Source organism: Bacillus sp. FSL R5-0593 (genome assembly GCF_038603755.1).
Taxonomy (GTDB): domain Bacteria; phylum Bacillota; class Bacilli; order Bacillales; family Bacillaceae; genus Bacillus; species Bacillus velezensis.
Genome location: NZ_CP152011.1, coordinates 1,994,925 through 2,225,610, shown reverse-complemented (window position 1 = coordinate 2,225,610; position 230,686 = coordinate 1,994,925). Strand labels below are relative to the sequence as shown.

The window sequence follows — 230,686 nt, the reverse complement described above, 5'->3', positions numbered from 1 at the left end:
AGGGATATCGTTTTCGGTTTAATCGGGGAGATGGTGCATTTTACGGACCGAAAATTGATATTCATATAAAAGATGCGCTGAACCGGAGCCATCAATGCGCCACTGTCCAACTGGATTTTCAAATGCCGGAGAAATTTGATTTAACATATATTGATGAAAAAAACCAAAAAGTCCGTCCTGTTGTCATTCACCGGGCGGTATTCGGATCTCTCGACAGATTTCTCGGAATCATTACAGAACATTTCGCAGGAGCGTTCCCTTTATGGCTTGCACCGGTACAGGCAAAAATCATCCCAGTATCAAACACCGCACACCGGGACTGCGCAGAACAGGTGCATTGGCAAATGAAGAAAGCGGGTATCCGGGCTGAGCTTGATCAGCGTGATGAAAAACTCGGCTATAAAATCAGAGAAGCACAAATGAAAAAAATACCGTATATTGCTGTTGTGGGAGATCGAGAGTGCCGCCATCAATCTGTACATGTAAGGCAATACGGGCGGGAAGACACATTTGAAGAGAATGTGAGTGATTTTATTTCCCGGATCATAAGAGAGGCAAAACAAAAAATAGAGATTTAATAAAAACAATATTGACATATCGTAAAATCACGATATAATAAAGCGTATGAAACCTATTGATGTTTTTAAAGCGTTGTCTAATGAGTCACGGCTTGAGATTTTGCAATGGCTGAAAGAGCCGGACCGTCACTTCGCCCCGCATGATGGCATTGATATGAATGAGATCGGAGTATGTGTCAGCCAGATCACCGATAAGCTTCAGATGACACAGTCAACGGCGTCTCAATATCTTTCCATCCTTCAGCGGGCGGGCCTTATCCAAACAAAACGGATTGGCAAATACACCTATTATAAAAGAGATGAAGACGCGATAAAGGCGATGGCCGATTATTTTCAGCGCGAAATGTAGGCTGAATCCTTTAGAAGAGGGATTCAGTTTCTTTTTCCGACTACACATCGACATATTGCGATTTGTTTCTGTTTGTTCAACTCTTTATATCGATATATCACAATATATCTTTATATAAATCATCAATGAAGGAGTGTGTCAGGTGCAAAATACCTGGAAGATTTACATTTTGGCAATTATCAGTTTTTTAGTGGGGACGTCTGAATATGTGATATCAGGGATGCTTGATAAAATTGCAGGTTCCTTGGGAGTTACTGTGGCAGCGGCAGGGCAGCTGATTACGATTTTTTCACTTGTTTATGCAATCGGAACGCCTGTCATGATGGCCCTTACAGCAAAACTGGACAGAAGGAAGCTCATGATCTATGCTCTGGGGCTGTTTGTTATCGGGAATATCATTTCTTTCCTTGTGCAGGGATTCGGCTTATTTGCGGGAGCGCGGGTGATCATGGCGCTTGGAGCAGGAACTGTGGTGGTCACCGCGCTTACGATCGCAGCAAAAATCGCTCCCCCGGGAAAACAGGCAAGTTCTCTCGCAACCGTCATTATGGGGTTTACGGCGGCGCTCATTATCGGTGTTCCGATCGGAAGAACCGTGTCTGAAGCTTTTGGCTGGAAGGTGGTTTTTGCCGGAATTGCGGCAATCGGAATCATTGCCATGCTTATTATACGTTTCGCGTTGCCTGAGATAAAAGGAGATAAACCGGTGCCGCTCATTCAGCAATTTTCTCTTTTGAAGAAACGAAAGGTGGCAGTCGGGCTGGCCATTACGTTTTTTTGGCTCGGAGGCTATTCGGTTACGTATACGTACCTTTCTCCGTATTTACTGAACGTTACTCATATCGGAAGCGGAATACTGAGTACATTGCTGCTTATTTTCGGTGTTGCAAGTCTTGCCGGTTCTAAAGCAGGCGGTTTCAGCGCAGACAAATGGGGGGCGCGTATGACATTAACCGGCGGAATGGCGCTTCATGCTATCATGCTCATGTTATTGCCGTTTGTCACACATTCTGCTTTCGGAGCGGCGGCAGTGCTTATGTTTTGGTCCTTCGCCGCCTGGTCATCTGGGCCTGCTCAGCAGTATCATTTGGCAACGATGGAGCCTGAATCATCGGGTGTATTACTTGGCCTCAACCAGTCTGTGATGCAGCTGGCTATGGCGGCCGGTGCGGGCATCGGGGGCATTGTTGTCACCCATCTGTCTCTTGCGTCTGTTACATGGATCGGAGCAGCGGGTGTTGTCATCGCGATGTGCGTCGTGCTTTCACTTGCGTCGTTAACATCTGAAAAAACCTCATCTGAATACAGTGCAGAATAAACAAAAGCCTCGTTTCTCAGCTTGAGAAACGAGGCTTTTCACCTTGTCATTTTTCGCATTTTTTCAAGTTTACGCCGATTGCGGCTCCGTTTCGGCTTGAGTCGGCAACTCCGGTGAAGGTGCCGTTTTCACGGTCAATCAGGATGCTTTGCACATTACCGATATCAACCGGGCTGCTGCCGAATTTATGCCCCATTTCGTTCAGTTTTGTGCGGGCTTCTTCCGGCACTCCTTTTTCATATCGATAGGATGTCATGCTGTTTGTGTAAATTCTCGGCTCTTCGACCGCCGCTTTCAGATCCATGCCGTACTCAACTTTGTTCAGGATCGTTTGCAGGACGGAAGAAATAATCGTTGCTCCGCCGGGGGAGCCGACAGTCAGGACAGGTTCGTTATTTTTAAATAAAATAGTCGGAGTCATGCTGCTGAGCGGACGTTTATTCGGCTGCACTTCATTTGCGCCGCCAGGCACCGCATCAAAGTCTGTTAACTCATTATTCAACACAACGCCGTATCCGGGAACCATAATGCCGGAACCGAACAGCTGTTCAATCGTTGTCGTATAAGATACGACATTGCCGAAGCGATCAGTTACCGTGAAGTGAGTCGTTTGGCCTTCTTGTTTGTCAGTCGGCTGCTCCACTTGTTTATAGTTTGCAGAACCTTCCTGATAGGCCCAAGGGTCGCCGGCTTTCGGTTTTTTATTGACTTTATCAATATCTATCAGCTGTCTGCGGGCATTGATATAATCTGGATTCAAGAGGCCTTTGAGAGGGACGTTGACGAATTCTGGATCCCCGGCAAATGCGGCGCGGTCAGCATAAGCCAAATGCATCGTTTCTGCGAGAAGCTGATATTTTTGCCAAGAACGGATATCATATTGAGAAAGCTTAAAATCATCCAGGAGGTTCAGCATTTGCAACAGGAAAACACCGCCCGAGCTTGGAGGAGGAGCAGTTGCGATATGATAGCCCTGGTAATCTCCCCAGATCGGTTCGTCAATCGTCACATTGAAGTTTTTAATATCTTTTTCTGTCATTGAGCCGCCGAATTCCTGCACTGTTTCCGCAAGCTTTTTGGAGAATGCTCCGTCATAGAATGCTTTTGTGCCTTTGTACTTAATAGCTGTAAATGTTTTGGCTAAGTCTTTTTGGATGAGTGTGTCTCCTTCTTTCAGAGGTTCTCCGTCCGGAAGAAACACGTCTTTTGCAGCAGTGTGTGATAATTTGTCTTTATAATCTGAGATGGCATCAGCTAAAACCGAATCGATCGGAAAGCCTTTTGAGGCAAGTTTAATGGAAGGGGTGATGAGTTGTTTCATGGAGCGTGTGCCCCATTTGTCGAGCGCTTTTTCAAGTCCTTTTAATGTTCCCGGAACACCGACTGCAGTCCCTTTCGTAACGCGTTCGGAGAAAGGGATGGCTTTGCCGTTTTCGTCAAGGAACATATCCGGTGTTGCGCCTGCCGGTGCGCGTTCCCGGCTGTCGATAATGGTGGTGTCTTTCGTCTTCGCATCATAAACCATCATAAATCCGCCGCCGCCGATTCCCGACATCATCGGTTCAGTTACGTTTAATGCGAATTGAATGGCAACCGCGGCGTCAATTGCATTGCCGCCTTTTTTCAGCACGTCGGCACCGATTTGTGAAGCGAGAGGGTGGGCGGTGGCAACCATGCCGTCTTTGCCGACATCTACCTGTTTGTAGTCGTCATAGGAAAACGGGTGTTTCTTAGCCTGAGCGTGATAAGGGATGCTTCCGGCCGCGAGCAACGTACTGAGCAGAACGATAAAACAGAGATTCATAAACTTTTTCTTTTTCATAGTCTGCCTCCTTTGTTTTCCGCTTACAATTATAGAGTAAGTAAAATGTGCTGTTTTCACAAGTGACAAACGGAATAGTCCGATGCGCAAAAAGTTGGGGTTTCTGTGTGAATGTAATCAGTCGCAAATAGGCTAAATGGGAAACCGGACTGAAAAAGCTGTGAAACAAGCATAAAGACAAAAAATAAGCTACAATGAACAAAACAGAATTCACTCACATGACATATGAAAGGAACGTGAGCCATGTATTTAACGATCAAAGAGACAGCGGAGTTTACCAGTCTTCCTGAAGAATATGTGCACAATCTTGTTTTGACGAATAAAATAAGGGCCGTCCATGACGGACAGCAATATTTAATCAACAAGGAACAATTTCAAACCCATCTCGAACAGCTGGAAAAATATAAGGAAATGATTCAAGAGTTTTTAAATGAGCCGCTTCCTGAAGACATTGATGTAAAAGATGAAGACTAGGACACAATTTCATATTGTGTCTTTTTTTGCATTTTTTTCGGTTGCTCACAAAAAAACGGATGCTCAGATTTCCTTTTAAGGCCGTTGTTTTCATTTTTTAATGCCTTGAGTCTCTATTTGTTTAAAAGCTTGTCACCGGGCTTAAAATGATGTTTTTGAGGAATTTATTGAAACTGCGTATCTGATTCACCTTATGTAACACTATGTATATTATGTTACATAAGACCCTTTATCCTTTATCATTCAACGGGTTTCGGCTATAATAGTAACATAATACTCAATATGTTACTTTACCAATTATAAGGGGTTTTTTGATGCATATCGTACAGCCGATCCGAAGTTTGGAGAAGATCCAGGAAGTCAAACAGTATTTAATGAAGAAAAGTGATCGTGATTATTTTTTATTTATTTTTGGCATGAACAGCGCACTGCGGATTTCTGATGTTCTGCCGCTTCGCGTGAGGGATGTCAGGAACAAAGACCATGTGTGGGCAACCGAAAGCAAAACGAGAAAGAAAAGAAAAATTCTGATACTGGAGTCTTTAAAGGCCGACATATACGCTTATACAAAAGACATGAAAGAGGATGACTATTTGTTTAAATCGAAACGGACGAATAAGCCCATATCCCGGATTCAGGCATACAGAATATTAAAGGAAGCGGCTGCCGCTTGCGGATTGGAGGAAATCGGGACGCATACGCTTAGAAAGACGTTCGGGTATCATTTTTATCAGAGGACAAAAGACATTGCTGAACTGCAGAGGATTTTGAATCATTCTTCTCCGTCTATTACAATGCGTTATATCGGAATAGATGAAGATACGACGAGAGCCGCCTATAAAGTGTTCGGAGGGCTGTAGACTTGAAAAAAACGGCCGCCAGCGTTACTATAATAGAAGCAGGCTCTAGTAGCACAGCGGATAGTGCAGCAGTTTCCTAAACTGCAGGTCGGGAGTTCGAATCTCTCCTAGAGCGTTTTTTGTATGAGATAGGCGCAGCTTAATAATGTCGGTAAAACAAAAACCCCCTTGTTATACAAGGGGGTTTTGAGTTGAATATTTTGTGAAAACCTGGTGGAAATGATGTGAAAAAAGCCCGCTGTAAGCAAGCGGGCTTTTTCTTATATGACAGCATCAAATTGATTGACTTTCCAAACGTTGTTTTCTTTTACGAATGTTACATCGCGTTTTGCTGACGGAGAACCGTCAAGAGTCGGTACAGTGAAGCGGTATGTTTGGACGTTTCCTTTTTTAGAAAGAAGGGTCATTTTTGCTTTTTTCCAATTCAGGAGGTTATCTCCGTCGCCGACCGGAACAGCCAATTTGCCGTCTTTTACAGTGAAGTGGTAATCTTTGAGCCCTTTGTCAATCGCTTGCTTTGTAAAAGCGGGTGTCAGATATTTTACGGCTTTCGCTTTTGTTCCGAGGTCTTTGCACATAAATACATATTGCAGATTTTGATATTCAAACGGTTCAGATGTGCAATTTGCGTTTGATTTAAGCGCACCGCCGCTCATTGTATTCCAGAAATGTTCTCTCGCTGACAGGGCCAGCTGAAGTGCTTGTTTTTGTGTAAGGTCATTAGGTGCATTTTTTGCAGTCGCCGCAGTGCCCAATGACAGAATCAATGTAATAGTAGTGAGGAATAATAGCCATTTTTTCATGATATAATCTCTCCTTCAATCAATCTCTTTCTCTTATGTTACAAATGTTACAATAATTACGGTAAGATTACAATACCTTTTCAGAAATATTTTCCGGACTTTTTATTTTTATGGTTTATTTCCATGTAAGACGTGAGAAAAAGATAAAGAGTTTCATTGAACAAAAGGTTTTTACAAGCTGTCTGCTGAATAATAAAATGGAAGAAAATCAAAAAAGGAGTCCTACATATGGAAGTACAAGATCATTTAGAAACAGCGGAAGGCCGCGGCCAGTCAGTCTGGCGATCGATGTCACTGTTTTTAGTGCCGCTGCTTTTAAGCAATGTATTGCAATCTGTCGGCCAATTGGTCGGAATGGTATTTGTCGGAAGGTGGCTCGGAGTCGATGCGCTTGCCGCTGTATCGTCTTTTTTTCCGCTGTTTTTTCTGCTGATCTCCTTTACGATCGGAATCGGTTCGGGAAGTTCCATTCTGATCGGGCAGGCTTACGGCGCGAAAAACGAAGAGAGGATGAAGGCGATTGTCGGCACTACACTGACTTTTACCTTTATGCTCGGTGTTGTCCTGGCAATTGTCGGCAGTGTGTTTACGCTTGATATTCTGCGGCTGATGGGAACGCCGGAAAACGTAATAGATGTCAGTGTCCGATATGCGCGCATTTTGTTTTGCGCAATGCCGCTGATGTTTTTATATTTTGCGTATACGACATTTTTACGCGGAACGGGAGATTCAAAGACTCCGTTTTATACGTTAATCGTCAGTACAGTCATAAACATCGGGCTCTTGCCCTTATTGATTCTCGGGCTTTTCGGACTTCCGAAGTTCGGCATTTACGGTTCGGCGTATGCAACCGTGATTTCAAACATCGTGACATTTATCGTACTCATGGTTTATTTGCGGAAAAGGAAACATCCATTGGCATTTGACCGGACTGCGCTCCGTTCTCTTAAAATGGACAAAAAGCTGCTCGCGCTTTTACTCCGTCTCGGTATTCCGTCGAGCATCAATATGATTCTCGTGTCACTTTCTGAAATTGCGGTCATTTCATTTGTCAATCATTACGGATCAAACGCGACGGCTGCTTACGGGGTCGTCAACCAAGTGGCGAGTTATGTGCAGATGCCGGCGGTAAGCCTCGGCATCGCCGTTTCCATTTTTGCCGCCCAATCCATTGGCGCCAATCAATTCGGCCGGCTGAAACAGGTCATCAAAGTCGGCATCGGCCTGAATTATTTGATCGGCGGGGTTTTGATTGTGCTGATTTATACCTTCTCCCGGCAGATACTTGCTTTGTTTTTAACAGATCAGGACACGCTCCACATTGCCCGCAATCTGATTATGATTACCCTTTGGAGTTATTTGATTTTCGGTCACGCTCAGATCGTTTCAGCAACGATGCGGGCGAGCGGTACGGTGTTATGGCCGACGATTATCAGCATTTTTGCGATTTGGGGAATTGAAGTGCCTGTGGCCTTTATTCTTTCTCATTATACGAATCTCGGCATTCTCGGCATTTGGGTCGGTTATCCGGCGGCTTTTGTCGTCAGCCTGCTGCTGCAATACGGATATTACCGGTTTGTATGGAAGAAAAAACAGATTACCCGGCTGATTCAATAAGGTTTTACCGCACATCGCTCAGTTCATACGGGCGATGTTTTTTTTAGAGAAGGAAAATGAGTTTAGAAAATGGAATTCCTATACATGCTAGAAAACAAGGAAAGGGCAGGTGCTTATGACGATTGAACATACGACTTATTTAGGGGTTTCAGCCATAAAAGCGGAGACTGATAAGGCTGAATGCATCATTGTGCCGGAATGGGGATCAAATGTCATATCGCTTCGGGATAAAAGAACCGGTATGCGGCTTCTGAGAGAACCGGAAACTGCGGAGCAATTCCGCGCAAAACCGATGCTGTACGGCATTCCCGTTTTATTCCCGCCGAACCGGATTACGGACGGGACGTTTCGTTTTGACGGCCGCGCGTATCAATTTGAGATAAACGAAGAGGATAAACATAATCATATTCACGGCTTTCTTCACAATCAGCATTGGAAAGCGGCGGCAGCGAAAGCAGAGGGGGATGGAATGACAGTCGAAACAGAAATTGATCTTTCAAAGATTCCCCGTGTTCATAAACAATTTCCGCACGATGTCGTTGTCCGGATGACCTATACATTAAAAGACAATGTGTTTACGCAGCGGGCGCTGATTATGAATAAGGGAACGGAGGCTTTTCCTTGGGGGCTCGGCTATCATTCAACTTTTGTTTTCAATGAAGAGCGATCCCGTCTATTTTTGACGGCTGACCGCATGTGGGAATTAAATGAACGTTTCGTGCCGACGGGCCGTTTATTGGATGTGCCTGATAAAGAAGCGTTCCGTCAGGGGATGTCTTTGAAAAATAAACAGTTTGACGATGTTTTTCTTTCTTCCGGACGGAATGGCGGCAATAACGAAGCTGTTATTTATCATCCGGATGAGCAATTATCCGTTTTGTATCAAGCAGACACGTCTTTCAAGCATTGGGTGGTATATAACGGTGACGGAAAGCAAGGGTTTGTCAGTCTTGAGCCTTATACTTCCGTTACAGATGCATTTAATCTGAATCAGCCTGCATCACTGACAGGTCTTCAGATTCTGAAACCGGGCGAAGAAGCGGCTGCGTCATCCAGGATCACCATTTTGCATGACGAAGAATAGGAAAGAGGCGGGATAACATTGAAAACATATGTGAAACGCTTGAGCGCGGTGATTCTGCTTTTGATCATTGCCGCAGTTCCTTATATTGATGAGGCGGCTAAGGCGGCTGAACAAAAAAATACTTTGCAAAAAGAGCTGGAACACATTCTGGATGAAGAACCTGCTTTAAAGGGGGCTTCAGCGGGCGTCAGTGTCCGGTCAGCAAAAACAGGGGAGGTGCTGTTCGGCAGCCGGGAAGATATGCGGCTGAGGCCTGCATCACTGATGAAGCTGCTGACGGCATCTGCGGCGCTTTCCGTTCTCGGAGAAGATTACACCTTTAAGACAGAAGTACGGGCAGACGGCGCCGTAAAAGGAAAACAGCTGCGCGGAAACCTTTATCTCAGGGGAAAAGGTGATCCGACCCTATTGGCTTCTGATTTTGAGAAGATGGCTAAACAGGTCAAAGCCAGAGGCATCCATGTCATTAAAGGAGATCTGGTCGGGGATGATTCGTGGTATGACGATACCAGATATTCAGTTGATCTTCCGTGGAGCGATGAAGGTCAATATTATGGCGCGCAAGTATCAGCTCTTACCGCTTCCCCAAATGAGGATTATGATACCGGAACGGTGATTGCGGAAATCAGCCCGGCGAAACAGCCCGGTAAAAAGCCGCGCATTTCGATTTCTCCCCATACGGACATCGTTCGTGTGAAAAATGAAGTGAAAACCGTCGCTTCTGATGAAAAGAAAGATTTGACGGTTGAACGGGAGCACGGCGGCAATGTGATTACGATAAAGGGAACCATACCTGCCGGCTCGGCACAGGCAAGAGAATGGGCGGCAGTGTGGGATCCGTCGTCCTATGCTTTAGATTTATGGAAACAAGCGCTTACTAAACAGGGTATAACTGTAAAAGGGAAAATCAGAACAGGGCGAATGCCGCACCGCACCCAGCTCGTCACATCACGGACATCCATGCCTCTTTCAGAATTATTGATCCCGTTTATGAAACTGAGCAACAACGGGCACGCCGAAATTCTGATCAAGGAAATGGGAAAAGTGAAAAAAGGGGAGGGCAGCTGGGAAAAGGGCTTGGACGTGATGAAATCGGAGCTCAAATCGTTCGGGCTGAATCCGGATGAATTGATTGCAAGAGACGGATCCGGCGTTTCTCATATTAACGGCGTATCCGCCGGCCAAATCGGAGAGCTTTTGTATGCGGTTCAGAAAGAAAAGTGGTACCCGGCTTTCCTTCGTTCGCTCCCTGTCGCCGGTGCAAGCGACAGAATGACGGGAGGAACCCTTCGGAACCGGCTGAAGAATACTCCGGCAGAAGGCAAAATTAAAGCGAAAACCGGGTCACTAACATCAGTCAGTTCGATTGCCGGCTATGCAGACACAAAAACAGGAGATACGCTTATTTTTTCCGTGCTTCAAAACGGGCTGCTTGACGAAGATGACGGAAAAGACATTGAAGACAAAATCGCAGTCGTGCTGGCAAATCAATAAGAAGGGCCGAATCCTTAGAGGATTCGGCTTTTTTTGATGTCTGTAAAACATTATATTGCGATTATGAATCAATCTTTTCAAAAAGTAATATCGGCAATACCCTTCCTTTTTTTTACATATCGCTTTCTTACATGTTCACCGATTATTCATTTTTTAACATAAAACTTCTTTTCGGGAGGAAAACCTTTTTAAAAGCGCAATTAATTATACATTTTATTCCTTATTATAGTGTTTAAGAACCAGTTTATAGTATGCATACATACCGTTTTACATGGTATAAAGATTATAGAAATGAAGAAGTGAAGTGAGGAATATATACTATATTCTAAAAAATGTTAGAGAAAATTTAATTTTTTATTGTGATTTCTAAAATATGTTTTAAAATAATGCTTATATGGATGATTAAGTCATATGCTGTCGAAATTTAATTGTAATTATTTCACTTTCTTATCCTCTTAAATTGAAGCGGAGGGATTCCATTGGAGAACACTGTTTATTCTTTAACTCACGCACAAAGAAGAGTGTGGTTTACGGAGCTGCTCGAACCGGGCACAAGTATCTGCAATCTCGCGGCATGCGTCAAATTCAGGGGGGACATCGATTTTGACGTACTGCGCCATGCTTTAGATTTTTCTATCTCGCAAAATGATTCGCTCAGGTTTCAACTGACAGAAGGGGACGGATCAGAACCCCAGCTGTATCTGGCGGGGCATCGGCCGATTTCTCTAGAGACTGTTGATTTTACTCATACTGATCAGGCAGAGCGGGACGCATGGATTGACACGCAGACCCGTGTTCCGTTCAAGCTGTTTCATACACCTCTGTATCAATTTACTCTGCTTGTCATGTCAGACGAAGAAGTTTGGCTTTATTCAAAATTTCACCATATTATCATGGACGGCATCTCGCTCAACCTGCTCGGCAACCAGCTCATTGATATCTACCAAAAGATCATGCGGAGCGAGGATTTAGCTGAACACCACAGACCTTCCTATCTCAGCTACATGGAAAAAGAACAGCAATACTTACAGTCTTCCCGTTTTCAAAAAGACCGTTCATTTTGGACTGAAACATACCGAACCGTTCCGGAACACCTTTCACTGGCGGAACGAACCTCTCATCTTAGACAAAGCACTGCGGCTTCCAGAGATACAATCACTCTTTCTCACTCCTTAGAACAATCAATCCGGCTTTTTTGCAAAGAAAATAATATCAGCATCATCTCTCTGTTTATGGCTTCGTTATACATATGCATCAGCCGTCTGACGGCTAAAAAGGATATTGCCATCGGCACTTATTACGGAAACCGGGGCTCCAGGCTCGAAAAGGATATGCTCGGCATGTTCGTCAGCACACTGCCGATCAGAATGACGGCAGATCCTGATGCGGAGTTCCTGTCCTTTGTCCGCAGCGTAGGAAAAGAGCAGCTGTCTGTTATGCGGCACCAGAAATATCCTTACAATCTTTTTGTGAATGAATTAAGGCAGACTCATCATGACCTGCAAAATATCATCGGTATTTCGATGCAGTATCAGCCGCTTGAGTGGCGTAAGGCAGACGGTTTCGATTATGAAACGGCCATGTTTTTCAGCGGACATACCGCAAACGAGCTCTCCATTTTAATTAAGGAGCGGACAGATACGGGATTGATTGAGCTGAATTTTGATTACCAATCCGCTTTATTTACTGAAAAATCGATTAAACGTATTCAAACTCATTTGCTGACGATCGTTGAAAATGCCGTTAGAAATCCTAACCGGCTGATTCGGCATATTGATATGGCGGATGAAAATGAAAAGAAACGGGTGTTATCTGCGTTTAACCGTACAGAAGCGGTTGAACCGCCGGCTTCGACGCTTCACGGGCTGTTTGCCCGCCGCGCCGCGCTTTCGCCGCATCGTCCGGCGCTCCGTTTTCCGGGCGGTATGCTGACGTACGCCGAGCTTGATCAGTACACGGACAGGCTCGCCGCTCGGCTCCGACAAAAAGGCGTCCGCAAAGAAAGCATGATCGGCGTGCTCGCTGAACGCTCGCCGGAGATGGTGGTTTCAGTGCTTGCCGTGTTAAAAGCGGGCGGCGCCTACGTGCCGCTTGACCCGGAGTATCCTGAGGACAGGCTGCGCTATATGCTCGATGACTGCGGCGCTTGTCTCCTGCTTGCACAGCCGGGATTATCCGTTTCCGGTTTTTCCGGCGAGACGCTAGAAGTGTCTCTTTCTGCTCTGACAGGCGAGACGGAGACAGGGGCTGTCTCTGAAGAAGCGGATAGCGATTCGCTCGCTTATATCATTTATACGTCCGGTTCGACGGGAACACCGAAGGGAGTGGCTGTTGAACACCGTCAGGCCGCCGCCTTTTTATCAGGGATGCAAGGGCAGTTCCCGTTGACGGAAGAGGATATTATCGTGCTGAAATCATCCTTTTCTTTCGATGCTTCCATCTGGCAATTGTTTTGGTGGACGATGTCAGGCGCCTCCGTGTATCTGCTTCCGGCCGGCTGGGAGAAAGATCCTGTGCGGATGATTGAAGCGTTTGTCTCAGAAAAGGTGACGACCGCGCATTTTATTCCGGCGATGGTCAACAGCTTTTTAGACGCGCTGGAAACAGAGCCTGCGGAAACAAGAACACGCCTCGGCAGAACCTTGACACGCGTGTTTGCCGGAGGCGAAGCTCTTTCACCGCTTACGGCTGCCCGGTTTGCCGATCTTCTGCCGGAGACCGTGCTCATTCACGGCTACGGGCCGACGGAAGCGACGGTGGATGCGGCGTTTTACGTCTGTGACCGAAAACGGGACAGCGGACGGACGCGGCTTCCGATTGGTAAACCCGTTCCTGGTGCCCGTCTGTATGTATTAGATAGCGGAGGAACCATCCAGCCTGCGGGCGTGGCAGGAGAGCTGTACATCGCGGGGACAGGGGTGGCCCGGGGCTATCTGAACCGGCCCGAGCTGACGGAGGAGCGCTTTCTCAATGATCCGTTTTACCCGGGAGAACGCATGTATCAGACGGGCGATATCGCACGCTGGACAGAAGACGGCCTAGTCGAATGGCTCGGACGTTCAGACGGACAGGTGAAAGTCCGCGGCTACCGGATTGAACCGGGAGAGATCGAAGCGACGATCCGGCGCATCGACGGCATTCGTGAGGCGGCCGTCACCGCCCGGACCGAACACGGCGAAACCGCGCTTTACGCCTATATCGAAGGACGGGAAAGCGATGACGTGCGGGCGGAGCTTGCGACACGCCTTCCGGCTTACATGATGCCGGCTCAGTTTATAGAGATGAGCGAATGGCCGGTCACGCCGAGCGGAAAACTTGACCGCCGCGCGCTGCCGGCTCCCGGCGGAGCGGCAGACAGACAAGCGTACACCGCCCCGCGGAACGTCACGGAAATGAAGCTTTGCGCCCTTTGGGAAGAGGTGCTGAAAAACGGCCCCGTCGGCATCCGGGATCACTTTTTTGAGCGGGGCGGCCATTCGTTAAAAGCGACGGCTCTCGTCTCCCGCATCGCCAAAGAGTTCGGTGTTCAGGTGCCGTTACAGGACATCTTCGCCCAGCCGACGGTGGAAGAGCTCGCTTCGGTTATTCAGGACTTGGAAGAAAGCCCGTATGAAGCGATTCAGCCTGCGCAAACACAGGACACCTACCCGGTGTCTTCGGCGCAGAAACGGATGTATGTGCTCCAGCAGCTTGAAGACGGCGGTGTCGGCTACAATATGCCGGCTGTGCTGGAACTGACGGGCCCGCTTGACCGCGGCCGGCTGGAGGAGACGTTCCGGCAGCTTGTTGAGCGGCATGAGTCGCTCAGAACGTCCTTTGAAACGGGGCCTGACGGCGAACCGGTGCAGCGCATCCATGACAGCGTGCCGTTTCAGTTGGATGAGGCCGAGTCGGCTGACGCATTCGTCCGGCCGTTTTGTCTGGAGGAAGCGCCGCTCTTCCGTGCGGCCCTCGTGAAAGAATCGGACGAACGTTATCTTTTATTAACGGATATGCATCATATTATTTCTGACGGTGTGTCCGTCAACACCTTGATTAAAGAATTCGGCGAGCTGTACGCAGGCCGTTCGCTTGCGCCGATGCGCCTTCAATATAAAGACTATGCCGTCTGGCAGCGGTCGTTTCAGGAGAAAGAAGGGTACCAGAAGCAGGAAGCGTATTGGCTGAAGCGGCTTGAAGGAGAGCTTCCGGTGCTTGAGCTTCCGGCTGACAAGCCCCGTCCGGCTGTCAGAAGCTTTGCGGGCGGCAGCGTATCGTGCACGCTTGACGCTGAAACGGCATCCGGCCTTCACCGCATCGCCCGGGATCACGGCTCCACTTTGTATATGGTGCTTCTCGCCGCGTACAATACGTTACTCGCGAGATTGAGCGGGCAGGAAGACATCATCGTCGGCTCGCCGATTGCCGGGCGCCCGCACAAAGACCTTGAACCGATTCTCGGCATGTTCGTCAACACGCTGGCCATCAGAACGGAGCCGAAAGGAGACAAACGGTTTACCGATTACTTGGCGGAAGTCCGCCAGGCCGCGCTTGAGGCATATGAGCATCAGGACTACCCGTTTGAAGAGCTTGTGGAACGGCTCGGCGTGCAGCGGGACATGAGCCGCAATCCGCTGTTTGATGCGATGTTTATTCTTCAGAATATGGAGCGAGAAGAGATAAATCTGGCCGGTCTGAAGGTGTCACGATCAGAACATACCGAACATGATGTATCAAGTTTTGACCTGACCTTATCAGCGGCTGAATCCGATGGAAACATCCGCTTTGAAATGGAATTCAGCACCGAGCTTTTTATGAAAGAAACGATTGAACGCTGGATGGGCCACTTACTGAATCTCTTGCGCCATGTTGCCGCCGAACCGGAAGTCACACTATCGAAAGCTGACATTTTGGATGAAGAAGAAAAACAAAAGTTACTGATTGAGTTTAATAACACACAAACCGAATTCATGGAAAAACACAAACTGTTTCACCAGCTGTTTGAAGAGAAAGCAGAAGAAACGCCTCATCAGACCGCTGTTATTGAAGGAGTACAACAGATCAGCTATTCGCAGCTTAATGAGCGGGCAAATCGGCTTGCGCGAACATTACACAAAAATGGATTCGGTCCGGGAAAAAGAGCAGCTATATTGGCAAACCGTTCGATTGAAGCGATCGTCAGTGTTCTTGCTGTCATGAAATCGGGAGGGGCGTATATACCGGTTGACTCCCATTATCCCGAGGAACGGATTCGCTATTTATTAAAAGACAGCGCGGCATCCGTCTTGATGGTGCAGTCAGAATACAAAGAACTTGCTTCACAGCTGACGGATCACAATTTACTTCTCGTTCAGCTTGATCATGAAGATCAATACGATATTTGTGCAAAGAATATTCAGCCGTCAGCGTCACCGGATGATACTGCATATATCATATATACTTCGGGAACAACGGGAACGCCGAAGGGAGTCGAAGTCAGAAATCGCAGCTTTACGCATGCAGCACTTGCATGGCGCAGGATTTATGAGCTTGATCTTATACCGGTCAGAGTGCTGCAGATGGCGAGTTTCTCATTTGATGTATTTTCAGGAGATCTTGCACGCGCCCTGCTAAACGGGGGAACGCTTGTCATTTGTCCGGATGACGTCCGGCTTGAGCCACAACAGCTTTATCGGCTCATTGATCAGCACCGTATCACGTTTATGGAGTCGACACCCGCGCTGATTGTTCCGTTTATGGAATATATATATCGCCGGAAGCTCGCGCTGCAAAGTGTAAAAATACTGGTACTGGGTTCAGATATGATCAAGTCGCAAGATTTTTATACGCTTCATGAACGCTTCGGAAAAGAAATGCGGATCATTAACAGCTACGGTGTAACAGAAGCGACAATAGATTCTTCGTATTATGAAGCCGAAATGAGCGAAAAGCCGCGGGAAGATGATGTGCCGATCGGTGTTCCGCTTCCGAATGTACAAATGTACGTCTTAAACAAAGACAAACAGGTCCAGCCGATCGGCGTTTTCGGAGAGCTGTATATCGGAGGGGCCGGCGTCGCCAAAGGATATTGGGGACAGCCTGAGCTGACAGAGGGCGCATTCAGTGACCCGTTACAAACGGGAGAAACGCTTTACAGAACCGGAGATCAGGCTTGCTGGCTGCCGGATGGAACTCTTCGTTTTCAAGGGCGGATCGATAAGCAGGTAAAAATCAGAGGCTACAGAATTGAGACGGGAGAAATAGAAAGTGTGCTTTTGAAACACGATCAAGTCAAAGAAGCGGCTGTTACCGTGATGAAAGATGCTGAAGGACAAGCCCGATTAGCGGCATACATCGTTCCTAAAGAGGCCGATATCTCATCACTTCGCCAGTCTCTTATGCAGGAGCTTCCGGCTTATATGATGCCGTCTCATATTATCGGTTTAGACAGCATGCCCCTGACACTGAACGGCAAACTTGATAAATCGGCATTGCCGGCAGAAGAGATACATTCATCACAGGCATTTGTCGCGCCCGGCGATGAAAAACAGGCGATGTTATGCCGGATTTGGGAAGATGTGCTTCATATTCAGAAAGCGGGAATTCATCACTCTTTCTTTGAGCTTGGGGGAGATTCCATTAAGGCGCTTCAAGTGTCAGCCCGACTCGCCGGAGAAGGCTGGAACATGTCGATCCGCGATTTGTTTCAGTTCCCGACGATTGCAGAACTCGCGAAGCACCTCACGCCGGCTGTTGCAACGGCTGATCAGGGGCCGATAGAAGGAAGCGCTCCGCTGACACCGATCCAGCAGAGATTTTTTGAGGAGCCGGGTGCGTTTGAGCTTCATTATAACCAAGCGGTCATGCTGTGCAGTGAAGACAGCCTCGAAATAGATGCGCTGTATCAGGCGGTTTGCGCGCTGACCGAACATCATGATGCGCTGCGAATGACTTTCACTGAAAATGAGCATGGGGAAACGGTTCAATATAATCGCGGAATCACAAAGCAGTATGAAGAAATCTTTACGCTTAACGTCATAGATATTTCAGAAGAAACGCAGCCCGAAAAACGGATAGCCGCTGAGGAAAAAGAAATACAGCAGGCTATGCGTCTTGATCAAGGGCCTCTGCTTCATCTCGGAGTGTTCCGGCAGAAGGAAGCCGACCATCTTCTTATAACGATTCATCATCTTATCGTGGACGGCGTGTCATGGAGGATATTGCTTGAAGATCTGCAGACAGCTTATCAGCAGGCATTGGACGGCAAACAAATCGAACTGCCGCCGAAAAGCGATTCTTATATAAAGTATGCCGAAGAGCTTTTTGACATTTCCAAAAGCAAAGCATTGCTGGAGGAAGCCGCATACTGGGACGGCGTGATGTCTAGTGAAACAGCGCCGCTGCCGAAAATAACTGATGAAAACGCCGGACGATTGCAGGAAAACGCGCGCACGGCATCGTGGATATTAAGCAGCGAAGTCACGAAACAGCTGCTGTTGGAAACACAGCAGGCATACGGAACGGATGTTCATGAATTGCTTTTAACGGCGCTTGGAATGGCGCTTCATGAGTGGACGGGTTCTGAACAGATCCTTATCAGCACTGAGGGGCACGGGCGCCAGGGGCATATGCCTGACATTGATATGTCAAGAACGGCAGGATGGTTTACATCTGTTTACCCGGTGCTTTTGGATATGAGAGTGCCGGGAGGCTCAGGCGAAAAAACCGCTCACCGCATAAAGACGGTAAAAGACATGATGAGACGGGTTCCTCATCACGGAACCGGCTACGGGCTGCTGAGATATTCGCGAAACATTCTTTATAAAGACCCAGAAATAAGCTTTAACTATCTCGGTGCGTTTGACGGTCTTGAGGGAGCGCTGAAGATGTCACCGTTCAAGCCGCAGCATGATATAGCGGCCGGGCGCATCCGCGAGTTTGATTTGGATATTAACGCGATGGTGGCGGCCGGGCAACTGGAGGTAAAAGCCGTTTATACCGATGTATTTGCACCGGGGGCAATCGAGTTCTTCATGAATCGTTTCCATACTCACATCGAGGACATCATCGCCCACTGTTCCGGCAAGAAAGAACGGGAAAAAACATTAACGGATTACAGCCATACAGAATTGACCGCTCAAGCACTATCAAGCATTGAAGATCTCGTAAAAGGACTTTAATTTCATAAAAAGGTGTGTGGCATTCGTGACACAAGCGACAGAAATTCAAGATATTTACCCTTTATCATATATGCAGGAAGGCATGCTGTTTCATTCGCTTCTGGATTCCGGATCAAACGCATATGTCGAGCAGATTTCGTTTACAGTCAGCGGGAATTTATGCATTGATACATTCCAAAAAAGTCTGGATATGCTTATCAGCCGTTATGATATTTTCAGAACGATTTTCATAAAAGAAGTGCCTGACCTTGAAGGACCGCAGCAGGTTGTTCTTTCACGCCGTGACACAGCCGTACAGACTGAGAACATTTCAGACTATTCGGAAGAACGGCAGCAAAGCATCATGAAGGAATTCAAGGAAACCGACCGGAATAAGGGCTTTGATCTGCAAAAAGGCCCCTTAATGCGCCTGACTCTTTTTCAAACGGGAGAAAACCGCCATACATGCGTTTGGACTCACCATCACATTATGATGGACGGCTGGAGCTTGGGCATTGTGCTGAAAGATTTCTTCAGCATGTATTATGCGAACCGGAACGGGCGGCCTGTAAACCTCGGCAGTCCGGCTCCGTACAGCTCTTATATCAAATGGCTCCGAAGCCGGAATAAAGAAGAAACGTCAGCGTTCTGGTCGCGCTGCTTGGAAGATTACGGAGAAGTCGTTTCCGTTCCGCAAACGAAGAATAAGCCGGCGCAAAACGGTTATGCATCTGAGCATTTTCAATTTTCCCTTGAGTCTGAAACCGTGCAAAAGCTGACAGACATTGCCCGAAGCACCGAGGTCACGCTGAATACTTTATTTACGAGCATTTGGGGACTGCTTCTCCATCGTTACAACGGCACTGAAGATGCGGTATTCGGTTCAGTTGTTTCCGGCAGGCCGTCAGCTATCGCCGGCATCGAATCAATGGCCGGACTGTTTATCAATACCGTGCCGGTAAGGGTGCGCGCGGCTGGGGATATGACTTTTTCTTCTCTTCTCAAAAAGGTGCAAAAAGAGTCACTCGCTGCGGAAGAGCACAGCTATTATCCGCTTTATGACATCCAAAACGAAAGCGGCCTGCAAAAAGATCTATTGAACCACATCCTGGTTTTTGAGAATTATCCGGTTCAGATGCAGACTGCGGTAAACGGCTGGAAGCAAACGGAAAGCAGTGCGCTCTCACTTGAAAACTTTTCGATGGCGGAAGAAACCAATTACGATCTTAACGTCGTCATCGTTCCGGGAGAAGAGTTTTATGTGAAATTCAGCTACAATGCGGGCATCTACGATCGGGAAGACATGAAACGGATCAAAGGGCATATTCTGGAGGTCATCTCCTGTGTAACGGAAGATCCGGACAGGCTTTTATCAAGCATCAGTCTCGTGCCTCCGGAGGAAGAAGCCTTGATTCATTCGTTTAACGAAACGAACCGTCCGTACCCTGAGACAACCGTTCATGGGCTGTTTGAAGAACAGGCGGCAAAAACGCCTGACCAAGAGGCGTTGAGATATAACGGGGTAAGCTGGAGCTACAAGAAATTAAATCAGCGGGCGAATCAGATTGCGCATGCGTTAAGGGAAAAAGGCGCACGCCCCGACCAGATCACCGCTGTTATGCTGCGCCGGTCAATGAGTACGGTTGCCGCTCTGCTCGGAATTTGGAAGTCGGGCAGCGCCTATATGCCGATTGATGCGGAATTCCCGCCTGAACGGATTTCATTTTTACTGAGAGACAGTGAAGCCTCACTGCTCGTGACCGAAAAGGACCTGCTCCCCCTCATTCCGCCGCATTTCAAGGGCAGCGTCGTCATCATGGAGGAAACGGTTTCCCAGCAGACCGCACCGCTTCTGCCGGTATCTGACAGCAGAAATTGGGCGTATGTCATTTACACCTCCGGAACGACAGGCCGGCCGAAAGGGGTGCTTGTACAACACAAAGCGATCAGCAATACATTGCAATGGCGGCGTGAAGAATACGGGATGACAGAAGGGGACATAGCGCTTCATCTTTTTTCATACGTATTTGACGGGTCATTAACGAGTCTTTTCACTCCGCTTCTGTCGGGCGCCTGTGTATTGTTAACTGATGAAGATGATGCGAAAGACGTCCTTTCAATAAAACAGAAAATCACCCGCCACGGAGTGAGCCATCTTCTGATCGTTCCGTCTCTGTATCGCGTTCTGCTTGATTCGCTGACGAAAAAAGATGCAGAGACACTTCGGGCGGTGACATTTGCCGGGGAAGCGGCCACTCCTGATATCGTGGAAGCGAGCCGCGGCATATGCCCGAATGCCGAGCTGCTGAATGAATACGGCCCGACGGAAAACAGTGTGGCCACGACGATTCTGCGCAACCTGCAAAAAAGCAGCCGGATTACGATCGGGCGCCCGATTGCCAACACTTCTGTCTATATGATGCACGGAGATCGGCTGCAGCCGGTCGGAGCCGTCGGTGAACTGTGTATTTCCGGAAAAGGTCTGGCGGACGGATATTTTCAGCAAAAAGAGCTGACGGACAAAGTCTTTACCCCTCATCCGTTTCGTGAAGGTGAACGGCTGTACAGAACGGGAGATGCAGCCCGATTTTTACCGGACGGAACGATTGAATATATGGGACGCTTTGACGATCAGGTCAAGGTAAGAGGTTACAGAATTGAATTAGGAGAAATCGAAACGGCACTCAGAAGTCTGTCCGGGGTAAAAGAGGCGGCAGTCACCGTGCGCAAAACGGCGGACGGGGAACAGGAGCTTGCAGCTTATGTCGTACTGGAAAACGCAGGTGTGACATTTGACCCTCATGCCGAATTGGCCGGGAGATTACCTGCTTATATGATACCGGGAAGCTTTACCAAATTAACGGAGATGCCGCTGTCTGTGAGCGGAAAACTTGATCGGGCCGCACTTCCTGAGCCGAAAGAAGCTGAGAGAACCGGAGATTATCAAGCTCCGCGCACAATGCTTGAGACCGAGCTGCTTTCTATTTGGCAAGAAGTGCTGAAACGGGAACATATCAGTATGAGAGATGATTTCTTCCAAATCGGCGGACAGTCGCTGAAAGCCGCGTCGCTTGTTTCAAACATACATAAACGGCTCCAAATTGAACTTGCCGTCCGCCATGTTTTTGAACATCCGACCATCGAGAGCATGGCCCGCTTCCTTGAACAGAGGAAAAGAGGAGAATATGCAGAAATCACGCCTGCTGTGGCAAAGGACTTGTACCCGCTATCTTTTGCGCAAAAAAGGCTCTATGCCCTTCATCAGCTTGCAGCGGACAGTACGGGCTATCATATGCCCGCTTGTCTGGAACTGAGCGGCAGACTCAACCGGGATCGGCTGCACGAAGCCTTTTCAGCGCTGTTACAAAGGCATGAAGCGTTACGCACATCATTTGTTTTACGAAACGGGGAGCCGATGCAGCACATACATGCACATGTCGATCTTGACCTCACAGAGATTCACATGCCATCCGGGAACCTTCTTCAAGAGGTGATGGAAACTTTCGTCAAACCGTTTGACGTGGAAAAAGCGCCGCTTTTGAGAGTGACTTTAGCCAAAGTTACTGAAGAACGTCATTTTCTGCTGCTTGATATGCATCATCTTATCGCAGACGGTGTGTCAATGAGCGTTCTGATTCAAGAATTGACGGATTTGTACAGAGGAAAAGAGTTGCGGCCGTTAAAACTCCAGTACAAAGATTTTTCCGTCTGGCAGCATGAGCGGTTTGCCGCTGAAGAATTCAAAAGACATGAGCGTTATTGGCTGGATGCGATCGGGGAAAACATTCCCGTTCTTGATCTGCCGCTCGATAAAAAGCGCCCGCAGCTTCCTGATTTCAGCGGGTCCGTTGTTCGAACGCGCCTTCAAAAGGAAACGGCGGAGAACTTGCGCCGGCTCATGGATGAGACGGGTTCGACACTGTATATGATTCTTTTGGCAAGCTACTCCTTGTTCCTTTCTAAATTGGGCGGGCAGGAAGACATTGTCGTCGGTTCACCTGCGGCCGGCAGAAGCCGCGCTGAGCTTGACGGGGTCATCGGCATGTTTGTAAATACCGTGGCAATGAGAAGCAGGCCGAAAGGGGATAAGACATTCCGCGCTTATTTAGAAGAGGTGAAAATGCTCGCCCTCGGCGCGGCCGAACATCAGGACTTCCCGTTTGAAGAACTTGCCCAAAAGCTTGATACACACCGGGAAGTCAATCGCAATCCGCTGTTTGATGCCATGCTCGTTTTGCAAAACAGTGATGATTTCGAAGTGAACCTTCCGGGCTTATCCGTTTCTTCACATGCAGTGAAGCATGACATTTCAAAATTCGACTTGACGCTTCATGCCGAGGAACGGCCGGATGGCTCACTGGATTTTCATTTTGAATACAGTACCGCGTTGTTTGAAAAAGATACGATTGAACGGTGGGCTGGTCATTTTAAAGAGCTTTTAGGACAAATCGCATCGGATGATGAGCGGAAGCTGTCTGACATTCATTTGCTGGGCATAAACGAGCGGCAGATGCTTCTTCAAGCGGAAAATCAAACGGCGGAGTATCCGAGGCATGAAACGATTGTCAGTTTATTTGAAGCACAGGCGGAAAAAATGCCGGATCAAATTGCAGCCGTCATGTCTGATGAGCGTCTCACCTACCGCGAGCTCAATGAAAAGGCGGATCGAATCGCCGATATGCTGTCGGAAAACGGCATCCGCTCCGGACAGATTGTCGGAATTATGACCGAACGATCTCTGGATATGCTGATTGGGATTCTCGGTATTTTAAAAGCGGGAGGAGCTTATCTGCCGATTGATCCTGACTATCCGGACGAGCGGATTTCATTTATGCTGACTGACAGCGGCGCGCGTGTTCTGTTGACGCAATCGGGTCTTGGGATATCCGGAATGGACGGGCTGCCGGTTTTATACATCGATAAGCCTGAATCCGTTTCAGCAGACAGAACGAAAGAAATGATAACGCCTGAACAGCCGGCTTACGTGATTTATACATCGGGCACAACCGGAAAACCGAAAGGCGTTATGACGGAACACCGCAATGTCATCAGCCTTATCACACATAAAGGACTGCCGTTTGATTTCGGCTCTGAAGACGTCTGGACGCTGTTCCATTCCTATTGCTTTGATTTTTCTGTCTGGGAAATATTCGGCGCGCTCTTATACGGCGGAAAGGTAGTTATCGTGCCGAAAGACACAGCCCGTGATCCGCATTTGTACCGGCAGCTGCTGCAAAGTGAAGGCGTAACGGTGCTGAACCAAACGCCGACGGCTTTTTCCGGACTCATTCATGAAGAGGCCGGGCATACGGACAAGCTGAAGCTTCGATATGTCATTTTCGGCGGAGAAGCGCTTCAGCCCGGCATGCTGAAAAGCTGGAAAGAGAAGTACCCGGAAACGGAGCTTGTTAATATGTACGGTATTACGGAAACCACGGTTCACGTCACATGCAAAAAACTGAATATGGATGATATTGAGAGAAACAAAAGCAATATCGGCAGACCGCTGGAAACCCTTCATGCTTTTGTTATGGACGCCTATATGAATCCGCAGCCGATCGGAATTCCCGGTGAGCTTTATATCGGCGGGGAAGGCGTCGCGAGGGGATATGTAAACAGGGATGATTTAACCGCCTCCCGTTTCATCACGAATCCGCATGTTTCCGGCATGCGGCTCTACCGGACGGGTGATATCGCCAAAAGGCTCTCAAATGGCGAGCTGGAATATGTCGGGCGGAAAGATGCGCAAGTAAAAGTCAGAGGCCACAGAATTGAGCTGGGAGAAATTAAATCAGCGCTGCAAGAGCTTTCCTCCGTGAAAGAGGCCGCCGTGATCACTCGTGCTGATCAGCACGGTCAGCACTCCATTTACGCATACGCGGTCTTACACGGGAACGAAAAGATAAAAGAAGCAGAGATTCAGGCCTCTCTCAGAGCTTTTCTGCCGGAATATATGATTCCCGCCCGCTTGATAGAGCTTGATGAACTGCCTTTGACGGCGAATGGGAAGCTGGACGAGAAGGCGCTCCCGCAGCCTGAATTAAATGATAGCCTTGGAGATGATATCAGCCTGAGAAATGAAACTGAAGAAATGATGGCTGACATCTGGGAAGAACTCTTAGGTGTTGAAGGACTCGGCCCCAATGCTCATTTCTTCCATCTCGGCGGGGATTCGATTAAAGCGCTGCAAGTATGTGCGAGGCTGAAACAGCAGGGCTATGAAACGACCGTCCGCGAGCTGTTCGAGCATCAGACACTGGGAGAAGTATCGATGCGGCTCCGGAAAGTCCGCCGCGTGATTGATCAGGCTCCCGTCACGGGAGACGTGCCGCTGACGCCGATCCAGCACTGGTTCTTGTCGCAATCATTGCCGCATGATCATTTTAATCAGTCGGTTATGCTCCGCAGTGCGGACAGAATCAATGAATCTGCTATGAGAAAAGCGTTGGCACAGCTTGCGGTTCATCATGACGCATTACGGATGGTATGCGGCACGCAAAACGGATCGGTGATTCAATATAACAGAGCGGAAAACCTTTTTGAAGAAGAACTCTTTACGTTTGAAACGCTTGACGTGAGAGGGAAAGGGTCATTACAAGAGGAGCACGCCGCAATTGAACAGGCGGCCGCCCGTATTCAAACTTCCATTCGGCTGGAGACGGGGCCGCTCGTAGCTGTCGGATTATTTCACGCTAATGATGGCGATCATCTGCTGCTTTCCATTCATCACCTTGTCATTGACGGTGTATCATGGCGGATTTTATTTGAAGATCTCACCGCGTGCTACAGGCAGGCGCTCGAAGGAAAAGAAACCGCGCTTCCGGCAAAAACCGATTCCTATCAGACTTACGCGAAGCAAATTTCTGATTATGCAAAAAGCCGCCGGCTGTTACAGGAAGCAGACTACTGGTCCGAAAGAGAAAAAGCGGCGGTCGAACCGCTTCCGAAAGATGCCCGCATCTCTTCCAATCTTCTGAAAGATACAGATGTGATGACCGTTACATTGACAAAACAGGAGACTGAGCAGCTGTTAACGGAAGCGAACAGAGCATACACAACAGAGACGGGTGAATTATTGCTTGCCGCGTTAAGCCTTGCGCTGAACAGATGGACCGGAAACGAGACATTCAAAATCAGCATGGAAGGCCACGGAAGGGAAGAGCACTTGGAGCATCTTGATATCAGCAGAACCATCGGTTGGTTTACGTCAATTTATCCGGTATTGGTTGACGCAAGTTTTCAAGATCAGGCTGATGACGGCGAGCGGCTCGGCTATCACATTAAGCGGACAAAAGACATGATGCGCCGCATTCCGCATAAAGGAGCGGGATACGGAGTGCTGAAATATATAAGCAAACTCTGGGAAGAGACGGAATCCGATTCTCCTGAAATCAGTTTTAACTATCTGGGACAGTTTGACCGTGAAATCCGTTCAAGCGGCTTTGGTGTTTCTCCCGTAAAAGCGGGAAATGAAGTCAGCCCAGACTGGGAACGTCCGTACACACTTGATATCAGCGGCTCCGTATCGTCGGAATGTCTCAGCATGTATGTCGTGTACAACCGTTTTCAGTATCAAAAAGAAACGATTGAAGTTTTGACGGGATATTTTCATGCCTTTCTCAAGCAGATCATCTCGCATTGCACAGGCAAAGAGGAGCGTGAATGGAGCGCCGCTGATTTCAGTGACGAGGAGTTAACGCTGGAAGATCTGAGTGACATTATGGGGGCCGTCAACAAACTATAGAAAAGGAGTGGCGCAATGGGGCAGCAACCGGAAATACAAGATATATATCCTTTATCTTTTATGCAGGAGGGCATGCTTTTTCATTCTCTGTTGGATCATGACTCAAGAGCCTACTTCGAACAAGCGGTGTTTACGATCAACGGACAGCTTGACCGGGAACGATTCCAAAAAAGTATAGATGCTGTTTTTGAACGATACGATATTTTCCGTACGACATTTATTCATAAGAATGTGGCGAAGCCCCGCCAAGTCGTATTGAAAAACAGGCCGAGCCGCGTTCAGTTTCATGATATTTCTCATTTGGACGAGAAGGCGCAAGACAAATATGCCGACCGGTTCAGAAAAGAAGATAAAGATAAAGGCTTTGATTTGCAATCAGACCCTCTCATGAGAGTCTCCATTTTGAAAAAAGCGCCTGAACGCTATGTTTGTATCTGGAGCCATCATCATATCGTCATGGACGGCTGGTGCTTCGGGATTGTCATGAAGGAATTTCTGATGATCTATCAATCTCTCGGAGACGGACGGCTCCCGTCTCTCGAGCCTGTTCAGCCATATGGAAAGTATATTAAATGGCTCATGAAGCAGGATCGTAAAGAAGCCGAGATTTTTTGGAAAACGAGACTTGCCGATCTTGAGCAATCGGCGTCTCTTCCGAAAAAATCCGCGGAACCAAATGGCGAACTTGAGCAGGCGGTTTTCACCATTTCTGAAGAGCAGACAAATGAGCTGAAGAACATTGCGGCAAGGGCGGGAGCAACGCTGAATACAGTGTTCCAGGCACTGTGGGGCATTTTGCTCCAGCGTGTCAGCCGCTGTGATGACGCCGTTTTCGGTTCTGTCGTTTCCGGCCGGCCGTCGGATCTCGCAGGCGTGGAAAAAATGGTGGGCCTGTTTATTAATACGATTCCCGTGCGGGTGAAAAGCGGTTCATTTTCTTTTCTGGAGCTCGTCAGGCATTTGCAGCAGGAGACGCTGCAAGCAGAAGCGTACAGCTATTATCCGCTGTATGACATTCAGGCGCAAAGTCCTCTGAAACAAGCGCTGTTTGACCACATTATCGTGTTTGAAAATGTGCCGGCCCAGCGTGAAATTGAAAATGTGAGTCAGGCCGGTTCATTTGATTTTGCGGTAGAAGATTTCACGATGGAGGAAGTCACAAACTACGGATGCAGCATAAAGGTGATTCCGGGAAATTCTCTTTATATCCGCTTAAACTTTGATACCGGTATATACGATCGTGTTTTTATGAAGAATATTGAAACATTTTTACGGCATATGATGAAGTCAGTCATTTCCGACCCTGAAATGAGCGCCTCCGAGATCGCATTGCTGGATGCGTGTGAAGCCAGAAATATGCTTGATGCGTTTAACCGTACAGAAACGGTTGAACCGCCGGCTCCGACGCTTCACGGGCTGTTTGCCCGACGTGCCGCGCTTTCGCCGCATCGTCCGGCGCTCCGTTTTCCGGGCGGCATGCTGACGTACGCCGAGCTCGATCAGTACACAGACAGGCTCGCCGTTCGGCTCCGACAAAAAGGCGTCCGCAAAGAAAGCATGGTCGGCGTGCTCGCTGAACGCTCGCCGGAGATGGTGGTTTCAGTGCTTGCCGTGTTAAAAGCGGGCGGCGCCTACGTGCCGCTTGACCCGGAGTATCCTGAGGACAGGCTGCGTTATATGCTCGATGACTGCGGCGCTTGTCTCCTGCTTGCACAGCCGGGGTTATCCGTTTCCGGTTTTTCCGGCGAGACGCTTGAAGTGTCTCTTTCTGCTCTGACAGGCGAGACGGAGACAGGGGCTGTCTCTGAAGAAGCGGATAGCGATTCGCTCGCTTATATCATTTATACGTCCGGTTCGACGGGAACACCGAAGGGAGTGGCTGTTGAACACCGTCAGGCCGCCGCCTTTTTATCCGGCATGCAAGGGCAGTTCCCGTTGACGGAAGAGGATATTATCGTGCTGAAATCATCCTTTTCTTTCGATGCTTCCATCTGGCAATTGTTTTGGTGGACGATGTCCGGCGCCTCCGTGTATCTGCTTCCTGCCGGCTGGGAGAAAGATCCTGTGCGGATGATTGAAGCGTTTGCCTCAGAAAAGGTGACGACCGCGCATTTTATTCCGGCGATGGTCAACAGCTTTTTAGACGCGCTGGAAACAGAGCCTGCGGAAACAAGAACACGCCTCGGCAGAACCTTGACACGCGTGTTTGCCGGAGGCGAAGCTCTTTCACCGCTTACGGCTGCCCGGTTTGCCGATCTTCTGCCGGAGACCGTGCTCATTCACGGCTATGGGCCGACGGAAGCGACGGTTGATGCGGCGTTTTACGCCTGTGACCGAAAACGGGACAGCGGACGGACGCGGCTTCCGATCGGAAAACCCGTTCCTGGTGCCCGTCTGTATGTATTAGATAGCGGAGGAACCATCCAGCCTGCGGGCGTGGCAGGAGAGCTGTACATCGCGGGGACAGGGGTGGCCCGGGGCTATCTGAACCGGCCCGAGCTGACGGAGGAGCGCTTTCTCAATGATCCGTTTTACCCGGGAGAACGCATGTATCAGACGGGCGATATCGCACGCTGGACAGAAGACGGCCTAGTCGAATGGCTCGGACGTTCAGACGGACAGGTGAAAGTCCGCGGCTACCGGATTGAACCGGGAGAGATCGAAGCGACGATCCGGCGCATCGACGGCATTCGTGAGGCGGCCGTCACCGCCCGGACCGAACACGGCGAAACCGCGCTTTACGCCTATATCGAAGGACGGGAAAGCGATGACGTGCGGGCGGAGCTTGCGACACGCCTTCCGGCTTACATGATGCCGGCTCAGTTTATAGAGATGAGCGAATGGCCGGTCACGCCGAGCGGAAAACTTGACCGCCGCGCGCTGCCGGCTCCCGGCGGAGCGGCAGACAGACAAGCGTACACCGCCCCGCGGAACGTCACGGAAATGAAGCTTTGCGCCCTTTGGGAAGAGGTGCTGAAAAACGGCCCCGTCGGCATCCGGGATCACTTTTTTGAGCGGGGCGGCCATTCGTTAAAAGCGACGGCTCTCGTCTCCCGCATCGCCAAAGAGTTCGGTGTTCAGGTGCCGTTACAGGACATCTTCGCCCAGCCGACGGTGGAAGAGCTCGCTTCGGTTATTCAGGACTTGGAAGAAAGCCCGTATGAAGCGATTCAGCCTGCGCAAACACAGGACACCTATCCGGTGTCTTCGGCGCAGAAACGGATGTATGTGCTCCAACAGCTTGAAGACGGCGGTGTCGGCTACAATATGCCGGCTGTGCTGGAACTGACGGGCCCGCTTGACCGCGGCCGGCTGGAAGAGACGTTCCGGCAGCTTGTGGAGCGGCATGAGTCGCTCAGAACGTCCTTTGAAACGGGGCCTGACAGCGAACCGGTGCAGCGCATCCATGACAGCGTGCCGTTTCAGTTGGATGAGGCCGAGTCAGCTGACGCATTCGTCCGGCCGTTTTGTCTGGAGGAAGCGCCGCTCTTCCGTGCGGCTCTCGTGAAAGAATCGGACGAACGTCATCTTTTATTAACGGATATGCATCATATTATTTCTGACGGTGTGTCCGTCAACACCTTGATTAAAGAATTCGGCGAGCTGTACGCAGGCCGTTCGCTTGCGCCGATGCGCCTTCAATATAAAGACTATGCCGTCTGGCAGCGGTCGTTTCAGGAGAAAGAAGGGTACCAGAAGCAGGAAGCGTATTGGCTGAAGCGGCTTGAAGGAGAGCTTCCGGTGCTTGAGCTTCCGGCTGACAAGCCCCGTCCGGCTGTCAGAAGCTTTGCGGGCGGCAGCGTATCGTGCACGCTTGACGCTGAAACGGCATCCGGCCTTCACCGCATCGCCCGGGATCACGGCTCCACTTTGTATATGGTGCTTCTCGCCGCGTACAATACGTTACTCGCGAGATTGAGCGGGCAGGAAGACATCATCGTCGGCTCGCCGATTGCCGGGCGTCCGCACAAAGACCTAGAACCGATTCTCGGCATGTTCGTCAACACGCTGGCCATCAGAACGGAGCCGAAAGGAGACAAACGGTTCACCGATTACTTGGCAGAAGTCCGCCAGGCGGCGCTTGAGGCATATGAGCATCAGGACTATCCGTTTGAAGAGCTTGTGGAACGGCTCGGTGTGCAGCGGGACATGAGCCGAAATCCGCTGTTTGACGTTATGTTTGTGCTCCAAAATATGGAGCGTGAATCCCTGGTGTTAAATAAGCTGCATTTGGCTCAAGCTGCGGATACAAGTCATAAAACCGCAAAGTTTGATGCCACGCTTTACGCGTCAGAAGGGTCTGACGGTTCCATCAGCTTTGATTTTGAATTCAATACAGATATCTATCAAAAACAGACAATTGAAAAATGGCTTTCTTATTTTACCCGTATTCTTACAAAAGTAATTGAAAACCAAGCGATACCGCTTGGTGACATTCACGTACTGGATAATGCTGAAACAAATCGCGTCATTTATCAGTTTAATCAGACGAAAAGCGATTACCCAAGACACGAAACCATCAGCCGTTTATTTGAGCGGCAGGCAAAAGAAACCCCCGATGCCCGGGCAGTTGTATATGATGGACAAATCTTGACATACCGTGAGCTGAACGAACGGGCTAACAGAATAGCGGCGGCTCTCCGATCAAATGGCGTCGGTCCGGAAAGCGTTGTCGCATTATTAACCGGCCGCACAACAGAGCTTGCTTCCGGAATCCTCGGAATATTAAAAGCGGGGGGCGCCTACTTGCCTATTGGTGACGATGTGCCGCGGGAACGGGCTGAATGGATGCTTAAAGACTGTAAAGCTGATATTCTTCTCCAATCTGATAAACTTGACGGTCTGCCGCTTTCAGGAAAACGTTTATTCATAGAGGATATTCAAACAAAGGCCGGCTTGAGTTCGGAAAATCCCGAACCGCTCGGCGGACCTGAATCGTTGGCCTACATGATTTATACGTCCGGATCAACAGGTGCGCCAAAAGGCGTCATGATTGAACAGCGAAGCGTGATCCGCCTTGTGAAAAACAGCAATTATATTGATTTTACGCCGGAAGATAGACTGTTGTTTACTTCATCATTAGGATTTGACGTTACAACATTTGAAATATTCGGTCCGCTTTTAAACGGCGCTTCTTTATATGTAAGTGACCAGGAAACCTATCTCGACTCTGATGTTTTGGAAACATTTATACAGCAAAACGGCATTACGACACTGTGGCTGACATCGTCTTTGTTCAATCATCTATCAGAACAAAATGAACACGTGTTTTCCGGATTATCCCGATTGATTATTGGCGGGGAAGCACTGTCCCCAAGTCATGTAAACCGGGTTCGGAAAACGCTGCCGCATCTTTCAATATGGAATGGATACGGACCGACTGAAAACACGACGTTCTCGACTTGCTTTTTGATTGAACAATCATACGATCATTCAATCCCGATCGGCCGCCCTGTCGGAAATTCAACTGCTTATATCATAAACAGCAGGGGAACACCGCAGCCGATCGGCGTCATCGGCGAATTATGCACGGGCGGAGATGGTGTGGCAAGAGGATATTTCGGCCGCCCTGAGCTGACGGAAGAAAAATTTGTCCCTAATCCTTTTGTTCCCGGAGAACGGATGTACCGCACCGGAGATTTAGCCCGCTGGCTGCCGGACGGAACGATCGAATATGCCGGGCGGATGGATGATCAAGTGAAGATCCGCGGTTATCGGGTCGAGCTGGGAGAGATTGAAGCCGCACTGAGGAGCCTGGACGGCGTGAAAGAAGCCGCCGTGTCAGTCAGAACCGGGCAGTCCGGCAATAAAGAACTGATCGCATATATGAGTCTGCAGGCGGACATGGATACAGAAAAAGTGCGTTCTTCACTGTCTAAGCAACTGCCGAATTACATGGTTCCGGCCTATATGATGGAACTTGAGAAGCTGCCGCTTACGCCGAACGGTAAATTGGATCGGAAAAATCTGCCCGAACCGGAGCTCGCGCTTCAAACCGCGTACACAGCTCCCCGCAATGAGCTTGAAGAACAGCTTTCCGTGATCTGGCAGGAAGTGCTCGGCACAAAACAAGTCGGGATTGAGGACTCATTTTTTGAGTTGGGCGGCGATTCAATCAAAGCGCTGCAAGTTTCCGCACGGCTCGGACGCTATGGGTGGAAAATGACGGCAAGCGACCTGTTCCGGCATCCGTCCATTAAGGAACTCGCGCCGCTTATTCGTAAAGCGGAAAGAGTCATCGATCAGCGGCCGGTGGAAGGAGACATACCTTGGACACCCGTTCAGCACTGGTTTTTATCACAGCGGATGGAAAACAGAAATCATTTCAATCAGTCCGTCATGATGTTCAGCTCTGACGCATTGCATAAACAGCCGCTCAAAGAAGCCTTGGAGCATCTTGTCATTCATCATGATGCACTCCGGATCACCGTCAGTGCAGAAAACGAAAGTTTCAGACAAATCAATCACGGTATTCAAAAAGACGAACTGTACACCTTGGACATTTGGGATATGTCTGGGACAGATACTTGGGAAAGAGAAATAGAAACTGAAGTGGCTGCGCTCCAACAGCGGATGGATATTGAAAAAGGCCCGTTATTAAAAGCCGGCTGGTTCAAAACCCGGTCCGGAGATTATTTATTCATCACCGTACATCACCTGGCGGTTGACGGAGTGTCATGGCGTATTTTGCTGGAGGATTTATCTGCCGCTTACACTCAAGCCGTAAAAGGTCAGCCGGTCCAGCTTCCGCCAAAGACCGATTCGTTTAAGCAATACGCTGAAAGGCTTTCAGAATACGCAAAAAGCAGCAAGCTGATGCGTGAAGAGGAATATTGGCGTTTTATTGAAGAAGAAACAGCCGCCGAACTTCCTTATGAAAAACCGCAGCATCAGACGGGAGCCGACAGCATTCGGCAAACGGTAAGCTTTACGCTTACAGAAGAAGAAACGTCCGTTTTGCTTCAGCAGGTCAACCGGGCCTACCATACCGATACGCAAGATATTCTTCTGACTGCCGCAGCTTTGGCTTTACGGGACTGGACAGGGGGCGGCAGACTGCGCATCGCGATGGAAGGGCACGGGAGAGAGCACATCATGCCGGAGCTCGACATCAGCCGCACCGTAGGCTGGTTTACCTCCATGTATCCGGTGCTCATTGACTTGAACACAGCAGGCGCTGAGCTTGGAACGGCGGTAAAAACGGTCAAAGACACACTCGGAAGAATACCGGATAAAGGAATAGGCTACGGCATTTTAAAATACATGACACCGCCTGAACAAAAAACAATCCGCTTCAGACAAGCGCCTGAAATCAGCTTTAACTATTTAGGGCAATTCAATGATACAGAAGATCAGCACACGTTCAGTCTGTCCGGTCTTGCAAGCGGGCACGACATCACGCCGACATGGCAGCGGGAACAAGCGGTGGAAATGAGCGCGATGGCCGCACAAAACAAACTTCACTTCAGTTTGAGCTATCCGCCGAGCCGCTTCCGCAAAGAAACGATGGAACAGCTGCTGCAAACTTTACAGCAATATTTGCGTGATATTATGGCGCACTGCACCGGCAAAGAGGAAGCAGAAAAAACCGTTAGTGATTTTAGCAGCAAAACGTTAACATCTGATGATTTGGACAGCATAGCGAGTTTTGTCGAGGAACTGTAGAAAAAGGCGACGGGGAGATTATAACATGACAAAAAAGAATGCAATTCAGGATATTTATCCGCTGTCTTATATGCAGGAAGGAATGCTTTTTCATTCCCTCCTGCAAAAGGAATCACAGGCTTACGCCGAGCAGGCCTCCTTTTCAATAACGGGGAAGGTTGACACCCGCGTGTTTGAAGAGAGCGTTCATGCCCTTTTCGAAAGACATGATATTTTCAGAACGATCTTTATCAGCCAGAACGTGTCAGTGCCGCAGCAGGTCGTATTAAAAGAGCGGAACGTCAGCATCATTGAGGAAAATCTCACCAATTTAAACAAGGCTGATCAAATCAAGCATATTGAAGAAGCCAAACGAAGAGACCGTAAGAAAGGGTTTCATCTGCAAAAAGACATGCTGATGCGGGTGACGCTGCTTCAAACCGGTGAATGTGAATATACGTGCATATGGAGTTTCCATCACATCATTATGGATGGCTGGTGTCTCGGAATCGTGCTGAAAGAGTTCTTCCAGATATACGCCTCGCGGCTCCGCCGGACACCGTTAACGCTTGAGCCCGCTGTGCCGTACGGGACCTACATCAAGTGGCTGATGGAGCAAGATAAAGAAAAAGCCGCTTCGTACTGGGAGCGGTACCTTGAAGGCTTTGAGCAGCAGACTGTACTGCCGAAGCAGAAAAAAGCCGGCGAAAGCAGACAAGAGGAAGTGACGTTTTCCTTTTCAAAAGAGGACACGGCTAAACTGAAAGAGCTGGCCGTAAAAGAAGAGGTCACGCTGAGCACCATTTTCCACACGCTCTGGGGCATTTTGCTCCAGGCGTATAACCAGACAGAAGATGCGGTTTTTGGTTCTGTCATTTCCGGAAGGCCGTCTGAAATCGAAGGCATCGAGCGAATGATCGGCCTGTTTATTAATACCGTGCCTGTCCGGATCAGCGGGGCAAACATCCCGTTTCAAAAGCTGATCAAAAACGTGCAAAAGGACGCTTTGAAAGGACAGGCATACAGCTATCATCCGCTTTATGACATACAGGCGAATTCACAGGTAAAACAAGGCTTAATTGATCATATTCTTGTCTTTGAGAATTATCCGGTTGAACAGGAGCTTGATGTGCTGAACAGCAAGGGGGACACGAAAGACCTTTTTCACATCCATGATTTCAGCATGGAAGACGAAACCAACTACAGTTTTTACCTGATGGTGGCGCCGGGTGACGAGATTCATTTGAAAATGAGATACGATTCAAGCGTGTATGACCGCCAATTTATTGAAAATATCAAAGGCCATTTGGCGCATATCGTCTCCCAAGTTCTCGACAAACCGGACATCACGCCGGACAAGCTTGCAATCATCACTCCAGGGGAAAAAGCGCAGCTGCTTGCGCCGATTTCTGAAGAGACCGAAAAGCCTGAATATGACACGGTTCATGCGATGTTTGAACGGCAGGTTGCAAAAACACCGGATCAAATCGCGATTCGGTATGAAGGTGAGTCAGTGACGTACAAAGAGCTGAACGAATCGGCTAATAAGCTGGCCCGCCTGCTGCAAAAGCGCGGATTAAAGCGGGAGGAACCGGTAGGCGTCATGCTCGGCCGTTCCCCTTCTTTAGCGGCGGCTGTTCTCGGTATTTTAAAAGCGGGCGGCGCCTTTGTCCCGATAGATCCGGGCAGTCCAAAGGAGCGTATTCGATATGTCATTGAAAACAGCGGCTGCGTCCATGTTGTAACAGAGCGGCATCAGTCAGTGCCCGCGGAACAAACGCTGCAGGTTACATACATAGAAGACGCCGGGACGGAAGCGGACGGAAGCAATGTGCAATCCATTAATACGGCAGACGACCTCCTTTATATGATTTATACATCGGGAACGACAGGGAAACCGAAGGGTGTGCTGCTCGAACATAAAAATATGGCCAACCTGCTTTCTCATCAATTGACGAACACAGACATTGATTTTTGCACAAATGTGCTGCAGTACGCATCTGTTGCGTTTGACGTCTGCTATCAGGAGTTATTTTCAGTACTCTTGAGCGGCGGCACCCTTTGTATCGTGCCGGAATCAATCAAACGAGACGTTTCTCAGCTGTTTTCGTTTATTGATCAGCACAACACGGAAGTTGTGTTTTTCCCGACTGCGTTTGTCAAAATGCTTTTCAATGAAGAAGGTTATGCACAGTCTTTTCCCCGCTGTGTGAAGCATGTCATTACGGCCGGGGAGCAGCTGACCGTTTCGCGTTTGTTCAGGCAGACGCTCCGTTTACACGGTATGCATCTGCATAATCATTACGGCCCGTCAGAAACTCATGTGGTTTCAACGTATACGATTTCTGCGGGTGATGACATACCTGAACATCCGCCGATCGGGAAACCGATCCATCATAACAAGATGTATATTCTCAGCAAAAATAGGCAGCTTCAGCCTCTCGGAATTGCGGGAGAATTGTATATTTCCGGCGCGAATACAGGAAGAGGCTATGTGAACAATCCGGCGCTGACCGAAGAGAAATTTTTGCCGGATCCGTTCAGAACGGACGCCGTCATGTACCGGACCGGAGATTTGGCAAGACTGCGTGCGGACGGCCAAATTGAATACATCGGCCGGACAGATGATCAAGTGAAGATCAGAGGGTACCGGATTGAACCGAAGGAAATTGAAACCGTCCTGGCAAATCATCATGCCGTGAAAGAAGCTGCTGTTCTGATTCAAACGAATGAGTCGGGCGAAAATGAATTATGCGCCTACTGCAGCGTCTCACAAGCGACTGATCCTTCTCAGCTGCGAAGTGATTTGGCGAAAGAGCTGCCTGATTATATGATTCCGGTCAAATGGGCTTTTGTTGACTCGATTCCGCTCACTGCGAACGGAAAAGTCGATCAGCGGGCCCTTCCGGAGACTTCGGCATACGCAGCGGGCCGTCAATATACAGCTCCCCGGAATGTGACGGAGCTGAAGCTTACCCGCATATGGGAAGAAGTGCTTCAAAGCGGCCCGATCGGCGTTCACGATCACTTTTTCGAGCTTGGCGGCCATTCATTAAAGGCGACGGCACTCGTTGCAAAAATAGCTAAAGAGTGCAGTGTGCAAATCCCGCTGAGCGATGTCTTCAGCCATCCGACTGTAGAAGAACTCGCCAAAATCATCAGTGAAGCAGAAGAGAACCCGTTCGCATCCATAGAAAAGACAGAAACGAAAGAAACATATCCTGTCTCATCCGCCCAAAAACGGATGTACGTCCTTCACCAGCTTGAAAATGGCGGTGTCAGCTATAACATTCCAGCCGTTTTAGAGGTGAAGGGGCCGTTTGACCGAGACAGGATGGAAGCCGTGTTCAAGGAACTGATCCGGCGGCATGAACCGCTTAGAACATCCTTTGAAGAACAAAACGGCCTGCCCGTGCAGAGGATTCATGACGACGTGCCGTTCGCATTTACAAAAGAACAATCAGCCGAAGCGTTTATCCGGCCGTTCGATCTCGGCAAAGCGCCCCTTTTCCGGGCGGGATTTGTCCAAATAGAAAAAGACCGGCATCTGCTTTTAGCTGACATGCATCATATTATTTCAGACGGCGTATCCGTCAATCTTTTGATACGTGAATTCAGTGAGCTGTATGCTGAGAGAAGTCTGCCGCCGTTACGGATTCAATACAAAGATTATGCCGTCTGGCAGCAATCATTTATGGCGGGCGCCGCATATCGGAAACAAGAGGAGTACTGGCTGAACCGGCTTGCCGGTGAGATTCCCGTGCTTGAATTGCCGGCTGATAAGCCGCGTCCCCCGGTGCGGAGCTTTTCCGGAGACAGGGTGTCATTTGTCATCAATGAAAAACATACAGCTCAGTTGAAAAAGCTGGCGAAAGAAAACAAATGCACACTGTATATGACGCTGCTTGGTGTGTACACAGTTCTGTTAGCCCGTTTAAGCGGACAGGAAGATATGATTGTCGGGTCTCCGATTGCAGGAAGGCCTCATGCCGACCTTGACGCCGTTCTAGGCATGTTTGTCAATACGCTTGCTTTCAGGACGCGTCCCGACGGAAGCATGACATTCAAAGAATATTTAAAGGAAATTCGCCAAACAGCGCTTGAGGCTTACGAACATCAGGATTACCCGTTAGAAGAGCTCGTCGATAAGCTCGGTGTGCCGCGTGACATGTCCCGAAATCCGCTGTTTGACACAACATTTGCGCTGCAAAATATGGAACAGCAGAAGCTTAGGGCAGCCGGACTTGAACTGCAGCCGGCAGACGTCAGCCTGCCGATTTCTAAATTTGACTTATCGCTGTACATCTCTGAAAACGCCGGTGAATTGTACTGCCAGTTTGAATACAGCACCGATTTGTTTAAGAGAAAAACGATTCAAAAATGGGCGGGATTTTTTACGACACTTGCCGAAAACGCCGCGGCTGATCCGGGCTTGGAATTAGACGATATTTCTGTTTTGACAGAAAAAGAAGAAGCGTCTCTGCTTCAAGATTTCAGCCCCTTGCAGAAAACAGCGTTTCCGCTTCATCAGCCTCTTCATGATCTGCTGGAACAGCAGGCGGAAAAAACGCCGGACCGTCCGGCAATTTTAACTGATGACATTTCAATTACGTATCAGGAACTGAACGAAAGGGCAAACGAGCTTGCGCACCAGCTGATCAAGCGCGGGATAAGGCTGGAGGATAAAACTGCCATTATGGGCCGGCGTTCTCCTGACATGCTGATTGGCATTTACGCTGTCTTAAAAGCAGGCGGTGCATATCTGCCGATTGATCCGGATTACCCGGAAGAGCGGATTCGCTTTTTACTGAAAGACAGCGGCGTGAAATTCTTACTGGCAGAACCAGAACTTTTCGCACCAGATCTTTTTGAGGGAGAAACGATCTCTCTGAAAAGCGGACAAACAGGAAACCCTGAAGCTGCGGCCAACCCTAACGTTCCGGTAAAACCTGATTCATTGGCTTATATCATCTATACATCCGGTTCTACGGGACGCCCAAAAGGCGTGCAGGTTGAACATCGGTCAGCCGTAAACTTTTTATACTCACTGCAAACGCGTTATGGATTAAGTGATTCTGACATCATTTTGCATAAAACATCATACTCTTTCGACGCTTCGATTTGGGAGCTGTTTTGGTGGCCGATCGCGGGAGCTTCTGTTTTCCTCCTTCCGCAAGGCGGCGAGAAAGACCCTGAAATGATAATGAACGCATTGGAGAATAACCGCATAACGGCGGCTCATTTTGTGCCATCCATGCTTCATGCTTTCTTGGAATATATAAATTCCAGAAAACAGCCGATCAAAAAAACCTGCTTAAAAAGGGTTTTTGCCGGCGGCGAACAACTGGGCCCGCACCTGGTTTCCCGTTTTCATGACCTTCTTGCGGGAACGGAATTGACAAATTCCTACGGTCCGACGGAAGCGACAGTAGAAGCGGCGTACTTTGATTTGCCGCAAGGAAAAGAATTTCACAATGTTCCGATCGGCATTTCCGGGCATAACATGCGGCTGTATATTTTAAATCAAAAGAAACAGCTTCTGCCGCCGGGCTGTATCGGAGAGCTGTACATCGCGGGGACAGGGGTGGCCCGGGGCTATCTGAACCGGCCTGAGCTGACGGAGGAGCGCTTTCTCAATGATCCGTTTTACCCGGGAGAATGCATGTATCAGACGGGCGATATCGCACGCTGGACAGAAGACGGCCTAGTCGAATGGCTCGGACGTTCAGACGGACAGGTGAAAGTCCGCGGCTACCGGATTGAACCGGGAGAAATCGAAGCGGCGATCCGGCGCATCGGCGGCATTCGTGAGGCGGCCGTCACCGCCCGGACCGAACACGGCGAAACCGCGCTTTACGCCTATATCGAAGGACGGGAAAGCGATGACGTGCGGGCGGAGCTTGCGACACGCCTTCCGGCCTACATGATGCCGGCTCAGTTTATAGAGATGAGCGAATGGCCGGTCACGCCGAGCGGAAAACTTGACCGCCGCGCGCTTCCGGCTCCCGGCGGAGCGGCAGACAGACAGGCGTACACCGCCCCGCGGAACGTCACGGAAATGAAGCTTTGCGCCCTTTGGGAAGAGGTGCTGAAAAACGGCCCCGTCGGCATCCGGGATCACTTTTTTGAGCGGGGCGGCCATTCGTTAAAAGCGACGGCTCTCGTCTCCCGCATCGCCAAAGAGTTCGGTGTTCAGGTGCCGTTACAGGACATCTTCGCCCGGCCGACGGTGGAAGAGCTCGCTTCGGTTATTCAGGACTTGGAAGAAAGCCCGTATGAAGCGATTCAGCCTGCGCAAACACAGGACACCTACCCGGTGTCTTCGGCGCAGAAACGGATGTATGTGCTCCAGCAGCTTGAAGACGGCGGTGTCGGCTACAATATGCCGGCTGTGCTGGAACTGGCGGGCCCGCTTGACCGCGGCCGGCTGGAGGAGACGTTCCGGCAGCTTGTTGAGCGGCATGAGTCGCTCAGAACGTCCTTTGAAACGGGGCCTGACGGCGAACCGGTGCAGCGCATCCATGACAGCGTGCCGTTTCAGCTGGATGAGGCCGAGTCAGCTGACGCATTCGTCCGGCCGTTTTGTCTGGAGGAAGCGCCGCTCTTCCGTGCGGCCCTCGTGAAAGAATCAGACGAACGTCATCTTTTATTAACGGATATGCATCATATTATTTCTGACGGTGTGTCCGTCAACACCTTGATTAAAGAATTCGGCGAGCTGTACGCAGGCCGTTCGCTTGCGCCGATGCGCCTCCAATATAAAGACTATGCCGTCTGGCAGCGGTCATTTCAGGAGAAAGAAGGATATCAGAAGCAGGAAGCGTATTGGCTGAAGCGGCTTGAAGGAGAGCTTCCGGTGCTTGAGCTTCCGGCTGACAAGCCCCGTCCGGCTGTCAGAAGCTTTGCGGGCGGCAGCGTATCGTGCGCGCTTGACGCTGAAACGGCATCCGGCCTTCACCGCATCGCCCGGGATCACGGCTCCACTTTGTATATGGTGCTTCTCGCCGCGTACAATACGTTACTCGCACGCCTGAGCGGGCAGGAAGACATCATCGTCGGCTCGCCGATTGCCGGGCGTCCGCACAAAGACCTTGAACCGATTCTCGGCATGTTCGTCAACACGCTGGCCATCAGAACGGAGCCGAAAGGAGACAAACGGTTTACCGATTACTTGGCGGAAGTCCGCCAGGCGGCGCTTGAAGCGTATGAGCATCAAGACTACCCGTTTGAAGAGCTTGTGGAACGGATCGGCGTGCAGCGGGACACAAGCCGCAATCCGCTGTTTGACGCCATGCTTGTCGTCCAGAATATAGAGCATGAGGAACTGCTGTTGGACGGTTTGCATATTCAGCCTGCGGACGTGTCCCGTCCAGTTTCCAAATTTGATGTCACTTTGCAGGCTTCTGAAGGCGGGGGACAGATTCATTTTCTGTTTGAATATGCGGCGTCTTTATTCCGGAAAGAAACGATGCAGCGCTGGGCTTCCCACTTTATGACGATGCTTGAACACATTGTCCGTGAACCGGAAACTTCTTTACAAGCGATCAGCATGCTGACTGCTCCGGAACGGAACCGGATTCTTTCGGACTTTAACGGCATGACGGATCAACAGCTGCCTGAAAAAACAGTTCATGAACTGTTCATCACCCAGGCGCGAAAAACACCTGATGCCGCGGCCCTTATCAGCGGGGAAACATTGATCACATACAAAGAATTAGATGACTGGTCGAATAAAATCGCCAGAGCCCTGCAAAAACGGCAGATCGGACCTGATGCAGCCGTCGGCATTGTGATACCAAGATCGCCGGAACAAGTAGCGGCAGTCTTCGGGGTTTGGAAAGCCGGAGGAGCCTACGTCCCGATAGATCCTGAATATCCGGAGGAACGCAAGCAATATATCATCTCAGACAGCGGCACAGCGCTTCTCCTTACCGCACACGGTGCGATAGAACACGTGCCTGATCGTTTTAACGGTGAAGTGATCGCACTGGAGGATATCCAAGAACAGGATGCTTCGCCGGTCCAGTCATTATCAGCACCGGAAGATTTGGCTTACATCATTTATACATCGGGAACGACAGGCAGGCCGAAAGGGGTTATGGTCGAACATCGATCCGTCAGCCAAACCCTTCAATGGCGGAGCGGATTTTATGATCTGAATGAGAAAGATACGATTCTTCAGCTCTTTTCATTTTCATTTGACGGGTTTGTAACAAGCATGTTCACACCGCTGATTTCCGGTGCGAAAGCGGCCGTTTTAGCCGAAGATGAAGCAAGAGATATTCTTGCTATTAAACACTATCTTGCATCTTACCGCATCACTCACATGATCATTGTTCCCGTACTGTACCGTACACTGCTTGACGTACTGGAGCCGGGGGATGCAGAGTCTCTCAGAATTGTCACATTAGCCGGAGAAGCTGTCGACCAAAACATTATCAGCCGCAGTTTATCAGTTTGTCCACACACTGAGCTTGCCAATGAGTACGGCCCGACGGAAAACAGCGTCGCCACTACAGCGGCAAGACATATAGAACAAAGTGAGAACATTACGATCGGCCGTCCGATTGAGCATTCACACGTTTATATTTTAAACGGAGATCATCCGCAGCCGATCGGTGTAACGGGAGAACTTTGCATCTCGGGTTCCGGCCTTGCAAGAGGGTACCGCAATCTTCCTAAGCAAACGGCCCAAGCCTTTGTCCAAGACCCGTTCCAGAAGAACCGGCGCATGTACCGCACGGGCGACATGGCAAAATGGCTGCCGGACGGCACGCTGCAATATATCGGCCGAATAGACGAGCAAGTCAAAATCAGAGGCTACCGGGTGGAACTGAAAGAAATTGAATCCGCCTTAACAGGCATAAAAGGTGTCAAAGAAGCAGCCGTCACCGCTCTGCCCGCATCAGCAGGCCAAACGGAACTATGCGCTTATATCGTGACAGAAGAAGGAACAGAAAGTGAAACCGTGCAGCAGGCGCTCAGAAATGAAATGCCCGCTTATATGGTGCCGGCGTTCTTTGAAACACTTGAAGCCCTGCCTGTCACACCGAACGGGAAGCTTGACCGCCGCGCGCTTCCTGAGCCGCGGAAAAAAGCGCACACCGGACAGGCATTTACCGAGCCTGAAAGCGACATGGAAAAAGAGCTGTCTGCGATTTGGAGCGAAGTGCTCGGAACTGAAAACATTGCCGCGGATCAATCATTTTTTGAACTGGGCGGCGATTCCATCAAAGCCCTGCAAGTATCAGCCCGATTACATCAGGCAGGAAAACAGATCGCCGTAAAAGATATTTTCAGCCGGCCGACAATTAGGGAGCTGGCGCCTTATGTCCGTACAGAGCGGCAGCCGGTCAGCCAAGCTCCTGCAGAAGGAGAAGTGAAGTGGTCGCCGATTCACAAATGGTTCTTCACACAAGACATGAAGGAAGCAAATCATTTTAACCAGTCCGTCATGCTGACGAGAGCAAATTCAATAGATGAAGAGGCTCTGAGGAAAACGTTAAAAGCCATTACCGTTCATCATGATGCCTTGCGCATTGTCTGCAAAAAAGACGAAGAGAAAGGTCTTCTCCTCTTCAACAGACCGGCTGACCTCGCAGATGAGCAGCTTTACAGCCTGACCATATTAGAAATGGAAGGCGATGAGCATGAGAAGGAACGTTTTGTAAAACGCCGCGTCGCAGAGCTTCAGAGAAACATGGATTTAGAGAACGGGCCGCTTGTACAGGCGGGGCTGTTCCGCTCTGAAGCAGAAGATTACTTGTTTCTGACGGTCCATCATCTCGCTGTTGACGGGATATCATGGCGGATTTTATTGGAAGACTTGGCTTCTGCTTATGAACAGGCCATCTCTGGACAGGGAATCAAACTCCCTTCGAAAACCATGTCATTCAAAACATATACGGAGCAGCTGGCCGATTATGCCGAAAGTAAACAGCTTCTTCAGCAGGCGGAGTATTGGCGGGAGATTGAACACTATGAAACAGAAAGTCTTCCTTACGAACAGGCAGATTTATCTCAAACTCCTGCAAAAAAACGGAACACGGTATCCTTCACTCTGACAGAAAGTGAAACGGACGCCCTGTTGAAAGATGTGCACAGTGCCTACAATACGGATACGCAAGATGTGCTTTTGGCTTCCGCCGTGCTTGCCATTCAAAAGTGGTCGCCGCGGCACGCTTTGAAAATCGCCCTTGAAGGACACGGACGCCAATCGGAGCAGGCAGGTGCGGACATCAGCAGGACAGTGGGGTGGTTCACTTCCATTTACCCGGTGCTTCTCCGGAGCGGAGTTTATGAACCTCTTGAAGAATATGAAATTCGCACATTGAAAACCGTCAAAGACACATTGCGGCGCATACCGGATAAAGGCAACGGATACGGCGTCCTCAAATATTTAACACCGCCGAAGCTTGCCGGGATGACTTTCGGGAAAGCACCGGAGATCAGCTTTAATTATCTCGGACAATTCGATGCGCTCGGCGGGAACCCGGCAGAAACGGAACAGCCTGACGCGTTTCAGTTTTCTCCTTTGGGAGGCGGAGATGATGTGACAGATACATGGAAACGGGAGCAGTCACTTGAAATCAGCGCGATTGCGGCAAAAGGCCGGATGACCGTCAGCATTTCCTATGAAACGGAGCGCTTCCGGCAAGATACGATCGAACGGCTGTCCGAAAGCTGCCGGTATTATCTCCTGAAACTGTCGGAACACTGCCTCAGCAAAACCGATACGGAGAAGACCGTCAGTGACTTTGATGATCGGGAGCTGACTGAGGAAGCATTGCAGGATATTGCCGACTTACTCAGCTTCCACTAAACCGAGCGGGAGGAACACATGGACAAAACAAAAAATATCCAAAATATTTATCCCCTCAGCCGAATGCAGGAAGGAATGCTTTTTCATTCCTTTCTGCAAAAGGAGGGGGCTGCATATATCGAGCAATCCGTCTTCACCATAAAAGGCCGGCTTCGTCCGGAATTGTTTGAGCAAAGCGTACAGTCTGTCATCAGCCGTCACGATATTTTCAGAACGGTTTTTTTACCTCATGTTGCTCAGCTGAACGGCCCCCGCCAAGTTGTGCTGCGTGAGCGGGAATTCCGGCTGCACCGCGAAGATCTTACACATTTGGACGAAGCGGAACAGAGCGCCTACTTACAGCGATTTAAGGAACGTGACCGCTTAAAAGGCTTTGACTTGCAAAAGGATATGCTGATGCGCGTTTCTTTGTTTAAAACGGCTGACGAAAAATATATATGCGTCTGGAGCCACCATCACATCCTTATGGACGGCTGGTGCCTCGGCATCGTCCTTCAGGAATTCATGCATATGTACCGGGCGATTGAATCAGGCTCACCCGTCACACTGGCACCCGCAAAGCCTTACAGCACTTATATTACATGGCTGACTGATCAGGACAAAGACGCGGCTTCTGAATATTGGAAAGGATATTTAGCAGGCTGCGAGACACCCTCAGGACTCCCGAAAATATCGGCCCGTCCCCAGGAAAAAGGCTACCGCAAGGAAGAGCTGCTGTTTTCTTTAGATCAAACCCTGACGGACAAGCTGAAAACCATCGCCAAAGAAGAGGGCGCTACGCTCGCTGTTCTTATGCAGACTGTATGGGGTCTGATGCTGCAGCGCTACAACCGGACGGACGATGCCGTATTCGGCGCCGTCGTATCAGGGCGGCCTTCCGTCATTGACGGCGTGGAAAGCATGATCGGGCTGTTTATCAATACCGTTCCGGTACGCATTAAAACGGGTGACGAAAGCTTTAGAGAACTGCTGGGCCGCTGCCAGAAAGAAATACTTGACTCAGAGGCGTTCAGCTATCATCCGCTTGCTGACATCCAATCGCAGACTGAGCTGAAACAGGATTTAATCGACCATATTATCGTGTTTGAAAATTATCCGATTCAGCAGCAGATGAAAGACGCGGAAAAGGAATCGGATGCACCATTCCGGATCGGGAATGTCAACGTTTCGGAACAATCGGGCTACGATTTTAACCTCATCATAGCGCCTGGCGATGAGCTGCTCATCAAATTCAGCTACAATGCGAACGTTTATGACGAAGTATGGATAGAGAGCGTAAAAGGACACTTGGAAGAAGCTCTGCGCGGCGCCGCCTTCAATCCCGATGTTCCCGCTGATCGGCTTCCGATGCTCGGACAAAAGGAAAAATCAAGAATAATCGGCGAATTTAATGACACGAAAACAACTTATGAAAGAGATGAAAGCATCATCAGCCTGTTCAGCCGACAGGTGAAGAAAACCCCGAACCATCAGGCGCTTCACGCCGGCGGGCTGACGATGACGTACCGGGAGCTCGATGAACGGTCAACTGCATTCGCCCGCACCCTGCTGGAAAACGGTCTGGCGCCAAAGGGAATTGCCGGGATTCTGGCCGAACGCTCACCGGAATTTATCATCGCTGTTCTCGCTGTATTGAAAGCGGGAGGGACGTACCTTCCTCTTGATGCAGAACTGCCAACCGACAGGATCGCCGATATGCTCACTGAGAGCGGAGCACAGCTGTTAACGGTACAAAAAGGAATTGAGACTGACATTGACTTTTCTCACATCATCTCTATCCCGGCTGCAGCTGAAAAACAAACACCTGATGCGGGAAAACTGAATACCGATACAGCACCTGATGACCTTGCCTATATTATGTATACATCCGGTTCAACAGGAAAACCGAAGGGCGTGATGATTTCCAACCGAAACGTCGTATCACTCGTGTCAAACAGCAATTACACGTCGGCTGGCATGTCGGACCGTCTCATTCTGACAGGGTCCATCGGTTTTGACGCAGTGACGTTTGAAATCTTCGGAGCACTTTTGAACGGAGCATGTCTTCATGTGGTTGACCGCTCGACAATGCTTGCCCCTGAGAGGTTCGGCAATTATCTTTCTTCCAATCGGATTACGATTTTGTTTTTGACGACGGCGCTCTTTAACCAGTTCGCCCAGGCAGATCCCGAGATGTTTTCTGGGTTGCACACCTTATATGTCGGCGGAGAAGCTTTGTCCCCGGCGCTCATCAATAAGGTCAGACACCGCTGTCCGAATCTCAGCCTTTATAACATATACGGACCGACAGAAAATACGACATTTTCTACCTTTTACGAAATCAGGCACGATTTTTCTCAGCCGATCCCGATCGGAAAACCGATCAGCAATTCAACTGCGTATATCATTGATAAAAATGGCGGACTTGCGCCGATCGGCGTGCCCGGTGAGCTTTGTGTCGGCGGTGACGGGGTTGCCAAAGGCTATTTAAACAGGCCTGACTTAACAAGTGAAGCATTTGTCAGCCACCCGGTTCATCCTGAAGAAAAGATCTACAAAACAGGCGACTTGGCACACTGGCTGCCTGATGGAAGCATCGGATACATCAGCCGTATCGACCGCCAATTCAAGATTCGCGGGAAGCGGATTGAGCCGGCCGAAATCGAAGCGCGCTTGACTGAAATTGATGGAATCAGGGAAGCGGCAGTCATCGTGTCAGATGAAGGACAAGAAGCAATCCTTTGTGCGTATTATACGGGCGCACATGTTGAAGAAAGAGCCATTCGATCCCTGTTGGCCAGGTCGCTTCCCGACTATATGATTCCTCAGTATGTGATGAAGCTTGACCGTATGCCGCTTACCGCAAACGGCAAAGTGGACCGCCGCGGGCTGCCTGCGCCGGAACGGAAAAAAACGTCATCAAAAGCCGTTCCGCCACGAAACTGGGTAGAGCGTGAGCTGATCGACATTTGGACGCCGATCCTCGGCTGCAGGGAGCTGGGCATACAAGATGACTTCTTTGAGCTGGGCGGCCATTCTTTGAAAGCATTGCAAGTGATTCATCAGCTGAAGACCAGGCAGCAGATGGATGTGCCGATTGAAATGATATTTGAATATCCGACAATTGAACAATTGGCTGAAAAGCTGTATTCAAACACACTGACAGAAGCTGCAGAGCAGCATATCAGCAGACTGAACCAGCCGAAAGGCCGAAATCTTTTCTGTTTTCCGCCTATCTCAGGTTTCGGGATTTTCTTTAAAGATCTTGCGGCGGCATTAAACGAACGGGCTGCTGTGTACGGTTTTAACTTTATTGAAGAAGACAACAGAATGGAACAATACATTGATAAAATGCTGGAAATCCAGCCGGAAGGCCCTTATATTCTCTTCGGATATTCGGCAGGCGGCAATACGGCATTCGAGGCGGCAAAAGCGATGGAAAAGCGCGGCTTAGAAATCAGCGACGTCATTATCGCAGACGCGTACAGAAAGCTTGACACATTTCCGCCGCAGCCAACAAACGCAACAGCGGAAAATGTCCCGGAAGCCGTCAGGGAAGCGGTCATCCGAAAAACAGAGCGCTATCAAACGTACTGGGCGGAACTGATAAATGACGGCCAAATCGCGGCAAACCTCCATTTTATCGAGGCCGGCATAAAGGAAGAGCCCAGTGATAAGACCGAGCCGATGAAATGGGAAGGCGCCACAACGGGACTCTATCAGGAATATCAAGGCGAGGGCGCCCATAAAGATATGTTTGAACCCGCCTTTGCACAGCAAAATGCTGAGGTCATACTCGACATCATTGCAAACAGCGGAAGACGCTTGGCGCGGAATCTGTAACATCCGGCAGAATGGTTCAGGATGACAGAGGGCAAGATAGGGGAATCAAACCAGTTTTTTTGGAGGCTTTGACATGACGAACCTATCTTGGCTTACGTATGTAATGATTATTCTTGCCAGCTACCGGCTGACCCATTTGATCGTATTTGATAAGATTACGGAATTCATAAGAAAACCCTTTATAAAGCAAGAAAAAACCGTCGATCAAAACGGGCGCGCCGTCCAAAAAAAAGTTCCTTCCTCCGCATTCGGTTATATGCTGCAATGTTATTGGTGTGCGGGCGTCTGGTGCGCCATATTGATCGGCATCTGCTACTTGGTCTGGCCCCGCTATGCACATCCGGTTATTTTCATTTTGTCCATCGCCGGAGCGCAGGCCATTCTTGAAACGTGTGTCGGCGTCGGAACGAAGGTCATTGACGTGCTCGCCGCCATGAAACATAAAAAGTCCTGAAGCGTTTTGATTCGCTTTAGGACTTTTTTCTTTCCCTTTTAGGCTGAGAGGAGCAAAGCAGGCTTTCTGATTCACCGCCCGGAATGCTTCGGAATACCGTAAAGCAGAGAGGGGGAAAAACATGAAAAGCTGCCGTTTTAGCATGATATGGTTTTTGGCCGTTGTACTGACAGCCGGCATCTTTACATTCTCAGCATCCGCACAAGCAAGCGGCACTCAGCCGGAGAGAGAAATGAGAGCCGTATGGATCGCGTCTGTCACCAATATCGACTGGCCCTCTAAAAAAGGGCTGTCACCGGAAGAGCAAAAAAGAGAATACAGCAAGCTGCTGGATGACGTTCAGGAGATGGGAATGAACGCCGTTATCGTCCAAATTAAGCCTGCGGCTGATGCTTTTTATCCATCAGATTACGGGCCTTGGTCAGAGTATCTGACAGGAACACAAGGCAAAAATCCCGGCTACGATCCGCTTGCTTTTTTAGTTGAAGAGACACATAAACGGAATCTTGAATTTCACGCTTGGTTCAATCCTTACCGGATCACGATGAATCATACAAATTTGAATGCGCTTTCAGATGATCATCCCGCACGTTCGCATCCGGACTGGGTCGCTGCATACGGAAAACAGCTGTACTATAATCCGGGCATTCCGGAAGTAAGACAATTTATAACGGATGGAATCAAAGAGGTGGTCAGCCGTTATGACATTGATGCGGTTCATATGGATGATTATTTTTATCCTTATAAAATTGCCGGACAGGAATTCCCCGATCAGGCGGAATACGAACGGTACGGAAAAGCTCACTTTGCATCAGTTGATGACTGGCGCAGGGATAACGTCAACCGGCTTGTAAAAGAAATCAACCAAACCATCAAACGAGAAAAACCTTATGTCAAATTCGGAATCAGCCCGTTCGGCGTATGGAGAAATGCCGCAGATGACCCGACAGGCTCCGAAACGGCCGCAGGGGTGCGGAACTATGATGATTTATATGCTGATACGAGAGAATGGATCCAAAAAGGATACATTGATTACATCGCACCGCAAATTTACTGGAGCATCGGATTTAAAGCGGCGGCATATGACGTCTTAGCGGATTGGTGGGGAAAAGAAGTGAACAATCGGCCGGTGCATTTATATATCGGGCAGGCAGCTTATAAAATCAACAACAACGCTGATCCGGCCTGGGCCGACCCGGGGGAATACGGAAGACAGATTGCTCTTAACAGGGGATCAGCATGGATAAAAGGCAGCATGCATTTCAGTTTAAAGGATTTAAACCGTAATCCGCTCGATGTAAAAAACCGTTTGATCAAAGACATGTACAGCCGGCCCGCATTAATTCCCGAGATGCCTTGGCTCGGACATTCCGCTTTAAAAAAACCGGCTGTCAAGCGGGCGGAGAAGAACGCTTCAGGCCATACACTCTATATCGAAGATGCGAAATCCAACGGTAAAAAAACGGCTTATTACGCCATTTACCGCGCAGAAAAGGGAAAGCAGCCTTATTTAGTGGATACATTCAGAAAAACATCGTCACGGACGCAGACATTTTCAGATACTGATATTCGAGCGAAAGAAGCCTGCACCTATTTCGTTACTTCCGTTGACAGGCTTCACCATGAGAGCCGTCCCTCCGCAAAACGGACAATTAAATAGCCATTATTAATAAAACTGACAGTTGCGGCGCTGTCAGTTTTTTTGTAGCGGATGAGTCTGAATGTTCAGACTTTATTTGGATGGAATGAATAAAGACCCCCATTAATAAAATGTAGAAAGCAGCAGAAGGAGGAAGGTTAATGAATTTTCAACTGACAAAAGAACAGCAGATGGTGCGCGAAATGGTCAGAGATTTCGCCAAAAATGAAATTGCCCCGAAAGCCCATGAGGTTGATCAATCAGCCGTCTTCCCGATAGACACATTTAAAAAAATAGGCGAACTCGGGCTGCTCGGAATTCCGTTTCCTGAAGAATACGGCGGGGCGGGCGGTGACACCATTTCATATGCAGCAGCGGTCGAAGAAATCGGAAAAGCCTGCGGCAGCACGGGGCTGAGCTACGCGGCGGCCGTGTCACTCGGTGCAAGCCCATTATACTATTTCGGTACTGAACAGCAAAAGCAAGAACATCTTATTCCGCTTGCTTCGGGAAAAGCGCTCGGATCATTCGGGCTGACAGAGCCGAATGCAGGTTCCGATGCCGGCGGAACCCAGACAAAAGCCGAGAAAAAGGGCGATGACTATGTGATAAACGGAGAGAAATGCTGGATCACAAACGCAAATTACGCCCGCACGGTCATTGTCACCGCCGTTACGGGAAAGAACTCCGCCGGAAAACCGATCATTTCAGCTCTCATCGTCCCGACAGATACACCGGGATTTACGATCACAAATCCGTACGACAAGATGGGTGTGAGAGGGTCGGATACGGCCGAGCTTGTGCTGGAGGATGTCAGGGTGCCTGCCGATAACCTGCTCGGTGATCCTGAAAAAGGTTTTAAACAATTTTTATATACATTAGACGGCGGGCGGATCTCGATTGCGGCACTGGCTGTCGGTATCGCTCAAGGCGCACTGGAGGCGTCGCTGTCATATGCGAAGGAACGCAAGCAGTTCGGCAGTCCGATATCGTCATTTCAAGCCATTCAATTTAAGCTGGCCGATATGGCGATGGAAATTGACCTTGCCAGACAGATGGTGCTTAAAGCGGCATGGCTGAAGGATCAAAACCTGCCATTTACGAAAGAAGCTGCATTCGCCAAGCTTTATGCTTCAGAAATGGCCGTCAGAACATGTCTTCAGGCCATCCAAATTCATGGCGGTTCCGGTTATATGAAGGAATGCGGTGTTGAGCGCATGCTTCGTGACGCAAAGCTGATGGAGATTGGTGAAGGAACGTCAGAAATTCAAAGAATGGTCATCGCAAGACAGCTTTTGAAGTGAAATGAAAACGTTTACTAAGACAGAGATGGAAGGGGGGCAGGTCATATGGCTGAACTTATCCATTTAACAGCCGGAAAGCTGCTTGAGCGGACCGCGAAGCTTTTTCCGGATCGTGAAGCGGTTGTTTACCCTGAGCGCGGCCTTCGTTATACGTATGCCGAGTTTGACCGGTTATGCCGGCAAACCGCAAAAGGGCTGATGAAGCTGGGAGTTGAAAAAGGAGATCATGTGGCCATATGGGCATCCAACATTCCGGAATGGCTCGCGGCGCAATTTGCAACAGCGAAAATCGGCGCCGTTCTGGTCACCATTAATACCAATTTTCAAATCGCAGAGCTCGATTACCTGCTGGCACATTCAGACGTCTCGGCCCTGATAATCATGGATTCCTATCGGCAGACATCTTATGTTGAAATCGTGAATAAGCTGATTCCGGAGCTGAAAACTTGTAAGCGCGGCAGGCTGCGTTCGAAACGTTATCCATTTTTACGGACGGTGTTATATATCGGTGATAAAAGCCCGCCCGGGATGCACCGTTGGGATTCATTGCTGGATAATGCCGAAGCTGTAACGGATGCAGCGCTTGACGGAAGGATGGACAGCCTGAAAAAGGATGATTGCATTCATATGCAATATACATCAGGTACGACCGGGTTTCCGAAAGGCGTCATGCTCACACATTTTAATATCGTAAATAACGCGGCCAATATCGCAGAATGCATGAAGCTTACTTCATGTGACCGTTTATGTATTCCCGTGCCGTTTTTCCACTGCTTTGGGTGCGTGCTCGGCGTGCTGGCATGTGTTTCCGCGGGTGCGGCGATGATTCCGATCGAACAGTTTTCTCCGCCGGCCGTTCTGAAAACGGTGGAGCAAGAAGCCTGCACCGCTCTGCACGGTGTACCGACGATGTTTATCGCGCTCCTAAATGACAGCCGTTTTTCTGAATATGATCTTTCCCACGTCCGAACCGGGATTATGGCAGGCTCGCCATGCCCGGCGGAAGTCATGAGAGAAGTGATCGGCAAAATGGGGATGACCGACATTACAATTGCCTACGGACAGACCGAAGCATCACCTGTTATTACGCAGACAAGAACGGATGATTCATTTGTAAGAAGAGTGGAAACAGCGGGGCGCGCGCTTCCCCATATCGAAGTCAGAATCGTTCGGCCCGGAACATCCCAAGAAGCCGCCAGGGGCGAACAAGGAGAGCTCTGCACCCGCGGATATCATGTCATGAAAGGCTATTATAAAAATCAAGAAGCGACCGAAGAAGCGATAGACAAAGACGGCTGGCTGCATACCGGTGATTTGGCGGTCATGGACGAGGACGGATACTGCAAAATCACGGGCCGTCTGAAAGACATGCTGATCAGGGGCGGCGAAAATATCTATCCGCGCGAGATTGAGGAAATGTTATATCGGCATCCCGCGGTAGCAGACGTTCAGGTCGTCGGCGTTCCTGATCCGAAATACGGAGAAGAGGCCGCGGCGTGGATCAGGCTCAAAGACGGACAAACCGCTTCCGCAGAAGACATCAGAACCTTTTGCAAAGAACATATCGCCCGCTATAAAGTCCCCAGGTACGTTTTGTTTACAGATGAATATCCAATGACAGCCTCAGGAAAAATTCAGAAATTCAAGCTGCGGGAAAAAACGATTGAAGAGCTCAAGTTAACTTAATGAAAAAGGAGTGCTTCACATTTGTTTAAAAAAGTCCTGATTGCCAACAGAGGAGAAATCGCCTTACGAATTATCCGCACCTGCAAACGTCTCGGCATCCCCTCGGCAGCTGTGTATTCAGAAGCCGACCGGGACGCGCTGCATGTAAAAGCGGCTGATGATGCCTATCCGATCGGTAAATCGAGAGTAAATGAAAGCTATTTACATATCGACAGAATCATAGAAGCCGCCAAATCCGCCGGAGCGGACGCCATTCATCCGGGCTACGGGCTTCTGTCAGAAAACAGCCTGTTCGCCGAACGCTGCCGGAAGGAACAAATCACATTTATCGGCCCGCCCGGTGATATCATCGCCAAGATGGGCAGCAAGATTGAAGCCCGAAAAACGATGCAAAAAGCAAAGGTCCCGATCGTTCCCGGTGTTTCAGAGCCATTGCCCGATGTTCACTCCGCCTTAGCCGAAGCCCGTGCCATCGGTTTTCCGGTGATGCTGAAAGCGTCCGCAGGAGGAGGCGGAATCGGCATGCAGATCGTACATTCAGAAGAAGAGCTGGCCAAAGCGTTTGAAGGCAATCAAAAGCGGGCCGCCTCCTTTTTTGGAGACGGCGCAATGTATATGGAAAAGGTCATTGAAAATGCCCGTCATATTGAAATTCAGATACTCGCAGATTCTTTCGGCAACACCGTTCATCTGTTTGAACGTGACTGTTCAGTCCAAAGGCGCCACCAAAAAGTGATAGAAGAAGCGCCGTCGCCGTTTGTTGACGATGAATTAAGACAAAGACTCGGTGAAACCGCCGTTAAAGCCGCAAAATCGATCGGCTACCAAAATGCAGGTACAATAGAATTTCTCGTCGACCAAAAGAAACAAATCTATTTTTTAGAGATGAACACAAGACTGCAAGTGGAGCATCCGGTGACAGAAGAAATTACAGGACTGGATCTTGTGGAAGAACAGCTGAAAATCGCCGCCGGGCTGGCGCTGCCTTTCTCGCAGAAAGATATCAACCACCGCGGTCATGCGATTGAAGTGCGGATCTATGCGGAAGATCCGGTCACCTTTTACCCGTCACCCGGTACCATCTCGTCTTTTTCCGTTTTAAGACACCCGTCAGTGCGACACGAATGCGCCGTCGAAAAGGGAAGCGTCATTTCTCCGTTTTACGATCCGATGATTGCCAAAATGGTCGTCACGGCGAATACGAGAAAACAAGCCATTGAACAACTGAAAACCGCCCTTGGCGAATATCATGTAGAAGGGATTAAAACCAACATTCCGCTGCTGACAAAAATTGCTCATTCAGAAGTGTTTGAAAAGGGCGAGGCAACAACCGGTTTTTTACAAACAATGAACGAGGGGGCGTCCAAATGAGCGTCATAAAAATTCAAATGGCGGGAAACCTGTGGAAAATTCATGTGAAGCCGGGTGATGTCATTGAAGAAGGACAGGAAGTGGCCATCTTGGAATCTATGAAAATGGAAATTCCGATTATCGCTGATGCAGCGGGTACGGTGAAAGAAGTGAAAAAATCAGAAGGTGATTTCACTGATGAAGGAGAGGTCCTGATTGAACTTCAATAAAACGGGAGGTGCAGCATGAACTGTCCGAAACATGTCCGCATCAATGAAGTAGGACCGCGTGACGGCTTGCAGAATGAATCGGCGTGGGTGGATACAGAAGATAAGATTGAGTGGATCAATATGCTGTCAAAAACAGGCCTTCCCTATATCGAAGTGACATCATTCGTGCATCCGAGATGGATTCCGGCTCTTCGTGACAGCCTGGACGTCGCAAAAGGCATTACCAGATCTGAACATACGGTCTACGCGGCTCTCGTTCCGAACCTCATCGGTCTGGAGCATGCGGCAGAAGGCGGAATCGATCAGGCATGTGTATTTTTATCTGCAAGCGAAACCCATAACCAAAAAAACGTAAACAAACCGATTGACCGGACCGTTCAAGAGCTCAGGCGGGTTATTACTGAAGCAAAAGCTGAAAAAATGGCGACGAGAGCTTATCTGTCCACTGTGTTCGGCTGTCCGTACGAACAGAACGTGCCGATCGAACAAGTCATCCGCCTGTCAGACACCCTGCTCGAAATGGGTGTTGATGAAATATCGCTCGGCGACACGATCGGCGCGGCAAACCCCTTGCAGGTCATAGCCGTGCTTGAAGCCCTTTTGCCGAGAATTCCCGCCTCAAAAATCGCACTCCATTTCCATGATACAAGAGGAACGGCTCTAGCGAATATCATTCCCGCTCTTGATATGGGCATCACATCCTTTGATACTTCCTCAGGCGGGCTTGGCGGCTGCCCGTACGCCCCTGGATCAGCAGGAAACGCTGCCACAGAAGACGTCATTTATATGCTCGAACAAATGGGGATTGATACCGGGACGGACATGAATAAACTTCTTTATGCCGCCGGCTGGATCGCGGATAAAATAGGCAAAGACCTGCCAAGCAGAAACCTGCAGGCATTCAGAACGAAATGAGAAAGGAGAAGCGATGGGAGATTGCGTCTTGTATTCCGTCTGTCAAGAAACGATCGGTCTGATCACGCTGAACCGCCCGCATGCGGCCAACTCGCTGTCTTCAGAAATGATTGATCACTTACAGCGTGTGATTGAAGACATCAAAAACTCGCCATCCATTCGTTGTGTCATTCTCACCGGCACCGGGAACACATTTTGCGCCGGTGCTGATTTAAAAGAAAGAGCGGGGATGAATCATGAACAAGTTAAGCAAAGCGTCAGGCGTATCGGTGAAACGGCCGCATCCATTGAAGCTCTCCCGCAGCCGGTCATTGCAGCGCTGAACGGAACCGCTGTCGGAGGAGGCCTTGAACTCGCTCTCGCCTGCGATATCAGAACAGCCGTCAGCCAGGCGGGCCTCGGCCTTCCTGAAACAGGGCTTGCGATCATTCCCGGAGCGGGCGGAACGCAGAGACTGCCCCGGCTTATCGGCCCCGGCGCGGCAAAAGAATTGATCTATACCGGCCGAAGGCTTTCTGCCGAAGAGGGAAAAGACATGAAGCTGATCGAGCATGTTTGTAAAGCCGATGAACTAATGGAAAATGCAAAAGTACTGGCCGGCCGCATCGCCGCTAATGGGCCGATCGCCGTCAGACAAGCAAAAGCCGCGATAAACAAGGGTCTGGAGACAGATCTCAATACAGGGCTCGAAATCGAACGAAAAGCATATGAACAAGTCATCCCCACACTTGACAGAGAAGAGGGCCTGCGCGCTTTTAAAGAAAAAAGACCCCCTGAATACAAAGGAAAATAAAACATGGAGGGACTCGGATGGATTACGAAAAAGAACGGCAGACACGCAGCAAAACGATTGAAAAGGGAGGAGCCGCGAAATATCACGCAAGCAACGAAAAGAAGGGAAAACTTTTTGTAAGAGACAGGCTGAAGCTTTTATTCGATGACGGCATATCCGTTGAAGACGCTTTTTTCGCCGAGTGCATGTCAGACGGACTGCCGGCTGACGGGGTCGTTACCGGGATCGGAACCATCGGCGGCAGAACCGTTTGTGTGATGGCAAACGACTCAACCGTAAAGGCGGGCTCGTGGGGCGCGAAAACGGTGGAAAAAATCATCCGCATTCAGGAGACGGCGGAAAAGCTTCAGTGTCCGCTCTTGTACTTAGTCGATTCCGCAGGTGCGAGAATTACGGATCAGGTCGACATGTTCCCGGGCAGAAGGGGAGCCGGCCGCATCTTTTATAATCAAGTAAAGCTGTCGGGCCGCATTCCGCAAATCTGTTTATTGTTCGGCCCTTCCGCTGCGGGCGGCGCTTACATTCCGGCCTTTTGCGACATTGTCATTATGGTTGAGGGCAATGCATCCATGTACTTAGGTTCCCCGCGTATGGCAGAAATGGTGATTGGCGAGAAAGTATCGCTTGAAGAAATGGGCGGCGCCCGTATGCATTGTTCCGTATCAGGCTGCGGTGATCTCCTCGCCCGGACGGAACAGGAAGCAATCATGATGGCGCAGACATATCTCAGCTACTTTCCGGCAAATTATACTGAAAAAGCGCCCGTCAACAAATCTAAGAACCCGAAAGCTTTTGAAAAACCGCTCTCAGATGTCATCCCGGCACATCAAAACGCACCGTTCAACATGATGGATTTAATTGAACGTGTCATTGATGAAGACTCATTTTTTGAGATTAAACCGTTATTTGCGCAGGAATTAATAACGGGGCTTGCGCGGATTCACGGACAGCCGGTCGGCATTATCGCCAATCAGCCGCGTGTAAAAGGCGGGGTTTTATTTCTCGATTCGGCGGATAAAGCCGCAAAATTTATCGCTTTGTGCGACGCATTCCATATTCCGCTTCTGTTTTTAGCAGACATTCCCGGATTCATGATCGGAACGAAGGTTGAGCAGGCGGGCATCATCAGGCATGGCGCAAAAATGATCTCCGCAATGGCGGAAGCGACTGTTCCGAAGCTTTCCGTTATCGTCAGAAAAGCCTACGGTGCCGGATTATACGCGATGGCGGGGCCTGCTTTTGAACCGGACTGCTGTTTAGCGCTGCCGACTGCGCAAATTGCCGTAATGGGTCCTGAAGCAGCGGTGAATGCGGTCTACGCAAACAAAATCAGCGAGCTCACACCTGAAGAAAGGCCGGCTTTTATTCAAGAAAAGCGTGATGAATACAAGGAAGACATTAACCTTTATCGGCTTGCTTCTGAAATGGTGATTGACGGCATTGTTCCTGCTGATTCCTTGCGGGAAGAACTCAATAAACGCCTCACTGCTTACATGTCCAAACAACTGACATTCACACACCGGAAACACCCCGTATACCCGGTATAAATAAAAAAAGACTGCATAGATCCGGCTCGCAGCCGCTCTTATGCAGTCTTTTTTCACAGTCTTGATCTCATTTTCTTCACAACAAAATAAACAACAATAAATACGAGAGCCAATATAATGATCGGAGTTGTATACATTCCGGCATAGCTGTCTACGTCTTTCCACTGTCCCCCGAGCTGATACCCGAGATAAACGAAAATGACAGACCACGGAATAATGGCAAGCGTCGTCAATATGACAAACTTGGAAAGAGGCATTTTCGCAAGGCCGGCCGGGATGGAGATCGCATGTCTGACGACCGGGATAAACCGCGCCGAGAACACAACGCCGGCGCCATAACGGCGAAACCAGTTTTCCGCAACATCAACATGATGCTTTTTCAGAAGTAAGTACTTGCCGTACTTGTCCAAAAACGGCCGGCCCCCATAACGGGCGATCCAGTAAATAAAGCACTGCGCGATCGTTCCCCCGATCACACCGGCGACAATGGCGCCGATAAAGCTGATCGTGCCTTCTGACACCATATAGCCTCCGTAAGCCAGAACGATTTCACTCGGAATGATTTCGATCATTAATCCGAGCGCAATCCCTAAATAGCCCATACTTGTCAGCCAGGATAATATTTCACTAATAAAATTGCCCACACTGTTCACAACCTCTTTATCTTTTTACCCAATTATATGACTGATTGACAAGCAAAATGGTTACAAATTATTTTTTAACGCACGATTTCTTCAGATTCTCTTTTTAACACCTCTTCTAAATAAGCTAAAAGTTTCGGTCTCATTTCTTCCCGCAGAAGCCCGATCTCCGTGCCGGCCTTAAAACAGCCGAACTTATCTCCTATATCAAACCGGCTTCCTTCAAGCTCCCGCGCGTAAATGCTTCGGGTGCGGCACACTTCGCGCAGCGCGTCTGTCAATTGGATTTCGTTGCCCGCGCCTCTTCCGATCGTCTTCAGCGTTTTAAAAATAGCAGGGGTTAATATGTAGCGGCCCATCACGGCAATATGAGAAGGCGCCTTTTCAACAGCCGGTTTCTCAATCAGATCCTCAACCTCGTACACATGACCGCTCTGCCGCCCCGTCTGTATAATACCATATTTGCTGACATCAGCAGGATCGACGGGCTGTACGCCGATCGTTTCTGTGCCGTGTTGGTTATAGACGTCGATGAGCTGTGAAAGAGCGGGAGTATCAGATACCATAATATCATCACCTAATAGAACGGCAAAAGGCTCATCTCCGATAAAATGCTCCGCACACAGCACCGCATGTCCTAGTCCGAGCGGTTCTTTCTGACGGAGGTAATGAATATTGGCCAAATCGGCAATCCGCTGCATCTCCTTCAGCGTCTCCGTCTTGCCTTTTCTCAAGATTGAATTCCAATTCCGCCGACCGGTCAAAATGATCTTCAATCGAGCGTTTGTTTCTCCCTGTAATAATCAATATATCTTCAATTCCTGACGCTGCGGCCTCTTCGACAATATATTGGATGGCCGGTTTGTCGACAATCGGCATCATTTCTTTCGGCTGCGCCTTTGTCGCCGGCAGAAATCTCGTTCCTAAACCTGCTGCGGGAATGACCGCTTTTCTCACTTTTCTCATTCATCTTCACTCCTGATCCTGTATGTTTTTCAGCGAATCTCCAAATACCCATATTCGGTTTCCGATAAAATTCATCATCATTCCGCCGATAGTGGCGGCGAACTTACTCACCAATAGCGAACAGCCGCCTTTTTGAAACGCGTAAAGCAGCAAAAAGGTGATTCCCGACGCGGCAAGATTAATCATGAGAAATCGCATGATCTCTTTCCCGTCAGCCTTGCGTTTTACACGAAACGTCCACTTCCGGTTCCATACATAGCTGTTGATGATCCCTGCCGAATAGGAGCAGATCTGCGCCGGAAGATAGGGGACATGACAAGCGGCGAGAAGAAAGAAGACACCAAAATCGATCAGCGTATTACCGACGCCTACAGTGCAAAAACGGCCTGCTGTCTTTACTTTTTCTTTCAGCATAACGGTGACCTCCCCTCATAATAAGATGCGGTTCGCTGTCCTATTTGTTGATATGGATTACTTTAGCGGACAGTGTTGAATAAACAATTACTAAAATATGAACAAAACATGAAAACGTAATGAGGCTTTGCAAAACTCATTAAGTTAACATTTTGATAGTTTAAGTTGACATATTCCGTGGAGGACACTAATATTCTGTATAAGTGTTAACTTTTTATTATTTTGGTTAACATTAAATTTCAAAGTGAAAGAAAGGAGGGAGATTTAATGCAGGAAGAGACCTATTACAGCGTCAGAATGAGAGCTTCCCGAAACGCCCCCCATGAGCAGGGCGGAAAACACATTTCCGGCGGAGAACGGCTCATCACTTACAGCGGTTTACAGGAAGCGGTAGATGGCTTATTACATAAAGGCTTCTCGCACTCAAGAGGGATACCTGATTTTATGCAGATTCAGCTTGAAAGCATTAATGAACCGATCGAAACGATCCGCCCTTTGCCGGTTGCTTTCCAACAATCAGACACGCCGGAAAAAGGACAAGCAATCGCCCGCAAGCTTCTGCAAAAGGCGGGGATTCCCCCGCACATGATAGAGAAAGCGTACGAAAACATTGCGGAATATGCAGAAGCAAGAGGAGCGGTCCTGTTTGATATCCGGGCAGGAGAACGCATTGACGGCAGAGGAAATAGAGGTGTGCGGGTATCCCGAATGGATTGGCCGTCACATGATTTTCAAAAATGGGCTTTTACTCACAACATGCCGGAAAATTCACGAATAAAAGAAGCACATGCCATCGCGGCAAAAGTTTGCGCACATCCGGGGATTATTGCTGAATTGTGCTGGTCGGATGACCCTGATTACATAACAGGCTACGTTGCCGCAAAGAAGCTGGGATATCAGCGGATTGCCAAGATGAAGAATGCCGGAGATGAAAGCGGCTGCCGGATTTTCTTTACAGATGGCTCCATAGATACGGAGAGCTGTATCCATTTTTTAGAGAAGCAGCCTGTATTCATTCAGCAGGAGGAGAAATGATGAAACAATCAATGATTGAAAAAAGCAAAAAGCATCTTTGGCTGCCTTTCACACAAATGAAAGATTACGATGAAGATCCGTTAATCATTGAAAGCGGAAACGGGATCATGCTGAAAGACATCAGCGGCAAAGAATATTATGACGGCTTTTCTTCAGTATGGCTCAATGTACACGGCCACCGCAAAAAAGAAATGGATGAAGCGATTCAAAAACAGCTTGAAAAAATCGCTCATTCGACCTTACTGGGTATGACGAACGTTCCCGCAACAGAACTTGCCGAGATGCTGACAGGCATCACACCGGAAAAGCTGACACGCGTTTTTTACTCCGACAGCGGAGCGGAAGCAATGGAAATCGCTCTGAAAATGGCCTTTCAATACTGGAAAAACATAGGGAGACCCGAGAAACAGACGTTTATTTCTATGCAGAACGGCTATCACGGCGATACGATCGGAGCCGTCAGCGTCGGCTCCATTGAACTCTTCCACCATGTGTACGGCCCGCTGATGTTTGAAAGCTACAAAGCCCCGATTCCGTATGTATACAGATCTGAAAGCGGCGACCCCGTACAGTGCCGGGATGAATGCCTTCACGCGCTCGAACAGCTGCTTGCAAAGCATCACGAAGAGATTGCCGCACTTACGATCGAATCGATGGTGCAAGGCGCATCCGGGATGATCGTCATGCCTGAAGGCTTTCTGGCAGGCGTACGAAAGCTGTGTACGGCATATGATGTGTTAATGATCGTTGACGAAGTGGCGACGGGGTTCGGCCGCACCGGAAAAATGTTTGCCTGTGAGCATGAAAATGTCCAGCCGGACTTGATGGCGGCAGGGAAAGGCATTACGGGAGGCTATTTGCCGATCGCTGTGACGTTTGCCACAGAAGCTATTTATGAAGCCTTCTACGATGACTACGACAAAATGAAAACATTTTTCCACGGCCATTCCTATACAGGAAATCAGCTTGGCTGTGCCGCGGCAATTGAAAATCTGCGTTTATTCGAATCAGAGCGCATCGTTGAACAAGTCGCCGAAAAATCAAAAACGGCAGCGGAATTTCTTCATGATCTGAAGCAGCTCCCTCATGTCGGCGATGTCCGCCAGCTCGGTTTCATGTGCGGCATAGAGCTTGTGCAGGATAAGGGGACAAAACAGCCTTATCCGCCTGAAAAGCGGATGGGATACAAGGTGTCCTTGAAAATGAGAGAGCTTGGTATGCTGACACGGCCGCTCGGAGACGTCATCGCCTTTCTGCCGCCGCTTGCCAGCACAACCGATCAGTTACAAGCCATGATCTCCATTATGAAAGAAGCGATAGCCGAGGTGACCGGCCGTGGATTTTGACGGATGGCTCCTCGGAAGGCTCGATGCGGTGAAAAGAGACGGGCTGTATCGGACGCTGCGAACACAGGGAACCGCTCTCAAAACCAAAGGGCAAAAGCGGCAGACCTGGGCATCCAATGACTATTTAGGCCTGTCAAAAGATGAGCGGCTGATCACAGCCGCGCAAACGGCGCTGAGCCGGTTCGGAGCGGGAAGCGGCGGCTCACGGTTAACGACAGGAAATACTGTGTGGCACGAAAAACTTGAACACACAATCGCGGATTTTAAACAGACGGAAGCGGCTTTATTGTTTTCAAGCGGTTACTTGGCGAATATCGGCGTGCTTGCCTCACTGCCTCAAAAAGGCGATGTCATTTTAAGCGATCAACTGAACCATGCGAGCATTGTTGACGGCTGCCGTTTATCAAAAGCGGAAACCATCGTGTACCGCCATATTGATATGGCTGATCTTGAGAAAAAACTTGCCTCCGTCCAGGCTCGGAACCGCCGCTTCATCGTCACAGACGGCGTCTTCAGCATGGACGGCACCATCGCGCCTCTTGACCGCATAATGGCGCTTGCAAAGCAGTACCAGGCATTTGTGATAGCAGATGACGCGCATGCAACCGGTGTACTCGGGGAAAACGGCGGGGGAACCAGTGACTATTTCGGTGTTTGTCCTGATGTTGTCATCGGCACATTAAGCAAAGCTGTAGGAACGGAAGGCGGTTTTGCCGCGGGATCAAACATTTTCATTGATTTTTTGCTGAATCAGGCGCGGACGTTTATTTTTCAGACGGCCCTCCCGCCGTCAATTTGTGCGGCTTCGCATACGGCATTTGACATCATATCAGATATGCACGATACGCGCCGTGAGCTGCAGTCGTCTGTCAAAATGATAAAAACGCGTCTGGCCGATATGGGCTTTACCGTAAGAGGCGGAGATACACCGATTATCCCCGTTATCATCGGTGATGCAAAAACAGCGGTTTCAGCCGCTGCGCTGCTGGAGAAAAAGGGAATCTGCGCCCCGGCCATCCGCCCGCCCGCCGTTCCGGAAGGCGAAAGCAGAATCAGGCTGACCGTTACGGCGGATCGCAGCTTACAGGATATAGACGAGCTGACAGAAGCATTTGATTCCATTAGAAAAGAGCTGAATATAAACAAATGAGAAGTTTTTTTGTCACAGGAACAGATACCGGCGTCGGAAAAACCATCGTTTCTTGCGGTCTTGCCGCGGCATTCCGGCAGAAACAGGCGGATATCGGAGTGTTTAAGCCGTTTTTAAGCGGCGTGCCTCGGACTCATCCGGAAAGTGACACCTCGCTGTTGAAAGACATGTCACAAACCGCACTGTCTCATGAAGAAATCACGCCATTTGAATGGAAAGAGCCGCTTGCCCCGTACACGGCCGCCATGCTTGAGGGGAAATCCGTGAGCATGGCGGATGTCATGGCCCACTGGAGTAAGATCAAAAATCGTCATGAGTGTTTCATCGTTGAGGGGGCAGGCGGCATTTCCGTCCCGCTTGGTGAAAATTACTTAGTCAGTGATCTGATAAAAGCCATGGAATTGCCGGCGGTGATTGTGGCCAGGCCTGATCTCGGAACCATCAACCACACATATTTAACCGTTGAATATGCGAAAAACATGGGGATAGAGGTTCTCGGCATTATGATCAACGGCGTAAAGAGCCGGCCGGGGCTGGACGAAAAGACAAACCCGAGCATGATTGAAACATTATGCAAAGTTCCGATTTTGGGAATCACACCGAAGCTGGATCACGTTTCACCGGAAAACATTCAACACATGATTGAGAAACATATAGATGTTTCCTCTTTCATGAATCTGACACAAATGGGGAGATAAACATGAATCAATGGATGGATCTTGCAGAGAGAGTGCTGGACGGGGCGGAAGTAACGAATCAAGAAGCGCTGGCCATTTTAAATTGTCCTGATGAGGATCTTTTATTGCTGATGCATGCCGCTTTTCATATTAGAAAACGATTTTACGGAAAAAAAGTAAAGCTGAATATGATTATGAATGCAAAATCAGGCCTGTGTCCGGAAAATTGCGGGTACTGTTCACAATCTTCAATATCAAAAGCGCCGATTGAGTCTTACCGGATGGTGGATAAGCATATATTGCTTAAAGGGGCAAAACGCGCCCACGACCTGAATATAGGGACATACTGTATCGTCGCCAGCGGCCGGGGACCGTCAAACAGAGAAGTGGATCAAGTTGTTGATGCTGTCAAAGAAATTAAAGAAACGTACGGTTTAAAAATCTGCGCATGCCTCGGTCTGCTGAAGCCGGAACAGGCAGAGCGGCTGAAACAGGCAGGAGTAGACCGGTACAATCATAACATCAATACATCACAAAGGAATCACTCAAACATTACGACCTCCCACACGTATGACGACAGGGTCAATACAGTGGAAACGGCGAAACAATCGGGGATGTCACCTTGTTCTGGTGTCATCGTCGGCATGAAAGAGACGAAACAGGACGTCATTGATATGGCGAACAGCTTAAAAGCGCTTGACGCCGACAGCATCCCGGTTAATTTTCTGCATGCGATTGACGGAACTCCGTTAGAAGGGGTAAGCGAATTACATCCGGTGTATTGCCTGAAAGTGCTCGCCTTGTTCCGTTTTATCAATCCGTCAAAAGAAATCCGTATCTCAGGAGGCCGGGAAGTCAACCTTCGTTCGCTGCAGCCGCTGGGACTTTACGCCGCAAATTCGATTTTCGTCGGAGATTACTTAACGACAGCAGGGCAGCAAGAAACAGAGGATCATCAAATGCTCCATGATTTAGGTTTTGAAGTCGAATCCGTTGAAGAAATGAAAGCCGGCCTGCAATCCGCCTGCAATACGGAGGTATAAGATGACGGCGGACCTATCGATTGCACATCCGTCTCTCCATGCGGATTCGGATTTTTGGAATGACCCTTACCCGTTTTATGACAAACTGCGATCCATTGATCCTGTTTATAAAGGAACCGTATTAAAATATCCGGGCTGGTATGTCACCGGGTATAAAGAAGCGGCAGCGATTCTGAAAGACATTCGGTTTAAAAACCGCATTCCTCTTCCGGAAGCTTCAACGAAATATCAAAATCTATCGCATATCCAGCACGATATGCTGTTATTTAAAAATCAATCAGACCATAAGCGGATGCGGATGCTTATCGGTAAAGAATTTACCGCAAAGACGGCGGAATCTCTTCGCCCTTGTATAAACGAAACGGTTCATGACTTGTTGGATCAAGTCCAAATCAAAAAAACCGCGGACCTTGTTTCAGAGTTTGCCTTTCCATTGGCAAGCCTTATCATTGCGGAGATACTCGGAGTGCCGAAAGAGGAGAGATATCAATTCAGACAATGGACGGCAGACGTCATCCAGGCCATTGATCTTACCCGATCAAGAAAGACGTTAGTCAGAGCAAGCGACACCGCAGGCAGGCTGACGTCATATTTCAGAGATTTGATTCACAAGCGGAAAGCGCACCCTCAGCAAGACTTGATCAGCAGGTTTATTATGGAGGAACAGCTTTCAAAAGAGGAAGTGCTCGCGACATGTATCTTACTTGTCATAGCCGGACACGAGACGACGGTAAACCTCATAAGCAACGGTGTGTTTACTTTATTGAAACACCCTGAACAGCTTAGCGCACTGAGAGAAAACCCTTCGCTTATTGAAACTGCAGTTGAGGAATGTCTGCGCTACGACAGCCCCGCGCAGCTGACGGCACGCACCGCTTCAGAAGACTGCGAAATAAATGGGAAGACCATAAAAAAAGGAGAGCAGGTATATATCCTTTTAGGGGCAGCCAATCGCGATCCAAGCATATTCGATCAACCTCACAAAATGGATATCCAAAGAAAGCCGAACCCGCATCTTGCATTCGGAAAGAACGCCCATTTTTGCATAGGCTCCTCATTAGCGCGCATCGAAGCACAAATTGCAATTCTTACACTGTTTGAGCGGATGCCTAAGCTTCGGCTGGCTGCACACCGCCTTGAATACCGCAAGCTCATTGGTTTTAGGTCGCTCAAAGAGCTCCCGGTTGTCATTGGCTGAATGACCATGCAGGAGGGCCGGATTTTATCGGTTCCTCTTGCAGGAAATAAATGAAAGAAAAAAGAATACATATTTATAAAGCAAAAATCCTCTCTGATCCATCTCACTATCCCTAAAAAAACTCACTGCTCAGCCAATCAATCTAATACAGCAAGAGTCTCCCTTTCTTTCGCCAAAACGGAACATTCACCATGATGCACATTTTTTCAGCTTCAGAAACTGTGCAAAACCGGCATGTTTTTTGCTTTATTTTCTCGATTTTTTGTAAGCGCTTACTAATATTGAGCAGAAAAGAGGGGGATTTGTGGACATTGTTATTATTTTATTGGCATTAGGCATGCTGATGTTTGCGGCTTACCGGGGCTTTTCAGTCATTTTATTCGCCCCGATTTGTGCGCTGTTTGCTGTGCTCCTGACAGATCCAAGCTTCGTACTTCCTTTCTTCTCGAATATATTTATGGAGAAGATGGTAGGATTTATTAAGCTGTATTTTCCCGTATTTCTTTTAGGGGCCGTTTTTGGCAAGGTTGTTGAAATATCCGGGCTCGCCGAGTCGATTGCAAAAACAATCGTCAGACTTGTGGGAGCAAAAAGAGCCATTCTCGCCATCGTCTTAATGGGTGCGATTTTAACGTACAGCGGCGTCAGTCTCTTCGTAGCGGTGTTTGCCATTTATCCGTTTGCTAAAAACCTATTTATTAAAGCTGATATTCCCAAGCGTCTGATACCCGGTACGATTGCATTGGGCGCCTTTACATTTACAATGGATGCGCTTCCCGGCACACCGCAAATTCAAAATGTCATTCCGACCGCTTTTTTTAAAACAAACATTTATGCCGCTCCCTGGCTCGGACTGATTGGTGCAGCATTTGTGCTTACGGCCGGAATGATTTATTTAGAATCCCGGCGCAAAAAAGCGGCCAATGCCGGAGAAGGCTATGCTGGATTTCAATCTGAGGTTTCCGCTGCAGAGGAATCCTCAAGTCTGGCTAATGAAACACATACGCCTGTTTTACCGCAACCCAGCCCCGCGCGGCAAGTGCTCGCCTTTGTTCCGCTTATCCTTGTGGGAGTCATGAACAAATGCTTCACGATGTGGCTCCCGCATTGGTACCCTGACGGATTTGATTTTGCGCCGCTCGGGCTAGAAGCGTTCGGGAAGATTGACCTTTCCTCCGTCACTGCGATCTGGTCAGTAGAACTCGCACTGTTCATCGGAATCATGACAACGATTTTGTTCGATTGGAAAAAAGTCCTCTTCAATTTGAAAGAGGGACTGAATGAGGGTATCGGGGGCGCCTTGCTGGCGTCGATGAATACAGGAGCCGAATACGGATTTGGCGGGATCATTGCGGCGCTTCCCGGCTTTAAAATGGTCAGCAGCGGCATATCGCAGACGTTTACTGATCCGCTCGTCAACGGAGCGGTGACGACCACTGCGCTTGCCGGGATTACAGGATCGGCATCAGGAGGAATGGGCATCGCTTTAAGCACGATGTCAGCAGCGTATACAGAAGCAATCAATACATTCCACATCCCGCCGGAGGTCATGCACCGGGTGATCTCGATGGCCTCCGGCGGGATGGACACTCTTCCGCATAATGGCGCCGTCATTACGCTGCTCGCGGTCACTGGGTTGACCCACCGCCAATCCTACAGGGATATCTTTGCCATTACCGTCATTAAAACAGCCGCTGTGTTTGTCATCATCGCCATTTACAGTCTGACGGGCCTTGTGTAGCCAAAACAGAAAGGGGAAACGAATATGGGAAAAGGAAAAGTGATGGACTCTTATCAAGATGCTGCTGCACTGATCAAGGACGGAGACACCCTCATCGCAGGAGGCTTCGGCCTGTGCGGCATTCCGGAACAATTAATTCTCGCGATCAGGGACAGCGGCGTAAAAAACTTGACCGTTGTCAGTAATAACTGCGGTGTTGATGATTGGGGGTTAGGCCTCTTGCTTGCAAACCGGCAGATCAAAAAAATGGTCGCATCCTATGTGGGAGAAAACAAAACCTTTGAACGGCAGTTTTTAAGCGGGGAGCTGGAAGTCGAATTGGTGCCCCAAGGAACGCTCGCAGAAAGAATTCGCGCGGGAGGGGCGGGCATTCCGGCGTTTTACACACCTGCGGGCGTCGGAACATCAGTAGCCGAGGGAAAAGAACATAAGACATTTGACGGACGCACCTATCTTCTGGAGAAAGGGATTACAGGGAACGCCGCCATCGTAAAGGCCTGGAAAGCCGATCCTCTGGGCAACCTGATGTTCAGAAAGACGGCGAGAAATTTCAATCCGCTCGCTGCAATGGCAGGCAAAGTGACGATTGCAGAGGCTGAAGAAATTGTCGATGCCGGAGAGCTTGATCCGGATCAAATTCATACGCCGGGTATTTTTGTGCAGCACGTGCTGCTCGGCGGGATTCATGAAAAACGGATTGAACGCCGCACCGTCCGGCAAGCATGATAAAGGAGGCTGACAGAATGAGAGATAGCAGAAAACGAATGATCAAACGGGCTGTAAAAGAAATTAAGGACGGAATGAATGTGAACTTGGGGATAGGGATGCCGACGCTTGTAGCCAATGAGATACCGAATGATTATAACGTCCTGCTTCAGTCTGAAAACGGCTTGCTCGGGATCGGGCCTTATCCGGCGGAAGGAACGGAGGACCCCGATCTGATCAACGCGGGAAAAGAAACCATCACCGAAGTAAAGGGAGCCTCGTATTTTGACAGTGCCGAATCCTTTGCCATGATTCGCGGCGGCCACATTGATGTAGCGATCCTCGGCGGGATGGAAGTGTCCGAACGGGGAGATTTGGCGAACTGGATGATCCCAGGAAAAATGATCAAAGGAATGGGCGGCGCCATGGACTTGGTCCACGGAGCAAAACGGATTATTGTCATTATGGAGCACGTTAATAAATATGGGGAATCTAAAGTGAGAACGGAATGTACGCTGCCTTTAACCGGCAGGCAGGTGGTCGATCGGCTGATCACAGATTTGGCTGTATTCGATTTTCATGATGGCCGTATGACGCTCACCGAACTGCAGGAAGGTGTAACAATGGAGGAGGTCTTTGAGAAAACAGAAGGTCATTTTACTGTCAGCCAGTCGTTAAAAAACGGGGTCAGACCAAAATGAGGAGGTGCCGTCATGCATTCATTGCTTATTGAAAAAACAGCCGTTGTAACAGGAGCAGCCGGAGGAATCGGGCTTGAAATCGCAAAAGAATTCGCCCGTGAAGGAGCAGCCGTCATCATCTCTGATATAAACGAACAAGCGGGGAAAGAAGCGGCGGCAAGACTGAAAGATAAAGGCTGTGAAGCAGTCAGCATCACATGCGATGTAACAAATGAAAAGCAAGTGGCCGACATGCTGCAGACGGTCGAGAAACAATTCGGACGTCTCGATATCCTTGTGAATAATGCGGGCATTCAGCATGTTGCGCCCATCGAGGAATTTCCCACCGAACAGTTTGAACGGCTCATTCGTCTCATGCTGACTGCGCCATTTATCGCAATGAAGCATGCATTTCCCATTATGAAAAAACAGCAATTCGGTCGAATCATTAATATGGCGTCTGTCAACGGACTGATCGGTTTTCACGGGAAAGCGGCATATAACAGCGCCAAGCACGGCGTCATCGGTTTAACGAAAGTCGGCGCACTTGAAGGCGCGGCTGACGGCATTACCGTCAATGCGCTTTGTCCGGGATATGTGGACACTCAGCTTGTCCGCAATCAGTTAAAAGACATTTCCGCAACAAGGAATGTACCGTACGAACGGGTGCTTGAGGACGTCATCTTTCCGCTCGTTCCCCAACAACGGCTGCTGTCAGTGAAAGAAATCGCTGATTACGCCGTATTTTTGGCCAGCGACAAAGCAAAAGGGGTCACAGGTCAGGCCGTAGTCATGGATGGCGGGTATACCGCTCAATAGTTCTTATACTTTTTAAAAAAACAGCCGCTCTGAACGGCTGTTTTTTTATGCCTGAAAACCTTGTTCACTCAATAGGCTGATTTACTGCGTCAATCGGTATCCGGGCAGGGTCATTCACATGTTCTGCGGCGTATTTCGCCTTTGCGGATTTTCCCCATCCAGATCCATCTCTTGCACCACATTTATAATCAAGCGCATCAGTTTACAATCCTTCACAGATATACAAATGAATTTTTACAATAAACAGAAAATATGTAATTTCTGACACAATAATGCCAATAGCCCTAAAACATATGAAACATGAAGAGCGCGACCTAAGTGAAGAAGAGCCGGTAACAGGCTCCACTCCGGCTTTTCATCATCTCTCTTTAAGACTGATTTTCGGTGAAGCCCCATGTTTTATTTTATGAATAAATATATCTAATTCGTTTGTAAAATCGAACAATAACTCCTCCGAAAGTATTCTATACACATTTGTTATAATCATGCTAGGATGTTATATAAAGGGATAATTTGTAGGATATTGTATTTTTGCTCAATATGATCGGAGGAATCTCATGAACAATCTTGCCTTTTTATTTCCTGGACAAGGGTCTCAATTTGTAGGAATGGGCAAACAATTTTGGAATGATTTTGTGCTCGCAAAGAGATTGTTTGAAGAAGCGAGCGATGCGATCTCCTTGGATGTAAAAAAACTGTGTTTTAACGGAGATATGAATGAATTGACAAAGACAATGAACGCGCAGCCCGCTATTTTAACGGTCAGTGTGATTGCTTTTCAAGTGTATATGCAGGAAATAGGGGTGAAGCCCCGCTTCCTGGCAGGCCATAGCTTAGGCGAATATTCAGCGCTTGTCTGTGCCGGCGCCCTTTCTTTTCAGGATGCCGTTACACTTGTAAGGGAGCGGGGAATTCTTATGCAAAATGCGGATCCCCAGCAGCAGGGGACGATGGCCGCCGTGACACAGCTCTCTCTCCAAACGTTGCAGGAAATATGTTCGAAAGTATCGACGGAAGACTTTCCGGCAGGTGTAGCCTGCATGAATTCAGAACAGCAGCATGTGATTTCCGGACACCGGCAAGCTGTGGAACGTGTCATCAAGATGGCGGAGGAAAAGGGTGCGGCATACACTTATTTGAATGTCAGTGCGCCTTTTCACAGTTCGATGATACGATCAGCCTCCGAACAATTCCAGACTGTATTACACCGGTATTCCTTCCGGGATGCCGCATGGCCGATCATTTCAAATGTCACCGCGCGCCCTTACAGCAGCGGAAATTCGATCAGCGAACATCTTAAGCAGCACATAACGATGCCGGTAAGATGGACGGAATCGATGCATTACTTGCTTTTACACGGAGTCACAGAAGTCATCGAAATGGGTCCGAACAATGTCTTAGCCGGTCTGCTGAGAAAAACAACGAATCACATTGTACCTTATCCCTTAGGACAGACATCTGATGTTCACTTGCTTTCCAATTCAACGGAAAGAAAGAAACATATTGTCCATTTACGCAAAAAACAACTGAATAAATTGATGATTCAATCCGTCATTGCGCGAAATTACAACAAGGATTCAGCGGCTTATTCCACTATGACGACGCCATTATTTACGCAAATCCAAGAGCTGAAAGAGAGAATGAAAAGGCATGAAGACGTGCTTTCAGAACAAGAACTCGAACATTCGATCCATTTATGCAAATTAATTTGTGAAGCTAAACAGCTTCCGGCTTGGGAAGAATTGCGGATTTTAAAATAAAGCGCCCAGGAGGGGACCTATGTATACCAGACAATTCCAAACCTTAGTAGATGTCATTCGGGAAAGAAGCAATATCTCTGATCGCGGGATCCGTTTTATCGAATCCGATAAAAACGAGACGGTTGTCTCTTATCGCCAATTGTTTGAAGAGGCGCAAGGGTATCTTGGCTATTTACAGCATCTCGGCATTAAGCCGAAGCAGGAAATTGTATTTCAAATCCAAGAAAACAAATCATTTGTCGTTGCTTTTTGGGCTTGTATATTAGGAGGAATGATCCCGGTTCCGGTCAGTATCGGAGAAGATGATGACCATAAGCTGAAGGTCTGGCGCATTTGGAATATATTAAATCATCCCTTTCTGATTGCCTCTGAAAAAGTATTGGACAAAATAAAGAAATACGCTGCAGAACACGATTTACAGGATTTCCATCATCAATTAAACGAAAAATCTGACGTCATTCAAGATCAAATCTACGATTACCCCGCTTCGTTTTATGAACCTGATGCGGATGAACTCGCCTTTATCCAATTTTCTTCCGGATCCACAGGAGATCCAAAAGGAGTCATGTTAACGCATCACAACTTAATACATAACACGTGCGCCATTGGGAATGCCCTAGCCATTCATTCGAAAGACTCCTTCTTATCATGGATGCCTTTAACGCATGATATGGGGCTCATCGCCTGCCACCTTGTTCCCTTCATAACCGGAATCAATCAAAATCTAATGCCTACAGAATTATTTATTCGCAGACCTATTCTTTGGATGAAAAAAGCTCATGAACATAAAGCCAGTATTCTATCATCTCCTAATTTCGGGTACAACTACTTCCTTAAATTTCTGAAAAACGAACCAGACTGGGATTTATCCCACATCAAGGTCATCGCAAACGGGGCAGAACCGATATTGCCGGAGCTATGTGACGAATTTTTGAAAAGATGCGCAGCATTCAATCTGAAAAGATCCGCCATTTTGAATGTTTACGGTTTAGCGGAAGCTTCGGTTGGCGCAGCGTTCTCTAAAATAGGTAAAGAATTCGTTCCCGTTTATTTGCATCGTGACTATTTAAATCTTGGTGAAAGAGCTGTAAAAGTCAGCAAAGAGGACCAAAATTGCGCTTCATTCGTCGAGGTGGGACAACCTATTGACTATTGTCAGCTTCGGATCTCCGATGAAACAAATGAAAGAGTAGAAGACGGAATCATCGGCCATATCCAGATCAAAGGAGACAATGTGACGCAAGGGTATTATAACAACCCAGAGAGTACGGAAAAAGCGCTGACTTCTGACGGCTGGGTAAAAACGGGAGACCTCGGATTCATTAGTGAAAGTGGTAACTTAGTCGTAACCGGAAGAGAAAAGGACATTATTTTCGTGAACGGAAAAAATATCTACCCGCACGATATTGAACGGGTCGCGATTGAAATGGAAGAGGTTGACTTAGGAAGGGTTGCCGCCTGCGGTGTATATGATCAAAAGACACAAAGCGGAGAAATCGTGCTCTTTGTTGTTTACAAAAAATCACCTGAAAAATTCGCACCGCTTGTCAAAGAGATAAAAAAGCATTTGTACAAGCGGGGCGGCTGGAGCATAAAAGAAGTCCTTCCGATCCGAAAACTCCCTAAAACAACCAGCGGAAAGGTTAAACGCTACGAACTTGCCAGACAGTATGAGGCAGGGAATTTTTCAACAGAGTCTGCCGCCATCAATGAATGTTTGGAGAGCAGCCCGGAAACATCCGGACAGACACCCATTCATGAGATAGAAACGGAATTGCTGTCTATCTTTTCCGAAGTGCTCAACGGGAAAAAGGTTCACCTCGCTGACAGTTATTTTGATATGGGAGCAAATTCATTACAGTTATCGCAGATTGCCGAGCGCATAGAACAGAAATTCGGACGCGAGCTTGCCGTTTCAGATCTCTTTACGTATCCTTCTATCACTGATTTAGCGGCATATCTGTCTGAAAGCCGGGCTGAAATCAAACAGGACGCGGCAGCGAAACCAAGCCATGTGACACCGAAAGATATCGCCATTATCGGAATGTCGCTCAATGTCCCGGGAGCGTCAACGAAAAGTGATTTTTGGAATCTGCTTGAAAAAGGTGAGCACAGCATTCGAGAATACCCCGAATCCCGGCTGAAAGATGCGGCGGATTATTTAAAGTCCATCCAAAGCGAGTTCAATGAGAGTCAGTTTGTGAAGGGCGGCTATTTAGATGAAATCGACCGCTTTGATTATTCGTTCTTCGGTTTAGCTCCTAAAACGGCTCAGTTTATGGACCCTAACCAAAGACTGTTTTTGCAGTCTGCATGGCATGCGATTGAAGATGCGGGCTATGCCGGCGGCAGCATGAACGGGAGCCGTGTCGGGGTATATGCGGGGTACTCGAAGGTGGGCTACGATTATGAACGTCTCCTTTCTGCGAATTATCCGGAGGAACTTCATCAATATATCGTGGGCAATCTCCCTTCCGTGCTAGCCAGCCGAATCGCTTATTTCTTAAATTTAAAAGGGCCGGCGGTCACAGTGGATACGGCATGCTCCTCATCGCTTGCCGCCGTTCATATGGCATGCAAATCTTTAATATCCGGCGATTGTGAAATGGCTCTTGCCGGAGGTATCCGAACATCGATCTTGCCGATCTGTATCGGGCTTGATATGGAATCTTCGGACGGATACACCAAAACGTTCAGCAAAGATTCAGACGGCACGGGCACAGGTGAAGGCGCGGCCGCAGTCCTGCTAAAACCTTTGCAGGATGCTGTTCGCGACGGAGACCATATTTACGGCGTAATCAAGGGAAGCGCGCTGAATCAAGACGGAACAACCGCCGGGATTACAGCACCGAATCCGGCAGCTCAGACTGAGGTCATTGAGACGGCTTGGAAAGACGCGGGCATTGCCCCTGAAACACTGTCTTTCATCGAAGCGCATGGCACCGGAACGAAGCTCGGTGATCCGGTTGAATTTAACGGACTTTGTAAAGCGTTTGAAAAGTATACGGCAAAAAAACAATTTTGTGCGATTGGTTCTGTTAAATCGAACATCGGTCATTTGTTTGAAGCGGCAGGCATCGTCGGGCTGATCAAATCTGTCCTCATGCTGAATCACAAGAAAAATCCGCCGTTAGCGCACTTTAATGAACCTAATCCGCTCATTCATTTTCACTCATCACCATTTTACGTAAACCAGGAAGCTGCAGCGTTCACATCCGGTGATGAGCCGCTGCGAGGCGGAGTCAGCTCATTTGGCTTTAGCGGAACGAACGCTCATGTGGTACTGGAAGAATATATTTCTCAAAGTGAGTATGCACCCGAGGATGAACATGGGCCGCACCTATTTGTTTTATCCGCTCATACTGAAAAATCACTCTATGAACTCGCACAGCAGTACCGGCAATATGTATCGGATGACAGCCAAGCTTCATTAAAGTCCATTTGCTATACAGCCAGTACGGGCAGGGCTCATTTGGATCATGGCATTGCCATGATTGTATCCGGTAAGCAAGAATTATCGGATAAGCTGACCCGCCTGATTCAGGGAGACAGAAACCTTCCCGGTGTATACATCGGTTACAAGAATATGAAGGAAATGCTGCCTGCCCATAAAGAAGAGCTGAATCAACAAGCAGCCGCTCTGATTAAGCAGCGTTTACGTACGCAAGATGAACGGATCACATGGCTGCATCGCGCAGCCGAATTATTTGTGCAAGGAGCCGTTATCGATTGGCGCGCGCTTTATTCCGGTGAAACTGTACAAAAGACGCCATTGCCCCTGTATCCGTTTGAACGGAGCCGATGCTGGGCTGAAGCTGACCAATTGCGCTTAAACGAGGGCGAAAAGAAAGGAGGAGCAGCATTGAATATCAATCAATCGAAAGCGCACATTGAATCCTTCCTGAAAACTGTAATCAGCAACGCTTCAGGGATCAGAGCGGAGGAACTCGATCTGAATGCTCATTTTATCGGGCTCGGAATGGATTCTATCATGCTGTCACAGGTCAAAAAAGCCATCGCGGACGAATTTGGGGTAGATATCCCGATGGATCGTTTTTTTGATACGTTGACCAACCTTCAAAGTGTCATAGATTACTTGGCTGATACCGTTCCATCGTCCTTTGCATCCGCTCCGCCTCAAGAGAATGTTCCGGCGCAGGAAAAACAGGTCATTTCAGAAGCGCAGCCTGAATCGGATCGCAGAGATGGTCATCAAGAGCATACGCTCGAAAAAATCATCGCTTCTCAGAATCAATTAATTCAGGATACCTTGCAAGCTCAATTAAATAGCTTTAATTTGTTGAGAAACAGCGGACATCATTCCGATGAGAAAGAATATGCTAAAGCGCGAGAGAAATCAATTCCTTCTGTCAAGCAGGGGCCTCCGACCGTCAATGCAGAAAAGAAAGCGGCTCAAGAAGCGAAACCCTATGTTCCTTTCCAGCCTCAGAACCTGAATGATCAGGGACACTATACCGCACGGCAAAAACAATACTTAGAAGACTTCATCAAGAAATACGCAGATAAAACGAAAGGTTCCAAACAATATACGGACAACACCCGATTTGCTCATGCAAACAACCGCAATTTGTCCAGCTTCCGTTCGTATTGGAAGGAAATCGTATACCCGATTATCGCCGAACGTTCTGACGGTTCTAAAATGTGGGATATTGACGGAAATGAATATATCGATATCACCATGGGATTCGGGGTTAACCTGTTCGGGCATCATCCTTCCTTTATTACACAGGTTATCGATGATTCAACCCGTTCATCATTGCCTCCGCTCGGCCCGATGTCAGATGTCGCCGGTGAAGTTGCCGACCGGATCCGCACATGTACCGGAGTGGAAAGGGTCGCTTTCTATAATTCCGGAACAGAGGCCGTCATGGTTGCCCTGCGTTTGGCGCGGGCGGCAACAGGAAGAAAGAAAGTCGTGGCGTTCTCGGGATCTTATCATGGCACGTTTGACGGCGTATTAGGGGTAGCCGGCACAAAAGGCGGGGCTGCGTCTGCGAATCCGCTGGCTCCGGGCATACCGCAGAGCTTTATGGATGATTTGATTATTTTACATTACAACAATCCCGATTCGCTGGACGTGATCCGCAGTCTTGGTGATGAATTGGCAGCCGTACTGGTAGAACCGGTACAAAGCCGCAGACCGGATTTGCAGCCGCGGGCATTTTTGAAAGAATTGCGGGCGATCACGCAGCAATCCGGAACAGCTCTGATTATGGATGAAATTATTACCGGATTTCGGATCGGTCTCGGCGGCGCACAGGAATGGTTCGGCATTCAGGCTGATTTAGTGACCTACGGAAAAATCATCGGCGGCGGACAGCCGTTAGGGGTAGTTGCCGGAAAAGCTGAGTTCATGAATGCGATCGACGGGGGTACCTGGCAGTATGGGGACGATTCCTACCCGCAAGACGAGGCGAAACGCACGTTTGTGGCCGGCACCTTCAATACTCACCCGCTTACCATGAGGATGTCATTAGCCGTCCTTCGCCATTTACAAACCGAAGGAGAACATCTGTATGAGCAGCTTAATCAAAAAACAGCCTACCTGGTCGATGAGCTGAATCGCTGCTTCGAACAAGCGCAAGTGCCTATCCGCATGGTTCGATTCGGTTCTTTATTCCGGTTTGTCTCATCGCTTGATAATGACTTGTTCTTTTACCATCTCAACTATAAAGGGGTCTATGTATGGGAGGGACGCAACTGCTTCTTGTCTTCGGCGCATACCGCGGATGATATCGAAAATATTATTCAAGCGGTGAAAGACACGGTGGAGGATCTTCGCCGAGGCGGATTTATTCCGGAAGGCCCGGATTCCCCTGATGGCGGAGGCCGTAAAAAGTCCGGGACGCGCGAGCTTTCACCTGAACAAAAGCAGTTGGTTATGGCATCCCATTACGGGAATGAAGCTTCCGCCGCTTTAAACCAGTCCATTATGCTGAAAGTGAAGGGCGAACTGCAGCATACACCATTAAAACAAGCCGTCCGGCATATCGTTGACCGTCATGAAGCTTTACGTACGGTGATTCATCCCGATGACGAGGTGCAGCAAGTGCAGGAACGGATGAATATAGATATACCTGTCATTGATTTTACCGGTCTCCCGCATGAACATCGGGAGCCGGAAATCCAAAAATGGCTGACAGAAGATGCCAAGCGGCCGTTTCATTTCCATGAACAAAAGCCTTTGTTTAGAATCCATGTGCTTACATCGGCTCACAATGAACATCTGATTGTGCTCACGTTCCATCACATCATTGCCGATGGATGGTCAATCGCCGTTTTTGTTCAAGAACTGGAGAGCAACTACGCGGCAATCGTACAAGGAAAACCGATTTCGACGAAAGAGGCAGATGTTTCGTTTCGCCAATACTTAGACTGGCAGCAGGCACAGATTGACAGCGGCCAGTATGAAGAAGGGGTCCGTTATTGGCGGCGTCATTTCTCTGAACCGATACAGCAGCCAATTCTGCCAAGCACAGCTTCTGTCCGTTATCCGAACGGGTATGAGGGAGACCGGTGTACCGTCAGGCTTGGACGGCCATTGAGCGAGGCTTTAAGGTCTTTAAGCATTCAGATGAAAAATAGCGTATTTGTGACGATGCTGGGTGCATTTCATCTTTTTCTGCACCGGCTTACCAAACAGTCAGGCCTTGTGATCGGGGTCCCCGCAGCAGGTCAATCGCATATGAAACAGCATGATCTGATTGGAAATTGCGTCAATATGATTCCGGTGAAGAACACGTCTTCTTCAGAAAGCACTTTATCCGGTTATCTTGGCAGTATGAAAGAAAGCGTGAATCTTGCAATGCGGCACCAAGCCGTCCCGATGACACTGGTGGCCAGAGAGCTTCCGCACGATCAAGTGCCGGATATGCGTATTATCTTTAATTTAGACAGGCCTTTTCGAAAACTGCATTTCGGAAAGGCGGAGGCGGAGCCCGTTGCATACCCGGTAAAATGCACCCTGTACGATTTATTTCTTAACATAACTGACGCGCATCAAGAATATGTTCTTGATTTCGACTTTAATACGAACGTCATCAGTCCGGAAATCATGAAAAAGTGGGGAGCGGGTTTTACAAAATTGCTGCAAAAAATGGTTGAGGGAGATTCAATCCCTCTTAACGCCATGATAATGTTTTCCGATGAAGAACAGCATGCTTTACAAGCACTTTACGCCGAACACCAGAAGCGGATCTCTTCAATAGGAAGCAATACGGCAAATTTTACTGAAGCCTACGAGGCGCCGGTAAATGAAACGGAGCAGCAGCTGGCGCGGATTTGGGAGGAACTTTTCGGCCTTGAACGGGTTGGCAGATCAGATCGCTTCCTGGCTTTGGGAGGAAACTCACTCCAGGCGACGCTTATGCTTTCCAAAGTTCAGAAGACATTTCATCAAAAGGTTTCCATCGGACAATTTTTCAATCACCAGACTGTTAAGGAATTAGCACGTTTCATTCAGAACGAAACGAAAGTCGTGCACCTCCCGATGAAGGCTGCCGAGAAAAAAGCGTATTACCCGACATCGCCGGCACAGCAAAGAGTATATTTCCTGCACCAGCTGGAACCGGATCAGCTGGCGCAAAATATGTTCGGCCACATATCAATAACAGGGAAGTACGATGAGCAAGCCCTGATCTCATCTCTTCAACAAGTGATGCAGCGGCACGAAGCGTTTCGCACGTATTTCGACATTATAGATGGCGATATCGTTCAGAAACTTGAAAACGAAGTTGATTTTAACGTTCATGTCCGGACAATGAGCCGGGATGAATTTGATGCCTATTCAGACCGGTTTGTAAAACCGTTCCGCCTGGACCAAGCTCCGTTAGTTCGTGCGGAGCTGATCAAGATTGAAAACGAGCAGGCCGAACTGCTCATCGATATGCATCATATCATTTCGGACGGTTATTCCGTCAACATCCTTACAAATGAATTGCTGGCTTTATATCATCAGAAACCATTACCGGACATTGAATTTGAATATAAAGATTTCGCAGAATGGCAAAACCAACGGCTGAATGAAGATGCCATGAAGCGGCAGGAGACATATTGGCTGGAACAATTTCAAGACGAAATTCCCATTCTCGACCTGCCGACAGACGGTTCAATAGCGGCAGAACGGTCTTCTGAGGGACAGCGTGTGACATGCTCCTTACAGACGGATGTCATCCGTTCGCTTCAAGACTTGGCACAAAAGACGGAAACGACTCTCTATACGGTGCTTCTGGCCGCCTATAATGTGCTGCTTCATAAATATACAGGACAAGAAGACATTGTCGTAGGCACGCCTGCATCAGGAAGAAATCATCCGGATATCGAAAAGATCGTCGGTATTTTCATACAAACCATCGGAATCCGGACGAAGCCGCACGCCAATAGAACGTTTACGGATTATCTGGAAGAAGTAAAGCGGCAGACGCTTGACGCTTTCGAAAACCAAGACTATCCATTCGACCGGCTTGTGGAGAAATTAAATGTGCAGCGGGAAACAACCGGAAAGTCTCTGTTTAACACGATGTTTGTGTTTCAAAACATTGAATTTCATGAAATCCGGCACAATAAATGTACATTTAAAGTGAAAGAACGAAATCCAGGAGTCTCTTTGTATGATTTGATGCTCACGATCGAAGATGCCGGTCAACAGATAGAGATGCATTTTGATTATAAACCGGGACGATTCACAAAAGACACCATTGAACAGATTACCAGACACTATACCGCCATTTTAAACAGCCTTGTTGAGCAGCCGGAGATGACATTGTCTTCCGTTCCTATGCTGTCTGAAACCGAACGGCATCAACTGCTGACGGAGTGTAATGGCACAAAGACGCCGTATCCGCATAAGGAAACGGTATATCGGTGGTTTGAAATGCAGGCTGAACAGAGTCCCGATCATGAAGCCGTTATTTTTGGCAATGAGCGGTATACGTACAGACAGCTCAATGAACGGGCGAACCGATTGGCGCGGACGTTACGGACAAAAGGCGTACAAGCGGATCAATTCGTTGCCATCATCTGCCCGCATCGGATCGAGCTGATTGTCGGAATTTTGGCTGTTCTGAAAGCCGGCGGCGCATACGTGCCCATTGATCCTGAATATCCGGAAGATCGGATTCAATATATGCTGAGAGATTCAAGAGCGGAGGTTGTGTTGACACAGCGCAGCCTGCTGGATCAATTACCGTATGATGGTGACGTTGTGCTTTTGGATGAGGAAAACTCATACCATGAGGAGCACTCGAATCTTGAATCGGACAGCGATGCGCATGATTTGGCCTACATGATCTATACGTCAGGTTCCACGGGAAATCCAAAAGGTGTACTTATAGAGCATCAGGGGCTGGCTGATTATATTTGGTGGGCGAAAGAGGTTTATGTAAGAGGTGAGAAAACCAACTTTCCATTATACTCTTCCATCTCTTTCGATCTGACTGTGACCTCGATATTTACGCCGCTGGTTACGGGAAATACCATCATTGTCTTTGACGGCGAAGGCAAAAGCGCTGTGCTTTCTGAGATTATACGGGACTCGAGAATAGACATGATCAAATTGACCCCGGCACATCTGCACGTCATCAAGGAGATGAATATCGCTGGCGGCACCGCAATACGGAAAATGATTGTCGGCGGAGAAAATTTAAGCACCCGTCTGGCCAAAAGTGTCAGCGAGCAGTTTAAAGGCCGGCTGGACATTTTCAATGAATACGGACCGACGGAAGCTGTCGTCGGATGTATGATTTATCACTTCGACGCAGAACGGGACAAGCGGGAATTTGTACCGATCGGCACTCCGGCTGCCAACACGGATATTTATGTGGCCGATGCAAGCAGAAACCTGGTTCCGATCGGAGTAATCGGCGAAATATATATCAGCGGACCGGGTGTTGCCAGAGGGTATTGGAACCGCCCGGATCTAACGGCAGAGAAATTTGTTGAAAACCCGTATGTCCCGGGAGCGAAGATGTACAAATCAGGGGATTTGGCTAAGCGATTGAAGGACGGAAATCTCGTATATATCGGGCGCGTTGATGAACAAGTCAAAATCAGGGGACACCGAATCGAGCTTGGTGAAATTGAAGCAGCGATGCATAATGCGGAAGCGGTGCAAAAAGCCGCGGTTACAGTGAAAGAAGAAAAAGACGGCTTAAAACAATTATGCGCGTATTACGTAAGCGACAAGCCTATAGCGGCTGCGCAGCTTAGGGAACAATTGTCATCGAAGCTTCCGGACTACATGGTTCCGTCCTATTTTGTCCATCTGGAGCATATGCCGTTAACGTCCAACGGGAAAATAAACCGTAAGGCACTGCCTGCACCAGAATCGAGTCTGCAGCAGACAGCTGAATATGTTCCGCCGGGTAATGAGACGGAGTCCAAACTGACAGATTTATGGAAGGAAGTGCTCGGAATAAGCCATGCGGGGATCAAACATAATTTCTTTGATCTCGGAGGCAACTCCATCCGAGCGGCTGCCTTAGCCGCCAGAATTCACAAAGAGCTGGATGTGAATCTGTCTCTCAAAGACATATTCAAGTTTCCTACCATTGAACAATTGGCTGACAAGGCGTTACACATGGACAAAAATCGATATGTACCGATTCCGGCTGCAAAGGAAATGCCATATTATCCGGTTTCTTCAGCTCAGAGGCGGATGTATTTATTAAGTCACACAGAAGGCGGCGAGCTGACTTACAATATGACGGGTGCCATGAATGTGGAAGGGACGATCGATCCCGAACGGTTAAACGCCGCTTTCCGAAAATTAATCGCGCGTCATGAAGCGTTGCGGACCAGCTTTGATTTATATGAAGGCGAGCCGGCACAGCGTATTCATCAGTACGTCGACTTTACGATAGAACGGATTCAAGCAAGCGAAGAAGAAGCGGAAGACCGTGTGCTTGATTTCATCAAAACGTTTGACTTAGCCAAACCGCCGCTGATGCGGGCCGGACTGATTGAAATTGAACCTGCGCGGCACGTGCTTGTGGTTGATATGCATCATATCATTTCTGACGGCGTGTCCGTCAATATTCTGATGAAAGATTTAAGCCGAATCTACGAGGGGAACGAACCGGGCCCGCTCTCTATTCAATATAAAGACTTTGCAGTTTGGCAGCAATCGGACCTTCAGAAACGGAACATCAAGAGCCAGGAAGCGTATTGGCTGGATCAGTTTCACGGTGATATTCCTGTACTGGATATGCCTGCGGATTATGAGCGACCTGCCATACGCGATTACGAAGGCGAATCATTTGAATTTCTTATACCCGAACACTTGAAACAGCGTTTAAGCCAAATGGAAGAAGACACAGGAGCAACACTGTATATGATTTTATTGGCAGCCTATACGATTCTTTTATCCAAATACAGCGGACAAGAAGATATTATCGTAGGAACGCCATCTGCCGGGCGGACTCATCTGGATGTAGAGCCGGTCGTGGGAATGTTCGTCAATACGTTAGTCATTCGCAATCACCCGGCGGGCCGTAAAACATTTGATGCCTACTTAAATGAAGTAAAAGAAAACATGCTGAACGCCTATAAAAATCAAGACTATCCGTTGGAAGAATTAATTCAGCATCTGCATCTTCCAAAAGATTCAAGCCGCAATCCTTTATTCGATACGATGTTTGTGCTGCAAAATCTTGATCATGCTGAATTGACTTTCGATTCCCTTCAACTCAAGCCGTATCCATTTCATCATCCGGTTGCCAAATTCGATTTGACCTTGTCGATTCAGGCGGACCGCGACAACTATCACGGACTGTTTGAATATTCGAAAAAACTGTTTAAGAAAAGCAGAATCGAGGTTTTATCAAACGACTACTTACACATCCTATCGGCGATTTTGGAACAGCCAAGCATTCTAATCGAACATATCGGATTGAGCGGCAGCAATGAGGAAGAAGAGAACGCGCTTGATTCTATTCAATTGAACTTTTAGGGAAAAGCATTATTTCTTTAAAATATATAAAATGAGGTGCTCCAATGTCGGTATTTAAAACTCAAGAAACGTACTGGGAAAACCTGTTTGATGAAGAAGACGGCCTAAGCGCATTCCCTTACTTTAAAGCAGCGGATAAAGCGTCGTTGGCCCGTACCGGCTACCAGGAAAAATGCATCTGCCGTTCCTTATCTCCGGAAGTATCTCAAAGAATCATGACAATGGCGAATCATTCCGATATGGCGGCCTATCTGATTTTATTGGCGGGTATTGAATGCTTGTTATATAAATATACGGATCGAACGAGCCTGATTCTTGGCATTCCAACGGTATCGAAGCAAAAAGCCGGCCAGTCAGCCGTTAACAACATTGTCCTCTTAAAAAATACGCTTTCAAACGAGAGCACATTTAAAACCGTATTCGGGCAGCTGAAAGAAGCCGTTAATGATTCTCTGAAAAATCAAAACCTGCCGTTTAGAAAAATGGCCCGGCATCTAAGCGTGCAATACAATGACGAGCATATGCCTTTGATTCATACCGTCGTTTCGCTCAACGAAATTCATTCCTTGCAATATAAAGAAGATACTGCAACCGATACGCTGTTTCACTTTGATTTGGAGAACAACGGGATTCATTTGAAGCTTTTTTATAACGGCAATCTGTACGATGAGCGCTATATCAATCAAATTGTATCCCATTTGGATCAGCTGCTGTCTGTGATCCTGTTTCAGCCTCAAGCCGCGATCCATACGGCAGAGATCTTACCGGAAGCGGAAAAACAGAAGCTATTGTTTGATTTTAACGACACCGTCAGAGATTTCTCCGGGAGCAGAACAGTCTATCAATTATTTGAAGAGCAGGCAGAAAGAACGCCTGGGCATGCAGCCGTCAAGTTTAAAAACGACCATTTGACGTACAGGGAACTGAATGAGAAGGCGAACCGTTTGGCAAGAACATTGCGTAATTGCGGGGTTCAACCCGATACGTTAGTCGCCATTCTCGCTGATCGTTCTTTAGAGATGATCGTATCCATTATAGCCGTTTGGAAGGCAGGGGGCGCTTATGTGCCCCTGGATCCTGAATATCCAAAAGAGCGGCTTCAATATTTGCTTCATGATGCGGATGCAGACGTTCTCCTTGTTCAGCATCATTTAAAAAACAGCCTCGCCTTTGACGGCCCGGTGATTGATTTGAATGATGAAGCATCATACCATGCCGATTGCTCATTGTTATCACCAGTAGCGGAACACAGCCATTTAGCCTATGTCATTTATACGTCGGGTACAACAGGAAAGCCGAAAGGGGTCATGGTTGAACACGGCGGCATTGTGAACTCGCTTCAGTGGAAGAAGTCGTTTTTCAAGCATTCTCCGGCGGATCGCGTGCTTGTCTTGTACCCGTATGTTTTTGATGCGTTCATTTTAAATTTCTTTGGCCCGCTTATCTCGGGGGCAACTTTGCACCTTTTGCCTAATAAAGAGAATAAAGAAACTTTCGCCATTCAAAATGCCATAAAACAAGAAAAAATTACCCATTTTTCAACTTCCCCCCGTCTTCTGAAAACGATGATCGAACAGATGAACAGAGAGGATTTCATCCATGTTCAGCATGTTGTTGTAGGCGGTGAGCAGCTGGAAACAGATACAGTTGAGAAGCTGCATTCTCTGCAGCCTCGCATTCGGATCAATAATGAATACGGACCGACAGAAAACAGCGTGGTATCTTCATTTCACCCTGTTCAGTCCGCTGATGAACAGATCACAATCGGCAGCCCGGTGGCCAACCATCAAGCTTATATTTTAGGAGCGCACCATCAAATCCAGCCGATCGGTGTACCGGGAGAGCTGTATGTCGGAGGAGCGGGAGTGGCCCGTGGCTACCTCAATCGGCCTGAATTGACGGAGGAAAAGTTTGTGGAGCATCTGCATGTCCCTAGTCAAAAGATGTATAAAACGGGGGATCTCGCAAGATGGCTGCCGGATGGAAGAATCGAATATTTAGGGCGGATTGATCATCAAGTGAAAATTCGCGGCTACCGGATTGAGATCGGCGAGGTAGAGGCAGCCATGTTCAATCTGGAAAACGTTCGTGAAGCCGCAGTCGTCGCGCGGGAAGACGCAGACGGGGCCAAACAATTGTATGCCTATTATGTCGGCGAGCCTTCTTTGACCGCTGCGCAGTTCAGAGAAGAATTATCCCGGGAACTGCCGAATTATATGATTCCCTCCCGCTTTATCCCATTGGAACGCATTCCGCTCACTTCCAATGGGAAGATTGATCTGAAAGCTTTGCCTGCTGCTGACGAAAATACGCGGGCGGAAAACGAATACATAGCCCCGCGGAACACAATAGAAGAACTGCTGGCGTCTATCTGGCAAGAAGTATTAGGGGCAGAACGTATAGGAATTTTGGATAATTTCTTTGATTTTGGCGGAGATTCGATTAAATCAATTCAGGTGTCATCCAGATTGTATCAAGCCGGATACAAGGTTGATATGAAGCATTTGTTTAAACACCCCTCGATTGCTGAACTCAGTCAGTTTGTAGCACCGGTCAGCAGGGTGGCTGATCAAGGAGAAGTGAATGGCGGAACCAAGCTGACCCCGATACAGCATTGGTTTTTTGAGCAAAAAATGCCGCATGCACACCATTACAATCAGGCCGTCATGTTATATTCGGCGGAAGGCTTTAAAGAGGGCCCCCTTCGCCGGACGATGGGACGGATCGCGTCACATCACGATGCCTTGAGGATGATTTTTGAAAAAACGCCGGATGGATACGCTCCGCGAATTACAGGAACAGATGAAAGTGAACTATACCATCTGGAAGTGATGAATTATAAAGGGGAAACCGATCCGGCTCAAGCGATTGCCGATAAAGCGAATGAGATTCAAAGCAGCATGGTATTAGACAAAGGCCCATTGATGAAGCTCAGTTTGTTCCAATGTCCGGACGGAGATCATTTGCTGATTGCAATTCATCATTTGCTGATTGACGGAGTATCCTGGCGTATTTTACTCGAAGATTTTGCAAGCGGTTATGAGCAGGCAGAACGCGGACAAACGATCCAGCTCCCGCAAAAAACAGACTCGTTTCCATCCTGGGCCGATCAATTGTCCAAATATGCGGAGGAAACCGATATGGAAGAGGAGATTGCGTATTGGACCGAGCTTTCAAGTATAAAGCCTCAGCCATTGCCTAAGGACACTATCAGCGAAGGATCGTTATTAAGAGACAGCGAAGAAGTGACGATTCAATGGACAAAAGAGGAAACGGAGCAATTATTAAAACAAGCGAACCGCGCCTACAACACGGATATCAACGATCTGCTGCTGACTTCGTTAGGGCTGGCTGTTCACAAGTGGACAGGCACGGAAGAGATTGTCGTGAATTTGGAAGGCCACGGGAGAGAACCGATTATTCCGGATGCTGACATTTCCCGCACGATAGGATGGTTCACAAGCCAGTACCCTGTCGTCCTGAGGATGGAAGCCGGAAAAAACCTGTCGCAGCGGATCAAGATCGTAAAAGAAGGGCTGCGCCGCATCCCTGACAAAGGAATGAATTACAGCATCATCAAATATATATCCGGGCATCCGGAAGCCGACAGCCTGCAGCTGAATCCGGAGATATCGTTTAATTATTTGGGACAATTTGACCAAGACCTGAAGCATCAGGCTTTGCGCATCTCGCCTTTTTCCACAGGGTTGTCAATGAACGAAAAACAAGAGAGAACGGCCGTGCTTGATTTGAACGGAATGATTGCCGAAGGGACATTATCACTGACACTGAGCTACAGCAGCAAACAATACGAAAGATCTACTATGGCTCAATTTGCCCGGGGGTTGAAAGAAAGTCTGCAAGAAGTCATTGCACATTGCGTAAGCCGGCAGCAGACTTCTCTCACACCAAGTGACATCCTGTTAAAAGACATCTCAATCGACGAACTGGAACAGCTTTTGGAGCAGACGCGTGAATTAGGCGAAGCGGAAAATATTTATCCATTAACGCCGATGCAGAAGGGCATGCTGTTTCACAGCTTATTTGATCCGAATTCAGGTGCTTATTTTCAGCAAACGATGTTTGATCTGCATGGAGATCTGGAAATTGATTCATTTTCAAAAAGCTTGGACGGCTTATCGCAAAAATATGATATTTTCCGCACGAATTTTTACAGAGGCTGGAAGGATCAGCCGCTCCAAATCATATTCAAAACGAAAAAAATCGGTTTTCAATTCAATGACTTACGAGAGATGAAGGAATCACAAAAAGAAGCGATGATTCAGCAGTATGCCAGAGAAGATAAGATGCGGGGGTTCGACTTAGAAAAAGGCGCGTTAATGCGGTTATTTATCCTTCGTACGGATGAAAAGACATACCGTTTTATCTGGAGCTTCCACCATATTTTGATGGACGGCTGGTGCCTGCCGCTGATTACAAAAGAAATTTTCGAGAATTACTTTGCTTTGCTTCAGCAAAAGCAGCCTGAACAATCGTCAATAACTCCGTACAGTCAATATATTGAATGGCTCGGCCGGCAAGATGCGAAAGAGGCCGCGGCTTATTGGGATCAGTACTTGGAGGGATATGAGGAGCAAACCGGCCTTCCTAAAGATCACCATGCAGCGGAAGACGGACGATACGTTCCGGAAAAAGTGACGTGTGACATAAGCTCCGATCTCACTTCGAAAATGAAGCGGACGGCAGGCAAGCATCATGTCACGCTGAACACGCTGCTGCAGACGGCATGGGCGGTTTTGCTGCAGAAATATAACCGCAGCCGGGACGTTGTGTTTGGAAGTGTTGTATCCGGAAGACCTGCTGGAATTCCAAACGTGGAAACCATGATCGGCTTATTCATTAACACCATTCCCGTCCGATTCCGATGTGAAGCCGGGACAACGTTTGCTGAGCTTATGAAAGAGGCGCAGGAAAGGGCTGTAGCGTCTCAACAATTTGAGACGCACCCGCTGTACGATATTCAAGCGCGTACAACGCAAAAGCAAGATTTAATTACACATTTAATGATATTCGAAAATTATCCGGTTGATCAGTATATGGAAAGTATAGGCCGCCAAAACGGAACATCCATCACGATTTCCAACGTACAAATGGAAGAACAGACCAACTACGATTTTAATTTGACTGTTATTCCGGGCGACGAGATGAACATCTCTTTTGAATACAATGCAAATGTGTATGAGCGGGCAAGCATAGAGCGGGTTCGGGAACATTTCATGCAAATCCTGCATCAAGTCGTGACAGATGCGGATATTCGGGTGGATCAAGTTGAATTGTTAACGGAAGGCGAAAGAAGAACCCTTCTGCAGACGCTTAACGACACGGCCGCGCCGTTTCCGCAGACGCCGGTTCATCAATTATTTGAAGAGCAATCGCAGCGTACGCCCGATCAAGCAGCCGTCATTGATAAGGACATGCAGCTCACGTACGGAGAGCTCAATAAGCGGGCCAACCGACTGGCGCGAACGTTAAGAGCGAAAGGAGTGCAGGCAGATCAGCCTGTAGCCATCATCACAAGAAACAGCATCGAATCGGTGGTCGGAATCCTTGCCGTTTTAAAATCAGGCGGAGCCTATGTCCCTATAGATCCGGAATATCCGCAAGACCGCATCCGGTATATGCTGGATGACTCCCAAGCCGGAATCGTTTTAATGCAGCGGGACGTCAGGAAACAGCTTGCCTATGAAGGCGTCACGGTTTTACTTGATGATGAAAGTTCTTATCACCAAAATGGCTCTGACCTTGCTCCGATAAATGATGTGAGCCATTTGGCATATGTCATTTATACGTCAGGTTCCACAGGCCGGCCAAAAGGCGTACTAATCGAGCACGGAGGCTTGACCAATTATATTTGGTGGGCGAAAGAAGTTTATGTAAAAGGCGAGAAAGCCAACTTCCCATTGTATTCGTCAATTTCTTTTGATCTGACGGTGACTTCTATTTTCACGCCGCTTGTCACAGGCAATGCAATCATCGTCTATGACGGAGAGGATAAAACAGCTCTGCTTGAATCGATTGTGCGGGACCCGAGGGTGGATATCATTAAATTGACCCCGGCCCATTTGCAGGTCTTGAAAGAAATGAACATTGCCGATCAAACGGCTGTCCGAAGAATGATTGTGGGCGGGGAAAACTTAAGCACCCGGTTAGCCCGCAGCATTCATGAACAGTTCGAAGGCCGGATTGAAATATGCAATGAGTACGGTCCGACGGAAACCGTTGTCGGCTGCATGATTTACCGTTATGATCCCGCAAAGGACAGACGGGATTCGGTACCGATCGGAACCGCTGCGGCAAACACGAGCATTTACGTTCTTGATGAGAATATGAAACCCGCGCCGATCGGAGTGCCGGGAGAGATCTATATCAGCGGCGCCGGTGTGGCAAGAGGATATTTGAACCGGCCCGAATTAACGGCAGAGAAATTTGTCGATGACCCGTTTGAACCCGGAGCGAAGATGTATAAGACCGGGGATTTGGCGAAGTGGCTGGCGGACGGAAACATTGAATATGCGGGCAGAATAGATGAACAAGTGAAAATCAGAGGCTATCGTATCGAATTAGGCGAGATCGAGGCGGCACTGCTTCAAGAAGAAGCGATCAAGAAAGCTGTCGTCACAGCCAGAGAGGATGTCCACGGGTTTAAACAATTGTGTGCATATTACGTGAGCGGCGGGCAAACAACGGCAGCCCGGCTCCGGAAACAATTGTCTCAAACCTTTGCAAGTTATATGGTTCCGGCTTATTTTATTGAGCTTGATGAAATGCCTTTAACTTCTAACGGAAAAATAAACAGAAAAGGGCTGCCGGCTCCGGATTTCGAACTGCAGGACAGAGCAGAGTATAAAGCTCCCCGAACAAAAGCTGAAGAAATATTAGTTTCTGCCTGGGAATCGGTATTAGGCGCTGAAAACGTCAGTATTCTTGATAATTTCTTCGATCTTGGCGGAGATTCCATTAAATCCATTCAAGTATCCTCCAGATTAAATCAGCAAGGATACAAAATGGAAATCAAAGACTTGTTTCAATATGCAACAATTGCTGAATTGAGTCCGCATATCAAGCAGAATCTGCGTATAGCCGATCAAGGTGAGGTCAAAGGAAAAGTCAGCCTGACTCCTATTCAGCATTGGTTTTTTGAACAAATAACAACAGATCAGCATTATTACAATCAAGCCGTCATGCTGCATGCGCCGGAAGGTCTTCAGGAAACGCAGCTTCGTCAAACCCTGCAAAAGCTTGCTGAACATCACGATGCGCTCCGCATGACGTTCCGGACTACGGAAAATGGCTGTGAGGCACAGAATGAAGAAATCGCCCAAAGCGGGCTGTACCGCTTAGAAGTCCTGAATCTGAAAGAAGATCCCGATCCGGGACGTACAATTGAAGCCAAAGCTGATGAGATACAAAGCAGTATGCATTTAAGTGATGGGCCGTTAATGAAAGCCGGGTTGTTTCAATGCGCAAATGGAGATCATCTGCTCATTGCCATCCATCATTTGCTGATTGACGGAGTATCCTGGCGTATTTTACTCGAAGATTTTGCAAGCGGATATGAGCAGGCAGAACGCGGACAAACGATCCAGTTCCCGCAAAAAACAGACTCTTTCCAATTATGGGCTAAGAGACTCTCAGAATATGCGCAAAGTGAAACCATAAAACAAGAACAGGAATATTGGACAAAAATCGAACAAACCGAAGTCAAACCGCTGCCTAAAGATTTTCATGAAACCCATACAACTGCAAAAGACAGCAAAACAGCAACTGTGGAATGGACGAAAGAGGAAACGGAGCTCTTATTAAAACAAGCGAATCGCGCTTATCACACGGAAATAAACGATTTGCTTTTAACTTCTCTGGGTCTTTCCATATCGCATTGGTCAGGACTGGAACAAATTCCGATTCATTTAGAGGGACACGGCCGAGAACAGATTATACAGGATATAGATATCTCCCGCACGGTCGGGTGGTTTACAAGTCTGTATCCGGTTGTGCTGCACGCGCAGCCGGGCAAAGAAATCTCTGATTATATCAAGACGACCAAAGAAGGATTGCGTCAAATTCCGCATAAAGGGATCGGATATGGAATAGCGAGGTACTTAAGCGGCGGAATGCCATCGAAACTAAATCCTGAGATCAGCTTTAACTACCTGGGACAGTTTGACCAAGATTTACAGCAGCATGGGGTTCAGTTATCTTCTTATTCTTGCGGTTCAGACTCAAGCGGACATCAAGAAAGACCGTATGTATTGAATATAAACGGAATGATCACCGAGGGCCGGCTGAAGCTTACGATCAGCTACAGCAGCAAACAGTACGCAAAAGAAACGATCATGCGGTTATCGGAAACGATTCAATGCCGCCTGCGGACAATCATTACGCATTGCGTCCATAAAGAACAATCGGAACTGACGCCAAGCGATATTTTGTTAAAAGGCATGTCCATTGGCGAATTGGATCAGCTCCTCATTCAACTGCCGCATGCAGGTGAGGTTGAAAACGTGTATCCGCTCACTCCGATGCAGAAAGGAATGCTCTTCCACAGCCTGCTGGACGAGGCCTCAAGTTCTTATTTTGAACAAGCATCGTTCGATTTGCAGGGAGAGTTAAAGATTGATTGGTTTAAAGCAAGCCTTGAACGATTATTTGAAACATACGCCGTGCTCAGAACCCGTTTTTACAGCGGCTGGAACGATACTCCTTTACAAATTGTCTATAAAACGCAAACACCGCAAATTCATTTTGCAGATTTGCGTGATATAGAGGAGCACCTGAGAGAGGATGCAATCGCAGCCTATCAAAGAGAAGACAAGGCAAAAGGGTTTGACTTGGCTCGGGATCCGCTGATGCGCATAGCGATTTTCCGTATGGAAGACCGCAAATATCATTTGATTTGGAGCTTCCATCATATTGTGATGGATGGCTGGTGCCTGTCTCTTATCACGAAGGAAGTGTTTGATCATTATAGCGCCTTACAGGAAGGCAGGGAACCAGAACCGCCATCGGCAGCTCCTTACAGCGACTATATCGAGTGGCTTGACCGCCAAGATCAGGGAGCGGCAAAGCGGTACTGGAGCGGGTATCTTGAAGGATATAAAGATGAAACCACGCTTCTTCATAAAATAGCGCAGCATGAACAAAAAGAATACGCCTATGCCAATGTGATCTGCCGATTTGATCACGAACAGACAAAACAATTACAGCAGATCGCAAATCAGCATCAGGTTACGTTAAATACGTTGATCCAAACGTTATGGGGAATTTTATTACAGAAATACAGCGGGTCCGCAGACGTTGTCTTCGGCAGTGTCGTGTCGGGAAGGCCGGCGGAAATTCCTGATGTAGAACAGATGATCGGCCTGTTCATCAATACGATTCCTGTCCGCATCCGCTGCGATGAGGACAGCACTTTTGCTGATACGATGCAAATGGTTCAACAAAACGCGCTGGCTTCCCAATCGTACGATACCTATCCTTTATACGAAATTCAGGCCCAAACGGAACAAAAGCAAAACTTAATTGATCATATCATGATCTTTGAAAATTATCCGATAGGGCAGCAAGTCGAAGAGACGGGACATCATGGTACGGAGCTGAACATTACGAATTTTCATATGCAGGAACACTCCCACTATGATTTGAATGTGGTTGTCATACCTGGCAAACAGCTGGCCGTTCATTTCGGTTTTAATGAAAACGAATATGAAAAATCAGAAGTGGAGCGGCTCCGAGGTCATTTTGAAAAACTCATGCAGCAAGTATTGCGGCAGCCGTCTGTCAGAATAGAAGATTTGGAGCTTCTCTCTCAGCAAGAAAAAGAATATCTGCTCAGCCGCTTTCAGTCTAATGACATGCATTACCCGCGTGAAAAAACGATTCATGAGTTGTTCGAGGAACAGGCGCATCGTACTCCGGACAATACAGCGGTTGTATTCGAGGGTAAACAATTCACCTACGAAGAACTGAACCGGCGTGCCAATCAGCTTGCTCGAACCTTGCAGGCAAAAGGAGTGCAGGCGGATCAGCTTGTCGGCATTATGACTGAACGCTCGCTTGAGATGGTTGTAGGCATCTTGGGAGTTTTAAAAGCGGGCGGTGCATATTTGCCGATAGATCCTGATTCTCCGTCTGAACGCATCCGTTATATTTTAAATGATTCAAGCATCAGCGTATTGCTTTACTGCGGGAAGCTGCAGGATGACATCGGCTTCTCAGGAACATGTATCGATCTCATGGAGGAACATTTCTATCACGAAAAAGACAGCAGTCTTGCACTCTCTTATCAGTCCAGTCAACTGGCCTATGCCATTTATACTTCCGGCACGACAGGCAAGCCTAAAGGCACGTTAATTGAACATCGCCAGGTCATCCACCTGATAGAAGGGCTGAGCCGCCAAGTATACTCTGCCTATGATGCGGAGCTGAATATAGCCATGCTCGCTCCATATTATTTCGATGCTTCTGTTCAGCAAATGTATGCTTCCTTGCTGTCAGGCCATGCCTTGTTTATTGTTCCGAAAGAGATAGTGTCAGACGGTGCTGCCTTATGCCGTTACTATCGGCAGCATTCGATTGACATCACTGACGGAACACCTGCCCACTTAAAGCTTTTGATAGCTGCAGGTGATTTGCAGGGAGTCACGCTTCAGCATCTTTTAATCGGAGGAGAGGCTCTTTCCAAAACGACGGTAAATAAGCTCAAGCAATTATTCGGCGAGCATGGCGCTGCGCCTGGGATTACTAATGTATATGGGCCTACGGAGACTTGCGTAGACGCGTCTCTGTTCAACATTGAATGTTCTTCCGATGCTTGGGCACGCAGCCAAAACTATGTCCCTATAGGCAAGCCGTTAGGCAGAAACCGAATGTACATTCTTGATTCAAAAAAACGGCTGCAGCCGAAGGGCGTCCAAGGCGAGCTGTATATTGCAGGGGACGGTGTCGGGCGGGGTTACTTGAACCTGCCGGAACTGACGGACGAAAAATTTGTTGCCGATCCGTTTGTACCGGAGGACCGAATGTACAGAACCGGTGATCTGGCCCGCCTTCTGCCGGATGGAAATATTGAATATATCGGCCGGATTGATCATCAGGTGAAAATTCAAGGTTTTCGGATTGAACTCGGTGAAATCGAATCGGTGATGCTGAACGTTCCTGATATTCAAGAAGCCGCCGCAGCTGCCCTTAAAGATGCAGATGATGAATATTACTTGTGCGGATACTTTGCAGCAGATAAGACAATACAGATCAGTGAACTTCGCGAAAGAATGGCCCGGCATTTACCCGGATATATGATCCCGGCTCATTTTGTGCAGCTGGATAAGATGCCGCTGACGCCAAACGGGAAGTTGAATCGCCAGTTATTGCCGGCTCCGGTCAAAAAGCGTGATAGCGGCATAGAGTACGTCCCGCCGCAAACTTCGGCAGAAATCCAGCTGACAGCAATTTGGGAGGATGTCCTTGGACTAGAGCAGGTGGGGATCAGAGATCACTTTTTTGAGATCGGCGGACACTCCCTGCGGGCAACGGCGCTGATTGCAAAAATACAAAAGCAAATGCATGTCCAAATTCCTTTGCGGGACGTCTTCCATTTCCCAACCATTGAACAGCTCGCACGGACGATCACGAAGACGGAGCTGACCGGGTATGCCGCGATTCCTGCAATTGAAAAAAGACCTTATTATCCGGTATCCTCAGCACAAAAACGGTTGTACATCCTGAATCACTTGGAAGGCGGAGAACTCAGTTACAACATGCTGGGACTGATGACTGTGGAAGGAAAGCTTGATCGTGACAAGCTGCAGCAAGCCTTCCGCACGCTGATTTTGCGCCATGAATCTTTGCGCACCGGTTTTAAAATGGCTGACGGAGAACCTGTTCAGTATGTCTTGGATCACGCGGCGTTTGAAGCAGAGTGGTACCAAGGGGAAGAAGTTGATGCGGACCTTTATATCCGCCAATTTATTCGTCCTTTTCACCTGGATGAGCCGCCGCTGCTTCGCGTAGGGCTGATTGAACTTCAATCTGACCGCGGAATTCTGATGTTTGATATGCACCACATTATTTCTGACGGAACATCCATGAGCGTATTGATCAAAGAATTTATCCGGATTTATGAAGGAGAGACATTACCGCCCCTGCGCATCCAGTACAAGGACTACGCGGTATGGCAGACCGGCGAAGCGAGATTACAGCAGATTCAAAAACAAGAAGCCTATTGGTTAGAGCTGTACAGCGGCGACGTTCCTGTCCTTCATCTGCCGGCCGATTATATCCGGCCGTCGGCACGGGATTTTGCGGGAGCCACAATGCATTTTACGCTTGATAAGCAAAAAAGCGACGGATTAAAGCAGCTGGCATCCCAAACTGAATCGACTTTATATATGGTGCTCCTTGCGTCTTATACATTATTGCTTTCAAAATACAGCGGCCAGGAAGACATTATTGTCGGCAGTCCTATAGCGGGAAGACCGCACGCCGATTTGGAACCGATTATCGGAATGTTTGTCAATACATTGGCGATGAGAAATTACCCTGAAAAAGGGAAGACGTTCTCTCAGTATCTGTCCGAAGTGAAGGAGAATGCATTAAAAGCTTATGAACATCAGGATTATCCGTTCGAAGCGCTGATCGATCAACTGAATATCGCCAGAGACTTGAGCCGCAATCCATTGTTTGACACCATGTTTGTGCTTCAAAACACGGAGCAGGAACAGTTAGAGATAAATGACGTCACTTTCAAACCATATCCAAACGGACATACGATGGCGAAATTTGATCTAACTTTAACTGCTGTGGAAGAAGGGGCGGGTATTCAGTTCACGATGGAATACTTGACGGCTCTGTTTAAACCGGAAACGATCGAACGGATGATGGGGCATTTTGAACAGCTGGTTGATTCGATTATTAAACAGCCTGAGGCCGAGCTGGCTCGTTTAAATATGATGACCAAGGAAGAGGAAAGAGACATTCAGCAACTCTTTAACGATACTGCAGTTGGGGGAAAACGAATTCCGACACCGATTCATCAGCTTTTTGAGCAGCAGGTTGAGCGTAACCCGGATCATGAAGCCGTCATGTTTGGAAATCAGACGCTGACTTATCGTCAGCTGAATGAACGTTCCAATCAGCTGGCGCGCGTTCTTCAAGATAAGGGTGCCTGCACTGATCAGGTTGTTGCCGTTCTCACGGATCGCTCAGCACATATGATCATCGGCATTTTAGCCATATTAAAGGCCGGCGCAGCATTTCTCCCTATCGATCCGGAGCTTCCCGAAAAACGGCGGGCTTTTATGCTAAAAGACAGCGGTGCCGATGTGCTTTTGACTTGTGCAGGTCACGCTATTCCGCCGCTCTTTGAAGGAGAAGTGCTTCTGCTTGATGATCCGTTACTATATCAAGGCAGAACAGACAATCTTAACCTTTCCTGCTCGGAAAATGATTTAATGTATGTTATTTACACGTCAGGCACAACAGGGCAGCCGAAAGGCGTTCAGCTGGAGCACAAGACGATGACGAATCTGCTCGCTTATGAGCAGGATCATACGCAGCTTCGCTTTGACAGAGTGCTGCAATTTGCCGCAATGAGCTTTGATGTCTGCTATCAAGAAATGTTCTCCGCGCTTTCAAGCGGAGGAACACTCTTTATCATCGGCAATGAGGCAAAACGTGACATACGGCAGCTCAATGATTTTGTCAGAACGCACGGGATACAAACAGCATTTCTCCCGACAGCGTTCCTTAAGCTCCTTGCCTCAGAGAAACACTATTTCGAACCGTTTGCCGAGTGCGTGGATCACATCATCGCTGCGGGAGAACAGCTCATCGCAACAAGGATGCTGCGTGACATGCTGGCACGACACCAAGTCACATTGCATAATCATTACGGTCCGTCGGAGACGCATGTTGTGACCATGTATACCGTCGATCCTGATACAGATCAGGAGCTTCAGCCGATCGGAAAACCGATTTCAAATACGGAGATTTTCATTTTGAATGAAGCCGGAACGCTTCAGCCTGTCGGAATCGTCGGTGAACTTTGTATTTCAGGAGTGAGCTTGGCCAGAGGCTATCATAACAGGGAGTCTCTGACGCTCGAAACTTTTGTTCCGCACCCATATGACTCGAATCAACGGATGTATAAAACAGGCGATCTGGCTCGTTACCTTCCCGAGGGAAACATTGAATATGCGGGAAGGAGGGACCATCAAGTCAAAATCCGCGGTTATCGGGTTGAACTCGGTGAGGTGGAAGCCGCTCTTCTCAAGCACGTACAGGAAGCAGTTGTCCTAGCAAAAGAAAATACCGATGGCCAAAGCGATTTGTATGCCTATTTTACAGCAGAGCAATCACTCTCGATCAGTCAGCTGAAAGAAAAACTTGCTGGCCAAATACCGGGATATATGATCCCTTCATACTTCATCCAGCTGGAGAAACTGCCGCTAACCGGCAATGGAAAAGTAAATCGAAGAGCATTACCGATGCCTGAAGCAGGTTTGCAAACGGGGACTGACTACGTTGCTCCGCGGACGAATATGGAAGAGCAGCTGATATGCATCTGGCAAGACGTTTTGAAGGTAAAAGAAATAGGTGTAAAAGATAACTTTTTCGATTTGGGCGGCCACTCGTTGCGAGGGATGACGCTCATCGCCAAAATTCATAAGCAATTCAGCAAAAACATTTCATTAAGAGAAGTCTTTCAATGTCCGACAGTTGAAGAAATGGCACAGGCTATTGCAGAAGCTGAAACCAACGGACCGGACTATATTCCGAAAGCCAAAGCAAAAGATGTCTATCCCGTATCGTCCGTGCAGAAGATGGTTTACCTGTCAACACAAATAGAAGGCGGAGAACTGAGCTACAATATGCCGGGAATTCTTACATTAGAAGGAAAACTCGACATGAATCGCTTGCAAACCGCTTTCCAAAGACTGATCCAGCGCCATGAATCGCTGCGTACCGGTTTTGAAATGGTCCGCGGAGAACCGGTGCAGGTGATCAAATCGCAAGTGGAGTTTTCGATGGAAAGATACAAAGCAACAGCCGACGAGGTTGAGGAATGTTTCCGGGCCTTCGTGCGGCCGTTCGATCTCAGCCAAGCTCCATTACTCAGGGTCGGACTCATCGAGTTAGAACAAGACCTGCATATTTTCATGTTTGACATGCACCACATTATCACGGACGGCGCCTCCATGAATATTTTTGTCGAAGAACTGATTCAATTGTATGACGGCAAAGAGTTAGCTCCGCTCCGTATTCAGTACAAAGACTTTACGGAATGGAAACATCAAAAAGAACAAAGAGAACGAATCAAGAGCCAGGAAGAGTATTGGCTTGGTGTATTTCATGAAGAGCTCCCGTCATTCGAGCTGCCGAAAGATTTTGCGAGACCGCCGGTTAGAAGCTTTGATGGGAAAAGGCACAATTTTACGCTCGATAAGACTGTCACCCAAGGGATAAAGCAGCTGGAAGAATTGACCGGATCGACCGCTTACATGATTCTATTCTCGGCCTATTCCATACTGCTGGCAAAATACAGCGGTCAGGATGATATCGTTGTCGGTACACCTATTGCAGGGAGACCGCATGCGGATTTGGAACCCATTATCGGAATGTTTGTCAATACATTAGCCATCCGCACCGCTCCGATGGCGGAAAAGACATTTTTGGATTATATAACGGAAACGAAAGAAACCATGCTGAAGGCTTTTGAACATCAAGAGTATCCTTTTGAAGAATTAGTTGAAAAACTGGGTGTGAAACGGGACTTAAGCTGCAATCCATTGTTTGATACGATGTTTGTCCTGCAAAATACCGAACAAACAGATATTGAAGTGGACTCTCTCGCAGTCAGGCCTTATGAACAAACAGAGACGGCAGCCAAATTTGATTTACAGCTGAACTTCTTAATAGATCAAGATGAGATTCAGGGCAGTTTTGATTACTGTACGAAACTGTTTAAAAAGAAAACCATTGCTGTATTGGCCAAGGATTACGTCATGATCCTTTCGGCGATTATGAGAAACCCATCCATTCCTTTAAAAGACATTCAATTAAGCGAAAAAGTAAACAAAAGTAAACATCTCGCAAGCACAATCGAATTGGATTTCTAATCACAGGGGCAGCGGCTGTCCCGGCATGAATGCCGCGGCTGCCGCCAGTCGAAAACAGGAATGAAACCAACTGGAGGGATATGAGTGTCAGAATTCAAACAACAGGAGTTGTTCTGGGGCCGAATGTTTCACACGGAAGACCGTCCTAGTGCATTCCCTTCGTTTCAAATGTCCGACTCAACAGTAAAGCGTGATATAACAAGTGGATCTGACTGTATTCACAGTTCATTGAGTGCGGATGTATCACGGCGCATCCTGACCATGACGAACCAAACGCCAATGGCCGTCTACCTGGTTCTCCTGATCGGAATTGAATCCCTTTTATACAAATACACGGGGGAAGAAGGCGTGATTACAGGGGTTCCAAGCTTTGAAGACGAAACTGATGAAGATCTTCGTTCAGACCAGCTCATGTTAATCAAACAGCATATCAATTCCGGCAGTACGTTTAAATCAATTTTCCATGAATTGAAACATACGCTGGACGAAGCGATCTTATATCAGGACGTTCCCTTTGATAAAATGGCCGGACAGCTGAGGCTGAACTACAATGCAAATCATTTGCCGATCATCGATACAGTCGTTTCACTAGAGCAAATTCATCCTGATGGTTTCATAGAAACGGCTGCTGCAGATGCTTTATTCCAGTTTGCTATGGGTGAAGACTTGATTGACATAAAGTTATGTTTTAATGAACAAGTCTATGATCGTCAGTATATGATGCAGGTGCTCGGACATTTAAACCGGCTATTTTCTGTCATATTATTTCAGCCTGAGCTCCCCCTCGGTCAAGTGAATATTTTGCCAGAATCGGAGACACATTCACTTCTCGTTGACAATCAAACTGCGAAAACTGAATATCCGCGGGATAAGACGGTTTATCAGTTATTCGAAGAACAGATGAAACGAACACCGGATCAAGCAGCCGTTATTTACGGAGAAAAGCAATTCACATATCGTCAGCTCAATGAACGTGCCAATCAATTAGCCCGAACGTTAAGGAAAAAGGGGGTAAAGACGGATCGGCTCACTGCGATTATCTGCGAACATGAGATCGAACTGGTCGTGGGAATACTGGCCGTTTTAAAAGCGGGAGGGGCCTATGTGCCAATTGATCCGGATTATCCGAAGCATCGCATACAGTATATAGTAGAAGACTCCCAAGCTGATATCGTCCTGACGCAGAGCCATCTTCAAAAACAGTTGGAACTTGCGGGCACAATGGTTTTCCTCGATCAGGAAAGCTCTTACCACGAAGACGGCTCTGACCTGGAACCGATCAGCAGTACGAAGGATTTGGCCTATGTCATTTATACGTCAGGCTCCACAGGCAAGCCTAAAGGAGTGGCAATTGAGCATCAGGGCTTAACCAATTATATTTGGTGGGCCAGCCGGGTCTATGTCAAAGGGGAAAAAACCAACTTTCCCCTATATTCGTCCATCGCTTTTGATCTGACGATAACGTCTGTTTTTACTCCGCTCATTACAGGAAATGCCATTATTGTCTACGGAGGAGAAAACAGTGCTGCCTTGCTTGATTCCATTATTCAGGATTCAAGGGCGGATATTATCAAGCTGACCCCGGCGCACTTGCAGTTATTGAAAGAGATAAATATCCCTGCTGAGTGCACCATTCGGAAATTCATTGTCGGCGGTGACAATTTAAGCACGCGGCTCGCCCGAAGCATCAGCGGGAAATTCGGCGGAAAAATCGAAATTTTTAACGAATACGGGCCTACAGAGACAGTCGTCGGCTGTATGATTTATTCCTTTGATCCGCAATACGACAGACGGGAATCAGTGCCGATAGGAACCGCCGCGGACAACATGAACATTTTCGTGCTGGATAAGAACATGAAGCCGGTGCCGGCCGGCGTCCCGGGAGAAATATATATCAGCGGGGACGGCATCGCCAGAGGATACTTGAACAGAGCGGAATTAACGGCGGAAAGATTTTTGCAGCACCCCTTTGTACCAGAGGTGAAAATGTACCGGACGGGAGACTTAGCAAGACGGCTGCCGGACGGAAATATCGAATATTTAGGCCGGATCGACCACCAGGTGAAAATCCGCGGTTACCGCATTGAAATCGGGGAAGTCGAATCCGCATTTTTCCAAATACCGCCGATTCAAGAAGCTCTCGTTACGGCACAAGAAACCAACGGGGAAACATCCTTGTGCGCCTATTATACCGCACAGCATTCTTTAACCGCAGGCGAAATTCGGGAGCACCTGTCCCGGCAGCTTCCGTCCTATATGATCCCTGCTTATTTTGTACAGCTGGCAGCGATGCCGCTTACTTCCAACGGAAAAATAGATCGTCAGGCGCTGCCTGCTCCAACGGGAAATCTCACCGGCAATCCTTATACAGCTCCGCGGACAGAACTGGAAAAAATACTGGCCGGGGTGTGGGAATCGGTATTAGGCGCAGAACAGGTCGGAATCGATGACCATTTCTTTGAGCTGGGAGGAGATTCGATTAAGTCGATTCAGGTAACCTCAAGCTTATATCAAGCCGGGTATAAGCTTGACATCAAACACTTGTTCAAACACCCGACGATCTCCGGGCTTGCTCCTTTTATTAAGCCCGTTACCCGAATCGCAGAACAAGGGGAAATCAAAGGCCGTACCTTATTGACGCCGATTCAGCATTGGTTTTTCGCCCGGCAATACCCTGATCCGCACCATTATAATCAATCTGTCATGCTTTATTTTAAAGAGGGGTTGGACGAATCGAAGCTTCAGAAAGTCATGAAGAAGATTGCCGAGCATCACGATGCTTTGCGCATGGTCTATGTTCAGGGAGATCATGAATACGAAGCCAGAACCCGCGGGATCAGTGAAGGAGAATTATTCAGCCTCGACGTATTCTCTTTACTCGAAGAAAACAACCCTGCCGAAACGATAGAAATGATAGCCAATGACATTCAGCAATCCATCCATTTAGCCGATGGTCCGCTCATGAAACTGGGATTGTTTCAATGTCAGGATGGCGATCATTTGCTGATTGCGATTCATCATCTGGTTGTAGATGGCGTATCGTGGAGGATTTTACTTGAGGATATAACGTCAGCTTATGAGCAGCTCCAAAACGGAGAAGCGATCACGCTCCCTAAGAAGACGGATTCCTATCTGTTATGGGCTGAACGATTGAAACGTTATGCAGAAAGCCCAGAATTTGAAGCGAAAAATCAATATTGGCTTGAGCAGAAACATATCTCGCAACACAAATTGCCAGAGGATAATGAGCAGGAGACCGGTCTGGCCGAAGACCGGGAAACGATCATCGTCCAATGGACAGAGGAAGAAACCGAGCGTTTATTAAAAAAATCGAACCGTGCCTATACGACTGACATTAATGATTTATTGCTGACCGGACTCGGAATGGCTGTTCATCGCTGGACGGGGCATGAAGAAATTCATGTTCATCTGGAAGGACACGGCAGGGAATCTGTTTTTCAAGACGTTGATATTTCACGTACGGTGGGCTGGTTCACAACCCAATACCCGGTTTCTCTTCAAATCCAGGCGGACCGGGACATCTCCCAGCGGATTAGGACGGTGAAAGAACAGCTGCGTCAGATTCCCCAAAAAGGAATAGGATATGGCCTGATGAAATATTTGTCCGATCATCCGAAGGCATCAGAATGGACCGGACATCCGGAAATCAGCTTCAATTACCTCGGACAATTTGATCAAGATTTCGGAAATGGAGGAATCGAGGTATCTCCTTACTCCGGAGGGAAAATTGCGAGCGACAGGCACCCCATTGCCTATACGCTTGACATTAACGGCATGATCTCAGACGGTCGGCTGTCATTGGCCATCAGTTACAGCGGTAAACAATATCGAAGAGAAACAATGGAAACATGTGCAGCTCTCTTAAAGAAAAGCCTAAAAGAAGTCATCGAACATTGCGCAGCTCAAGAACACATTCACCTGACGCCAAGCGATATTTCGCTGAAGGACATAACAATCGAGGAATTAGATCAATTTGTTAAGCAAACACAGCATATCGGCGACATTGAAAATATATATCCTTTAACTCCCATGCAGAAAGGTATGCTGTTCCATAGTTTAATCGATTCGGCTTCCAGAGCTTACTTTGAACAAGCCGCTTTTGACCTCAAAGGCGACTTGGATATTGAGGCATTTACAATGAGTTTGTCGCAGCTGGCGGAAAGACACGAGATTCTCCGGACTCATTTTTATACGGAATGGAAAGATCAGCCTTTACAGATCGTATTCCGAAAAAAACCGATCGAAATAACTGTTGAAGATATTCGAAGCATGAAGAATAAACAACGAAACGAGTTCATTGCCGGCTTTGTACAAAAAGATAAGGCAAGAGGATTCGACCTTACCCAAGATGCGTTAATGCGCGTATCAATCCTTCGTACAGAGGACGACCAAGTCCGATTGATATGGAGCTTCCATCATATTTTAATGGATGGCTGGTGTCTGCCTCTTATTACGAAAGAAGTGTTTGAAACCTATTATGAGCTTCTTGAGAGAAGAAAACCGGAGCGGGAAGCCGTCACCCCGTACAGCCGATATATCGAATGGCTGGAAGACCAGGATCATCAGAACGCTTTGGCCTATTGGCAAAAATATTTGGACGGTTATGAAGGACAAACCGTTTTACTGAAAGAACCTGTCTCAAACCAAGCCAAGAAATATCAAAAACAAAGGCTTGCATGCCGGCTCGGAAAGCAGCTGTCAGAAGAAATCAGACAGACTGCAAGCAAGCATCACGTCACCGTGAATACATTCATTCAAAGTGCGTGGGGGCTATTGCTGCAAAGATACAACAACAGTCAGGATGTCGTTTTCGGGTCGGTTGTATCCGGACGCCCGGCAGAAATTCCTGGTATTGAATCCATGGTCGGCTTATTTATCAACACCATTCCCGTACGTATTACCGCTCAGCCTGGAATGACTGTGGAACAAGTGTTGAAAATGAGCCAGGAGCAGGCATTGGCTTCTCAGGCGTATGATACATTTCCGTTGTATGAAATTCAGGCTCAAACTGAACATAAGCAGCAGCTGATCAGTCATATCATGGTATTTGAAAATTATCCGGTCGAGAAACAAATGGAGCATATGAAACCGAATCGTGACGCGCTGGACATTATCAATTTCCATATGGAAGAGCATACCCATTACGATTTCAATTTCATTGTCATGCCGGCTGGAGAAATCGACATTCATTTTGTATACAATAGCAACGTCTATGATCATGCAAGTGTCAAGCGGATGGAAGAGCATTTTATGCAAATCATTAAGCAGATGGTGAACAGTCAGGCGATTCGCGTCCAAGACTTGGATATACTTACGGGAGATGAACGTTCGCTCCTTATAGAGGCATTTAATGATACGGAAGCAGATTATCCAAAGGAAAAGACGCTTCATCAATTGTTTGAGGAACAAGCACAGCGTACGCCTGATCAAACGGCTGTCGTATACGGGGAAAGCCAGCTGACATACCGGGAACTGAATGAAAGAGCGAATCAACTTGCCCGGACATTGCAATCAGAAGGCGTGCAGCCGGATCAGCCGGTCGGGATTATGGCCGAACGTTCCTTGGAAATGATCGTAGGACTCTTCGGAATCTTAAAAGCCGGCGGCGCGTATGTGCCGATCGACCCGATCTATCCGGTAGAACGGATTCACTATATATTGGAGGATTCGGATACGAAGCTGTTGTTAGCACAGAGTCACTTGAGAAAAAGCGTGCCTTTTACGGGAAAAGTGCTTGACCTGGAAGATCCGCGATTCTCTTTGGAAGATGCTTCAAACTTGAAACAGACGGCCGGACCGAATCACTTAGCTTATGTTATCTATACTTCGGGATCAACAGGCCGACCGAAAGGGGTTATGGTGGAACACCGATCCGTAATCAACCGTCTCGTTTGGATGCAGGAACATTACCCGCTGGATAAGCAGGATGTCATTCTGCAAAAAACCCCAATCACCTTTGATGTATCGGTGTGGGAATTGTTCTGGTGGTCGATGACTGGTTCTAAAGCGGTATTGCTGTCAAACGGAGGAGAAAAGAACCCTGACGTCATTTTAGATACAATTGCGCAGAAAAATGTCACCATTATGCATTTTGTGCCTGCGATGCTGCATGCTTTTCTTGAGTCCATGGAGCAGAAATCCGACGAGGAATTAAAGAGAAAGCTGGCGTCATTAAAATATGTATTTGCAAGCGGCGAGGCTTTGACGCCTGCGCACGTTGCCGGGTTTCATCGCATGATCACACCGGCGGGCGAGGCTCAAATCATTAATTTATACGGACCGACCGAAGCGACGATCGATGTATCGTATTTTGAATGTGAAGCGGGAGAAACGCTTAACTCCGTTCCGATAGGTAAACCGATTTCCAACATTCAATTGTACATCGTACAGCCCGGATCGGAATATTTCCAGCCGCTCGGTGTGGCAGGAGAGCTGTGTATCGCCGGAGACGGGCTCGCTCGGGGCTATTTGAACCGTCCGGAGCTGACAGCTGAGAAGTTTGCAGCTCACCCATTTGAAGCAGGGAAGCGGATGTACCGGACAGGCGACTTGGCAAGATGGCTGCCGGACGGAAATATCGAGTATTTGGGACGAATCGATCATCAAGTGAAAATCCGAGGCTACCGGATAGAACTCGGCGAGATTGAAGCATCTTTATTACAACTCGATGCTGTCAAAGAAGCGGTCGTCATCGCGATTGAAAAAGAGGGCTCAAAGCAGCTGTGCGCTTACTTGTCAGGAGACGAGTCATTAAATACGGCGCAGCTGAAGCGTCATTTGCTGAATAAACTGCCTGCGTATATGATTCCGGCTTATTTTGTACAAGTAGAGAAGATGCCGATAACTGCTAATGGAAAAATCGATCGAAAAGCTTTGCCGGCTCCTGAGGGAAATAGGCTTACCGGAACCGAATACACAGCGCCAGGAACGTTAATTGAAAAGCAGCTGGCCGATATATGGAAGGATATTTTAGCTCTGCCTGACCCCGGGATTAAAGATCACTTCTTTGACGTTGGCGGCCATTCACTTAAAGTATTGCAGCTCATTCATCAAATTAACGCCGGTATGGGACTCAACATGCATTATCAAGCCGTATACGATTTTCCTACCATCGAAACAATGGCACGCGCCATTCAAGCGGCAGTTTTCGAATCCGAGACGGATCATAACGTATTCGTCAAGCTGAACCAGGAAGATTCAATCCCTGTGTTCTGTTTCCCGCCTTTAATCGGATATGGACTCGTTTATAATGAAATGGCGAAAAGACTTGACGGCGTCAGCACCGTCTATGCTGCTGATTTCTTAGAAGAGCCGTCTCATGAGAAAGAAATCGTTGACCGATATGCAGAAAGCATGATACGCATTCAGGAACAAGGGCCTTTTGTTTTGCTTGGTTACTCTTCGGGATCGAATTTGGCTTTTGAGGCTGCTAAAGCTTTGGAGAAGCGAGGCCGCACCGTATCTGATGTGATTATGCTGGATTCTAAAATAACCACTTCTGTAACTCATTTATCGGAAGAGGAAATCGAAGAGATCGTCCATCTGAATATGGACATTATTCCGGACTATTACAGAGAAATATTAACCATTCCTTCGATTAAGGATAAAATCAGAGGCTATCTTGCGTACCACAATGAAGTGATCAATTCCGGCGCCGTTAACGCCAACATCCATCATTTGCTATGCGGCGATGTAACCGATGATAGGGGCTGGATACAATCAACAGCACAGCATTATCTTGAGTACAAATTAAAAGGAGACCATGTGACGATCTTTGACCCTCACAATATCGAAGAAAATACGGATACAATTCGATCTATTATCAAAAGGATTGAAGAACGGCATCATCACGGACTTGTTCTTGAAGAACAACTGTCAATGGGATCGTTTGCGGGGGACGCAAAGTTTGACAAAATGTAAATGTTCAAGTGTAAAACGCCGCTGGCCTGGCACTCAGCGGCGTTTTGCACGAAATAGAAGAGAGTAAACTCATAGGCTTGAAACGCTTTCCTCGTTATGCGTTCTCCATGACCATTTGTCATCAAATGTTAAAAGAAAAGCCTCATTTTAAGGAAAAAGAAGGATATTCAGTCATGACAAAAAAGTGTAGCTTATGTTTATGGGTTCTTGCTTTATGATTGAGTTGCTTTACTGGGAAGTCGTCGTATGCTGCCAACACTGCAAATTTCCAAAAGGACCCCTATTTTAGGAAAAGGAGGATATTAAGTAATGAGGAAAAAATGTAACTTATGTTTATGGGTTCTTGTTTTATTATTGAGCTGCTTATCTGGGAAGTCTGCGTATGCTGCCAGCACTCCAATTGCAAAACATGTTGGGAATTCAAATCCGCTTATCGACCATCATCTGGGCGCAGATCCGTTTGCGCTGACCTATAACGGAAGAGTCTACATCTATATGTCAAGCGATGACTATGAATATAATAGCGACGGAACGATTAAGGATAATTCATTTGCCAATTTGAATAAAATATCCGTCATATCTTCAGCGGATATGGTGAACTGGACAGATCACGGAGCGATTCCCGCAGCGGGTGCCAATGGGCTGAATGGCGGCCGGGGGATTGCCAAATGGGCAGGAGCATCATGGGCCCCGTCAGCCGCGGTGAAAAAGATCAATGGTAAGGATAAATTTTTCCTTTATTTCGCAAACGGCGGCGGAGGTATCGGGGTTCTCACCGCAGACAGCCCGACCGGCCCATGGACAGATCCGATCGGAAAAGCGCTGGTAACGCCAAATACGCCAGGAATGTCCGGTGTTGTATGGCTTTTTGATCCGGCAGTATTCGTAGATGATGACGGTACCGGTTACCTATATGCCGGCGGAGGCGTTCCCGGCGGTTCAAATCCCACACAGGGGCAATGGGCCAATCCTAAAACAGCAAGAGTCATGAAATTAGGGCCTGATATGACCAGTGTTGCCGGAAGTGCATCTACGATTGATGCGCCTTTTATGTTTGAAGATTCGGGAATGCATAAGTATAACGGAAAATATTACTATTCCTATTGTATCAATTTCGGGGGCGCGCACCCGGCCGAGAAACCTCCAGGTGAGATCGGCTATATGACCAGCTCAAGTCCTATGGATTCTTTTTCGTATAGAGGGCACTTTCTGAAAAATCCGGGAGCATTTTTCGGAGGCGGCGGGAACAATCACCATGCTGTTTTCAATTTTAAAAACGAGTGGTATGTGGTGTATCATACTCAAACTGTCAGCTCCGCTCTTTACGGGGCCGGCAAAGGATACCGTTCTCCCCATATTAATAAGCTTGTGCATAATCCAGATGGCTCCCTGCAAGAGGTAGCGGCAAATTTTGCAGGCGTAAAACAGCTTTCTAACTTGAATCCATACAACCGGGTAGAAGCGGAAACGTTTGCCTGGAACGGACGGATTTTGACAGAGGCATCCTCAGCACCCGGCGGGCCGTTCAATAATCAACATGTCACAAACATTCATAACGGAGACTGGATTGCTGTTGGAAATGCAGACTTCGGATCAGGCGGCGCCAGAACGTTTAAAGCAAATGTAGCGTCCGCTCTTGGCGGGAAAATAGAAGTGCGGCTAGACAGTGCAAACGGTAAGCTTGTCGGAACCTTGAATGTCCCTTCCACAGGCGGAACGCAATCCTGGAGAGAAATAGAAACTGCGGTAAGCGGCGCATCCGGTGTTCACAACGTATTCTTTGTATTTAGCGGAACTGGTACAGGAAGCTTGTTTAATTTTGATTACTGGCAGTTTACACAAAGATAAGCAAAGGGAGACAAAGGTACGTTTTCTAAGTCCATAAACGACATATGAAGGAGAGGAAAAAATGATGTCGAGCGTAAAAAAAACAATTTGTGTATTATTGGTATGTTTCACAATGCTGTCCGTCATGCTCTTAGGACCGGGAGTTACTGAAGTTTCAGCAGCAAGTGATGCAACAGTTAATATATCTGCAGAAAGACAAGTGATTCGCGGTTTTGGAGGAATGAACCACCCGGCTTGGATTGGAGACTTGACTGCGGCTCAACGGGAGACCGCTTTTGGCAATGGACAGAATCAGTTAGGTTTTTCGGTCTTAAGAATTCATGTAGATGAAAATAGAAATAATTGGTACAAGGAAGTGGAGACTGCAAAGAGTGCGATCAAACATGGAGCAATCGTTTTTGCTTCCCCTTGGAATCCGCCAAACGATATGGTTGAGACTTTCAATCATAATGGTGACACAACAGCTAAGCGGCTGAGATACGATAAGTACGCCGCATACGCGCAGCATCTTAACGATTTCGTTAATTTCATGAAGAGTAATGGTGTGAATCTGTATGGGATTTCTATGCAAAACGAGCCTGATTACGCTCACGAATGGACATGGTGGACGCCCCAAGAAATCCTGCGTTTCATGAGAGAGAATGCCGGTTCCATTAATGCCCGCGTGATTGCGCCAGAATCATTTCAATACCTGAAAAATATATCAGACCCCATTTTGAACGATCCGCAGGCGCTTAGGAATATGGATATCCTCGGAACCCACCTGTACGGCACTCAGGTCAGTCAGTTTCCTTATCCTCTTTTCAAACAAAAAGGAGGAGGGAAAGAGCTATGGATGACGGAGGTATACTATCCGAATAGTGACAACAATTCAGCGGATCGCTGGCCTGAGGCTTTAGGTGTTTCAGAGCATATTCATCATTCAATGGTAGAGGGAGATTTTCAAGCTTATGTGTGGTGGTACATCCGCAGATCATACGGCCCTATGAAAGAAGATGGGATGATCAGCAAACGCGGATACAATATGGCTCATTTCTCAAAATTTGTGCGCCCAGGCTATGTAAGGATTGATGCAACGAAAAATCCTGAACCGAATGTTTACGTGTCAGCCTATAAAGGAGACAATAAAGTCGTGATTGTTGCCATTAATAAAAATAACACAGGGGTCAACCAAAACTTTGTGTTGCAGAATGGAACTGCTTCGCAAGTATCCAGATGGATCACGAGCAGCAGCAGCAATCTTCAACCTGGAACGGATCTCAAAGTAACGGACAATCATTTTTGGGCCCATCTTCCGGCTCAAAGCGTGACAACATTTGTTGTAAAGCGTTAAAGGCATCAGCATCGCAATAAGCCAATTTTCTTACTTGAAAAAGAAAATTGGCTTATTTTCTGTGGGAGAGAAGTGTTGATTTTTTTAACGATACACAGACATTGGGTATAATAATGACAATGACTTCAAGGAGTGATCAATATATGTCACGGCTTCACAGCAAAGTATTAATCATAGACGACGAAAAAGAAATTTTGGAACTGATCAAAACCGTATTAATAAGAGAAGGCATTGATCGCGTAGTGACCGCTTCGACTGCCCGTGACGGATTGGCTCAATTTCATCAAGAAAATCCCGATCTGGTGATATTGGATATCATGCTGCCAGACGGTGAAGGCTATGATATCTGCAAGCAAATAAGAGACATTTCACACGTTCCTATTATCTTTTTGTCTGCAAAGGGGGAGGAAACGGATAAAGTTGTAGGACTTGCCATCGGCGGGGACGACTACATTACAAAACCCTTCAGCCCTAAGGAAGTTGCATATCGAGTCAAAGCCCAGCTGAGACGGGTCTCTTACTTACAGCCTTCTCAAACCGGAACTGTAATAAAAAAAGGGCCATTTGAATTAAACCAACAACAAGCCGAGCTCACCAAAAATGGAGCGGCTATTGAGTTAACACCTAAAGAACTTATGCTTATGACCTATTTTCTGCAGCATCCCAATCGGGTGATCAGTAAAGAAACACTCTATCAAGCTGTATGGGGAGAAGATTTCTTCGGTTCTGACAACACGGTGATGGTTCATATACGCAGGCTCCGTGAGAAAATAGAAAACACCCCATCAAAACCAGACTTTCTCGTCACTGTGAAAGGGTTAGGCTACAAATTTGTTGTAAAGGATGCGTAAGGATGAATTGGCGATTAACAGGCAGATATATGGTCTCTGTCATTATCGTGACCATCATTACAGTCTTCATTAATTTATTTATTTTTATGTTTTGGCTCGTTTTCCAGGCGAACAGCCAACATGACGAAGAAAGTACACCGGAAACTTTCACAAGATCATTCCGACAATATGTCACGTTATCGAACAATGGTATCACAGTAAACAAAGAGGGCCAAAAAGCTTTAAAAGAGCAGAATGCATGGATTCAAATATTAGATGAAAACGGACAGGATGTTTATCATGATAGAGAACCTAAAGGACTGAAGAAAAAATATACGCCTATTGAAATTGTAAATTTACATAAATACAAGGATGAACGATTATTATCAACCATTTACGCCGGCGGAAAAAAAGTAAACGGCAAGGAGTACAGTTACTTTATAGGGTTTAAAAATCCCTCTCTCGGGAAATTTGTCCTCTCATATGATACCAAGGAATTTGTGACGAAGTTCAATGCAGGAACCATCATATTATTATCAATAGATGCATTGATCGCGTTACTCATTGGCTATCTATTCAGCCGGCAGCTCACAAAACCGCTCGGCCGTGTCATTCAAGGAATCCAGCGGTTAGCTAATGGAGATTATACGATCAAAATGAAATCCAAAGGCATTTATAAAGATGTCTTCTATAATGTCAATCACTTATCGGAACAACTATCTTCAAGCAAAAAAGAAAAAGACAAATTAGAGCAAATGCGTGAAGAGTGGATCAGTCATATTTCTCATGACATTAAAACACCATTAGCATCTATTCAAGGCTATGCAGAAATCATCAAAGATCCAAATTACCATCTCACAGTCGAACAGGTCAGAGAGTACGCCCAGATCATTGAGAGTAAATCCCTCTATATGAAAGATGTGATGGAAGATTTAAATTTAACGACAAGGCTGAAAAACAACGATGTGATGTTACATACAGAACGGGTAAACCTTGTATCGCTGCTGCGGGAAACGTTAATTGATATGTTAAACGATTCTAGATATGCGGATAAGTCCATTGAACTTCAAACGAACGTGGAAAAGCTGATGCTGAACCTTGATGCGATATTGATTAGGAGAGCGGTCACGAATCTCATTTTAAATGCCCTCGTTCACAATGATCCTGATGTGAAGATCGTTGTACGGCTTGAACAAAAAGAACGGACCCATGTGACAATTAAGGACAACGGCAAAGGGATAGAAGAAGAGGAGCTGGAAAAAGTGTTTGATCGCTATTACAGGGGCACAAATACAGGAACGACGCATGCAGGCTCTGGTCTTGGAATGGCCATAGCAAAGGATATTATCCAAAAGCACGGAGGGGATATCACCATTCACAGCACCGCGGGAGAAGGGACAAGGATAGATATACAATTATCATAATGGCTATACAAAAAAACGGTTCTGTTGATTAAAAACAGAACCGTTTTTTCCTATTGTTCCGAAAACACTTTGATTCCTTTGACAATGTTCCAAATGAAAAAATAGATCGCCACAAGGAATGTAACAGCATACGTCGCAAGCAGGAAAGGCCCGGCATGTCTGATATCATTCATACCAAGTAAACCTGAAGCGATGATGCCAATACCAAAAATCAAATAAGGAATCAGATGCGTCCACAAAGATTTTTTCGCATGATATTTCACATCATCCTGGCCTAAGAAATAGACGATAATCGGAAACAGAAACGGCGCAAAAAATATACTGAAGTAACATAATGAAGACAACATTTTATTTTCTCTCAAACCTTTTCACCTCTATGATTTATTGAAAGGGGAATTCTTCTGGCTGAATCCCTCACTGAAGTACAACCTTATTGTACAACTCGAACCTTAACCCGTATTAATCCGAACCTTACATCAACCTTAAATTAACAAGGACTCGTCTTCTTACAGCAATCAGCGTGTGTACGTTGGAAATACATTTAATTTTTCGATTCGATTGAAAAATGACGTGTAAAGTCCCGATTCAGCCCGGTTTTCTTTGTTCTATATGTGTCAGGTGTGTCTTATTCAATAGAGATAGAGCAAATTGACAGGCTTTTACACCTCCCAAAAACAAGAAATTAGGTTGATAGACAATCATGAGAAAGATTTTTACAATGAGTTCGAGCTCATAAGAAAGAGCCAAAATGATGCGAAGGAGGAAAAGATCAGATATGAAACGGTCAATTTCTATTTTTATTACGTGTTTATTGATTGCGGTATTGACAATGGGCGGCTTGCTGCCTTCGCCGGCATCAGCAGCAGAGACAAAAACGCCAGCAGCCAAGAATGGTCAGCTTAGCATAAAAGGTACACAGCTCGTAAACCGAGACGGTAAAGCGGTACAACTGAAAGGGATCAGTTCACATGGATTGCAATGGTATGGCGATTTCGTCAATAAAGACAGCTTAAAATGGCTGAGAGACGATTGGGGCATAACCGTTTTCCGCGCGGCGATGTATACGGCAGATGGCGGTTATATTGATAATCCGTCCGTGAAAAATAAAGTAAAAGAAGCGGTTGAAGCGGCAAAAGAACTTGGGATATATGTCATCATTGACTGGCATATCTTAAATGACGGCAACCCAAACCAAAATAAAGAGAAGGCAAAAGAATTTTTCAAGGAAATGTCAAGTCTTTACGGAAACACGCCGAACGTCATTTATGAAATTGCAAACGAACCAAACGGTGACGTGAACTGGAAGCGTGATATTAAACCGTATGCGGAAGAAGTGATTTCCGTTATCCGCAAAAATGATCCAGACAACATCATCATTGTCGGAACCGGTACATGGAGCCAGGATGTGAATGATGCTGCCGATGACCAGTTAAAAGATGCAAACGTCATGTACGCGCTTCATTTTTATGCCGGCACACACGGCCAATTTTTACGGGATAAAGCAAACTACGCACTCAGCAAAGGAGCGCCTATTTTCGTGACGGAATGGGGAACAAGCGATGCGTCTGGAAATGGCGGTGTATTCCTAGACCAGTCGCGGGAATGGCTGAATTATCTCGACAGCAAGAACATCAGCTGGGTGAACTGGAATCTTTCTGATAAGCAGGAATCATCTTCGGCTTTAAAGCCGGGAGCATCTAAAACAGGCGGCTGGCCGCTTACAGATTTAACTGCTTCAGGAACATTCGTAAGAGAAAACATTCGCGGCAACAAAGATTCAACGAAGGACGGCCCTGAAACGCCAGCACAAGATAACCCCACACAGGAAAAAGGCATTTCCGTACAATACAAAGCAGGGAATGGGAGTGTGAACAGCAACCAAATCCGCCCGCAGCTTCACATAAAAAATAACGGCAATGCGACGGTTGATTTAAAAGATGTCACTGCCCGTTATTGGTATAACGCGAAAAACAAAGGCCAAAACGTTGACTGTGACTACGCGCAGATGGGATGCGGCAATCTGACCCACAAGTTTGTGACGCTGCATAAACCTAAGCAAGGTGCAGATACCTATCTGGAACTGGGGTTTAAAAAAGGAACGCTGTCACCGGGAGCAAGCACAGGGAATATTCAGCTTCGTCTTCACAATGATGACTGGAGCAATTATGCACAAAGCGGCGATTATTCCTTTTTCCAATCAAATACGTTTAAAACAACGAAAAAAATCACATTATATCATCAAGGAAAACTGATTTGGGGAACAGAACCCAATTAGTTAAGTGGCGGACATCAGAAACGATGTCCGCTTTTGTCATCTTAAACAGCAATACAAGGAGGTTTACGGGGCGGATGAAACTCTGAAACAGTATATGGGCCTGTACAAATGTTGTTAGCAATCTCAAGAAAGCCAAGGAGTAGCTATGATTCACTGAACATATGATGTAATCGTTTCACAGTTTTGAAAAGCGTTTATAGCGCAATGTGTGTATTTCACATCCGCCACTTTTATTACGTAAGGGGGAACAAGAGAATGAAAAAGTATGACGCATTTCCAGAGCCAATTGGCGGCTATACTGTCGGCCGAACCCAGATGGATTTTGAGTACACGGCATCAGATCATACAAAAAGAGAACTGACGGCGTTTGTGTACTATCCGTCCGACAGCAGCGAAGGGAAGACTACATCAGCGTACATGTTTCCTGAAGTCTGCGAAATGCTTGATGAGCAGCCGCTTCTCACTGCGTTGAAGGATGCTTACTCTATAGATATCAAGACCCAATGTTACGACGGCCTTGCTCTCTCCGGGAAGGAAAAACGCTATCCGGTGTTATTTTATGTTTGCGGCGGGGGCGGTTCTCCAGAATGGGGTACAGTGATCTGTACAGACTTGGCAAGTATGGGATATGTTGTGGTAAGCATCGGCCATCAGAATAGCACGATGTATAAGCGTAAAGATGGGCGCCTGTTTAATGTATCAAAGGATTTTTCGGATATCATTATAGCGTTTTCTGAAGATCCGGAGATGCTGGCTTTGGCAGGTAAGATGGAGATGCGGCCCGACGATGAAACTGCCATTGAGATGTGCCAAAACGTGCTTACACTTCCGATACTTGACAAGTTAACAGAGTATAGTGAATTACAGGCAGAAGATGTAAGGTATGTAGCCGATTATCTTGTCAAATTGGACTCTGGAGAGCTGAATTCCATCTTTAAGGGCAGATTGTTGCTTGACATCGGCATGGGCATAGTCGGACATTCTTATGGAGGGCCTACGACGGCGATTGTTTGCCGGGACGACGAACGGTTCATCTGCGGGATTGGCTTGGATAGCGGTGCGTTCGGCCTTCAGGGCAGCGACCTTAAGAAACCCTTTTTGCTGCTGTTTTCTGAACCGAACTATAACATGAATGCGATCATTGGCGCTAACAATAGCATGGATACCTATTATTTCTCTGTTGATCGTGCTGCGCATTTAGATTACTGCGACATCGTGTTTACCAGTGTGAATGAGGAACTTAGAGGCGAACGGGATGCCATGGAGATGCGAAATCTTGTTACAGACTATACGAAGAACTTTTTTGATCATTACATACTGCAGAAGGCTGCAAGTGTGGAAAGTCTGGCATATGATGGCGTGGACTTGATCAAGAAGACCAGCAACAAGTGACATAACCGATTAAAATACTCAAACTGAAAAACCTTTATGACCAATTTAATTTATTAAGGACGTAGAGGTTTTTTAATATTACCTTATAAAAAGGGGATGCTCTTAGAATATAGATCCACTTTTATATTCTCTTCACAATCTCTAGTTTACATAATATATATTCTAGGAAGTTGAACAAAGAAATGAATTATCCGTCTCATAAATTAAGTATACTTTAGTTATTGAGACGGAAGAGAAATTTATAATGAACTAACCGTACATTGTGTTATTGCAGTCATTTCGTTACACGTATAAAAATGTTTGCAGCGTTAGGTTTGATTCAGCTTTGGCCTTTATCCGGAATGAGATCATTTTTAGGGACAGAAATAAAAAAACCATGTCTGGTACTTTGCCGCATCTTCCCTGCTTTTTTCCGACGAGTTTTTGCATCGGCTCCCCACATATGAGCAAGTATGACAGCCGCCAGCCAGAGCACTGCCGCGAAATAAAATCCGGCTCTGAGCCCAGCCAATCATTAAAAAATCCCGCAACCAAGGTCCTCCGAAAATACCGAGTGCATAAAGCGCCTGATATGCCCCATCGATGTTGCTCTCATGCCCGCCGGAACAGACTCAATCGACATTCCAAGCAGCACAGGAAAGATAATGCCGAGTGAAAACCTATTAAAAAACGTTTCCATCACCAGCGGAGCCAGTGCGTGCGGAATCATAGCGGTCGTTTTCATTTCGCGAATCATGAAAGACAGGCAAAGACCGAGGCCGCTCCCGATCCAAAATGCCGCGTGCCATCCCCATTCACTGACAACATAACCGCCTGATGAACAGGCAGCGCTGCAGCTAGTTATTTGCTTCGGTTACCTGCGGAAGCATGAGTGATCCGATAATGCACAGTTAAAAATTTCAGTCCGAACAGCCACATATGATGAACGGCCTTCAGGCTTGTTTCGCTCTGGGCTGAAATAAGAAATGTCTCTGCCAGCGGAAGATGACACGTCCCCCATTTCGTCTGCAGATAAATCCCTTCATCACCCGCTCCGCTTTTTCGCCGTCTGCTTGTCAAAACAAGATTCTGCTTACGCACATAAGGCTTTAAAATGCCCGTCATTTGGCCGTACGGCAGCGGAAGAGAGATATTCATGTATCCTTCCCCTTTTGCCCTGTACGCTGAATACAGCGCAGTAAAAACGGTTTCCTGCTTTTCATTTGTTCTGATCCACGCACGGACATTTTTTCTGCCGTCTTTATCAGAGTCAACTCCTATAATATCACTGTGCATGATATACCAATCCGGATTCATGGACAGGTGAATCTGCCCCGCTCTTCTGCTGAACGGCTCGTACACGCGCGCGAACGGACGAAACCATCTGCTCCACGTCACTTTTGCCATGATGTCATAATCAATTGTCTCTTCATAAAAGGAAATAACGGCCGGCGCCAGTTTTTCAGTTGAAAAGTCTTCAGAATGCAGTTCTCTCAGCTGATCCAGAAGGCCGGTATAATGGATGTCATTTGCTGCATGAATATCAGTCAAAAAGTCTTTGCCTATCGTTCTCTTCCCGTAAATACGGCTGAACGTTCTTTCACTGCCCTCATCAAACGGTCTCGGATTTTCCAACCTCCACCCCGCCAAAGCCGGAAGGATAACGCCGAATGCATTGACGGCCCCGTGAATCCAAATCATCTGGCTGATCGTGAGCGTTGCCTCCTCGCGGTAGACACCGTACGAATATATCAAAGAAAAAGCAATTGTGATCATTAACACAGCCGAAGAACTCCTGATCAAGATCCTGCCTGTTTTCGTAACAAACGGCGCCGTAAAGACGAGATATGCATTTACATACAGACCCGCCAGATACAGAGCGACAGCAATCACATCAAGTGTCTTTGAAAATGTAATCCCCAAGGCAATAAGGATCGGCGAAATCAAAATAATGACCGTGCTCCATCTGTAAAGAACCCGTTTCTCCCGTATGATCCTGCCGAGCAATCCGTTAAAGATCGGAATGAGGAAAGCGGAATAGTGAAAGTGCACCGCCGTCAGCAGAACGATAAGCGGGCCGAAATTCATGACGGGAATCTCAAGGACATATGCGAAGAACCAGAATCCGCCCCCGGCCAAATAAATGAAACCCGCCATAACAGACATCTCTTCTGTTCTGTGAATATTTGTTTTCATCAGCCGCCGGACAGCATACAGTGCCAGCCCAAGCGTATAAATGAGCCACACAAAGGCAAAAAAACTGAAGTCTGTGACAAGCGCAAGCACCGCACATAAAGCGGCAACAGGATAACTCCGTAATAACACATTCTCTAAGGTCTTTGACGGCCGAAAAGCAAAATCGAATACAGCGGGAACGAAAAAAAGTACGGAAAATAAAACAAACGTCTCAGCAGCTGATATATGCGGAGCTTCAGCCGCCGCAAATCCCAAAAAGCAAATCACGCTTACCATGAGATAACGCTTCAGCATGTTTCCCCCTCTGTTTCACGGAAAGTCCCCCGGTAAGAGAAAAGCGTGCCGAGTATCCGGTTTTTCACATGAACCTTTATGCTGAAGCAATCCATTTCCTCATCATAAGCCTCATAAACGGTTGAACTGCCGCACAGCCATGCCGGAAGCGGGATTTTCTTTCCGCCTATCAGGAGCCACTGCCTTCCGGATGTAATAACAAGCCCTCCGTCTGAAGACGCTTCTAAATGCAGTTCAGACAGTAGGATGTGAGGTTTGCCGAAGTAATCAAGAATTCTGTTTTCCCGCTCATCATATTCCATGACCGCATCAAAAAAACGCGTTTTGCTTTTAAAGAAAAAGGTACGATTCCATTCCACGCCATTTTGCCTGTTTTTGTTTTCGATAGTGAAAGGGATATCGTTTCCCCTCTCTGAGAAAAAACATCTGAAAAAAACACCTGTCTTTAAAAGCATTCTGACAAGAAAAGAACCTCCCTTTATTTCTGACATAACGCCTTCTCCGCAAAACGTGCGTGATCCGTCAAATCTGTACCGTTTCTGCAGCATCGGGTGCAGTGATTGATAATGAGTAATCGCTTTTTCATACATTGAATCCGTCATTTCACTTCTCTCTTTCGTTTTGTATGCCAGGCGCTCGGCAGCTTGAGCTTAAGAATCATTGCGGCTATCGTAAGCACTCCTAATGAGATCACGAATCCGCCGCCCGAATATAGCAGTGCCGTTACACAAAAGAAGACTGACTGCCCGGTGTGAATCAGCCACTTTCTCCGCATGGGAAGCAGCCATAATACCCCTAACCCTGTCTCCAGCGCTCCCCTCACGATCTCTGCATCGGCACAGCCATCATGAAAGCCTTGAAAAAACCAATACAGACTGAATACGAGACACATAAAGACATAGACAAACCCGAAACGGACTGATATCTTCGGATGTCTGTTTTGTTCTATCCAAAGCCGCAACGCATCAAAGCTCCATGCGGTAGCCCAGCTTAGCAGAGGACGAAATAAAAACCGGTCTATCCAACTTCCCGGCAGACCGCGGGCCGTTTCATATTGATATTGAGTCAAAAATGCGGTTTGTCCGTTATCCCGCTCTATATACTTCCAGTAGCCCCTGCCTTCTTTTATAAGTGACAGCGGATGATCAGAGGCAAAAGCGAGCGAAGACACTCTTTCTGACGAGCGAGACCTTATGTCACCTATTGATTCGCCCGTGCCGGATACCTTCAGCCCAAAACCGATTCGGGTTTCATATAGAAATCTCTGCGGTTCATCTGGCAGCCTATGAAGATATGTAATGTCAGAAAACCGCAGATCCCATTCCTTATGAAGATGCGGGTTTTGCGTATATTCCCAAAGCGTTTCTATATCAGATGCAATATTGATTTCGACATATATCGGCTTCTGTTTCATGCCCCCTCCTCTTCCCTTCTTTTGTAAACAATTCCTATATTATCATAGGAACAGATCAAGCGGCAGGACAGCCTCAGTGGCTTTGATGACTTATGAATAAGGTATCGTGTCTTTTTTATCTTCAGAAGCGGTTTGAATGATAATCGGGCGCACGAAACGGATTACCGCAGCCGAGGCCAAAACGGCTAATCCGCCTGCAAGCAAAAACGCCCCGGAGAATGATCCGCTTTTGTCCGCGATAAAGCCGGTTAAAGCAGGCCCGATAATACCGGCCGTGTTTGCAAGAAAATGCATAAAGCCGCCGACTGATCCGACATTCCTTTGATCAACCACATCATGAATCACCGCCCAATAGATAGAGCCCGTTATATATAAAAAGAAGACTGATAAAGCAACGAGAATAACGGCACTTACGGTAGTGGTAACAAGTCCGGCAAATCCGATCAGTACAGCGGAAGCGAACAAACAAGTGACAAGAATGACTTTCCGTGAGAACAAAACCCCTTTTCCGGCAGTTTTTTTGAATACATAATCAGAAATCATTCCGCCTGCCGCCAAACCGATAAATCCAAGAATCCAGGGAATAACAGTCACCACGCTCATAAATTCAACACTTAAACCGCGTTCTTTCACCAGATAGCTCGGAAACCATGTTAAGAAGAAAAATAAGATGTAATTGTAAGCGAAAAAGGCAAAAGCCGTGAAGAGAACCGTTTTTTGTTTCAAATAAAAGGTCATCGGGATATGCTGCTCATGCGGTTGAATCTCCGCTTTCATTGCCGGGGCGTCTTCCGTCGGCGCCGGCCGTTCTTTGACAAATTTAAACCAGATGACCGCCCAGACTAAACCGATGATCATGATCAGGACAAAGGAAACTTTCCAGCTGAACGCCACAGCAATCATCCCGACAATCGGGCCGGAAATCGCCCCGCCGAGCGGCGTGCCGCTGTTTGTCAGGCCGATGACCGTAGCGCGCTGAGACGGAGGAAACCAATTGTTGACCATTTTGCTTATGGCAGCCGACAGCGGCCCCTCTCCCATACCGAATAAAACACGGATAATCAAAAGACTTACAAATCCGAAAGCAAGCGCAACCGCTCCGCTGAAAAGGGACCAAACGATCATCGCCGTACACAATGTCAATTTAGCCCCGTACCGGTCAGATGCAACACCGCCGAGAAAGTTAAACACAGCGTATCCGACAGAAAAACTGCTGAAAATCAGCCCCATTTGGGTTGCAGACAATGTGAGATCCTGCTGTATGAACGGCGCTGCAATAGACAGCGCTGAGCGGTCTAAATAGTTAATCACCCCGGCTGAAAATAAAAGAAGAATAATAGGGAATCTATCTTTTGAGAACATAAAATCCCCCTCTCATTTCATAATATTCAGATATTTAAATTGCCGGAGTAAACCGGTTTATGCAATGAAACCGGTTATCCGGATTGCCTTGCGAGCAGCGCCGGTTTATAGCGGTGAATCCGTTTTTCACCGCCATCTTTTTCTTGTATCTGGCGAAGAAGAAGGCTTCCCGCTTTTCGCGCCATTTTTGCCGCAGGCTGGACGATCGTCGTAATCGGAGGAGTAAAAAAACCCGCAAAAGGAACTTCATCAATTCCGATGACGGCTGCCTTATCCGGAATTGTCATATCATGCTCCTTCATATACTTCAGCACCTCAACAAGAACGATATCGTTTGCCGCCAATATCGCTTTCGGAGGCTCCTCAAGTGAGAACAGCTCTGACAAAACATTGGAAATATCAGCCGCATCGGCTGTTTTGATATATTCGTCCCGCACCATCATTCCGTGGCGGTCAAGCGCCTTTTTATACCCTTCAATCCTTTCTACCCTCGGACTGATTTCCCGAATAATGGACGTCGTAATAATCGCAATTCTCTTAATGCCGCTTTCGATAAACCGGTCAACGGCAAGACCGGCTGCATGATGGTTATCAAGCATCACTGTCGGAATCCCGAGTTCTTCAATGGTTCTGTCCATAAACACGACCGGAAACGTATCGCGTTTCATCTTTTCATATAAAGAGAGATTTTCGCCCGTCGGAAAAATAATAATTCCGTCCACCTGCTTAGCCCGCAGCATTTCAATATATTTCTTTTCTTTTTCCGGTTCATCATCCGCATTGCAGACAATAATATGAAATCCTTGTTCATGAAAATAGTCTTCCACCGCCCTGATGACCTGAGTGGAAAAAGTGTGAAGAATATTAGCCACCACCACACCTACTGTAAATGTTGATTTCTGTTTTAAGCTGCGGGCGACGAAATTCGGCTGATAGTTCAGCTCTTGAATGGCCGCTTCTATTTTTTGTTTCGTTTTCTCGCTCATATAGTCATAGCGCTGATTTAAAAATTGAGATACGGTGCTTTTAGATACGTTTGCATATTTCGCCACATCAGAAATTGTAATGGTTTTCATAGACTCATCCCCGTCTGCCTTCATTTTTCACTAGTATAAGTCAGAAGTAAATGGTTTACAATCTGACAGGGACATGGATTCTGTCATACTCCGGAATAAGCCATAAAACCTCCGTCGACGGGAACGGTGACCCCGGTGACAAAGCCTGAGCATGAATCATCCGAAAGCCACAGGAGCGTTCCCAGAAGGTCTTCCGGTTTCCCGAAACGTTTCATCGGTGTATGTGCCATAATCTTATTGGATCGGTCTGTCAGACTTTCATCTTCCTGTAATAACAACTCACGGTTTTGCGCTGTCAAAAAGAAACCCGGAGCGATGGCATTCACCCGCAGCCCTTTTTTTGCGAAATGAACAGCCATCCACATCGTAAAATTCTGAATCGCCGCCTTGGCCGCGCTGTAGGCGGGCACCTTTGTCATCGGTGTATACGCACTCATAGAAGAAATATTAATAATCGCGGGACATTCCGCCTTCAAAAGGTCTTTTCCAAACACTTGCGATGCCAGAAATGCACCGGTAAAGTTGGTTGAAAATACGCTGGAAAACCCCGTTTCGTCCATATCAAAAAATGATGTGCCCTGCTCATCCTCTTCATACGTCTCGCTGGCAGTGATCGCATCAGGGTGGTTTCCCCCGGCTCCGTTAATTAAAAGATTGACAGAACCGAACCGGCTGATAATCTCGTCTTTTGCCTTTTCGAGCGAATCACGGGCTGAAACATCAGCCGGTACAGAAACCGCGGTTCCTCCAGCATCAGCAATCTCGTTCGCCGCACGCTCTGCTTTATCAGCATTCCGGCTGACGATCGCAATTTTCATCCCCTGCCGTGAAAGCTCCTTTGCCATTGCTGAACAGAGAACACCGCTCCCGCCTGTTATGACAGCGGTTCTTCCTGATAAACGTTCATGAATCGGTCTCATCCCTTCACCTCTTTCTCATGAGACGAGAATGCATCCCACAGTCCGCTCAAGTACATAATTCCTAAGGCACGATCATATAAACCATAGCCCGGCCGGCATTGTTCGCCCCAGATATGACGGCCGTGATCAGGCCGTACATATCCTTTGTAGCCTTGGCCGTGCAATTCTTTTACCACACCGGTAATATCAATGGACCCATCACTGGTAAGATGCGAAGTTTCCGTAAAATCACCGTTATCGCAGATTTTCACATTTCGTATATGGGCAAACGGCGCAGCTCCCGCATAGTGTTTGGCGATCTTCACCATATCATTGGCGGGATCCGCTCCCATCGAACCCGTGCACAACGTAATACAGTTGGCGGGTGAATCTGAAATCTCTCGCAGCTTTTCATAACTTTTCTCACCGGTGATAATACGGGGCAGGCCAAAAATTGACCAGGGCGGATCATCCGGATGAATGGCCATTTGAATGCCGTGTTCCTCCGCTACAGGAAGGACTTCATGTAAAAAGAATTCTAGATTGGCCCAAAGCTGTTTTTCATCAACCGTTTGATAGGCCTCAAACAGTTCCTTGATCCGGGCCATTTTCTCCGGCTCCCACCCGGGAAGCGTCAAATCGGAAGATTCTTCAACTGTGCGGATCAGTTCCTCCGGAGGGAGACTTTCCACTTTCGCTTTTTCAAAAAACAAAGCGGTTGACCCATCTTCCAGCGCGCGGAACATATCGGTACGCGTCCAGTCAAATATCGGCATGAAATTGTAACAGATGACTTTCACGCCGAATTCGGACAGATTGCGAATGGTCTGTTTATAGTGCTCAATATATTGTCCGCGTTCTTCATGACCGAGTTTAATGGCTTCATGAACATTCACGCTTTCCACGACCTCTGCATGAAACCCATAGGATTGAATGTATCTGACTTCCGCTTCAATGTCCTCCTTTTCCCATACTTCGCCCGCGGGCTTCTGGTGAAGAGCCCAGACGATGCCTTTGACCCCGGGAATTTGTCTGACATGTTCAAGAGTCACCGTATCATTACCTTGGCCGTACCAGCGAAACGTGATATTCATGTTACACCCCCGTATATTCGTTTTTTCGGCAGACGTATTCTTTGCTTAGGGATACGGCAGCTTCATAGCCGCCCTTTTGATATGCTTTTGTCAAGTCGCTTCCCACACCGACCGCGACCGCTCCGGCAGAGAGCCAGTCATTCATGCTGTTTAATGAGATACCCCCGGTCGGCATAATGCGGACATTCGGCAGAGGGCCGTTGACCGACTTGATAAATGAAGGGTCAAACGAATTAGCGGGGAACAGCTTTACCACATCACATCCGGCTTCGAGCGCCAAAGCCATATCAGACACGCTCATGCATCCCGGAAGATACGGTACGCTGTACTGGTTGCATAGAGACGCTATCTCTTTTACAAAATGAGAGCTGACGATAAATGAGGCGCCTGATAAAATGGCGTGTCTCGCCGTTTCTGTATCCATTACAGAACCGGCTCCAAGAAGAATATCTTGATGCCGGAGTTCCTTAAAGACATCTTCGACTTCAGGAGTTGTGTATGTAAGCTCAATGGCGCTGATACCTCCTGAAATGGCCGCTTTTGAAACTTCAAGCGCCTCTTGGCTGTTTTGTCCCCTTATGACAGCCACCACTTGTGCATGCAGAAGTTTTTCGTAAATGGCGTACTTAGGCAGCATTCTCGCTCCTCCTTTAATCAAACGTAATGATTGCTTTTCCCGCCTTGCCCGGGTGCTGTTCGATCAACTGAAATGCTTGATGGACGTCATCTGCTGAAAATGTATGTGTAATAAGACCGCCGTGCGTTAACAGGCCTTTATTCAGTAAGTCTGTAATGTACGGAAACTGATTCGTCTGCAATCTTGAACCGGTTATCGTGACTTCCTTTTTTGTGATCGGAAGCTGAGAAATGCCGGCAGTCCTCTCATCAAAACCAAGCACAACCACATGACCGGCCGGAGACACCGCGTCAATGGACGTTTCAAACGTTGAGGGGAGACAGACGGCATCAATGACGACATTGGCGCCTTCATTTTTTGTCCATTCGTTCACCCGCAAAACGAGATCTTCTTTTTGCGCGTTGACGGTAACGTCCGCACCGTTTTTTTCAGCGAATGCCAAGCGTTCATCATTCAAGTCGGTTATCATGACGGAAGCGCCTTTGAACTTTGCCATTTTTAATATGCAGATTCCGATCGGTCCCGCTCCCTGAATCAAAACGGTATCTTCCTTCTCGACACGGCCTCTCCAAACGGCCTGGGCGCCGATCGTATATGGTTCTGCCATGACCGCTTCCTCCCAGGGCAGATCGGGGGAAACGGCATGCAGCTGCTTTTCCGGAACCACGATATATTCCCGCATCCCGCCATCTTCATGAACGCCGAACACCGAAAGCGCTTTGCAGACGTTCGGACGTCCTTTCCGGCAGGCATAGCATGTTCCGCAATAAGATATCGGTTCAACCACTACGCGGTCACCCGGCTTGAAACGCCGGACATGAGAACCGGTCTTTGCGACTTCCCCTGTGACTTCATGTCCGATTACTCTCGGCAAAGACGCTAACGGATTTGTCCCATGATAAATATGCAAATCTGATCCGCAAATTCCGACCCGCTTCACCTTGACAAGAACATCATCCGCGTGGACAACAGACGGTTTCTCACATTCCGTCACCACCAGATCAAATGCTTTCCGTACTTGAACCGCTTTCATTTTCTCACCCGCTTTTTAAGTTGTGCTTGCTACCGTTCAATCACAGTCTCTTTGTTTACAAATGACAGAACCTCTTCTAGATAGGGAAGCCCTTCATTGTCACCGGAAACTGTGGTGACGAGCGCACCGACCGCATTGGCAAACTCCAGACGTTTTTCCGGTTCAAAACCATGCAGATAACTGTACAGGTAGCCGGCATTAAAGCCGTCACCCGCTCCTACCGTGTCAACAGGCGCAACCTGGAAAGCCTCTTTGTGAACCCACTTATGATCATGATACAGCGCAGAACCTGCTTCACCGTCTTTTATGACAAGCTGACTGATTGAATAGGTCTCTGCAAACCGGGCTAATGCTTCATTTTCCCCTATACCTGTCAGCTGTTTCATTTCGTCCCGGCCCGCCAGAAGAATATCAGTATGCGGAAAGATTTGATGAAATGCCGCACGCGCCTCCTCAATCGTCCACAGCTTCAGCCTGATATTCGGATCAAAAGATACGGGAATCCCCCTTGCATTGGCGATGGAAAGCACCCTTTCAGCAATTTCAAGGTTTTTTTTATCAAGTGCGAGGAACACACCGGTAAGATGAACGATGTGAATGCCGGCAAACATATTCTCTGTTATATCTTCCGGTGCAAGAGTCAGAATTGGTGAATTGAAACGATAATAAAACGTCTTGCCTGAACCGTCATTTCTGATCTCTTTGACATTTAAAGATGTAGGAAAGCCTTCAACATAGGAGACGTCAGTCACATCAATTCCTTCTCCTTTGGCAAACTGATAGATCACTCTGCCGAACTCATCCTTCCCCAGTCTGCTGACCCACTTTGAGTGCAGATTCAATCTGGCGCATGCAATCGCAAAATTCAGTTCAGCTCCTCCTGCTTTTCGTTCAAAATGGGTAACAAAACGCAAAGGTCCTGTGCTTGCGGGATTTAAAGTGATCATCGCGTCACCGATCGTAAAAATGCCATAATCAGAAGCCACATCAATACTCCTTTCTTTTAAGACTAAATCGGTTTGGTAAACCGGTTTAGTAAAACTTTATATGAAAACCCTTACACACGCAAGAGAAAAATACAATAAATTCAAAAGAATCTGTTTTCAGTAAAAATAACCCGATTTTTCAAATAAAAAACCCCTCACAACAAAATGTAAGGAGTTTTTTGAAAATTATATGCATGTTTCCTCAGTTAGCAGTCTTACGTTCGGGGCTTGCACCTTCTTCTTCCGCCCATGTTTCAATATGCTTGAGCTCCGGGGTGTTCTCGGCTTTGAATACGGGATCAAGACCTTTTTTGCGCTGAGCGGCATAATCCTTATAGATCTTGTAGGCTACATTACTCAGCAGTAAGATTGCCACTAAGTTAATGAGAGCCAAGAGTCCCATAAACAAGTTTGCCATGTCCCAGACGATCTGGAAGTCAGCCAAACATCCGTACACCACCATCACTACAACGAATACGCGGTAAATATTAAGCCATGTTTTGCTTGTTTTAATAAATTCAATATTCGTTTCACCATAGTAATAGTTGCCGACGACAGAGCTGAATGCGAATAAAAACATCGCAATCGCAATAAATGTCGGCGCCCATCCGCCGAGGTGGTGCTGCAATGCGGTTTGTGTCACTTGGATGCCGTCGCCTTTAGGCGTAAAGCTGTACAATAAAATGATAAAGGCAGTCGATGTACAAACAATAAATGTATCAAAAAACACGCCGAGCGTCTGAATTAATCCCTGCTTAGCCGGATGCGAAACATGTGCAGCCGCTGCGGCATTCGGCGCGCTTCCCATACCCGCTTCGTTTGAAAACAGGCCGCGCTGCGCACCGATAATAATGATGCTTCCTAAGCTTCCGCCGACGATCTGCTCAAGACCGAACGCATTTTTCACAATCGCAGCAAACAGCTCAGGTACCGCCGTAATATTTACAATCACGACATACAGCGCAAGCAGAATATACAGTCCCGCCATAACCGGAACGATTAATTGCGAAACGGAAACAACACGTTTCAGACCGCCGAATATAATGAAAGCCGTTAATACAGCTAAAATGATTGCGATAACTGTTTTATTCACATGGAATGCTTCGTCAAACGCCACAGAAATCGTATTTGACTGCACGGCGTTAAAGATAAGTCCGAAAGAAACGGTAATCAATACGGCGAATAAAATACCGAGCCAGCGGGCGCCCAGTCCCTTAGCCATGTAATATGCCGGACCGCCGCGGAATTCGTCACCGGAACGCACTTTATACAGCTGCGCCAAGGTGCTTTCCACAAAGCTGGAAGCCATACCGACAATCGCTACGATCCACATCCAAAATACTGCGCCGGGACCGCCTGTTGCAATCGCCAGCGCGACGCCGGTCAAGTTTCCGGTTCCGACACGAGAAGCGGCCGAGATAAAGAATGCCTGCATTGAAGACACTCCTTTATTTCCTTGCGGCTTCTCCCCGACGATTCTGAACATTTCAATAAAGTATTGGAATTGAATAAAGCGAAAACGGAACGTAAAGTACAATCCGATCCCGACTAAAATATAAACAAGATACTTCCAAATAAAATCATTTGGAACATTTATGATTTCACTGATGAAAGCCTCCATGTTTAACCTCCCTTTTACATATCTTTTACTGTCATTTTTGCTGCATATGTTAGATCTTTTAACACAACGAGTATTATTATATCACAACAACAGTGGTTGAGAAGTTTTTTTAAGAAAATGTTTCGGTTTCTTCATCACGTCTTTTGCTGTCATGCCCCGTTTTTTATCTTACAGCCCGAAAAATGTTGTCACGTCATAAGGAATGCGTGCATATCATAACAAATAGGTCTTTAAGAAAAAAGAGATGAAAAGATGGATGGAATGGTATATACTTAACCAGGATAATAATTTTTTAAATTTAATAAATATGTTTACTTTACATTTAAATTAGGGTATTATAATAAAAATATTCAGACTTATGAAGGGGGGGAGAACATTTGAAAAAAATCTTGTTTTTAAAAGCTTCTATTTTATTTTTAGCGATTGCAAGCTTTCATTTGCTCTCCATTCCCCATGCGTTCGATACTGCTCATCATTTTAAAGCGGTAGCCGACCAGCAGGAAATGCACGAAATGAAGGCCGGCCAAAATGCTGATGATGAGAAAAAATCGCTGACGGGCTCATATATCTTGACGGCGCTTTTTGCCGCTTCTGTCTCACTGATCGTGATATCAGACAGGAGACGCCCCGCTTCCCGGAGAAGACAGCGAAAGAAAAGCTTTTTAATCGCTAAATTTTATCAGTCCTCGTATTTCGATGAGCTTCATGTTCAACATCGCCTATCTATGTAACATAAAATGAGGAGGTTGTTAAACATGTTGTTTATCTTACGAATGGTGATTTTAGGGTTGTTTTCATTCACTGCATTGAATTTATTTGTATGGCAGGGAATCGAAGTCATTCACGCTATCACTGACTTATTCGGCAGCCATGAAAGCTAAATAGTAAAACCTCCGCTCAATGAGCGGAGGTTTTTTATTTTCATTTTACTCTTAAACATCAGATGCGGGGATACGCCATACATCTGTTACCGGCCCTGTCTCATCTTCATCGGTAAAGAAGGAGCCGTTGCTGTATCGGTCATTCGCCCGCAAGGACTTCACGGCGATTTCGATTCTCTCGCCTTTTTCTGTTTCCGCAGCGATCATGTCGGCTAAAGCGCACGCGAATACGCCGACTGCGCGATGCGGGTTCTTTTTAAGCTCACGCAGCATGATGACACCGCGCTTCGCCCTGGATGTTTTTTCGAATTCAGATAGGTTCATCCGCTTGATTGCTCCCCGCTGTGTGACAAGGACAAGCGAATCTGTCTCATGCAGAATTTGTCCTGATACGACGGTATCACCGTCTTTTACATTTATGCCCTTTACGCCGGCCGCACGGGCACCGACTACATTTACTTCATCTTCACCGAACCATAAACCGTACCCGAGGCGGGTGGCGATAAACAGCTGGCTGCCGCCGTCTGTGACATGAACATCAATCAGCTCGTCGTCCCCTTTAAGGTTAAGGGCAACAAGCGCTTTCGAGTAACGCTGCGCTTTGTAATGCGTCATTTCAGTTCTCTTCACCATGCCGTTTTTCGTCATAAACAATAAATATGAAGATGGATCAAATTCTTTTACCGGTATAGCTTTCACGATGGTTTCATCACGGTCAATCGTGATGATGTTCGTTACGTGCTGCCCCATGTCTTTCCACCTGATATCGGGAAGCTGGTGAACCGGACAATAAACATAGCTTCCCTTATTGGTAAAGAGCAGGAGAACATCCGTTGTATTCATTTCAAATTGGTGAATCAGCCTGTCAGTATCCTTCATACCGAAATCCTGGCCGTTAGAAGCGGCAAATGACCGCTGACTTGTTCGTTTTACATAGCCGTCTTTTGTGACTGTCACATATACGTCCTCAGAGGCAACCATCACTTCAAGATTGATTTTAATTTCCTCAATCTTTTCTTCAATGACAGACCGTCTGCTGTCAGCATAGGTCTTTTTCAATTTTTTCAGGCTGCTTGTAATGACTTTTAACAGCTTTTTATCATGACTTAAAATGGCTTCGAGCTCCTGAATTTTCTTGCTGAGCTCTTCCGCTTCCTCTTTTAGCGCCGTAATATCCGTGTTTGTCAGACGATACAGCTGCAAGGATACGATCGCTTCGGCCTGCGGCTCCGTAAATGTGAATTTAGACATTAAGTTTTGTTTCGCATCTTTCTTGTCGCTGCTTGCCCGGATGACGGCTATGACCTCATCTAACACAGACAGTGCCTTCATCAGTCCTTCAACGATGTGGTGCCGCTCTTTTGCTTTTTGCAATTCAAAGACGGAGCGGTTTGTCACCACTTCCTTCTGGTGGGAAATATACGCATCCAGGATGGCCGTAAGACTCATCAGCATCGGCCGGCGGTTATGTATGGCGACCATATTAAAGTTATAAGTTGTCTGCAGATCAGTGTTTTTATATAAGAAATTCAGGATGCCTTTTGCATCGGCTTCTTTCTTTAACTCAACGACCACCCGAAGCCCCGTGCGGTCAGTTTCATCCCGGACTTCAGAAATGCCTTCGACTTTTTTGTCTATGCGGTATTCGTCCATTTTCTTTACGAGATTGGCTTTGTTTACTTCAAACGGAATTTCTGTAATGACGATCTGCTCCCGTCCGCCTCTTACGGATTCCACTTCAGCCTTGCCGCGGATAATAATTTTGCCTTTCCCGGTTTCATAAGCCTTCCGAATGCCGTCGACTCCTTGAATAATGCCTCCTGTCGGAAAGTCAGGCCCTTTAATCACCTGCATCAAGTCATCGACGGTGCAATCCGGAGATTCAATCCGTTTAATGACGGCATCAATGACCTCACCCAGATGATGAGGGGGAATATCAGTCGCATAGCCCGCTGAAATTCCGGTTGATCCGTTGACAAGCAAGTTAGGGAACATGGCGGGCAAAACAACCGGTTCTTTACTAGTGTCATCAAAGTTCGGAACGAATTCAACCGTATTTTTATCGATGTCACGCAAAAGCTCTGACGCGATAGAAGACAATCTCGCTTCCGTATAACGCATGGCAGCCGGCGGATCACCGTCAATGCTTCCATTGTTGCCGTGCATCTCAATCAGCACATTCCGCACTTTCCAATCCTGGCTCATCCGCACCATCGCTTCATAAACAGAGCTGTCACCGTGCGGATGATAATTACCGATAACGTTTCCGACCGTTTTCGCCGCTTTACGGAAATTTTTATCGAATGTATTTCCGTCCGCGTGCATGGCGTATAAAATTCTCCGCTGCACCGGCTTTAAACCGTCACGAGCGTCGGGCAGCGCCCTGTCTTGAATAATGTATTTACTGTAGCGTCCGAAACGGTCGCCGATTACTTCTTCTAACGGTAAATCATGAAATAATTCTGGCTGTGCCACTATTAAACCTCCTCAGCGACCGACAAGTTTTCATTTTCTAAAATATTGCTTTCCTCATCTAATCCGAAGGCAACATTTTTTTCAATCCATTTTCTTCTCGGTTCTACTTTGTCTCCCATTAATGTCGTTACACGGCGCTCTACCCGTGCCGCATCGTCGATCTTGACTCTGACGAGCGTTCGCGATTCGGGATTCATCGTCGTTTCCCAGAGCTGGTCTGCGTTCATTTCTCCCAACCCTTTATAGCGCTGGATGGTATACCCTTTGCCGACTTTCTTTAAAACGCCGTCCATTTCTTCGTCGGACCAAGCATATTCAATAATCTCTTTCTTACCGCTTCCTTTGCTCACTTTGTAAAGAGGCGGAAGGGCGATGAAGACTTTTCCGTGCTCGATTAAAGGTTTCATATAGCGGTAGAAAAACGTTAACAGCAAGACTTGAATGTGCGCGCCGTCGGTATCCGCGTCCGTCATGATGATGATCTTGTCATAATTGATGTCGTCTATCTCAAAATCTGCGCCGACACCGCCTCCGATCGCATGAATAATTGTATTGATTTCTTCATTTTTGAAGATGTCTGCAAGCTTTGCTTTCTCTGTGTTGATGACCTTTCCGCGAAGGGGCAGCACGGCTTGGAACTTCCGGTCTCTTCCCTGTTTTGCAGAACCTCCCGCAGAGTCTCCCTCCACAAGATACAATTCATTCTTCGCCGGATTTCTGGAACCGGCCGGTGTGAGTTTTCCGCTCAGCGTCGCTTCTGATTTTTTGCGTTTTTTGCCGCTTCTCGCTTCTTCTCTCGCTTTACGGGCCGCTTCACGGGCCTGGCTTGCTTTAATCGCTTTTTTGACAAGCAGGGTTGCCGTATCGCGGTTTTCTTCCAGGAAATAAGCAAGATTCTCGGAAATGACGGCATCCGCGGCGGATCTCGCCTCACTTGTGCCAAGCTTCCCTTTCGTCTGGCCTTCAAATTGCAGCAGTTCCTCCGGGATACGCACGGAAATAATTGCGGACAAACCTTCCCTGATATCGGCGCCTTCAAGGTTCTTGTCTTTCTCTTTTAAAAGGGCGACCTTTCGCGCATACTCGTTAAACGCTCTTGTCATTGCCGTTTTGGCTCCTGATTCGTGGGTGCCGCCGTCCTTTGTTCTGACGTTATTAACGAATGACAGCATATTTTCTGAATACCCGTCATTAAACTGAAACGCGAAATCGACTTCAATGTCATGATGCTCGCCTTCAAAGGAAACCACTTCGCATAAAGCGTCTTTTTCCTCGTTTAGATAAGCGACAAATGCTTCAATTCCGTTCTCATAATAAAATACTTCCTTTACGCCGTTCCGTTCATCAATTAATTCTATTTTCAAACCTTTTAACAAGAAAGCCGATTCGCGCAGACGTTCTGACAGCGTGTCAAAATTATAAACCGTTGCGCTGAACATTGACGGATCAGGTTTAAAATGGGTAAGCGTTCCCGTTTTTTTGGTCGTTCCGATTTTTTCAAGTGAAGTCACGGGCTTGCCGCCGTTTTCAAACCGCTGTTTATACACATATCCGTCACGCTCAATAGTAACCGTCAGCCACTCCGATAATGCGTTTACGACAGATGCGCCGACACCATGCAGACCGCCGCTTGTTTTATAGCCGCCCTGTCCGAATTTCCCCCCGGCATGCAGCACGGTGAAAATAACTTCCGGCGTCGGCTTTCCTAGCTTATGCATCCCGGTCGGCATTCCGCGTCCTCTGTCCTGTACAGAGATGCTGTTGTCCTTATGTATCGTTACGATAATATGATCTCCGTAGCCGGCAAGAACTTCATCGACGGAATTGTCGACGATCTCATATACCAGATGGTGCAGGCCGCGTGCGTCCGTCGAACCGATGTACATTCCCGGTCGTTTTCTGACGGCTTCCAGGCCTTCAAGCACCTGTATGGCATCTTCGTTGTAATCAAATTGCTGTTTTCTAGCCAAACGTACAAACCCCTTTCAAAAAACCTGCTCTTAATCATTTTCTTTTTTAAATGTTTTCATGTCTTTGTTTTTCAGTATGCGCAAGCTTCGGTCCAATTCTCCTCGGACTCACAATTATAACCAATATGCTTGATTTCGCAACATATTTAAGCGAATGGCTCGTTTTTTAGGCCGCAAGACATACATTCGAACGGCTTTTCATCTTTCTGGTGCCCTTTTCAGCGAATAAGAACATGAGTTCGCTTTCTATTATATAGCTTTATGCCGGCCATCGCAAACAGACTGTAAACCCCTGTATAAAGGGGTTTCTAAAAAAGCTGTTCATGCTTTATTGTATCTGTTTCATCATCATACGCAAAGAGTATTCTTTCAATAAAAAAGCAAAAACCCCTGATTTGCCAAGGATTTTTGCCTTTTTTGTTCCTATTTTATAACAGCGCGGGCGACTTTTATACATAAATCCATAACAGCCGTCCGTCCTTTGTCTGTAATCATGCGATACGCTTCTTCATTTGCAAGGCCCTGCTGCGCCCAAAAAACGGGAGCGTCCGTCTGTAAAAATTCTTCAGCGACGCCGGGAAGCTGCTCAGAGCGTCTGAACACATTCACGATATCAATCGGTCCCTCCACGTCTTTTAATGAAGCGACGGCTTTAACGCCAAGCGCTTCATCAATCGTTGGATTGACGGGAATAATTTCATACCCTTCATCCTGCATCGCTTTGGAAACCATGTAAGAAGTCCGGTCGGGACGGTCTGACAGCCCGACGACTGCGATCCGTTTGCTCCGGTCCAGAATTTCTTTAATCTCTGATTTTGAAGGATTTTGCATCTTTACCATCTCCTTTTGATATATTGTACATGACCGCTTCACCGGAATCAAAAAAAGCGCTTTGTCAGCTTAATTCTCAAAAAACTTGTCATCAGACGGTAACAACTCGTGTTAAAATAGAGTGAAGGGACATTGAAAAGGAGAAATGTAGATGTTGATTGCTTTATTGATTATTTTGGCCTATGTAATAGGCAGCATCCCGTCAGGTTTAATCGTAGGCAAACTTGCGAAAGGGATCGATATTAGAGAACACGGAAGCGGCAATTTGGGCGCTACAAATGCTTTTCGCACGCTTGGCGTTAAAGCGGGATCTGTTGTCATCGCAGCCGATATTTTAAAAGGCACCTTGGCCGCGGCGCTCCCATATTTACTGCACGTCCCCATTCATCCTCTTCTCGCAGGGGTGGCAGCAGTAATCGGCCATGTATTCCCCGTGTTCGCAAAGTTTAAGGGAGGCAAAGCCGTAGCCACATCAGGGGGCGTCCTGCTGTTTTATGCTCCGCTGTTATTCGTTACGATGGTTGCAGTATTTTTCGTATTTTTATTCCTTACGAAATTTGTTTCTCTGTCTTCAATGTTAACAGGGATTTATACGATTATTTACTGTCTGTTTGTAAAAGACCCTTATTTATTAGTCGTAGTGACGCTCTTGACCGCGTTTGTTATCTACAGACACAGGGCAAACATCAAACGGATTATAAACAAAACAGAACCGAAGATCAAATGGTTTTGATGAAACTTCAATTTTGACATCAAAATGCCATATGCGTTTATAATAGAGATAATTTCTTTATATGAGAAACAAAAAGGGAGTGTTCCGGATGAACATGAAAGTAACGAAAGGCGCGCTGGATTGGTACAAAGAAGAGCTCGATCTGGAAACAGGCGACCATGTCCGTTTCTTTGTCCGTTACGGGGGATGCAGCAACGTTCAGAAAGGCTTTTCTCTCGGCATTTTAAAAGACCGGCCGATGAACATCGGCACCAGCACGGAAGTTGAAGGCATTACCTTTTTTATTGAAGAAAGCGACTTATGGTACTTTGATAATCACGATTTGTCAGTCACATATTCAGATCAGGCAGAAGAGCCGGTATTTGATTACGTGTAAGAAAAAAAGAACGCAGCGGATGCGTTCTTTTTTTTACAGCCTGAACCTTTTGAGATGATCAGTCAGATGTTCTTTTTCTAATATGCTTCTTTGCGTATCACCGAGCAGGTCAAAGTGGGGAAATTCATTTTTATGGTGAATCCACTCCGGCTTCAGCCCGTACTCCGCTCCCCATCTGATCAGTTTATTGAGATCGCTTGAACCGGCCTTCGTCACGGTCTTAGCCTCCGGAAAGCGGTCGTCCAGCCAGTAATGCGTTAAAAAAGCGATTTTCCCTTCCGATACATCCCGCTTCCATCTTTCCAGTTCCCTGCGCGTAATTCCAAATGCCATAACTGCAGCCGCTCCTTATTTTTTTGCCTTTTCGTAAGCGGCATGCCAATCAGGAAAAGCCTTGCGAAACTGAATCGGTTTGAAACTCTCTTTATCAACGCATATATGAGAGGATGTCGCTTTGATGGCAAGTTCTTGATCCGGATTATAGATGTGGTAGCCGTAAACGGTTTTAAATCCGTTATATTCTTCAATCCAAGTATGTACGACAGCCGTTTCTCCGTAGCGGAGCGGCTTTTTATAAGAAATGCTGATATCCAATACAGGGGACAGCACTCCTCTATCTTCCATATCCTTGTAAAGGAATCCGAGTTCCTTAATCAGCGCCGTTCTGCCGACCTCCATCCAGACTAAGTAATTGGCATGATAGACGATACCCATTTGATCTGTTTCCGCATAACGCACTTCTATTTCTTTTTTTGACACATGCAACGTTCTCTGCTCCCTTATTATCAGATTAGCCCCATTTTATCACAACGAGCCGGAAAGAGAAAAAAACCAGGTTTCCCTGGTTTTTATTATGATTGATAGCCGTTTTCTCTTGCAGCCGATTCATCCTGGATTTCACTGCGGAACGATTCAATGCTTTCATTGCGTCTGACATTCTTCTCTTGAATGCGCTGTTTTTCCTCATCTGTCGCAAATTCCATTGATTCTTTGGCTTCTTCTATATTTTCAATTGTATTCTGGACCATATCCTGCAGCTTTTCAACGTTATCGGAACGGTCATCCGGATTTGGTTTTTGATCATTGTTTGTCATAATGTCTGCTCTCCTTTGTTGATGTTATTCGCCTTTCGTCTGCATGACAATCGGATGTCCGTTTGACTTGTCATGAAACTTTTCCCCTTTGTTGCGTTTATATTTAACGGGTTTTGTCCCTAAGTGGCTCGGAGCGTATTGCGGCTGGCCGTCTTTCTTGTTTATGCCCATGTTCATCCCTCCTTAAGAGTATATTTTGCAAAAGGAGGTGCAAACATGACTGCAAATTAAAGGTTATTTTTGTTTGAACCGCTGCTCCAGCTTTTCTTCAAGCTGATTCAAATATTCCGTATTGGTCATCAGCTCACGTTTATTTTCCATAACCAATTCATGAAAAGAACGTTTTCGCATTTTTTTCAATCTTCTCACCTCCGTGTTTTCATTCATTTTTTCCAATTTTTCAAAACCTAAGCCCTTCACAATAAAAAAACTGAACCTCTATTTGAGATCCAGTTTTTCTTTCATTTCTTTTTTTGTCATCGTGCCTACGCGAATATGCTGAATGGTTCCTTCTTCGTCTAATATGTATGTTGTCGGATAAGAAAGCACGTTGAAATCTCCGTTAATTCCGCTTTTGTCAATCAGAATAGGAAAGGTCAGCTGATAATGATCAGCAAATGATTTCACAGCCTGTATATTTTTTTCAGAGGACGTAAAATTAACGGCTGCTACCGCAATATCAGGATATTCTTTCTGCAGCTCCTGCATATCGGGCATTTCCATTCGGCACGGCTTGCACCACGTCGCCCAGAAATTGAGGAGCACTTTTTTTCCTTTATAATCAGAAAGGGAGATACTTTTTCCTGACAATGTATCAAGTGTAAAGTCAGGGGCTTTCATCCCTTCTTCTGTCCCTTCTTTCGGACTTTTTTGTACAGAATAAATGTTCCAGCCCGCATACACTAACAACCCGATAAGTAACATTCCGCCCAGCCATTTCGCAAGCATCTCAAGGCCTCCCGCATAAAAAGAGAGAAAGCAGACTGCTTTCTCTCCTTTGTTCATTCTGCTACTGTTTCATTTTATCGCGAAGCACCATTTGTAAAATGCCGCCGTGGCGATAGTAATCAATTTCCACTTCACTGTCAAAACGGACAACAACTTCAAATGTTTTTACCGTACCGTCTTCACTGATTGCTCTGACAGTCAGCAAGTCGCGCGGACGTACAGATTCATCAACATCCACCTCGATGACTTCCTTACCGGTTAAGCCGAGTGTATCCGCGTTTTCACCCTGTTTAAACTGAAGCGGCAGCACACCCATGAAGACGAGGTTGCTTCTGTGAATTCTTTCAAAGCTTTCGGCAATGACTGTTCTGATGCCGAGCAGGTTTGTTCCTTTTGCAGCCCAGTCACGTGAAGAGCCCATTCCGTAATCTTTTCCGGCCAGGACGACAAGACCCGTTTTATCATCTTTATACCGCATGCAGGCATCATAAATAGATGTCACTTCCCCGGTAGGCCAATGTGTTGTGTATCCGCCTTCTGTACCCGGTGCGATTTGGTTTTTAATGCGGATATTGGCGAATGTTCCTCTCATCATGACTTCATGGTTTCCGCGGCGTGAGCCGTAAGAGTTAAAGTCACGAGGAGAAACGCCTTTTTCCTGCAGGTATTTGCCCGCCGGTGTGTCTTTTCCGATCGCTCCGGCCGGAGAAATGTGGTCAGTCGTCACGGAATCGCCGAATTTGCCGACAACGCGAAGTCCTCTTAAAGGCTCAACTTTTCCCGGCTCTACAGACATTTCCTCAAAGAACGGCGGGTTTTGAATGTAAGTGGAATCCTGATCCCACTTGTACAGCGCTTCATCCGTCGTTTCGATTTCGTTCCAGCGCTGGTTGTCGTCAAATACCGTTTCATACTCTTTGCGGAATAATTCCGGCGTAACAGTCTGTTTGACGAGAGAATTGATTTCATCCATGGACGGCCAGATGTCATCGAAATAAACATTTTGTCCGTCATTTCCGACACCGATCGGATCCGTTTTCAGGTTGATATTCACAGTGCCTGCTAATGCGTATGCGACAACAAGCGGAGGTGACGCAAGGTAGTTTCCTTTGACAAGCGGATGGATCCGGCCTTCAAAGTTTCTGTTACCCGACAAGACAGAAGTGATCAAGAGATCATTTTTAGCAACCGCTTCTTCAATCTCTGGAGAAAGCGGGCCGGAGTTCCCGATACATGTCGTACAGCCATACCCTACGAGGTTAAAGCCGAGCTCCTTCATGTAAGGAAGCAGGCCCGAGTTGACTAAGTATCCAGTAACAACCTTAGACCCCGGCGCAAGTGATGTTTTAACATAATTCGGCACTTTCAAGCCTAATTCTACCGCTTTTTTGGCTACCAATCCGGCACCGATTAATACATAAGGGTTTGATGTATTCGTACAGCTTGTAATAGCGGCGATTGCAATCGCCCCTGTTTTCATAACCGCATCTTCGCCGCTGTTAAGTTTAAATGAAATTTCTTTGTTCTCTTCAGCAGCATCCGCTCCGAATCCTTGGTTGCCGGCCGGGCTGACAAGATGTTTTTTAAACGTTTCCTGCATAACGGAAAGCGGGATTAAATCCTGCGGACGTTTCGGTCCTGAAAGGTTCGCTTCAATTTTTGACAGATCAATTTCCACAACGTCTGTAAAAATCGGCTCTTCCGCGTCAGGCGTATAGAATAAACCGTTGTTGCGGCAGTATGCCTCTACAATATCGATCTGCTCTTCTTCACGGCCGGTCAGACGCAGGTAAGAAAGTGCTTCCTCGTCAACAGGGAAGAATCCGCAAGTCGCTCCGTATTCCGGCGCCATATTGGCAATAGTCGCACGATCCGCAAGCGGAAGCTCAGCAACACCAGGACCGAAGAATTCAACAAATTTATTGACTACGCCTTTTTCGCGCAGCACTTGAGTGACTTTCAGCGCCAAGTCAGTCGCCGTCGTTCCGTTAGGCAATTTTCCGACAAGTTTCGCGCCGATGACCTCAGGAACAGGGAAATATGAAGGCTGGCCGAGCATTCCCGCTTCCGCCTCAATACCGCCGACACCCCAGCCGAGGACGCCGATTCCGTTAATCATTGTTGTATGGGAATCTGTTCCCACCAATGTATCAGGATATGTCACAAGTTCTCCGTCTTCCTCTTTCGTATGAACGACACTTGCCAAAAACTCAAGGTTTACCTGGTGAACGATACCTGTTGCAGGCGGAACGGCCTGATAATTGTTAAACGCTTTCTTTGCCCAGCTTAAAAATTTATAACGTTCTGCATTTCTTTCGAATTCTAAGTCCATATTAATGGCTAACGCGTCTTCCGTACCGGCTTTGTCGACTTGTACAGAGTGGTCAATGACCAGGTCAACCGGAATTTCAGGATTGATTTTATCAGGGTCTCCGCCGACAGAGGCCATGGCTTTTCTTAAAGATGCCAGGTCAACTACGGCCGGAACGCCGGTAAAGTCCTGTAGAATAACCCGTGAAGGTTTAAACGGCACATCGATATCTTTTAATTCAGCAGTACCCCATCTTGCTAAATTTTCAACATGTTCTTTTGTAATGACGCGTCCGTCTACCTGACGCAAAACGGATTCCAAAAGAACCTTAATAGAATAAGGAAGTTTTGAAACATTGCCGACCCCTGCGTCTTCCAATGCTTTTAATGAATAGTAGTTGTATGTTTTCCCATTTGAAGAAAATGTTTTTCTTGCTTGGAAAACGTCTTGTGTTGCGACTTTTTGCTGATTTGTCATTCTCCAAAATCCCCCTTCAATGATCAAGATCGTTCTTTAGATGAATGTTCACATTCCATCACAATTTTCTCACAATTTCATCTTAGTATAAAATCATACATAAGTAAATATCAATGTTTTTATTAAATACAATAAGATCGTCTTATCAGCATGATTTTCGGTAAATTTTGTCCGATTTTCCGCCTCATATAACGGGCTGTAAAGAGCCATATTAATGTTGAGGTGATGATCATGGTAAAACGGAAAGCCAATCATGTCATTAACGGCATGAATGATGCGAAAAGCCAAGGCAAAGGCGCGGGTTATATAGAAAATGACCAGCTCGTCCTGACGGAAGAAGAACGGCAGAACAATAAAAAAAGAAAAACAAACCAATAGCCGGAACACCTTAAAAAGGAGGCTTTAACATGACAAATAAAAATACGAGTAAAGATATGCATAAAAATGCTCCGAAGGGCCATAACCCCGGCCAGCCGGAACCGCTGAGCGGAAGCAAAAAAGTGAAAAACCGCAACCATACAAGACAAAAACATAATACAAGCCACGATATGTAAAACAGACCCCGTGTCTGTTTTTTTGTGCCATTCACCCATTCAAAGCTTCTGCATACGTTATAGCAAGGCTTTTTAATATGGAGGGATGCTTCCATGAATCACTCAAAAAACGCTGAAGAATTTGATGATACGGAAGAATGGCTGCGGCAGTTTTACGAGGACCCGTATGCTTGGTATGACGAGACGCTGCCGATCGATCTATATGAAACAAGCCGTCAATATATCATTGAAGCCGACCTGACGGCGCTGAAGCAGGTGCAAGCGATAACCGTCACTCTTTCGGGGAATGAATTTATGCTCTCTGTTAAAACGCTTGAACGGACGTTAAACAAACAAATGGTGCTTCCTTTTTATCTGAATGACAAACATATTTTCACTGATTTCACCAACCATATTCTGACCGTCTCCATGAACAAGGAGCCAAATGAGACTCCTGCCTCTTTTTCCTTTCAATTTCCTCTATAACATAAAAAAGCCGCTTTCATCCCTCAATGGAAGCGGCTTTTTTGTCCGGTCATATCAGTCATATACCCTCAAAGTGAATCTCCCATGGCCAAATAGCAGAATCACTATACGATAGAATATGTTCTAGCAACCGGAATGACTGGACATCTATCATTTTTTTCTATTCTTTTTTTCATGTGTTCTTCTATTCTGTCTTCGTTTACAATATGGTTAAAGTAAGGAGGAGATAGAACAATGCTGGAAGGCTGGTTTATGTGGATTATTTTATTTTGGGTCATCGTGATGATCGGATTGCTGTCTATCGGCGGGTTTTTTATGTTTCGAAAATTTTTAAAACGCTTACCGAAAGAAGACGGCCGGTCAGAACTGGATTGGCAGGACTATTATATTGAAAAAAGCAGGCACTTATGGAATGAGGGTGACAAGGCGTTTTTGGATGAATTGGTCGCCCCCGTGCCGGAGCTCTTTCGGGATGTAGCCAAAGCGAAAATCGCCGGAAAAATCGGTGAACTTTCCTTAGCGGAGGAAGCTGAACAAATAAACCGTGATTTAATCATCAGGGGTTACATACTGGCCACTCCTAAGCGTGATCATCAATTTTTAAAAAAGCATCTCCGTGAAAAACAGATTGATCTTACTCCTTATCAAGCCCTGCTCAAATAAAAAACCTTTCCGGCGGACGGAAAGGTTTTAATTCATCTGAATATCAGCGGGCTTCAGTTCATTCGAAAGTTTGCGGTAAGACAAAAACATCGCGATGCGCCACGGGACAATCATTCCGAAAGCCAGAATCCAAAACATTCCGCTTAAAGCTCCGTAATCAATCGTCGTGCTCAAAATGGATTTCATAGCGATTCTGATAACCAAGAGACCAATCAGGATAAACACAAACGCTTTTGACCGTTTTAAATAGATTTCATTATTTTTAATCTCAAATTTAGATGTTTTAATCAGAAAAATAGAGAAGATCACGCCCAGCGTAATGGCCTCCAAAAATTCTTCGCCCGTCACTCTGAAAATCGGAAAAAGGAACATAAGCGCTCCCGTACTCATGAAAATCGGCGGGAGAATTATTTTTTTAGGTGAAGCGGGCTTGTCGGAGGATTTAATCCTGACGATCATCACGGAAATTGCCATGGCCGCTGCAATAACGGATGAAATTATAATCATCATCTTTATCATTCCTTTGCTTGCACGGAGTTTGATACTATATACTATACTCCAAAAACATAAAAAAAACCAATTTGAAAAGAGAACACGTTTACGTTCCCGTTACCCGGCCAACGGCCTCCAGCACTTTAGATGCTTCAAACGGTTTAACGATAAAGTCTTTAGCGCCTAATTCAATCGCTTCCAGAACGATCCGCTGCTGCCGCATGGCGGTGCACATGATGATCCGGGCTTTCGGGTCAAAAGCTAAAATATCCTGCAGAGCCTGTATACCGTTTTTGACCGGCATGGTAATATCCATTGTCACCAGGTCGGGACGGATTTTTTGATATACTGACAGGGCTTCCTCACCGTCAGCCGCTTCCCCGGCCACTGTGTAATTCGCCGATTCCAGAATCTCTCTGATTTTCACCCTCATGAACTTGGCGTCATCTACAACTAAAACTCGTGTCATATTCCCCTCCACATATTTAACATTAACTAGTCTTATTGTACCAAAAACAAAAGGGTATATAATAGTTCAAAAGTTATTAATCCGTTACAGACCGGTAAATCCTCCGAAAAGATTTGACAGAACGATCAGAATGTAGCTCATCCAGTTAAAAAACAGCATAACTCCGATCAGAATCATAAGAATGCCGCCGATTTTCATGATAAGCAGCTGATGCTTGCGAATCCAATTCATTCTGGTAATAAAAAATGAAAGAACAAGAAAAGGAATCGCAAACCCGAGAACATATAAAAACATATACGGCACTGCTGAAGAAGGATTTGTATTGGCCAGCGAAAACACGGCTCCTAAAATAGGCCCGCTGCACGGCGACCAGCCGGCTGCAAATGCAAGACCGATCAGAACCGAACCGATAAACCCCTCCGGACGGCGCTTAAAGTGAATGCGCCGCTCTTTCATCATGAATTTCGGCTGAAACACACCGGCAGTAATCAGCCCGAAAAGGATCAGCATGATAGCGCCAAACTGGCGGATCGCTTCATGATATTGGGTAAAAAAACTGCCGATAAACGAAGTTCCATATCCCAATGCGATAAAAATCACGGAGAAACCAAGCAAAAAACAAAGTGTATGCACGAGGCCGCGCTTTTGCAGCATCACCTTTTCTGTTTTCACCTCGTCCATACTGACACCAGTTATGTAAGATAAAAAGGCGGGGTACAACGGCAGACAGCATGGAGAAATGAAAGACAAAAATCCGGCCCCAAACGTCAAAAAGTAATTAAAACTCACGATGACACACTCCCTTCGAGTTATGACAAAATCATTTCATTTTTTTAACACTTTCCCGAGAAGGATTACTTTTTATAGAAAAAGCTTATATAATTTAATTTGACATCGAGATATTATACTCCTTCTTATTTGAAAAACAGTATAAATGTGGATATAATAATAGCGACTCAGGTGAAAGATTTATGTATGAAAGGATATATCCCTGTGATTAGAGAGCATCTATTAAATGAAATTGAAAAAAAACGGGCAGAGCTGCTTAAAATCGTCATGACAAACGGAATGACATCAAACATTACGATAGAACTCAGCCAGGAGCTTGACCACCTTCTCATACAATATCAAAAAGAACTGCACACCGGCAGTTGGGGTGAAACATGACGCCAAAATAAAAAACCCTCTCCGGGTTTTTTATTTTTATAACCATGTATCTCTATATCATAATCTGTACGTATTATTTCGCTTGATTATTCATGGCTTTCATCATTTGATTAATTTTCTTTTGAGAAGGTTTCATTCCCATTTGCATCATCATCATGCGTAGCATTTGTTCATTAATAGGCGGATTCTTTTTCAAATAGCTCATCATATATTTACGAGCAATAAAAAACCCGAGTGCAACACCTATGAGCAATGCGACAACGCCCACTAGGATGCCAACCCATAAAGTCATTTTATTTCCTCCTTCATGTTGTCTAGTTTAAAGTGTACTAAACCAAAGGCTATTATACAACATTTACATCTCTTTTTCCTCGTTTTTAGACAAAATTTCTTTCTCTGACCGGATTTAACCACCCGTAGCGCCGTGTCTTGAAATCCATTGCAAGAAAACAGGGGCTGATTTTACGCAGAATCTCAAAGAAAATCGTTTCCGCCTCATAATCTCCCGAAGCCGCAATCTCAATTAAACTGTCTTTCATCATGAAGGTGGCGCGGCCCTTTTCTCCGGGCAGTGTAAGCCGGTAAATGGAATCCAAACGGCTGTAACTCATTCGGTTTAAATGCAGCTGGAGACGCTGATGCATATGTATCACCGGAATCGGTTCCGTTATATATTGAACTTGCTTTTCTGTCATTTGATATTCCTGGGGTGTCAGGTCTGTCCAATGATAGTCTCGAAACAACTCAAACATAGCCGTTTCCCGCCCGAAGTAGTGGTTCGCAAACTCATCCTTTATCAGGTGCGTATAGTAATGACGTTCCATTTCCTCATCCCCTTTTACAGCGCTTCGTTATTGCTTTCTATTATACAAAAGGAGAAAAGAAAGAATTGTCTATTACTGTTACGCCGCCCCTTCTATTTTTGTCGCATAAACAGGAAAAAGAGGATGATTTGACTCATCCTCTTTTGTCTCGTTATTTGTTTAAAAGTTTTTTCACGCGGTCAACCACGTTTTCTGCAGTAAACCCGTATTCTTTCATAATTGTTTCTCCCGGAGCTGAAGCACCGAAACGGTCAATTGCGAGAACGTCTCCTTCAAGACCGGTAAATTTGCCCCATCCGAAGCTTGAACCCATTTCGATCGCAAGACGTTTCGTCACATTCGGAGGAAGCACGCTGTTTTTGTACTCGGCCGATTGTTTTTCAAAGCGGTCCCAGCTCGGCATGCTGACTACAGATACGTGAATGTTTTCTTCAGCCAGTTTCGCTTGAGCTTCGATCGCAAGTCCGACTTCAGAACCTGTCGCTAAAAGAAGAGCGGCCGGTGATTCCGTTTGGGCTTTTGAAACGATATAAGCCCCTTTTTCCACGCCCGCATACGCTTCTTCAGCCTGCTGATCAATCGTCGGCAGGTTTTGGCGTGTCAATACAAGAGCTGTCGGATGATCTTGGCTTTGAACGGCAACCTTCCATGCAGCTGCGGTTTCATTTCCGTCAGCAGGTCTGATCACAGAAAGGTTAGGAAGTGCGCGTAAAGAAGCAAGCTGCTCAATCGGTTCGTGAGTCGGCCCGTCCTCTCCTACGGCAATACTGTCATGCGTGAATACATAAGTGACGGGAAGACCCATCAATGACGCCAGACGAATGGCAGGTCTTAAATAATCAGAGAACACAAAGAATGTGCCGCCGAATACGCGGAGGCCGCCGTGAAGCGCCATTCCGTTTAATGCAGCGCCCATCGCAAATTCACGGACACCGAACCAGAAGTTTTTCCCGGCGTAGTCTTTGGCCGTGAAGTCTCCTCCATTTTTGATTGTCGTTTTATTTGAACCCGCAAGGTCAGCAGATCCCCCGACAAAGAAAGGAATTTTCTTAGCGATCCCGTTCAGCACCTCACCTGAAGATGCGCGGGAAGCAAGGCTGCTGCCTTTTTCATAAACGGGAACTTCCTGATCCCAGTCTTTAGGAAGCTCGCCTTTCATGCCGAGTGACAGCTGTTCAGCAAGCTCAGGATATTTTTCTTTATAAGCCGCGAACAGTTCATTCCATTCCTGTTCTTTTTTCGAGCCGGCTTCTTTTACCGCTTGATTGAAATGCCCGTATACTTCTTCCGGAACATAAAAATCTTCTTCAAACGTCCAAGCATACGCTTCTTTTGTCAGCTTGCTCTCTTCTAGTCCTAACGGAGCGCCGTGAACGCCGGATGTGCCCGCACGGTTTGGAGAACCGAAACCGATCGTGGTTTTCACTTCAATCAAAGTCGGTTTTTTATCATTCTGGCGCGCTTTTTCAATTGCAGCCGTCAATTCAGCGATGTTGTTTCCGTCCTCAACATAAAGAACTTCCCAGTTCATTGCTTCAAAACGCTGCTTTACATTTTCAGAGAAAGAACGGTCTAAATCGCCGTCTAAGGAAATGTCATTAGAATCGTATAATACGATCAGGCGGCCTAATTCAAGATGGCCTGCAAGTGAAGCGGCTTCGGAAGAAATGCCTTCCATTAAATCGCCGTCTCCGCAAATACTGTATGTATAATGATCAACTACGTTGAATGAATCACGGTTATATGTCTCAGCCAGATGGCGTTCTGCAATTGCCATTCCCACTGCCATTGCAATACCCTGTCCAAGCGGCCCGGTCGTTGCGTCTACTCCGGCTGTATGCCCGAACTCCGGATGTCCCGGTGTTTTGCTTCCCCATTGACGGAACTGTTTCAAGTCTTCAATGCTGAGGTCATATCCGCTTAAATGCAGCATGCTGTATAAAAGCATTGAACCGTGGCCTGCTGATAAAACAAAGCGGTCGCGGTTAAACCAGCCCGGATTCTGCGGGTTTACATTCATAAATTTCGTCCACAGCGTATATGCCATCGGAGCGGCTCCCATCGGCATGCCCGGATGTCCGGAATTCGCTTTTTCAATTGCGTCTATAGATAGTGTACGAATGGTGGCAACTGATTTCTTTTCAATTGTATCCATTATAATCCCCTTCCTTATTGTTGTACCTTTTCATCATAAAGCGATGCTGACTTTTTCTCAACTCTTTCAGCTTAAATTTGAGATAAACTTGTTGAAAATTGTCGTAAATCACATCCTGATATTAGTATATACGAAAAAAGAATACGTATTGCCGTATTCTTTCTGTTTAATGAAGATTATTTTTCTGTTGTTCTCTTTTTAATTTTTCAGGGGTGACATCGTTGCCTTCCGGATCAATCACTTTTACGCTCTTTAACGTATTTTTCATTGAGGAGCGGAATCCTTTCAAATACTCCTGGCGAAGCTTTTGCTGTTCAGCTTTTTCCTCATCCGTTATCGTGTTTGATTTAGCTTTTTGAGCCAATTCGTTAATTCTTGCGATTTTTTCTTTAGAAATCATAATAAGCTCCTTTGGTGCGTGTTGATTATATACTACTAAAACGCAGTCTTTTTTACAACTGATGCGCGTCAGCTGCCTTCTGTGTCTGCGGTATATTCCTGAAACCGCCGGTGAACCGTGGCTTTGGACACATCGTAGCCGAATCCCCTTAAGGTCGCTGCGATTTCTGCAAAGGTAAGCTTGTTGGCTCTCAGCCTGATAATTTCAGAAACCGGAACCTCTTTTTTTTCTTTTCCGCTGTTTTCATGTCTGTTTTTCAGATTCCGTTCAGGTTTGTAGCCGTTTTTCACGGCTCTTTTCATTCCCCGCCGGATTTTCATATTGTGAATTTTCCTTTGATATTCCTCAACAATACTGACGATTTCGAGTACCATCGAATCAGCTTCGGAAAGCGCCAGTTCACCTTTATGAGCCGTCGTATATATTTTTACGTTCTCCCTGTAAATGCAATGCAAAAGCGCAATCTTGGCGTTTCCTCTTCCTAATCTCGTTTCGTCCTGCACCAATATCGCGTCAATATGTGATTTTTTAATTTCATCAAGCATTTCAAATACTCCGTCGCGATCCATTTCGTAACCGCTGGCTTTCTCAGAAATGACTTTCACGACTTCCATGCCGTTTGCAGCAGCGATCTCACTGAGCTCCTCTTCCTGTCTTTTTAATGACGTTTGCTGCTGTTCTTTGTTTGTGCTTACGCGGGCATAAATGAGTGCCTTCATTTCTCTCTTTCCTCTCTAATTGACAATGGCCAGCTGATATACGGCCGGATGCTTTTTCTTAACCGGAAGAATAAGTTCGTCTCCGGGCTTTATATCAGCAGTTTGGAGATGATTATTCTCCGTCACCCACTCAATGAAATCTTCTTTATTAATGTGTTTCTTTTCTGCTACATGATCCGCAAGTGACCAGAGTGTATCGCCGTCCTGAACCTTTATTTTAACATATTGGCTGAGGGACTGATCATTTCCCGCACATGAGACAAGTAAAATAGCGGCACTTAAAATCGCAGTAAACAGCCCTACAAATATAATAGATTCTTTCGCCATGTAAACAACCTCCGATAAGAATGTTTGTTCGCTTTTTATACCTTTCAGTATATACGAACAAACGTTTCTGTCAATCGTTTTTTTCGAACCTATGTTTGTACTGTCAGGAAAATCATGCTATAATCTACTTAAAATCGACGTTTTGAGGTGCGAAATATGACGAAGCTATCAAAAAGGCAGCTTGATATCCTGCGTTTTATTAAAGAAGAGGTAAAAACGAAAGGATATCCGCCTTCTGTAAGAGAGATAGGAGAAGCAGTAGGACTGGCTTCCAGTTCAACCGTGCACGGCCATTTGGCGCGGCTGGAGACAAAAGGCCTGATCAGACGGGACCCAACTAAACCGAGGGCGATTGAGGTATTGGATGAAGAAGAAGTCCACATTCCGAAAAGCCAGGTCGTAAACGTTCCGGTCATCGGGAAAGTGACGGCGGGTATTCCGATTACGGCTGTTGAAAATATCGACGAGTATTTTCCGCTTCCTGACCGGATGGTTCCTCCGGGCGAACATGTCTTTATGTTAGAAATCATGGGAGAAAGTATGATCGACGCCGGTATTTTTGACAAAGATTACGTCATTGTCAAACAGCAGAACACGGCCAATAACGGAGAAATCGTCGTAGCTATGACCGAAGATGATGAAGCGACGGTCAAGCGCTTCTATAAAGAAGACAATTATGTGCGGCTGCAGCCGGAAAATCCGACGATGGAGCCGATTATCCTGCAAAACGTAAGCATTTTGGGGAAAGTTATCGGCGTATTCAGAGCCGTACATTAATTCTATTAAACTTCATTTATTGTAAAAAACCCCTTACAGAGGGGTTTTTTTTGCATAAAAAAAGCAGATTCGCCCTGGCTTAAGAAACGAATCTGCTAAGGAGGAAAAACTTACATTCTTATTATCCGACATCAAACTTTTGAAGTCAACTAATAATGTTTCCCTGAAGAAACTTTTCACCCATTTTTCAACTTTGTATATTTGTGCGTGATGAATTTACTTTTGTTTATGTTTCCTTTGGGCGGATGCATTAAAATTTATCTATGAATATTTAGTACATAGTGTAATAAGTTATATTTAAATATAAAAAAACCCGCTGCCTTTAGCGAGTATCTATTTTCAATCAAAATGATAATATTCTACACCGTAAAACCCTTTAATATAGACGGGGCCACAGACGTTTGAAGAACTTTCAACCAGAATTCTGTATTTGTGATACGGATCAATTGATTTTTTATCCTGGGCACTGAGGTTTAACCAGCTGCCGCTGTAGTTTTTAGAACTTAATGTATAAAAATTCCCGTTCAGCGCCATCCGCTGGAGTTTCATGCTTAAACCGCACGAAGAGTTGTTCATTATGGTGAACTTATATCCTAAAAAGTAATCGTCGGCAGTTACAGCCCCCGGATTTTCAATATGAAACTCTTTTGCATTTCCCTCCAAAGTGAAGCTTGTTTTTGATCCGAATTCAGTGGTAGCCGCTTTAGCTGAGTGTATTCCGCTAAAACATAATAAAAAAACAGCAATACATATCCAATATTTTTTCATTTACATCCCCCTTTTTACATATTTTAACTTGTGAATCCTGTGATGTCTATTCACATTTTATTAAAACGTATCCTTTATAACCACTATATACCAGTTTAAAAATTTGCGGATTGCTTACAATGAAGACTAAACGAAATAACGAAGGTGGTTCAAATGAAACACGTAATTGCTTTCGCTTCTAAAACGGCGCTCACACTTGCTTTACTGTACATTGTTCTGGATCTTATGTACCAAGTAACCTTTTTAAACGTTCTGTTTATTACAGTGATCTTAAGTTTAATCACTTATTTTGCGGGTGATTGCATGATTCTGCCGAGAACAAGCAATTTCACAGCCGTTGCAGCTGATTTCGGGATTTCATTCATTATATTATGGATATTCCTTATGAACATTGGCGGATTTAATGTCTCGCCTGCCGCGGCATCTGTTATCTCTGCACTTTGCATTTCTGTTTTTGAGGCATTTTTTCACCGGTATTTGCAGCAATATGTACTTCCCGAAGATTATCAGGACACAACAGAGACGGATAGCACGCTATGGAGCTATCAAACCGAGGCGTCTGAAGAATTAGTGCCGGAAAAAGACCCTCAGGAAAAAACATAAAAAGGAGGCAATCGCCTCCTTCTCTTTTTATTTTTGCTTCTGATCGTCCAGCGGCAGCTGCAGCAGTGAGTCTGTGCCTGTCGCTTTCGGCGTTTTTCCGTCCCATTTTTCAATCCATTTATATTTGATCATTTCATCGGACATTGATTTCTTTATGATTTCGTTATAATCAGCGATCCCTTCCGCTTCAATTTTTTTCTTTTTCGCTTCGGCTTCGGCTATTTTAATTTCAGTTTGTGTCCGTTCAAGTTCCTGTGAAGACTTCACCCTTGCATCGATGGCTTCCTGTGTGGCTTTATCCGGCTTCGGTACGCCAAGCGTCAGATCATCAATTAAAAATCCAAGACTCTTCATATCATCAGCAAATCTCTTTTGAACATCGGCAGCGGCTTCTGCAGATTTTTGCCCGTATGTGTCAATAACCGAGTATTTGCTGATTGATTTTCGCGCCGCATCCCACAGCCTTGTTTTTAAATATGTATTTTCAATCGTTTCAACGTCTACCGCTCCGAATTTGTTAAACAGATCGACTACTTTATCAGGCTGCACGACATAGTTGTAAGCGATATCCATTTCTATATTTTTACCGTCTGAGGTTGCCACTTTTATATTTTCATTATTCACTGTCTGCATACGCACCGGATATTCCGTTACTTTATTAAATAACCCGACTAAGTGCCAGCCTTGGTCCAATGTGTCGGATTTTACCCCGCCATTCGGTGAGTATACAACCCCGACATAACCGTTCGGTATTTTTTCAATGAATAGTGACGCTGTAACGCCCGCAATTAAAAGGGCTGCACCTATAATCACACCGCCGATAATTTTTTTTGTGTTTCCGCGCTTATTTTCGCTCATGCTGATCTTCTTCCTCCCATGACTTTTTGAATTTTTTGGCTCCGCTTCCCACTTGTTTAAAGATTGGACTAAGCATCAGCCATAAACCGAATCCGATGATGACAAGAAGAATGATAGACCCGATCATCACTTTCATTTGCCCACCTCTTTTCTTTCATCCTGTCAATTATGTATACGATCTTAAGAACTTAAAGTTTCATAAATTTCAAAAGAAAAAGCTCCGCCGGCAAAATAGGCGTGCTTATTAATAATTGTCACTGATAAAATCAGAAATCGTTTTTGTGAATTGATAAAAGGTCCCATTTTGTGTGGATGCTCTGCTTTTCAGCGTAAAAGTGTCAAATAGTGATTTTCTGAAGCCGGTGCTCATTTCGATTTGAATACTCAATCCGGATGAAGATTGATTGGCAAGGTTGTTCGGACTGACGCCCGCATATTGATCATTTATGCCAAGAAGAACGGCAGGATACCCGTGCCTTTTCAGCACATCGGTCAAAAGTTCGGCCCGTTCTCTGTCTGTACCGCCGATTTTTATCTTTTTATCGTCACTGCCGTAACCGTGCAATGAAATGACATGAGAGTGCTCTTTCACCATTTGCACGGCCTTAGGTTCATCGAAATGCGAACTTGTCAAATGCAGAGCCGCATTACCGGCTGGTTTTAACCCTTCAAATAAATATAAACTCCGGTTTTCAGCAATTTCTCTGGCTAACTCACTGGTCCCCGGCTCTATGCCTCCGCCGTGTATAGCTAATATGAGGACAGAAGGGTCATGCTCTCGCGTTGAAATGGAAAAATCGGAAGAATCTTCATTCAGCTTTAATTCCTCGAAACTGCCGTAAATATCTGAAGCGGCATCAGCCCGAAAGAACGGCAGAAGCAAAAACGGTAAAATTAAAACTAAAATTCCTTTTTTGGTTATTGATGGCATTTGTATGTTTATGTTACAATACAAATGCTTCAGCCTTTGAAGCGAACGGCAGAACAGGGTGACTTTGGACGGTTTCTTCTGCTCTGCCTCTTTGCCAGCTGCTTTACGGTCTATTCTTCTAACCCTTTTTGCCATAACATCATCCTTTCTTTTGTTTACACTTTTGTCACAATATTATATACGTTGGACAAAACCTCCGTTCATCTTGAAGAATAAAAACATCAAAACAACTTCTATCCTTTAACCTAAAAAAGTCTTTCTGTTCAAAGAGACGGAAGGCTTAAATGATAAAAATGAAACCCTTCTCCAGTTTTGGAGGAGAGTGAGGACTGCAGGGAAATCATTTTATCAATATGCTGAGCCGGGCTGGCGTCCGGCTCAAATATTTGCTCCGGCATAGACGGTTACGGAGCGGCCGCTTATTTCGAAGTCAAATTCGAACGTGACGTATGATTTCCCAATTCAAAAATCCCCGAAACAAATGGATGTAACTGCTGTTTCCATAAAAAAAAGACTGCTGTTAAGCAGTCTTTTTTCGTTTTATTTCGTGCCTGTTGATCCCAGTCCGCCGCGGTCATTGTTCCCGAGCTTGTCTACTTCGATCAGCTCCACTTCAGGCATTTTCTTCATGATTCTGAATTGGCAGATCCGCTCCCCCTTGGAAATGTCGGTATCCCGAAGCGCGAATGCAGGAAAAAACCAGAAGTCATTGTCGCCTTTATAAGATTCATCAATGACTCCCATTGAATTTGTCTGAATGATACCGAAATGCTTATATGTACTTGAACGCGGAACGACATGGGCCTCATATCCTTCCGGCAGTTCCATCGCAACTCCAAGCGGGATAAGTTTGAATTCACCTTTTTTGATTGTTATATCTTCAGCTGCCCGCAAATCAATCCAATCGCCCTGTTCAATTTTACTGATTCTCGTTTGCGTATCATCTGAATATTTAATTTTGATTTGTAAAGTCATTTTCGCTGCTCCTTTTGCTTCCCTATTTCAGTCGTATTGATGACCAATCCGTGCCCCATTATACCATTTAACTGATAAGAATGTTGATTTTGGTGTGTATGCAGCCGAAGAGGAAGCACTGCGAAGCCAATGAGAATAAACCTAAAATGAGGGCCCCTCCTATCAGTTTTTTCCTCCATTTTCACATGACAGCTTCAATTACAATAATGCAAAGCTTTATATCCGTTCTTTCAACAGAGCTTTTTTAAAATTTCACCTTGGTTTCAAAAGGAATTTCGTTCTGAATAAAGAATTTGAAGAATAAGCGCTTAAAGGGCGCGCGACTCTTTTCTGTCCCCTGCCTCAGGCGCTTATATCAAAAGAAAGAGGTGTCTTTAGAATGGTTCAATTTAAAAACTTTCCTGATCCGTCTTTAAACGCCCCATTGCAGTCTCGCCCTGCACAGCCCTCTGAATTGGAGCATCTCAAAGCAAGGATGCAGAATTTTATTAAGCATTCCGCAACGGATGATAATCTTGAGATCGCAGATGCCCGGGTGACGGCGGAAGGAATGGTCACCTCACTTTTAAAAGAACGGCTTGATACAGAATACGAAATGCTTATGAATAAAATCACCCGGGAAGTGAATGTGGAGGACTACGGAGCGGTCCCTGACGGCCGGGACAATACAGAATCTTTTCGGAGAGCGATCGGGAACGGCCGGGTCAAAGTAAATGTTCCCGCAGGAGAATTTTTGGTTCAAGGGATAAAACTCCCCTCATGGACTACCATTTCCGGTGAGGGACAAGGGATTACCGTGCTTAAGCTTCATGAGGACACTCCCGCATTCGAATGGGTCATTACTAACGATGATTACGAAAATGGAAACCGTAATATTTTTGTGGAAAACATGACTTTAGACTGGAATCCTGATCGTCAATGCGGGGTCAGGAACCCCGGAGGACAGTTTTCCAGCTGTTTAACGTTTGCTAATGTGCAATACGGCTGGATTAAGAATGTTGAAACGGTTAACGCGGGTCTCCATGGTATTGATATTACATCTCCGACTTACGATCATTTGCCTGAAACAGAATGGACGAAAGACGGCTGCCGATATATATGGATTGATAACTGTGTGGCATACGGCGCCGGAGACGACGGCATTACCACCCATTACAGCGAGTATATTTTCATTTCCAACTGCCATTCCGGAAACCCCCGCGGCACAGAGCATGCTGAGGGCAGCGCAAACTCGAACGGCATTGAAATTGACGACGGCTCTAAACATGTATGGCTTTTAAATAACTATACGAGCGGAAATATCCGCGGGATTGAGGTAAAGGCGCACAGCCTGTGGCCGGCTTCTCAAAATGTTCATATTATCGGTCATGTTTCGTATCGTGATGTACGTTCATTTGATATTCGTCATATCGGCCATCATCAGGCCTCAGACCCCGAAAGCACGACGGCTTATGATGTTACTTTAACCGATTGCACCGCGATTGAACCGGTGTTTAATGCTCTCTATGACGGTGTGACCCCGAGGGCGCTGGTCATCTCTGCCTATAAAAACGTTAATGTAAACGGATTCACAGCTATTGGTGATCCCTCATACGACTATGGAGGGAATCCAGTCGTGGCTCTTCAATACCGCAGTCAAAATATCACGATCAACGGCATTAAAATACGCGGCTTTACACAAGCCGGTGTTGACATCAATATATCCGGCGGATCAAATAAAACCGATTATGTTAAAATTTCAAATTTTGATATATACAAGTCTTCTCCTAAAGGCATCTCAATCGGCGGAGGCCAATATAACGTAAATATTATGAACGGTACGATGATCGGAGACGGCGGTTCCGTCGGAATTACGTCCCCTAACAGTCAGGCCGTCATTCTCGGGGTGCAAGCGGAAGGTTACAGCGCGGCCGCATCTATAAAAGGACAGACTTATGATCAGATCCCCGTCAATTTAAAGGGAGGCGCACAGCTCGCGACCAGCTCCGGTTTTGCATTCAACCCGACAAGCGCCGTTATTGCCGGAACAGGCGATATTACAGCCAGAGGTGACAGAAATGCGATCATCAGCTCTTCCGGAGGTTCAAGTTCTGAAGGTTCAAGGGCATTTATCGCCGCTTCAAACAATGCCCATATTACGGGCAGCAAAGTCTCCAGAACGATTCTGTCATCAGAAAGCATTACATTGGAAGAACCATACACGGTTGCCGGAGGGCATCAGTCCATCAAATGGAAATTGGATTCAGCGGGCGGCCACGGTACGTTCGCCGGAGCTGTCACCTCTTCCCTGTCAGGGTACGGAGAATATTTTGAAAGTGTAACCGGCCAGACAATTCCCGCCGGGACAATCGTCACAGTGAAAGGCGAAAAAATTGAATCGGCTCACGTCGGAGATTACATGCTCGGCGTCATTTCAGAAACAGCCGCTTTTATCTCAGGAGCCGCAAGCTTCGGATGGCAAAGCCGCTTTTTGACAAACGAGTTCGGCGGTTTCATATACGAAAATGTGACTGACGAGGAAACAGGAGAAACGGTACGCGTGCCGAAACAAAACCCAGACTGCAGTCCGGCTCTTGAAGCTGACTATGAAGCACGCGCGGCCAGAGACGAATGGCACATTGTCGGACTCAACGGCCGGCATTACGTACGGGTCGACAGTACGGTCAGCCCGGGAGATTATATCACGGCTCATAACGGAATCGGGACTAAAGCCGCGGAAGGCTGGAAGGTATTGAAACTGACAGCCTTATACAGTTCTGAAAAAGGGTACGGCATTGCAATTGCGGTTATCAAATAGGGTCTCAATATCAGGATCATCTCCTCTCTTTTCTATCGGGCGGGTATGATCCTGTTTTTTATACCGAATGAGATGCCTCTTTTTCAGCATACCGTTTCATTTGTCCAAGCCATCCATGCTTACTGTCATAGAATACTACCGTCAGATGAAAAAAGGAGGAATATGAGTATGGATATGGGTATGGATATGGACATGGAAATGAACGGACATTATGATCACCACCCAAAGCAGCCTAAACAAAAAAAGAAGAAACAAGATAAAAAGCATCTTGATTATGATTACATCGTTGTTTATAAAAGAAAATGCAAAAAATGTAAAAAATGCTGCTAACTTGACATATCAACACTTTTTACACCCGGTAAACTCCGGGTGTTTTTCTTATTATGGCGTTTCTCCGGGCTATTTTCACCCAAAATCCGGTCATCCTATCACAATACATAAAAAGACTCTATTATTTTCTTCCCTTTTCGCCTAATTAAAAGTATTTCATTTACAGAAAACAACACAAATAGAATGACATGACTTTTGAGAAAATCTACTCTTTGCTTGGTCAATTTTTCTGCGATACCATGAATTTGCAACAATTTTTAAAAATTTCCTCAGGAGGTCATAGCCATGAAAATCGCCAGAACGATAGTCGGATCATGCTTAGCTTTATCTCTAACAATTCCTTTCACAGCCAGTGCCTCAGCAGCCAGTCAGTCTGAACACGCAAACGCGCCTCACGTTTCACCCGTTGCAAATCCATTAGAAAGTAAATTATCCCAAACAGCAGACCAAAACGTAAAAGCAGCAGGTGTTGATGCCGGGCTGAACGTAAACGTAGATGTTCTCGGAATTTCAGATCGCATTGCTGAAGCGGTTAAGTCAGATCAAAACCGAACCGGCTGGGTAAAAAATGTCATGGAAACAACATTTTACGCATCAGGACAGAAGTACAACGTCATGGTGTTCAATTTAAATCAAGAATATGAAGACCGGTTTAACGGCGTTCAATTTTACGGATCAGCCGTTTATGACGGTATTACTTACGGAATCTGGGTCTTCGAAGACGGGTCCTTCGATAACAAAGGAGACGGGGGCTGGATCAATTGGGCATTCAGAGGGTGGTTCGATCGTGATAATCAGCATATTGAATTCCACAGACCTTAATACGGAGAAAACTTGCGGCAGCGCCCGCAAGTTTTTTTTAACTGGACTGCACATTTTTCACCGTTATAACGACTATACTTGAAGTGCGGGCTCCGATCGCAGCCCCGGTAAAGTCTTTCAAAGTGAGGTACACCATGTCAAAGTCTTTAAAAATAGTGTTGTGGAGCATATTGGTGTTGATCATCTTGTTAGTGATTATCGGAATCGTTTCTTACAATCAAACTCCGTCTGCAGAAAGCACAGCAAAAAAAATGCTTTACAGCGTCTAATCAATTTTAAGCCTTCATCGGCTTTTTTTATTTACCGCAGAACACTTGACAAAACGACGAATTTTCAATTTATTCGTTAACGATCTCATTCAGTATAGAATATACACGTGTATCATGGGGCAGTCCGTTTTGATACATATATCTTCTCAAAATTCCTTCAGATTGAAATCCCGCCTTTATCAGTAATTGATGAGACGCTGCATTCTCAATGAAAACAACAGCGCCTATACGATGCAGCCCAAGCTTTTCAAACCCAAAAGAAAGAACATTCTCCAACGCTTCAAAAGCATAGCCATTCCTCCAATAATTCGGATGAATCTCATAACCGACCTCCGCCCGCTTATGCTTGGGCACCCAAGAATTAAAACCAATAGTTCCGATTATTCCCTTCGCATCTTTTCTCTCGATTCCCCATCGCATTCCCTTTTTATCATGATATTGATCTTTAAACCAGCCAATCATTTTTTCAGCCTGTTCCATTGAAACAAAAGGTTCCAAACCATAATAGCGTGTTACATTTGCATTTGAAAAACAAGCAAATATTTGCTTTGCATCTTTCTTTTCAACTTCTCTAAGAATAAGTCTGTCCGTTTCTATTACAGGAAGCATTTACGGTCCCCCTTTAAAAGAAATGTGAGAATAAAATATATGCAGACTAAAAAAACTTTTTTTCAAAAAGTAAACTAACATCCCTATCAAACTTTTCATTTCGGCATAATATGTATTAATCCTCTTTAGGAGGTGAGATTATATGGGATTCTCAGGTGGTTATGGTAGCTCCTTTGCGTTAATCGTGGTGCTATTCATTTTATTAATCATCGTTGGGGCTTCTTTCCTCGGCGGTTATTAAGAATCCTCTTACCTCCGCATCCATGTCAGCAGCACCTCCATGATCGTACGGCGCCATAAATGAAATGTTTATGGCGCTCTGCTGTTTTTCCCCTTTTCATTCACACATTAAAACTAAAAAGATCGGCCGATGTATCAACATGCAGCCGATCAGTAATTCATAAATTATTGTGTAAGGTTTACATCGATGACGTTATAGAAGGCATTGGAAGTATCCGCAACGTCCCATACCCCTAAAATGACATGATACCCGCTTCGATCAGTCGGCACAAAAATCTTATGAGTCAGATTCGTATCTGCCTTGGAACCGTCGTGGTTTACCGTTCCGATTAACTCGAATTCATCTCTTGACAAAGGTTTATTCGGATTCCAGTTTTTCTTGGTGATATAATAGTGCCACTTTGATGTCGCATGAGGGGCCGTGTAGTACCAAGTAAAGGTGTTAAAACCGCCGCGGATGTTTTGTTTTACCCAATAATCTGCAGTCTGCTTGTCTAAACCGAAGTCAATTTGTCCCGATCCCCCATTTGCAGACGCGATTCTTCCATCCGGCGGACCTGCAGCCGGAAATCCTTTCGGCCCTTCTACAGACTGAGGATTATCAATGACGGAGCCATATTTCTGCGCAGCGGCCGTCCAGCCCAATGTTTGTTTCTCTAATGCTCCCATGTACGCTCTGCTGACGGGCTCTTTTATATACCCGTGTGCAGATGCATCACTTGAATAGAAAGCGCCTCCAATACCAAGAGTAACAGTTAGAACTGCAGCTTTTACTAAACCTTTCATTACTGCATCATCCTCCCTCTTTTGTTAATAAAAACCCTTCAGTGTATACACTTCACGATGGAGGATGAAATGACCTTCCTTTTCTTGATAGGAAAAAGCAATGAGATTGGCGCTTTTCCCTTTGTTTTTTATAATCATAAAGAAAAAGCCGGGCCGATTCTGTTATCGAATCCGCGGTTGACCGGCCCGCCCCTTTTGCTCAGAACTTCATTCGCTGGATTTGCCGGTTTCCTTTCGGATAACCGGTGCTACTTCCGCTGCTAATCGTTCTATGTTTTCCGCGGCTTTTTTAAACGGCATACCTCCTATATCGATTTGCGCGAGAAATCGCTGATGTCCGAACAACTCGTATTGATGCATGATTTTTTCAATGATCTGCTGTGAGCTTCCCACAAATAAAGCTGTTTCTTTTCCGGATGCCCGCTCAAAATCTTCCTTCGTTAAAGGCTCATCGATCCCGTGATATGAATGAACGTGAGACCAGTAATTTGAATGATACGGATAAAATTCTTGTATTGCCTGTTCATTCGTTTTTGAAATGAACATATGTCCGGTTACGGCAACCTTCACATTTTCCGGAGGATGACCGGCTTTAGAAGCCGCTTCCCGGTATTTGTCAACAAGCGGCTTAGATGACACCGGATCACCGCTCAGTACAGCTAATGCCAACCCCGCACCTGCACGCCCGGCCCGTTCTGCGCTTTCCGGAGTCCCCGAAACACCTAACCATAGCGGAATGCTTCCGCGAAAAGGCCGCGGAGAAATCTCTGCCTCGCGCAGCGGCGGCCGGTAACGTCCTTTCCAGGTAACCGATTCTTCCCCGGAATTTAATTTTAAAAAAAGGTCAATGTGTTCTTCAAACAGTTCTTTATAATGGCCTACGTCATAACCGAAAAGAGGAAACGAGTCTAAAAATGCGCCCCGTCCCGCAATGATTTCCGCCCGGCCGTCTGAAATCAGATCAAGCGTTGCAAAATCCTCAAATAAACGGACGGGATCTGCGGTGGATAATACAGTCGTGGCACTGGTCAGCTTAATATTTTCAGTAATCTGTGAAATCGCTGATAAGATGGCCGGCGGCGAAGATACCGCATAATCAAGACGATGATGCTCGCCTACACCGAATACATCAAGCCCTGCGTCGTCAGCCAGTTTCGCCAGCTTCATCAATTCATCTATCCGCTGCTTTGCGCTGACTGTTTTCCCTGTCAGAGGATCGGGATATAATTCTGCAAATGAATAAATTCCAATTTCCATACAATCACGGTGTTCAGCCCTCACATTTCTCTCCTCCTGCACTGTGTAAAAAAGCTTTTATGTTATTCTATTCAGCCGTTTTACAAATAGGAATTCGTTCAAAATAAATACAGAAGGTGGTATGAGAGAAAAAAAGTTTCTGGCGTCCTTCAATTCTGCCCATTATACTCATGCAGCCGGACTAGGCAAGAACAAAGCCGGCACAAGCGGATTCGAATTCATGTGTTCATTTTCAGTCCAATTCAATCCAATCGTGATATTGATCATAAAGCTTTCGTATTCTTCCGGCATCAAGAGCAATGACTTCACACCCTCTGTCATCATACAGAAAGAAAATAATATCTTTTGTCATATTCACAAAGAAAATATCAGGATACCCAACGGAACAGCCCCCGAACCTTGGCTTCAGCGGAAAATCTTCGTGGACGGCTGCCTTAAGTAATTGGGGGATACGCAGATTTTTCCGTTTACATAATAAAGAAAACTGCTGTATTTCATATTCTTCTTCGACCGGGCATGGACAGGTCTTCACTTGAATCCGATATAAATCATCCTTACACTTCAGAAACGGCTGATAAACCTTTAATTTTCTCGCATGATTACCTTGAGTTTTGTGCTTATACACGTTGGCAACAAGAAACAAGTCATCGCTATGTTCAAACAGCTCATTGAAAAGTGCGGCGGTTTGATGATGAACAAGCTGAAAATACTCAAGATTCAAAGCACCGCTTTCATTAAATTGATACATATTGCCGCCGAGAGAAAAATGAATTCCCACATCCCATTGATGATAAATGCCGGGCACTAATTTTAAAGTCGGAAACCTTTCCTTCAGATAATCATTTATTTTCATTCAAACATCTCACTTTCCCTTTCCCGCTCCAGAAGCAGAAGAAGCCGAAAACATTCCGCTTATTTCTTTTTCACTCTTGTAATATTATTCCGATTGGAATACAATGAAATAGAACACTGTGAACCCCATTGATCAGGGTGGATGCTGGTCACATTCATCCTGATCCTTTCTTTTACACAAGATCGCCCCAACTTTGAACCCCTCCGTTTCCAACCTTATACATATAATTCAATGGGTTTATTTTCTTATACATAAGCATCAAAAGGTGTCAGCTTTGAACAACATCAGAAGTTTAAGAGAATATTTCCGGTCTCACTGTAAAATAGGTCTAAACTCTGAACAGCTTTTCACATTTTGATTATCAACCACTTTTCCATTCTCAAGCGCATCATTGCTGATTCGATTACTTCCCGCTCCTTCTGTCGCTAAACTGCAAAATGTCCATCCCATTCATCCTCTCTCCAATTTTACAACGTTGCTATAATGAATTTCATGTTTTCCCCAACCTTCAGCTTAATCTTTTTGATCGTTACTAATCTAAGTACTTTTTTCAATTCCATAATCCATTGGTATGATCGGTAACCTAATGAACTTAAATACAAAAAAACCTGCTTTCAGCAAGGTTTTTTCGACAAAGGGGAGATTATTTCCCCACAAATTCTATTAACTATGTTTTTGTTTTAACCATTCTTTCTTTAGCAATGCGTATTGGAAAGTGTTTTCATATTTAGGTGTTCCATCCTCGTGTGCTGTAAATGAAATAAATTCAAGAAAATAACCTTCTTTACGCATTCCTAATCTTTCACATAATTTTTGTGACCTGCAGTTATCATCTTCAACATATGCATAAAGAGATACTCAAAGAAAGCCTTCGCACTTTCACTTGCGTATCCCTTCCCTTCAAAACGGGCATTGAAATTCCAACAAACGGAATAGGTATCTGGCTCTTCTTTTAAATAAAATAGTTCTCCGACTAGATCATTACTGTCTTTTAAACAAACTGCAATATAAGAGTCATCTCGGCTTCTTTTTTGAACGTTTGCTGCAGCTTCTTCTAACGTAGATATTCTGTCATCAAGAAAGCAATTCACTCTCGGATGTGCCGAATATTCCAACAGACCTTGCGCATCTCTCTCGGTAAAATTTCTTAAAATTAAGCGAAGGGTTTCAATTTTTTGCATTTGCAGTCTCCTGTTTCATTGTTATCGATCTTTGAAAAGAACTTCTTCGTTTGTTGAAGAACTTGTCTCAATCTATTTTTACTATAATGATGGATGCTATCATCTTTGTCAAAAACAATAATTTTCATTTGCCGCCCGCATGTAAAGTACTGAACAATTTTCGTGAAAAACCCTCAGTATCGAATATAGAAACGAGCAATAGTAATTAAAACAAAGTTAAGCCATTACAAGCTTATTGAGTTTTTTTTCAAACTTTTCACGCTCATCATCTCATGAGTGAGAAATGTCCCATTATAAAACACGCTGAAAGTCGTCCAAACTGCCGGGGGTTTTTGCGCCATATCTTTTGACGTTATTCGCCGGGCCTGAAAATGAAGTCCTTTCTTTTCAGTCAGTTCCTTTAAATTCTTTAACAATCCGACTGCAAATGGGCATTGAGCTGTATAAAATATTGTGATTCCCTCATCATTAACGAAATTACTTTTCACCTGTTTTTTAAATACAGGAGGATATGCATGTTCATTCCACGTCAGTGACATCAACTGAAAATAGGGTTCTGCTTCATCTTGCACAGCAAATCCCATATGTTCAAAGAAATGCTTATCACTTAAATAAGGGAGTTTTTTCTTCCCCACTATATGAACTATCCCATCCATACCGCGGGATTTTGCATCTGACACACATTTTTCTAACAAGTGTTTCGCATGTCCGTTATTCTTATATTTACCTGAGACCCAAAGACAATTAATAAACATAAAATGAGGTGCGCTTATCGGAACCCACGCTTCTTCTGCAGGTAAATATTCAATAAAAACTTTTGCCCGTTCGTTTAGGCGATAGAACACCAAGCCATCAATCATCCGATCTTTGAGCCAGCTCTTCTTTTCATTTACCGCATCCTCATATTGTTTCGTACCTAATGCACAGCAAATATGATTGTCATCAATATTGTCCCTAGTCAACTCAATGTACTCCATTTTTCCTCACCCGCTTTCTTTTGGAAACATCAGCTTTACTTGCAGTGAACATTGTAATTTCTCAGAAATATAGAGTCCCAGAACCAATATATGAACGCAGCAACAATGCTCATTATGTAATAAATGGGCATTCTGAAAACTGTGAAATCAATTGGCGGATTATCTATGTACCAGAACAAGAACACAGCTAAAAAAGCGACTGCTGTATAAATGAAAAGATGAACCAAACTAAACTTTTTAGGCTTCTTTCTTAACCATAGTTGCACAGGAACAGCAAACAAAAAGTAAGTAATAAATGCGTAAAAAGCAATGATAACTACAGTAACCAATGCAAATGGCACAAAACCCGAGTATACAAACATATATAGCCCGAAGATCAATCCATACGACAAACTTGAAAAAGCCAATGTGTAAGTATAGCTTTGACTTTTGCTCCAAGACGCCGCTCCCATATATTTCACCTACTTTTTATAAAAATACATTTTTCATTTTTTTCCTATTGTTTAAAATCAGTATATATCCATCACTTTAAAAGATCTATGTTTTTTTGGCAGATCATCAATTCACTATCTTAATATCCAAAAATTTTAATTGCCATTAAAAAAGGTCAAGGAAATACCTTGACTGTGTATCGCTCACCAATCTGCATCCGGCTCATCGTGTTCGAATCCGTAAAAGCCTTTAATCCACACATCTCCGCAGCCGGCTCCTTTTGTGATCAATAAGTAATGATTTCTGTTTGCATCACCACTCACCTTATCAGCCGCGCTCAAGTTCAAATGAATACCCGTGAAATTCTTTTCACTAAGGGTAAAATCATATCCTGCCAGTGTAATTCTCTGCAGTTTAAGCTCAAATATCGACAGAAAGATTACGACCACAAATTCAAAGCATTCTGTGCATTTGGAGACGACAAACCCCCATTTAAACACCATTCGGATGACAAATCATCCATAGATTCCTCCCTGCATAGCTCCCTCAACTTTTGTAGAGACACTTGTCCGCAAAAAAATGTAAGGGTTTTCAAAATAAGAGCAGCGTGCTAAATTGTAAGATAAGTAAAAATTTTCTGCTAATATTCGAAAGGGGTGTATGATTTGAAAGCAGTAGTAGCAACAAAAGACAAAAGTATAGCGATCGTACAAAAAGAATTACGTCCTTTGCGACATGGTGAAGCCAAAGTTAAGATGGAATACTGTGGTGTATGTCATACTGACTTACATGTTAAAAATGCTGATTTCGGGGATGTTACTGGCGTCACTCTAGGTCATGAGGGAATAGGCATTGTAACTGAGATCGGTGAAGGTGTAACAAGTCTGAAAAAGGGCGACCGCGTCTCTATTGCCTGGATGTTTGAAAGCTGCGGCTGCTGTGAATATTGCCTAACTGGCCGTGAAACCTTGTGCCGCGATGTAAAAAATGCCGGCTATACAGTTGACGGCGCAATGGCTGAAGAAGCAATCGTAGCGGTTGATTATGCAATAAAGGTGCCGGAAAATTTAGATCCTGCAGCAGCAAGCAGCATTACTTGTGCAGGTGTAACAACTTATAAAGCCGTTAAAGTCAGTGAAATTAAGCCAGGTCAATGGATCGGTGTATTTGGAGTCGGCGGTTTAGGCAACTTGGCTGTTCAATATGCAAAAAATGTCTTTAACGCTAAAGTAATTGCTTTCGACATTAGCGATGAAAAATTGAATTTTGCTAAGAGCTTAGGCGCTGATGCGGTTGTAAACAGTTTAAACGAAGACCCCGTCGCTAAAGCAAAAGAAGTGACTAACGATTTAGGGCTTGATGCTGTGGTCATCACGGCTGTCTCTAAAACCCCTTTCAATCAAGCGATTGATGTTGTAAAAGCAGGAGCCCGCGTAGTCGCTGTCGGTTTACCGGTGGACAAAATGGATTTAGATATTCCCCGTCTCGTGTTAGATGGAATTCAGGTAGTAGGTTCATTAGTAGGTACCAGAGAAGACCTGAAGGAAGCTTTTCAATTTGCTGCAGACGGTAAAGTTGTACCTAAAGTGACAAAACGCGCGATCGAAGATGTGAATGATATTTTTGAAGAAATGGAGCAAGGTAAAGTGACCGGCCGCATGGTTATCGATTTTACTTCCTAATCATTAAGGCTGCCGGGAATGATACGGCAGCCTTTGATCTCGATTCTTGCTCGGCGCCCCACCCAGACTGAATGAGACTTTGTCATTTAGTTCAGAAAAGAAACTTTACAGACCATTCGGCGGTTATTCATTTTGCAAGTACTGCCTGAACTAACCCTGATACCAATATAATGCCAGGTCATTCATTGCCGAAGCGTAGCCCTGCTGTCTTAACATAGTTGTTATGCTGCCCCGATGATAAGTTCCGTGATTGGCAACATGGAATAAAATTTCTGAGTAAGCAGTTTCTCTGTAACCTAACCAAGGATTATTTAAGTTCATTTTTTGTTCTACATCTGTTTGGCTATTCATCCATTCTTCAAACTGTGAAGCCAGTTCTTCATAAGACGCCGCAAATTCATCTGCAGAATATAAATGAGCCCTTTCCGCATAAGCCATAGAACCTTCCAATGCTTCCTGCATGTCTATTCCTTTAAGTACTTGCAGCCACATAACATCCACCGCGCAGATGTGACTGAACGTTTGAGCAATTGTAGGATATGAACTGTGAACCTCTTCATAAAGGACATTACTTGGTAATTCCTTTATTCTTTCTAATAACGCTTTATTCGCCCAAACATGGTACTGATACATGTTTTTCGCATGGTTCATTTAACATCTCTCCTTTAAAGTTGATACTTGTGATTATAAAAAAAGATATATGACAGCACATTGTCATACATCTTTATAAATTTTCATTATTTTTTCGGCTTCATCCATTAAAATTGATTGCAGTTCCACCGGTTTTATAATTTTAGCGCCACTGCCAAAGCTCAAAAGAATTGATTTAAGCCATCCGGCATGCTGAGGCCGATACACAGAGATTGTAAACGTCATACTTCCATCTCTGTTCATGACTTTTGAAGCGTTCTGAAATTGATCTAATACTTTAGCTATGGAATTAGGATTAACCCAAATGACTACATTCGCAAACCCTTCCAGGTCGGATTCTGAATAAGATGGTTCATCTTTCACTTTGTGACTGCGCAAAAACTCTTCTTGAGAAAGCGTTATATTCATCATACGTGATACTCTAAATTCTCTATCATCTTGACGTTCTCTGCAGAAGCCATATACATACCAATTACGAAACTTATAATGAAGGTGGATAGGTTCTGCTTCACGTGATGTAAATTCATTTTTATTACTGACATAATCAAAGCGTACTACCTTTTTTTCCTGTATAGCTTTTCGCAGCCGGATTAATGAATTCGGTTCTGTTCTAAGGCTTTCCAAGTTAACATACAAAGTCCTGCTGTTTTCGCTTGTATCCAGAGATTTTAATCTATCTATCGTGTGTTCAACTTCCTTATCTTCAAAAACACTCGACAAACTGCTTAATACTGTAATTAAATTCAATACATCATGAGAACCGATTAAACTTTTATCAAATTTGTATCCTCTCATTATCCCAAAACCGCCGTTAGCCCCTTGATATGAAACGACTGGTATTCCAGCTGCACAAATCGCTTCGATGTCTCTATAAATTGTCCGCGTTGATACTTGAAATTCATCAGCTAAACTGGAAGCAGATAAAATTTCATTATGTAAGAGCTTGAATATGATTGATAACAAACGTTCTAATTTCAATTCTCAATTCCTTTCCTTATTAGGGTTGGAAGTGCTCTTTTGGCTCTGACACATTTATGCCGCTCACCTCCTGTCACTTCAAGACACCACGCAGAAAGCTTAATTTTTCCACCTAACCGTCGAATTACCATATGCTTTTTACTTTGCGACACCGATAAGCCCTTCTATTGCTTCATCTGATATTCAATAAAACGGCTGTTGAACCTTTTCTTATGTATACAGCTTCATCTTCACTAGTAATTTGAGGCCCAATTTAATCTACATAATAGTTCACTGAATCTCTCAACAATTTTAGATAAACATCTTCTTTTTATAGAGATGTTCGTTCAATCGACATCCTTGTGATAAATATGGTAAAATTCATAAAAACAAGGGAGTGTTGTTACATATGAGTCTTATCATTTTAGCATCCATGCTTTTATGGGGTGCAGTGATCCACGAGCTAAACAAACCTTCAAAAAAGCAAAGTAAACGAAAAATGATCCCTTTGGTATCCCTCAGTTCTTTATCTACTTTAATCATCACAATTTCGCTTTTTTCTAATTTAATTGGTTGATATTTGTTATGAGGAAACCCGCCAGAGGTTCCTCATAACACTAAAAACCTACTCACTGCACTTTTTACAGCAGACCTTATCAGAGTGTTTGCTTAACACTTTATCCATTCTCCCCACAGGCATCTTCTTCTCACTCGGAAGTGTAAGATAAGCTGTTATCTCATCCCCTGATTTTAATGTTTTTCCGCAGATAGAGCATTTTAACTCATTATTAAAGAAATTTTTTAATCCCATTCAGAAGCCTCCTTATTTACCTTTATAAAGTAATACGTTAATGCTTTATAAAAGTTTCAGGTTAAAGAAATACTCCTTGCCTGGGAATATACTTCGTTTCAGTTGATCCGCAGCCGCCCCGGCATCGTTATACCCTCGCTCAATCAGGAAGCTTCTTCCTTATATCCTCCACGACATTAAATGCGGGGAAAACGTTCATTCAGGAATTCAGCGTTAACCAAAAAGGAGAATACATCCTGAAATATGATAGCGGCACCGGTGATAGTGTCGATGGTTTCTTTAGATCTGTTGAGATCTAAATTCCGTTAGGAAAGTCGGCAGTTTTGCCGACTTTCTTTTACAAGCATTCTGCAGGAATAAACGTAAAGTTTCGAATAAACATACGACCTTTTTGAAACGGAAACTTTATCTGCACCACAAACCCGCAAGCAGCCTCCTTGTATCGTACCTTCCGTCCCTTTGTGATTTGTTTTGATTTGTCGTATACTGCGCTTGCCCGGGAAATGATGAATATTTTCGTTAACTATAATTTCCCTGTACCTCTTCGTATGTGACTCTGCATGATGAAGTAACTTCATGCTCACCACTTTCATACATAGTTTTATTGCATGTTTAGCCATATCCCTCCTCTTTAAACAGCAAACCGTCCAATCCATTTCTCTCTTTCAGTTAACCTCCCATTATTTTATTGTTTTAGAAGCTCTTCATTTTAGACATAACATCCTTTTTTTTCTTATTTAGACTTAAATCTATGTCGAATTTTATCGTCCGGCATATTATGTACTATCCTAACAACAGGAGGTGGCAATAATATGGGGAACTACGGTGGAAATTATGGCGGAAACTCTTTCGTATTGATCGTTGTGCTGTTCATTTTGTTAATCATTGTAGGTGCTGCATTCCTTTTCTAGCACATTGACGATTTATATTCGTCTCCCAAACATTGCATCCCTTAGTTCGGACAGACGCCATAAGAAGTTTTATGGCGTTTTTACTTTTTAAAAAAACCAATCTGAGATAAACATTTTTTATTTTTACTCTGGTAAGCGGGAGAGTTTCCTCCCCTGCCTGCGCCAATATTGCCGCTATGAAGAATGAGGCGAACAATCCAAAAGGCGTTGTGATCCATTCTTTAAAAACGATTCCGAAAATCAACAATTCGCAAGCAGTTCCATATAAAATAGCTAAACCAGTGATTGCCCATTGGCTAATATTCTTATTGCCTAAACAATCTGATACATATTCCGTCCAACACTTAGCACTCAGCATGTTTGATGATGGATGGGCCCGTTGTATCTTCTGCAGACTTTTCTCTTTCAAAGACACCAGACTTATCTTCATCTTTAACGCCATTAACCCAAAATGTCATTTTGTTTTGAATAAAGACTTGTTCATGAACATAGCCCCTAAATAGTTGTTATTAATTCATCAGGATTACAGATGTTGTGAACTTAAAAAGGATATTACTCACCTCCTTTATAAAATTGTCATTCGTTAGATTTAGTCACTGAATCTTTTTTGTTGTTTGGTATCTTAGCGGCCTTCCACACTCATTTAAAAAAGGTCCGCCCACAAAATACGGTGTTCACACATTAAGTCATTTTCACATAAAAAAAACCGGATTCCTCCTTAAAGAGGTTCCGGTCTTTTTTAGTTAAAATGCGGGAAATATCTGGTGACGTGCTGCACACCCCCGCTATTATAATATTTCAATAGAGCCTTCTGTTCCATGAACGCGTATTCGCTGCCCATCTTTTATCAATTGGGTTGCATTTTCAACTCCGACAACTGCAGGTAAGCCGTATTCACGTGCGATAACCGCTCCGTGGGTCATCAGTCCGCCAACTTCAGTGACCAGGCCTTTTATGGATACAAACAATGGTGTCCAGCTGGGATCAGTATAGGAGGTAACTAATATATCCCCATCTTCCAAATCGGCATCTTCCATGTTTAAAATAACCCGTGCCCGCCCCTCTATGACTCCCGAGGAAACAGGCAGCCCTGCAATCGCTCCGGCCGGGAGATTTTCTCGTTTGTACTCGCCTGTAACGATTTCACCGTCAGACGTGATAACACGCGGCGGAGCTAGTTTTTCATATACTTTATACTCGCCCTTTCGTGTGCTGATGATTTGGTAATCCAATTTATGTGTGCGTACGACTTCCTGAAGTTCTTCAAAAGTGAGATAGTATATGTCTTCTTTTTCATGAATAACGCTCGCTTCTGCGAGTTGTTCGGCTTCTTTCAGTAAAGCCTGCTTATAAAGGAAGTAGCGGCTGATCATGCCGTATTTTGGATATTCTCTGAACCCGCTGAAGTTCCGGATGATGCGGATCATTCGTTTAGTGTCTTTGGCTTTTTGTTCACCATCCGGTAATTGCTTCAATCGGTCTAATAACTCTTGTTCTTTCTTCAACGCCTCCTGCCGCCCTTGCTCAAATTTCCGCTGGCTGGCATTTGGCTCAAAGTTTTTGAGATTATTAAGAATCATAGGGACAAGTGCAGTTGGTTTTTCGCTCCATCGAGTTCTTGTCATATCAATTTCTCCGGCACATCGCATTCCGTACTTGTTGAGATAAGCATAGATAGCGTCACGGGTTTCCCGCCCGCCTTCAAACGTCACCAGCCCATCCAAAAAGTGATCATCTTTTACATTCTCTAAATAGGCAATGACTTCTGGGTAAGGGCGGATCACATCGGCGACGTCCAATAGCGCAAGCCCCATTTCTGAAGTAATATTATGGGGTACAGATTGAGAAAGCGTATCTGCTGCGTTTTTTTCACCTAACCACTCGTTCATTTTTTCGTTAATCCATGATGAAGCATCCATTGCAGTTCGAATCAACACCGAACTTTTTGGGTTAAATAGAATCTTCTTTAATTCCTTGATATCTTCCAAAATAAAACGAAATAAATCATCTCCTGATTTCGTCTGGATGTTTTGTTTTAACTCTTCTATCGATGCTTGACTGCTCTTAATCAAATCAGAAACAATTGCCGGATCGTTTTCAGCTTGATCCGGCATATCTGCATTGCCTTTGCCGGGAATCGGTGCCGTTTTACCAGGTATCGGCTTAATGAAATCATCTCGCTCTATTATGGTCATAAGTGCGTCTTTTAAGAGCGGATCGTGCTGCCCCATGCCTTTTAAGAAAACTTCTCTGACATTAGGGGATGCCAGTTGATGTGTGACATCAACGAATAGCCTTCCGCCGGCTTTACGCATAGGTGCAGCAGTCGTCAACAGAAAAAAAGACAATCCAAGGGGTTTTATGGGATCCGTCATCATTTGCTGATGACCAACAGAGATATAGACGTGATTTTCTTGATCGTTCGCTTCAGGAACGGGGTATAACGTTGTGATCGGCCGGCTTTGGACAATATAAAAAGTATCGCGGTCCAAACACCATTCGATATCTTGCGGCTGGCCGAAATGAGCTTCGATCTGTCTCCCGATACGTGCCAGCTGTAAAATTTGTTCATCAGTCAGTGTTTGAATCTTTTGCTGATCAAGAGCGATCTCCTGTGTTTCTGTTCCGCCTTCTTTTCGTCCATAGATAGCCAATTTTTTAGTTTCTATTCTCTTATCGACGATTTGCCCGTCCTGTACTTTATAACAATCGGCAGAGACTAAGCCGGAGACCAGTGCTTCACCAAGTCCAAAACCGGCATCGATGGATAGCAGCTTTCGGTTTCCGGTCATCGGATCAGCGGTAAATAAAATTCCCGAAGCCTGTGGGAACACCATCCTTTGGATGATAACGGATAAATAAACTTGGCTGTGATCAAATCCATTTTGCATACGGTAAATGACCGCGCGATCCGTAAATAGGGACGCCCAACATTTACTGATATGCTGCAAGATCGCATCGACGCCGGTAATATTTAAATAGGTGTCTTGTTGACCGGCAAAAGAGGCATGCGGTAAATCCTCAGCTGTCGCACTGGAACGTACGGCATAGGCATGTTCTTCGCCGAACCGGGAGAGTTGATAAGCAACTGCTTTGACTACATCTGAAGGAATTTCTGTTTCCATAATGGTTTGCCGGATTTTTTTGCTGACTTCACCAATTTGATCCCGATTCTCCACTTTCAGCATGGTCAGTTGATCCAACAGCGCTTGTAACGTTTCGTTTTGTTCAATGGCTTTTTGATATCCTGCGGTTGTGACACAAAATCCTTCCGGTACTTGTATTCCTTGAATTTTTGATAATTCCCCTAAATGTAACCCTTTTCCTCCAACGAGCAAAGGCTGTGTTTTTTCAATTTCGTGAATGCCGAGAACCAAAGAACTCATTCTATATCTCCCCTTCAAAAAAATTTGACAAGAGCTTTTCAGCATGATATAATCATAATATAAGATGGATAACTATGACTTTTCACACAAAAAGCACGCGTGTTCTGATTATATCACCGTGTCTGTTTTTGTGCAATATAAAAAGAACCTGGCCAATTTGGCGAGGTTCTTTCTTCATTTTTGTCGAAAGCTCTTTAAAGCTGTATTGAGATCTTTTGTGTGAACGTAAATGTTCTTATACAACTCGAATAGTGTTTTATATGTTTGAACATTTTGTTTTTTTGGATAAAATGCAGCTGCTTCATGAATGAACTGCTCTGCACATTCTTCAAGAGAGTCAAACCACCCGCTTCCGAAGGCAGCTAACATTGCAGCCCCCATGGCGGGACCTTGTTCATTCTCTAACTTAACCACCCTCGTATTGAAAATATCAGCCTGCATTTGAAGCCACGTTTCATTTTTAGCTCCCCCGCCAATAGAGACAACCGTATCAACTGATTTTCCCGCTTCGCGGAACAGTTCAATTGATTCATATAAAGAGAATGTGATGCCTTCCATTATCGCCCTCAAAAAGTGCTCTCTTTTGTGGGCTCCGTCCATTCCGATCAAGCTTCCCCGAATAGATGAATCAGCATGCGGCGTTCTTTCACCAACCAAATAAGGAGTGTACAGCAGTCCATTTGCTCCTATCGGAACAGATTCCACTCCCCGCAATAATTGTTCAAACGATTCGTTCGGCGCAAACGTTCTTTTAAACCAGTCCAAGCTGTACCCTGCAGCGAGCGTGACTCCCATCGTATAAAAAGAATCCTTTTTTCCATGATTAAAAAAGTGCACTTTCCCTTTAAAGTCCCTTTCTTTGTCTTCTTCACAGGAAAGTATGACTCCTGACGTCCCGATACTGCATAATGTTTTTCCGGAAAAAAGAATACCGGCTCCGACAGCACCGCAAGCATTATCTGCTCCCCCGGCGTACACTTTTGTTTTTTCCAACAGCCCAGTCTCCGCTGCAACGCTCGGAAGCAGCGATCCTACACAGTCATGGGATTCAACAAGCGGAGGACAAATTTCCGCTGAAATACCAAATTGATTGCAAATCTCATCGCTCCACTCTTTGCGGGTCATATGTAAAAGTAACGTTCCCGCCGCATCGGAGTATTCGGTATGAATGGCGCCAGTCATGCGGAATCTCACATAGTCTTTCGGAAGCAAAAAAACAGCGGTTTTGTGAAAAAGTTCAGGCTCATGTTCCTTCACCCATAACATTTTAGGTAATGTAAACCCTTCAAGGACACGGTTTTTTGTGATATCAAGCAGATGATCGCCAAATGTCTCGGTAATTCTGCTACATTGAGGCGTCGTTCTGGTATCATTCCAAAGAATCGCATGACGCAGCACCTGCCGATCTTGATCAAGCAGTACTAACCCATGCATTTGTCCTGAATAGCTAATCCCGTCAATATCCCCGGCTTGAACGTTGGATATCGAAATCAATTCAGCCAATGCTTCAATTGTTTGCTGCACCCAGTCTTCAGGATTTTGCTCACTATATCCCGCCTTCTCTTGGATGAGCGGGTAACTTTTGGACGTTTCTGCACAAACCTTGCCGTTTTGATTGACTAAAATGGTTTTAACGGCACTTGTTCCAAGGTCTATTCCAATGACATACTTCATTTTTTCACTCCTTCCTCTCTAAATAGATCCCCATTGAATTGGCCCGCCATAACAGTAACTTCATGACGGGCAATTCCGAGAACTTGGCTGCCTGCATCTTTTTACAGCGGGATCTGGAGCTTCTTTTTTCATTTGTTATACCTGTAAAATGTATTGATTTAATATCGCTTTTAACCGCTCCTGTCTCCCTGATTCGTTTTTAATTGGCTGATTGTTCAGCGCATATTGCTCAAGTGTTTTAAAATCAGCTCTTCCTTCTGCAATTTCAAGACCAATCCCTTCAGTAAAGCTGCGGTAACGGTGTTGAATCACATCTTCAAACACACGATCTTCGATTAATTTGTGGGCGGCTTTCAACCCTCTCGCAAATGTATCCATCCCTGCAACATGGGCATATAGTAAATCATCAGGCTCAAAAGAAGATCTCCTGACCTTTGCGTCAAAGTTTAATCCTCCGCTTCCAAGACCGCCATTTTGCAGAATTTCGTACATTGCTAATGTCGCAGAATATAAATCTGTCGGAAATTCATCTGTGTCCCAGCCTAAAAGCGGATCACCCTGATTCGCGTCAACAGAGCCAAGCAAGCCATGCACTCTCGCCATTCGTAATTCATGTTCGAATGTATGTCCGGCTAATGTGGCATGATTGGCTTCGAGATTTAATTTAAAATGATTGTCTAAGCCATATTGCTTTAAAAAGGCAATGGTTGTTGCTGCGTCCGTATCATATTGATGGGTGGTCGGCTCTTTTGGTTTTGGTTCAATCAAAAACTGCCCTGTATACCCGATTTCCTTCGCATAATCCACTGCCATATGCATAAATCTGGCCATATTATCAAGCTCAAATTTTAAATCGGTATTTAACAAAGTTTCGTACCCTTCACGTCCGCCCCAAAATACATAGTTCTCGGCGCCAAGCTCTTTTGCTGTTTCTAATCCTTTTTTTACTTGGGCTGCGGCATACGCAAATACATCTGCATTACAAGAAGTCGCCGCACCATGGACGAAACGGGGATTCGTAAACATGTTTGCAGTATTCCATAATAGCTTAACGCCGCTGGTTCTCATGTAGTCTTTTATCATGTCCACGATTATATCCAGATTTTGATTTGTCTCTTTTAACGTACTTCCTTCCGGTGCGATATCCCGGTCATGAAAAGCAAAAAATGGCGCATCCAGTTTTTCAAACAGCTCAAACGCTGCATCTACCCTCGCTCTCGCCAGATCCATGCCTTTATAGTGATCCCACGGTCTCTGCATCGTAGCTGCTCCAAACATGTCTGTGCCGTCAGCGGTAAATGTATGCCAATAGGCAATAGAAAATCGCAAGTGCTCTTTCATCGTTTTTCCGCCAATTACTTCTTGAGAATTATAGTATTTAAATGCTAAAGGATTCGTGGATTCTTTCCCTTCGTAAATCACTTTGTTTGCGCTTTCAAAATAGTTGACCGAACCGGAATGAGAGTGAGCCATGTGTGATTTCCCCCTTATAAATAAATTCTAAACATGATCATTCAAATACAAATGCTTTTATGTCATGTTGCACATTAGTTTGTTGCCTAAACAAACTAACTTATTTTCATCTTATATAACCTCATCAGTATTTTCAATATTTTTTTTAGTTTTTTACGAACACATTAGATATAATAAAGGTTGGATTCGCTATGTACTGCGTTTCGCACGATAACACAGAACGTTCAACTTAATTTAAAGATTATACAAATGGAGTGGATGAAGTGGATATCGCTGATCAAGCCTTTGTCAAAAAAGTTAACCAAAAGTTATTACTAAACGAAATACTTAAAAATTCACCTATTTCAAGAGCAAAATTATCTGAAATGACTGGATTAAATAAATCAACTGTTTCATCACAGGTAAACACATTAATGAAAGAAAATCTTGTATTTGAAATAGGTCAAGGTCAATCAAGTGGCGGAAGAAGGCCTGTCATGCTTGTTTTTAATAAAAAGGCAGGATACTCCGTAGGAATAGATGTGGGTGTGGATTATATTAATGGCATTTTAACAGACCTTGAAGGGACGATCGTTCTTGATCAACACCACCATTTAGAATCAAATTCTCCAGAAATAACGAAAGACATTTTAATTGATATGATTCATCACTTTATTACGCATATGCCCCAATCTCCTTACGGTCTTATTGGTATAGGCATATGTGTCCCTGGACTCATTGATAAAAATCAAAAAATTGTTTTCACTCCGAACTCGAACTGGAGAGATATCGACTTAAAATCTTCTCTACATGAGAAGTTCAATGTGCCTGTTTTTATTGAAAATGAGGCAAATGCTGGCGCATATGGAGAAAAAGTATTTGGTGCTGCAAAAAATCACGATAACATTATTTATGCAAGTATCAGTACAGGGATAGGGATCGGTATTATTATCAACAACCATTTATATAGAGGGGTAAGCGGATTCTCTGGAGAAATGGGACATATGACAATTGACTTTAATGGTCCTAAATGCAGTTGCGGAAACCGAGGTTGCTGGGAATTGTATGCTTCAGAGAAGGCTTTAGTAACATCTCTTCAGACGAAAGAGAAAAAAGTGTCCAGCCAAGATATCATAGACCTCGCCCATCTGAATGATGTTGGAACTTTACAGGCATTACAGAATTTTGGTTTCTATTTAGGAATAGGCCTGACCAATATTTTAAATACATTTAATCCGCAAGCCATCATTTTAAGAAACAGCATCATTGAATCGCATCCTATGGTTTTACATTCAATTAAAAGCGAAGTGTCATCGAGGGTTTATTCCCAACTAGACAATAGCTATGAATTATTACCATCTATCTTAGGAAAAAATGCCCCTGCTCTAGGAATGTCCTCTATTGTTATTGATCATTTTCTCGACATGGTTCATAACTGAAATGTACATACTTCTATGTTTTACGCTCATCTTTAAAGATGGGTTTTTTTATTCTAGGAGTATTTCTGAATCAATACTGACAAAGGCACCTTCTAATATGAAAAAGGAGTTCTAAAATAGAAATCTCCTTTTTCATGTGCTAATTATTTTTCTTTATAACGGAAATATCTGAAGTCGGCCGGAATATGATGACCGCCCGTATCTTGGCATTGCATCCCTACAAAAGCTCCTGTAAAGAATCCCCCGCCGCGGATGTAATCATCTGATAATTTTTTCGATTCCAATGTAATGTCGATTTTGTGCCAATCTTCTTTGTTAAATGAATAGAAATAATAATATTTTTCGTTTTCAATATTCACTTTTAAATAGACATACTTGACTTCACGAGGAATCACAATTTTATTTTTTAATGGCTGTGAAAAAGAAAAGTTATCACATATCGTTAATTCCAGAATACGGCCAAGTTCTTCATCATACGTGACTTGAAGAGCCGTCCAATTCTCTGTATTGTAATAGTTCACCAAACCAGCGGCTTGCTGAAAATTTTCCGGATAAAACGCAACAGCCGTTTCTGCTTCAAAATGGAGGCTTTGCCAGCGTCTGGCTACAAACGCCTGAGTAAATGTCGAAGTTAAGGATTCATGGCCGTATAATCGTAAATGATTTGGCGCTTGAGTTAATGATCCTAATTTCTCCGTAAACGGGATTCTTAACGTTTGAAAATTGATATTTAATGTTGCATCCTCAAATTCATCAACTTCCGGATACGTGTCTTCAAACATTGTTTCTGGTATAGAAGGCGCATCCACCTCCAAGCTCCCTTCTTTTCCGCCTGCTACATATGGCCAGCCATCTTTCCAATAGAGTTTTTGAATAGCAGTTTCTCTGCCCAGAGGACAATATCCTCTCTGCTGAAAAATTGAATCATCGTCCGGATGAATGGGACGTCCCGTTAAATGAGCTAAATACCACTCACCTGTATGTGTTTGTACAATGGATGCATGTCCGCATTTTTGCAGCGGATTTTCCGGCGCATGCCATGACGTTAAGATAGGATTATCGGGATGAACTTCATATGGGCCCTCAATATTTGCAGAACGGGCAATTGTAGCAGCATGTTCGAACCGCGTTCCTCCTTCTGCGGTTAATAAATAATAATAGTTCCCGATACGGTAAAGGTGCGGCGCTTCTGTCAGCTTTCTTTCAGTTCCTTTAAAAATCACTTTCGGTTTACCGATTAGTTTTTGCTCCTTATCAGAATATTCCTGCATGACAATGCCTCCAAAGGAGTGCCGATCAATACGCTGATCCCATAACATATTTAATAAATATTTTTTCCCATCCGTATCATGGAACAAAGAAGCATCAAAACCCGAGCTGTTTAATGTGATCGGCTCCCCCCAATCACCATTAATCGTGTCACAAGTCACTAAATAATTGTGGCAATCTTTCCAGGCGCCATCTACAACCTTAACATCCGTATAGATCAGCCAAAACTTTCCGTCGCTGTAACTTAAACATGGCGCCCAGACCCCGCCTGAATTAGGATTTCCTTTCATGTCTAATTGCGAAACTCTCTGTAATGGATGTGCAACTAAGTGCCAATTGACTAAATCTTTTGAGTGGTGTATCTGGACTCCCGGAAACCACTCAAATGTAGATACAGCGATATAATAATCCTCTCCAACCCTGCAAATACTCGGATCGGGGTTGAATCCTTTAAGTACTGGATTGATAATCTTCATTTTGAACTCCTCCTCAGCTATTTTCTGTTGACTCATCATGTTTTAAGCTTTGAAATCGTCAATATGATCCAAATAAACTTTGTCTCTATTCTCTAATTCTCGAACCATGCTTTTATATTTTTTCTCATCTAAGTTATAGAAATTAATATCAATCATGGCCAGAACCAGTAAGAACACGGGGATAATGGTTGTTGTAATTAAAATTCCCGTCAATGCCTCCGGCGTTTGCACCTGATTTGCCACATATCCAAACTGATCTAGAACCAAACCCGGTACAACCCCTCCCAAGGCCATGCCGAATTTAAAGAAAAATCCGATAATAGCGTATATGAGACCGCCCATTCTTTTCCCGGTCTTATACTCTCCATATTCTATTGTTTCAGGAATAAGCGCCCACATATATCCCCCGGCAGTGAGGCTTCCTGCAGCGGCCAGCAATCGAAAGGAAAGTATCAGGAATATATTACTTGACGGAACGAAAAGTAAAGCTAAGAGGCCGATCATATTCAGTAATAATGCATAGTTTAGTAATTTCTTCTTCCCTAATAATTGATGAAGCTTTGGAATAAACGGTAAAATGACCAAAGCAGGCAAACTTCCCAACAAACCGTACCACTTCACTAAATCCGCTCTTTCTAAATTATACGTTACGTAATAGATGCCAACCGAATTACTGATTGAATTCACTCCAAAAATAATAATAAAGAAAATACTTAATACAACTAGAGGCCGATTAACACGAAATTGCTCAAATATATCCGAAAATTTAATTTTTTCTTCCGATTTTTGAAGCGTGACACGCTCTTTTGTGCTTTTAAAACAAAAGATTAAAAGGCACCCGCCTATAACTCCCATAATACCCATGGTTAGCTGCCAGCCAAGAGATTCGCTGCCGGAATTATCGCTTAAATAAGCAGCCAGTAAGGGAACAAAAAATGCAACGACAAGTCCTCCAAGATTTGCAAATAACATACGGACAGACGTTATACTAACAACTTCTTGATTATTTCTGGTCATTGCAGATGTTAACGCGCCATATGGCACGTTTATCATGGTGTATGTAAGCGATAAGCCGACATAGGTGATATAGGCATATATTAATTTCCCCATATCCGAAAAATCGGGGGTTGTAAAACAGAGGATGGCCAATATGACAAAGGGAAAAGCTCCGAATAAAAGATACGGTCTGAAGCGGCCAAACCTGCTATTTGTTCTGTCAACTATTGTTCCAATAAAAGGATCAGCGAGAGCGTCGATGATTCTAACCACTAAAAACATCGTACCGGCTGCTGCTGCCGATAAACCAAAAACATCTGTATAGAAGAACAAAAGATACGTAGACACTGTTGCATAAATTAAATTACAAGCAAAATCTCCAGACGCATATCCAACTTTTTCAACCATGCTGATCTTCTTTACATTTTCACTGAGCATGATTTCTCCCCTTTTCGATCCTTTACATAAGGAACATGATGAAATGGTATAACATTTCTTTAAAATTATCGGCCAGTGAGCGGATTATAAAAGCGCTTTCAAAAAAATGATAGCGGTTTACTTTCACAGAGCATTTTCAACATCCAAATGGTGATCAGATAGCAGTGAACAGGATAAAAGCTTGGCTTTCGCTTTTTATATACCTCCAATTAAATCGAGCCTCTTATCCCCCTCCCATTTAAGACCTTTACATGATGGACAATTAAAGTGGTTTTATTAGTTTGTTGATCGAACAAACTAACTTGATTTCATATTATAAAATCTTTTCTGCTTTTTCAACTCTTTTTTCAGAGAATTTAAAACCGGCAAAGGACATACCATGTTGTAATTGCCGACTGCTTCGACAGACGTTAAGTAAAACCCCCCTGTGTCACCTGACTGACTTATTAAATGATAAGCACTTCCATCATCTTTTGTTTAGAAAAACTTATTAAGAAACATGCACTTGAAAAAATGCGAATCATATATAAGTGATATCCCGTTTAATTGGTTGAGGAGGATATTATGAAACCTATGCTGCCTTTTGAAAAATATTTTGGGGATTTAGAACTGGTATATGCATTTTATGGAGCTATGCCTACCGGTGTTACTGTTTCAGAAACTGGTCGTATTTTCATTTGTTTTCCGAAATGGGGAGACGATGTTAAATTTACGGTGGCGGAGATAATTGGGGATAAATTGCAGCCTTATCCTGATTTACAAACCAATTTGGTTAACCCTGAGAATATCAAAATGACTTTCATCAGTGTCCAAAGTGTAGTTACTGATGGAAGAGGAACCCTTTGGGTACTAGATACGGCGGCACCCAATTTTTCTGAACCAATTAAAGGCGGGGCAAAATTAGTCGCTGTTGATTTAAAAACCAATACAATCAGCAGAGTTTATACCTTTACAGAAGGTGTTGTCCTTCCAACAACTTACCTGAATGATGTCCGATTTGATTTTCGTGTTGGAACTGCAGGTTATGCCTATATAACGGATTCTTCTTCCAAAGGACCAGGAGCGATTATCGTCGTGGATTTAGAAACCGGAAACGCATTTAGACGGTTAAATGGAGCAAATCCAACTTCACCGGATTCCTATTTTATACCGAAAGTAGAAGGCAACATTTTGATGAATCGTAACAGGGATGGTTCAACTTCCCCATTTAGGCTGGCATCCGACGGTATTGCGATTTCTCCTGACGGAAAGGTATTATTTTTTTGTCCACTGACCAGCCGCCATTTGTTCTCGATCTCAACAGAAGCCCTGAGAGATAGAAATATACCGGACATGGATTTACTTTATCATGTGGCGTATTGGGGAGAAAAAGGCGCGTCTGATGGAATGATTACAGATGCAAAAGGAGCCATTTATGCCGGAGATTACGAGAACAATAGTATTCGAAAAATGCTGCCGAATGGCATAATGGAAACCATCGCACATGATCCGAGAATTTTATGGCCGGATACTTTTTCGATTGGTCCGGATGAATACTTATACGTCATCGTGAACCAATTACATCGGCAGGCTAGATTTCATTATGGAGAAGATTTACGACAGAAACCTTATAGTTTACTTCGTATAAAAATCGATGAATTACCTGCTCCTTCCTATTGAAAATAAAAAATGAAGGAAATCATATAATATCCTCATTTAAATATAAATGATTATTCGAGCCGTTTATAATCGGCCTATTGACGTATATAAGAAAAAAACAGACCTCCCTTGAGCCTCAGAACCTGAAGGAAAAGGTCTATCATGAATATCAGCTGAGCAAGTCCTTTGATGGGCAGCTTTTATTACAGAGCCGGGGTGATACCAACACCCTGGTCTTTTTATTAAGGGAAAAACACTGTAACCCGTCTGTAGTTTACAGCAGGAAAAAGACTTTATCTGGATGACTTTATTCATGATCCCAAAACAATATCTTTTCATTATCGATATCCATACATATTTCATTCCCGCCTGCAGAGCTGCTTGCAATAGGAATTATATTTCTAGGAAACCGATCAGAATATGTATCGATCACTTTCTGAAGACTGCTATGATCGTTCGCTAAACCGTAAATATCCTCTAACAATTGCGTATCATCGTCCTTACCCATCCAAAGGTCTTTCTCTATTGGTTTATAGCAAACGTCATACTCAACTTTATCTGTTGTTTTTTTACTTTCTAAATAACATCCTCCATATATCTTCAAAAAGTCCTTATAATCTGAAGGTAATTGATTGCCTATGTTAATTTCAAGCTCTTTTAGTTGTTCATTTGTATTAATGCTAGGATCTGTGCCAGCATCAATCGTAAACTCTTTCAACTTTTGTTCGATCTTATCTTAGTAAAGCTCATTTTAATACTCCTTCATATGCTATGGAAAAACAAGTTATAGACCTTCTTTTTAGTTTTAATCGTCCCAGTCCTCATCATCAATCCAGTCGTCTTTCGCTTCTTCCAGTTCTTCTATTAAAAACTCAAGGAATGTACTACCAACTTGTTTACCATATCCCTCTTGGTTGTCCCAAAGAATGACAGGGCATTCACCATTTTTCATCTTATTAGTGTCAAGACAATAAGAAAATTCATCTACATATTCGATCACTACAAGACCATCGGAAAGGTTATAATATTTTTTATATTCATTGGTCTGTTCGACAACTTCAGCGCCGTGAGAGTCATATCCGAGTATCATTGTTCCATATGCTCCCCCTGAACCATACTCAGTTAAAAACCACTTATAGCTGTCTGGAAGAGTTACATTGAGATCCTCTTCTATTTCTCTAATCTGCTCCTCAGTGACTCCTCCCGTGAGAATTGAATTTTCTTTATTTTCATCAAAGAAAGTTTTTATTTTTGAATAATCCATTAAACTTTCACCTCTTATTCTTGGTTCTCAAATTGCTGAGCTCTCCATCTCCAATACCTTCTTCTGAAACTTTTATATTGTTTATCAAGTACTAGATCATTTCTAAAACTCTGTCCATTCCCTTTTAATCCATGCAAAACATCACTGTACTTATTATGCCAGCTTTCAGGTATCTCCAGTATAGTACCAGGCTCTTCTTGAATTAAGTGATGTAAATTTATTTGCGTGCCATCTTTAGCAAACGGAGCATTACCATTTTTCATCAGTTGTAGATTCGTAAGGCCTTTACGATTTTTTTGATTAAGATCAATATCTTTCATTGTATATACTCTACGGCTTACATCTCTAGGCTCTCCTTTAACTTTTACCTTACCGTCTATTTCGTATGCTTCATATTTTTCTTTATTTAACCAAGGGACATCAACTTGCTGACCTGTAAATGGCTTTCTGCTTTCATCCAATTTCTTTGCATTGGTCAAAAGTTCATTTTTAAGGTTTTGGCTATCAACCACATTGTATGGCACGTCCCCTGCCATCGCAAGATTATATTTAGAGTTATACGGAAGCAGATCTGGAAGTTTAACATCCTTAATTTTCTGACCTACCTGTCCTGCCTTGTTTATGACCTTCCCCGCCGCATCAGCTTTGTTAACGGCTCCTGCTCCTTTCGTTCCGACGACAGCCACAGCTGCTGAACCAATTGCATATGTCACCCATCTTGATCTGGAGTAAGCATCTCCGTTCACCATATCTTTTTGATACGATTCCTCGATTGCTGCTGAAACAGCATCATATGTTTTAACAGGATGAAGTACTGCATTCCCCAGTGCTGACAAGGTTTCTCCCGGATCGGTTATGAAGTCCCATAAACCGGTTACCGTGTCTTTCCCGACATCATATAAACCAACGCCAGCTCCTTTTAAAATATCCCAAGTCACTTCTCCGACTTCTTCAAGCTGTTTTGCTTGTTCAAGCTGCATGACATGTTGCTGCTGGGAAGGTTCAAGGTTTTCATAGCCGATCTTCTTCGCAATTTCCAAATATTCATCCGGATCGGTCACACCGTCAGCGAGTTTTTTCTTCAAATCCTTGATTTCCCGCTCTTTCGCTTCTTCCTTTTTAATCGTCAAATAAGCATCTGAATGTCTTGCAATCTCGCCTTTCTTCTTATGTATGTCACTTTCCCTGTATGCCTTGGCGTTATAATGAAGCGGAGTGGCGTTTTTTCCTTTGCCCGTAGCGTTTTGGAGCTGTTGAAAGTCTGCCTGAATGAAATGTTCATTTGCCTCGGTTTCTGCGTATTCTTTCGTTAGATCGTGATCAAGCTTTCCGAGTTTATGTATGGTATCGTTCTTTTTTATCTGCTGACTCAAGCTTTTGATCGACATCTTCTGTAGAGAAAACATCAAGATGAATGATATCGCTGATTTCATCACAGTCTGTTCTGACTGTCATACACGGTTTTATCTCGTTCTGTAATAATTTTCAGCGGTATAGTATTTCCAATCCCAAAAAGCATCCCCGTTCGACATAATATATCGGTCTAAAAATATTTCAAAGTTTAAATTTAATGGATTATATTCTGAACCACTTTCAAATATAAATAGATAGTTAGGATCACCTTGATTCACTCTATCCTTATCGATCATTAAATGACATTCTTCCAACAGATAGCCAATAGGTATTCCATTGATCCCATCAAACAAATCCTCATATTTTAGTTCTTCCTCTATTTCCTCAAGGCTAAATAAATGAAGCCCTCCGCCAATATTCTCACCCTTTGAAAGGATTTCGAAAATTTTTGCGCCATTATGCTGAGAAATAAACTTCAGGTAATCATCAGGAAGAGTGAATTTATGATTCGACTGAAAGTTTTGGATTTCACTAAGAGACGCTTTGTTCGGAGAAAAAGTCACAAGACTCTCTATAATATATCCCTCAGAACAAAACAATTTAATGGCCCCTTTTTCATCTAAAAGACTTTTCAAACCATTGATAGTCTTATGGACAAAGTTAGTCAATAAAAACACCCCCATACTCCTCAGAATAATTACTGAGGATACGAATTTGTTAATCAGTAAGAATTTTATTCATAATTGAAGCAGCATTAGAAGTAAACAAAATATAAGTGTTTTTTGCCGTTTTAATTACTATCCTATCCGTAGAGCCATAAGGAAACCCAATCCTTACTGCATTTTTCTCCTGTCCCCCGTAGTATGGATCCAGTAATACATCGTTGATTTCTTTGATTGGAATTTCAATTTTAGATAGTTGCCAATTGATAATTAATTTACCATCAGATTTTTCAACTTTAATCCCAAGCAAAATTGCATTTCCCCTTCCGTCTATATACTAAGTTAAATTGTAACATAGGGTTTGCATAAAATAACATATTAAGGAAAATGAAAATGATTGCCCACAATTTTCAGATAAGAATGTTGTGAAATCGTTTTAGTAAAAGCTGTAAAAAAATATTACGAAAGAACGCCTTACCTGGCGTCTTCAGTTTCAAAGAGGAGGTGGAGGGATGGAAGTCTTTAGTCTTGTTCATTTTTTCATTTCACCAGTTCTACCGTACCCTGAAAGCCCTATTAAAGGTCTGTTTCATTTATGTCAGAAGAGACAGCATTTTTGCTTTAGTTTTTGGTCGGACACTCCGTCAGCAGACAAGCCATATATACGTTTCGCAGTTACTGTTTTCAGAACGCAACAGCCATCAATTCCGTTGTTAGCTGCCCCCATTTTTAGAAGCCGTCTACTCAAACCAAAACCGAATAAAGAATCACGAGAAATACGAGTCATCAATTGCGGAGTTAGATTCATAACTTCAAATTTTTTTGGTCATATTTTGGTCAAGGACCAAAAATATTGTTCTTTTAATCTTATGATCAAATCCAAAAAATCCCCTGACACCAATAGTGCCAAGGGATTGAGAGATTAATACTGAGACATGTATTGTTCGCGTTCCCACGGATGAACCTGTGTGCGGAACATATCCCATTCGATTTCTTTTGCTTCGATGAAGTGTTCGAACAGGTGCTCGCCGAGCGCTGCAACCATGACTTCGTTTGATTTGAATTCGTCGAGAGCTTCCGCCAGTGTCGCCGGAAGATCTACGATGCCGTTTTCCATGCGCTCTTCTTTGCTCATGACATAGATGTTGCGGTCAATCGGAGCCGGTGCTTCAAGTTTGTTTTTGATTCCGTCAAGGCCTGCTGCAAGCAATACGCTTAACGCCAGGTACGGGTTTGCCGCCGGGTCTACGCTGCGGACTTCAACACGCGTGCTGATGCCGCGGGAAGCCGGGATACGGATCAGCGGGCTTCTGTTTTGCGCGCTCCATGCCACGTAGCAAGGTGCTTCATAGCCCGGAACAAGGCGTTTGTAAGAGTTCACTGTCGGGTTTGTGACAGCCGTAAAGCTTGTCGCGTGTTTTACGATACCGGCAATGAAATGTTTTGCTGTTTCACTCAGCTGAAGATCAGCGTCTTTATCAAAGAACGCGTTAACGCTATCTTTAAAGAGTGATAGGTTGCAGTGCATACCGGAACCGTTTACGCCGAACAGCGGTTTTGGCATGAATGTCGCATGCAGACCGTGTTTGCGGGCGATCGTTTTGACAACCAGTTTGAAAGTTTGGATGTCGTCACAAGAACGGATGGCACCGGCATATTTAAAATCGATTTCGTGCTGACCCGGAGCAACTTCATGGTGAGATGCTTCGATTTCAAAGCCCATTTCTTCAAGCTCAAGCACGATATCGCGGCGGCAGTTTTCTCCCAAGTCAGTCGGAGCCAGGTCGAAGTATCCGCCTTTATCGTTCAATTCAAGCGTCGGTTCGCCTTTTTCATCTAATTTAAACAGGAAGAATTCAGGCTCAGGTCCAAGATTGAAATCGCTGAAACCGAGTTCTTTCATTTCTTTCAGAATCCGTTTGAGGTTGTTACGCGGGTCACCTTCGAACGGCGTGCCGTCCGGATTGTAAATGTCACAGATGAAGCGTGCTACTTTACCTTTTTCAGCCGTCCATGGGAAGATTACAAATGTGTTCAGATCAGGGTATAAGTACATATCAGACTCTTCGATACGGACGAAACCTTCGATGGAAGAACCGTCGAACATGCATTTATTATCAAGTGCTTTTTCAAGCTGGCTCACAGGAATTTCCACGTTTTTAATCGTTCCGAGAATGTCTGTGAATTGAAGGCGGATATACTTTACGTTTTCCTCATTTACTAATTTTACGATGTCTTCTCTTGTGTACTTTGCCATTTCGTAAAACTCCTCCTCTAAAAGGTAAATGTATATAGCAAAACAGTTGCTAACGGATTAATGAAAGAATCGGGACATGTCACCTTGGCGGAAAGTATTTCCCCGCTGGAAACGGCCTGCCTGCATCAGTTCGTTTTTCAGAAGCTTTCTGAGTTCGTCATCAGACAGATCGTGCTTCATCGGTTTGGCGGTTTTTTCGGATTTTTCTTCCGGTTCGGCAGATGCCTTATCCAGAATTTGTTTGATCCCCGCCATATTGACGCCTTGTTCAATCAGATTTTTGATTTCTAACAGTTTATCTACATCATGGAATGAAAATAATCGTCTATTTCCTTCGCTTCTCGCTGGAAATATCAATCCATTTTCCTCATAATATCGAATTTGCCGGGCAGAAAGTTCTGTTAACTGCATGACAATCCCAATTGGAAATAAAGGCATTGAGCGGCGAATGTTATCACTCATCTCAATTTCCTCCTTTTCTTATCTTAGTCTCATTATAGGTGATGTTATATTTTGTGTCAACACAATGTAAGGAATCTTAACATCAAATTCTTTGAAAATTGCAAACGGCCTAAATCAGCTCTTTTTCCATTAAAGCATTTACGGCGCTGCAAATCGCATTTTTCACGTGCGCGTAGGTTAATCCTCCTTGGACATACGCGACATAAGGCGGTCTGATGGGTCCATCTGCTGATAATTCAATGCTTGCTCCCTGTACGAAAGTGCCCGCTGCCATAATGACATCGTCTTCATATCCCGGCATATAGCTCGGATAAGGCGTCACATGCGCATTAATCGGTGAAGCATATTGTATCGCCTGGCAAAAAGCGATCATCTTATCAGGGTCCTGAAACTCAACTGATTGAATCAGATCCGTTCTCGGCGCATTCCATGCAGGGTTTGACGTAAAGCCGAGCTTTTCAAGAAAACGGGCGGTAAATACCGCTCCCTTCAAGCTTTGCGCCACTACATGCGGAGCGAGAAAGAAACCTTGATACATTTCCTGCAGTGAATAAAGCGAAGCGCCGGCTTCACTTCCGATTCCCGGGGAGGTCATCCGGTAAGAGCAGGCCTCAATCCACTTGGCTTTCCCTACAAGATAGCCGCCCGTTTTAGCAAGGCCGCCGCCCGGGTTTTTAATCAGGGAACCGGCCATAAGATCCGCTCCGACATGGCAGGGTTCCCGCTCTTCTGCAAATTCTCCGTAGCAATTGTCCACAAAAACAATGACATCTTCTTTGATTTCCTTTACGAAACGAATCATCTCTTCAATTTCATTTATTCTGAAAGACGGACGATTCGCATATCCTTTTGAACGCTGGATGCCGATCACTTTTGTATTCGGGCGGATTGCAGCCCGGACCGCTTCAAAGTCCACTCTGCCTTCTGATGTTAAATCGACTGCATTGTATCCGATTTGAAATTCCTTAAGCGAGCCTGAATACTCCCCGCCTCTTACTCCGACGATTTCCTCGAGTGTATCGTAAGGCTTGCCTGTTATATAAAGCAATTCGTCCCCGGGTCTCAGCACACCGAAGAGCGCGATTGAAATCGCATGCGTTCCGGAAATGATTTGCGGCCGCACGAGTCCCGCCTCTCCTCCGAACACATCAGCATAGATCTTCTCCAGTGTATCTCGTCCGATATCATCATAACCGTATCCGGTTGAAGGCGTAAAATGCGTATCGCTTACTTTATGTTTTCTGTAGCTTTGCAGGACTCTCCATTCATTCCGTTCACTGATTTCTTCTATTCTTTTATGAACGGCGGAGATTTCCGCTTCTGTTTCTTCGGCGGTTTTTTGTAAAAGAGCGCCATGGGTCAGTGTGTCAAACATGTTGTGTATACCTTCCTTACATGAATTTCTTCAATTCTCCGAGTATGCTTTGTTCTTCCTGTACATAACCTGAGACTTCGTAGCGTTCATTTTCTTCATTAAAATAAAGGCTGTCGATCATGGTCTCTGATTTGATGCGTGACATCAATTTGCCTTCGGCGGCAGGCACATGAACTTCATACGGCGTCAGCAGCTCCCGGCGCAAATAAGCTTCGATTTCCGCTTTTAGTTTTGCTTCATCCCCGGCGATTCTGGCGCTGATCATGATGTGGCCTTCTCCCGCTGTCGGGATGAAGTCAGGAAGTGTCTCATCACGTTTGTTATAGGCGGTCAGCACCGGAATATCATCTGCCTCAAGCTCTTTTAACAGACCGAGGACCGTCTGTTCATGCCCGGCATAATCTTCATTGGATGAATCAATGACATGAATGATCAAGTCTGCTTCCTTCACTTCCTCAAGCGTTGAGCGGAAAGCGGCAATCAGCGTCGTCGGCAAATCCTGAATGAAGCCGACCGTATCAGACAAAAGGACGCTGTAGCCGCTTGGGAGCGCCATCTTTCTCGTCATCGGATCAAGTGTTGCAAACAGCAGATCTTCTTCATAGCTGTCTGAACTTGTTAATTGATTGAACCATGTTGATTTTCCGGCGTTGGTATACCCGACGAGTGCAGCCTGAAGCACGCCGTTCTTTTTACGTCTCTCCCGATAACGGCTTCTGTGGCGGATAACCGTTGAAAGCTGCACGTTAATTTCGTGTATGCGGTTTCTAATGTGGCGCCGGTCTGTTTCAAGCTTTGTCTCACCGGGCCCTCTCGTCCCGATTCCGCCGCCTTGTCTTGAGAGATTGATTCCTTGTCCGCTTAGACGGGGCAGCGCGTATTGAAGCTGGGCCAATTCGATCTGAAGCTTTCCTTCTCTCGTCTTCGCTCTTTTTGCGAAAATATCCAAAATAAGCTGCGTGCGGTCGATGATCTTCGCTTCAATTGCAGTGGCGAGTGATTTAAGCTGGCTCGGTGACAGTTCATCATTAAAAATGATCAGATCCGCTTCAAGCTCTTCACACAGCGCCTTCAGCTCGTCTACTTTCCCCTTGCCTATATATGTAGCGGCATCCGCTCTGTTCCGTTTTTGCGTAATCCGGGTCAGCACCGTTCCGTCAGCCGTTTTTGTCAATGAAGCAAGCTCTTCCATGGAATGTTCAAAGTGCTCATCTTTCATGTGCGGAAGCTGGCAGCCGACCAAAATGACCGTTTCTTTTTTTCCTTCCTGTTCGTTCAAATGGATGTTCCTTTCTGTGTCGTATTGGGCAGTAGTACTATCATACCAAACCCGCAGGGCGTATACCACACATCCGGCGGGTTTTAAAGAGAGAAATAAAAAAGAGACCCCTCAAACCGGCTGAGAGGTCTATTCGTGAGCTGCCGCCTCATCTTTTATAAGTAAATCCTGGCTCTTGATCGTCATTAAATCGTTTTTTAAGTATTGGTCTCCCATTAAAAGTCTCATGGCCTGAGCGCGGATTGATTTTTCAATCACGTTTCTGACAAAGCGCCCGTTGCTGAATTTAATGGGGCTTGTCGTGCTTTTCACTGTCATTAAGTAATCTTTTAACTTCCACTCGGCTTCCTGGCTTAATTGATACTCCCGCTCTGCTATCATGCGCTTTGCGATGTCCATCAGCTGAGTGACAGAGTAATCCGGAAAATCAATGCTGATAGGGAAACGCGATTGCAGGCCGGGATTTAATGACAGGAAATGTGTCATTTCTCTCGAGTACCCTGCCAGGATCAGAATAAATTCATGCTGTTTGTCTTCCATATGCTTGAATACGGTTTAATCTTTTATGTTGATTATCAGAATCCTCTTCTGGTTCATCCTCAGTAAAATCAACTTTTTGACTCCTCTCCCCATTTAGTGTTTTGTTCTTCCAAACAACCTCCATATGATCGTCATCATACAATGTGACCTTTTCGATGAAAAAGTCTAAGAAGTTTCTTTTCTCACTCATTGATAAATCCTTGTCAACCATTTCAGCAAAAGAATTCATGTACTTGATTGTTTTTTCGTTTCTGTCCTCCACTTTCTTGTTTGCATTTAACTGTGATTGCAGTATTTCTAATTCATTTTCAACATGTTCTTTATTTAGCTCTAATGGTTTTGTTAATTCATCGAACATGCTCTCTTTTATTTTCCCTTTACCAAAAAGGATTACGTAATTGGCTATTTCCGAATCGATTTCCTCAAGTTGTTTTTGCAACCGACTAATCTTGATTTTTATCTCCTCGATACTTTTTTCATTAGATGCTTCTTCTAAGAATTGATCCAAGAACTTTTTTGGATTCTTAATTAGTTTCTTAAACCATTTCCAAAAAACGTCGTCTACAATATCCACTCTCCAGTTTTTCCCTTTACATTTAAAAAGCTCTTTGCCATTTTGATATGCTTTTGCGTTTTTATTTCGACATGAATAATATTTATAAGTTCCCGATTTCGTTTTTGATGTTATTCCTGAACCACATGAGCCCCCACATCTTCCACACACCGCTTTTCCTTTCAATAAGTAATCGCGTGTAGACCGACTCCGCCCTTTGAAATTTGCTTTTAATTGTTTCATTATTTGATCCCGTGTCTCGTGATTCCACATAGGAGGGATTTTAATAAGAATCCATTCTTCTTCAGGCGTTGGAATTTGCTTTTTCTTGCCGTTTACTTGAACCACTTTTGACTTACCGTAATAAAAGTCTCCAGTGTAGTCTTCATTTTGTAGCATCCTGCTTACCGTAGACTGGAACCACGTTTTACCATTCGGAGCTGCCACGCCCCTTCTGGAAAGTTCTTTGGCAATTTCATTTGAAGATAATTTTTTATTTAGCAACATATCCTTCATCTCTAACAATATTTCTTTTTCCTCTTCATTGTACTCTGGAAGGTCTGTTACCGTATTAAACTTGTAACCGTACAACCTTTTAAATGAAGGAAACTCACCTTTTTTTGCTTTTGCAAGGCGTCCTCGTTTTGAGTTTGCATGTATTTTCGCTTTGTTGTATTGAGCAATAGATCCTTGAATGTTGTACATTAGCATCGATTCAGGATCATTCGGATTCACTTCAAACTCGATAAACTCAATGTCAACGCCCATCCCCCAGATTCTCCGTGAAATAACTCCTTGTAAAGTGTTATCCCTTGTTAAGCGATCTGGGTGAAGAACTAAAAATTTCTTACCTAATCCCTTTTGGAGTAAATAAAGAGCATGATTTAGAGCCGGTCTATTAGGATCATCGCCCATTCCTCCTGGTTCAACTAAAGCAATCAGCTCACTGTCCTTGTAACCGAATTTGCTCATAGCCCTTTCTTTGCACCTATCCAACTGTGACTCAATTGAGAAACCTTTTTTAGCTTGATCTGTGGTTGATACCCTTGCATAAATTAGCGCATTTACTTTTCCAATGAGGGACATAATCTGCTCAGTATTTAATTTTTGATCACCTTTTAATATAAGCAATGTCATCTTTCCCCCTATTGTTTAATCTTTTACGTCTGTACATGTTAAGAAGTATACCATCATAATCGACGGTATACTTAAGTCTTAGGCTTTTTTGTACTTGTACATAAGCATTGCAGCAAAATCATAAAACTCCTTGCCCCCCATTACCTCATCAATCCATTCACGCACACTCTCTGTTACTTCTTTGGTTACTTTGTAATTCTCTGGGCACTCTTTTCGCTTGCTCATTGATGTATCACCCCTATTGATGACTTGCCATCAATGTATGATTTATTGGGGTTGTCCAATGCATTGGATCTTTTAATCAAATCATCGCAAAGTTTGTTCAAGTAATATGTATAGTTTACTTTTTTCTTCATCGAACGGATTTCTGTGCCGATCTCTTCGCAAATTGCAATTGGAATGCTGGCTTTGTTTACTTTATTCTTATATGTATGTTTCAACTGTTTTTCAGCTATATTCTTATATGTAAGGAAATCATTAATATGTACGAAATAAACTTTATTTTCTGGCTCTCTAAATTGAAACAGAAACCCAGGGATTACGTTTGGATATTGAGTAGCCTCTTTTAAGTGTTTAATCTGTTGTGGCTTGATGATCTTTTCACTGAAGGATACAGACTTATCCTTTGTTGATTTAAGCTCAAAGGGGAACAAGTGCCCCTTAAAGAACAGAAAGCAGTCATATTTGTTTTTTGATACTGCAGCGTCCCTTTTTAAAAACATTGGGTTAACATCTTTAATTCTGTAAAAGAACAGCTTTTGATCTGCAGCTGATTTTTCTATATTTGCTTCAAAAACCTTACCTTGGTTTGTACCTCCCAATCAATCACTCTCCTAAATTATTGAAACCAAAATTGAAATTAGAATAGACCTTTGCTACACTGTTTTATGTTAATCAATATTGAAAGAAGTGTATGAAATGAAGCAATGGACACCCCTACGCCCTCGTTTAAATGAATTAATGTTTGAATATGACCTCACAGTTGATGACCTTTTCAAACGTACAGGATACCCGAGACAACGTATCCACGATTATATAAGTGGAGCAAAAGCAAATATGAACTTAGCTACAGGAATGACTTTTGCTGATGCCATTGGTTGCTCAATTGAAGAGCTGTACGAATGGAACCATGAAGAAAGAAGAAAAGTTAAATCTTAATTCCTTTTCGAGCCCATCTGATTTCCTGCATCAATTCTTCATTATTATCTGAAAGGTTGATTAGGTTACGGTGGGCTCTTTTGTATTCTTTGTTCTCGATAGCTTCTTTCACCGTACCAATTTGTCTTTCCATTTTGTTGAACAGTATTTGAATTGTTTTATATTCCTCGTTTATACCTTTCACCTCATTTTATTTTTATCCTAAATAACCTTATAATGTGTCTGTGGTATTCCATAATCATTCCCTTTGCAAAAAACCGTTCCTGTGTCAGGTGTAATTACCTCTTTGACTACCCATTCGCTTCCAACAGGGTAGATAATGTGACCCCAATGACCTTGTGCTTCCTTTGTTACTCTTATCTTGTCCCCTTTCTTAACTAATGACATGACCGCTTCCTCCCTTTATGCCTTTCATTAAAAGACCGATTTTATTTAAATATCTTACCTACCCTTGAAATGCTCTTCATAATCTTCATTTGATGTCTTCAGTATCTTCCATTACCAAGAGCTTATATTGCTCCCATGTAAGTCCCAAGTACTGGTGTAATTTTAAATCAGTATCGCTCTTATGCCATTCATCAATTAACTGATCAATATTTTCTTTTGTGAGTTTCATTGAAATAACCCTCCCCAAATCACTCCTGCCGCAATGGCAACAACGAATACTGAAACAAATTTTAATACACCAATATACACTGCAAATTTAATATCCCCTTGGGAATCCATATTTGCTAACACCACAAGCCCAAATACAACGAACAATATCCAAGCTGTCACAATCAGATCACTCGCCCCCTTTAATTAACTGGTTACAGATATTAATATATTCTTGAATACTATTAATAATCGTGATGATACAGCTCCTTACCTCTTCTGGTTCTTTAAAATCCATCTCACATTTAAGACAGTATTCATCGAACTCAATCATTGCAAGAAATTGATCATTACTTGGTAAATTTTCAAAATCAATTTTCTTTAATCTTGGGATGCCCTTTCCCCTAATCCATTCAATGAAGGAATAATCAACATTGTTCTTTGCTGCGGCGTTTTTTAGAAATTTGTGAATATCAGAAGAGTTCTCAATATTGAAATAAATTTGCAGACTCTCCTTCATGAGATCAAATAATCGCAAAAGAGCTCCATTAATTTTATTGCCTGGTTTAACTTCAAAGTCTATATCAAACCAGGACATTGCGTTCTTCATTCATTACCTCCCTGTGCAAATCGATTATTTCTGGTACCCGTTGAAAGAAAGTAATAATGCAATTGTGAATTTTCATCACCTTGGTCGATCCAACTTGCCGAGACATTACTTCAACGAATTGCTTAATTTCTTCAAAATCAATCTCTTTCATTGAGCTTATCCCCTCTAAATGAAATCACCAGCTAAGTCTGTTAATTTCCTTACCGTTTCGCCCTTTTCCTTAATTAACTCAATTCTATATTCAATTTCTTCAACCTTATCTAATTCATTATCAATATTTCTAATATGCAATTTCAACATATCTGCCATTTTTAATTTACTCATATTTTCTGATCACCTCTGCATAAAATCAACATTTTAATCTGTTGTAATCGTAAATGACCCATCATCTTCATCTAGAGTAATAACAATTTCACGAATACCATTGATACAGTCTCTAAATTCTAGCATTTCCCTTCCGAGTTTCTGAATTGATTTAACCAACTCCTCCGGTGTATTTGCTCCTCTTTGCATACTCATTATTATTTTCCCCTCTCTGGATAAAATCAGAAAATAAACATTTTATTTCGAAACGTATTCGCAGCGCCCATCCGCTATCTTTTTCAATAAGAATCGCTGTCCCCAAATACCCCATACATCTCTATTCCCTGTATGCCACCCACCGTCGCTTGTAGGATAATGGTCAAAGAACAACATATTTTCTTCTTCTTTTTTCAATTCAACCAAAGGAAAGTTAAAACCCTTCGGGAAAGAATTTAAGACCTCTTCTAATGTTTCATATTCAGGATGCAAAGGACGTGCATGTGAAGGTACTTCTCCAAATTTGTTTACACCCAATGAATTATATGACCCATTAGGATTCTTATAAATAATCCATGATTCAACTCTATTTCGAATCTTCTTCTTTATTCTCTTATTCAATTTAATCTCTCCTTTTTAATAAAATTAGAATTTTAACTGAATCTAAATCTCGAATGTTTTAAGTTCAAACGTTTTATATGAATCTACTTCTTCACCAGGTATCACGTTGACACAGGGATAATTATCATAGTCATACGGATATCCAATACAGTTCATGTGAAATTTTGTTCCCTCTTTGTTAAACTCAGCTTGTAAATGATCGTGTCCGCAAATCCAATGTTTTGCGTTAATGAATGGGACATCAACCATATAGCAGCTGTTAGGCTCAAAAGGTGAATATGGATTGTGAACAGGAGGGACATGTGAGACAAATACATCAATTTCAGAGTTTTCAAGAGTGTCATACCAGCCCATTGATTCTTTCCACATTGCTCTTACCCCATCTTCTTTGCTGTATCCATTAAGGCTGATATAGTTTGAATCATTAGAGATTCCTTTGAAGAAATCCCAACCTTCATTTCCTTTAGGAAGATACCACATGACATCTCCAGCAAAGACTTTCCCTTTGTATGTATCCGTTGACTTTATCAATGGAGTGACATTCCTGATATCTGTAGCCTTTTGAATTAGATCATTTAACCTTCCCAATGAATCTGAGTATTTTCGTTGCTGATTTTTGCTGAGTAAATAAAGATCATGATTGCCATATGTGAAATAAACCTTTTCATATTGCTTTGCTACTTCATCCAGTACCCACAGTGTTTGCTGATTCCACTCAGTAAAGTCACCGGCAATGATTAATACCTCTCCATTTCCATTCGATATTAACCTTCTAATAATCTCCCTTGTTCGCTTTTCCCACTTGATTTGATTATTATTCCAAGGAATCCAGTGGTTAATATGCAGATCTGAAACATAATCGATTTTCATTTAATCCCCCCTTCTTTGTTTAAGTACGAGTTAACTCATGCTCCATGACCAATTGACATTTAAATCCCCTCTTTTCAAATTAATGTGTATAATCTCAAATCATCTCCACACAATACAATTGAACAAACTTGTTTTACATACTACTTTAGGAGATGATCATATGGCTCAACAAAACAGATCAAACAACAGCAATGAATTACTCGTACCTCAAGCTGCTGGTGCACTTGAACAAATGAAGTATGAAATTGCTTCTGAGTTCGGTGTGAACTTAGGGCCTGAGACAACTAGCAGAGCAAACGGATCAGTAGGTGGTGAAATCATAAAACGTTTGGTTCGCTTGGCTCAGCAAAGCATGAATGGTCAATTTCATTAATTTATGAGGGGAGTAATCCCCTCTCTTTTATGCTCCTCTTCCAAACCCATAAAGTACTACTGGCATTGTATTCACCTCCTTTAGTGGACAAATGTACTTCGACTAACCAGCTCGTCTAAAACAATTTGAAGTTTTCTTCTTTGGTCTTTTATGTATACATTGTTATCGGTACGCAATCCATCATTAATTCTATTTTGTATGTCTATCTTCAGTGTCTCTAAGCTTTCTATTGGCAATTTTTCTAGACTAACTTTATATGATTGATTCATTTTAATAGCCTCCAGAAAAAACAAGTGAAATTATCAATAACCAAAAGACTGCTCCAGAAACAGCAAGGAAGCTTTTTGCAATATTCATAAACTCTTGAAAATCATTCTTCAACGACTCTTTCACTGCATCACCTTCTCTTTAAAATACAGATTTTACTTAGATTTCAGTATTTGTGAACTCTTGTTTACTCAACAACTCTAAATAGACACGATTACACTCTGTAAGTTCAACTTCTTTTTTCTGAAGTTTCCTTTCAAGCTCTGTTATATAATCAAGAAGTTTAGGAATATCTTGGCGTGCGTTTGCAATGAAGTCTGCATCTTCTTTAGTTACTGTAGCTGCTAAACCATCTTCAAGAGTAACTATCCAATAACGAAGGTTTTCGTTCCCAGGCCATTCATGATGAATGTTTGCATGCCAAAATCCTTTGGTTGTCGCTTCCACACGCTGGCGGATTTCTTCGAGTTGGTCTTTCGTTAGTTTACCGCTCATCTTCCGGCCTCCTCATGTAATGCTTCGATTTCGTAAATAAGGCGCCAAACGTGATGATAAAGGTGCTCAGGTACGCCGAGCTTTAGCGCCGCTATTGATTCGTTTAATTCGTACGGTGTTGGTCGCTTCATCAAGCATTCACTCCTTCGATTTTGATTCCGAGAAGGTCAAGTGTAGTGCGTATCCCGGTTAATACACCGGCATTATGGCGTTTAGCTTCAATATCCCCTGCTACATGCCTCTCATCCCGCGATCTTTTTATACCCTCATAATATTCCATCCTCGTTTTTAACTTCGTTATTAACGATGACTTCGTATTCTTTATAGTCGATAAAGATCGGCAAACCTGAAACTTTTACAGCCCCCGTTACTGGAGAATTCGTGATCGCTGCTTCGAAAATATCTCCGGCTTCATACGCTTGCTTTCCCATAGGTACAGCATTCGTAATCAACACGCGCTCCCAACTTTGACCGGGCGCTTTTCCGTTACGATAAGTTCGGCGTCCTTTTTTCGAACGTACAACACCCCGTCAGGACTACCGATTATATACGAATCCTCCCACGTCCCTAACGCAGGGAAAATCCGATTATTCTTATTCCCGTACTCACTAACATTTCTTATAATTCGCACATACTTTTTCGTTTCAGCCATTATGCAACCACCTCTCAGCCGTTTTAATCGCAATCTCTGCATGTTCAATCGTCAATGGTACTGTGCTTTCGTCGGTCATAAAGAGCGCGTTACCGACCTTTCCGCGCTCTTTGTACCACATCATTACGATATAGCCTCCGTAATCGTTGTAAGTATCCACCGCGAAATTATCGCTTAAAGGTACATATCCTATTGATCCGCAAGAATCATCGTCCCGGTCGGAATGCCCGAGTTCCTCCGATAATCTGCGCAGTTTCCCCATCGTTGCGCACGCCCAGTTGTCCGGCGAAAACACGCCATTTTCAAATGCACATACCGGATCGGAGCCTTCCCACGTTTTTCCGCGTTCCTTGCATAAACGACATACCATTACGCAATCCCTCCATAATTTTTTATAAAAAGTCGAACACACATTCGCATTTATGTGGTACAATATACCTGAGTTACCGAAAGGAGGTTCGATTCATGAAAGTATCAACCGAAGATAAAGTAGTTATCGCTCTTACAGCGGCATTTGTTTTCGCATTCAGAAAACCTATTTTCGCTCTTCTTGGACGCTAATTCTCGGCGTCCAGCCGCCGGGCGCGCTAGAACCATGCATCATCCACACCGCTATTCTTATCTCCTCCACTTCCAATTAAATTAATTCTCAATTTCCTCAATAAACGCCTCTAAGGCTTCTTCATCAACCATTACTTGTCCTTCATGGAATTTGATGATTTCTTTCATTCGGTCATCCATATTTCTAAATTCTTCTGCTTGCTGCACAGTAAACATTGCTCTGTATTTCTTTATGTATAGAAGAAAATTTATAAGTACTCTGATCTCCCCAATTTTGTGGAGATTAAAATCTTCTTGTTCCACTTCCAACCTGAGTAAATCTGCTTCCTTTTCTAAAGCATCAATTTCAAGTTGTTCTTTCTTTGACAACAATTCTTGCTCTTTTTGTTGCAATTAATCACCTCCTTATAAGGATTAAATATGTATTCACAATGTGAATGGGGATTAAACTGGATCATACTTTAAATGATTGCTTTTCTTTTTGCTAATTCTATACTCTGCAATTTTCAGTGATTCAAGTGTCCATCCGTTATTGTTTAAACTCCCGAAAAGTGTGTTCAATAATTGAAGTTCTTGTTTTAAGTTCCTTCTCTTTCTTAATATCTTTTGACCTTTTAACGAAAGATGATATCCCTCTGAAGCATTAAATTTGTCTTCTTCTAGCTTGTGATAAAATTCATTGAGCTCTTTATCAACTTTCCCGAGCTCTTTATAAAGGTTATCAATTTCATTTTGAAGTCGTTGTTTAGTCTCCTCAATTGCTGCAAGAGGTTTTGAAATGGAAACAAGATAATCAGTTGCAGTTTTCATATCGCCACTCCTATAAATTATTTTATTTTTATTCTAAAAGTATGTAAAAAAAGACAAGCTTTTAACTTGTCTTTATCTTATCATTCAACTTCCCGAAAGTCTATAACTATTTTATTTTTATTCTTAAAAACTTTTGAGTAAGTCACAAATGAATAATTAAATGTGTCATTGTTGTCTGCTTTTCTGTGATCCTTTTCAATTACTCTCCAATCATCATTCAACCTTGGAAAATATGAATCTGCCTTCGCAGCGACTGAATCAACAATCGTTAAATAAACTTTGTCCGCATGTGGTAAGAGTGCCTCGTATATTATCCCTCCTCCAATGACCATTACCTCTTCATTTGTATCCAGTTGACCACGTATAAGCTTTAATACATCGTCAATCGAATGATAAACAAACGAAGAGTGATCAGGCTTGAAATCCTTATTTTTAGTCAATATGATATTCCTTCGGTTCTGAAGTGGCTTACCTGTAATGTTTACGATTGATTCGTATGTGAGTCTCCCCTGAATACACAACTTTCCTGTTGTGAGTTCTTTAAAGCGTTTCATGTCTTCAGGAATATGGTAAAGAAGATTATTCTCGTACCCAATGGCCATTGATTTGTCGCAGCAAGCAATAAGAGATAGCATTATACTGCTACCTCAAAATAAAGCTTGTCTCCATGCTTATAATTAAGCAACTTGAAATCGTCTATTGTGAAATCATAAAAGTTCTTTACGTTTGGATTAATCCATAGCTCAGGTGCTTCGTATTGCTCTCTTTCCATTTGAATTTTCAAATTGTCTATATGACGAGTGTATACGTGACAGTCTCCAATATTGAAGACATATTCACCTAGCTCATAGCCAGTAACTTGAGCAATCATACGCTGCAAAACATTGTACTGGAACACATTAAACGGATTCCCTAAAGCCATGTCATTGCTACGAGCTCTTACCTCTAAGGTAAGCTTTCCTTGTTTTATATACCACTGTGTCTCATATACACAAGGTGGTAAAGCCATTGAGTCTAAATCATCAGGATTCCAAAGCATTGTAATATGTCTGCGTGATGATGGATTATTTTTCAACTGATGAAGAAGATAATCAACCTGATCAACTTTTTCACAGTTTAGCACTCTGTTCTTTTTACTAAGCTGATATCCATATGCTTTGCCGATTGTACCATCTTCTTGTTTCCATTGATCCCAGATGTGCACACCCATCTTGTTTAATTCGTTGACATCATTTGATTTAAGCTGCCATATCCAAAGCAATTCTTTGATTGCTGTTTTCCAGGCAACTTTTTTAGTCGTTAAAATTGGTACTTCAGTATTGTCAAATCGCATTTTCCTGCTGATTACACTGAGTGCATTAGCTGGGGTTCCATCTGTATCCCAGTTGGCTCTGACATCGAATTCTTCGTCAGATACTCCATTATTAATTATGTCATTTATGATTGTGTTGTACTGCATATCAAATTGACTCATAATTTCCTTCCTTTCAATTCCATTGTTTGGTAAAATATCCTTGCCCACATAATGGAATGAGGTGATCTTTTTGTCTGTTTACAAATACAAGCCAGCGGTGGTTAAAGAAGTACTGGAATGTAAAACTGAAAGATTAACAGACTCAATTGAAGCAAGATATTGTTTATCAATAAAGCTTAATAATAATTTAGACTCTTCACATGTGTTTATTATGTTAAATCCAAGTATTGCTGACAAAGAAGTATCCGACCTCACTATAACTAAGTTATGTAATTTTAGCCACTCATTAAATGAAGTTGGATCCATTCATATTGTCAATCTCTATCCTTTTTACGAAACAAATTCAGCGGAACTATCCTCAATAATTCATAAGCTTCAAAAAGAGAACAGTAGCCTGTATGAAGCTACCGTTAAGACTAATCATCAAATTATAGCCAATTTAGCTAAAGAATCTAAAAAGGTAATCTTTGCTTGGGGTGATTGTCCAAAGCGATTCGATAAACGAAGTTTTAATAAGCAATGCAACGATGTTAAACAGCTCCTAAAAGGAATAAATAAAGACGAGGCATTTGTTATCAAAACCCATTACAACAGGCTTCTCACAGTTAAGAATTCACCAAGACATCCTTCTAGGCCAGGGCTTAAATGGCTTGAAGCGTATCATGAACATGAATTAGACGCTTAAACGAAACGACCAATAATAAAGTTAATCACGAAGACAATATTACCGCAAACAAACAGCATGTACACGAACTTGTTTTGATGATTGTTTGAGTCACCTTCCAAAACATCAATAATTTTAAACATTGTTAAACCGGTATATATTAAAGCAAAAGCTGTCCAAGCTAACATTAACAAGTTACCGTGCGTAATCAATCCAATAGTAGCCAAGGGGATGATGAATGAAATCCCCTTGAACAATGTAATGACATATACTAAGTTCTTATTTTTCTTCAGTTCTTTATACGGTGAATTAGAAAGCATATGCGTAACTTTAGCGTATACGTTCTGTTCTCCTCGAGTAATTAATCTAATTTCATTAATGTTTAGTGCAAATAAGTATGCTGCAAGTAATAACGTAAAGTATGTAATTCTAATACATCTCCTTATTTTATTTTTATCTTATAAATAACTATGTTCAATCAAACAGCTCGCCGGATCTCTTTATGTCTTTAATTTCTTCGCTTACACTTTCTTTGATTGTGTGAGGCAGCTGATCAATTCCCCGTTGTATTCTTTTCTGTCCTGTATTTCTTATATGTATAGTTAATTCTTTAAATCCTTCCATTGCTTCGTCGGATATAAAATAAAACTGCTCCTGAATCTTAGCTAATAAGCTTATGTATTCTTCTTCATCTTCACTGAATAATGCCAATCCTTTTTCAAGCTCAGCAATTTTATGAAGATGTTCTTTAATTTCATCTACATAATTGTTCACTGAATCTCACCTCACTTTTCTATAAAAGTCTTCTTTTATAGAGATGTTCGTTCAATCGACACCCTTTGGTATCCCTAAGTTCTTTGTAAACTTTAGCCATCATAATTTCGCTTTTTCTAAATTTTAAACTTGTACATATTCCCTTTCCTGTCTACATGATAGCGTCCTTTTGGATAATATACATATCCATCTGCATTTACCTTATCAATTACATTAAACATGAATTCGCCATGTTTTGTATTCCCTGTCATCCACGCCTTTTTACGTAATCTTTTTTTCATCCAGCAACTCCTTGGTTGGTATAATTGTTGAGTTTTTTGAGTATTTTAAGTTGTACCCTGGCTGAGACCCTCCACTGACAAACATCATGATCAAAGCCAGGGGTTTAAACTAATAAATAATATCTGCCACGTATTTAGACCAAGATTCTAAACGATTAAATACTACTGGATTATCAAAATCTTTTTCATTTAACCAAAAGCCTTTTAATTGATCTGTTTCTCTTACTGATACCTCTGCATTTTCAGGTAGTTTAACAATAATCATTATGCCTAAATGAACTTTCCCCACTTCATTTAAGTCATCATTTATCAACCCCACAACTTCTAAATTTAAATTAGAAGTTGAGATAAATAACTCTTCTGAAAGCTCTCTCCTTAAGTTCTCATCAATAGCTTCCCAAAAATTTGTTGCTTCAGTTAAATTCATGTGCCCGCCAACACCAATTGATAATTGATCATGAAGCCTCTTTTCCCCGCCTTTTCTTAAGCGTTCGTATGCAAATACTTGGTCTCCTTTTTGTAAAATGGCATAGGGGATTGGTTGCTTACAGCTTTGATCCCTCTCAGCATCTCCCCTCCTCATAGTGATCATATTCTCAGCAAGGTTTTTAATTATTTGATCAATTACATTTGGATCAGCTTCAATCCCTTGAAAGTCCAGCTTTCCATTATCAAATACTTTATCTCTAGATGCTACAACAATTACTTCATCCATTTTCCCCATTTAACATTCTCCTTTTGTTTTTTAATTTATTTTGCCCAACAATATTTTAATTGTAGAGTTTAAGATTTCTCACCCATTCAGGAAGCTCTTCAGGTGTCTTAATGCCGTAGTTAATACAAATCAGAGTATTAGGCTCAAGCTGCGTATAACCTTTATCTCTAATAACAGTATATCCTCCTGCATGTTCTAACTCTTCAAGTTTGTATTGGGGGCATTTTAAGATGATTTTCTTTTGTTCTTTCATATATTCATCTAGGCTTTTAATTTCTCTTCCTTCACTTAATGGCTTGACTGCTTTGTGATATACATAGCTCATTACTGCATGCCCAACCTGCCCAGCTAACTTCCCTTTGCTGATTTTGATATCCTCGTTAACTAAAATATACATTCTATAATCTCTCATATTTAACCTCATTTATTGATCCTTTCTGATCGATTTCCCACTGTTCCAAATTCAAACTCTTTACTGTATGAGGAGATACTTCATCACACCAGATGACTGGTGTACCGGTGTTGTCTGCATTATCTCCATAAACTGTGTAATTGCAATTGGTTTCAAAATGCCAATCACCTTTTAGGCACTTAAGTGTGTCACCAATCTTAATTAAAGACTTTTGCTCTTCTGTGATTTTAAACAACCTCCCTCACTAACTTATCAAGCTCATCAGGCTTAAAGCCAATGCTCCGCTTTACTTCTTCTCCTTGCTCATTAAGCAAGACAGTTACCGGTACACCCATTACTTCAAATTGCACTGCTACTTCTGGCTTTTGTGTAACATCAACTGTCTCATATTTAACTCCTACTTCATTTAAATAATTAGATACCATTTTGCAGGGATTACAATTCGGTTGCTCTAATTTAATTAATCTCATTTAAATCGCCTCTCTTTTATATTTGAATTTCCATCCTTTATGTGTTTTAGCCCTTCCAGATAAACACCGCATAATACCTTGTTTAATTAATCCATGGTCTCTTGCAAACTCCCTAATTCCTTTAGCTTCAATCAAAACTCCTTCAGGAGATAATGCGAATATTTCTTTTTTAATATTTTCTAAGTCTCTATAATTGTTGTTTTCTTTCTTAGTTAAGAAGCAACATGTTACAAGTGAGTATTTCCTTTTATTTATTGGCACATTTATTTGAATTTTATCTTTATCCAAATGAATCTTTCCTTGAGAAAACAGTATCTCATCATACCCTTTAATCAAAGGGAGATCCTCTAAAAAATTCTCGAAGCAATGCCACCTTCTTTCCACAGTCACTCCTTTGGCACCGTATCTTTCATAACCACTTCCCCTTGGATGATAGCAACGCTCAAGCATTCCGCTCCAAACACTGTACTCCTTTTTATGATCAGTCATTTTCACATTGCCCATGTACCCTACTCCGAATACAGACTTCTCAAACTTATCTTTTATCTTCCCGCGTTTCATTTCAACTTTTTCAACAACTCTTCCATACCCAGTTTTAAGAAATCGAATTCTATATTTATATCTGTTCATTTCTCTAAAAACTTGAACCACTTTGTACTTTTGGTTTGCGTTATTCACATAAACTTTACCGACAAGACTGTCTTTTTTAAGTTTAATCAAATATAAAATCCGTGTCCCTTAATGATTCTACTGTTGCTTTTTTATAGCCAACGCCCTTCATTGAAAAGAAGTCATGCGACTTGGTTTTAGTACTCAATCCATTAATAACGATTGGGTTAACATCTTCTTCCTCAAACCAATGATCAAAACCTAGGTTGTTTAAAGCTTTATTTGCGTTGTACCTGATAAATTTCTTTACATCTGGAGCTAAACCAACCTGATCATAGACATCTTCTGTATACTCTAATTCATTTTCATAAAGCTCTTGGAGCAAGCTTAAAGCCCATGTAAACAGTTCTTTTTGCTTCTGAGGCGTTTGTTTTTTGTATATCTCCTGTGCTAATAGACCGACGTAAACGCCGTGTAGCGCCTCGTCACGGATAATCAAATTTACAATTTCCCCGCTCTGCATGAGCTTCCCTTGTCCATAAAAGTAAAGTGGATAATAAAACCCTGAGTAAAACAAGAAACTCTCCAGAAACACAGATGCAACCATTGCTTTGAATAGGGAAATGTCATCGTTTTTCTCAACTGCTTTATAAATTGAAACAATTGTTCTTGCTTTCTTTTGAAGAAACCTATTGTTTTTCACCCATTCGAAGACTTCATTAATCGTCTCCGTCGGAGCTAATGTAAGAAAGATGTTGCTGTAAGATTTCGCATGGACAGCATTTTCCATCATGGCCATAAAGTTTAATACCGCTTTCCGCTGGTGGCCGTCTACGTGTTCAGCCACAATCGGCATGCCCGTGTTCCCCTGCTCTGTATCAAGCAGTGTCAGGCCGGCGAGCACCTTCATGTACGTATCCTGCTCATTTTTACCCAAATACTTCCAAGTGAGAAGATCGCCGTTTAATGCGATCTCTTCCGGAAGCCAAAATTGCTTTACGTTTTGGTTGTAAAACATTTGGGTGAAATCATCTTCATGCTTTGACCAGTTTGCTGCCGTATACATCTTGTTTTTGTTTAGTTGTGACAAAAATGTGGCCTCCTAAATATTTTTCGCCCCTTACGGTATGTAAGAAGAAGGAATTATTTTATAAATGTTGTAAGTTTTATAATGCAACATATTCACTATTAAGGGAGGAATAAAAATTGAAAAAGAAACTGATTATTGGTGCTTTGGTTTTAGGGCTAATACCTACTATTGGTAGTACTGCTGCTTCAGCTAAGCCGCTTCAAAATCCTCTGAAAGTCATAAATCCTTTAGCAGATGATAGGTGTAAAGGCGGTGGCACTTTAATTTGTGAAACTGGCAATTTTTCAGCTAAAGGAACCTTTTTCTTCGATTATTATGGAAGTGAAGACGACCAAATCAGAATTTACATTGCGAATGATGGAGCCTACCCTTTTGAGTACAGAATTACGAACCCTGACGGCAAGAGAATAGCAGACGGTATTACAGTGAAACCAGGAAAGTTCAAAGAAACAACCTTTTACGTAAAAGATATAGAAGGTTCTTATAAAGTCCGTGTAACTAATGATGACGGTGAAGATATTAAGGCTTTTGTTAAAGCAAGGGGACTTTAATTAAAAACCCAGGGGTCAGACAGAGGCTGACTCCTTTTTTGTTTAAACAACACATGACAAGCAACCTTCCTGCCCAGTATCCTTCGTTCGAGCATAATACAGCGTTTTAATTCCTTTGTGATGTGCATATAAGTCAATCCGGTTTAAATCTCTCGTCGTCATCGTATCCTTTAGGAACAACGTAAATGAAATTCCTTGGTCAACGTGATGCTGAATTGTTGCAATAAGATCAACTACCTTAAACATATCCATGTCGTACGCTTCCTTATAAAAGAACCAATTCTGAGCCGATAAACCTGGCATTGGATAATATGTCTTACTGTTTCCGTATGTACGTTCCTCAATTCTCTCCATAATAGGCATTACACCGGCCGTAGATGATTGAACATATGAGATGCTTCCAGTAGGTGCAACAGCTTGCCTGTATGAATGATACAAGCCATATTTCATAACATTCTCTTTAAGCTTCATCCAATCTTCAATGTTAGGAATATGTTGATCTCCAAACAGGTTTTTAACCTTTTCATATTTAGGGCTATAATCATTTGTCACGTACTTATCAAAATACGCGCCTGATTTGTAGGTTGATCCATCAAACTTGTAGTACGTCTCCCCTGTTTCTCTTGCAATTTCCATTGAACGCTGCAGGGAGTAAAAGTTAACCATCATAAAGTATGTATTTGCAAAGTCTTTTGCTTCTTCACTTTCATAAGCAATTTTATTTTGAGCTAGAAAACCGTGCAGGTTCATCTGCCCTAGACCAATTGATCGCATTAGTGTATTTGCTCTCGCAACAGCTGGGGCATTTACAATGTTTGTTTTCCTTGTGACAGTTGTCAGTGAGTCAATTGCTATTCTGACCGTTGAAGCAATTGATTGGTTACTCATTACATTTACAATGTTCATGGATCCAAGATTACATGAGATATCTAATCCAATTTCATCTTCCTGATCGTAATCTGTATAAACTGACACTTGTGATGCTTGGAGTACTTCTGACTTTAATATTCAACGAAAGGCGCAACACTCTCGTCCGTTCTCTTATGAACTGCTTACGATCACTCGTAAGAATAGACTATATCATCGACCTATAAGGCCGCCCGCCGTTTCCATCGCCATATGCTTGCGATGTACTCTACTCCCTTACGCGTATGCGTGGTTTCGATAGTCGTTCGGCATTTCCGCAAGGTGCGGTTTAGCACGGTATTGTCTATTGAATAGAGTTTCACCGTTTAGACGGGTTTGCTACGATCATTACTGACCGAAGGTGCTACAGTTAACACAAATTAGAAAACTTCACTTTTGAAATATGTTCATTTGGATGCACTTTATTTACATTGTCAGCAAACATAATATAAGGATAGCCAGATTCACTTCTCAGAATGGCCAATTGCTCCAACAGCTTCCGAGCATTCCCCTTTGCTTTTCTAACCCTTGGATTTTCAACAAGCTCATCATACATTTTATTGATGTCCATCTCATCAAGATACTGTCCATATTCTTTGTAAACTGAATGAGGATAGAACATGTAAAAGTCCTTATCTTCTCTTGCCAATTCAATGAATTTATCAGGAACCACTACACCAATGGATAGTGTTTTAACTCGGACATCCTCATCTGCTGAAATTTTTTTGGTATCAAGGACGTCTATAATATCGGGATGGAATACACTTAGATAAGCTGCTCCTGATCCTTGTCTTTGCAGACCATTCAGACGTGTTCGCTAAGCACGCCCCGCCATATGGCTGCTTCATGTTACCATGAAGGTTAGACTATATCTTCACCCTAAGAGGGTGCCTCCTGTTTCGACTGCCAATAGCTTGCAGCCTACGCCTTTCGGCTAGTCGTTGCACGTTCAAGACGTTTGATCTAAGTGTTTCCACTTTTGCCGCAAACAGATTTTTTTAATGATTGTTTTACTCGCATATGTGTGTATTTCAGAGAGTTCTTTAATGGACTTACCACTTTTAAAATCATTTAAAATTGACAGTGCTTGAATTTCAGAAATTTTAGCCTTTGGGCTTTTTTCTCCAATCAAAAGCAGTCCATGTTTTAAAGCATGCTGAGCATTTCCTTTTGGTGTAACCCACTCCAAATTTGAAACCTTTGGATTCGCTTTGTTACCATCGATATGATTTACATAAGGTAAATTTTCGGGATTAGGTATAAAGTTGAGCGCAACCAATCTATGCACACGTCTACCGACTTGCTTGCCTTCCTTATATAAGATCACTTTTGCATACCCTTGACCATCAATTTTAGTCTTTAAAACAGTCTTCTTTTTCAAATTAACCACTCTACTATGATTTGTAATCCCGTACCCAGGGAAATCAGCAATTGGAGTAACTACCTCTCCCTTCAATAAAACAAAGGGAATTTGTGTTTTCCTTAGTCCCATCTTTATTACACGGTGATTAATTGCTTCTCTAGACACGCCCAATTTCTCTCCTATTTCTTTGGCAGTCATTGAACTATAATTTTCGCGAATAAAATCTTCATCAATATCTAACTTGTTATGCGGTCGTCTTGCTTCGCTCATGATTGTCCCCCTTTATATTGGCTTGTGATTGACCCAAACCATCTGAGGAGTTCCCATGAATTAAAGAGGTTTTCGATCGCCATTACTGACGAAAGGGGCCAAATCAACCCATTTGATCGGCATATCTAAAAGCATTATCCAATAGCTTCATAACACCTACGACACCTTTAGTCGCATTCTCTACATCTTTAATCGCTTCACCTTTGGCTCTTAATTTGTTTAGATTAAGCGCTACTCCTCCACCTAGCTTAGAAAGCTGCATGGAGATATCAATCGCCCGTGAAATATCATTCAAACTGTCTCCCACTTCAAGCAAGAAACAGCTTACCATTTCACCTCTTCGCTTACGCCCTGCATTAAGAAAAGTAGGTGTTGCCGGCTGATACTCTTGTTTCATCATGACGTGTACTTCCTCAATAGCCTTTTCATAGTCTCCACCTGCGAAAAATAAAGCTACAATTGAGACGCGATCTTCATATCTTTCCAGAATCTTTGTTTTGTCGTTTGTCTTCAATGCATAGTCATTGTAGAACTTAAAGGCACTCATGAAAGATGGGAATCTGAATTTGTAACTGTAAGCAATTTTATAAATTGATTTAATCTGTTCAAATGTGTATTTACTTAAGAATTCTTCTTCGTAATAATCGTTTTTAATCAGATAATCCAGTTTTTCTTTTAAGTCATGGAAAAAGACTGTGTTTTGATTAATGTAATCAACAAAGTAACTGTGTACGGCCTCCTTATCCTTCTCAAATTGAAACTTCCCGTCTTTCTGAATCATGATCTCATTATTGAGCTTGATCCACTTTGGTATTGTGTTTGTCAATAAGTTGTACCTCCCGATTAATCTTCTGCAAGTCTTGTTTTGTTCCACTTAGTTCAAACTTTAATAACAATGGTACATGGAACATTGCTGAAAGCTTGTCCCCAGCTAAACCATAGTTATCACCCCAAACCTTGTTACCACTCACAGCAACTCCTTTTATTTTATTTTTATTATTAATAATAAAATTTAAAGTCCTTTCAGGTACTTCCCCAAAGCCTATCGTATATGTAATATGTAAGAATTCTTCTTCAACAATTAAGTCATCTGTAATTTCAATGATGTCAAAGTTTAACTCCCTTTGTAATGCTTGAGCAAACCTTTTAACGTTACCTGTCTTGCTTTCATATGTAATAATCAATATTCTTTATATTCCCCGTTAACTAAGCTATTCGTAGTTGTTTCTGCTTCATTTTCAGCATGATGGAATGCTTCAGACATTTCTAAATTGATCTCAGCCATCTCAGCATAGCCTTTGGCCATTTGAGCTTCATAGTCTGATAGCTCTGTCATCGGTACTGGAACGTAGTTATCCTTCTGCTCTTGCGTGATAACCATTTGATCCCCTTCTAAATTTGTCGCAATCAGTTCTCCTTTTAAAGCAGTGTATGAACCACCATTCTTCATATGTACTTGCGTATTTTCTTTTGCTTCATCCAAGGTTACAAAGTGACTGCGCTTAACGTATAACTGTTTAGCAGCTCCCATTCCACAACTCCCTTTTCTTTATTTTTTGTTTTTATCTTTTCCGTGTCTTACGTCCAACTCATTCATATCATTGAGAATATGGTCAATAACAACATCACTAAACTTACCGAAAGCCTTATATCCAATTAATTTGCTTCTCAGATCTCTCCACTTTCTTGCTGCACTCATTTTCCTTCCCCTTCCATTGAAACTGTGATTTTATCTAGTTTTGTTGGAATAGTGCCCTTAAATTTCTTAACAAAGTCTGAGCATCTTGTGCGCTTTTTGAACTGCTATCATATTTATTGAGGAATTCAATTGCCTCATCCATATGTAAATTCATTTGAATCACCTCATGTGGAACTCCAATTTCTTCTTGAGCAAAAATAGCATCTTTGTGAGCTTTAACCGCATCATTATAAGTTTTAACAAGTTCTCCCCTAATGTACAATCCGAATTTTTTATTCATCCTCATCTTCCTTTTCTTTACTCTTAGAGTTTTTTATCTACAATGCTTTTAATGCTTTGTAATGTTTGCTTGTACTCGCTATCCAATCCACTTACATCAAGATTTGTTGAGATTCGATAGTTTCCTGAGTTGTCATACATTGTGATGAAAGCCTCAGTGTCATCCTCTTTAGCTCTAAACGCAATATCATGAACCTCAACCTGATCTGCACCGTTTTCTTGCTTTAGTTCCTCAATATAGTCTGGCTGCATCATGTTGAATAACTCTTTAACTGTGGTGAATTTTTCTTGTTCTAATAAGCTATCTTCTTTGTATTCAAATGTCTCAAAATAAAGATTGAATGTTATATAGCCTTCTACTAAATTTCCATGTTTAGTGTATTCCAGTCTTCATCATCCTTTATTCTTTATTTGTCTTCTGGGGTCAACGACGAACTGCTGTTGAGATAGTCTAAATAAGATTCTCGGCACTTCTTGCTGCAAAACATTGAATCAGTTGAGTTCCCACATTCTCTGCATATCATTTCTCACTCCCCTTATCTCTTTAAAATCATCCTTTTATTTAATTTGTAGAAAATGTAGTCCAATCTGTTATATAAAGAGGTAAAATATCATTTGGTGTTATCTTGGTATCTTTATGCCCAAGATCTTTTCTATACTCAATTATTAATTCTGCTAACAAAAGTATCGCCTCAATTTGTTTTTCTTTATTTTGCCCATCAAAATCGAATGTTTTGTATTCTTTAAATTTTAAAATTGTGGAATCAGAAGCGCTACCAACTAAGTTGATTATTAACTTCATCATTCTTTTATTGAAATCTTTATTAAATTTTAAAAGCTCTTCTTCGGTTAAATTATTGGTATCAAAACAGTCTAAAAACATATTCCAAAACTCTTCTAATTGTTCCGATTTTTTGGTTGCTGACTGATTCTCATAAATTTTTATTTTCTCAATCTTTTCATATATCTTTGCCTGATCCCTTTGTCTAACTTTATTTGAATTCCAATTTATCAGCGATGCTGTTATTACTCCTACAGCACTCAACTGCAATATATTAACTAACCATTCCATAGGAATACACCTCTTAATATGAATATAATTTTCATTTAGACTTTTAAAAAAACAACTCCTTCATTTATATCTCACCTGCTACACAGAATTCCAAAACCTCTTCCACCAAGAAACTTTTATAAGCCTTTGTCTAAGATCACCATTGCTTTTTGCTTTCTCCTCATTGAGTTCTTCGCATTCCTTCAAGCTTCTTTCATCCACAATTGTCTTAATCACTCTGTCTGTTTGATATGTCCATTCGTTATGTATGTTTCGCTGCCTGTCAGTCACTATGACATATTCATTAAGTCCGGGGATATAAACCTTGCCTCCAATTTCTATAGGCTCAATATCTATATGCCCCTCGAAGATTGGGTCAGTGCGAATTACTTTACACACTGGCTGAGCAATCCATCTTACTGTGCCTGGTGCACGATGTGCGTAATAGCTTTCTTTCATAACCAATCCTTCTATCGTTGCTTTATGGCGTCCCACTTATTCGCCTCCTTATAAGTCTCTTTAAAAATTGAATTTTAATCTAAATGCTCCATTACAATTTTCAGATACTCTTTATAGTCAATAGGTGTAGCTTCTTCACCTTCTACACGTTTTTCATCCCATACGCTAAAAAACCATCTATCGCCTATCCATTGGTATGCAGCTATATTATTTCTCCCAAGTACCTCATGACCTTTGAAAGGATTTACCTCTTCTGCTTTCTTTAGCATAGACCCAATCTCGGAAAAATACTTAGAACGTTTTTTAAATGCATAGAAGCCATCTTTTGTAGGGTTTTTCATCACTTCATCTTTAAAGAAGTCATATGCTTCTGTTCCTGCCCGAACCCCGAAATACTCAGAATTATAAAACGAAAAACCATCCTTAATTCCGTAGGTTGCTTCGAATTCATCAAAGAACTTGTTAATGCCTTCTCTTCGTTTCTTCTCAGTCTTATGCCAATCGCTTTCTTGCTTAATCTCATAAATTGGCGCATCTAATGTTTCCATGACTCAATTCTCCTTTTTGTTTATTATTCACCTAAAGACATTATTTGTTTTGATTTGTCGTATACTGCGCTTGCCCGGGAAATTATGAATATTTCCGTTGATTATAATTCCCCTCTAACTCTTCATATGTAGCCCTAAATGGTGAAGTAACTTCTTTCTCACCAACTTGTAAATACTTAAATCCAGTTACATATCCTTTCTTATAAACCCTCTCAACATAAACTGTTTCGTTGGCATCCAACTTGTTATCCCAATAACCGTTTAATCTTGATTTCGCCATTTATACCTCCTCTTTGTATTCATACGCTTCTTGAACTGCATTAAAATCTTCTTTATCTAAAACATCTTTTGCTACTTGGCACCAATATCCTAAATCACTAACCGCTTCAACTAGTTCTTTAATTGCTTGATCCTGAGTAATTGGTTTTGAATCTAATATCCAGGCCCCATTAACAGTTCTTTCTAACGTATGAGCACCTTTTTTATGTAAACAAACTTTCAATTTATCCATTTAGCATCTCTCCATTCTCGATAAAAGGAATATTTTATTTTTACTCTAAAAATAACTGCAAGTAATCCAATGTCTTTTCTAATTTCATGTCTTTACAATTTTCAATACATTCTTTCTTGATTGCTTCTCCGCATTCTTTATGTACCGCGAATTCCTTATATTCTTTGTTGTCAGCTATTCTTATGTAATAAACGATGTCGCCAATGTGATCCCTGCATTTAACACACTCCAATGCATCACCTCGCTTCCTATACTTCTAATATACTCGCTTTCTCCTGAACAATCAATAACTATTTTATTTTTACTCTGAATATTTTTTAAAAAGTAGGAGAGTTTCCTCCCCTACAGTACAATAAGGCTGCTGCTAATGGTTTTGAGTTCGTTTATGAAATACACGAACAATTATTGCTGCTATGAAGAATAAGGCAAACAATCCAAAAGCCATTGATCCATTCTTTAAAATTATCCCAAAGATCAACAAAGCGCAACCAGACAAAATAAATAGTATTTTACTTAAGATATTGATCATTTACACTTCTCCATACAATCAAAGAATGCATTTACACCAATAATACCAGCAGAGTTTACACAAGCATAGCAAGCAGTCCCTGCTGTTGCTGGAACACCAGCTGTGCATGAAACTCCACATAAAATAGCTAAACCGGTAATTGCCCATTGGCTAATATTCTTATCACCTAAGCAATCTGATATGCATCCAGTCCAACTCTTCTGAGCACTCATCATGTTAGATGTACTTCCTTTGTCCTCTGAAGTTTGTTTTGTTTCAAAGACCCCAGACTTGTCCTCATTCTTAACGCCATTAACCCAATAATTCATTTCGTTTTGAGTGCTGCTGATTTTCTTCATGTCAACTTCATAGTACTCTTCAATATTCATATCGCTATCAAACGAAACATTAAATGAGCTAACTCTGTCTACTTTTTCAGTGTCCACGTATAAATAAGAAACCGAATAAGTTACTGTGCCATCATCATACTTAATAGCTCTAACTGATGCATTATCAAATACCTTTTCGTTTGATTTATGATACTTAATGTCTCCATCTTCAATTGCTTTTTCTGCCTTGGAAAGAAGTTTTTCCTTAGTCTTTTTACTCACATCAATAGTGTGATCTGCAATAAATTCTGCCTCTGATTTTACTTTATCCTTGTCGACATTATCTGTTGAGATTGTGCTCTTTGCATCACTGTTCGGAGGAAATGTTGAAAAGGCCAGCACAAATACGGCAACTAATGCTAAGATCGTTCGATAAAAATAACTGTTCATTAAAATATCCCCTTTGTAAAAATATAATTCTCATCTGGCACCAATACTTATCAAACAGACAATCTCATAAATCACCTTCTTTCTTTAATAAATGCTACCAATCATATAAATAATTGTTAAGAAATACTGACGATTTTGAATATTAAGTAACACAGATGTCCTTATATCAAAGGGATATTGCTCACCTTTATAAACAACTTATGTAATTTTGTAATTCCTTAGATTTAGTAAAAATCTCACCGAATTTTTTGTCTATAGTTTTCCATTGTCTTTCAGATGTTGAAGGCAACTCATTTTCAATGTAAATGAACAACTCATCAACTCTGCTACTAAGTTGATCCATATTTTGCACGAGTGTTTCTTTTATTGGATCAGATATATACATGGATCCGTCCTCCCTTATGAAAAGATAATTACCGCCTTGCTGTTGTTATTTTTTATGTACGGTGAATGTTTTCTCTGAAGGTAATTTGTCCCCCTGCCTTCACCAATGCTCACGTTATAAACAATCTTTACCTTATGTATGTCTAATGCCTTTCGTTTAGCCTCTTCTGTAGACGCTGCTTCAATTACCAAAGAAGCGTTTTCGTCATTGTGATCTTTACATCTAACATAGTACCTTTTCAATAAACATCCCTTTATCCTTTCTTTTTATCCTGTTGTATTAATCCTCTTTTAGGTAAGTCTTAAAAAACTCTTCTAGGTTTGCAGCAATCGCACCAGCAACTTCTGCATAATATGTATGGCTCTTCTCTTCGGATCTTAAAAGCTCAACTGCAGCCTTAGCAATGGCTTTTATTTTCCCCTCGTCTAATTTGCCGCTTCTTACTTCATCTTTAATTTTTTCTGCCTTCTCTTTTAAGCTTTCTGGATAGTTCATTGCAGACCCACCTCTTATATTTTATTTTTACTCTTTAAAAGAGATATTTTAATCAGTTTCACAAACACTTCACACATTTCAAATTTTTTACATGTTAGACTAGGGTTGTACTTACAATCAAAACCTAGGAGGTAATTCTTATGAAAAAGTTTTACAAAGGATTGATTGTTTCTGCTCTATCGCTTACAACACTAGCTCTCCCTGCATTCACATCACAAGCTTCAGCCCTAACACCTGTCAAATCAGTTGACCAAGTTAAGCAGCTAGGCGATCCGCTCGGTACAGTTGATTACCACATGCTTAGGAATTCTAACGTATCTCTATTAAAAGGTTACACCCGGTGGGAAATTGTTTCTGGAAGCAACCTTATTAGCATTAGTTCCAGTGGTGTTGTATCCTCTCATTCAACATTGGGCACAGCATTGGTTTACGCGTATGACATTAACGACAATTATGTAATTTTTAAAATCACAGTAGAAGCACGTTAGTTACTGAGGAGTGTTAATTCACTCCTTCTCTCTATTTTTTACTCAAATAATTGAATCAAACCTTCTACGATCTCATCACTATTCCATTGTTCTGTATCCCACGAATATGTATGTAATCCTACATCGCTCATTACTTCTCGGTATAACTCTAAGACCGGCTCAATGTCTCGATCATTTATGTATTCATCACCACGTTCAAGTAAACGCTGCTTAATAACTTTCGGATCAGCATGTAAATAAACCACTTTTGCTTTATATCTAATCTTCTCCTCAATCTCCCTTTGCTGATCTTCCGTTAAGATTGAGTAATCCTTGAACTTTCTCGCATAAACCAAATTTGAATATATGTATCGATCAATAATTACATTGTCCTCATCGGCCAGTTTGTTGAAGTGTTCAAACAGCTTCTCATTACCGCTCTTAGCTAATTCAAAGCTGGATCCCTTTATGACCGGATATCCAAGTTCTTTGCTAAGCTTATCTGCCACTGTTGATTTGTAGCAGCAGTCAGTTCCTTCTAAAATTATCATCGTCATTTATCTTCCACCCTTCTCACATTGCTGAAGCCAATCACTCTATATGAGCCATCTGGATACTCAACTTCTAATTGCTCATGTCCTTTATCAACTTGCGCAACAACACCAATCTCTTCTGTAAAACCTGCAATCACCTTCTCTCCCTTTTTAAACATTCAATTAACCTCCTTTAGCTGGATTTAATTCATGCTCCTTGAAGAATGTAATATCACCTGTCTCATCACTGACTGCGTAATCATATGTGGCAGAGTGAAGCAATTCAATAATTTTCCCTTCCCGTCCAACATGATGAGGACAAGCGTTCTTTGCATTCTCATTTATGATGACTTTTAACCCTTCTGGATAAGACCAAAACTTCGGCAATTAATCGCCTCCTAATTAATAATCGATATTGTCCCATTTTGCTTGCCAAAATTTATTGCGTCACGCTCGGTTGCTACAAGCAAGTCCACTTTATTTCCAACAATTGCGCCTCCAGTATCAATTGCAATTGCTTTGAACGTTTTCCCACCAATGCTCACTTCAACAATTGAATTCAGGGGAATGACACTTGGATCGGTTGCAATAACACGATACCCTTTGTAATAGATTGATTGAGTAACATCAACACCTGTTCTAGTTGTTCCTGTGCATCCTTCTTGGCAGTGGGCAATATAAGCACTCAGCTTAACCTGGATGGTTTTCTTTGCGGCCGGTGGCTTGTTTTCTTTTTCTTTAATATAAATTTTATTTTTACTCTTAAAAACTCTATGCTTTGCCTTTTCACCTCCTCTCATGTGCCTTTTTTTACTTTGCTTAGGTTTAATGAGTTTTGCTGAGGTAATCTTCTCTGTATGCCTTTTTAATTGTTGTTCTTTGTTCGTTTGAGCTTTTTTAAATAACCGCAAGACAATATTCTCACTTGATGGGATCCTAATCTGTTTAGGTTTCTTATAAAATGATTCTTTTATTGAGTCTTCATTTCCCTCGGTTTTATGTAAATGTTGCTCATAACTTATGTAAGAAAAAGTGGTTAAGGGAATTAAAATCATCATACCATAAACAGACTTGAAAATGTGTGTTTTAATTTTATTTTTACTCTCAATGGCGATGCATATCACTTCTCCTTCTTTGTTTTCTTTCTATTCGATATTCCTAAATAATCATTTATTCGTTTTTTGGCTATCTCTATATAATATTCCTTATCAAGATAATCAGGAACTTTTAAATCAATAACGTTATCATTATTGATAAAGCAGCGCGGTGGAGTATTTCCGATTTTTTCAATTCGTTCTTCTGTTTTAACCTTGAAAACACCTTTAGCATCTTCATCATTAGAAGCAAAAACTCTTAAAACTTTTTCAGGTAGCCTTTCTTCTCCATAGAGTGCATACATATATTTGTTTGAAACCTTTGATATCTTTTGAAATTCTCTTAACTGATCACATTCATTGATGGTTTTTTCAACTGGAATGTCTTTTGTAAAATACTCAATCATGGCTTTATTTACAATTGGTAAGTCATAATCCAGGTTGTTTAGTTTTTTAACATAAGCACCTTTAGATTTATACTTTTGGTCTTTATCAATGATTATATAGTTGTTTACATCCTTCTGATAAATCTTCTCATAAACATCCCACTCTAAATCTAGTCGTGTTCTGGTTTCCCACTCCTTTGCGACTTCCTTAATTAAATCAATATCAGATTCCTTTTCAACTTTCATAAACAACCCATCAGTATTTGACTGAATCAGTTTACAATACGGTTCAATTTTCTCGATCAAATCTAATAACAGCAGCTGCCCGGCTAAACATACGTTATTTGCCATTAACGGGTCGTATAGTGGATTATACTGATCTTTCATTGCTCCATACGTTGAGTTTAAAACAATCTTGTAGGGAGCCTGCTTAGGATCTTTTTTGCGTTTAAGTTCTAACCGTGTATCTCTGATTTCAGTATATTTCAAAGGGTTTTTCACGTTTCGACTTATGTAATCATATTCAATCATGATTGAAGGGTATAGAGATGCAACATCACAACATAAAATTATCCCCTCATCTTTATACTTTGGTATTGCGCCATGTAAACCTCCCCAGGCAAAAATATGAGGTACACCTGCAACATCCACCTTTAAATTTTTTTTATAATCTAGATTTTCAGGATTTCTATACCAATCAACAATGTGTTTATATTTTTTAATTTTTAATGTATTAGGAAATCTAAGTTCAAACTCATCTCCCCTGTTTCCTTGCTTTTCAGCCCCCAAGATAAATGCAGATAATTGGGCTTTTGTCTTTGTAAACATAGACATTTCCAAATCAAAGGCTTCAATTAGGGCCAATTGGCTTTCGAATTCCTCTTTTTTATTATCAAACACTTCAATTGTTTGTTTCACATCGTGAATACAGTACTCAACTACTTCCTTAATTTCTTTTTCTGTTAATGCTCTTGAGATATCAAATGGTACTGATGACTCTTTAATCCTTGAACCCATAAAGCCTTCTAGCTGCTTTAAGCTATGGAAACCGGTTGTTATGTCAAAGTTATTCAGTGGGATTTTATAACCTTTTCCAACAACATTAAATCCCTTTACATTATCATTAATGATTCTCGAACTAATGAAATATGGGTTCATTCCCAATAAAATTCCTTTTAAAATGTATTGGTCGTACATTCTAGAGTTGTAACCAATCCAAATATCATCTTTAAACATCTTATAGAATCGTTTCAGTTCATCAACATCATCTACAATAACCTTACCCTTTTTAGTATCGTAATCGATCAGTACAACCATCCAGTTATGTTTAAAAACTTCAAAGTCATAGAATATCTTCCTCATCATTACCCCCTAAGAAAATAGGTTATCAAACAAATCAGTCTTATCCTTTTTCTTAAATTTATTTGATGATTTATTTAAAAAATCCTTATAAAACTTGCATGTTTTTCGGTGACCACATAAGACACTACAATAAAAGGAATTGTATTTATCTATTTTCACTGGTTCCCATTGGGTTTCATCTTCGCGGTCTTTATTTTCAATCTTTTTAACAGTATCAGTAATATATTCTTTCAGTTCATTAATTTTCTCTTCAGTAACTTCGTATTCAACTAAACAATCTTCAAGCCAATACTTATTTTTAATCTCTTCAGGTAAGCAGTCTATGCTATTTTCTTTTACTGCGTTATCTAACAACAGGTCAATTTCGAAATCATCATATTCCAGAGTGCGCATCTCTTTTTCTAGCTGCATTCGTATTTCCTTTACCCACTTACCCCTGTTACACATTTTCTTTTTCACTTTGGTTTTTCCTTGGGTACATACATAAACGTATTTCACCATGAACCATAGGATTTTATCTACTTTTAAGTCAGTTGTTTGCTCCAACGCAAGCTTGTACATCAATAACTGTCTTCCTGCTTCATTTAATTTCTTGCCGGCAAACTTACTTGATGTCTTCCAGTCATAAATACTAACGTACGGTTTTTCTTTTTCACTGGGCAGGATTGCATCTACATATCCTTGAAGATATATTCCATCTGATATTTCAAATACAAGCAGCTTCTCTAAAACCATTTTGCTGTCAATTTTATTAAAATTGTTTAGGAAATGACCAATGTCTGCTTTCCAGCTGTCCCCGATTGAGTCACTCGGAAAGTTGACTCCATTCAGCTCTAATTCAATTAATCTATTTTCAAATCCCTTTTTAAATTCTCCAATGTTTAATTCATTTTTATAAATCTGTTCAATCCCGTTATGTAATTCAGAACCCATAAGGGTATAAATATTATCTATGCCTTTCTTTTTCAAAACGTATGTATTGTAGTATTCATATTCACAGTTATTAAAGGTTCCGAGCTTTGAAAAGGAATAAATGTTTTTCCCTTGTTGTCTCAATTCATTTAATTTTTCTTTCAATCAATCATCTCCTTTTCATATCCAAACTGTACAGTCTCTAATTAGACGGTGTAGAGTGTTTTTATCAAGGTCTGCTGGTGCCATTTTTGATCCCTTAGGCAGATACTTGTTTTCACGATCAAATATGTACCCAACTTCATTTTCAAAGAAATTTTCAAACTTTAGGCTGTTGGCAATTTCTACGCTATGTTCTTCACCTAATCCTTCATCCATCATGACTAATGACTTTTTCGGAAACATTGATTTTATGTGATTTGCTTGAATTTCGCTTAAAAAGCTACCGCCTAAAGAAACTCCAACATTCAATCCCTTACTTGCTAAGGACATTGAATGTTTTTCCGATTCCCCGATCATAACAATGCTCTTTTCTCTAATTGAACCGTAATTTTCAACAAACCCGTATAGCGTTTTGGACTTGGGAAATGAAATAATAGGCAACCATTTTGTTTCTTCATCATTAACTTCCTTCTTATTAAGGCGCCCCATTACACCACACAATTCACCACTAAGAGATTTCCATGGAACCGTTATTCTTCCGGAAACACTATCGTAACCAACCTGGAACAAAGATTGGGTTATAGGTAATATTCCATCCTCATAAAACAACTTATTTGGAACAGATACAAATTGATCTAAAATGTCATCGGAATATGTTTCTAGATCCAAATCCAATGGATTACTTAGTTTTCTTATCTTCTTATAAAAACCTCCGAATGGTAACTCAGGTGGTTTATATTCTTCTTCACTTTTATAATCAACTATTTCAGATATCCTTTTGATTGTTTTGGGAAAAGATAAACCTAATTTTTTTTGAACAAGTGTTATCAAGTCACCTTTTAAGTTGGTTGAAAAACAGGTTGCACCTAAAGTGGTTTTATTTACTTTTACTGATGTCGGATTTCTTCCTTTTTTTCTTGCACATCTATACTCATTTCCGCGTTCATCAACGTTGTAAAACCCCGTCTTTTCTAAAATAAGTTCTATGTAATCTGGCTTTTCAATAATGTGATTCTTAAGATCATATACGTCCATGATTTCACCGTCCCTTGGTAATCATGTCCGCTCTGTAGTTCTCTGATGTTTAGGAGTACAATAACCGAGCTCAATCCATTTATTCCATGCACCGTCAAATTGGTATAGCAACACTGTATCGCCTTCGTCATTCCGTGTCTTATTCAAAAAGAATAATCTATACTTCTTATTTAGGTCTAACTGAATTTCTTCTTTAATGTTAGTAAATTTTCCCGACGAGTCTTTTTTGAATCTATAGGGTTTAACATCGAATTTTCCTCCTGGGAATTCATCTTCCCATAAAGGTCTTGTTAGAACTAACTCGGAAACAATCTCCTTAACTGCTTTGGCATTTGATAAACAAGACGCTGTTAGATATCTTGTATTCTCCATATAAATGGCTAATTGCATTGTAATGATGATACAAATATCCTCTTTTTCCGCAACTTGTAATAACTGTTTTGAAGCTTCAATTAGCTCACCTGTTACATTAGTTGAAGCAGCATCTTCAGCTTTAAATGTATCGTAAAGCATATAACCGAAGCCTTGTTTTGCCATTCTTCTCATTATTCTCTTTACATCATTAATGCTGTAATCATATATCTTGGCAAATTTGATACGCCCCTTGTAATGCTTCTCATAATATTCAATTGCCTTTTGTAACATTTCCTTTTGCTCATGCTTCAGGTTGCCCATTTTTTGTTTCTTTCTTGGTAAACCATAATAACCAAGTTTATGACTTAAAATTGTTGCCATAAAAATATGTTGCCAAGCCCTTTTATTCATTTCATTGGCGATAATTGTTACCTTTTCACCCTGATCCAAAATTGACATGATATAAGAAGAAACACAAAAACTTGTTTTCCCTGTCCCACTAAATCCAGCAAAAATTTGAACATTAGATTTATGAAGTCCAAGCGTGTGATAATTCAATAATGGACATGCAGCTGAATAGCTTAATCCCATTTCTTCCCCGTTTTCAATTGATTCGACAAACTCTTCATTCAAATCCAGATCCTCAATTTTTACTCCTGAACCGCGACCCAGAAAAACATTATCTAATTGAAATTCAAAGTAACTGTACAATTGCTGACTCGTCATCTTCTTGAATTTATCAAGCTCGTTCGAAACATTGAATCCCTTATCATGAAGCTTTAGTATCATGTTAAATTTAATCAGTTCATCATAGTATGTCTCAACGTTTTCATCGTTTAGTACGTGCTTGAGTTCATCAATGGTTTTCATTCCACCTCGCCGAATAAAACCATTTTTTAATGTTTCTTTACCTTCTATGTAGCTGAAAACACTTGCATCATCAAAGCTCTTATAATTCATGTTGCTCAGTTCTAAACCTAGAGAGTAATAAAATTTCCCGTCTTCTGTTAGAAAATCTCTATCCGCCCTCACGTGGTCTTTATAATCCTCATACAAATCAGGGTTTTTCCATAAACAAAATATAAAGCTTCCTTCAATTTGTCCCCTGTTTTCAACTAATTCCTTTGGATAAGAATCTAAGTTGTTCAATACTCGTCCTCCCCATCCAGAAACTCTGTTATATTTTTTGGTGAATTGTTTTGTTTTAAAGATGTGGAATCAACGATATTAGTTTGATTTACAATTGCAATATCAAGATGATGATTTTTTTCAATCATTCTCTGATTTTGCTCGTGTAGCCATTCCTTATAAACATCATTGATGTTACTTTCAACAATCTTAAAAATATAGCTAATCATTCCATACTCATTGTAAAACTCTTTATTTGTTAACCAATATTGAATTGTTTGTTGGTTCTTCTCAAAGCAAATTTGTATCACTTCATAATCATAAAAACTTTTTAGTTCGGCTATCTTTTTTAGAAAAATTGGAGAAATGACTTGACCCTCGCTATAATTCAAGACATCTTTCGCTATGTAATTTAAGAGGTTTTTTCGTTTCACCTTATCCTTGATATAGTTTTCATATTCATCCTTAGAACAGTAGTATTTATTTTTCCCCTTATCGTCAGAAACCCTGAAAAAAGTATCGACAGTTCCATTAGCTTTACATATTTGACATACACATCTTCTGGCCAAGAATACCCTCTCCTATTGATAAGGGGGAGACTCTCCCCCTCTTTTCCTTCAATTAGATAATGCTTCGACTATCTTTTCGAATGCTGTAGTTGGTACAATGTCTACCCCTTTAAAATCTTTCATATTAAATTGATCCATAATTTTCTTCATTTCCCCCTTAGCTTCGTCAGTTGCATTAGGGAATAGTGTCTTAATCTCTTCTGCCAATCTCTCATTCTCTTCTTTATCAATAAAAGATGAGTTGTTAACTTCGTTGTGAATTTGAATTTCTTTAATTTGCTCTTGTTCTTTTCTTTCTTCTTCAATGTTATTTGTGTTATTTTTTTGTTTATCAAAAGCCACATGGATAGCTTGTTCAATTGCTTTAATAAATTCATTCGGATCTAATGGAATTGATGGTGTGATATCTGAGAATCTTGACTTTGAATCAATATTAAAGTTATCATCTCTAAAAGTGATGATTCTTGATTCATCAACAACTGTTCCCACTGTTTTGTCAGGCCCAATTTTTTGTTTTACTGTTTTCTTTTCAATTGACCGATTAATAGATGCTACTCCCAAGACGTGGAGCTTGGTTTTAATCGCATTGAAGTATTTATGTGTCATATTGGTTGTCAGCATGTCATATTCCAAACCAGTAACTACGTCTGTCATTGTTCTTTTCTTCGTATGACCTAAAATAAACATGCTAATACCGACCTTTTTAAGTTTCCACATCTTTTCAAGAATTAACTCAATTACCTTGTCTTCTCCTGCCTGGAAACCACCGAATGCTGCTTTAATGGTATTCACTCTTTTTTCAGGATTTGCTTTATTGTGTAGTCTAATAACTTCTGGTTCTGTAATTTTAATCAACTCATCAAATGTGTCATATACTAAAACCTTTAAGTCAGCATAATCTGTTGTTCTGTTTTTAATAATATCTTTAGTAATTTCATCAAAGGTTGTCCAATCAGGAACATCTTCATAAGAGGCATTGGGGATGGCATCAATACCATCCTCTTTACCAATATTCAAGATTATATACCCGTCTTCTCCGACTAATTTTTCGCAAACTTCTTTAGCTAGAGTTGTTTTACCGATCCCCGATTCACCAATAATTCCAGTGTTATAATCGAGAGGATTAACTTTAATTTTATTCTTTTTACCAAATTTTCTTGCCATATGGATAAACATCTCCTTATTGTTTTTAAATAAATGTTAGTTAGGTCTTTTCAAATCAAGCAAATAACTCATCAAATGCATTATCTTTTTCTTCTTCAGTCACTTTAGGTTCTTCTTTTTCTACGGGTGGTGTAGAATTTTGAATCTGTTGTGGAATATATGTAAGATCTTCAATTTCATATGTAGATGTTGCGGCACCTTCTGTAAAATCATTAGAATCATTAATCTTTTTTAAAATAGGTTTTAAAAGTCTATTTTCTTCACGATTTTCGCCCAATAACCCTCCTTTAGGTTTAAAGTCATCCAGTGTGTTTAAACCTAAAGCAATCATTTCCTTTTGACTTTCCGTGAGTTCCTCTTCGGTAAACTCAATCTCATCAGCACCCCTGAAAATATTCACAACCCATTGAAGGTGAAATACTTCATCATTTTCAACTTTAAAGAAGTTTTTCAAGAGATCTAACCGTTTCATATGTAATTCATTTTCAAAGTCCAATTTTTGTGCATTGATGACTAATTGCTGAGGAAAAAATCGATCTTTTTTTGCCTGATTATCATAGCTAAGTACGTACGCATCAACAAAGTACCTTTTTTCTTCCTCAAATGACGATTCATCTAAAGATTCACTTGTGAAAAATACATCCATGGTGGCTCTTAGTTGAGATGGTGTATCACTACTTACAATTTCAATGGTTTTGATTTTGAACTTTCTAAAATTCCGTCCATTCCATGAATTGTATTCAATATTGCCTGTGATTTTAAATTTATTGTCTTTATGCTTTTCGAGGTTTTGGGACAAGTACTGAATAGCATCATATTCATGAATGAATTCTGCACCGTTTACGTTTAATTGTTTATATTCTCCCTTGAGAGTAGATAAAGTTTTATTTTCTTCTTCAGTAAGAGAGCCTTTCATTTCCAACCCTCTAATTTTAAATTTCAATTCATTTAATTTGGCTCTTGTTGACTCATCGTTTAAGTTAATTAGGATCTTAGAAAAATCAGCAACCATGTTTACTGTTTCTTCTTTCAACCGATCTTCCCATGGAATTTCGAGTCTTGATCCTTTTTCATTTTCTGTACCCTTGCTAAATGAAAACACTTTATTTTGTTTACTTTTTGAGTAACCACCTTCAATCTCAACAAAAACACTGTTTGTTTTTGACTCTTGAACTGCGAAGCTTAACCGTTCCTTAACCCATCCGCTGTCATATTCCTTAATTTCATGGAATTTCTCTTTATTTTTTGAAATAAATAGGTTGCCAATAAATTCAAATGTATTATAAAGTTTGCTCAATATAACGCCTCCGTTAATTTTATATTTTATTTTTACTCTTAAAATGCCTATAATGAGACTTGCTACTAAACTTACAATCCCTAATACCAAGTAGCTTGTTTAATTCTATGTATCTCTTTTTTGGAAAGTCCCAAGGTTCAGGATCACCTTTTACATTTTCAATCCTTATTACTGTTCCATGCCGGATTGTGATCTTTAAGTTTCCATATGAATATGTTTTAGAAAAAAGACCTCTTTTAATTCCTCTTGGTTTAAATTCCTTAACCAACATTACATTCCTGGTTAATTTTCTTCTTGCTTGGTCTTCGTCAATGTTGTAATTCCTTTTTACATCATTTTTGTAGGTATGCAAGGCTTCGGCAGATACTTTCAGTATCTTTAATTCCTTTTTCATCTCTTTCCTCCTTTCTCTCTTTGGGATAACTTAATCTTACATCATTAAAACGGCATGGTCAATAACTATTTTATTTTTATTCTGAAAAGTTTTAATGAGTTTCTTTACAATTGGGGTACAGACTGCATCTGAAGAATGATTTTCTTGTTTCCACCCCCAACAGCGTAATTTTATAAAATCATATCGAGAGTTAAGAAGCACCTTTGCTTAGGCGCTTCTGTATAACAAACTATCCTATACCCGAAATTCAGCTACGTATCTCTTATCTGATCCTTCATTACCGTAATCAGAAACTTTTGCAAAGTCCGTTGTGAAAGTTTCATCTGGGTACTCACGGATCATTTTTCTACATAGGTTAGACAGAGCTTCTTGCTTCGTTCTGCCATATTCATATACCAACACATTAAACACCCCTTAACATTATTATGAGAGAACCTTTTCCTTCTCATCCTTAATGTACCCACTTAACGATATGACAAATCAAAACGAGTGAAAATTCTAAAATTAAACAACTTCACTCCATGACCACATGTTCATTGTTTGCAGCGTAAAACCGTCAGGAAGCTTTTTCATTTTTACATTTACATTATATCTTTTCCCAGTGGTCTTATGAATTACAGCAAGTTCTTCACCATCATAGAACCGCACAATTGCTTCATTAAATTCAATTGGCTGATCAACCACGTAACCTTCTTTGAGCGCTTTGATATACAGATAAGGATCTGTTTTATAAAGCTCATATAGTCTATTGCCAAAGTCTTCGTGTTTATCTCTAAGCAGATTAAAATTAATTAGGGATATGTACAGTTTTTCCGATATGTTTAGCTTGTTCTTGAAATACCGGATTGCTTCATCTTGTTCTTTACTTAAAATATTGGCCATATATCCATCTCCCAATCTTGTTAAAACTACAATTTTATTTAGACTACAATATCTCCTTCTGCTGTCTTCAGCGTCCCACTATCGAATGTGTTATGAATTAAGGTTGTATTCTTTGCTTTATCTGTGCAATACGGGTGAGATAATAACTTACCTCCAATTCCACGCGCATCGTTTCTTACAAGACGTACTTTGTCCGTATTCTCCAAATAAACACCATATCCTTGGTCTGTTGAACGATTAAACATGATCTCATTATTGTTTAACATGTGTTCTGAACCACCTGTCAGGTGGATAGCAATCAATGACTTACAAAAATAAATCTGATTCTCACTGATCTGACAGCTGTATTTCTCGGATGTACCTTTGATTGCAACATTTCTTGGATTATGAATTTCATTTCTGTTGAAATACACTTCAGAATCCTTATCCCAAAAGATGCCGTATCCACTTCCGCTTAAGAATAGGTCATTCAACTTTAAACGAACTGATTGAGACCTTTCACAATAAAT

Annotated in this window: 187 protein-coding genes, 1 tRNA gene and 11 pseudogenes (2 of these 199 only partly in view); 68 read left to right on the top strand and 131 right to left on the bottom strand. The window is 44.1% G+C overall.

From position 1 onward, the window contains the following. The 3 genes from thrS to NYE36_RS10815 all read left to right on the top strand — a co-directional run. A protein-coding gene (gene thrS, locus NYE36_RS10825; RefSeq protein WP_069007407.1) for a threonine--tRNA ligase crosses the window boundary here: on the top strand, nucleotides 1-578 show its final stretch. It extends 1,342 nt beyond the left edge of the window; 578 of the gene's 1,920 nt are visible here — the last part of the coding sequence; the start codon falls outside the window, past its left edge; the stop codon is at nucleotides 576-578. Between the two features lie 46 nt (nucleotides 579-624). Next, nucleotides 625-927 (top strand): metalloregulator ArsR/SmtB family transcription factor, encoded by a 303-nt coding sequence (locus NYE36_RS10820; protein ID WP_003153841.1) that lies wholly within the window; start codon nucleotides 625-627, stop codon nucleotides 925-927. A gap of 142 nt (nucleotides 928-1,069) precedes the next feature. Next, nucleotides 1,070-2,245 (top strand): MFS transporter, encoded by a 1,176-nt coding sequence (locus NYE36_RS10815; RefSeq protein ID WP_094032316.1) that lies wholly within the window; start codon nucleotides 1,070-1,072, stop codon nucleotides 2,243-2,245. Nucleotides 2,246-2,291: 46 nt separating this feature from the next. Here the strand turns inward: NYE36_RS10815 and ggt are convergent, their stop codons facing one another. Further along, nucleotides 2,292-4,067, bottom strand: a complete 1,776-nt coding sequence (ggt, locus tag NYE36_RS10810; RefSeq protein WP_007407357.1) for a gamma-glutamyltransferase — start codon at nucleotides 4,065-4,067, stop codon at nucleotides 2,292-2,294. A 243-nt stretch (nucleotides 4,068-4,310) separates the two neighbouring features. On the opposite strand from ggt, the gene NYE36_RS10805 reads away from it, so the two are divergent. The 3 genes from NYE36_RS10805 to NYE36_RS10795 all read left to right on the top strand — a co-directional run bounded on the left by NYE36_RS10805 (nucleotide 4,311) and on the right by NYE36_RS10795 (nucleotide 5,516). Continuing rightward, nucleotides 4,311-4,541, top strand: coding sequence for an excisionase family DNA-binding protein (locus tag NYE36_RS10805; RefSeq protein ID WP_003153848.1), 231 nt, complete (start codon nucleotides 4,311-4,313; stop codon nucleotides 4,539-4,541). Between the two features lie 314 nt (nucleotides 4,542-4,855). Further along, nucleotides 4,856-5,401, top strand: coding sequence for a site-specific integrase (locus NYE36_RS10800; protein ID WP_003153850.1), 546 nt, complete (start codon nucleotides 4,856-4,858; stop codon nucleotides 5,399-5,401). 42 nt (nucleotides 5,402-5,443) lie between these two features. Further along, nucleotides 5,444-5,516, top strand: a tRNA-Arg gene (locus tag NYE36_RS10795). Nucleotides 5,517-5,661: 145 nt separating this feature from the next. On the opposite strand, the gene NYE36_RS10790 is transcribed toward NYE36_RS10795, so the two are convergent. Beyond that, entirely contained in the window at nucleotides 5,662-6,204 is a 543-nt protein-coding gene (locus tag NYE36_RS10790) for an IseA DL-endopeptidase inhibitor family protein (protein ID WP_043021793.1), read from the bottom strand. A gap of 228 nt (nucleotides 6,205-6,432) precedes the next feature. Between NYE36_RS10790 and NYE36_RS10785 the strand changes: the two genes are divergently transcribed. The 17 genes from NYE36_RS10785 (at nucleotide 6,433) to NYE36_RS10705 (ending at nucleotide 58,466) form a co-directional block, all read left to right on the top strand. Further along, nucleotides 6,433-7,821: an MATE family efflux transporter gene (locus NYE36_RS10785; RefSeq protein WP_038463999.1), complete on the top strand. Its 1,389-nt coding sequence runs from the start codon at nucleotides 6,433-6,435 to the stop codon at nucleotides 7,819-7,821. A 115-nt stretch (nucleotides 7,822-7,936) separates the two neighbouring features. Next, nucleotides 7,937-8,905 carry an aldose 1-epimerase gene (locus NYE36_RS10780; RefSeq protein ID WP_094032327.1) on the top strand — a complete coding sequence of 323 codons (969 nt, stop codon included), beginning with the start codon at nucleotides 7,937-7,939 and terminating at the stop codon, nucleotides 8,903-8,905. A gap of 18 nt (nucleotides 8,906-8,923) precedes the next feature. Beyond that, complete coding sequence (gene dacB, locus NYE36_RS10775) at nucleotides 8,924-10,399, top strand: D-alanyl-D-alanine carboxypeptidase/D-alanyl-D-alanine-endopeptidase (protein WP_061890654.1); 1,476 nt, start codon at nucleotides 8,924-8,926, stop codon at nucleotides 10,397-10,399. Between the two features lie 479 nt (nucleotides 10,400-10,878). Beyond that, nucleotides 10,879-18,537, top strand: coding sequence for a non-ribosomal peptide synthetase (locus NYE36_RS10770; protein ID WP_241457486.1), 7,659 nt, complete (start codon nucleotides 10,879-10,881; stop codon nucleotides 18,535-18,537). Nucleotides 18,538-18,562: 25 nt separating this feature from the next. Beyond that, on the top strand, nucleotides 18,563-26,260 hold the full coding sequence (locus NYE36_RS10765) for a non-ribosomal peptide synthetase (protein WP_265451431.1): 7,698 nt from the start codon (nucleotides 18,563-18,565) through the stop codon (nucleotides 26,258-26,260). A gap of 15 nt (nucleotides 26,261-26,275) precedes the next feature. Further along, the gene (locus NYE36_RS10760) at nucleotides 26,276-33,925 is read left to right on the top strand and encodes a non-ribosomal peptide synthetase (RefSeq protein WP_199021980.1); all 7,650 of its coding nucleotides are present in this window, start codon (nucleotides 26,276-26,278) and stop codon (nucleotides 33,923-33,925) included. 25 nt (nucleotides 33,926-33,950) lie between these two features. Next, the gene (locus tag NYE36_RS10755; protein ID WP_199021979.1) at nucleotides 33,951-44,726 is read left to right on the top strand and encodes a non-ribosomal peptide synthetase; all 10,776 of its coding nucleotides are present in this window, start codon (nucleotides 33,951-33,953) and stop codon (nucleotides 44,724-44,726) included. Nucleotides 44,727-44,744: 18 nt separating this feature from the next. Beyond that, the gene (locus NYE36_RS10750) at nucleotides 44,745-48,548 is read left to right on the top strand and encodes an amino acid adenylation domain-containing protein (RefSeq protein WP_265450954.1); all 3,804 of its coding nucleotides are present in this window, start codon (nucleotides 44,745-44,747) and stop codon (nucleotides 48,546-48,548) included. Nucleotides 48,549-48,621: 73 nt separating this feature from the next. Then, the gene (locus NYE36_RS10745; RefSeq protein ID WP_007410116.1) at nucleotides 48,622-49,002 is read left to right on the top strand and encodes a DUF1360 domain-containing protein; all 381 of its coding nucleotides are present in this window, start codon (nucleotides 48,622-48,624) and stop codon (nucleotides 49,000-49,002) included. A gap of 121 nt (nucleotides 49,003-49,123) precedes the next feature. Beyond that, nucleotides 49,124-50,662, top strand: coding sequence for a family 10 glycosylhydrolase (locus NYE36_RS10740; RefSeq protein ID WP_265450953.1), 1,539 nt, complete (start codon nucleotides 49,124-49,126; stop codon nucleotides 50,660-50,662). A gap of 140 nt (nucleotides 50,663-50,802) precedes the next feature. After that, on the top strand, nucleotides 50,803-51,945 hold the full coding sequence (locus NYE36_RS10735) for an acyl-CoA dehydrogenase family protein (protein WP_003153894.1): 1,143 nt from the start codon (nucleotides 50,803-50,805) through the stop codon (nucleotides 51,943-51,945). Nucleotides 51,946-51,990: 45 nt separating this feature from the next. After that, a complete protein-coding gene (locus NYE36_RS10730) occupies nucleotides 51,991-53,631 on the top strand; it encodes an AMP-binding protein (RefSeq protein ID WP_064107331.1) in 1,641 nt (546 codons plus the stop codon). A 21-nt stretch (nucleotides 53,632-53,652) separates the two neighbouring features. Continuing rightward, nucleotides 53,653-55,002: an acetyl-CoA carboxylase biotin carboxylase subunit gene (locus NYE36_RS10725; protein WP_265450952.1), complete on the top strand. Its 1,350-nt coding sequence runs from the start codon at nucleotides 53,653-53,655 to the stop codon at nucleotides 55,000-55,002. After that, nucleotides 54,999-55,211, top strand: coding sequence for an acetyl-CoA carboxylase biotin carboxyl carrier protein subunit (locus NYE36_RS10720; protein ID WP_007410121.1), 213 nt, complete (start codon nucleotides 54,999-55,001; stop codon nucleotides 55,209-55,211). The genes NYE36_RS10725 and NYE36_RS10720 overlap by 4 nt, the downstream gene beginning before the upstream one ends. Nucleotides 55,212-55,226: 15 nt before the next feature. Further along, a complete protein-coding gene (locus tag NYE36_RS10715; protein ID WP_053573333.1) occupies nucleotides 55,227-56,126 on the top strand; it encodes a hydroxymethylglutaryl-CoA lyase in 900 nt (299 codons plus the stop codon). A gap of 13 nt (nucleotides 56,127-56,139) precedes the next feature. Then, complete coding sequence (locus tag NYE36_RS10710) at nucleotides 56,140-56,919, top strand: enoyl-CoA hydratase (RefSeq protein ID WP_265450950.1); 780 nt, start codon at nucleotides 56,140-56,142, stop codon at nucleotides 56,917-56,919. 17 nt (nucleotides 56,920-56,936) lie between these two features. Further along, on the top strand, nucleotides 56,937-58,466 hold the full coding sequence (locus NYE36_RS10705; protein ID WP_265450949.1) for an acyl-CoA carboxylase subunit beta: 1,530 nt from the start codon (nucleotides 56,937-56,939) through the stop codon (nucleotides 58,464-58,466). 53 nt (nucleotides 58,467-58,519) lie between these two features. On the opposite strand, the gene NYE36_RS10700 is transcribed toward NYE36_RS10705, so the two are convergent. The 3 genes and pseudogenes from NYE36_RS10700 to NYE36_RS10690 form a co-directional block, all read right to left on the bottom strand. Next, nucleotides 58,520-59,110 carry a DedA family protein gene (locus tag NYE36_RS10700; protein WP_007410125.1) on the bottom strand — a complete coding sequence of 197 codons (591 nt, stop codon included), beginning with the start codon at nucleotides 59,108-59,110 and terminating at the stop codon, nucleotides 58,520-58,522. A 74-nt stretch (nucleotides 59,111-59,184) separates the two neighbouring features. Further along, a pseudogene (gene galU, locus NYE36_RS10695) lies at nucleotides 59,185-60,073 on the bottom strand (UTP--glucose-1-phosphate uridylyltransferase GalU). A gap of 6 nt (nucleotides 60,074-60,079) precedes the next feature. Continuing rightward, on the bottom strand, nucleotides 60,080-60,487 hold the full coding sequence (locus tag NYE36_RS10690; protein ID WP_014418060.1) for a GtrA family protein: 408 nt from the start codon (nucleotides 60,485-60,487) through the stop codon (nucleotides 60,080-60,082). Between the two features lie 267 nt (nucleotides 60,488-60,754). Between NYE36_RS10690 and NYE36_RS10685 the strand changes: the two genes are divergently transcribed. The 18 genes from NYE36_RS10685 to NYE36_RS10600 all read left to right on the top strand — a co-directional run bounded on the left by NYE36_RS10685 (nucleotide 60,755) and on the right by NYE36_RS10600 (nucleotide 114,118). Continuing rightward, on the top strand, nucleotides 60,755-61,522 hold the full coding sequence (locus NYE36_RS10685) for a 6-carboxyhexanoate--CoA ligase (RefSeq protein ID WP_265450948.1): 768 nt from the start codon (nucleotides 60,755-60,757) through the stop codon (nucleotides 61,520-61,522). Then, a complete protein-coding gene (bioA, locus tag NYE36_RS10680) occupies nucleotides 61,522-62,868 on the top strand; it encodes an adenosylmethionine--8-amino-7-oxononanoate transaminase (RefSeq protein WP_059367357.1) in 1,347 nt (448 codons plus the stop codon). Before NYE36_RS10685 ends, bioA begins: the two co-directional genes overlap by 1 nt. Nucleotides 62,869-62,911: 43 nt before the next feature. Further along, nucleotides 62,912-64,018: an 8-amino-7-oxononanoate synthase gene (gene bioF / locus NYE36_RS10675; protein ID WP_265450958.1), complete on the top strand. Its 1,107-nt coding sequence runs from the start codon at nucleotides 62,912-62,914 to the stop codon at nucleotides 64,016-64,018. After that, complete coding sequence (bioD, locus tag NYE36_RS10670) at nucleotides 64,015-64,716, top strand: dethiobiotin synthase (protein WP_136396413.1); 702 nt, start codon at nucleotides 64,015-64,017, stop codon at nucleotides 64,714-64,716. Before bioF ends, bioD begins: the two co-directional genes overlap by 4 nt. 2 nt (nucleotides 64,717-64,718) lie before the next feature. Continuing rightward, a complete protein-coding gene (gene bioB, locus NYE36_RS10665) occupies nucleotides 64,719-65,738 on the top strand; it encodes a biotin synthase BioB (RefSeq protein ID WP_007410132.1) in 1,020 nt (339 codons plus the stop codon). A 1-nt stretch (nucleotide 65,739) separates the two neighbouring features. Next, complete coding sequence (locus NYE36_RS10660; protein ID WP_257726801.1) at nucleotides 65,740-66,936, top strand: cytochrome P450; 1,197 nt, start codon at nucleotides 65,740-65,742, stop codon at nucleotides 66,934-66,936. A 304-nt stretch (nucleotides 66,937-67,240) separates the two neighbouring features. Further along, nucleotides 67,241-68,677 carry a GntP family permease gene (locus NYE36_RS10655; RefSeq protein ID WP_020954028.1) on the top strand — a complete coding sequence of 479 codons (1,437 nt, stop codon included), beginning with the start codon at nucleotides 67,241-67,243 and terminating at the stop codon, nucleotides 68,675-68,677. Nucleotides 68,678-68,701: 24 nt separating this feature from the next. Continuing rightward, nucleotides 68,702-69,403, top strand: coding sequence for a CoA transferase subunit A (locus tag NYE36_RS10650; protein ID WP_007410135.1), 702 nt, complete (start codon nucleotides 68,702-68,704; stop codon nucleotides 69,401-69,403). A 17-nt stretch (nucleotides 69,404-69,420) separates the two neighbouring features. Further along, a complete protein-coding gene (locus tag NYE36_RS10645) occupies nucleotides 69,421-70,083 on the top strand; it encodes a CoA transferase subunit B (RefSeq protein WP_007410136.1) in 663 nt (220 codons plus the stop codon). Between the two features lie 12 nt (nucleotides 70,084-70,095). Further along, nucleotides 70,096-70,881, top strand: coding sequence for a 3-hydroxybutyrate dehydrogenase (locus tag NYE36_RS10640; RefSeq protein WP_265450946.1), 786 nt, complete (start codon nucleotides 70,096-70,098; stop codon nucleotides 70,879-70,881). 557 nt (nucleotides 70,882-71,438) lie between these two features. Then, the gene (gene bamD / locus NYE36_RS10635) at nucleotides 71,439-72,641 is read left to right on the top strand and encodes a bacillomycin D biosynthesis malonyl-CoA transacylase BamD (protein WP_265450945.1); all 1,203 of its coding nucleotides are present in this window, start codon (nucleotides 71,439-71,441) and stop codon (nucleotides 72,639-72,641) included. Between the two features lie 19 nt (nucleotides 72,642-72,660). After that, nucleotides 72,661-84,609, top strand: a complete 11,949-nt coding sequence (bamA, locus tag NYE36_RS10630; RefSeq protein ID WP_342496852.1) for a bacillomycin D hybrid PKS/NRPS BamA — start codon at nucleotides 72,661-72,663, stop codon at nucleotides 84,607-84,609. A 44-nt stretch (nucleotides 84,610-84,653) separates the two neighbouring features. Next, nucleotides 84,654-100,742, top strand: a complete 16,089-nt coding sequence (locus tag NYE36_RS10625) for a non-ribosomal peptide synthase/polyketide synthase (protein ID WP_265450943.1) — start codon at nucleotides 84,654-84,656, stop codon at nucleotides 100,740-100,742. A gap of 84 nt (nucleotides 100,743-100,826) precedes the next feature. After that, on the top strand, nucleotides 100,827-108,683 hold the full coding sequence (locus NYE36_RS10620) for an amino acid adenylation domain-containing protein (protein WP_342496851.1): 7,857 nt from the start codon (nucleotides 100,827-100,829) through the stop codon (nucleotides 108,681-108,683). A 309-nt stretch (nucleotides 108,684-108,992) separates the two neighbouring features. Continuing rightward, nucleotides 108,993-110,531 carry a glycoside hydrolase family 43 protein gene (locus NYE36_RS10615; RefSeq protein ID WP_094032672.1) on the top strand — a complete coding sequence of 513 codons (1,539 nt, stop codon included), beginning with the start codon at nucleotides 108,993-108,995 and terminating at the stop codon, nucleotides 110,529-110,531. Nucleotides 110,532-110,592: 61 nt separating this feature from the next. After that, on the top strand, nucleotides 110,593-111,864 hold the full coding sequence (locus NYE36_RS10610; RefSeq protein ID WP_094032673.1) for a glycoside hydrolase family 30 beta sandwich domain-containing protein: 1,272 nt from the start codon (nucleotides 110,593-110,595) through the stop codon (nucleotides 111,862-111,864). 143 nt (nucleotides 111,865-112,007) lie between these two features. Next, entirely contained in the window at nucleotides 112,008-112,715 is a 708-nt protein-coding gene (locus tag NYE36_RS10605) for a response regulator transcription factor (protein WP_094032674.1), read from the top strand. Nucleotides 112,716-112,717: 2 nt separating this feature from the next. After that, complete coding sequence (locus NYE36_RS10600) at nucleotides 112,718-114,118, top strand: HAMP domain-containing sensor histidine kinase (RefSeq protein WP_094032675.1); 1,401 nt, start codon at nucleotides 112,718-112,720, stop codon at nucleotides 114,116-114,118. Between the two features lie 50 nt (nucleotides 114,119-114,168). On the opposite strand, the gene NYE36_RS10595 is transcribed toward NYE36_RS10600, so the two are convergent. Further along, nucleotides 114,169-114,480, bottom strand: coding sequence for a DUF4870 domain-containing protein (locus NYE36_RS10595; RefSeq protein ID WP_007410147.1), 312 nt, complete (start codon nucleotides 114,478-114,480; stop codon nucleotides 114,169-114,171). A 413-nt stretch (nucleotides 114,481-114,893) separates the two neighbouring features. On the opposite strand from NYE36_RS10595, the gene NYE36_RS10590 reads away from it, so the two are divergent. Both NYE36_RS10590 and NYE36_RS10585 read left to right on the top strand, forming a co-directional pair. Further along, nucleotides 114,894-116,393, top strand: coding sequence for a cellulase family glycosylhydrolase (locus NYE36_RS10590; protein WP_265450940.1), 1,500 nt, complete (start codon nucleotides 114,894-114,896; stop codon nucleotides 116,391-116,393). Between the two features lie 255 nt (nucleotides 116,394-116,648). Then, nucleotides 116,649-117,785 (top strand): choline esterase, encoded by a 1,137-nt coding sequence (locus NYE36_RS10585; protein ID WP_227050980.1) that lies wholly within the window; start codon nucleotides 116,649-116,651, stop codon nucleotides 117,783-117,785. Nucleotides 117,786-118,299: 514 nt separating this feature from the next. Here the strand turns inward: NYE36_RS10585 and NYE36_RS10580 are convergent. The 12 genes from NYE36_RS10580 to NYE36_RS10525 form a co-directional block, all read right to left on the bottom strand. Next, nucleotides 118,300-118,509: a hypothetical protein gene (locus tag NYE36_RS10580; RefSeq protein ID WP_022537143.1), complete on the bottom strand. Its 210-nt coding sequence runs from the start codon at nucleotides 118,507-118,509 to the stop codon at nucleotides 118,300-118,302. A 116-nt stretch (nucleotides 118,510-118,625) separates the two neighbouring features. Next, on the bottom strand, nucleotides 118,626-120,254 hold the full coding sequence (locus NYE36_RS10575) for a YndJ family protein (RefSeq protein ID WP_047935761.1): 1,629 nt from the start codon (nucleotides 120,252-120,254) through the stop codon (nucleotides 118,626-118,628). Continuing rightward, nucleotides 120,248-120,856: a DUF4166 domain-containing protein gene (locus NYE36_RS10570; protein ID WP_047935759.1), complete on the bottom strand. Its 609-nt coding sequence runs from the start codon at nucleotides 120,854-120,856 to the stop codon at nucleotides 120,248-120,250. Before NYE36_RS10570 ends, NYE36_RS10575 begins: the two co-directional genes overlap by 7 nt. After that, nucleotides 120,853-121,668, bottom strand: a complete 816-nt coding sequence (locus NYE36_RS10565) for a hypothetical protein (RefSeq protein ID WP_007410155.1) — start codon at nucleotides 121,666-121,668, stop codon at nucleotides 120,853-120,855. The genes NYE36_RS10570 and NYE36_RS10565 overlap by 4 nt, the downstream gene beginning before the upstream one ends. A gap of 90 nt (nucleotides 121,669-121,758) precedes the next feature. Further along, entirely contained in the window at nucleotides 121,759-123,030 is a 1,272-nt protein-coding gene (locus NYE36_RS10560; protein WP_032871580.1) for an MFS transporter, read from the bottom strand. Between the two features lie 74 nt (nucleotides 123,031-123,104). Further along, on the bottom strand, nucleotides 123,105-124,106 hold the full coding sequence (locus NYE36_RS10555; RefSeq protein WP_094032680.1) for a substrate-binding domain-containing protein: 1,002 nt from the start codon (nucleotides 124,104-124,106) through the stop codon (nucleotides 123,105-123,107). A gap of 83 nt (nucleotides 124,107-124,189) precedes the next feature. Continuing rightward, nucleotides 124,190-125,026: an SDR family oxidoreductase gene (locus tag NYE36_RS10550; protein WP_094032681.1), complete on the bottom strand. Its 837-nt coding sequence runs from the start codon at nucleotides 125,024-125,026 to the stop codon at nucleotides 124,190-124,192. After that, on the bottom strand, nucleotides 125,023-126,099 hold the full coding sequence (uxuA, locus tag NYE36_RS10545) for a mannonate dehydratase (RefSeq protein ID WP_094032682.1): 1,077 nt from the start codon (nucleotides 126,097-126,099) through the stop codon (nucleotides 125,023-125,025). Before uxuA ends, NYE36_RS10550 begins: the two co-directional genes overlap by 4 nt. A 1-nt stretch (nucleotide 126,100) precedes the next feature. After that, complete coding sequence (locus tag NYE36_RS10540) at nucleotides 126,101-126,736, bottom strand: bifunctional 2-keto-4-hydroxyglutarate aldolase/2-keto-3-deoxy-6-phosphogluconate aldolase (protein WP_012117658.1); 636 nt, start codon at nucleotides 126,734-126,736, stop codon at nucleotides 126,101-126,103. Between the two features lie 13 nt (nucleotides 126,737-126,749). After that, complete coding sequence (locus NYE36_RS10535; RefSeq protein WP_015417554.1) at nucleotides 126,750-127,769, bottom strand: zinc-binding alcohol dehydrogenase family protein; 1,020 nt, start codon at nucleotides 127,767-127,769, stop codon at nucleotides 126,750-126,752. 29 nt (nucleotides 127,770-127,798) lie between these two features. Further along, nucleotides 127,799-128,755 (bottom strand): sugar kinase, encoded by a 957-nt coding sequence (locus NYE36_RS10530; RefSeq protein ID WP_033574810.1) that lies wholly within the window; start codon nucleotides 128,753-128,755, stop codon nucleotides 127,799-127,801. A 202-nt stretch (nucleotides 128,756-128,957) separates the two neighbouring features. After that, on the bottom strand, nucleotides 128,958-130,376 hold the full coding sequence (locus tag NYE36_RS10525; RefSeq protein WP_015417552.1) for an alanine/glycine:cation symporter family protein: 1,419 nt from the start codon (nucleotides 130,374-130,376) through the stop codon (nucleotides 128,958-128,960). Nucleotides 130,377-130,753: 377 nt separating this feature from the next. Between NYE36_RS10525 and NYE36_RS10520 the strand changes: the two genes are divergently transcribed. Then, complete coding sequence (locus NYE36_RS10520; RefSeq protein ID WP_003153956.1) at nucleotides 130,754-131,107, top strand: hypothetical protein; 354 nt, start codon at nucleotides 130,754-130,756, stop codon at nucleotides 131,105-131,107. A gap of 24 nt (nucleotides 131,108-131,131) precedes the next feature. Continuing rightward, on the top strand, nucleotides 131,132-131,257 hold the full coding sequence (locus NYE36_RS10515) for a hypothetical protein (RefSeq protein WP_003153957.1): 126 nt from the start codon (nucleotides 131,132-131,134) through the stop codon (nucleotides 131,255-131,257). Between the two features lie 51 nt (nucleotides 131,258-131,308). Here NYE36_RS10515 and parC read toward each other — a convergent pair whose 3' ends face one another. From parC to NYE36_RS10500, 3 genes are all read right to left on the bottom strand, one after another. Continuing rightward, entirely contained in the window at nucleotides 131,309-133,732 is a 2,424-nt protein-coding gene (parC, locus tag NYE36_RS10510; RefSeq protein ID WP_015417551.1) for a DNA topoisomerase IV subunit A, read from the bottom strand. A 2-nt stretch (nucleotides 133,733-133,734) separates the two neighbouring features. Next, entirely contained in the window at nucleotides 133,735-135,702 is a 1,968-nt protein-coding gene (gene parE, locus NYE36_RS10505) for a DNA topoisomerase IV subunit B (RefSeq protein WP_007611767.1), read from the bottom strand. Nucleotides 135,703-136,125: 423 nt separating this feature from the next. Then, nucleotides 136,126-136,533, bottom strand: coding sequence for a CoA-binding protein (locus tag NYE36_RS10500; RefSeq protein ID WP_007410316.1), 408 nt, complete (start codon nucleotides 136,531-136,533; stop codon nucleotides 136,126-136,128). Nucleotides 136,534-136,684: 151 nt separating this feature from the next. Here NYE36_RS10500 and plsY point away from each other — a divergent pair, with 151 nt between their 5' ends. Together plsY and NYE36_RS10490 are read left to right on the top strand one after the other, a co-directional pair. After that, nucleotides 136,685-137,266 carry a glycerol-3-phosphate 1-O-acyltransferase PlsY gene (plsY, locus tag NYE36_RS10495; RefSeq protein ID WP_007410317.1) on the top strand — a complete coding sequence of 194 codons (582 nt, stop codon included), beginning with the start codon at nucleotides 136,685-136,687 and terminating at the stop codon, nucleotides 137,264-137,266. Nucleotides 137,267-137,354: 88 nt separating this feature from the next. Next, the gene (locus tag NYE36_RS10490; RefSeq protein WP_007410318.1) at nucleotides 137,355-137,642 is read left to right on the top strand and encodes a HesB/YadR/YfhF family protein; all 288 of its coding nucleotides are present in this window, start codon (nucleotides 137,355-137,357) and stop codon (nucleotides 137,640-137,642) included. 33 nt (nucleotides 137,643-137,675) lie between these two features. Here the strand turns inward: NYE36_RS10490 and NYE36_RS10485 are convergent, their stop codons facing one another. The 7 genes from NYE36_RS10485 to acnA all read right to left on the bottom strand — a co-directional run bounded on the left by NYE36_RS10485 (nucleotide 137,676) and on the right by acnA (nucleotide 142,472). Continuing rightward, on the bottom strand, nucleotides 137,676-137,975 hold the full coding sequence (locus NYE36_RS10485) for a hypothetical protein (protein ID WP_043021138.1): 300 nt from the start codon (nucleotides 137,973-137,975) through the stop codon (nucleotides 137,676-137,678). 15 nt (nucleotides 137,976-137,990) lie between these two features. Continuing rightward, nucleotides 137,991-138,407: a YbgC/FadM family acyl-CoA thioesterase gene (locus NYE36_RS10480; RefSeq protein ID WP_003153973.1), complete on the bottom strand. Its 417-nt coding sequence runs from the start codon at nucleotides 138,405-138,407 to the stop codon at nucleotides 137,991-137,993. Between the two features lie 86 nt (nucleotides 138,408-138,493). Continuing rightward, nucleotides 138,494-138,736: a small acid-soluble spore protein Tlp gene (gene tlp / locus NYE36_RS10475; RefSeq protein ID WP_342496850.1), complete on the bottom strand. Its 243-nt coding sequence runs from the start codon at nucleotides 138,734-138,736 to the stop codon at nucleotides 138,494-138,496. 24 nt (nucleotides 138,737-138,760) lie between these two features. Next, entirely contained in the window at nucleotides 138,761-138,907 is a 147-nt protein-coding gene (locus NYE36_RS10470) for an acid-soluble spore protein N (RefSeq protein ID WP_003153977.1), read from the bottom strand. A 63-nt stretch (nucleotides 138,908-138,970) separates the two neighbouring features. After that, on the bottom strand, nucleotides 138,971-139,096 hold the full coding sequence (locus tag NYE36_RS10465) for an FbpB family small basic protein (RefSeq protein WP_012117651.1): 126 nt from the start codon (nucleotides 139,094-139,096) through the stop codon (nucleotides 138,971-138,973). 78 nt (nucleotides 139,097-139,174) lie between these two features. After that, nucleotides 139,175-139,684 (bottom strand): redoxin domain-containing protein, encoded by a 510-nt coding sequence (locus NYE36_RS10460; RefSeq protein ID WP_007410322.1) that lies wholly within the window; start codon nucleotides 139,682-139,684, stop codon nucleotides 139,175-139,177. A gap of 61 nt (nucleotides 139,685-139,745) precedes the next feature. Beyond that, nucleotides 139,746-142,472 (bottom strand): aconitate hydratase AcnA, encoded by a 2,727-nt coding sequence (gene acnA, locus NYE36_RS10455; protein WP_015417550.1) that lies wholly within the window; start codon nucleotides 142,470-142,472, stop codon nucleotides 139,746-139,748. A gap of 231 nt (nucleotides 142,473-142,703) precedes the next feature. Between acnA and sspO the strand changes: the two genes are divergently transcribed. The 4 genes from sspO to NYE36_RS10435 all read left to right on the top strand — a co-directional run bounded on the left by sspO (nucleotide 142,704) and on the right by NYE36_RS10435 (nucleotide 144,154). After that, a complete protein-coding gene (gene sspO, locus NYE36_RS10450) occupies nucleotides 142,704-142,850 on the top strand; it encodes an acid-soluble spore protein SspO (protein WP_003153982.1) in 147 nt (48 codons plus the stop codon). Nucleotides 142,851-142,879: 29 nt separating this feature from the next. Then, nucleotides 142,880-143,026, top strand: a complete 147-nt coding sequence (locus tag NYE36_RS10445; RefSeq protein ID WP_003153984.1) for a small acid-soluble spore protein P — start codon at nucleotides 142,880-142,882, stop codon at nucleotides 143,024-143,026. A gap of 93 nt (nucleotides 143,027-143,119) precedes the next feature. Next, nucleotides 143,120-143,491 (top strand): Hsp20/alpha crystallin family protein, encoded by a 372-nt coding sequence (locus tag NYE36_RS10440; protein ID WP_003153985.1) that lies wholly within the window; start codon nucleotides 143,120-143,122, stop codon nucleotides 143,489-143,491. 234 nt (nucleotides 143,492-143,725) lie between these two features. Then, on the top strand, nucleotides 143,726-144,154 hold the full coding sequence (locus NYE36_RS10435; protein WP_094032683.1) for a DUF2621 domain-containing protein: 429 nt from the start codon (nucleotides 143,726-143,728) through the stop codon (nucleotides 144,152-144,154). Nucleotides 144,155-144,181: 27 nt separating this feature from the next. Here the strand turns inward: NYE36_RS10435 and NYE36_RS10430 are convergent, their stop codons facing one another. The 3 genes from NYE36_RS10430 to NYE36_RS10420 form a co-directional block, all read right to left on the bottom strand. After that, on the bottom strand, nucleotides 144,182-144,673 hold the full coding sequence (locus NYE36_RS10430) for a CcdC protein domain-containing protein (protein WP_094032684.1): 492 nt from the start codon (nucleotides 144,671-144,673) through the stop codon (nucleotides 144,182-144,184). 79 nt (nucleotides 144,674-144,752) lie between these two features. Then, nucleotides 144,753-145,115, bottom strand: a complete 363-nt coding sequence (locus NYE36_RS10425; protein WP_033574804.1) for a response regulator — start codon at nucleotides 145,113-145,115, stop codon at nucleotides 144,753-144,755. An 84-nt stretch (nucleotides 145,116-145,199) separates the two neighbouring features. Continuing rightward, nucleotides 145,200-145,907: a cytochrome c biogenesis protein CcdA gene (locus tag NYE36_RS10420; RefSeq protein WP_088056486.1), complete on the bottom strand. Its 708-nt coding sequence runs from the start codon at nucleotides 145,905-145,907 to the stop codon at nucleotides 145,200-145,202. A 201-nt stretch (nucleotides 145,908-146,108) separates the two neighbouring features. Here NYE36_RS10420 and NYE36_RS10415 point away from each other — a divergent pair, with 201 nt between their 5' ends. Further along, nucleotides 146,109-146,282, top strand: coding sequence for an aspartyl-phosphate phosphatase Spo0E family protein (locus tag NYE36_RS10415; RefSeq protein ID WP_012117647.1), 174 nt, complete (start codon nucleotides 146,109-146,111; stop codon nucleotides 146,280-146,282). Nucleotides 146,283-146,355: 73 nt separating this feature from the next. Here NYE36_RS10415 and NYE36_RS10410 read toward each other — a convergent pair whose 3' ends face one another. From NYE36_RS10410 to yneA, 6 genes are all read right to left on the bottom strand, one after another. Next, entirely contained in the window at nucleotides 146,356-146,574 is a 219-nt protein-coding gene (locus tag NYE36_RS10410; RefSeq protein ID WP_003153994.1) for a YneF family protein, read from the bottom strand. Between the two features lie 85 nt (nucleotides 146,575-146,659). Beyond that, nucleotides 146,660-147,106 (bottom strand): sporulation inhibitor of replication protein SirA, encoded by a 447-nt coding sequence (sirA, locus tag NYE36_RS10405; RefSeq protein ID WP_003153995.1) that lies wholly within the window; start codon nucleotides 147,104-147,106, stop codon nucleotides 146,660-146,662. Between the two features lie 151 nt (nucleotides 147,107-147,257). Then, on the bottom strand, nucleotides 147,258-149,261 hold the full coding sequence (gene tkt, locus NYE36_RS10400; RefSeq protein ID WP_007611727.1) for a transketolase: 2,004 nt from the start codon (nucleotides 149,259-149,261) through the stop codon (nucleotides 147,258-147,260). A 166-nt stretch (nucleotides 149,262-149,427) separates the two neighbouring features. After that, nucleotides 149,428-149,661, bottom strand: coding sequence for a DUF896 domain-containing protein (locus tag NYE36_RS10395; RefSeq protein ID WP_003153997.1), 234 nt, complete (start codon nucleotides 149,659-149,661; stop codon nucleotides 149,428-149,430). Nucleotides 149,662-149,729: 68 nt separating this feature from the next. After that, nucleotides 149,730-150,380: a recombinase family protein gene (locus tag NYE36_RS10390; RefSeq protein WP_015417547.1), complete on the bottom strand. Its 651-nt coding sequence runs from the start codon at nucleotides 150,378-150,380 to the stop codon at nucleotides 149,730-149,732. A 15-nt stretch (nucleotides 150,381-150,395) separates the two neighbouring features. Continuing rightward, nucleotides 150,396-150,707, bottom strand: a complete 312-nt coding sequence (gene yneA, locus NYE36_RS10385; RefSeq protein WP_003154001.1) for a cell division suppressor protein YneA — start codon at nucleotides 150,705-150,707, stop codon at nucleotides 150,396-150,398. A gap of 156 nt (nucleotides 150,708-150,863) precedes the next feature. Between yneA and lexA the strand changes: the two genes are divergently transcribed. Next, nucleotides 150,864-151,484, top strand: coding sequence for a transcriptional repressor LexA (gene lexA, locus NYE36_RS10380; protein WP_003154004.1), 621 nt, complete (start codon nucleotides 150,864-150,866; stop codon nucleotides 151,482-151,484). Between the two features lie 339 nt (nucleotides 151,485-151,823). Here lexA and NYE36_RS10375 read toward each other — a convergent pair whose 3' ends face one another. Then, nucleotides 151,824-152,252 carry a hypothetical protein gene (locus tag NYE36_RS10375; RefSeq protein WP_094032686.1) on the bottom strand — a complete coding sequence of 143 codons (429 nt, stop codon included), beginning with the start codon at nucleotides 152,250-152,252 and terminating at the stop codon, nucleotides 151,824-151,826. Between the two features lie 153 nt (nucleotides 152,253-152,405). Here NYE36_RS10375 and NYE36_RS10370 point away from each other — a divergent pair, with 153 nt between their 5' ends. Then, nucleotides 152,406-152,855, top strand: a complete 450-nt coding sequence (locus tag NYE36_RS10370) for a YndM family protein (RefSeq protein WP_003154009.1) — start codon at nucleotides 152,406-152,408, stop codon at nucleotides 152,853-152,855. Nucleotides 152,856-152,882: 27 nt separating this feature from the next. Here NYE36_RS10370 and NYE36_RS10365 read toward each other — a convergent pair whose 3' ends face one another. The 3 genes from NYE36_RS10365 to NYE36_RS10355 all read right to left on the bottom strand — a co-directional run bounded on the left by NYE36_RS10365 (nucleotide 152,883) and on the right by NYE36_RS10355 (nucleotide 154,779). Then, nucleotides 152,883-153,713, bottom strand: a complete 831-nt coding sequence (locus tag NYE36_RS10365; protein WP_007410333.1) for a prohibitin family protein — start codon at nucleotides 153,711-153,713, stop codon at nucleotides 152,883-152,885. Further along, nucleotides 153,700-153,849 carry a hypothetical protein gene (locus NYE36_RS10360; protein WP_007410334.1) on the bottom strand — a complete coding sequence of 50 codons (150 nt, stop codon included), beginning with the start codon at nucleotides 153,847-153,849 and terminating at the stop codon, nucleotides 153,700-153,702. The genes NYE36_RS10365 and NYE36_RS10360 overlap by 14 nt, the downstream gene beginning before the upstream one ends. A gap of 108 nt (nucleotides 153,850-153,957) precedes the next feature. Beyond that, the gene (locus NYE36_RS10355) at nucleotides 153,958-154,779 is read right to left on the bottom strand and encodes a poly-gamma-glutamate hydrolase family protein (protein ID WP_094032687.1); all 822 of its coding nucleotides are present in this window, start codon (nucleotides 154,777-154,779) and stop codon (nucleotides 153,958-153,960) included. Nucleotides 154,780-154,990: 211 nt separating this feature from the next. On the opposite strand from NYE36_RS10355, the pseudogene NYE36_RS10350 reads away from it, so the two are divergent. Continuing rightward, nucleotides 154,991-155,097 (top strand): annotated as a pseudogene (locus NYE36_RS10350) (DUF4177 domain-containing protein); the annotation flags it as partial. Between the two features lie 87 nt (nucleotides 155,098-155,184). On the opposite strand, the gene NYE36_RS10345 reads toward NYE36_RS10350, so the two are convergent. Continuing rightward, nucleotides 155,185-155,619 carry a dUTP diphosphatase gene (locus tag NYE36_RS10345; protein WP_003154017.1) on the bottom strand — a complete coding sequence of 145 codons (435 nt, stop codon included), beginning with the start codon at nucleotides 155,617-155,619 and terminating at the stop codon, nucleotides 155,185-155,187. A gap of 379 nt (nucleotides 155,620-155,998) precedes the next feature. On the opposite strand from NYE36_RS10345, the gene NYE36_RS10340 reads away from it, so the two are divergent. The 3 genes from NYE36_RS10340 to NYE36_RS10330 all read left to right on the top strand — a co-directional run bounded on the left by NYE36_RS10340 (nucleotide 155,999) and on the right by NYE36_RS10330 (nucleotide 159,568). After that, a complete protein-coding gene (locus NYE36_RS10340) occupies nucleotides 155,999-158,416 on the top strand; it encodes a peptidase G2 autoproteolytic cleavage domain-containing protein (protein ID WP_218791744.1) in 2,418 nt (805 codons plus the stop codon). Nucleotides 158,417-158,584: 168 nt separating this feature from the next. Next, nucleotides 158,585-158,746 carry a hypothetical protein gene (locus NYE36_RS10335; protein ID WP_265450959.1) on the top strand — a complete coding sequence of 54 codons (162 nt, stop codon included), beginning with the start codon at nucleotides 158,585-158,587 and terminating at the stop codon, nucleotides 158,744-158,746. 285 nt (nucleotides 158,747-159,031) lie between these two features. Beyond that, a complete protein-coding gene (locus NYE36_RS10330; protein WP_007410338.1) occupies nucleotides 159,032-159,568 on the top strand; it encodes a hypothetical protein in 537 nt (178 codons plus the stop codon). Between the two features lie 338 nt (nucleotides 159,569-159,906). Here the strand turns inward: NYE36_RS10330 and NYE36_RS10325 are convergent, their stop codons facing one another. Beyond that, the gene (locus NYE36_RS10325) at nucleotides 159,907-160,446 is read right to left on the bottom strand and encodes a GNAT family protein (RefSeq protein ID WP_199022623.1); all 540 of its coding nucleotides are present in this window, start codon (nucleotides 160,444-160,446) and stop codon (nucleotides 159,907-159,909) included. A gap of 142 nt (nucleotides 160,447-160,588) precedes the next feature. Between NYE36_RS10325 and NYE36_RS10320 the strand changes: the two genes are divergently transcribed. Then, nucleotides 160,589-160,687, top strand: coding sequence for a YjcZ family sporulation protein (locus NYE36_RS10320; RefSeq protein ID WP_003154022.1), 99 nt, complete (start codon nucleotides 160,589-160,591; stop codon nucleotides 160,685-160,687). A gap of 164 nt (nucleotides 160,688-160,851) precedes the next feature. On the opposite strand, the gene NYE36_RS10315 is transcribed toward NYE36_RS10320, so the two are convergent. The 8 genes and pseudogenes from NYE36_RS10315 to NYE36_RS10280 form a co-directional block, all read right to left on the bottom strand. After that, complete coding sequence (locus NYE36_RS10315) at nucleotides 160,852-161,472, bottom strand: lytic polysaccharide monooxygenase (protein WP_003154023.1); 621 nt, start codon at nucleotides 161,470-161,472, stop codon at nucleotides 160,852-160,854. A gap of 207 nt (nucleotides 161,473-161,679) precedes the next feature. Beyond that, entirely contained in the window at nucleotides 161,680-162,753 is a 1,074-nt protein-coding gene (locus NYE36_RS10310; protein ID WP_014418008.1) for an LLM class flavin-dependent oxidoreductase, read from the bottom strand. Nucleotides 162,754-162,961: 208 nt separating this feature from the next. Further along, nucleotides 162,962-163,582 (bottom strand): DUF3885 domain-containing protein, encoded by a 621-nt coding sequence (locus NYE36_RS10305; protein WP_094032690.1) that lies wholly within the window; start codon nucleotides 163,580-163,582, stop codon nucleotides 162,962-162,964. 312 nt (nucleotides 163,583-163,894) lie between these two features. Further along, nucleotides 163,895-164,032, bottom strand: a complete 138-nt coding sequence (locus NYE36_RS10300; RefSeq protein WP_154018765.1) for a hypothetical protein — start codon at nucleotides 164,030-164,032, stop codon at nucleotides 163,895-163,897. A 213-nt stretch (nucleotides 164,033-164,245) separates the two neighbouring features. Further along, a pseudogene (locus NYE36_RS10295) lies at nucleotides 164,246-164,763 on the bottom strand (GNAT family N-acetyltransferase). Nucleotides 164,764-164,979: 216 nt separating this feature from the next. Beyond that, a pseudogene (locus NYE36_RS10290) lies at nucleotides 164,980-165,740 on the bottom strand (GNAT family N-acetyltransferase). 35 nt (nucleotides 165,741-165,775) lie between these two features. After that, entirely contained in the window at nucleotides 165,776-166,192 is a 417-nt protein-coding gene (locus tag NYE36_RS10285) for a UPF0715 family protein (protein ID WP_032865299.1), read from the bottom strand. Nucleotides 166,193-166,375: 183 nt separating this feature from the next. Then, nucleotides 166,376-166,591, bottom strand: a pseudogene (locus NYE36_RS10280) (hypothetical protein); the annotation flags it as partial. A 246-nt stretch (nucleotides 166,592-166,837) separates the two neighbouring features. On the opposite strand from NYE36_RS10280, the gene adhP reads away from it, so the two are divergent. Further along, nucleotides 166,838-167,854 (top strand): alcohol dehydrogenase AdhP, encoded by a 1,017-nt coding sequence (adhP, locus tag NYE36_RS10275; RefSeq protein WP_251257442.1) that lies wholly within the window; start codon nucleotides 166,838-166,840, stop codon nucleotides 167,852-167,854. 150 nt (nucleotides 167,855-168,004) lie between these two features. Here adhP and NYE36_RS10270 read toward each other — a convergent pair whose 3' ends face one another. The 3 genes from NYE36_RS10270 to NYE36_RS10260 all read right to left on the bottom strand — a co-directional run bounded on the left by NYE36_RS10270 (nucleotide 168,005) and on the right by NYE36_RS10260 (nucleotide 170,273). After that, on the bottom strand, nucleotides 168,005-168,505 hold the full coding sequence (locus NYE36_RS10270) for a DinB family protein (RefSeq protein WP_251257443.1): 501 nt from the start codon (nucleotides 168,503-168,505) through the stop codon (nucleotides 168,005-168,007). Nucleotides 168,506-168,568: 63 nt separating this feature from the next. After that, nucleotides 168,569-169,483, bottom strand: coding sequence for a YafY family protein (locus NYE36_RS10265; protein WP_043021128.1), 915 nt, complete (start codon nucleotides 169,481-169,483; stop codon nucleotides 168,569-168,571). A 604-nt stretch (nucleotides 169,484-170,087) separates the two neighbouring features. Further along, on the bottom strand, nucleotides 170,088-170,273 hold the full coding sequence (locus NYE36_RS10260; RefSeq protein ID WP_061890627.1) for a hypothetical protein: 186 nt from the start codon (nucleotides 170,271-170,273) through the stop codon (nucleotides 170,088-170,090). An 812-nt stretch (nucleotides 170,274-171,085) separates the two neighbouring features. Here NYE36_RS10260 and NYE36_RS10255 point away from each other — a divergent pair. Then, nucleotides 171,086-171,184, top strand: coding sequence for a YjcZ family sporulation protein (locus NYE36_RS10255; protein ID WP_072589120.1), 99 nt, complete (start codon nucleotides 171,086-171,088; stop codon nucleotides 171,182-171,184). On the opposite strand, the gene NYE36_RS10250 is transcribed toward NYE36_RS10255, so the two are convergent. From NYE36_RS10250 to xylA, 4 genes are all read right to left on the bottom strand, one after another. Next, entirely contained in the window at nucleotides 171,156-171,614 is a 459-nt protein-coding gene (locus NYE36_RS10250; RefSeq protein ID WP_251257454.1) for a hypothetical protein, read from the bottom strand. The genes NYE36_RS10255 and NYE36_RS10250 overlap by 29 nt on opposite strands. Nucleotides 171,615-171,972: 358 nt before the next feature. Next, a complete protein-coding gene (ppsA, locus tag NYE36_RS10245) occupies nucleotides 171,973-174,570 on the bottom strand; it encodes a phosphoenolpyruvate synthase (protein WP_265450933.1) in 2,598 nt (865 codons plus the stop codon). Between the two features lie 174 nt (nucleotides 174,571-174,744). Then, nucleotides 174,745-176,244, bottom strand: coding sequence for a xylulokinase (gene xylB, locus NYE36_RS10240; RefSeq protein ID WP_094032692.1), 1,500 nt, complete (start codon nucleotides 176,242-176,244; stop codon nucleotides 174,745-174,747). Between the two features lie 135 nt (nucleotides 176,245-176,379). Continuing rightward, nucleotides 176,380-177,717 (bottom strand): xylose isomerase, encoded by a 1,338-nt coding sequence (gene xylA / locus NYE36_RS10235; protein WP_061581347.1) that lies wholly within the window; start codon nucleotides 177,715-177,717, stop codon nucleotides 176,380-176,382. 263 nt (nucleotides 177,718-177,980) lie between these two features. Between xylA and NYE36_RS10230 the strand changes: the two genes are divergently transcribed. Continuing rightward, on the top strand, nucleotides 177,981-179,135 hold the full coding sequence (locus tag NYE36_RS10230) for a xylose repressor (protein WP_094032693.1): 1,155 nt from the start codon (nucleotides 177,981-177,983) through the stop codon (nucleotides 179,133-179,135). A 143-nt stretch (nucleotides 179,136-179,278) separates the two neighbouring features. On the opposite strand, the gene xynB is transcribed toward NYE36_RS10230, so the two are convergent. Together xynB and NYE36_RS10220 are read right to left on the bottom strand one after the other, a co-directional pair. Further along, the gene (gene xynB, locus NYE36_RS10225; protein WP_094032694.1) at nucleotides 179,279-180,880 is read right to left on the bottom strand and encodes a xylan 1,4-beta-xylosidase; all 1,602 of its coding nucleotides are present in this window, start codon (nucleotides 180,878-180,880) and stop codon (nucleotides 179,279-179,281) included. 42 nt (nucleotides 180,881-180,922) lie between these two features. Continuing rightward, complete coding sequence (locus tag NYE36_RS10220; RefSeq protein ID WP_064116159.1) at nucleotides 180,923-182,314, bottom strand: MFS transporter; 1,392 nt, start codon at nucleotides 182,312-182,314, stop codon at nucleotides 180,923-180,925. Nucleotides 182,315-182,878: 564 nt separating this feature from the next. Here NYE36_RS10220 and NYE36_RS10215 point away from each other — a divergent pair. After that, a complete protein-coding gene (locus tag NYE36_RS10215; protein WP_064116160.1) occupies nucleotides 182,879-183,973 on the top strand; it encodes an L-dopachrome tautomerase-related protein in 1,095 nt (364 codons plus the stop codon). A gap of 289 nt (nucleotides 183,974-184,262) precedes the next feature. Here the strand turns inward: NYE36_RS10215 and NYE36_RS10210 are convergent. From NYE36_RS10210 to NYE36_RS10150, 13 genes and pseudogenes are all read right to left on the bottom strand, one after another. Continuing rightward, nucleotides 184,263-184,682: pseudogene (locus tag NYE36_RS10210) on the bottom strand (SMI1/KNR4 family protein); the annotation flags it as partial. Nucleotides 184,683-184,757: 75 nt separating this feature from the next. Beyond that, a complete protein-coding gene (locus NYE36_RS10205; RefSeq protein ID WP_015417527.1) occupies nucleotides 184,758-185,216 on the bottom strand; it encodes an SMI1/KNR4 family protein in 459 nt (152 codons plus the stop codon). A 14-nt stretch (nucleotides 185,217-185,230) separates the two neighbouring features. Continuing rightward, a pseudogene (locus NYE36_RS10200) lies at nucleotides 185,231-186,650 on the bottom strand (HNH/ENDO VII family nuclease); the annotation flags it as partial. Nucleotides 186,651-186,679: 29 nt separating this feature from the next. Next, nucleotides 186,680-187,237, bottom strand: coding sequence for an SMI1/KNR4 family protein (locus tag NYE36_RS10195; protein WP_031379094.1), 558 nt, complete (start codon nucleotides 187,235-187,237; stop codon nucleotides 186,680-186,682). A 49-nt stretch (nucleotides 187,238-187,286) separates the two neighbouring features. Next, nucleotides 187,287-187,541 (bottom strand): hypothetical protein, encoded by a 255-nt coding sequence (locus NYE36_RS10190; RefSeq protein WP_033574791.1) that lies wholly within the window; start codon nucleotides 187,539-187,541, stop codon nucleotides 187,287-187,289. Nucleotides 187,542-188,153: 612 nt separating this feature from the next. Further along, nucleotides 188,154-189,488: a type I glutamate--ammonia ligase gene (gene glnA / locus NYE36_RS10185; protein WP_007410365.1), complete on the bottom strand. Its 1,335-nt coding sequence runs from the start codon at nucleotides 189,486-189,488 to the stop codon at nucleotides 188,154-188,156. 57 nt (nucleotides 189,489-189,545) lie between these two features. Beyond that, on the bottom strand, nucleotides 189,546-189,950 hold the full coding sequence (gene glnR, locus NYE36_RS10180; protein WP_007611631.1) for a transcriptional repressor GlnR: 405 nt from the start codon (nucleotides 189,948-189,950) through the stop codon (nucleotides 189,546-189,548). A 109-nt stretch (nucleotides 189,951-190,059) separates the two neighbouring features. Continuing rightward, nucleotides 190,060-191,325 carry an aminotransferase class I/II-fold pyridoxal phosphate-dependent enzyme gene (locus NYE36_RS10175; RefSeq protein ID WP_007410367.1) on the bottom strand — a complete coding sequence of 422 codons (1,266 nt, stop codon included), beginning with the start codon at nucleotides 191,323-191,325 and terminating at the stop codon, nucleotides 190,060-190,062. A gap of 16 nt (nucleotides 191,326-191,341) precedes the next feature. Continuing rightward, the gene (hflX, locus tag NYE36_RS10170) at nucleotides 191,342-192,604 is read right to left on the bottom strand and encodes a GTPase HflX (protein WP_225046176.1); all 1,263 of its coding nucleotides are present in this window, start codon (nucleotides 192,602-192,604) and stop codon (nucleotides 191,342-191,344) included. A 129-nt stretch (nucleotides 192,605-192,733) separates the two neighbouring features. Beyond that, nucleotides 192,734-193,159, bottom strand: a pseudogene (locus tag NYE36_RS10165) (stage V sporulation protein K); the annotation flags it as partial. Then, a complete protein-coding gene (locus NYE36_RS10160; RefSeq protein WP_327942547.1) occupies nucleotides 193,125-194,828 on the bottom strand; it encodes a recombinase family protein in 1,704 nt (567 codons plus the stop codon). The gene NYE36_RS10160 and the pseudogene NYE36_RS10165, both read right to left, overlap by 35 nt. Nucleotides 194,829-194,912: 84 nt before the next feature. Then, nucleotides 194,913-195,059: a hypothetical protein gene (locus tag NYE36_RS10155; RefSeq protein WP_342496918.1), complete on the bottom strand. Its 147-nt coding sequence runs from the start codon at nucleotides 195,057-195,059 to the stop codon at nucleotides 194,913-194,915. Further along, nucleotides 195,056-195,655, bottom strand: coding sequence for a Holliday junction resolvase RecU (locus tag NYE36_RS10150; RefSeq protein WP_094032697.1), 600 nt, complete (start codon nucleotides 195,653-195,655; stop codon nucleotides 195,056-195,058). The genes NYE36_RS10155 and NYE36_RS10150 overlap by 4 nt, the downstream gene beginning before the upstream one ends. A 97-nt stretch (nucleotides 195,656-195,752) precedes the next feature. Here NYE36_RS10150 and NYE36_RS10145 point away from each other — a divergent pair, with 97 nt between their 5' ends. Then, the gene (locus tag NYE36_RS10145) at nucleotides 195,753-195,992 is read left to right on the top strand and encodes a helix-turn-helix transcriptional regulator (RefSeq protein WP_014470254.1); all 240 of its coding nucleotides are present in this window, start codon (nucleotides 195,753-195,755) and stop codon (nucleotides 195,990-195,992) included. On the opposite strand, the gene NYE36_RS10140 is transcribed toward NYE36_RS10145, so the two are convergent. From NYE36_RS10140 to NYE36_RS10095, 10 genes are all read right to left on the bottom strand, one after another. After that, nucleotides 195,982-196,167 (bottom strand): hypothetical protein, encoded by a 186-nt coding sequence (locus NYE36_RS10140; RefSeq protein ID WP_327942587.1) that lies wholly within the window; start codon nucleotides 196,165-196,167, stop codon nucleotides 195,982-195,984. The two genes, NYE36_RS10145 and NYE36_RS10140, sit on opposite strands and share 11 nt — an antisense overlap. Nucleotides 196,168-196,193: 26 nt before the next feature. Then, a complete protein-coding gene (locus NYE36_RS10135) occupies nucleotides 196,194-196,379 on the bottom strand; it encodes a hypothetical protein (protein WP_327942551.1) in 186 nt (61 codons plus the stop codon). Between the two features lie 85 nt (nucleotides 196,380-196,464). After that, entirely contained in the window at nucleotides 196,465-196,608 is a 144-nt protein-coding gene (locus NYE36_RS10130) for a hypothetical protein (RefSeq protein ID WP_265463681.1), read from the bottom strand. Next, nucleotides 196,605-196,775 (bottom strand): hypothetical protein, encoded by a 171-nt coding sequence (locus NYE36_RS10125; RefSeq protein ID WP_342496921.1) that lies wholly within the window; start codon nucleotides 196,773-196,775, stop codon nucleotides 196,605-196,607. The genes NYE36_RS10130 and NYE36_RS10125 overlap by 4 nt, the downstream gene beginning before the upstream one ends. A gap of 1 nt (nucleotide 196,776) precedes the next feature. Continuing rightward, nucleotides 196,777-197,196, bottom strand: coding sequence for a hypothetical protein (locus NYE36_RS10120; RefSeq protein WP_327942554.1), 420 nt, complete (start codon nucleotides 197,194-197,196; stop codon nucleotides 196,777-196,779). After that, nucleotides 197,171-197,347: a hypothetical protein gene (locus NYE36_RS10115; RefSeq protein WP_225046072.1), complete on the bottom strand. Its 177-nt coding sequence runs from the start codon at nucleotides 197,345-197,347 to the stop codon at nucleotides 197,171-197,173. The genes NYE36_RS10120 and NYE36_RS10115 overlap by 26 nt, the downstream gene beginning before the upstream one ends. A gap of 14 nt (nucleotides 197,348-197,361) precedes the next feature. Beyond that, nucleotides 197,362-197,520 (bottom strand): hypothetical protein, encoded by a 159-nt coding sequence (locus NYE36_RS10110; protein WP_181461930.1) that lies wholly within the window; start codon nucleotides 197,518-197,520, stop codon nucleotides 197,362-197,364. Nucleotides 197,521-197,553: 33 nt separating this feature from the next. After that, a complete protein-coding gene (locus NYE36_RS10105) occupies nucleotides 197,554-197,715 on the bottom strand; it encodes a hypothetical protein (RefSeq protein WP_181461931.1) in 162 nt (53 codons plus the stop codon). A 42-nt stretch (nucleotides 197,716-197,757) separates the two neighbouring features. After that, on the bottom strand, nucleotides 197,758-198,117 hold the full coding sequence (locus NYE36_RS10100) for a hypothetical protein (protein WP_199022616.1): 360 nt from the start codon (nucleotides 198,115-198,117) through the stop codon (nucleotides 197,758-197,760). 42 nt (nucleotides 198,118-198,159) lie between these two features. Next, the gene (locus NYE36_RS10095; RefSeq protein WP_095353308.1) at nucleotides 198,160-198,987 is read right to left on the bottom strand and encodes a metallophosphoesterase; all 828 of its coding nucleotides are present in this window, start codon (nucleotides 198,985-198,987) and stop codon (nucleotides 198,160-198,162) included. Nucleotides 198,988-199,147: 160 nt separating this feature from the next. Between NYE36_RS10095 and NYE36_RS10090 the strand changes: the two genes are divergently transcribed. Next, nucleotides 199,148-199,360 carry an alpha/beta-type small acid-soluble spore protein gene (locus NYE36_RS10090; protein ID WP_327942559.1) on the top strand — a complete coding sequence of 71 codons (213 nt, stop codon included), beginning with the start codon at nucleotides 199,148-199,150 and terminating at the stop codon, nucleotides 199,358-199,360. A gap of 426 nt (nucleotides 199,361-199,786) precedes the next feature. Here NYE36_RS10090 and NYE36_RS10085 read toward each other — a convergent pair whose 3' ends face one another. The 8 genes from NYE36_RS10085 to NYE36_RS10050 form a co-directional block, all read right to left on the bottom strand. Continuing rightward, nucleotides 199,787-200,122, bottom strand: coding sequence for a hypothetical protein (locus NYE36_RS10085; RefSeq protein ID WP_225046070.1), 336 nt, complete (start codon nucleotides 200,120-200,122; stop codon nucleotides 199,787-199,789). Then, a complete protein-coding gene (locus NYE36_RS10080; RefSeq protein WP_265624579.1) occupies nucleotides 200,119-200,253 on the bottom strand; it encodes a hypothetical protein in 135 nt (44 codons plus the stop codon). The genes NYE36_RS10085 and NYE36_RS10080 overlap by 4 nt, the downstream gene beginning before the upstream one ends. Before the next feature lie 135 nt (nucleotides 200,254-200,388). Beyond that, entirely contained in the window at nucleotides 200,389-200,574 is a 186-nt protein-coding gene (locus tag NYE36_RS10075; protein ID WP_199022613.1) for a hypothetical protein, read from the bottom strand. 192 nt (nucleotides 200,575-200,766) lie between these two features. Beyond that, nucleotides 200,767-201,144, bottom strand: coding sequence for a hypothetical protein (locus tag NYE36_RS10070; RefSeq protein WP_199022612.1), 378 nt, complete (start codon nucleotides 201,142-201,144; stop codon nucleotides 200,767-200,769). 272 nt (nucleotides 201,145-201,416) lie between these two features. After that, nucleotides 201,417-201,728: a hypothetical protein gene (locus NYE36_RS10065; protein WP_342496917.1), complete on the bottom strand. Its 312-nt coding sequence runs from the start codon at nucleotides 201,726-201,728 to the stop codon at nucleotides 201,417-201,419. 51 nt (nucleotides 201,729-201,779) lie between these two features. Next, nucleotides 201,780-202,145, bottom strand: coding sequence for a hypothetical protein (locus NYE36_RS10060; RefSeq protein WP_174747166.1), 366 nt, complete (start codon nucleotides 202,143-202,145; stop codon nucleotides 201,780-201,782). Between the two features lie 80 nt (nucleotides 202,146-202,225). Continuing rightward, a complete protein-coding gene (locus NYE36_RS10055; RefSeq protein WP_342496916.1) occupies nucleotides 202,226-202,780 on the bottom strand; it encodes a dihydrofolate reductase in 555 nt (184 codons plus the stop codon). Then, the gene (locus NYE36_RS10050; RefSeq protein ID WP_342496915.1) at nucleotides 202,780-203,619 is read right to left on the bottom strand and encodes a thymidylate synthase; all 840 of its coding nucleotides are present in this window, start codon (nucleotides 203,617-203,619) and stop codon (nucleotides 202,780-202,782) included. Before NYE36_RS10050 ends, NYE36_RS10055 begins: the two co-directional genes overlap by 1 nt. A 70-nt stretch (nucleotides 203,620-203,689) precedes the next feature. On the opposite strand from NYE36_RS10050, the gene NYE36_RS10045 reads away from it, so the two are divergent. Next, nucleotides 203,690-204,304, top strand: coding sequence for a DUF1643 domain-containing protein (locus NYE36_RS10045; RefSeq protein WP_053574241.1), 615 nt, complete (start codon nucleotides 203,690-203,692; stop codon nucleotides 204,302-204,304). Here the strand turns inward: NYE36_RS10045 and NYE36_RS10040 are convergent. The 9 genes from NYE36_RS10040 to nrdF form a co-directional block, all read right to left on the bottom strand. After that, nucleotides 204,301-204,603 carry a hypothetical protein gene (locus NYE36_RS10040; protein ID WP_342496914.1) on the bottom strand — a complete coding sequence of 101 codons (303 nt, stop codon included), beginning with the start codon at nucleotides 204,601-204,603 and terminating at the stop codon, nucleotides 204,301-204,303. The two genes, NYE36_RS10045 and NYE36_RS10040, sit on opposite strands and share 4 nt — an antisense overlap. 154 nt (nucleotides 204,604-204,757) lie before the next feature. Continuing rightward, nucleotides 204,758-205,057 (bottom strand): hypothetical protein, encoded by a 300-nt coding sequence (locus NYE36_RS10035; protein WP_342496913.1) that lies wholly within the window; start codon nucleotides 205,055-205,057, stop codon nucleotides 204,758-204,760. Between the two features lie 116 nt (nucleotides 205,058-205,173). Further along, a complete protein-coding gene (locus tag NYE36_RS10030) occupies nucleotides 205,174-205,338 on the bottom strand; it encodes a hypothetical protein (protein WP_162992616.1) in 165 nt (54 codons plus the stop codon). A gap of 109 nt (nucleotides 205,339-205,447) precedes the next feature. After that, the gene (locus NYE36_RS10025) at nucleotides 205,448-206,062 is read right to left on the bottom strand and encodes a hypothetical protein (RefSeq protein ID WP_342496912.1); all 615 of its coding nucleotides are present in this window, start codon (nucleotides 206,060-206,062) and stop codon (nucleotides 205,448-205,450) included. Nucleotides 206,063-206,108: 46 nt separating this feature from the next. Beyond that, nucleotides 206,109-206,465 carry an aminoacyl-tRNA hydrolase gene (locus NYE36_RS10020; RefSeq protein ID WP_342496911.1) on the bottom strand — a complete coding sequence of 119 codons (357 nt, stop codon included), beginning with the start codon at nucleotides 206,463-206,465 and terminating at the stop codon, nucleotides 206,109-206,111. After that, nucleotides 206,452-206,700 (bottom strand): hypothetical protein, encoded by a 249-nt coding sequence (locus tag NYE36_RS10015; RefSeq protein WP_342494125.1) that lies wholly within the window; start codon nucleotides 206,698-206,700, stop codon nucleotides 206,452-206,454. The genes NYE36_RS10020 and NYE36_RS10015 overlap by 14 nt, the downstream gene beginning before the upstream one ends. Then, nucleotides 206,693-206,935 carry a thioredoxin domain-containing protein gene (locus NYE36_RS10010; protein WP_342496910.1) on the bottom strand — a complete coding sequence of 81 codons (243 nt, stop codon included), beginning with the start codon at nucleotides 206,933-206,935 and terminating at the stop codon, nucleotides 206,693-206,695. The genes NYE36_RS10015 and NYE36_RS10010 overlap by 8 nt, the downstream gene beginning before the upstream one ends. Then, complete coding sequence (locus NYE36_RS10005; protein WP_053574237.1) at nucleotides 206,936-207,655, bottom strand: hypothetical protein; 720 nt, start codon at nucleotides 207,653-207,655, stop codon at nucleotides 206,936-206,938. It abuts the gene before it with no gap. Next, nucleotides 207,648-208,610, bottom strand: a complete 963-nt coding sequence (nrdF, locus tag NYE36_RS10000; RefSeq protein WP_342496909.1) for a class 1b ribonucleoside-diphosphate reductase subunit beta — start codon at nucleotides 208,608-208,610, stop codon at nucleotides 207,648-207,650. The genes NYE36_RS10005 and nrdF overlap by 8 nt, the downstream gene beginning before the upstream one ends. Nucleotides 208,611-208,750: 140 nt before the next feature. On the opposite strand from nrdF, the gene NYE36_RS09995 reads away from it, so the two are divergent. Further along, nucleotides 208,751-209,185 (top strand): hypothetical protein, encoded by a 435-nt coding sequence (locus NYE36_RS09995; RefSeq protein ID WP_335392212.1) that lies wholly within the window; start codon nucleotides 208,751-208,753, stop codon nucleotides 209,183-209,185. A gap of 42 nt (nucleotides 209,186-209,227) precedes the next feature. Here NYE36_RS09995 and NYE36_RS09990 read toward each other — a convergent pair. The 17 genes and pseudogenes from NYE36_RS09990 to NYE36_RS09910 all read right to left on the bottom strand — a co-directional run. Next, nucleotides 209,228-210,184, bottom strand: a pseudogene (locus tag NYE36_RS09990) (ribonucleotide-diphosphate reductase subunit alpha); the annotation flags it as partial. 280 nt (nucleotides 210,185-210,464) lie between these two features. Next, nucleotides 210,465-210,887: pseudogene (locus tag NYE36_RS09985) on the bottom strand (ribonucleotide-diphosphate reductase subunit alpha); the annotation flags it as partial. Between the two features lie 153 nt (nucleotides 210,888-211,040). After that, nucleotides 211,041-211,724 carry an HNH endonuclease gene (locus tag NYE36_RS09980; RefSeq protein ID WP_327942572.1) on the bottom strand — a complete coding sequence of 228 codons (684 nt, stop codon included), beginning with the start codon at nucleotides 211,722-211,724 and terminating at the stop codon, nucleotides 211,041-211,043. A gap of 106 nt (nucleotides 211,725-211,830) precedes the next feature. Beyond that, nucleotides 211,831-212,550 (bottom strand): annotated as a pseudogene (locus NYE36_RS09975) (ribonucleotide reductase N-terminal alpha domain-containing protein); the annotation flags it as partial. Continuing rightward, nucleotides 212,513-212,908: a class Ib ribonucleoside-diphosphate reductase assembly flavoprotein NrdI gene (gene nrdI, locus NYE36_RS09970; RefSeq protein WP_327942573.1), complete on the bottom strand. Its 396-nt coding sequence runs from the start codon at nucleotides 212,906-212,908 to the stop codon at nucleotides 212,513-212,515. The pseudogene NYE36_RS09975 and the gene nrdI, both read right to left, overlap by 38 nt. Continuing rightward, a complete protein-coding gene (locus NYE36_RS09965) occupies nucleotides 212,905-213,255 on the bottom strand; it encodes a hypothetical protein (protein WP_215532359.1) in 351 nt (116 codons plus the stop codon). Before NYE36_RS09965 ends, nrdI begins: the two co-directional genes overlap by 4 nt. Before the next feature lie 18 nt (nucleotides 213,256-213,273). Then, nucleotides 213,274-213,423, bottom strand: a complete 150-nt coding sequence (locus NYE36_RS09960) for a hypothetical protein (RefSeq protein ID WP_327942575.1) — start codon at nucleotides 213,421-213,423, stop codon at nucleotides 213,274-213,276. A gap of 34 nt (nucleotides 213,424-213,457) precedes the next feature. Next, the gene (locus tag NYE36_RS09955) at nucleotides 213,458-213,703 is read right to left on the bottom strand and encodes a hypothetical protein (RefSeq protein WP_327942577.1); all 246 of its coding nucleotides are present in this window, start codon (nucleotides 213,701-213,703) and stop codon (nucleotides 213,458-213,460) included. A gap of 23 nt (nucleotides 213,704-213,726) precedes the next feature. Then, nucleotides 213,727-213,957, bottom strand: coding sequence for a hypothetical protein (locus tag NYE36_RS09950; protein ID WP_069007296.1), 231 nt, complete (start codon nucleotides 213,955-213,957; stop codon nucleotides 213,727-213,729). Between the two features lie 307 nt (nucleotides 213,958-214,264). Beyond that, the gene (locus NYE36_RS09945) at nucleotides 214,265-214,774 is read right to left on the bottom strand and encodes a hypothetical protein (protein ID WP_094032721.1); all 510 of its coding nucleotides are present in this window, start codon (nucleotides 214,772-214,774) and stop codon (nucleotides 214,265-214,267) included. A 78-nt stretch (nucleotides 214,775-214,852) separates the two neighbouring features. Further along, a complete protein-coding gene (locus tag NYE36_RS09940; protein ID WP_094032722.1) occupies nucleotides 214,853-215,248 on the bottom strand; it encodes a hypothetical protein in 396 nt (131 codons plus the stop codon). 38 nt (nucleotides 215,249-215,286) lie between these two features. Beyond that, nucleotides 215,287-215,760: a hypothetical protein gene (locus NYE36_RS09935; RefSeq protein WP_342496908.1), complete on the bottom strand. Its 474-nt coding sequence runs from the start codon at nucleotides 215,758-215,760 to the stop codon at nucleotides 215,287-215,289. 82 nt (nucleotides 215,761-215,842) lie between these two features. Next, nucleotides 215,843-216,040 carry a hypothetical protein gene (locus NYE36_RS09930; protein WP_124692954.1) on the bottom strand — a complete coding sequence of 66 codons (198 nt, stop codon included), beginning with the start codon at nucleotides 216,038-216,040 and terminating at the stop codon, nucleotides 215,843-215,845. Beyond that, on the bottom strand, nucleotides 216,041-216,271 hold the full coding sequence (locus NYE36_RS09925) for a hypothetical protein (RefSeq protein WP_124692953.1): 231 nt from the start codon (nucleotides 216,269-216,271) through the stop codon (nucleotides 216,041-216,043). Nucleotides 216,272-216,796: 525 nt separating this feature from the next. Then, on the bottom strand, nucleotides 216,797-217,558 hold the full coding sequence (locus tag NYE36_RS09920) for a hypothetical protein (protein WP_342496907.1): 762 nt from the start codon (nucleotides 217,556-217,558) through the stop codon (nucleotides 216,797-216,799). Between the two features lie 187 nt (nucleotides 217,559-217,745). Continuing rightward, the gene (locus tag NYE36_RS09915) at nucleotides 217,746-217,943 is read right to left on the bottom strand and encodes a hypothetical protein (protein WP_094032725.1); all 198 of its coding nucleotides are present in this window, start codon (nucleotides 217,941-217,943) and stop codon (nucleotides 217,746-217,748) included. A gap of 279 nt (nucleotides 217,944-218,222) precedes the next feature. Then, a complete protein-coding gene (locus NYE36_RS09910; RefSeq protein WP_094032726.1) occupies nucleotides 218,223-218,438 on the bottom strand; it encodes a hypothetical protein in 216 nt (71 codons plus the stop codon). Nucleotides 218,439-218,578: 140 nt separating this feature from the next. Here NYE36_RS09910 and NYE36_RS09905 point away from each other — a divergent pair, with 140 nt between their 5' ends. Then, the gene (locus tag NYE36_RS09905) at nucleotides 218,579-218,926 is read left to right on the top strand and encodes a hypothetical protein (RefSeq protein WP_053574337.1); all 348 of its coding nucleotides are present in this window, start codon (nucleotides 218,579-218,581) and stop codon (nucleotides 218,924-218,926) included. Between the two features lie 38 nt (nucleotides 218,927-218,964). Here the strand turns inward: NYE36_RS09905 and NYE36_RS09900 are convergent, their stop codons facing one another. From NYE36_RS09900 to NYE36_RS09835, 14 genes are all read right to left on the bottom strand, one after another. Next, nucleotides 218,965-219,462 carry an AAA family ATPase gene (locus NYE36_RS09900; protein WP_053574338.1) on the bottom strand — a complete coding sequence of 166 codons (498 nt, stop codon included), beginning with the start codon at nucleotides 219,460-219,462 and terminating at the stop codon, nucleotides 218,965-218,967. Further along, the gene (locus NYE36_RS09895) at nucleotides 219,459-219,617 is read right to left on the bottom strand and encodes a hypothetical protein (RefSeq protein WP_095353281.1); all 159 of its coding nucleotides are present in this window, start codon (nucleotides 219,615-219,617) and stop codon (nucleotides 219,459-219,461) included. Before NYE36_RS09895 ends, NYE36_RS09900 begins: the two co-directional genes overlap by 4 nt. Before the next feature lie 4 nt (nucleotides 219,618-219,621). Next, nucleotides 219,622-219,825: a YorP family protein gene (locus NYE36_RS09890; protein WP_014417936.1), complete on the bottom strand. Its 204-nt coding sequence runs from the start codon at nucleotides 219,823-219,825 to the stop codon at nucleotides 219,622-219,624. A gap of 11 nt (nucleotides 219,826-219,836) precedes the next feature. Continuing rightward, nucleotides 219,837-220,562, bottom strand: a complete 726-nt coding sequence (locus tag NYE36_RS09885; protein ID WP_342496906.1) for a 3D domain-containing protein — start codon at nucleotides 220,560-220,562, stop codon at nucleotides 219,837-219,839. Next, nucleotides 220,559-222,283 (bottom strand): DNA polymerase domain-containing protein, encoded by a 1,725-nt coding sequence (locus NYE36_RS09880; protein WP_174243291.1) that lies wholly within the window; start codon nucleotides 222,281-222,283, stop codon nucleotides 220,559-220,561. Before NYE36_RS09880 ends, NYE36_RS09885 begins: the two co-directional genes overlap by 4 nt. Nucleotides 222,284-222,289: 6 nt before the next feature. Then, a complete protein-coding gene (locus tag NYE36_RS09875; RefSeq protein ID WP_342496905.1) occupies nucleotides 222,290-223,357 on the bottom strand; it encodes a PD-(D/E)XK nuclease family protein in 1,068 nt (355 codons plus the stop codon). A 15-nt stretch (nucleotides 223,358-223,372) separates the two neighbouring features. After that, complete coding sequence (locus NYE36_RS09870) at nucleotides 223,373-224,389, bottom strand: hypothetical protein (protein WP_095353278.1); 1,017 nt, start codon at nucleotides 224,387-224,389, stop codon at nucleotides 223,373-223,375. Between the two features lie 21 nt (nucleotides 224,390-224,410). Further along, the gene (locus NYE36_RS09865; protein WP_342496904.1) at nucleotides 224,411-225,892 is read right to left on the bottom strand and encodes a DnaB-like helicase C-terminal domain-containing protein; all 1,482 of its coding nucleotides are present in this window, start codon (nucleotides 225,890-225,892) and stop codon (nucleotides 224,411-224,413) included. Continuing rightward, nucleotides 225,889-226,440, bottom strand: coding sequence for a hypothetical protein (locus tag NYE36_RS09860; RefSeq protein WP_053574343.1), 552 nt, complete (start codon nucleotides 226,438-226,440; stop codon nucleotides 225,889-225,891). Before NYE36_RS09860 ends, NYE36_RS09865 begins: the two co-directional genes overlap by 4 nt. Nucleotides 226,441-226,488: 48 nt before the next feature. Beyond that, nucleotides 226,489-227,604, bottom strand: coding sequence for an AAA family ATPase (locus NYE36_RS09855; RefSeq protein ID WP_053574344.1), 1,116 nt, complete (start codon nucleotides 227,602-227,604; stop codon nucleotides 226,489-226,491). 55 nt (nucleotides 227,605-227,659) lie between these two features. Then, nucleotides 227,660-228,901, bottom strand: coding sequence for a hypothetical protein (locus tag NYE36_RS09850; RefSeq protein WP_215532374.1), 1,242 nt, complete (start codon nucleotides 228,899-228,901; stop codon nucleotides 227,660-227,662). A 19-nt stretch (nucleotides 228,902-228,920) separates the two neighbouring features. Next, the gene (locus tag NYE36_RS09845; RefSeq protein ID WP_069007268.1) at nucleotides 228,921-229,295 is read right to left on the bottom strand and encodes a hypothetical protein; all 375 of its coding nucleotides are present in this window, start codon (nucleotides 229,293-229,295) and stop codon (nucleotides 228,921-228,923) included. Nucleotides 229,296-229,799: 504 nt separating this feature from the next. Beyond that, nucleotides 229,800-230,177 (bottom strand): hypothetical protein, encoded by a 378-nt coding sequence (locus NYE36_RS09840; RefSeq protein ID WP_020954103.1) that lies wholly within the window; start codon nucleotides 230,175-230,177, stop codon nucleotides 229,800-229,802. A 38-nt stretch (nucleotides 230,178-230,215) separates the two neighbouring features. After that, on the bottom strand, nucleotides 230,216-230,686 hold the end of the coding sequence (locus NYE36_RS09835; protein WP_327942685.1) for a right-handed parallel beta-helix repeat-containing protein. Its footprint extends 1,272 nt past the window's final position; 471 of the gene's 1,743 nt are visible here — the last part of the coding sequence; the start codon falls outside the window, past its right edge — the gene reads right to left on this strand; it ends in the stop codon at nucleotides 230,216-230,218.

What these genes read in the sequence shown, in the direction of transcription:
- NYE36_RS10360 (WP_007410334.1), bottom strand. Translation starts at nt 153,849, where the DNA reads ATGAAAGTGATGATCGGGTCTATCATTCTTCTTGTCATCATCGGATTC.
- NYE36_RS10540 (WP_012117658.1), bottom strand. Translation starts at nt 126,736, where the DNA reads ATGCTGCCTAAGTACGCCATTTACGAAAAACTTCTGCATGCACAAGTG.
- NYE36_RS09955 (WP_327942577.1), bottom strand. Translation starts at nt 213,703, where the DNA reads ATGAATAAAAAATTCGGATTGTACATTAGGGGAGAACTTGTTAAAACT.
- NYE36_RS10790 (WP_043021793.1), bottom strand. Translation starts at nt 6,204, where the DNA reads ATGAAAAAATGGCTATTATTCCTCACTACTATTACATTGATTCTGTCA.
- NYE36_RS09920 (WP_342496907.1), bottom strand. Translation starts at nt 217,558, where the DNA reads ATGAACAGTTATTTTTATCGAACGATCTTAGCATTAGTTGCCGTATTT.
- NYE36_RS10525 (WP_015417552.1), bottom strand. Translation starts at nt 130,376, where the DNA reads ATGGAGGCTTTCATCAGTGAAATCATAAATGTTCCAAATGATTTTATT.
- NYE36_RS10645 (WP_007410136.1), top strand. Translation starts at nt 69,421, where the DNA reads ATGAGAGATAGCAGAAAACGAATGATCAAACGGGCTGTAAAAGAAATT.
- NYE36_RS10690 (WP_014418060.1), bottom strand. Translation starts at nt 60,487, where the DNA reads ATGCTGAAAGAAAAAGTAAAGACAGCAGGCCGTTTTTGCACTGTAGGC.
- tkt (WP_007611727.1), bottom strand. Translation starts at nt 149,261, where the DNA reads ATGGATACAATTGAAAAGAAATCAGTTGCCACCATTCGTACACTATCT.
- NYE36_RS10215 (WP_064116160.1), top strand. Translation starts at nt 182,879, where the DNA reads ATGAAACCTATGCTGCCTTTTGAAAAATATTTTGGGGATTTAGAACTG.
- NYE36_RS10095 (WP_095353308.1), bottom strand. Translation starts at nt 198,987, where the DNA reads ATGAAAATCGATTATGTTTCAGATCTGCATATTAACCACTGGATTCCT.
- NYE36_RS09840 (WP_020954103.1), bottom strand. Translation starts at nt 230,177, where the DNA reads ATGGCCAATATTTTAAGTAAAGAACAAGATGAAGCAATCCGGTATTTC.
- NYE36_RS10610 (WP_094032673.1), top strand. Translation starts at nt 110,593, where the DNA reads ATGATGTCGAGCGTAAAAAAAACAATTTGTGTATTATTGGTATGTTTC.
- NYE36_RS10785 (WP_038463999.1), top strand. Translation starts at nt 6,433, where the DNA reads ATGGAAGTACAAGATCATTTAGAAACAGCGGAAGGCCGCGGCCAGTCA.
- NYE36_RS09930 (WP_124692954.1), bottom strand. Translation starts at nt 216,040, where the DNA reads ATGGCGAAATCAAGATTAAACGGTTATTGGGATAACAAGTTGGATGCC.
- NYE36_RS10640 (WP_265450946.1), top strand. Translation starts at nt 70,096, where the DNA reads ATGCATTCATTGCTTATTGAAAAAACAGCCGTTGTAACAGGAGCAGCC.
- NYE36_RS10750 (WP_265450954.1), top strand. Translation starts at nt 44,745, where the DNA reads ATGGACAAAACAAAAAATATCCAAAATATTTATCCCCTCAGCCGAATG.
- NYE36_RS10730 (WP_064107331.1), top strand. Translation starts at nt 51,991, where the DNA reads ATGGCTGAACTTATCCATTTAACAGCCGGAAAGCTGCTTGAGCGGACC.
- NYE36_RS10105 (WP_181461931.1), bottom strand. Translation starts at nt 197,715, where the DNA reads ATGAGTATGCAAAGAGGAGCAAATACACCGGAGGAGTTGGTTAAATCA.
- NYE36_RS09960 (WP_327942575.1), bottom strand. Translation starts at nt 213,423, where the DNA reads ATGAGTGCAGCAAGAAAGTGGAGAGATCTGAGAAGCAAATTAATTGGA.
- NYE36_RS09980 (WP_327942572.1), bottom strand. Translation starts at nt 211,724, where the DNA reads ATGAGCGAAGCAAGACGACCGCATAACAAGTTAGATATTGATGAAGAT.
- NYE36_RS10220 (WP_064116159.1), bottom strand. Translation starts at nt 182,314, where the DNA reads ATGCTCAGTGAAAATGTAAAGAAGATCAGCATGGTTGAAAAAGTTGGA.
- NYE36_RS09905 (WP_053574337.1), top strand. Translation starts at nt 218,579, where the DNA reads ATGAAAAAGTTTTACAAAGGATTGATTGTTTCTGCTCTATCGCTTACA.
- NYE36_RS10020 (WP_342496911.1), bottom strand. Translation starts at nt 206,465, where the DNA reads ATGAGAGATTATAGAATGTATATTTTAGTTAACGAGGATATCAAAATC.
- NYE36_RS10460 (WP_007410322.1), bottom strand. Translation starts at nt 139,684, where the DNA reads ATGCTTGCGAAATGGCTGGGCGGAATGTTACTTATCGGGTTGTTAGTG.
- NYE36_RS10375 (WP_094032686.1), bottom strand. Translation starts at nt 152,252, where the DNA reads ATGAAAAAATATTGGATATGTATTGCTGTTTTTTTATTATGTTTTAGC.
- NYE36_RS10805 (WP_003153848.1), top strand. Translation starts at nt 4,311, where the DNA reads ATGTATTTAACGATCAAAGAGACAGCGGAGTTTACCAGTCTTCCTGAA.
- NYE36_RS10660 (WP_257726801.1), top strand. Translation starts at nt 65,740, where the DNA reads ATGACGGCGGACCTATCGATTGCACATCCGTCTCTCCATGCGGATTCG.
- sspO (WP_003153982.1), top strand. Translation starts at nt 142,704, where the DNA reads ATGGTAAAACGGAAAGCCAATCATGTCATTAACGGCATGAATGATGCG.
- NYE36_RS10575 (WP_047935761.1), bottom strand. Translation starts at nt 120,254, where the DNA reads ATGCTGAAGCGTTATCTCATGGTAAGCGTGATTTGCTTTTTGGGATTT.
- NYE36_RS10355 (WP_094032687.1), bottom strand. Translation starts at nt 154,779, where the DNA reads ATGGCAAAAAGGGTTAGAAGAATAGACCGTAAAGCAGCTGGCAAAGAG.
- NYE36_RS10500 (WP_007410316.1), bottom strand. Translation starts at nt 136,533, where the DNA reads ATGCAAAATCCTTCAAAATCAGAGATTAAAGAAATTCTGGACCGGAGC.
- NYE36_RS10820 (WP_003153841.1), top strand. Translation starts at nt 625, where the DNA reads ATGAAACCTATTGATGTTTTTAAAGCGTTGTCTAATGAGTCACGGCTT.
- NYE36_RS10435 (WP_094032683.1), top strand. Translation starts at nt 143,726, where the DNA reads ATGCTGGAAGGCTGGTTTATGTGGATTATTTTATTTTGGGTCATCGTG.
- NYE36_RS10145 (WP_014470254.1), top strand. Translation starts at nt 195,753, where the DNA reads ATGAAGCAATGGACACCCCTACGCCCTCGTTTAAATGAATTAATGTTT.
- NYE36_RS10370 (WP_003154009.1), top strand. Translation starts at nt 152,406, where the DNA reads ATGAAACACGTAATTGCTTTCGCTTCTAAAACGGCGCTCACACTTGCT.
- NYE36_RS10110 (WP_181461930.1), bottom strand. Translation starts at nt 197,520, where the DNA reads ATGAGTAAATTAAAAATGGCAGATATGTTGAAATTGCATATTAGAAAT.
- NYE36_RS10755 (WP_199021979.1), top strand. Translation starts at nt 33,951, where the DNA reads ATGACAAAAAAGAATGCAATTCAGGATATTTATCCGCTGTCTTATATG.
- ggt (WP_007407357.1), bottom strand. Translation starts at nt 4,067, where the DNA reads ATGAAAAAGAAAAAGTTTATGAATCTCTGTTTTATCGTTCTGCTCAGT.
- NYE36_RS10315 (WP_003154023.1), bottom strand. Translation starts at nt 161,472, where the DNA reads ATGAAAGGTTTAGTAAAAGCTGCAGTTCTAACTGTTACTCTTGGTATT.
- NYE36_RS10120 (WP_327942554.1), bottom strand. Translation starts at nt 197,196, where the DNA reads ATGAAGAACGCAATGTCCTGGTTTGATATAGACTTTGAAGTTAAACCA.
- NYE36_RS10080 (WP_265624579.1), bottom strand. Translation starts at nt 200,253, where the DNA reads ATGAAGCGACCAACACCGTACGAATTAAACGAATCAATAGCGGCGCTA.
- acnA (WP_015417550.1), bottom strand. Translation starts at nt 142,472, where the DNA reads ATGACAAATCAGCAAAAAGTCGCAACACAAGACGTTTTCCAAGCAAGA.
- NYE36_RS09910 (WP_094032726.1), bottom strand. Translation starts at nt 218,438, where the DNA reads ATGAACTATCCAGAAAGCTTAAAAGAGAAGGCAGAAAAAATTAAAGAT.
- NYE36_RS10410 (WP_003153994.1), bottom strand. Translation starts at nt 146,574, where the DNA reads ATGACTTTATGGGTTGGCATCCTAGTGGGCGTTGTCGCATTGCTCATA.
- NYE36_RS10555 (WP_094032680.1), bottom strand. Translation starts at nt 124,106, where the DNA reads ATGAAAACCATTACAATTTCTGATGTGGCGAAATATGCAAACGTATCT.
- NYE36_RS10800 (WP_003153850.1), top strand. Translation starts at nt 4,856, where the DNA reads ATGCATATCGTACAGCCGATCCGAAGTTTGGAGAAGATCCAGGAAGTC.
- NYE36_RS10430 (WP_094032684.1), bottom strand. Translation starts at nt 144,673, where the DNA reads ATGATAAAGATGATGATTATAATTTCATCCGTTATTGCAGCGGCCATG.
- xylB (WP_094032692.1), bottom strand. Translation starts at nt 176,244, where the DNA reads ATGAAGTATGTCATTGGAATAGACCTTGGAACAAGTGCCGTTAAAACC.
- NYE36_RS10715 (WP_053573333.1), top strand. Translation starts at nt 55,227, where the DNA reads ATGAACTGTCCGAAACATGTCCGCATCAATGAAGTAGGACCGCGTGAC.
- NYE36_RS10345 (WP_003154017.1), bottom strand. Translation starts at nt 155,619, where the DNA reads ATGACTTTACAAATCAAAATTAAATATTCAGATGATACGCAAACGAGA.
- NYE36_RS10395 (WP_003153997.1), bottom strand. Translation starts at nt 149,661, where the DNA reads ATGATTTCTAAAGAAAAAATCGCAAGAATTAACGAATTGGCTCAAAAA.
- NYE36_RS09870 (WP_095353278.1), bottom strand. Translation starts at nt 224,389, where the DNA reads ATGGACGTATATGATCTTAAGAATCACATTATTGAAAAGCCAGATTAC.
- NYE36_RS10720 (WP_007410121.1), top strand. Translation starts at nt 54,999, where the DNA reads ATGAGCGTCATAAAAATTCAAATGGCGGGAAACCTGTGGAAAATTCAT.
- NYE36_RS09915 (WP_094032725.1), bottom strand. Translation starts at nt 217,943, where the DNA reads ATGTATATATCTGATCCAATAAAAGAAACACTCGTGCAAAATATGGAT.
- NYE36_RS10685 (WP_265450948.1), top strand. Translation starts at nt 60,755, where the DNA reads ATGCAGGAAGAGACCTATTACAGCGTCAGAATGAGAGCTTCCCGAAAC.
- NYE36_RS10625 (WP_265450943.1), top strand. Translation starts at nt 84,654, where the DNA reads ATGTCGGTATTTAAAACTCAAGAAACGTACTGGGAAAACCTGTTTGAT.
- NYE36_RS10325 (WP_199022623.1), bottom strand. Translation starts at nt 160,446, where the DNA reads ATGCTTCCTGTAATAGAAACGGACAGACTTATTCTTAGAGAAGTTGAA.
- sirA (WP_003153995.1), bottom strand. Translation starts at nt 147,106, where the DNA reads ATGGAACGTCATTACTATACGCACCTGATAAAGGATGAGTTTGCGAAC.
- NYE36_RS10135 (WP_327942551.1), bottom strand. Translation starts at nt 196,379, where the DNA reads ATGTCATTAGTTAAGAAAGGGGACAAGATAAGAGTAACAAAGGAAGCA.
- NYE36_RS10745 (WP_007410116.1), top strand. Translation starts at nt 48,622, where the DNA reads ATGACGAACCTATCTTGGCTTACGTATGTAATGATTATTCTTGCCAGC.
- NYE36_RS10330 (WP_007410338.1), top strand. Translation starts at nt 159,032, where the DNA reads ATGAAAATCGCCAGAACGATAGTCGGATCATGCTTAGCTTTATCTCTA.
- bioB (WP_007410132.1), top strand. Translation starts at nt 64,719, where the DNA reads ATGAATCAATGGATGGATCTTGCAGAGAGAGTGCTGGACGGGGCGGAA.
- NYE36_RS10580 (WP_022537143.1), bottom strand. Translation starts at nt 118,509, where the DNA reads ATGAAAACGACCGCTATGATTCCGCACGCACTGGCTCCGCTGGTGATG.
- NYE36_RS10050 (WP_342496915.1), bottom strand. Translation starts at nt 203,619, where the DNA reads ATGAGTCAATTTGATATGCAGTACAACACAATCATAAATGACATAATT.
- NYE36_RS10760 (WP_199021980.1), top strand. Translation starts at nt 26,276, where the DNA reads ATGGGGCAGCAACCGGAAATACAAGATATATATCCTTTATCTTTTATG.
- NYE36_RS10030 (WP_162992616.1), bottom strand. Translation starts at nt 205,338, where the DNA reads ATGAAAAAAAGATTACGTAAAAAGGCGTGGATGACAGGGAATACAAAA.
- NYE36_RS10010 (WP_342496910.1), bottom strand. Translation starts at nt 206,935, where the DNA reads ATGAGATTAATTAAATTAGAGCAACCGAATTGTAATCCCTGCAAAATG.
- bamA (WP_342496852.1), top strand. Translation starts at nt 72,661, where the DNA reads ATGTATACCAGACAATTCCAAACCTTAGTAGATGTCATTCGGGAAAGA.
- nrdF (WP_342496909.1), bottom strand. Translation starts at nt 208,610, where the DNA reads ATGTATACGGCAGCAAACTGGTCAAAGCATGAAGATGATTTCACCCAA.
- NYE36_RS10305 (WP_094032690.1), bottom strand. Translation starts at nt 163,582, where the DNA reads ATGAAAATAAATGATTATCTGAAGGAAAGGTTTCCGACTTTAAAATTA.
- NYE36_RS10590 (WP_265450940.1), top strand. Translation starts at nt 114,894, where the DNA reads ATGAAACGGTCAATTTCTATTTTTATTACGTGTTTATTGATTGCGGTA.
- NYE36_RS10250 (WP_251257454.1), bottom strand. Translation starts at nt 171,614, where the DNA reads ATGAAGATAAGTCTGGTGTCTTTGAAAGAGAAAAGTCTGCAGAAGATA.
- NYE36_RS10070 (WP_199022612.1), bottom strand. Translation starts at nt 201,144, where the DNA reads ATGGTATGTCGTTTATGCAAGGAACGCGGAAAAACGTGGGAAGGCTCC.
- glnA (WP_007410365.1), bottom strand. Translation starts at nt 189,488, where the DNA reads ATGGCAAAGTACACAAGAGAAGACATCGTAAAATTAGTAAATGAGGAA.
- NYE36_RS09855 (WP_053574344.1), bottom strand. Translation starts at nt 227,604, where the DNA reads ATGGCAAGAAAATTTGGTAAAAAGAATAAAATTAAAGTTAATCCTCTC.
- NYE36_RS10710 (WP_265450950.1), top strand. Translation starts at nt 56,140, where the DNA reads ATGGGAGATTGCGTCTTGTATTCCGTCTGTCAAGAAACGATCGGTCTG.
- NYE36_RS10060 (WP_174747166.1), bottom strand. Translation starts at nt 202,145, where the DNA reads ATGAAAACTGCAACTGATTATCTTGTTTCCATTTCAAAACCTCTTGCA.
- glnR (WP_007611631.1), bottom strand. Translation starts at nt 189,950, where the DNA reads ATGAGTGATAACATTCGCCGCTCAATGCCTTTATTTCCAATTGGGATT.
- NYE36_RS10535 (WP_015417554.1), bottom strand. Translation starts at nt 127,769, where the DNA reads ATGAAAGCGGTTCAAGTACGGAAAGCATTTGATCTGGTGGTGACGGAA.
- yneA (WP_003154001.1), bottom strand. Translation starts at nt 150,707, where the DNA reads ATGGCGAAAGAATCTATTATATTTGTAGGGCTGTTTACTGCGATTTTA.
- plsY (WP_007410317.1), top strand. Translation starts at nt 136,685, where the DNA reads ATGTTGATTGCTTTATTGATTATTTTGGCCTATGTAATAGGCAGCATC.
- NYE36_RS10340 (WP_218791744.1), top strand. Translation starts at nt 155,999, where the DNA reads ATGGTTCAATTTAAAAACTTTCCTGATCCGTCTTTAAACGCCCCATTG.
- NYE36_RS10440 (WP_003153985.1), top strand. Translation starts at nt 143,120, where the DNA reads ATGAATCACTCAAAAAACGCTGAAGAATTTGATGATACGGAAGAATGG.
- NYE36_RS10550 (WP_094032681.1), bottom strand. Translation starts at nt 125,026, where the DNA reads ATGAGACCGATTCATGAACGTTTATCAGGAAGAACCGCTGTCATAACA.
- ppsA (WP_265450933.1), bottom strand. Translation starts at nt 174,570, where the DNA reads ATGAGTTCTTTGGTTCTCGGCATTCACGAAATTGAAAAAACACAGCCT.
- NYE36_RS09925 (WP_124692953.1), bottom strand. Translation starts at nt 216,271, where the DNA reads ATGGATAAATTGAAAGTTTGTTTACATAAAAAAGGTGCTCATACGTTA.
- NYE36_RS09845 (WP_069007268.1), bottom strand. Translation starts at nt 229,295, where the DNA reads ATGAAAAAGGAATTAAAGATACTGAAAGTATCTGCCGAAGCCTTGCAT.
- NYE36_RS10115 (WP_225046072.1), bottom strand. Translation starts at nt 197,347, where the DNA reads ATGAAAGAGATTGATTTTGAAGAAATTAAGCAATTCGTTGAAGTAATG.
- NYE36_RS10650 (WP_007410135.1), top strand. Translation starts at nt 68,702, where the DNA reads ATGGGAAAAGGAAAAGTGATGGACTCTTATCAAGATGCTGCTGCACTG.
- tlp (WP_342496850.1), bottom strand. Translation starts at nt 138,736, where the DNA reads ATGACAAACAATGATCAAAAACCAAATCCGGATGACCGTTCCGATAAC.
- NYE36_RS09950 (WP_069007296.1), bottom strand. Translation starts at nt 213,957, where the DNA reads ATGATGCAGCCAGACTATATTGAGGAACTAAAGCAAGAAAACGGTGCA.
- lexA (WP_003154004.1), top strand. Translation starts at nt 150,864, where the DNA reads ATGACGAAGCTATCAAAAAGGCAGCTTGATATCCTGCGTTTTATTAAA.
- NYE36_RS10560 (WP_032871580.1), bottom strand. Translation starts at nt 123,030, where the DNA reads ATGTTCTCAAAAGATAGATTCCCTATTATTCTTCTTTTATTTTCAGCC.
- NYE36_RS10205 (WP_015417527.1), bottom strand. Translation starts at nt 185,216, where the DNA reads ATGGATTATTCAAAAATAAAAACTTTCTTTGATGAAAATAAAGAAAAT.
- NYE36_RS10365 (WP_007410333.1), bottom strand. Translation starts at nt 153,713, where the DNA reads ATGAGCGAAAATAAGCGCGGAAACACAAAAAAAATTATCGGCGGTGTG.
- NYE36_RS10615 (WP_094032672.1), top strand. Translation starts at nt 108,993, where the DNA reads ATGAGGAAAAAATGTAACTTATGTTTATGGGTTCTTGTTTTATTATTG.
- NYE36_RS10565 (WP_007410155.1), bottom strand. Translation starts at nt 121,668, where the DNA reads ATGAAACAGAAGCCGATATATGTCGAAATCAATATTGCATCTGATATA.
- NYE36_RS10055 (WP_342496916.1), bottom strand. Translation starts at nt 202,780, where the DNA reads ATGCTATCTCTTATTGCTTGCTGCGACAAATCAATGGCCATTGGGTAC.
- NYE36_RS10025 (WP_342496912.1), bottom strand. Translation starts at nt 206,062, where the DNA reads ATGGGGAAAATGGATGAAGTAATTGTTGTAGCATCTAGAGATAAAGTA.
- bioD (WP_136396413.1), top strand. Translation starts at nt 64,015, where the DNA reads ATGAGAAGTTTTTTTGTCACAGGAACAGATACCGGCGTCGGAAAAACC.
- NYE36_RS10445 (WP_003153984.1), top strand. Translation starts at nt 142,880, where the DNA reads ATGACAAATAAAAATACGAGTAAAGATATGCATAAAAATGCTCCGAAG.
- xylA (WP_061581347.1), bottom strand. Translation starts at nt 177,717, where the DNA reads ATGGCTCACTCTCATTCCGGTTCGGTCAACTATTTTGAAAGCGCAAAC.
- NYE36_RS10090 (WP_327942559.1), top strand. Translation starts at nt 199,148, where the DNA reads ATGGCTCAACAAAACAGATCAAACAACAGCAATGAATTACTCGTACCT.
- NYE36_RS10085 (WP_225046070.1), bottom strand. Translation starts at nt 200,122, where the DNA reads ATGAGCGGTAAACTAACGAAAGACCAACTCGAAGAAATCCGCCAGCGT.
- NYE36_RS10570 (WP_047935759.1), bottom strand. Translation starts at nt 120,856, where the DNA reads ATGACGGATTCAATGTATGAAAAAGCGATTACTCATTATCAATCACTG.
- NYE36_RS10320 (WP_003154022.1), top strand. Translation starts at nt 160,589, where the DNA reads ATGGGATTCTCAGGTGGTTATGGTAGCTCCTTTGCGTTAATCGTGGTG.
- NYE36_RS10155 (WP_342496918.1), bottom strand. Translation starts at nt 195,059, where the DNA reads ATGAGCAAGCGAAAAGAGTGCCCAGAGAATTACAAAGTAACCAAAGAA.
- NYE36_RS10300 (WP_154018765.1), bottom strand. Translation starts at nt 164,032, where the DNA reads ATGGGATGGACATTTTGCAGTTTAGCGACAGAAGGAGCGGGAAGTAAT.
- NYE36_RS10485 (WP_043021138.1), bottom strand. Translation starts at nt 137,975, where the DNA reads ATGGCATTTGGAATTACGCGCAGGGAACTGGAAAGATGGAAGCGGGAT.
- NYE36_RS10515 (WP_003153957.1), top strand. Translation starts at nt 131,132, where the DNA reads ATGTTGTTTATCTTACGAATGGTGATTTTAGGGTTGTTTTCATTCACT.
- bamD (WP_265450945.1), top strand. Translation starts at nt 71,439, where the DNA reads ATGAACAATCTTGCCTTTTTATTTCCTGGACAAGGGTCTCAATTTGTA.
- NYE36_RS10490 (WP_007410318.1), top strand. Translation starts at nt 137,355, where the DNA reads ATGAACATGAAAGTAACGAAAGGCGCGCTGGATTGGTACAAAGAAGAG.
- NYE36_RS10260 (WP_061890627.1), bottom strand. Translation starts at nt 170,273, where the DNA reads ATGGGATTAAAAAATTTCTTTAATAATGAGTTAAAATGCTCTATCTGC.
- NYE36_RS09880 (WP_174243291.1), bottom strand. Translation starts at nt 222,283, where the DNA reads ATGATGAGGAAGATATTCTATGACTTTGAAGTTTTTAAACATAACTGG.
- NYE36_RS10270 (WP_251257443.1), bottom strand. Translation starts at nt 168,505, where the DNA reads ATGAACCATGCGAAAAACATGTATCAGTACCATGTTTGGGCGAATAAA.
- NYE36_RS10605 (WP_094032674.1), top strand. Translation starts at nt 112,008, where the DNA reads ATGTCACGGCTTCACAGCAAAGTATTAATCATAGACGACGAAAAAGAA.
- NYE36_RS10040 (WP_342496914.1), bottom strand. Translation starts at nt 204,603, where the DNA reads ATGCTTTCTAATTCACCGTATAAAGAACTGAAGAAAAATAAGAACTTA.
- NYE36_RS10585 (WP_227050980.1), top strand. Translation starts at nt 116,649, where the DNA reads ATGAAAAAGTATGACGCATTTCCAGAGCCAATTGGCGGCTATACTGTC.
- NYE36_RS10175 (WP_007410367.1), bottom strand. Translation starts at nt 191,325, where the DNA reads ATGTTTGACACACTGACCCATGGCGCTCTTTTACAAAAAACCGCCGAA.
- NYE36_RS10425 (WP_033574804.1), bottom strand. Translation starts at nt 145,115, where the DNA reads ATGACACGAGTTTTAGTTGTAGATGACGCCAAGTTCATGAGGGTGAAA.
- NYE36_RS09895 (WP_095353281.1), bottom strand. Translation starts at nt 219,617, where the DNA reads ATGTTTAAAAAGGGAGAGAAGGTGATTGCAGGTTTTACAGAAGAGATT.
- NYE36_RS09935 (WP_342496908.1), bottom strand. Translation starts at nt 215,760, where the DNA reads ATGGAAACATTAGATGCGCCAATTTATGAGATTAAGCAAGAAAGCGAT.
- NYE36_RS10735 (WP_003153894.1), top strand. Translation starts at nt 50,803, where the DNA reads ATGAATTTTCAACTGACAAAAGAACAGCAGATGGTGCGCGAAATGGTC.
- NYE36_RS10780 (WP_094032327.1), top strand. Translation starts at nt 7,937, where the DNA reads ATGACGATTGAACATACGACTTATTTAGGGGTTTCAGCCATAAAAGCG.
- NYE36_RS10285 (WP_032865299.1), bottom strand. Translation starts at nt 166,192, where the DNA reads ATGGGAGCGGCGTCTTGGAGCAAAAGTCAAAGCTATACTTACACATTG.
- NYE36_RS10390 (WP_015417547.1), bottom strand. Translation starts at nt 150,380, where the DNA reads ATGAAGGCACTCATTTATGCCCGCGTAAGCACAAACAAAGAACAGCAG.
- NYE36_RS10740 (WP_265450953.1), top strand. Translation starts at nt 49,124, where the DNA reads ATGAAAAGCTGCCGTTTTAGCATGATATGGTTTTTGGCCGTTGTACTG.
- NYE36_RS10255 (WP_072589120.1), top strand. Translation starts at nt 171,086, where the DNA reads ATGGGGAACTACGGTGGAAATTATGGCGGAAACTCTTTCGTATTGATC.
- bioA (WP_059367357.1), top strand. Translation starts at nt 61,522, where the DNA reads ATGAAACAATCAATGATTGAAAAAAGCAAAAAGCATCTTTGGCTGCCT.
- NYE36_RS10130 (WP_265463681.1), bottom strand. Translation starts at nt 196,608, where the DNA reads ATGAAACTCACAAAAGAAAATATTGATCAGTTAATTGATGAATGGCAT.
- NYE36_RS09965 (WP_215532359.1), bottom strand. Translation starts at nt 213,255, where the DNA reads ATGGGAGCTGCTAAACAGTTATACGTTAAGCGCAGTCACTTTGTAACC.
- NYE36_RS09900 (WP_053574338.1), bottom strand. Translation starts at nt 219,462, where the DNA reads ATGACGATGATAATTTTAGAAGGAACTGACTGCTGCTACAAATCAACA.
- NYE36_RS10600 (WP_094032675.1), top strand. Translation starts at nt 112,718, where the DNA reads ATGAATTGGCGATTAACAGGCAGATATATGGTCTCTGTCATTATCGTG.
- xynB (WP_094032694.1), bottom strand. Translation starts at nt 180,880, where the DNA reads ATGAAGATTATCAATCCAGTACTTAAAGGATTCAACCCCGATCCGAGT.
- NYE36_RS10335 (WP_265450959.1), top strand. Translation starts at nt 158,585, where the DNA reads ATGGATATGGGTATGGATATGGACATGGAAATGAACGGACATTATGAT.
- uxuA (WP_094032682.1), bottom strand. Translation starts at nt 126,099, where the DNA reads ATGAATATCACGTTTCGCTGGTACGGCCAAGGTAATGATACGGTGACT.
- NYE36_RS10470 (WP_003153977.1), bottom strand. Translation starts at nt 138,907, where the DNA reads ATGGGCATAAACAAGAAAGACGGCCAGCCGCAATACGCTCCGAGCCAC.
- NYE36_RS10705 (WP_265450949.1), top strand. Translation starts at nt 56,937, where the DNA reads ATGGATTACGAAAAAGAACGGCAGACACGCAGCAAAACGATTGAAAAG.
- NYE36_RS09945 (WP_094032721.1), bottom strand. Translation starts at nt 214,774, where the DNA reads ATGGAATGGTTAGTTAATATATTGCAGTTGAGTGCTGTAGGAGTAATA.